202 protein-coding genes, 1 tRNA gene, 3 rRNA genes, 2 pseudogenes, 1 riboswitch and 1 other annotated feature (2 of these 210 cut by a window edge) are annotated in these 230,686 nt (G+C 43.5%); of the genes and pseudogenes, 20 read left to right on the forward strand and 188 right to left on the reverse strand.

Going from position 1 to position 230,686, the window contains the following annotated elements; genetic code table 11:
* The 76 genes from NYE72_RS27535 to NYE72_RS27910 all read right to left on the reverse strand — a co-directional run.
* On the reverse strand, positions 1–560 hold the 5' portion of the coding sequence (locus NYE72_RS27535) for an Mrp/NBP35 family ATP-binding protein (RefSeq protein WP_036680625.1). It extends 550 nt beyond the left edge of the window; the window shows 560 of its 1,110 coding nt (coding positions 1–560); the start codon lies at positions 558–560; the stop codon falls past the left edge of the window.
* A gap of 90 nt (positions 561–650) precedes the next feature.
* Complete coding sequence (gene cwlD, locus NYE72_RS27540; RefSeq protein ID WP_038573445.1) at positions 651–1,391, reverse strand: N-acetylmuramoyl-L-alanine amidase CwlD; 741 nt, start codon at positions 1,389–1,391, stop codon at positions 651–653.
* Positions 1,392–1,469: 78 nt separating this feature from the next.
* Positions 1,470–2,639 carry a sulfate adenylyltransferase gene (gene sat, locus NYE72_RS27545; protein ID WP_339210885.1) on the reverse strand — a complete coding sequence of 390 codons (1,170 nt, stop codon included), beginning with the start codon at positions 2,637–2,639 and terminating at the stop codon, positions 1,470–1,472.
* A 37-nt stretch (positions 2,640–2,676) separates the two neighbouring features.
* Complete coding sequence (locus tag NYE72_RS27550) at positions 2,677–3,369, reverse strand: phosphoadenylyl-sulfate reductase (RefSeq protein WP_036680616.1); 693 nt, start codon at positions 3,367–3,369, stop codon at positions 2,677–2,679.
* Between the two features lie 228 nt (positions 3,370–3,597).
* On the reverse strand, positions 3,598–3,990 hold the full coding sequence (rpsI, locus tag NYE72_RS27555) for a 30S ribosomal protein S9 (protein ID WP_025706574.1): 393 nt from the start codon (positions 3,988–3,990) through the stop codon (positions 3,598–3,600).
* 20 nt (positions 3,991–4,010) lie between these two features.
* Positions 4,011–4,448, reverse strand: coding sequence for a 50S ribosomal protein L13 (gene rplM / locus NYE72_RS27560; RefSeq protein ID WP_036680589.1), 438 nt, complete (start codon positions 4,446–4,448; stop codon positions 4,011–4,013).
* Between the two features lie 229 nt (positions 4,449–4,677).
* The gene (gene truA, locus NYE72_RS27565; RefSeq protein ID WP_339210887.1) at positions 4,678–5,460 is read right to left on the reverse strand and encodes a tRNA pseudouridine(38-40) synthase TruA; all 783 of its coding nucleotides are present in this window, start codon (positions 5,458–5,460) and stop codon (positions 4,678–4,680) included.
* Between the two features lie 317 nt (positions 5,461–5,777).
* Positions 5,778–6,143: a 50S ribosomal protein L17 gene (rplQ, locus tag NYE72_RS27570; RefSeq protein ID WP_019908254.1), complete on the reverse strand. Its 366-nt coding sequence runs from the start codon at positions 6,141–6,143 to the stop codon at positions 5,778–5,780.
* A gap of 34 nt (positions 6,144–6,177) precedes the next feature.
* Positions 6,178–7,122 (reverse strand): DNA-directed RNA polymerase subunit alpha, encoded by a 945-nt coding sequence (locus NYE72_RS27575; protein WP_036680585.1) that lies wholly within the window; start codon positions 7,120–7,122, stop codon positions 6,178–6,180.
* Between the two features lie 130 nt (positions 7,123–7,252).
* Entirely contained in the window at positions 7,253–7,648 is a 396-nt protein-coding gene (rpsK, locus tag NYE72_RS27580; protein ID WP_019908251.1) for a 30S ribosomal protein S11, read from the reverse strand.
* Between the two features lie 19 nt (positions 7,649–7,667).
* Positions 7,668–8,036, reverse strand: a complete 369-nt coding sequence (gene rpsM / locus NYE72_RS27585) for a 30S ribosomal protein S13 (RefSeq protein ID WP_036680583.1) — start codon at positions 8,034–8,036, stop codon at positions 7,668–7,670.
* 19 nt (positions 8,037–8,055) lie between these two features.
* The gene (gene rpmJ / locus NYE72_RS27590; protein WP_003322638.1) at positions 8,056–8,169 is read right to left on the reverse strand and encodes a 50S ribosomal protein L36; all 114 of its coding nucleotides are present in this window, start codon (positions 8,167–8,169) and stop codon (positions 8,056–8,058) included.
* 53 nt (positions 8,170–8,222) lie between these two features.
* On the reverse strand, positions 8,223–8,438 hold the full coding sequence (gene infA, locus NYE72_RS27595) for a translation initiation factor IF-1 (protein WP_036652996.1): 216 nt from the start codon (positions 8,436–8,438) through the stop codon (positions 8,223–8,225).
* A 2-nt stretch (positions 8,439–8,440) separates the two neighbouring features.
* On the reverse strand, positions 8,441–8,749 hold the full coding sequence (locus NYE72_RS27600; RefSeq protein WP_036680581.1) for a KOW domain-containing RNA-binding protein: 309 nt from the start codon (positions 8,747–8,749) through the stop codon (positions 8,441–8,443).
* Between the two features lie 11 nt (positions 8,750–8,760).
* Positions 8,761–9,513 (reverse strand): type I methionyl aminopeptidase, encoded by a 753-nt coding sequence (gene map, locus NYE72_RS27605; protein WP_076099613.1) that lies wholly within the window; start codon positions 9,511–9,513, stop codon positions 8,761–8,763.
* Between the two features lie 4 nt (positions 9,514–9,517).
* The gene (locus NYE72_RS27610; protein ID WP_038573451.1) at positions 9,518–10,162 is read right to left on the reverse strand and encodes an adenylate kinase; all 645 of its coding nucleotides are present in this window, start codon (positions 10,160–10,162) and stop codon (positions 9,518–9,520) included.
* A gap of 96 nt (positions 10,163–10,258) precedes the next feature.
* Complete coding sequence (gene secY, locus NYE72_RS27615) at positions 10,259–11,557, reverse strand: preprotein translocase subunit SecY (RefSeq protein WP_076099614.1); 1,299 nt, start codon at positions 11,555–11,557, stop codon at positions 10,259–10,261.
* A complete protein-coding gene (rplO, locus tag NYE72_RS27620) occupies positions 11,557–11,997 on the reverse strand; it encodes a 50S ribosomal protein L15 (protein WP_036680569.1) in 441 nt (146 codons plus the stop codon). Before rplO ends, secY begins: the two co-directional genes overlap by 1 nt.
* A 40-nt stretch (positions 11,998–12,037) precedes the next feature.
* Positions 12,038–12,223: a 50S ribosomal protein L30 gene (gene rpmD / locus NYE72_RS27625; protein ID WP_036680567.1), complete on the reverse strand. Its 186-nt coding sequence runs from the start codon at positions 12,221–12,223 to the stop codon at positions 12,038–12,040.
* A 14-nt stretch (positions 12,224–12,237) separates the two neighbouring features.
* Positions 12,238–12,735, reverse strand: a complete 498-nt coding sequence (gene rpsE, locus NYE72_RS27630) for a 30S ribosomal protein S5 (RefSeq protein WP_036652980.1) — start codon at positions 12,733–12,735, stop codon at positions 12,238–12,240.
* Between the two features lie 27 nt (positions 12,736–12,762).
* A complete protein-coding gene (gene rplR, locus NYE72_RS27635) occupies positions 12,763–13,131 on the reverse strand; it encodes a 50S ribosomal protein L18 (protein ID WP_036680564.1) in 369 nt (122 codons plus the stop codon).
* Positions 13,132–13,215: 84 nt separating this feature from the next.
* Positions 13,216–13,758, reverse strand: a complete 543-nt coding sequence (gene rplF, locus NYE72_RS27640) for a 50S ribosomal protein L6 (protein ID WP_036680562.1) — start codon at positions 13,756–13,758, stop codon at positions 13,216–13,218.
* Between the two features lie 30 nt (positions 13,759–13,788).
* Positions 13,789–14,187: a 30S ribosomal protein S8 gene (gene rpsH / locus NYE72_RS27645; protein ID WP_036680560.1), complete on the reverse strand. Its 399-nt coding sequence runs from the start codon at positions 14,185–14,187 to the stop codon at positions 13,789–13,791.
* A gap of 32 nt (positions 14,188–14,219) precedes the next feature.
* Complete coding sequence (locus NYE72_RS27650) at positions 14,220–14,405, reverse strand: type Z 30S ribosomal protein S14 (protein WP_013312154.1); 186 nt, start codon at positions 14,403–14,405, stop codon at positions 14,220–14,222.
* A gap of 49 nt (positions 14,406–14,454) precedes the next feature.
* Positions 14,455–14,997, reverse strand: coding sequence for a 50S ribosomal protein L5 (gene rplE / locus NYE72_RS27655; RefSeq protein ID WP_036680558.1), 543 nt, complete (start codon positions 14,995–14,997; stop codon positions 14,455–14,457).
* A gap of 31 nt (positions 14,998–15,028) precedes the next feature.
* Positions 15,029–15,382: a 50S ribosomal protein L24 gene (rplX, locus tag NYE72_RS27660; protein WP_076099615.1), complete on the reverse strand. Its 354-nt coding sequence runs from the start codon at positions 15,380–15,382 to the stop codon at positions 15,029–15,031.
* 48 nt (positions 15,383–15,430) lie between these two features.
* The gene (rplN, locus tag NYE72_RS27665; protein WP_036680556.1) at positions 15,431–15,799 is read right to left on the reverse strand and encodes a 50S ribosomal protein L14; all 369 of its coding nucleotides are present in this window, start codon (positions 15,797–15,799) and stop codon (positions 15,431–15,433) included.
* A gap of 38 nt (positions 15,800–15,837) precedes the next feature.
* Positions 15,838–16,104, reverse strand: coding sequence for a 30S ribosomal protein S17 (gene rpsQ / locus NYE72_RS27670; RefSeq protein WP_036680554.1), 267 nt, complete (start codon positions 16,102–16,104; stop codon positions 15,838–15,840).
* Positions 16,105–16,147: 43 nt separating this feature from the next.
* Positions 16,148–16,345, reverse strand: coding sequence for a 50S ribosomal protein L29 (gene rpmC / locus NYE72_RS27675; protein WP_019908232.1), 198 nt, complete (start codon positions 16,343–16,345; stop codon positions 16,148–16,150).
* On the reverse strand, positions 16,335–16,769 hold the full coding sequence (gene rplP, locus NYE72_RS27680) for a 50S ribosomal protein L16 (RefSeq protein WP_036680552.1): 435 nt from the start codon (positions 16,767–16,769) through the stop codon (positions 16,335–16,337). Before rplP ends, rpmC begins: the two co-directional genes overlap by 11 nt.
* A gap of 2 nt (positions 16,770–16,771) precedes the next feature.
* Positions 16,772–17,437, reverse strand: coding sequence for a 30S ribosomal protein S3 (gene rpsC / locus NYE72_RS27685; protein WP_038573452.1), 666 nt, complete (start codon positions 17,435–17,437; stop codon positions 16,772–16,774).
* Positions 17,438–17,450: 13 nt separating this feature from the next.
* Complete coding sequence (gene rplV, locus NYE72_RS27690) at positions 17,451–17,783, reverse strand: 50S ribosomal protein L22 (RefSeq protein WP_036680546.1); 333 nt, start codon at positions 17,781–17,783, stop codon at positions 17,451–17,453.
* A 33-nt stretch (positions 17,784–17,816) separates the two neighbouring features.
* Positions 17,817–18,095, reverse strand: a complete 279-nt coding sequence (rpsS, locus tag NYE72_RS27695; protein ID WP_036652940.1) for a 30S ribosomal protein S19 — start codon at positions 18,093–18,095, stop codon at positions 17,817–17,819.
* A gap of 76 nt (positions 18,096–18,171) precedes the next feature.
* On the reverse strand, positions 18,172–19,002 hold the full coding sequence (rplB, locus tag NYE72_RS27700; RefSeq protein ID WP_036680541.1) for a 50S ribosomal protein L2: 831 nt from the start codon (positions 19,000–19,002) through the stop codon (positions 18,172–18,174).
* Positions 19,003–19,031: 29 nt separating this feature from the next.
* A complete protein-coding gene (gene rplW / locus NYE72_RS27705) occupies positions 19,032–19,325 on the reverse strand; it encodes a 50S ribosomal protein L23 (RefSeq protein ID WP_036680537.1) in 294 nt (97 codons plus the stop codon).
* Complete coding sequence (gene rplD / locus NYE72_RS27710) at positions 19,325–19,948, reverse strand: 50S ribosomal protein L4 (RefSeq protein ID WP_036680536.1); 624 nt, start codon at positions 19,946–19,948, stop codon at positions 19,325–19,327. The genes rplW and rplD overlap by 1 nt, the downstream gene beginning before the upstream one ends.
* A gap of 25 nt (positions 19,949–19,973) precedes the next feature.
* Positions 19,974–20,597 carry a 50S ribosomal protein L3 gene (gene rplC, locus NYE72_RS27715; RefSeq protein ID WP_036680532.1) on the reverse strand — a complete coding sequence of 208 codons (624 nt, stop codon included), beginning with the start codon at positions 20,595–20,597 and terminating at the stop codon, positions 19,974–19,976.
* A 42-nt stretch (positions 20,598–20,639) separates the two neighbouring features.
* A complete protein-coding gene (gene rpsJ, locus NYE72_RS27720) occupies positions 20,640–20,948 on the reverse strand; it encodes a 30S ribosomal protein S10 (protein WP_017692074.1) in 309 nt (102 codons plus the stop codon).
* A 225-nt stretch (positions 20,949–21,173) separates the two neighbouring features.
* Positions 21,174–22,523, reverse strand: coding sequence for a globin-coupled sensor protein (locus tag NYE72_RS27725; protein ID WP_339210889.1), 1,350 nt, complete (start codon positions 22,521–22,523; stop codon positions 21,174–21,176).
* Between the two features lie 263 nt (positions 22,524–22,786).
* On the reverse strand, positions 22,787–23,977 hold the full coding sequence (gene tuf / locus NYE72_RS27730) for an elongation factor Tu (protein WP_036680523.1): 1,191 nt from the start codon (positions 23,975–23,977) through the stop codon (positions 22,787–22,789).
* Between the two features lie 109 nt (positions 23,978–24,086).
* On the reverse strand, positions 24,087–26,165 hold the full coding sequence (gene fusA / locus NYE72_RS27735) for an elongation factor G (protein WP_036680521.1): 2,079 nt from the start codon (positions 26,163–26,165) through the stop codon (positions 24,087–24,089).
* 47 nt (positions 26,166–26,212) lie between these two features.
* Complete coding sequence (gene rpsG, locus NYE72_RS27740) at positions 26,213–26,683, reverse strand: 30S ribosomal protein S7 (protein ID WP_036680520.1); 471 nt, start codon at positions 26,681–26,683, stop codon at positions 26,213–26,215.
* Between the two features lie 45 nt (positions 26,684–26,728).
* A complete protein-coding gene (gene rpsL / locus NYE72_RS27745) occupies positions 26,729–27,148 on the reverse strand; it encodes a 30S ribosomal protein S12 (protein WP_036680518.1) in 420 nt (139 codons plus the stop codon).
* Between the two features lie 133 nt (positions 27,149–27,281).
* Complete coding sequence (locus tag NYE72_RS27750) at positions 27,282–27,533, reverse strand: ribosomal L7Ae/L30e/S12e/Gadd45 family protein (RefSeq protein WP_038573459.1); 252 nt, start codon at positions 27,531–27,533, stop codon at positions 27,282–27,284.
* A 180-nt stretch (positions 27,534–27,713) separates the two neighbouring features.
* Positions 27,714–31,325 (reverse strand): DNA-directed RNA polymerase subunit beta', encoded by a 3,612-nt coding sequence (gene rpoC / locus NYE72_RS27755; protein WP_036680514.1) that lies wholly within the window; start codon positions 31,323–31,325, stop codon positions 27,714–27,716.
* A gap of 116 nt (positions 31,326–31,441) precedes the next feature.
* On the reverse strand, positions 31,442–34,987 hold the full coding sequence (gene rpoB, locus NYE72_RS27760) for a DNA-directed RNA polymerase subunit beta (protein WP_339210891.1): 3,546 nt from the start codon (positions 34,985–34,987) through the stop codon (positions 31,442–31,444).
* Between the two features lie 422 nt (positions 34,988–35,409).
* Complete coding sequence (locus NYE72_RS27765; RefSeq protein ID WP_038573463.1) at positions 35,410–36,009, reverse strand: class I SAM-dependent methyltransferase; 600 nt, start codon at positions 36,007–36,009, stop codon at positions 35,410–35,412.
* Between the two features lie 111 nt (positions 36,010–36,120).
* Entirely contained in the window at positions 36,121–36,480 is a 360-nt protein-coding gene (rplL, locus tag NYE72_RS27770; RefSeq protein WP_036680508.1) for a 50S ribosomal protein L7/L12, read from the reverse strand.
* Positions 36,481–36,545: 65 nt separating this feature from the next.
* Positions 36,546–37,049 (reverse strand): 50S ribosomal protein L10, encoded by a 504-nt coding sequence (gene rplJ / locus NYE72_RS27775; RefSeq protein WP_076099619.1) that lies wholly within the window; start codon positions 37,047–37,049, stop codon positions 36,546–36,548.
* 64 nt (positions 37,050–37,113) lie between these two features.
* Positions 37,114–37,266, reverse strand: a sequence feature (ribosomal protein L10 leader region).
* A 67-nt stretch (positions 37,267–37,333) separates the two neighbouring features.
* The gene (gene rplA / locus NYE72_RS27780; protein ID WP_036680504.1) at positions 37,334–38,026 is read right to left on the reverse strand and encodes a 50S ribosomal protein L1; all 693 of its coding nucleotides are present in this window, start codon (positions 38,024–38,026) and stop codon (positions 37,334–37,336) included.
* Between the two features lie 82 nt (positions 38,027–38,108).
* Entirely contained in the window at positions 38,109–38,534 is a 426-nt protein-coding gene (rplK, locus tag NYE72_RS27785) for a 50S ribosomal protein L11 (protein ID WP_036680502.1), read from the reverse strand.
* 74 nt (positions 38,535–38,608) lie between these two features.
* Positions 38,609–39,142 (reverse strand): transcription termination/antitermination protein NusG, encoded by a 534-nt coding sequence (gene nusG / locus NYE72_RS27790; protein WP_036680499.1) that lies wholly within the window; start codon positions 39,140–39,142, stop codon positions 38,609–38,611.
* Positions 39,143–39,163: 21 nt separating this feature from the next.
* Positions 39,164–39,355, reverse strand: coding sequence for a preprotein translocase subunit SecE (gene secE, locus NYE72_RS27795; RefSeq protein ID WP_036680497.1), 192 nt, complete (start codon positions 39,353–39,355; stop codon positions 39,164–39,166).
* A 20-nt stretch (positions 39,356–39,375) separates the two neighbouring features.
* Positions 39,376–39,525, reverse strand: coding sequence for a 50S ribosomal protein L33 (gene rpmG / locus NYE72_RS27800; RefSeq protein ID WP_076099620.1), 150 nt, complete (start codon positions 39,523–39,525; stop codon positions 39,376–39,378).
* Positions 39,526–39,916: 391 nt separating this feature from the next.
* On the reverse strand, positions 39,917–40,561 hold the full coding sequence (sigH, locus tag NYE72_RS27805) for an RNA polymerase sporulation sigma factor SigH (protein ID WP_036680496.1): 645 nt from the start codon (positions 40,559–40,561) through the stop codon (positions 39,917–39,919).
* 158 nt (positions 40,562–40,719) lie between these two features.
* Positions 40,720–41,241 carry an NYN domain-containing protein gene (locus NYE72_RS27810; protein ID WP_036680494.1) on the reverse strand — a complete coding sequence of 174 codons (522 nt, stop codon included), beginning with the start codon at positions 41,239–41,241 and terminating at the stop codon, positions 40,720–40,722.
* Positions 41,242–41,243: 2 nt separating this feature from the next.
* Complete coding sequence (gene rlmB / locus NYE72_RS27815) at positions 41,244–42,008, reverse strand: 23S rRNA (guanosine(2251)-2'-O)-methyltransferase RlmB (protein WP_076179553.1); 765 nt, start codon at positions 42,006–42,008, stop codon at positions 41,244–41,246.
* 36 nt (positions 42,009–42,044) lie between these two features.
* Positions 42,045–42,479 carry a Mini-ribonuclease 3 gene (locus NYE72_RS27820; protein ID WP_038573467.1) on the reverse strand — a complete coding sequence of 145 codons (435 nt, stop codon included), beginning with the start codon at positions 42,477–42,479 and terminating at the stop codon, positions 42,045–42,047.
* Positions 42,476–43,882 carry a cysteine--tRNA ligase gene (gene cysS / locus NYE72_RS27825; protein ID WP_076179557.1) on the reverse strand — a complete coding sequence of 469 codons (1,407 nt, stop codon included), beginning with the start codon at positions 43,880–43,882 and terminating at the stop codon, positions 42,476–42,478. Before cysS ends, NYE72_RS27820 begins: the two co-directional genes overlap by 4 nt.
* A gap of 49 nt (positions 43,883–43,931) precedes the next feature.
* Positions 43,932–44,624, reverse strand: a complete 693-nt coding sequence (cysE, locus tag NYE72_RS27830; RefSeq protein ID WP_036680489.1) for a serine O-acetyltransferase — start codon at positions 44,622–44,624, stop codon at positions 43,932–43,934.
* A gap of 553 nt (positions 44,625–45,177) precedes the next feature.
* Entirely contained in the window at positions 45,178–46,641 is a 1,464-nt protein-coding gene (gene gltX, locus NYE72_RS27835) for a glutamate--tRNA ligase (protein ID WP_076105939.1), read from the reverse strand.
* A 51-nt stretch (positions 46,642–46,692) separates the two neighbouring features.
* Positions 46,693–47,181, reverse strand: a complete 489-nt coding sequence (gene ispF / locus NYE72_RS27840) for a 2-C-methyl-D-erythritol 2,4-cyclodiphosphate synthase (protein ID WP_036680486.1) — start codon at positions 47,179–47,181, stop codon at positions 46,693–46,695.
* Complete coding sequence (gene ispD, locus NYE72_RS27845) at positions 47,178–47,876, reverse strand: 2-C-methyl-D-erythritol 4-phosphate cytidylyltransferase (protein ID WP_076215384.1); 699 nt, start codon at positions 47,874–47,876, stop codon at positions 47,178–47,180. The genes ispF and ispD overlap by 4 nt, the downstream gene beginning before the upstream one ends.
* A 95-nt stretch (positions 47,877–47,971) precedes the next feature.
* Positions 47,972–49,060 (reverse strand): PIN/TRAM domain-containing protein, encoded by a 1,089-nt coding sequence (locus tag NYE72_RS27850; protein ID WP_036680481.1) that lies wholly within the window; start codon positions 49,058–49,060, stop codon positions 47,972–47,974.
* Between the two features lie 177 nt (positions 49,061–49,237).
* The gene (gene pssA / locus NYE72_RS27855; RefSeq protein ID WP_036680477.1) at positions 49,238–49,975 is read right to left on the reverse strand and encodes a CDP-diacylglycerol--serine O-phosphatidyltransferase; all 738 of its coding nucleotides are present in this window, start codon (positions 49,973–49,975) and stop codon (positions 49,238–49,240) included.
* 64 nt (positions 49,976–50,039) lie between these two features.
* Positions 50,040–51,116, reverse strand: coding sequence for a DNA integrity scanning diadenylate cyclase DisA (gene disA / locus NYE72_RS27860; protein ID WP_036680475.1), 1,077 nt, complete (start codon positions 51,114–51,116; stop codon positions 50,040–50,042).
* A gap of 13 nt (positions 51,117–51,129) precedes the next feature.
* Entirely contained in the window at positions 51,130–52,497 is a 1,368-nt protein-coding gene (gene radA / locus NYE72_RS27865) for a DNA repair protein RadA (RefSeq protein WP_036680472.1), read from the reverse strand.
* A 186-nt stretch (positions 52,498–52,683) separates the two neighbouring features.
* Positions 52,684–55,152 (reverse strand): ATP-dependent protease ATP-binding subunit ClpC, encoded by a 2,469-nt coding sequence (clpC, locus tag NYE72_RS27870; RefSeq protein WP_036680471.1) that lies wholly within the window; start codon positions 55,150–55,152, stop codon positions 52,684–52,686.
* 35 nt (positions 55,153–55,187) lie between these two features.
* A complete protein-coding gene (locus tag NYE72_RS27875) occupies positions 55,188–56,252 on the reverse strand; it encodes a protein arginine kinase (RefSeq protein ID WP_036680469.1) in 1,065 nt (354 codons plus the stop codon).
* A gap of 28 nt (positions 56,253–56,280) precedes the next feature.
* Positions 56,281–56,805, reverse strand: a complete 525-nt coding sequence (locus tag NYE72_RS27880; protein WP_036680467.1) for a UvrB/UvrC motif-containing protein — start codon at positions 56,803–56,805, stop codon at positions 56,281–56,283.
* A 30-nt stretch (positions 56,806–56,835) separates the two neighbouring features.
* The gene (locus NYE72_RS27885; protein WP_036680465.1) at positions 56,836–57,297 is read right to left on the reverse strand and encodes a CtsR family transcriptional regulator; all 462 of its coding nucleotides are present in this window, start codon (positions 57,295–57,297) and stop codon (positions 56,836–56,838) included.
* Positions 57,298–57,590: 293 nt separating this feature from the next.
* Positions 57,591–58,763, reverse strand: coding sequence for a GNAT family N-acetyltransferase (locus NYE72_RS27890; protein WP_076099624.1), 1,173 nt, complete (start codon positions 58,761–58,763; stop codon positions 57,591–57,593).
* 421 nt (positions 58,764–59,184) lie between these two features.
* Positions 59,185–59,301, reverse strand: a 5S ribosomal RNA gene (gene rrf / locus NYE72_RS27895).
* Between the two features lie 128 nt (positions 59,302–59,429).
* Positions 59,430–62,356: ribosomal RNA gene (locus NYE72_RS27900) — 23S ribosomal RNA — on the reverse strand.
* Between the two features lie 172 nt (positions 62,357–62,528).
* Positions 62,529–62,604 (reverse strand) — tRNA-Ala (locus NYE72_RS27905).
* A gap of 101 nt (positions 62,605–62,705) precedes the next feature.
* Positions 62,706–64,263: ribosomal RNA gene (locus NYE72_RS27910) — 16S ribosomal RNA — on the reverse strand.
* The 16S, 23S and 5S rRNA genes sit together here with 1 tRNA gene alongside, the layout of an rRNA operon.
* A 404-nt stretch (positions 64,264–64,667) precedes the next feature.
* Here NYE72_RS27910 and NYE72_RS27915 point away from each other — a divergent pair.
* Positions 64,668–65,924, forward strand: a complete 1,257-nt coding sequence (locus tag NYE72_RS27915) for an MFS transporter (RefSeq protein ID WP_036678676.1) — start codon at positions 64,668–64,670, stop codon at positions 65,922–65,924.
* A 4-nt stretch (positions 65,925–65,928) separates the two neighbouring features.
* Here the strand turns inward: NYE72_RS27915 and NYE72_RS27920 are convergent, their stop codons facing one another.
* From NYE72_RS27920 to NYE72_RS28040, 25 genes and pseudogenes are all read right to left on the reverse strand, one after another.
* A complete protein-coding gene (locus NYE72_RS27920; protein WP_339210896.1) occupies positions 65,929–67,731 on the reverse strand; it encodes a PBP1A family penicillin-binding protein in 1,803 nt (600 codons plus the stop codon).
* Positions 67,732–67,784: 53 nt separating this feature from the next.
* The gene (locus tag NYE72_RS27925; RefSeq protein WP_076317162.1) at positions 67,785–68,369 is read right to left on the reverse strand and encodes a HAMP domain-containing protein; all 585 of its coding nucleotides are present in this window, start codon (positions 68,367–68,369) and stop codon (positions 67,785–67,787) included.
* Between the two features lie 62 nt (positions 68,370–68,431).
* Complete coding sequence (locus tag NYE72_RS27930; protein ID WP_076317161.1) at positions 68,432–69,544, reverse strand: HAMP domain-containing sensor histidine kinase; 1,113 nt, start codon at positions 69,542–69,544, stop codon at positions 68,432–68,434.
* Positions 69,545–69,563: 19 nt separating this feature from the next.
* Positions 69,564–70,271 carry a response regulator transcription factor gene (locus tag NYE72_RS27935; RefSeq protein WP_076317160.1) on the reverse strand — a complete coding sequence of 236 codons (708 nt, stop codon included), beginning with the start codon at positions 70,269–70,271 and terminating at the stop codon, positions 69,564–69,566.
* A 180-nt stretch (positions 70,272–70,451) separates the two neighbouring features.
* The gene (gene ligA / locus NYE72_RS27940) at positions 70,452–72,464 is read right to left on the reverse strand and encodes an NAD-dependent DNA ligase LigA (protein WP_036678665.1); all 2,013 of its coding nucleotides are present in this window, start codon (positions 72,462–72,464) and stop codon (positions 70,452–70,454) included.
* Positions 72,465–72,541: 77 nt separating this feature from the next.
* Entirely contained in the window at positions 72,542–74,881 is a 2,340-nt protein-coding gene (pcrA, locus tag NYE72_RS27945) for a DNA helicase PcrA (RefSeq protein WP_076317159.1), read from the reverse strand.
* Positions 74,882–74,942: 61 nt separating this feature from the next.
* Complete coding sequence (locus NYE72_RS27950) at positions 74,943–75,662, reverse strand: heptaprenylglyceryl phosphate synthase (RefSeq protein WP_094902717.1); 720 nt, start codon at positions 75,660–75,662, stop codon at positions 74,943–74,945.
* A gap of 226 nt (positions 75,663–75,888) precedes the next feature.
* The gene (locus tag NYE72_RS27955; RefSeq protein WP_094902719.1) at positions 75,889–76,755 is read right to left on the reverse strand and encodes a phosphatidylinositol-specific phospholipase C/glycerophosphodiester phosphodiesterase family protein; all 867 of its coding nucleotides are present in this window, start codon (positions 76,753–76,755) and stop codon (positions 75,889–75,891) included.
* 108 nt (positions 76,756–76,863) lie between these two features.
* The gene (locus NYE72_RS27960; protein WP_076107105.1) at positions 76,864–78,270 is read right to left on the reverse strand and encodes an undecaprenyl-phosphate glucose phosphotransferase; all 1,407 of its coding nucleotides are present in this window, start codon (positions 78,268–78,270) and stop codon (positions 76,864–76,866) included.
* A complete protein-coding gene (locus tag NYE72_RS27965; RefSeq protein ID WP_076297070.1) occupies positions 78,267–79,220 on the reverse strand; it encodes a glycosyltransferase family 2 protein in 954 nt (317 codons plus the stop codon). Before NYE72_RS27965 ends, NYE72_RS27960 begins: the two co-directional genes overlap by 4 nt.
* A gap of 108 nt (positions 79,221–79,328) precedes the next feature.
* Positions 79,329–80,357 (reverse strand): glycosyltransferase family 2 protein, encoded by a 1,029-nt coding sequence (locus NYE72_RS27970; RefSeq protein ID WP_339210899.1) that lies wholly within the window; start codon positions 80,355–80,357, stop codon positions 79,329–79,331.
* A 61-nt stretch (positions 80,358–80,418) separates the two neighbouring features.
* Positions 80,419–81,846 carry a DUF6056 family protein gene (locus tag NYE72_RS27975; RefSeq protein WP_339210901.1) on the reverse strand — a complete coding sequence of 476 codons (1,428 nt, stop codon included), beginning with the start codon at positions 81,844–81,846 and terminating at the stop codon, positions 80,419–80,421.
* Positions 81,847–81,864: 18 nt separating this feature from the next.
* On the reverse strand, positions 81,865–82,314 hold the full coding sequence (locus tag NYE72_RS27980) for a GtrA family protein (RefSeq protein WP_081383742.1): 450 nt from the start codon (positions 82,312–82,314) through the stop codon (positions 81,865–81,867).
* A gap of 1 nt (position 82,315) precedes the next feature.
* On the reverse strand, positions 82,316–83,242 hold the full coding sequence (locus NYE72_RS27985; RefSeq protein WP_036678648.1) for a glycosyltransferase family 2 protein: 927 nt from the start codon (positions 83,240–83,242) through the stop codon (positions 82,316–82,318).
* Between the two features lie 140 nt (positions 83,243–83,382).
* The gene (gene rfbD, locus NYE72_RS27990; protein ID WP_036678647.1) at positions 83,383–84,246 is read right to left on the reverse strand and encodes a dTDP-4-dehydrorhamnose reductase; all 864 of its coding nucleotides are present in this window, start codon (positions 84,244–84,246) and stop codon (positions 83,383–83,385) included.
* A 24-nt stretch (positions 84,247–84,270) separates the two neighbouring features.
* Positions 84,271–85,293, reverse strand: coding sequence for a dTDP-glucose 4,6-dehydratase (rfbB, locus tag NYE72_RS27995; RefSeq protein WP_036678645.1), 1,023 nt, complete (start codon positions 85,291–85,293; stop codon positions 84,271–84,273).
* Positions 85,294–85,323: 30 nt separating this feature from the next.
* A complete protein-coding gene (gene rfbC / locus NYE72_RS28000; protein ID WP_036678644.1) occupies positions 85,324–85,875 on the reverse strand; it encodes a dTDP-4-dehydrorhamnose 3,5-epimerase in 552 nt (183 codons plus the stop codon).
* A gap of 19 nt (positions 85,876–85,894) precedes the next feature.
* Positions 85,895–86,524, reverse strand: a pseudogene (locus NYE72_RS28005) (sugar phosphate nucleotidyltransferase).
* A complete protein-coding gene (locus NYE72_RS28010) occupies positions 86,521–87,660 on the reverse strand; it encodes a DegT/DnrJ/EryC1/StrS family aminotransferase (RefSeq protein ID WP_036678642.1) in 1,140 nt (379 codons plus the stop codon). Before NYE72_RS28010 ends, NYE72_RS28005 begins: the two are co-directional and overlap by 4 nt.
* A 24-nt stretch (positions 87,661–87,684) precedes the next feature.
* Positions 87,685–88,371 (reverse strand): hypothetical protein, encoded by a 687-nt coding sequence (locus NYE72_RS28015; RefSeq protein ID WP_036678641.1) that lies wholly within the window; start codon positions 88,369–88,371, stop codon positions 87,685–87,687.
* 12 nt (positions 88,372–88,383) lie between these two features.
* Complete coding sequence (locus tag NYE72_RS28020; protein WP_339210904.1) at positions 88,384–89,490, reverse strand: glycosyltransferase; 1,107 nt, start codon at positions 89,488–89,490, stop codon at positions 88,384–88,386.
* Positions 89,491–89,504: 14 nt separating this feature from the next.
* Positions 89,505–90,416: a glycosyltransferase gene (locus tag NYE72_RS28025; protein WP_036678639.1), complete on the reverse strand. Its 912-nt coding sequence runs from the start codon at positions 90,414–90,416 to the stop codon at positions 89,505–89,507.
* The gene (locus NYE72_RS28030) at positions 90,409–92,031 is read right to left on the reverse strand and encodes a class I SAM-dependent methyltransferase (protein WP_036678637.1); all 1,623 of its coding nucleotides are present in this window, start codon (positions 92,029–92,031) and stop codon (positions 90,409–90,411) included. Before NYE72_RS28030 ends, NYE72_RS28025 begins: the two co-directional genes overlap by 8 nt.
* A 17-nt stretch (positions 92,032–92,048) precedes the next feature.
* Positions 92,049–93,359: an ABC transporter ATP-binding protein gene (locus NYE72_RS28035; RefSeq protein ID WP_036678636.1), complete on the reverse strand. Its 1,311-nt coding sequence runs from the start codon at positions 93,357–93,359 to the stop codon at positions 92,049–92,051.
* A 15-nt stretch (positions 93,360–93,374) separates the two neighbouring features.
* The gene (locus tag NYE72_RS28040; protein ID WP_051491033.1) at positions 93,375–94,178 is read right to left on the reverse strand and encodes an ABC transporter permease; all 804 of its coding nucleotides are present in this window, start codon (positions 94,176–94,178) and stop codon (positions 93,375–93,377) included.
* Between the two features lie 156 nt (positions 94,179–94,334).
* Here NYE72_RS28040 and NYE72_RS28045 point away from each other — a divergent pair, with 156 nt between their 5' ends.
* Positions 94,335–97,088 (forward strand): O-antigen ligase family protein, encoded by a 2,754-nt coding sequence (locus tag NYE72_RS28045; protein WP_339210907.1) that lies wholly within the window; start codon positions 94,335–94,337, stop codon positions 97,086–97,088.
* A 71-nt stretch (positions 97,089–97,159) separates the two neighbouring features.
* Here the strand turns inward: NYE72_RS28045 and galU are convergent, their stop codons facing one another.
* The 7 genes from galU to uvrB all read right to left on the reverse strand — a co-directional run bounded on the left by galU (position 97,160) and on the right by uvrB (position 111,184).
* Complete coding sequence (galU, locus tag NYE72_RS28050; RefSeq protein WP_036678633.1) at positions 97,160–98,047, reverse strand: UTP--glucose-1-phosphate uridylyltransferase GalU; 888 nt, start codon at positions 98,045–98,047, stop codon at positions 97,160–97,162.
* A gap of 318 nt (positions 98,048–98,365) precedes the next feature.
* Entirely contained in the window at positions 98,366–100,888 is a 2,523-nt protein-coding gene (locus tag NYE72_RS28055) for a DUF3656 domain-containing protein (protein WP_339210909.1), read from the reverse strand.
* Positions 100,889–101,483: 595 nt separating this feature from the next.
* A complete protein-coding gene (locus NYE72_RS28060) occupies positions 101,484–103,397 on the reverse strand; it encodes a stalk domain-containing protein (protein WP_339210910.1) in 1,914 nt (637 codons plus the stop codon).
* Between the two features lie 27 nt (positions 103,398–103,424).
* Positions 103,425–104,474, reverse strand: coding sequence for a trypsin-like peptidase domain-containing protein (locus tag NYE72_RS28065; RefSeq protein WP_339212121.1), 1,050 nt, complete (start codon positions 104,472–104,474; stop codon positions 103,425–103,427).
* A 176-nt stretch (positions 104,475–104,650) separates the two neighbouring features.
* A complete protein-coding gene (locus tag NYE72_RS28070; protein ID WP_036678627.1) occupies positions 104,651–104,860 on the reverse strand; it encodes a DUF2759 family protein in 210 nt (69 codons plus the stop codon).
* A gap of 963 nt (positions 104,861–105,823) precedes the next feature.
* Positions 105,824–108,697 carry an excinuclease ABC subunit UvrA gene (uvrA, locus tag NYE72_RS28075; RefSeq protein ID WP_036678625.1) on the reverse strand — a complete coding sequence of 958 codons (2,874 nt, stop codon included), beginning with the start codon at positions 108,695–108,697 and terminating at the stop codon, positions 105,824–105,826.
* Between the two features lie 495 nt (positions 108,698–109,192).
* Positions 109,193–111,184 (reverse strand): excinuclease ABC subunit UvrB, encoded by a 1,992-nt coding sequence (gene uvrB, locus NYE72_RS28080; RefSeq protein ID WP_036678623.1) that lies wholly within the window; start codon positions 111,182–111,184, stop codon positions 109,193–109,195.
* A gap of 179 nt (positions 111,185–111,363) precedes the next feature.
* Here uvrB and NYE72_RS28085 point away from each other — a divergent pair, with 179 nt between their 5' ends.
* Positions 111,364–112,146 carry a flagellar motor protein gene (locus tag NYE72_RS28085; RefSeq protein WP_038573511.1) on the forward strand — a complete coding sequence of 261 codons (783 nt, stop codon included), beginning with the start codon at positions 111,364–111,366 and terminating at the stop codon, positions 112,144–112,146.
* Complete coding sequence (locus NYE72_RS28090; RefSeq protein WP_036678617.1) at positions 112,143–112,973, forward strand: flagellar motor protein MotB; 831 nt, start codon at positions 112,143–112,145, stop codon at positions 112,971–112,973. The genes NYE72_RS28085 and NYE72_RS28090 overlap by 4 nt, the downstream gene beginning before the upstream one ends.
* Before the next feature lie 428 nt (positions 112,974–113,401).
* Here the strand turns inward: NYE72_RS28090 and gcvH are convergent, their stop codons facing one another.
* The gene (gene gcvH / locus NYE72_RS28095; protein WP_036678614.1) at positions 113,402–113,794 is read right to left on the reverse strand and encodes a glycine cleavage system protein GcvH; all 393 of its coding nucleotides are present in this window, start codon (positions 113,792–113,794) and stop codon (positions 113,402–113,404) included.
* Positions 113,795–114,020: 226 nt separating this feature from the next.
* Positions 114,021–114,119: riboswitch (glycine riboswitch) on the forward strand.
* Between the two features lie 186 nt (positions 114,120–114,305).
* On the opposite strand from gcvH, the gene gcvT reads away from it, so the two are divergent.
* The 3 genes from gcvT (at position 114,306) to gcvPB (ending at position 118,335) form a co-directional block, all read left to right on the forward strand.
* On the forward strand, positions 114,306–115,418 hold the full coding sequence (gene gcvT, locus NYE72_RS28100) for a glycine cleavage system aminomethyltransferase GcvT (protein ID WP_076179820.1): 1,113 nt from the start codon (positions 114,306–114,308) through the stop codon (positions 115,416–115,418).
* Between the two features lie 107 nt (positions 115,419–115,525).
* On the forward strand, positions 115,526–116,878 hold the full coding sequence (gene gcvPA / locus NYE72_RS28105; RefSeq protein WP_339210913.1) for an aminomethyl-transferring glycine dehydrogenase subunit GcvPA: 1,353 nt from the start codon (positions 115,526–115,528) through the stop codon (positions 116,876–116,878).
* A complete protein-coding gene (gcvPB, locus tag NYE72_RS28110) occupies positions 116,875–118,335 on the forward strand; it encodes an aminomethyl-transferring glycine dehydrogenase subunit GcvPB (RefSeq protein WP_076182165.1) in 1,461 nt (486 codons plus the stop codon). The genes gcvPA and gcvPB overlap by 4 nt, the downstream gene beginning before the upstream one ends.
* A 48-nt stretch (positions 118,336–118,383) precedes the next feature.
* Here gcvPB and NYE72_RS28115 read toward each other — a convergent pair.
* The 3 genes and pseudogenes from NYE72_RS28115 to NYE72_RS28125 form a co-directional block, all read right to left on the reverse strand.
* Positions 118,384–119,360, reverse strand: a pseudogene (locus tag NYE72_RS28115) (reverse transcriptase domain-containing protein); the annotation flags it as partial.
* A 68-nt stretch (positions 119,361–119,428) separates the two neighbouring features.
* A complete protein-coding gene (locus tag NYE72_RS28120) occupies positions 119,429–119,899 on the reverse strand; it encodes a helix-turn-helix transcriptional regulator (protein WP_339210915.1) in 471 nt (156 codons plus the stop codon).
* A gap of 56 nt (positions 119,900–119,955) precedes the next feature.
* Positions 119,956–120,273, reverse strand: coding sequence for a hypothetical protein (locus NYE72_RS28125; RefSeq protein WP_339210917.1), 318 nt, complete (start codon positions 120,271–120,273; stop codon positions 119,956–119,958).
* Positions 120,274–120,548: 275 nt separating this feature from the next.
* On the opposite strand from NYE72_RS28125, the gene NYE72_RS28130 reads away from it, so the two are divergent.
* The 7 genes from NYE72_RS28130 (at position 120,549) to NYE72_RS28160 (ending at position 128,450) form a co-directional block, all read left to right on the forward strand.
* Positions 120,549–121,019: a hypothetical protein gene (locus NYE72_RS28130; RefSeq protein ID WP_076123797.1), complete on the forward strand. Its 471-nt coding sequence runs from the start codon at positions 120,549–120,551 to the stop codon at positions 121,017–121,019.
* A gap of 39 nt (positions 121,020–121,058) precedes the next feature.
* On the forward strand, positions 121,059–121,280 hold the full coding sequence (locus NYE72_RS28135; RefSeq protein ID WP_076123799.1) for a hypothetical protein: 222 nt from the start codon (positions 121,059–121,061) through the stop codon (positions 121,278–121,280).
* A gap of 28 nt (positions 121,281–121,308) precedes the next feature.
* Positions 121,309–121,521 (forward strand): hypothetical protein, encoded by a 213-nt coding sequence (locus tag NYE72_RS28140; RefSeq protein WP_076123801.1) that lies wholly within the window; start codon positions 121,309–121,311, stop codon positions 121,519–121,521.
* A gap of 519 nt (positions 121,522–122,040) precedes the next feature.
* Positions 122,041–124,266 (forward strand): peptidase domain-containing ABC transporter, encoded by a 2,226-nt coding sequence (locus NYE72_RS28145; RefSeq protein ID WP_076123804.1) that lies wholly within the window; start codon positions 122,041–122,043, stop codon positions 124,264–124,266.
* Positions 124,263–125,921: an HlyD family efflux transporter periplasmic adaptor subunit gene (locus NYE72_RS28150; protein ID WP_076220104.1), complete on the forward strand. Its 1,659-nt coding sequence runs from the start codon at positions 124,263–124,265 to the stop codon at positions 125,919–125,921. Before NYE72_RS28145 ends, NYE72_RS28150 begins: the two co-directional genes overlap by 4 nt.
* Positions 125,922–125,937: 16 nt before the next feature.
* Complete coding sequence (locus NYE72_RS28155; protein WP_076179816.1) at positions 125,938–127,218, forward strand: hypothetical protein; 1,281 nt, start codon at positions 125,938–125,940, stop codon at positions 127,216–127,218.
* A 44-nt stretch (positions 127,219–127,262) separates the two neighbouring features.
* A complete protein-coding gene (locus tag NYE72_RS28160) occupies positions 127,263–128,450 on the forward strand; it encodes a copper amine oxidase N-terminal domain-containing protein (protein ID WP_076179815.1) in 1,188 nt (395 codons plus the stop codon).
* Between the two features lie 139 nt (positions 128,451–128,589).
* Here NYE72_RS28160 and NYE72_RS28165 read toward each other — a convergent pair whose 3' ends face one another.
* From NYE72_RS28165 to NYE72_RS28195, 7 genes are all read right to left on the reverse strand, one after another.
* Complete coding sequence (locus tag NYE72_RS28165; protein WP_076179814.1) at positions 128,590–129,396, reverse strand: helix-turn-helix transcriptional regulator; 807 nt, start codon at positions 129,394–129,396, stop codon at positions 128,590–128,592.
* A 733-nt stretch (positions 129,397–130,129) separates the two neighbouring features.
* Complete coding sequence (locus NYE72_RS28170) at positions 130,130–133,138, reverse strand: efflux RND transporter permease subunit (RefSeq protein ID WP_076179813.1); 3,009 nt, start codon at positions 133,136–133,138, stop codon at positions 130,130–130,132.
* A gap of 277 nt (positions 133,139–133,415) precedes the next feature.
* Entirely contained in the window at positions 133,416–134,570 is a 1,155-nt protein-coding gene (locus NYE72_RS28175; RefSeq protein ID WP_076123814.1) for a cation:proton antiporter, read from the reverse strand.
* Between the two features lie 222 nt (positions 134,571–134,792).
* A complete protein-coding gene (locus tag NYE72_RS28180) occupies positions 134,793–135,116 on the reverse strand; it encodes an L-rhamnose mutarotase (RefSeq protein WP_038573529.1) in 324 nt (107 codons plus the stop codon).
* Positions 135,117–135,238: 122 nt separating this feature from the next.
* On the reverse strand, positions 135,239–136,399 hold the full coding sequence (locus tag NYE72_RS28185; RefSeq protein WP_076179812.1) for an ABC transporter permease: 1,161 nt from the start codon (positions 136,397–136,399) through the stop codon (positions 135,239–135,241).
* The gene (locus NYE72_RS28190; protein ID WP_051491030.1) at positions 136,392–137,564 is read right to left on the reverse strand and encodes an ABC transporter permease; all 1,173 of its coding nucleotides are present in this window, start codon (positions 137,562–137,564) and stop codon (positions 136,392–136,394) included. Before NYE72_RS28190 ends, NYE72_RS28185 begins: the two co-directional genes overlap by 8 nt.
* Positions 137,565–137,581: 17 nt before the next feature.
* Complete coding sequence (locus NYE72_RS28195) at positions 137,582–138,517, reverse strand: ABC transporter ATP-binding protein (RefSeq protein ID WP_076179811.1); 936 nt, start codon at positions 138,515–138,517, stop codon at positions 137,582–137,584.
* A 164-nt stretch (positions 138,518–138,681) separates the two neighbouring features.
* Between NYE72_RS28195 and NYE72_RS28200 the strand changes: the two genes are divergently transcribed.
* Both NYE72_RS28200 and NYE72_RS28205 read left to right on the forward strand, forming a co-directional pair.
* Positions 138,682–139,839, forward strand: a complete 1,158-nt coding sequence (locus tag NYE72_RS28200; RefSeq protein WP_076179810.1) for a sensor histidine kinase — start codon at positions 138,682–138,684, stop codon at positions 139,837–139,839.
* 17 nt (positions 139,840–139,856) lie between these two features.
* On the forward strand, positions 139,857–140,510 hold the full coding sequence (locus tag NYE72_RS28205; RefSeq protein ID WP_036678566.1) for a response regulator transcription factor: 654 nt from the start codon (positions 139,857–139,859) through the stop codon (positions 140,508–140,510).
* A gap of 417 nt (positions 140,511–140,927) precedes the next feature.
* Here the strand turns inward: NYE72_RS28205 and NYE72_RS28210 are convergent, their stop codons facing one another.
* The 5 genes from NYE72_RS28210 to ftsE all read right to left on the reverse strand — a co-directional run bounded on the left by NYE72_RS28210 (position 140,928) and on the right by ftsE (position 146,861).
* Complete coding sequence (locus NYE72_RS28210) at positions 140,928–141,812, reverse strand: PDZ domain-containing protein (RefSeq protein ID WP_244886400.1); 885 nt, start codon at positions 141,810–141,812, stop codon at positions 140,928–140,930.
* A 540-nt stretch (positions 141,813–142,352) separates the two neighbouring features.
* Positions 142,353–143,819 (reverse strand): S41 family peptidase, encoded by a 1,467-nt coding sequence (locus NYE72_RS28215; protein ID WP_076123824.1) that lies wholly within the window; start codon positions 143,817–143,819, stop codon positions 142,353–142,355.
* 124 nt (positions 143,820–143,943) lie between these two features.
* Positions 143,944–145,242 carry a peptidoglycan DD-metalloendopeptidase family protein gene (locus NYE72_RS28220; protein ID WP_076123826.1) on the reverse strand — a complete coding sequence of 433 codons (1,299 nt, stop codon included), beginning with the start codon at positions 145,240–145,242 and terminating at the stop codon, positions 143,944–143,946.
* A 28-nt stretch (positions 145,243–145,270) separates the two neighbouring features.
* Positions 145,271–146,185, reverse strand: a complete 915-nt coding sequence (gene ftsX / locus NYE72_RS28225; RefSeq protein WP_076123828.1) for a permease-like cell division protein FtsX — start codon at positions 146,183–146,185, stop codon at positions 145,271–145,273.
* Positions 146,175–146,861 carry a cell division ATP-binding protein FtsE gene (gene ftsE, locus NYE72_RS28230; RefSeq protein ID WP_036678556.1) on the reverse strand — a complete coding sequence of 229 codons (687 nt, stop codon included), beginning with the start codon at positions 146,859–146,861 and terminating at the stop codon, positions 146,175–146,177. Before ftsE ends, ftsX begins: the two co-directional genes overlap by 11 nt.
* Positions 146,862–147,203: 342 nt before the next feature.
* Here ftsE and NYE72_RS28235 point away from each other — a divergent pair, with 342 nt between their 5' ends.
* Together NYE72_RS28235 and NYE72_RS28240 are read left to right on the forward strand one after the other, a co-directional pair.
* On the forward strand, positions 147,204–148,631 hold the full coding sequence (locus NYE72_RS28235) for a VanW family protein (protein WP_339210922.1): 1,428 nt from the start codon (positions 147,204–147,206) through the stop codon (positions 148,629–148,631).
* Positions 148,632–148,784: 153 nt separating this feature from the next.
* Positions 148,785–149,192, forward strand: a complete 408-nt coding sequence (locus tag NYE72_RS28240; RefSeq protein ID WP_076182146.1) for a CBS domain-containing protein — start codon at positions 148,785–148,787, stop codon at positions 149,190–149,192.
* Between the two features lie 37 nt (positions 149,193–149,229).
* Here NYE72_RS28240 and NYE72_RS28245 read toward each other — a convergent pair whose 3' ends face one another.
* The 8 genes from NYE72_RS28245 to NYE72_RS28280 form a co-directional block, all read right to left on the reverse strand.
* On the reverse strand, positions 149,230–149,832 hold the full coding sequence (locus NYE72_RS28245) for a DL-endopeptidase inhibitor IseA family protein (RefSeq protein WP_051491029.1): 603 nt from the start codon (positions 149,830–149,832) through the stop codon (positions 149,230–149,232).
* Between the two features lie 196 nt (positions 149,833–150,028).
* On the reverse strand, positions 150,029–150,634 hold the full coding sequence (gene pilO / locus NYE72_RS28250; RefSeq protein ID WP_339210923.1) for a type 4a pilus biogenesis protein PilO: 606 nt from the start codon (positions 150,632–150,634) through the stop codon (positions 150,029–150,031).
* Positions 150,618–152,219, reverse strand: coding sequence for a pilus assembly protein PilM (gene pilM / locus NYE72_RS28255; RefSeq protein ID WP_339210925.1), 1,602 nt, complete (start codon positions 152,217–152,219; stop codon positions 150,618–150,620). The genes pilO and pilM overlap by 17 nt, the downstream gene beginning before the upstream one ends.
* Positions 152,220–152,234: 15 nt before the next feature.
* Positions 152,235–152,984 (reverse strand): prepilin peptidase, encoded by a 750-nt coding sequence (locus NYE72_RS28260; protein WP_339210926.1) that lies wholly within the window; start codon positions 152,982–152,984, stop codon positions 152,235–152,237.
* A 117-nt stretch (positions 152,985–153,101) separates the two neighbouring features.
* The gene (locus tag NYE72_RS28265) at positions 153,102–153,566 is read right to left on the reverse strand and encodes a type II secretion system protein (protein ID WP_052097353.1); all 465 of its coding nucleotides are present in this window, start codon (positions 153,564–153,566) and stop codon (positions 153,102–153,104) included.
* A gap of 190 nt (positions 153,567–153,756) precedes the next feature.
* Complete coding sequence (locus NYE72_RS28270; RefSeq protein ID WP_094901240.1) at positions 153,757–154,962, reverse strand: type II secretion system F family protein; 1,206 nt, start codon at positions 154,960–154,962, stop codon at positions 153,757–153,759.
* The gene (locus NYE72_RS28275; protein ID WP_076273709.1) at positions 154,962–156,011 is read right to left on the reverse strand and encodes a type IV pilus twitching motility protein PilT; all 1,050 of its coding nucleotides are present in this window, start codon (positions 156,009–156,011) and stop codon (positions 154,962–154,964) included. Before NYE72_RS28275 ends, NYE72_RS28270 begins: the two co-directional genes overlap by 1 nt.
* A gap of 42 nt (positions 156,012–156,053) precedes the next feature.
* Entirely contained in the window at positions 156,054–157,718 is a 1,665-nt protein-coding gene (locus tag NYE72_RS28280; protein WP_076099665.1) for an ATPase, T2SS/T4P/T4SS family, read from the reverse strand.
* Positions 157,719–158,082: 364 nt separating this feature from the next.
* Between NYE72_RS28280 and NYE72_RS28285 the strand changes: the two genes are divergently transcribed.
* Positions 158,083–162,687, forward strand: a complete 4,605-nt coding sequence (locus NYE72_RS28285) for a DUF5057 domain-containing protein (RefSeq protein WP_339210929.1) — start codon at positions 158,083–158,085, stop codon at positions 162,685–162,687.
* A gap of 85 nt (positions 162,688–162,772) precedes the next feature.
* Here NYE72_RS28285 and NYE72_RS28290 read toward each other — a convergent pair whose 3' ends face one another.
* The 3 genes from NYE72_RS28290 to NYE72_RS28300 are packed head-to-tail and all read right to left on the reverse strand — an operon-like array spanning position 162,773 to position 165,664.
* A complete protein-coding gene (locus tag NYE72_RS28290; protein WP_339210930.1) occupies positions 162,773–164,572 on the reverse strand; it encodes a hypothetical protein in 1,800 nt (599 codons plus the stop codon).
* Between the two features lie 14 nt (positions 164,573–164,586).
* The gene (locus NYE72_RS28295; RefSeq protein WP_339210932.1) at positions 164,587–165,129 is read right to left on the reverse strand and encodes a prepilin-type N-terminal cleavage/methylation domain-containing protein; all 543 of its coding nucleotides are present in this window, start codon (positions 165,127–165,129) and stop codon (positions 164,587–164,589) included.
* Positions 165,113–165,664, reverse strand: coding sequence for a type II secretion system protein (locus tag NYE72_RS28300; RefSeq protein ID WP_339210934.1), 552 nt, complete (start codon positions 165,662–165,664; stop codon positions 165,113–165,115). Before NYE72_RS28300 ends, NYE72_RS28295 begins: the two co-directional genes overlap by 17 nt.
* Positions 165,665–165,852: 188 nt before the next feature.
* On the opposite strand from NYE72_RS28300, the gene NYE72_RS28305 reads away from it, so the two are divergent.
* Positions 165,853–166,641 (forward strand): alpha/beta hydrolase family protein, encoded by a 789-nt coding sequence (locus NYE72_RS28305; RefSeq protein ID WP_036678530.1) that lies wholly within the window; start codon positions 165,853–165,855, stop codon positions 166,639–166,641.
* 130 nt (positions 166,642–166,771) lie between these two features.
* On the opposite strand, the gene NYE72_RS28310 is transcribed toward NYE72_RS28305, so the two are convergent.
* From NYE72_RS28310 to NYE72_RS28570, 53 genes are all read right to left on the reverse strand, one after another.
* The gene (locus NYE72_RS28310; RefSeq protein WP_042192344.1) at positions 166,772–167,608 is read right to left on the reverse strand and encodes a phosphoenolpyruvate hydrolase family protein; all 837 of its coding nucleotides are present in this window, start codon (positions 167,606–167,608) and stop codon (positions 166,772–166,774) included.
* Positions 167,609–167,651: 43 nt separating this feature from the next.
* Entirely contained in the window at positions 167,652–168,860 is a 1,209-nt protein-coding gene (locus NYE72_RS28315; protein ID WP_076220518.1) for a Tm-1-like ATP-binding domain-containing protein, read from the reverse strand.
* 100 nt (positions 168,861–168,960) lie between these two features.
* Positions 168,961–170,160: a phosphoenolpyruvate hydrolase family protein gene (locus NYE72_RS28320; RefSeq protein ID WP_076182123.1), complete on the reverse strand. Its 1,200-nt coding sequence runs from the start codon at positions 170,158–170,160 to the stop codon at positions 168,961–168,963.
* A 138-nt stretch (positions 170,161–170,298) separates the two neighbouring features.
* Positions 170,299–171,714, reverse strand: a complete 1,416-nt coding sequence (argH, locus tag NYE72_RS28325; protein ID WP_036678523.1) for an argininosuccinate lyase — start codon at positions 171,712–171,714, stop codon at positions 170,299–170,301.
* 94 nt (positions 171,715–171,808) lie between these two features.
* On the reverse strand, positions 171,809–173,044 hold the full coding sequence (locus tag NYE72_RS28330) for an argininosuccinate synthase (protein WP_076123861.1): 1,236 nt from the start codon (positions 173,042–173,044) through the stop codon (positions 171,809–171,811).
* Positions 173,045–173,336: 292 nt separating this feature from the next.
* The gene (gene argF / locus NYE72_RS28335; protein WP_339210937.1) at positions 173,337–174,305 is read right to left on the reverse strand and encodes an ornithine carbamoyltransferase; all 969 of its coding nucleotides are present in this window, start codon (positions 174,303–174,305) and stop codon (positions 173,337–173,339) included.
* Positions 174,302–175,588 carry an aspartate aminotransferase family protein gene (locus NYE72_RS28340; RefSeq protein ID WP_038573577.1) on the reverse strand — a complete coding sequence of 429 codons (1,287 nt, stop codon included), beginning with the start codon at positions 175,586–175,588 and terminating at the stop codon, positions 174,302–174,304. Before NYE72_RS28340 ends, argF begins: the two co-directional genes overlap by 4 nt.
* 69 nt (positions 175,589–175,657) lie before the next feature.
* Positions 175,658–176,488, reverse strand: a complete 831-nt coding sequence (argB, locus tag NYE72_RS28345) for an acetylglutamate kinase (protein WP_052097356.1) — start codon at positions 176,486–176,488, stop codon at positions 175,658–175,660.
* A gap of 41 nt (positions 176,489–176,529) precedes the next feature.
* Complete coding sequence (gene argJ, locus NYE72_RS28350; protein ID WP_038573580.1) at positions 176,530–177,762, reverse strand: bifunctional ornithine acetyltransferase/N-acetylglutamate synthase; 1,233 nt, start codon at positions 177,760–177,762, stop codon at positions 176,530–176,532.
* A 20-nt stretch (positions 177,763–177,782) separates the two neighbouring features.
* Complete coding sequence (gene argC / locus NYE72_RS28355) at positions 177,783–178,832, reverse strand: N-acetyl-gamma-glutamyl-phosphate reductase (RefSeq protein ID WP_217696539.1); 1,050 nt, start codon at positions 178,830–178,832, stop codon at positions 177,783–177,785.
* Positions 178,833–179,015: 183 nt separating this feature from the next.
* A complete protein-coding gene (locus NYE72_RS28360) occupies positions 179,016–179,900 on the reverse strand; it encodes a YitT family protein (protein WP_036678511.1) in 885 nt (294 codons plus the stop codon).
* A gap of 102 nt (positions 179,901–180,002) precedes the next feature.
* Positions 180,003–181,116 (reverse strand): peptide chain release factor 2 gene (prfB, locus tag NYE72_RS28365; RefSeq protein ID WP_139330096.1). Its coding sequence is split into 2 segments (ribosomal slippage): positions 180,003–181,043 and positions 181,045–181,116, totalling 1,113 coding nucleotides; the frame shifts between segments, so codons are not numbered across the junction.
* A 365-nt stretch (positions 181,117–181,481) separates the two neighbouring features.
* Positions 181,482–183,989, reverse strand: coding sequence for a preprotein translocase subunit SecA (secA, locus tag NYE72_RS28370; protein ID WP_036678509.1), 2,508 nt, complete (start codon positions 183,987–183,989; stop codon positions 181,482–181,484).
* 269 nt (positions 183,990–184,258) lie between these two features.
* On the reverse strand, positions 184,259–184,807 hold the full coding sequence (gene raiA, locus NYE72_RS28375; protein ID WP_036678506.1) for a ribosome-associated translation inhibitor RaiA: 549 nt from the start codon (positions 184,805–184,807) through the stop codon (positions 184,259–184,261).
* Positions 184,808–185,036: 229 nt separating this feature from the next.
* On the reverse strand, positions 185,037–186,473 hold the full coding sequence (locus NYE72_RS28380) for an S-layer homology domain-containing protein (RefSeq protein ID WP_076301431.1): 1,437 nt from the start codon (positions 186,471–186,473) through the stop codon (positions 185,037–185,039).
* Between the two features lie 317 nt (positions 186,474–186,790).
* A complete protein-coding gene (locus tag NYE72_RS28385) occupies positions 186,791–186,988 on the reverse strand; it encodes a cold shock domain-containing protein (RefSeq protein ID WP_019915069.1) in 198 nt (65 codons plus the stop codon).
* Between the two features lie 235 nt (positions 186,989–187,223).
* The gene (locus tag NYE72_RS28390) at positions 187,224–187,559 is read right to left on the reverse strand and encodes a hypothetical protein (RefSeq protein ID WP_076192408.1); all 336 of its coding nucleotides are present in this window, start codon (positions 187,557–187,559) and stop codon (positions 187,224–187,226) included.
* Complete coding sequence (gene fliS, locus NYE72_RS28395) at positions 187,552–187,941, reverse strand: flagellar export chaperone FliS (protein WP_326047553.1); 390 nt, start codon at positions 187,939–187,941, stop codon at positions 187,552–187,554. Before fliS ends, NYE72_RS28390 begins: the two co-directional genes overlap by 8 nt.
* 233 nt (positions 187,942–188,174) lie before the next feature.
* Positions 188,175–188,519: a hypothetical protein gene (locus NYE72_RS28400; RefSeq protein WP_076107026.1), complete on the reverse strand. Its 345-nt coding sequence runs from the start codon at positions 188,517–188,519 to the stop codon at positions 188,175–188,177.
* 326 nt (positions 188,520–188,845) lie between these two features.
* Positions 188,846–189,673, reverse strand: coding sequence for an NAD(P)-dependent oxidoreductase (locus NYE72_RS28405; RefSeq protein ID WP_326047551.1), 828 nt, complete (start codon positions 189,671–189,673; stop codon positions 188,846–188,848).
* Positions 189,670–190,158, reverse strand: a complete 489-nt coding sequence (locus tag NYE72_RS28410) for an acyltransferase (RefSeq protein ID WP_326047550.1) — start codon at positions 190,156–190,158, stop codon at positions 189,670–189,672. The genes NYE72_RS28405 and NYE72_RS28410 overlap by 4 nt, the downstream gene beginning before the upstream one ends.
* Before the next feature lie 11 nt (positions 190,159–190,169).
* A complete protein-coding gene (gene rfbC / locus NYE72_RS28415) occupies positions 190,170–190,700 on the reverse strand; it encodes a dTDP-4-dehydrorhamnose 3,5-epimerase (RefSeq protein WP_326047549.1) in 531 nt (176 codons plus the stop codon).
* Positions 190,697–191,926, reverse strand: coding sequence for a class I SAM-dependent methyltransferase (locus tag NYE72_RS28420; RefSeq protein ID WP_326047548.1), 1,230 nt, complete (start codon positions 191,924–191,926; stop codon positions 190,697–190,699). The genes rfbC (NYE72_RS28415) and NYE72_RS28420 overlap by 4 nt, the downstream gene beginning before the upstream one ends.
* A gap of 23 nt (positions 191,927–191,949) precedes the next feature.
* A complete protein-coding gene (gene rfbG / locus NYE72_RS28425; RefSeq protein ID WP_326047547.1) occupies positions 191,950–193,020 on the reverse strand; it encodes a CDP-glucose 4,6-dehydratase in 1,071 nt (356 codons plus the stop codon).
* A gap of 3 nt (positions 193,021–193,023) precedes the next feature.
* A complete protein-coding gene (gene rfbF / locus NYE72_RS28430; RefSeq protein WP_326047546.1) occupies positions 193,024–193,791 on the reverse strand; it encodes a glucose-1-phosphate cytidylyltransferase in 768 nt (255 codons plus the stop codon).
* A gap of 2 nt (positions 193,792–193,793) precedes the next feature.
* Positions 193,794–195,410: a glycosyltransferase gene (locus NYE72_RS28435; RefSeq protein WP_326047545.1), complete on the reverse strand. Its 1,617-nt coding sequence runs from the start codon at positions 195,408–195,410 to the stop codon at positions 193,794–193,796.
* 171 nt (positions 195,411–195,581) lie between these two features.
* A complete protein-coding gene (gene fliD / locus NYE72_RS28440; RefSeq protein WP_326047544.1) occupies positions 195,582–197,087 on the reverse strand; it encodes a flagellar filament capping protein FliD in 1,506 nt (501 codons plus the stop codon).
* Between the two features lie 12 nt (positions 197,088–197,099).
* The gene (locus tag NYE72_RS28445) at positions 197,100–197,492 is read right to left on the reverse strand and encodes a flagellar protein FlaG (protein WP_076107013.1); all 393 of its coding nucleotides are present in this window, start codon (positions 197,490–197,492) and stop codon (positions 197,100–197,102) included.
* 79 nt (positions 197,493–197,571) lie between these two features.
* Positions 197,572–199,449 (reverse strand): glycosyltransferase, encoded by a 1,878-nt coding sequence (locus NYE72_RS28450; protein WP_326047543.1) that lies wholly within the window; start codon positions 199,447–199,449, stop codon positions 197,572–197,574.
* Between the two features lie 126 nt (positions 199,450–199,575).
* Positions 199,576–200,472, reverse strand: a complete 897-nt coding sequence (gene hag, locus NYE72_RS28455) for a flagellin Hag (RefSeq protein WP_326047542.1) — start codon at positions 200,470–200,472, stop codon at positions 199,576–199,578.
* A gap of 232 nt (positions 200,473–200,704) precedes the next feature.
* Positions 200,705–201,601, reverse strand: a complete 897-nt coding sequence (hag, locus tag NYE72_RS28460) for a flagellin Hag (RefSeq protein WP_076107008.1) — start codon at positions 201,599–201,601, stop codon at positions 200,705–200,707.
* A gap of 211 nt (positions 201,602–201,812) precedes the next feature.
* The gene (gene csrA / locus NYE72_RS28465) at positions 201,813–202,052 is read right to left on the reverse strand and encodes a carbon storage regulator CsrA (RefSeq protein ID WP_076107006.1); all 240 of its coding nucleotides are present in this window, start codon (positions 202,050–202,052) and stop codon (positions 201,813–201,815) included.
* A 1-nt stretch (position 202,053) separates the two neighbouring features.
* Complete coding sequence (fliW, locus tag NYE72_RS28470) at positions 202,054–202,500, reverse strand: flagellar assembly protein FliW (RefSeq protein ID WP_339210945.1); 447 nt, start codon at positions 202,498–202,500, stop codon at positions 202,054–202,056.
* Between the two features lie 201 nt (positions 202,501–202,701).
* Positions 202,702–203,268, reverse strand: coding sequence for a DUF6470 family protein (locus tag NYE72_RS28475; protein WP_076107002.1), 567 nt, complete (start codon positions 203,266–203,268; stop codon positions 202,702–202,704).
* Between the two features lie 15 nt (positions 203,269–203,283).
* Positions 203,284–204,201: a flagellar hook-associated protein FlgL gene (gene flgL, locus NYE72_RS28480; protein ID WP_339210947.1), complete on the reverse strand. Its 918-nt coding sequence runs from the start codon at positions 204,199–204,201 to the stop codon at positions 203,284–203,286.
* Between the two features lie 15 nt (positions 204,202–204,216).
* Positions 204,217–205,800 carry a flagellar hook-associated protein FlgK gene (gene flgK, locus NYE72_RS28485; RefSeq protein ID WP_339210950.1) on the reverse strand — a complete coding sequence of 528 codons (1,584 nt, stop codon included), beginning with the start codon at positions 205,798–205,800 and terminating at the stop codon, positions 204,217–204,219.
* Between the two features lie 54 nt (positions 205,801–205,854).
* Positions 205,855–206,355, reverse strand: a complete 501-nt coding sequence (locus NYE72_RS28490) for a flagellar protein FlgN (RefSeq protein ID WP_339210952.1) — start codon at positions 206,353–206,355, stop codon at positions 205,855–205,857.
* A gap of 12 nt (positions 206,356–206,367) precedes the next feature.
* Positions 206,368–206,655, reverse strand: a complete 288-nt coding sequence (gene flgM, locus NYE72_RS28495; protein WP_036678454.1) for a flagellar biosynthesis anti-sigma factor FlgM — start codon at positions 206,653–206,655, stop codon at positions 206,368–206,370.
* A 103-nt stretch (positions 206,656–206,758) separates the two neighbouring features.
* Positions 206,759–207,169: a TIGR03826 family flagellar region protein gene (locus NYE72_RS28500; RefSeq protein ID WP_076182297.1), complete on the reverse strand. Its 411-nt coding sequence runs from the start codon at positions 207,167–207,169 to the stop codon at positions 206,759–206,761.
* A gap of 166 nt (positions 207,170–207,335) precedes the next feature.
* The gene (locus tag NYE72_RS28505; protein ID WP_339210954.1) at positions 207,336–208,190 is read right to left on the reverse strand and encodes a ComF family protein; all 855 of its coding nucleotides are present in this window, start codon (positions 208,188–208,190) and stop codon (positions 207,336–207,338) included.
* Entirely contained in the window at positions 208,187–210,199 is a 2,013-nt protein-coding gene (locus NYE72_RS28510) for a helicase-related protein (RefSeq protein WP_339212123.1), read from the reverse strand. Before NYE72_RS28510 ends, NYE72_RS28505 begins: the two co-directional genes overlap by 4 nt.
* A gap of 138 nt (positions 210,200–210,337) precedes the next feature.
* Positions 210,338–210,781 (reverse strand): glycosyltransferase family A protein, encoded by a 444-nt coding sequence (locus NYE72_RS28515; RefSeq protein ID WP_076123908.1) that lies wholly within the window; start codon positions 210,779–210,781, stop codon positions 210,338–210,340.
* A gap of 135 nt (positions 210,782–210,916) precedes the next feature.
* Positions 210,917–211,639 (reverse strand): response regulator transcription factor, encoded by a 723-nt coding sequence (locus NYE72_RS28520; protein ID WP_036681509.1) that lies wholly within the window; start codon positions 211,637–211,639, stop codon positions 210,917–210,919.
* Between the two features lie 4 nt (positions 211,640–211,643).
* A complete protein-coding gene (locus tag NYE72_RS28525) occupies positions 211,644–212,804 on the reverse strand; it encodes a sensor histidine kinase (protein ID WP_036681511.1) in 1,161 nt (386 codons plus the stop codon).
* A gap of 57 nt (positions 212,805–212,861) precedes the next feature.
* Entirely contained in the window at positions 212,862–215,594 is a 2,733-nt protein-coding gene (locus tag NYE72_RS28530) for a stalk domain-containing protein (protein ID WP_080742649.1), read from the reverse strand.
* A gap of 214 nt (positions 215,595–215,808) precedes the next feature.
* Positions 215,809–219,843 (reverse strand): Ig-like domain-containing protein, encoded by a 4,035-nt coding sequence (locus NYE72_RS28535; RefSeq protein ID WP_052097366.1) that lies wholly within the window; start codon positions 219,841–219,843, stop codon positions 215,809–215,811.
* Between the two features lie 200 nt (positions 219,844–220,043).
* A complete protein-coding gene (gene metK, locus NYE72_RS28540) occupies positions 220,044–221,246 on the reverse strand; it encodes a methionine adenosyltransferase (RefSeq protein ID WP_036681514.1) in 1,203 nt (400 codons plus the stop codon).
* Positions 221,247–221,585: 339 nt separating this feature from the next.
* Positions 221,586–221,855 carry an alpha/beta-type small acid-soluble spore protein gene (locus NYE72_RS28545; RefSeq protein ID WP_036681516.1) on the reverse strand — a complete coding sequence of 90 codons (270 nt, stop codon included), beginning with the start codon at positions 221,853–221,855 and terminating at the stop codon, positions 221,586–221,588.
* A gap of 153 nt (positions 221,856–222,008) precedes the next feature.
* Positions 222,009–222,548, reverse strand: a complete 540-nt coding sequence (locus NYE72_RS28550; protein WP_038573625.1) for a hypothetical protein — start codon at positions 222,546–222,548, stop codon at positions 222,009–222,011.
* Positions 222,549–222,635: 87 nt separating this feature from the next.
* Entirely contained in the window at positions 222,636–225,488 is a 2,853-nt protein-coding gene (locus NYE72_RS28555) for an Ig-like domain-containing protein (protein WP_052097368.1), read from the reverse strand.
* Positions 225,489–225,988: 500 nt separating this feature from the next.
* The gene (locus tag NYE72_RS28560; protein WP_036681520.1) at positions 225,989–226,330 is read right to left on the reverse strand and encodes a hypothetical protein; all 342 of its coding nucleotides are present in this window, start codon (positions 226,328–226,330) and stop codon (positions 225,989–225,991) included.
* A 155-nt stretch (positions 226,331–226,485) separates the two neighbouring features.
* A complete protein-coding gene (locus NYE72_RS28565) occupies positions 226,486–230,412 on the reverse strand; it encodes an S-layer homology domain-containing protein (RefSeq protein ID WP_038573627.1) in 3,927 nt (1,308 codons plus the stop codon).
* A gap of 160 nt (positions 230,413–230,572) precedes the next feature.
* Positions 230,573–230,686: the 3' portion of an MraY family glycosyltransferase gene (locus tag NYE72_RS28570; RefSeq protein ID WP_036681523.1), read on the reverse strand. The gene runs 1,014 nt beyond the window's last position; the window shows 114 of its 1,128 coding nt (coding positions 1,015–1,128); its start codon lies off the right edge, out of view; its stop codon occupies positions 230,573–230,575.

Raw genomic sequence — 230,686 nt, forward strand, 5'->3', positions numbered from 1 at the left:
ACAGGAATAATGATTCCCTCTTCTACAACGGGGCCCTCTTCGATTCCCATCATATCAGGGATGCTAAACCCATAAATGTCCGCATCAATCAATCCAACCTTTTTACCTTTTCTAGCCAGAGCTACTGCCAAATTCACAGTAACCGTAGACTTTCCAACCCCGCCTTTACCACTGGCAATGGCGATAAAGTTAACACCAGAGTTCTCATTGATTAATTCATGATCGTCAAGGCCTGCTGCATGTCCCTTAAGTTTCCCCGGTTCATCAGCCAATGGCTCTTCCCCAGCACTCTCTCCGCGAAGCAGAGCACGTTCATAATCGGTTGCATCACGCAGCCGGATATGTACATTAGTGACTCCACCCGCTTCAAGCAACTCACGAACCTGTTGTTCTAGGTCCATGCGACTTTGCTCTTCAGGATCCAGACATACGATTGACAAAGAAATACGATCTTCTTTAATCATAATGTCACGGATCAGCTGTAGTTCCACAAGGCTTTTTCCGGTTTCCGGGTCTGTTAATGACTGCAGTATTTCCTGGATATGTTCCCTAGTCAGCATGGAAAGCACCTCTGTTTCCTTTCCGGAGGAGAATTCTTCCGGAGTTTTTGTCTATTATAGCATTACCCATCTCCTGATGAGTAGTCCCGGCTACTCGGAAGCATAACGAAGAATGCCACGATATATGCTAGTCGCTACCTTGCGTTGATAAACATCATCTCCGAGCAGAACTGATTCCTGAGGGTGCGACAAGAAACCGACCTCTACAAGGATCGCAGGTATTTTTAATGCTTTTAATAGATAAACAGTATTTACAGTCTTAGCTACACGATCAGTATTTTCCAGGGTAGTCTTCAGCTCACTCTGTACAAACTCTGCTATAGCTTTATTATCCTTGTGATTGGGATAGTAAAAGGTCTGCGCCCCGCTCCACCGGTTCGAAGGCACACTGTTCATATGAACGCTTATAAAAAGATCTGCGCCCTTCTCTTCAATGCTTCTTACTCTTTGCTTAAGATCTTCAGTCTTGCGCTTAGAATAGCCCTTAGTGCCCTCCTGAGCCAAATCATAATCCCCTTCACGGGTCATCACAACAATAGCCCCTGCCTGTTGCAGGTAATCACGTAAATAAAGAGAGACCGCAAGATTAATGTCTTTCTCAATTAGCCCTTCCCGGCTAACTGCCCCTCCATCTGCTCCCCCATGTCCAGCGTCGATAGCGATCACTTTACCAGACAAAGGAAGACTCCAATAATTTAACGTTTTGGCAGTAGGCATGTCATACGCTATAATGCCGATCATTATAGCCAGCAGTGTCGCGCCCAGCATACATTTTTTGATACTGCTCCATGAGATCCAAACCGAGACTTTACTGTGTTTTCGGCCAGACATAACAAAGACCCCCTCGTCCCGATAGATAATACTCATCTATATGGGACAAGAAGGCCAAATAGTACTAGCTAACGATGATTAAGCTGTTACTTCTTGAGTCATGCCTTCAATTAGAATCTGCGCAACCTCAGGTCGCGTAAATTCAGGAGGTGGACATTGACCCTCCCGAAGCAAAGCCCGTACCTTTGTACCCGACAAAGTCATATGATCATCGCCAGGATGCGGGCAGGTTTTACTGGAAGCCATATTTCCGCATTTTTTACAGAAGAAGCTGTGTTCAAAAAATAATGGAGTAATATCAAGTTCCTCAGCGGTAAAATTCGCGAAAATTTCTTGTGCTTCATAAGTTCCGTAGTAATCACCTACACCCGCATGGTCACGTCCGACAATAAAATGGGTGCAGCCGTAATTTTTGCGAACCATAGCATGAAAAATCGCTTCTCTCGGACCAGCATAACGCATGGCCGCCGGGAAAACACCTAGAAAGGTACGATCCTCAGGATAATAATTCTCCAAAAGCGCCAGGTAGCTCTTCATTCGTACATTTGCCGGTACATCATCAGACTTCGTCTCACCCACAAGCGGGTTTAAGAACAGAGCGTCTACAACCTCCATAGCGCACTTCTGAATATATTCATGTGCACGATGAACTGGGTTACGCGTCTGGAAGCCTACAACTGTTCTCCAGCCTTTGTCTGCAAATATCTTACGCGTAGCTGAAGGGTCAAAATAAAATTCTCCGAACTTTTCTGGCTGAGGTCTATTCAGCACTGTAATTGGTCCTCCTACATAGGTAGCCGGGCGGGCCAACAGCTTACTTACTCCTGGATGTTCAGGGTCTGTTGTTTTGAATACATTTTGCGCTTCAAGATTTTGATCAACCGTATAAATACTCTCAATATCCAATAAACCGTAGATCTCGCCATCCTCTTCACCGATTAGAGATACTTTGTCTCCAATAGCTAAACCAGAGACCACATCCTCTTCTACAGCAAGTGTTATTGGAATGCTCCACACTGTGCCATCTGCTAAACGCATGTTTTTGACTACGGAGTGATAATCTTGTTCATTCAAAAATCCAGTTAGTGGAGAAAATGCACCTACCGCTATTAGATCCAAATCAGATAAAGTCCAGGTGTTCACGGCAATCGCCTTATATTCACGTGCAAGCTGCAGCAATTCTTCTCTTTCTGTACCCTCTACTACACGGTTAACTAATGTTCCGCCATGCGGACGTATTGAAGTCATTATCGTCTCTCCTTCTGGGTTCTCACGGGGATAGGTCTTACTTGTGTAATCCGCACTCAGTCTTCTCTGATCCAGCCCAACGTCCAGCACGCGGATCTTCACCAGGCATAACCTGACGTGTACATTGCTCACAGCCGATACTTGGATAGTTACGGTCATGTAGAGGGTTATAAATTACATCATTTTCACGAATATAGTTCCATACATCCTCAGTTGTCCAATCCGCAATTGGATTAAACTTAACCAAACCAAATTTATAATCATACTCAACCTTTTTGGCATTAGCACGGGTAGGCGCTTGGTCACGACGAATGCCTGTAATCCAAGCTTCATATTGAGATAGGATACGAGTCAGCGGCTCTACTTTACGAATCCCACAACATTGGTTAGGATCTACTGTCCATAACGCATCACCGTGTTGAAGTGCTTGCTCCTGCGGAGTGATTTGTGGAGACACTCGTACGAACTCCAGCCCGTATTTATCCGCCATCAAATCTCTGGTCTCATAGGTTTCCTTAAAATGATAATCTGTATCGAGATAAAAGACGTCTGTAGACGGACTAACTTTGTGAAGCATATCAACTAGCACTACATCTTCGGCACCAAAGCTGCAGGCAAAAGTAATGTTAGGAAATGTTTCTACAGCCCAGCGGATAATTTCCTCGGGTGAAGCAGTTTCTAATTCTTCGGCCTTAACTTTGATTAAATCCTCTTTCTCGAGCAGGTTCATTAAGGTATTCCTCCATCCAAAATATTAATCGTATGAATAAATGAGGTAAAAGAAGTAATAAAACCAACTAATTCTATATGAAATAGTATATAACTTTTACTGAGGAAGTCAATGCGTTTCAACCGTTAGAATTAGTAAATAGATGCAAAAAAAGCCCATTTCTTGTGGAAAGGGGCAATAAAAAATAAAACCCTCGGCCATAAGGCCAAGGGTTGAATTCTGTAGATATTAACGTTTCGAGAACTGAGGCGCACGACGTGCAGCCTTCAAGCCGTATTTCTTACGTTCCTTCATACGTGGGTCACGAGTCAGGAAGCCGGCTTTCTTCAATGCACCGCGATATTCAGGGTCAACTTTAAGCAATGCACGGGAAATACCGTGACGAATTGCTCCAGCTTGACCGGAAATGCCGCCACCATGTGCAAGAACGATTACATCGTAGTTGCCCAGTGTTTCAGTCAGGTTCAAAGGTTGTTTTACGATCATTTTCAGTGTTTCCACACCGAAATATTCGTCCATCTCACGTTTGTTAATGACAATGCGTCCTTCACCCGGTACAAGGCGAACACGTGCTACCGAATGTTTACGACGACCTGTCCCATAGTATTGTACTTGTGCCATGAAACTGTCCTCCTCTATTCTTATCCGCGAAGTTCGTAAACTTCAGGTTTTTGTGCTGCATGTGGATGCTCGGCGCCTGCATATACTTTCAATCTCAGCTTCATGTGGTCCCCTTGACGAGTCTTAGGAATCATACCATGAACCGCGAATTCAATTACGCGTTCTGGTTTAGTGTTCAGCAGAGTTTCAGCATTAGTAACTTTCAAACCACCTGGGTGCATCGAGTGACGGTAGTATTTTTTGTTTTGCAATTTCTTACCGGTCAAGTGAATTTTCTCAGCGTTGATTACGATAACGAAATCTCCTGTATCAACGTGTGGAGTGAATTGCGGTTTGTGTTTGCCACGGATCAAAGCAGCGGCTTCGCTGGCCAAACGACCGAGTGTTTTGCCTTCGGCATCAATAATGTGCCAATTGCGTTCAACTTCGTTCGGCTTCGCCATATAGGTGGTACGCATGAATGTTTCCTCCTTGTTCTCGTACGAAAATCTTCTGTTTCGTATATCTTGTTTCTCATTGAATTACGATTATGTGAGTTAAGCAAAGCATTTTTTTGGCATTTTCCTGATCGGGGCTGTGGGATAGCCATCAAGAAAACACAACTTTTATATTACAGTATAAACATAACAAGTGCAAGTGATTTTTAAACATTTAGCCTATTAATTAGGAAGAAATTTATAGAAAAAACTATTCACTTTCAATCTCGTCATATTCAACACTCCACAAAGCTAACCCCATGGCCACAGCTGTTGGACCAGCATGTGATCGATCACATGCTGTCAATATTTCAGCAACCTTATCAGCAGGTATTTTACCTTCCCCCACATGGATCAAAGTCCCCATAATAATGCGAACCATGTGCTGAAGAAATCCACTACCCGTTATATAAGTATGGATAACTCCTTGATCTGATGAAGAGGGTCGGCACATACTGCGATCTACTTCCATATGAGCTTCAAAGATCGTTCGTACATGAGAAGTCTTCGTAGACCGTCGTGATGCAAACGAAGTGAAGTCATGTGTCCCTATAATTTGCGTTAAGCCTTGCTGCATCGCAGGAATATCCAACTTCACTGGATGGTGAAGCTGCCAGCGCCGTTGAAACGGATCTGGAAACCTGTTGCCATTAATCGTGTATCGGTAAGTTTTACGCTTAGCCCCTCTACGAGAGTGAAACGTTAGCGGAACTTCCCTAGCCTCTGTAACCACGATGTCTTGTGGCAGCCGGGCATTAAGCGCTAGACACCAACGTTCAGTTGGGATTCGAGAGGAGGTTGTAAAGTTAAAAGGCTGGCCATAGGCATGTACTCCGGCATCTGTACGGCCTGAAGCAGTAATCTTAAGCTTCTCACCTGTCAGATGGAGTATGGCTTGCTCCAGCCGATCCTGAATCGTATTGCCCTGAGGCTGGGTCTGAAAGCCATCATAATTCGTTCCGTCATAATTGACCTTCATCAATAGATTACGCATTCCGTTCTCCTTTTTAAACCGGTCAGCAGAACGTCGATCGAAGCACTGTCTGATCTTCTATTTGAAGAAATGGCTTCGCCGTCCCTGGAAGGACGGCATCCATTTTTCATATATAGAACTACAAGTCCTATAGGATCCTTAATTTCAAAAAAAAGAGCCCCTGCGGGAGCTCCTTCAATTGAACCAAGGTGATTCCCACGGTTATTAGTACAGCAGAGTCTTGCGCCTCTGCAGCACAATAACGCTGATATTTCCCCCATCTTTACTCCAAAGAGGGCTGGATGAAAGGGAAGCATCGGAAATCAATACTTGTGATACTACGCGCGGTCTACCAATTCAAGATAAACCATAGGCGCAGCGTCGCCACGACGAGGTCCTAGTTTAAGGATACGAGTGTATCCACCTGGACGCTCAGTGTAACGAGGAGCAATGTCAGAGAACAATTTTTGAATTGCATCTTGTTCACCATCAACAGTCTCGCGGCGAACAAATGCAGCTACTTGACGACGAGCATGAAGATCACCTTTTTTAGCTTTAGTGATCAGCTTTTCAGCGATAGAACGAACTTCTTTCGCTTTAGCTTCCGTTGTTTGGATGCGCTCGTATAAAAACAGATCCGTTACCATGTCGCGAAATAACGCTTTACGCGCACTGGAATCACGGCCCAATTTTTGGTATGCCATTGTGTTTTCCCTCCTTTACTAAAGCAATCTGCAGCTATTCTTCTGTGCGGAGACCCAAACCAAGTTCCTCAAGCTTTTCCTGAACTTCTTCCAAAGATTTGCGACCAAGGTTACGCACCTTCATCATATCTTCTTCAGTCTTCGTGGTAAGCTCTTGTACGGTATTAATACCAGCACGTTTGAGGCAGTTGTAGGAACGAACAGAAAGATCAAGCTCTTCGATTGTCATCTCAAGTACTTTTTCTTTTTTGTCTTCTTCTTTTTCAACCATAATTTCGGCGTCTTTCGCTTCGTCCGTAAGACCTACGAACAGAACGAGGTGCTCGTTCAAAATTTTGGCTCCGAGGCTTACAGCCTCTTCCGGTCTGATACTTCCATCCGTCCAAATTTCAAGCGTCAATTTGTCGTAGTTGGTCACTTGACCAACACGTGTATTGTCTATGCCGTAGTTAACGCGTGAAATTGGAGTGTAGATGGAGTCAACTGGAATAACACCAATTGGCTGATCGTCACGTTTGTTCCGGTCCGCTTGGACATAGCCGCGACCACGGCCTGCAAAAATACGCATATGAAGTCTCGCACCAGGTCCCAGCGTTGCAATGTGAAGATCCGGATTGAGGATCTCAACATCGCTGTCCGCACGGATATCACCTGCGGTAACGATGCCTTCCCCTTCAGCATCAATCTCGAACACTTTTTCCTCGTCTGAATGAATCTTCAGAGACAAGGCTTTAAGGTTCAGAATGATTTCCGTCACATCTTCCATTACGCCTGGAACGGTCGAGAACTCATGCAGAACGCCGTCAATTTGGACCGAAGTCACTGCGGCTCCTGGAAGCGAAGAAAGCAATATCCGGCGAAGCGAGTTCCCCAGAGTCGTGCCATACCCACGTTCCAGCGGTTCAACTACGAATTTCCCATAGGTACCTTCATCATTAGCTTCTACGGTCTCAATCTTCGGCTTTTCGATTTCTATCACGAGTTTACCCCTCCTTCAACGTCGCTCCTATATGAAACTGTCACCCCATCAGGTGCATCATGTAGTATGCCTAAACACCTATTATTAGCAGATGCGTCAGAATTATACCACATTCACAATACTGATTTCACTATACGCGACGACGCTTAGGCGGACGGCATCCATTGTGAGGAACCGGAGTTACGTCTTTAATAAGGTTAACTTCAAGCCCTGCAGCTTGAAGGGAACGGATGGCTGCTTCGCGGCCCGCGCCCGGTCCTTTAACCATAACCTCAACCGACTTCATGCCGTGCTCCATAGCTGCTTTAGCTGCTGATTCAGCTGCCATTTGCGCTGCGAATGGAGTGGACTTACGGGAACCTTTAAATCCTTGGCCGCCGGAGCTTGCCCAGGAAATTGCATTTCCGTGAGGATCCGTGATGGTAACGATGGTGTTGTTGAACGTGGAACGAATATGTGCCACGCCGGATTCGATATTTTTACGGTCGCGACGTTTGGTACGTACGACTTTTTTCGGTTTAGCCATTGTCTCTTATCCCCCCTTATTATTTCTTTTTGTTTGCTACCGTACGACGCGGGCCTTTCCGGGTACGGGCATTCGTTTTAGTACGTTGACCGCGAACAGGCAATCCACGACGGTGGCGAACACCGCGGTAACAGCCGATCTCAGTAAGACGTTTAATATTTAAGGAAATTTCACGACGCAGGTCACCTTCAACCTTAACCGTTTTGTCGATCGTTTCACGCAGTTTGCTGACTTCATCTTCCGTCAAATCACGGACACGTGTATTAGCGCTAATGCCTGTTTCATTAAGAATTTTCTGAGAAGTCGTTTTACCGATTCCGAAAATATAAGTCAAGGCGATCTCAACGCGTTTGTCACGTGGCAAATCCACTCCAGCTATACGAGCCATTTTACGCTACACCCCCTTCTTAACCTTGTTTTTGTTTGTGTTTCGGATTTTCGCAAATCACCATAACAGTCCCTTTGCGGCGGATTACTTTACATTTCTCGCAAATGGGCTTTACAGAAGGTCTTACCTTCATGTTAATTACCTCCTCAAAGTTTTGCGAAGCAAAACTTTTTTCGTAGTTCCCATCTATTTACGGTAAGTTATACGACCTTTTGATAAATCATAAGGCGATAACTGCACGACCACTTTGTCTCCGGTCAAAATACGGATAAAGTGCATCCGCAATTTACCGGATACATGGGCAAGTATTTGATGACCGTTCTCAAGCTCAACCTTAAACGTTGCGTTTGGCAACGGTTCAAGGACAGTACCTTCTACTTCAATGACATCTTCCTTAGCCACAGTTAGTCTCCTTTCTCATCAGCACTTATTCCGGTGGGTCCAGCATACTTCATGACTGCGAATCGCAGCTTTCCGTTTGTTACCCGTCCAGTTTCCTTCAAACTGTCCACAACCTCACTGCTGATGAAGGGTATGAGCTCAAGATGAAGAATATTCTTCTTCTTTGGCCCATCAAACTTACGTTTGTCTCCATCTGCAATGTATACAAATCTGCTATCAACAACTGCGATAACAACGGCTGCCTCTCCGGCATCTTTGCCTTTGAGAATTCTCACTAATTGACCAACCTGCGGGCTGCTCACAGTATTCAAGTGGAGATCACCTACGCATTCAGTTTTGTGAAAATTTCCATGCCGTCCGGAGTAACTGCTACTGTATGCTCGAAGTGAGCACATAGTGAGCCATCAACCGTAACGACAGTCCAGTTATCTTCCAGTGTTCTGACATGTCTCTTTCCTGCGTTTACCATCGGCTCAATCGCGAGCACCATACCCGGTTTCAGACGTGGTCCGCGGTCCGCTATGCCATAATTCGGAATTTGCGGTTCTTCATGCAGTTTTGCCCCAATACCATGACCAACATACTCACGTACGACTGAGAAACCAGCCTCTTCGATGTATTGCTGAATAGCATGGGAGATTGTAAACAAGCGCACATCCGGCTTAACTAACGCCAGTCCCGCGTACAAGGAGCCTTCCGTAACGTCCAGCAAACGCTGAGCCTCTTCGGAAATGCTGCCCACACCGTAGGTCCAGGCGGAATCACCGTGATAACCGCGGTACTCTGCACCGATATCCAGCGTAACAATATCGCCTTCGATCAGTTTACGTTTACCTGGAAATCCATGCACTAATTGTTCGTTGACTGAAGCGCAAATGCTGGCAGGAAAACCGTTGTAGCCTTTGAAAGACGGCACAGCATCTTGACTGCGAATGTATTGATCGGCGATTCTGTCGAGCTCGCCCGTTGTAATGCCAGGCTCAATGGCCAGAGCAATAAGACGGTGACTCTCGGCAACAATTCGACCAGCTTCCCTCATAAAGGCAAGTTCCTGTTCGGATTTACAAATGATCATTACATTAACCCCGCATTAAAGACACGATTTCAGAAGTAACGACATTAATTTCGTTTTCCCCGTTTACCTGACGCAAAAGACCTTTATTATCATAAAACGCAAGCAGCGGCGCTGTTTTATTATCATACTCATCCAGGCGCTTGCCTACACTTTCTTCGTTGTCATCCGGACGTTGATATAATTCACCGCCATCAATGTCGCAAATGCCATCTTGCTTCGGCGGGTTGAAGATTAAATGGTAGGATGCTCCGCAAACGCTGCAGATACGACGTCCAGTTAGACGCGCCATTAGCAATCCACGGTCAACATTCAAGTTGATGACATGATCCAAAGAAGTGTTCAAACGGCTAAGAATATCATCCAGCGCTTCCGCTTGCGAAAGAGTTCTTGGAAAACCATCCAATAGAAATCCTTTTTCGCAATCGGACTGCTGCAACCGTTCTTCGACTATCCCAATGGTCACATCATCTGGTACAAGCAAACCTTGATCTATAAATGATTTGGCCTTCAATCCTACCGGAGTTTCCTGTTTGATTGCCAAACGGAAAGCATCTCCTGTCGAAATATGAGGAATACCAAATTCTTTAACGATTTCTGCCGCTTGTGTTCCCTTGCCTGCCCCAGGAGGGCCCATGAATAAAATGTTCACGATTTCTCTCTCCCCCCAAAAGTTCGCCACCAAGCAAGAAACAGCATAATAGGTGCCGGGAAGAATACAAACTTAAGCTTCACCGGAACCTATCACCTATTTATTGATGAAGCCTTTGTAATGGCGTTTGATCAATTGGCTCTCGATCTGCTTCATAGTATCCAATGCCACACCGATTACGATCAGCAGTGATGTACCGCCAATTCGAACTTCTTTAGGCAATCCAGATAAAGCACCGAAGAACATCGGCAGAACAGAGATCAAAGCTAAGAACAAAGCGCCGGACATAGTCAGACGAGACATTACTCTAGTCAAATATTTCTCTGTAGCTTTACCAGGACGGATACCTGGAATGTACCCACCATTCTTCTTCATGTTATCAGCCATCTGCTGAGGATTCATCTGCACGAACGTATAGAAGAACGTGAATCCAATGATCATCACTACATACAGAAGCATACCAAGTGGAGCATCGGTTGCTAAATACTTAGCAATCCATTGAGCCCAGGCATGTGTTGACCAGAAACTGGAGAGAACAACTGGGAACTGAAGCAATGATACGGCGAAGATTACCGGAATTACACCTGCCGCATTAATTTTCAATGGGATATGTGTATTCTGTCCACCGTACATTTTATTGCCGACTACGCGTTTAGCGTATTGAACAGGAATCTTCCGAATACCTTGCTGTACGAAGATAACTGCTGTAATAATCGCTACAATCACAATCAGCACGATAACGACTTTAAGAATATTCAGGAACACCTGATCCGGCTGAATAAAACTTGAGTTAGCCGTACTTGTGATATATCCCGGAATGGCGGCGACGATTCCCGCAAAAATCAGGATCGAAATCCCGTTCCCGATTCCCTTTTCGGTAATCTGTTCACCAAGCCACATCAAGAAAGAAGTACCCGCCGTCAAGATAATGGCAACCAGCAAGTAATCAGCAAATGTCGCATTCGGCATCATTTGAGTTCCATAAATCCGGTTAAACCCTATCGACGTAGCAAAACCTTGGATCAGGGCTAATATCACTGTTCCGTAACGAGTGATTTGCGCCAATTGTTTTTTCCCATGCTCCCCTTGTTTAGCCCATTCAGCAAACTTAGGAACAACATCCATCGACAGCAATTGCACGATGATGGATGCTGTAATGTACGGGTAAATACTGATCGCAAATATCGAGAAGTTTTTGAGCGCTCCGCCCGAAAAGGTGTTCAAGAGTCCCATCAAAGCGTCACCACTCTGATTTGCTGTTTGCAGTACATCTTTGTTCACACCAGGAACCGGAACAAACGAACCGATACGGTAGATAATCAGAATGAACAAGGTAAACAGGATCTTTTTGCGCAAATCTTCAACATGCCAGATATTCTTAAGCGTCTTGAACATTAGATCACCTCGGTTTTACCGCCGGCAGCCTCGATTTTCTCTACCGCAGATTGAGAGAACTTATTTGCTTGTACAGTCAATTTTACGGTCAACTCACCGTTGCCGAGAATCTTGATGCCGCTTTTGGAATTCTTGACAACACCAGTTTCAAGCAACAACTGCGGAGTCACTTCAGTTCCTTCTGCAAAGCTATTCAGATCTTCCAGGTTCACAATCGCATACTCTTTACGGGTAGGATTGACGAAACCACGTTTAGGCAGACGACGATAGAGCGGATTTTGTCCACCCTCGAAGCCCGGACGAACACCACCGCCAGAACGTGAGTTTTGACCTTTGTGACCGCGACCGGAAGTTTTACCATTTCCGCTACTAGGACCACGACCAACGCGATTGCGTTCTTTGCGGGAACCAGGAGCTGGAGCAAGTTCATGTAACTTCATCGTTTGCACCTCCTTATGTTTGTTAATTTATGCGAGGCGTTTAGCCTTCAATTTCAGTTACAGATAGCAAGTGACTCACTTTATTGATCATTCCGCGAATTGCAGGACTGTCATTGTGAACCACTGTCGTGTTGAGTTTACGCAGGCCGAGCGTCTTAACAGTAACACGTTGTGTTTCTGGACGTCCGATTACACTACGTACGAGGGTAATTTGCAATTTTGCCATTGACGTTCCCCTCCTTAACCGCGCAATTCTTCGACAGATTTGCCGCGAAGTTTCGCGACCTCTTCAATGCGTTTCAGACGGGAAAGTCCCTCCAAAGTTGCATTGACCATGTTCATGGAATTCGAAGAACCCAGTGATTTTGTCAAAATGTCGCCAACGCCTGCCAATTCCAATACCGCACGAACTGGACCGCCAGCGATAACGCCAGTACCCTCTGATGCTGGTTTCAGCAACACGCGTCCTGCGCCGAAGTGTCCAGTAACGAGATGGGGAATCGAAGTTCCTACGATTGGGATGTGAATCAGGTTTTTCTTGGCGTCTTCAATGCCTTTACGGATGGCATCCGGAACTTCGCCGGCTTTACCGATACCAGCACCGACGTAGCCGTTGCCGTCGCCCACAACAACAAGTGCACTAAAGCTGAACCGGCGTCCGCCTTTTACAACTTTTGCAACACGGTTAATGTGTACAACTCTTTCTGTCAGTTCTAAACTGTTCGGATCTACACGCAAGTCGTTAACCTCCTTTTAAGAATTATTCTAGAATTCAAGACCAGCTTCACGAGCTGCATCAGCCAATGCTTGAATCCGTCCATGGTACAAGTAACCTCCGCGGTCGAATACGACCACTGCATATCCTTTTTCTTTGGCACGCTCAGCGACCAATTGGCCAACTTTCGCTGCAGCTTCAACGCTGCCGCCATTACCGATGTTAGCGCTCAGATCTTTATCAAGTGTAGAAGCGGATACGATAGTAACCCCTTTAACATCATCGATCAGTTGAGCGTAGATGTGTTTCGAAGAACGGAATACGTTCAAACGTGGACGCTCAGTAGTTCCCTGGATCTTCTTACGAACACGCAGGTGTCTTTTGAGACGAGCCTTGTTTTTATCTTCTTTTGTAATCATGACTTCCCTTTCACTCCCTTCAGTTTGCCGTAAACAGCTTCACTTTAAGATGCACGGGGTATCTTACAATTAAGTTTAAACTGGTTATTTCTTCTTACCAGCTTTACCTTCTTTGCGGATGATACGCTCGCCTTCATATTTGATACCTTTACCTTTATACGGTTCTGGTTCACGAACGGAACGGATTTTAGCAGCGTATGCGCCAACGCGTTCTTTATCGATACCTTTAACGATGATCTTCGTGTTCGCAGGAACTTCGAACTCGATTCCAGCTTCCGGTGTAATTTCAACCGGGTGGGAATAACCAACGTTCAGAACGATTTTATCTCCGGATTTGCTTGCACGATATCCGACCCCAACCAGTTCCAGAGATTTCGAGAAACCTTCAGTCACACCTGCTACCATGTTGTTGACAACGGAGCGGGTTGTGCCGTGAAGTGAACGATGCAATTTGTTATCCGACGGGCGAACAACGGTAATTTCGTTATTTTCAACTGTAACCTTCATGTCTTTATGAAGCTCACGAGTCAAAGAACCTTTTGGACCTTTTACTGTAATAACGGCGTTGTCCAAAGTGACATCTACACCGCTAGGTACTGCGATTGGTTTGCGACCAATACGAGACATGTGTTGCACCTCCTTATCTTGTGACGTTTATTACCAAATGTAGCAGACAACTTCTCCGCCAGATTTTGATTGACGAGCTTCTTTGTCGGTCATAACTCCCTTAGATGTGGAGATAATCGCGATTCCTAGACCACCGAGTACACGAGGCACTTCATTGCTCTTCGTGTATACGCGAAGGCCTGGTTTACTGATTCTTTTCAAACCAGAAATAACACGCTCTTGGTTAGGGCCGTATTTCAAGAAGATACGGATAATCCCTTGTTTGCTATCTTCAACGAATTCCGCATCGCGGATGAAACCTTCACGCTTCAAAATGTCAGCGATTTGTTTCTTCATAGTAGAAGCAGGCATTTCTACCGTCTCGTGACGCACAATGTTAGCGTTACGAATACGAGTAAGCATATCTGCAATAGGATCAGACATAGTCATGTGTGTAAACCTCCTTCCCGTTTATAAACTTCTTACCAACTTGCTTTTTTCACGCCAGGGATCTGGCCTTTATAAGCTAATTCACGGAAACAAATTCTGCAAATTTTGAACTTTTGCAGTACCGAATGTGGACGACCACAACGTTCGCAACGTGTATATGCACGTACTTTAAACTTAGGCGTACGTTGTTGTTTAACTTTCATCGAAGTTTTTGCCACTTAGCCTGACACCTCCTAAACATTTTCGGAGAAAATGGATTAACCGACTTTATTTTGCGAAAGGCATTCCCAGCTGACCCAGCAGCTCGCGGGATTCCTCGTCCGTCTTAGCAGTCGTTACAATAACGATGTCCATACCGCGGACTTTATCCACTTTGTCATATTCGATCTCGGGGAAGATCAATTGTTCTTTAAGACCAAGTGTGTAGTTACCACGGCCATCAAAGGCTTTAGTGGAAACACCACGGAAGTCACGTACACGTGGAAGTGTTACGTTGAACAATTTGTCCAAGAAGTAATACATACGCTCTCCGCGCAGTGTTACTTTAACCCCAATCGGCATATTTTCGCGTAGTTTGAAACCAGCGATGGATTTTTTAGCTTTAGTGATTACTGGTTTTTGACCAGCGATCAACTGCATGTCATTAACTGCAGCATCAAGTACTTTGGAGTTTTGAACAGCGTCACCCACACCCATGTTGATGACAACCTTCTCGATCTTAGGCACTTGCATAACAGTTGTATAGTTAAACTTCTGCATCAAAGCAGGTGTAATTTCGTTAAGAAAACGTTCTTTCATTCTTGCTGCCATGAAGATTTAACCTCCTTTCTTAAGGGCTAGATTAGTCGATAATCTCTCCGGATCTTTTAGCAATCCGAACTTTTTTACCATTGTCCAAAACTTTGTAACCGATACGGGTTACTTTGCCGGTCTTCGGATCGATGTGCATTACGTTGGACACATGAATCGAAGCTTCCTGCTCAATAATTCCACCCTGTGGATTCAGCTGGTTCGGCTTTTGGTGTTTTTTCACCATATTGACGCCTTCTACCAGAACGCGGTTTTCACGAGGATAAGCAGCGATGACACGGCCTTTTTTGCCTTTGTCTTTACCACTAATCACAAGCACCACGTCATCTTTCTTCACGTGCAGTTTATTGTTATGGGATTCCAGAACTTTTTTCACTCTAGGCATTTATTACACCTCCTATAACTAACCTTCAACTTATTGGTGCCGTGTTTATTAGATAACTTCCGGTGCCAAGGAAACGATCTTCATGTAGTCTTTATCGCGAAGTTCGCGAGCAACTGGTCCAAAGATACGTGTTCCACGAGGGCTTCTGTCGTCTTTAACAACAACAGCTGCATTTTCGTCGAATGCGATGTAAGATCCATCTTTACGACGAACGGAACGTTTCGTACGAACAACTACCGCTCTAACAACATCACCTTTTTTGACAACGCCGCCTGGTGTTGCTTGTTTAACGGAACAAACGATCAAATCACCGATTGCTGCTGTACGGCGTCCAGTACCACCCAGTACGCGGATACACATCAGTTCCTTCGCACCAGAGTTGTCAGCCACATGCAAACGTGTAAATGGTTGAATCATTATAATTTCCTCCTTCCGGAAAAACTCTCTTGATTATCTTAGATGATAACCGCTGCTTCTACCACTTCAACTAGTCTCCAACGTTTGTCCTTAGACAACGGACGAGTTTCCATGAGTTTTACGGTATCGCCAATCTTTGCAACATTTCCCTCATCATGTGCTTTGAATTTCTTCGTAGACTTGATGCGTTTGTGGTACAAATTGTGTTTTTTATAGGTTTCAACAGCAACTACGATGGTTTTATCCATTTTATCACTGACCACTTTACCGATTAGCACTTTACGTGCATTACGTTCTTCACTCATTAGTTAGCCTCCTTCCTGAATACGGATCTGCGATCCGTCTCACTTAACTAATCCCAAGCACTCTTTGATGGATCACGGTTTTAGCACGAGCTATTTCCTTACGCACGTCACGAATCCGAGTTGGGTTGTCCAATTGGCCAGTTGCCAATTGAAAACGGAGATTAAAAAGTTCCTCTTTGAATCCAGCGATCTTTTGTTCAATCTCAGCAGTGGTTAAGTTGCGAAGTTCATTAGCTTTCATTTGCTTCACCACCCAATTCTTCACGTTTCACAAACTTAGTCTTTACAGGCAGCTTGTGAGCGGCAAGACGCATCGCTTCACGAGCGATTTCTTCCGACACGCCTCCGAGTTCGAACATAATCTTGCCCGGTTTAACTACGGCTACCCATTTCTCAACGTTACCTTTACCACTACCCATACGAACCTCGAGAGGCTTTTGAGTAATAGGTTTATCTGGGAAAATCTTGATCCAAACTTGACCGCCACGTTTGATATAACGTGTCATCGCGATACGAGCAGCTTCGATCTGACGGTTAGTGATCCAAGACGGTTCAAGTGCAACCAGGCCGAATTCGCCGAAGTTCAATTCAGTACCGCCTTTTGCCATACCCTTCATGTGTCCGCGTTGTTGCTTGCGGTGTTTTACGCGTTTTGGTACCAACATGATTAGTTGCCTCCTTCCTGAGCAGCTTGTTTCTTAGCTGGGGGAAGAACTTCTCCACGGTAGATCCATACTTTTACGCCAATAAGACCGTAAGTTGTATGTGCTTCAGCCGTTCCGTAATCGATATCGGCACGAAGCGTATGAAGTGGAACTGTTCCTTCGCTATAACCTTCTGAACGAGCAATCTCAGCTCCGCCAAGACGTCCGCCCACTTGAGTTTTAATCCCTTTTGCGCCAGAACGCATAGTTCTTTGAATCGCTTGTTTGAGGGCACGACGGAACGATACACGACGTTCCAATTGTTGAGCAATGCTCTCAGCTACAAGAATTGCATCCAATTCAGGGTGCTTGATTTCATTGATGTTGATGTGTACTTTTTTGCCACCAGCGATTGCTGTAACTGCGCTGCGAAGTACTTCTACTTCTGCTCCGCCTTTACCAATAACCATACCTGGTTTAGCTGTATGAATTGTAACGTTCACGCGGCTAGCCGCTCTTTCGATCTCGATATGGGAAACAGCGGAATCCTTCAATTTGCCTTTAAGGTATTCCCGGATTTTGACGTCTTCCATCAGAAGAGTACCGAAATCTTTTCCTGCATACCATTTAGATTCCCAATCGCGAATAATACCGATTCGGAGTCCGATTGGATTTACCTTTTGACCCACGTGTTATCCCTCCTTATTTCTCAGATACCACCAGTGTAATGTGGCTCGTGCGTTTATTGATCCGACTTGCGCGGCCCATGGCGCGCGGACGGAAACGTTTCATAGTAGGTCCTTGGTTAACGAAAACCTCGCTAACGAACAAACTGTTCACGTCCAAAGAATAGTTATGCTCAGCATTCGCAATTGCCGAATTAAGCAACTTTTCAACGACCGGAGAAGCGGATTTCGGAGTGTGGCGAAGAATAGCAATTGCTTCCCCCACTTGCTTACCACGAATCAAGTCAACAACCAGTTTCGCTTTACGAGCGGAAATTCGCACCGATCTTGCATGTGCTTTTGCTTCCATTGTTTAACCTCCTTTCAAACAGAGACCTTATTATTATCTTCTTGTTTTCTTATCGTCACCCGCGTGGCCTTTGTAAGTACGTGTTGGCGCGAACTCGCCCAACTTGTGACCTACCATATCTTCTGTTACGTATACAGGCACGTGTTTACGGCCGTCATATACACCAAACGTATGTCCGATAAACTGAGGGAAAATGGTTGAGCGACGGGACCAAGTTTTAACTACAACCTTTTTCTCAGCCTCGTTCAGTTCCTCAACTTTTTTAAGCAGGTAGCCATCGATAAACGGCCCCTTCTTTAAACTGCGACCCATGTGTGAATCCTCCCTTCATCCGGTTCTTCAAACCGCGAATCGACGCTTCGCGCTTTATTAACTTGCCAGAAGCGTCTTATTTAGTGCGGCGGCGAACGATATATTTATCAGATGCCTTGTTTTTCTTACGCGTTTTGTAACCAAGGGTTGGTTTGCCCCATGGAGACATTGGCGATTTACGTCCGATTGGAGCGCGACCTTCACCACCACCGTGTGGGTGATCGTTAGGGTTCATTACTACCCCGCGAACTTCAGGACGACGGCCGAGCCAGCGACTACGTCCAGCTTTACCGATTTTGATCAATTCGTGATCTTCGTTACCTACGGAACCGATAGTTGCACGGCATACGCTAAGGATCTTACGAACCTCACCGGATGACAAACGAACGGAACAGTATTTTTCTTCTTTACCAAGCAATTGAGCTTCTGTACCAGCTGCACGAACCAATTGTCCGCCTTTACCTGGTTTCAACTCAATGTTGTGGATAACTGTACCTACTGGAATGTTCTCCAGTGGAAGACTGTTACCAATTTTGATGTCGGCCGCAGGACCGGACTCTACTTTATCCCCAACTCTTAGACCTTTAGGAGCGATGATATAACGTTTCTCTCCATCAGCATAGTGGATCAAAGCAATATTAGATGTGCGGTTCGGGTCATACTCGATTGTAGCAACGCTACCTGGTATGCCGTCTTTAGTCCGCTTGAAGTCGATAATACGGTATTTACGTTTATGTCCGCCGCCATGGTGACGAACCGTAATTTTACCTTGGTTGTTGCGTCCCGCATGTTTGAACAGCGGAGAAAGCAACGATTTCTCTGGCTGGTTTGTTGTAATTTCTTCAAACGTAGACACGGACATAGCGCGTCTTGCCGGAGAGGTCGGTTTGTACTTTTTGATTGGCACTGTAGTTCCCTCCTTACTTCAACAGAGTATTATTCTACCGCTTCAAAAAATTCAAGCGGTTTGCTGTCCGGGCTAAGCTTAACGATGGCTTTTTTCCACTCTGGAGTGTAACCAGAATATTTACCATAACGTTTCAGTTTGCCAGGTACGCGCATTGTGTTCACATTTGTTACTTTTACTTTGAAAATAGCCTCGACAGCTTTTTTGATTTCGGTTTTGTTAGCACGAATATCCACTTCAAAAGCGTATTTCATTTCGCTCATGTAGTCGGAAGTACGTTCCGTAATCACCGGACGTTTGATAATATCACGAGGATCTTTCATTACGCGAACACCTCCTCTACCTTCAGAACTGCTTCTTTAGTGATGATCAGTTTGTCGTACGTCAGTACGTCAAGAACATTAATGCCGTCAGCCGCTACGAATTTCACCCCAGGGATGTTACGAGCGGAAAGTGCTACGTTATCATCATAGCTAGTAGCTACGATCAACGCTTTACGATCTACTTTCAGATTGTTCAAGATTGCTGCGAATTCTTTCGTTTTCGGAGCATTCATTGTCAAGCTATCCAATACGATAATGTCATTCTCGAGTACTTTCGAGGACAAAGCGGATTTGATCGCCAAACGACGAACCTTCTTAGGCAGTTTCCAGGAATAGCTACGTGGTGTTGGTCCGAAGACAACGCCGCCGCCTTTCCATTGTGGAGAACGAATGGAGCCTTGACGAGCGCGACCTGTACCTTTTTGTTTCCAAGGTTTACGTCCACCGCCACGAACTTCAGAACGTCCTTTTACTTTGTGTGTACCACGACGTAGGGAAGCTCTTTGCATAAGCGCAGCTTCATGTAGAACGTGCTCATTCGGTTCAATACCGAATACTGTATCGCTCAATTCCACTTCACCAACTTCGTTGCCACTAATATTAAAAAGTGTTACTTTTGGCATTTCATGTTCCTCCTTTCTTCAATAATTATTTCTTAACGGTTTGTTTAACTTTCACGAAGCTGTTTTTAGGACCTGGGATAGCGCCTTTAACCAGCAATACGTTACGTTCAACATCAACCTTGATAATTTCAAGCTTTTGAACCGTAATAGTCGTGTGACCCATATGTCCTGGAAGGCGTTTGCCCTTAGGAACACGGTTAGCTTGGATAGAACCCATGGAACCCGGTCTTCTGTGGTAACGCGATCCGTGTGCCATTGGTCCGCGGCTTTGTCCCCAACGTTTGATGTTACCTTGGAAACCTTTACCTTTAGATGTACCAGTTACGTCAACAAATTCGCCCTCAGCAAAGATATCAGCCTTCAGCTCTTGTCCAACCTCGAGAGACCCGAGATCAACACCGCGAATTTCACGAACGTAGCGCTTAGGTGTTGCATTTGCCTTTTTGGCGTGACCCTGTTCAGGCTTATTGGAGCGTTTTTCTTTTTTATCAGAAAAGCCCAATTGCACTGCTTCATATCCGTCGATATTCAGGTCTTTCTTTTGCAGTACTACACAAGGTCCTGCTTCGATAACAGTAACAGGAATTACGTTACCTTCTGGAGTAAACACTTGAGTCATACCGAGTTTTTTTCCTAAGATACCTTTCAATGTTGACACCTCTTTTCTTTTCCTAAGTTACTTAAAATAGAATTACAATTTGATTTCGATATCTACACCGGACGGTAGATCCAAGCGCATCAAGGCATCCACAGTTTGTGGTGTTGGGTTCACAATATCGATCAAACGTTTGTGAGTCCGTTGTTCAAACTGTTCACGGGAATCCTTGTACTTGTGTACCGCACGGAGAATAGTAATGATTTGCTTCTCAGTTGGTAACGGAATCGGCCCGGACACACCTGCACCCGAACGTTTTGCTGTTTCAACAATCTTCTCAGCGGATTGATCAAGAATTCTGTGGTCGTATGCTTTCAAGCGAATACGAATTTTTTGCTTTGCCATTTTAGTCCCTCCTTCTATCGCCCAATTTGGTATCGGACATACTCCGTGAAAATTTTCTGACCTCGTCCCCATGGCAAAGGGGCCGGGTGTGTCAGTAACCTCTCACATCATCGCAACGTCTCAGAACAACATTTATTATTATATATAATAGGCAGCAGTATTGCAAGCAAAAATAGAAAAACAACGCATATTTTTTTCATGCGCTGTTCTTCTACTATATATATGTTAAAGATTCTCTGTCGCAGACTTAAAAATCTCTGCGGAGGAAGCAGTCTGAGCCGTTGCAGTTCCGATCCCCTCAATGGTTTGGATTAAGGTTCTTATTTCTTCTTCCACTATTACAATCTCCTGTGTACTGCTACGCATAGCGTCTACAATATCAGAGAACAAAAGACTAGTCTCGACCGATTGGTATTTCCCATTCTTAGTCAAGTCCTGCACCTTACGAATCTCTTCTACAACCTGCTGAGTGAGGAGTCCTGATTTATTTGTTAGCTCTACGATCTGAATCACAGTATTCTTAGTATCCTCCGCAAGCCGGCTAACTTCTTGAGCAACCACACTAAACCCTCTACCATGCTCACCAGCTCTTGCGGCTTCAATCGTTGCATTAAGTGAGAGGATTTTAGTCTGATCAGCAATTTCCCTTACTGAGTTCACGATTTTTTGAATTTGTTTAGAGGAATCGCTTAACTCAATGATCGAGTCTTCCATCTCACTGGTGGTCTGATATATGAGATTAATTTGCTCAGTCAAATCGTCCAAGTGTTCATGCCCATCTGCAGCTAATCCCTGTGACTCCAGAGCGGATGAAGCCGTACGTTGGAATGTTCTACTTACTTCATTGCTGCTTGCCACTAGCTGCTTCACAGCAGCATTAGTATCGATGCTATAATCTATCAGTTCAACGCTAAACTCTGAAATTTTTTGTTTCAATTCATTTTTTACTAATAAATATTGCTCCTCCTTCTCTCTTATATTCTCCTTCTCATATTCTTCTAGCACCAATTGCTGCTCAAGATTAAGCAGTTTAGTCACCGTCTGAACCACTCGAAGGCGTATATTGTCATCGTTTGTTTCATTATATATAACGCGTATAAATACGTTCTGAAGATTCTGAAAAGCAGATAAGTACCATTTAGGCTCAAGCCCTACTCTTTTATGAATATTAGCGATCATTAGACGCTTTGCTATGTACTCATCGTCAACCTTTCCATTAAAAATCTCTAGGATATGACCACGTAGAGTAGTTTTTAACCTATCTATACTGCTATGTTCCAAAATAATAGCTTCGAGTTTATTTACACCTAATACAGAATTGTAAAATTGATCAATGATATAGTCTATATTCTGCTCAACAACAGGTTTCACCCTGCGTAGTAAGTTCAGATCTGCTTCAGTTAGATCAATCATCCTCATCTGCTCGTTAAGTTCGCCATGTCCTTCCAGTTTATGAAAAGACTCCGCAACAGAATGATTCTGATCCTTGAAGTCTAAGGAACGAGAGGCAGGAGAATCCACATTATTATTACGTGCAGTTAACGCATGCATGAAGGAAAAAGGACATTTCCCCATATTAACACCCTCCCACAACTCCTATTATTTTACATTATTATACCTCCTTCATTTTACTCTAAGATTAGTATAATTGTAAACAATCGATTGTTGTAATTTGACGAATTATGTAGAAAAAGATCATATTGTTATGCTTTATTATCAATTGGTGTCGAATAATAAATCTTTCTCAAAAAAAAAAAAAAAAAAAGCCCCTGATTCTCCGCAAGAAGAATCAGGGGTGTTTGTAATTCGGAATCTACCCGCAGATAGAAGTCGAATTATTATTTTTGGATAGAAGCTACGCTACCAGCACCAACTGTACGGCCACCTTCGCGAATGGAGAATTTAGTACCTTCTTCAATAGCGATTGGGGAGATCAGTTGTACGGTTACGGAGATGTTATCACCAGGCATAACCATTTCAGTACCTTCTGGCAAGTTGATGATACCAGTTACGTCAGTTGTACGGAAGTAGAACTGTGGACGGTATCCAGTGAAGAAAGGCTTGTGACGGCCACCTTCTTCTTTTGTCAGAACGTAAATTTGAGCAGTGAACTCAGTGTGTGGTTTAACGGAGTTCGGCTTAGCCAATACTTGGCCACGCTCGATCATGTTACGGTCAACACCACGAAGCAATGCTCCGATGTTGTCCCCAGCTTGAGCGGAATCCAGCAATTTACGGAACATTTCTACGCCCGTAACTACGGATTTCTTAGTATCTTCGTGAATACCAACGATTTCGATTTCTTCTCCGACTTTAACTGTTCCGCGTTCTACGCGACCAGTTGCCACAGTACCGCGGCCAGTGATGGAGAATACGTCTTCGACAGGCATCAAGAAAGGCTTGTCAGTTTGACGCTCAGGAAGTGGAATGTACTCATCGATTGTTTCAAACATTTCGATGATTTTTTTAGCGTAATCGCCATCTGGGTTTTGCAGAGCTTCACGAGCAGAACCACGGATGATTGGAGTATCGTCGCCTGGGAAGTCATACTCGCTAAGCAAGTCGCGAACTTCCATTTCAACCAATTCCAACAACTCTTCGTCTTCAACCATGTCGCATTTGTTCAAGAAGACAACGATGTAAGGAACGCCTACTTGACGGGACAACAGGATGTGCTCGCGAGTTTGTGGCATTGGGCCATCAGCTGCGGATACAACCAGGATAGCTCCGTCCATTTGCGCTGCGCCAGTGATCATGTTTTTAACATAGTCGGCGTGACCAGGGCAGTCTACGTGAGCGTAGTGACGGTTAGGAGTTTCATATTCAACGTGGGAAGTGGAGATTGTGATACCACGTTCGCGCTCTTCAGGAGCTTTGTCGATTTGATCGAATGCGATAGCTGCGCCACCGTAAGTTTTGGACAATACAGTAGTGATTGCAGCAGTCAGAGTCGTTTTACCATGGTCGACGTGACCAATAGTACCGATGTTAACGTGCGGTTTGTTACGTTCAAACTTTGCCTTTGCCATTTGAACAGTTCCTCCTTAATGTGGGGTTCCTTATATTTGAGCCGCCCGCATACGTGTAATCTTAGATGACTGAGTGTTTATACCCGGGACGGCAAGTTAAAACTGGTAATTATTCAGCGCCTTTGTTCTTTGCAGCGATCTCTTCCGCAATGGATTTAGGAACTTCTTCATAGTGAGAAAGCTCCATTGAGAATACGCCACGTCCTTGTGTACCAGAACGAAGTGTTGTAGAGTATCCGAACATTTCGGAAAGAGGCACCTTAGCACGGATAATTTGCGCTCCACCACGGGAATCCATACCTTCGATACGGCCACGGCGGGAGTTCAGCATACCCATTACATCACCCATATATTCCTCAGGAACAGTTACTTCTACTTTCATGATTGGCTCAAGCAGGACAGGCTTACACTTGTCTTTAGCTGCTTTGAGTGCCATCGAACCGGCAATTTTAAATGCCATTTCGTTGGAATCGACATCATGATAAGAACCATCTACGATGGTAGCTTTAACGTCTACTAGCGGGAAGCCAGCAAGTACGCCGTTTTTCATTTGTTCTTCAATACCCGCAAGTGCAGGAGCGATGTACTCTCTAGGAACCGAGCCACCCACAACTTTACTTTCGAATTTGCTACCAGTACCTGGTTCGAGGGGTTCAAATTCAACCCATACGTGACCGTATTGACCACGACCACCAGATTGGCGTACAAATTTACCTTCGACGCGAGCAGGTGCCTTGAACGTTTCGCGGTAAGCAACCTGTGGTTTACCCACATTGGTTTCTACTTTGAACTCACGACGCATACGGTCGATGATGATGTCCAAGTGAAGTTCACCCATACCAGCCAGGATTGTTTGGCCTGTTTCTTCATCAGTGTGAGCACGAAGAGTTGGATCCTCTTCAGTCAACTTTCCGAGAGCAACACCCATTTTATCTTGGTCAGCTTTAGTTTTTGGTTCAACAGCGATCTCGATAACTGGATCAGGGAAGTTCATTGATTCCAGAATTACTGGATTCTTCTCATCACACAGTGTATCACCTGTACTGGTATCTTTCAAACCAACAGCAGCTGCGATGTCGCCAGAATACACGATGGAAATTTCTTGACGGCTGTTCGCATGCATTTGAAGGATACGACCAATACGTTCACGCTTGTTCTTAGTTGCATTAACTACGTATGATCCGGACTCAAGTACGCCTGAGTAAACACGGAAGAACGTAAGTTTACCAACATAAGGGTCTGTCATGATTTTAAATGCCAAAGCTGCAAACGGCTCTTCATCCGAAGAGTGACGAACAGCTTCTGTACCGTCATCAAGATGTCCAGTAATAGCTGGAACGTCAAGAGGAGATGGCAAGTAATCAACAACAGCATCCAGCATAAGCTGAATCCCTTTGTTTCGGTAGGAAGATCCAGCAATTACAGGGAACAATTTAACTTCAACTACGCCTTTGCGAATTGCAGCTTTAATTTCCGGAATTGTAATTTCTTCGCCTTCCAAATACTTCATAGTCAGATCCTCATCAAGTTCAGCAACTTTCTCGATCAACTCGAGACGCAGCTCCTCAACTTTGGCCAAATATTCTTCCGGAATATCCGTTACTTCGATGTTTTGGCCCAGATCATCTCTGAACATGTGTGCTTTTTGCTCAACTAGGTCGATAATACCAGTGAAATCACTTTCTGCACCAATTGGCAATTGAATAGCAACTGCATTGGCTTGAAGGCGATCACGCATAGTTTCGATTACGTTAAGGAAATCCGCACCGATAATGTCCATTTTGTTTACATATGCAATCCGGGGAACGTTATAACGGTCAGCCTGTCTCCATACGGTTTCAGACTGAGGCTCAACGCCCTCTTTTGCACTAAATACACCAACTGCCCCATCCAATACACGCAGGGAACGTTCAACTTCAACAGTGAAGTCAACGTGTCCTGGGGTATCAATGATATTGATGCGGTGACCTTTCCACGCAGCAGTCGTAGCAGCGGACGTAATCGTGATTCCGCGCTCTTGTTCTTGCTCCATCCAGTCCATTGTAGCAGCACCCTCGTGAACTTCACCGATTTTGTGCGTACGGCCTGTATAGAAAAGAATCCGCTCTGTGGTAGTTGTTTTACCAGCATCAATATGCGCCATGATCCCGATGTTACGTGTATTTTTTAAGGAGAACTCTCTAGCCATGAAATGGATCTCCCTTCAAAATATAAGTTATTTGAATGACCTTTATCCTACCAACGGTAGTGAGCGAACGCTTTGTTTGCTTCAGCCATTTTGTGTGTATCTTCACGTTTCTTAACAGAAGCGCCTGTGTTGTTGGAAGCGTCGATGATCTCAGCCGCCAAACGCTCTTCCATAGTCTTCTCACCGCGGTTGCGAGAGTAGTTTACGAGCCAACGTAGTCCCAGAGCAGTACGTCTCTCTGGTTTAACCTCGATAGGTACTTGATAGTTAGCACCACCGACACGACGAGCTTTGACTTCCAAAACCGGCATGATATTCTTGATGGCAGCTTCGAAAACTTCCATCGGATCTTTACCCGTACGTTCTTCAATCAATTTGAATGAATTGTACAGAATGCTTTGAGCGACACCTCTTTTACCACCCAGCATAATGCGGTTAATCAAACGAGTAACCAACTTGCTATTATACAACGGATCTGGCAATACGTCTCTCTTTGTAACTGGACCTTTGCGTGGCATGGATATCCCCCTTTCTTAAATGTTTATTATTCAGATATTGTTATCTTACTTCTTAGCTTTAGGACGTTTTGCACCGTATTTAGAACGAGCTTGCATCCGGTTAGCTACACCTGCTGTATCCAAAGCACCACGAACGATATGGTAACGAACCCCTGCAAGGTCCTTTACTTTACCTCCGCGAAGTAATACAACACTGTGCTCTTGTAAGTTATGACCGATACCCGGGATATAAGCTGTTACCTCGAGACGGTTCGTCAAACGAACACGGGCATATTTACGAAGCGCTGAGTTTGGTTTACGTGGAGTCATTGTGCCTACACGAGTGCACACACCGCGTTTTTGCGGAGCGCTCAAATTTGTAGCCTCACGCTTGAGGGCGTTATACCCTTTTTGAAGAGCGGGAGATTTAGATTTTTCGATTTTGGCTTGACGGCCTTTACGAACCAATTGGTTAATTGTTGGCATGTTGTTGCCACCCCCTTCCTGAAATGATAGTCGATTTAAGAACTCTAAGCCCACAGACCCAGGCGGTTCATAAAAAGACAAATGAAAAGTTCTTGCCGCTGGTGTTCACCCCAGTACAAAAACATTTCTGTAGCTATTGTTTTAAGACGGCTGCCATCGCAGCGCCAACTTCTATTCCGCAGGCCTTGCCCAAATTCAGCATCGTATCCACATATGTGATCTTAACACCTTGTTTGTTACAAAGCAAAACTATCCTGGAAGTAAGCCTTTGATCTCCGTCCTCTGCCACATAGACTTCTGCGGCTAGGCCCAACTCTACCGCCTTGACGGTTTGTTTGGTACCGATCTTGACCTGAGCATCCTGTAGTCCTCTATCATCAGTCATTCTCTTTACCTCCAATGAACAAGGATAACATGGCTACTCACGCACCTTAGACATTTTAGCATTATCAATAGATGGTGTCAAGAAATTCAGCAACAATTTTTATAGAAATTATACACAGCAGAACACTCATGCCACACCTATGAGTAGGTATGACATGAGCACACTACCATGATTGCTAATTTATTCAGCAGGAACCGTCTCTAATGATTCAAGTTCGCTTTCTGCATTTGGATCACTTAGCTTAACGTTACGGTAACGGTTCATCCCAGTACCTGCAGGAATCAACTTACCGATAATAACATTTTCTTTAAGTCCAAGCAACTTATCTACTTTACCTTTGATAGCAGCGTCTGTTAGGACACGAGTAGTTTCTTGGAATGATGCAGCTGACAAGAAGGAATCAGTTTCAAGAGACGCCTTGGTAATACCGAGCAAGACTGGTTTAGCAACAGCAGGCTCTTTACCAGACAAGATAGCTTCCTTGTTAGCACCTTCGTACTCATGAATATCCGCAAATGCACCTGGCAACAGACTTGTGTCACCTGCGTCAATAATACGGATCTTCCGAAGCATTTGCTTGATCATAACTTCAATGTGCTTATCATTGATCTCAACGCCTTGGTTACGGTATACACGCTGTACTTCTTGCAGAATGTAGTTTTGTACCCCACGGATCCCTTTGATACGCAGCATTTCTTTAGGGTCAATCGAACCGTCTGTCAGCTCATCGCCGGCTTCGATTTCTTGGCCTTCGCTAACACGTAGACGTGAACCATAAGTTATGGAATAAGTCTTGGATTCTGCTTCACCTTGAACCTCGATTTCGCGACGGTCTTTGGTTTCACGGATTTCCTTGATTACGCCATCGATCTCACTGATTGTAGCTTGACCTTTAGGGTTACGAGCTTCAAACAACTCCTGAATACGCGGCAAACCTTGAGTGATGTCATCACCGGCAACACCGCCGGTATGGAACGTACGCATTGTAAGCTGGGTTCCTGGTTCACCGATAGATTGTGCGGCAATAATACCAACTGCTTCACCAATCTCAACGTGTTTACCAGTTGCCAAGTTACGTCCGTAACATTTCTTACAAACACCATGACGGGCACGGCAGCTCAGTACAGAACGAATTTGCAGCTTAGTTACACCTGCGTTTACAATTGCCTCCGCTTTATCGGAGTCAATCAAATCATTGCGGTGAACAATGATTTCGCCTGTTTCTGGGTGACGAACAGTTTCGAAGCAGTAACGACCTTCAATACGGTCATACAGATCCTCGATAACCTCTTTACCATCCTGAATACGACTAACTGTGAAGCCTTTATCGGTTCCACAATCTTCTTCACGGACAATAACGTCCTGGGCAACGTCAACAAGACGACGTGTCAGATACCCTGAGTCAGCGGTACGAAGTGCGGTATCGGCAAGACCTTTACGTGCTCCGTGAGTGGAGATAAAGTACTCCAAGACGGTAAGACCTTCACGGAAGTTCGCCTTGATTGGCAATTCGAAAATCCGACCTGAAGGTGTTGCCATCAGACCACGCATACCACCCAGCTGAGTGATCTGCGATTTGTTACCACGTGCTTTAGAGTCAACCATGAGCATGATAGAGTTGAAACGGTCCATCGACTTAAGCAGGATGTTCGTAAGATCATCCTTAGTCTTCGACCAGATCTCAATAACACGGTCATACCGTTCGTCATTGGTGATCAAACCACGGCGATATTGGTTAGCAACCACATCAACCTTAGCTTCAGACTCTTTCAGGATGGTAACCTTTTCCTCAGGAACAATAACGTCCGACACGGCAACTGTAACACCAGAACGTGTGGAGTAAGTGAATCCGAGTTGTTTAATTTTATCCAAAATCATAGAAGTTTTGGTTGTGTGATAAGTTTCAAAACAACGAGCAATTATCAGACCCAGATATTCTTTACCTACAGCACTGGCTTCTGGAGCGGATTCAATCAGCTCGCGAATGTTCGCGCCTTTTTCGTAGATAAAGTATTTCTCTGGTGTGCCGTGCAGCAAGTTGGTTTTGGTTGCTTCGTTGATATAAGGGAAACTACTTGGGTAGATTTCATTAAAGATGATCTTACCGATCGTAGTAATCAACATTGCATTTTGTTGTTCTTCCGTAAAGCATGTTTTGCCAAGTGCTTTAGCCGGAATAGCAACACGAGCATGAAGTCCTGCAGTTCCGCGTTGGTAAGCTGATACAGCTTCGTTAACGGTACGCAGAATCATACCACTACCCTTTTCTTCCTTGTTATCCATGGTCAAGTAGAAAGTACCAAGGACCATATCCTGGGAAGGTGTTACAACTGGCTTACCGTCTTTAGGGTTCAAGATATTACCAGATGCAAGCATGAGAATGCGTGCTTCCGCTTGAGCTTCTGCAGACAGAGGAACGTGCACCGCCATTTGGTCACCGTCAAAGTCGGCATTGTACGCCGTACATACGAGTGGGTGAAGACGAATAGCATGACCTTCCACCAAAATCGGTTCAAATGCTTGAATACCGAGACGGTGAAGTGTTGGTGCGCGGTTTAGAAGCACTGGGTGTTCTCTAATTACTTCTTCGAGTACATCCCAAACTTCAGGACTTACGCGTTCAACTTTACGTTTCGCGCTCTTTATGTTGTGGGCAAGGCCCTTATTAACCAATTCTTTCATAACAAAAGGCTTGAACAATTCTAGCGCCATTTTCTTAGGAAGTCCGCACTGATACATCTTGAGGTACGGTCCTACAACGATAACGGAACGTCCAGAGTAGTCAACCCGTTTACCGAGCAAGTTCTGGCGGAAACGTCCTTGTTTACCTTTCAGCATATGGCTGAGCGATTTAAGTGGACGGTTACCAGGACCGGTTACCGGACGTCCCCGACGGCCGTTATCGATGAGAGCATCGACAGCTTCCTGGAGCATCCGTTTTTCGTTCTGCACGATAATGTCAGGAGCACCGAGATCAAGCAGTCTTTTCAGACGGTTGTTCCGGTTAATAACACGGCGATAGAGATCATTCAAATCGGACGTAGCAAAACGGCCACCATCCAACTGAACCATCGGACGAAGCTCCGGAGGAATAACCGGAAGAACATCCATGATCATCCAATCAGGCTTGTTGCCGGAGTTACGGAATGCTTCAATGACTTCCAGACGTTTGATCGCCCGGTTACGGCGTTGGCCTTGGGCCGTACGCAGTTCTTCTTTGAGGAATTCCAGCTCTTTATCGATGTCGATATCTTGAAGAAGCTTTTTAACAGCTTCGGCACCCATGCCGGCTTGGAACCCGTAACCGTATTTTTCACGGTAGCTACGATATTCTTTCTCGGACAGAAGTTGTTTCTTTTCCAGTGGAGTTTCACCTGGATCCGTTACAACATAAGATGCGAAATAGATAATTTCTTCAAGTGATCTTGGAGACATATCTAGTGCAAGCCCCATGCGGCTTGGGATACCTTTGAAATACCAGATATGAGATACCGGAGCAGCCAATTCAATGTGACCCATACGTTCACGACGAACTTTAGCACGGGTAACCTCAACGCCACAACGGTCGCAGACTACGCCCTTATAACGGACACGTTTGTATTTACCGCAATGACATTCCCAGTCTTTTTGTGGTCCAAAGATACGCTCACAGAAAAGACCCTCTTTTTCCGGTTTCAATGTACGATAGTTAATGGTTTCCGGTTTCTTAACTTCTCCGCGGGACCATGAACGAATCTTCTCCGGAGAAGCGAGTCCGATTTTCATAAATTCAAAATTGTTAACGTCCAACAAGGAGCAACCCTCCTTAACCTAATCCTGATTTAGTACCGCTTTGCCCTCTTCTGACTGTTACATCAAAAGAGGGCGTGCGGTCCTTTATAAAATGGAACTTTTAAGCTCCAGCTTGATTATTCTACTCCGACTTCTGAACCTTCTAAATTGAGGCTTAGTTTGTCGCCTGACGTCTCGTCCTCATCGTCCAATTCTCTCATTTCAATTTCCTGCTCGTCACCGCTAAGAATCTTAACATCCATACCCAGGGACTGCAGTTCTTTGATCAATACCTTGAACGACTCAGGAACACCTGGTTCCGGTACATTTTCACCTTTGACAATGGATTCGTACGTCTTCACGCGACCAACCACGTCATCGGATTTCACGGTCAAAATTTCTTGCAATGTATATGCAGCACCGTAAGCTTCAAGCGCCCACACTTCCATCTCCCCGAAACGCTGTCCACCAAATTGAGCTTTACCACCCAATGGTTGTTGCGTAACTAGTGAGTAAGGTCCTGTTGAACGGGCGTGAATCTTATCATCAACCATGTGCGCCAGTTTGATCATGTGCATGACACCAACAGTAACTTCACGTTCGAAGCGTTCACCTGTACGGCCATCATACAGTACAGTCTTACCATTACGCTGCATACCTGCTTCTTCCATCGTATCAAACACGTCGTACTCACGCGCTCCGTCGAATACTGGCGTTGCAATGTGAATTCCCAGACGCAATGCGGCCATACCAATATGGACCTCAAGCACCTGTCCGATGTTCATACGAGAAGGAACGCCCAGCGGGTTAAGAACAACCTGTACTGGCGTACCGTCCGGAAGGAACGGCATATCTTCTTCTGGCAGGATACGGGCAACGACACCCTTGTTACCGTGACGTCCGGCCATCTTGTCACCCTCAGAAATCTTACGTTTCTGAGCGATGTAGACACGAACCAATTGATTTACACCAGGAGGCAGCTCATCGCCGTTCTCACGTGTAAAGACTTTAACGTCCACGATAATACCATCACTACCATGAGGAACGCGTAAAGAGGTATCCCGTACTTCACGAGCTTTCTCACCAAAGATAGCGTGCAGGAGACGTTCTTCTGCTGTCAGTTCAGTCACACCCTTAGGAGTAACCTTACCAACCAGAATGTCACCAGCGCTGATTTCCGCACCGATACGGATGATTCCGCGCTCATCAAGATTGCGCAGAGCTTCTTCGCCGACGTTCGGAATATCGCGCGTAATTTCTTCAGGTCCCAGTTTAGTGTCGCGAGCTTCAGATTCGTATTCTTCGATATGAATCGAAGTATATACATCTTCCTTAACCAGCTTTTCACTTAACAGGATCGCATCCTCGTAGTTGTAACCTTCCCAAGTCATGAACGCAACGACTACGTTACGGCCAAGAGCAAGTTCGCCCATTTCTGTGGAAGGACCGTCTGCCAGGATATCACCCTTCTTAACAATGTCCCCTCTTTTAGCTAGAGGACGTTGGTTAATACAGGTACCTTGGTTAGAACGCATAAATTTGTGTAATTTATATTTAACGATATCGCCTTTAACTTCCTTGCCTTCGACAGTCTCAACGCGACGCAGCCAAATTTCATTAGCTGAAGAACGTTCGATAATACCGTCATACTTGGAAACGATACATACGCCAGAATCCTTAGCGGATTTATGTTCCATCCCTGTTCCGACCAGCGGAGCTTTTGGAATTAGAAGCGGAACGGCTTGACGTTGCATGTTAGATCCCATCAGTGCGCGGTTGGAGTCATCGTTCTCAAGGAACGGAATGAGCGCCGTAGCGACAGATACAACCTGTTTAGGCGAAACATCCATGTAATCGACACGATTACTTGGCATCGTTGTAATGTTGTCTGAGTCTTTGTTGTAACGAACGATTACCATGTCTTCTTTAAAGGTGCCATCTTCTTCGATCAACACGTTAGCCTGAGCAACTACATAATTATCTTCCTCATCAGCAGTCAGATAGTCAATTTGCTCAGTCACCTTACCAGTCTTCGGATCCACCCAACGATACGGAGCTTCAATAAAGCCGTATTCATTGATGCGGGCAAAGGTGGACAAGGAGTTGATCAACCCGATGTTTGGACCTTCCGGCGTTTCAATTGGACACATCCGACCGTAGTGACTGTGATGGACGTCACGAACTTCAAAGCCCGCGCGTTCACGTGTCAAACCACCAGGTCCGAGTGCGGACAGACGACGTTTATGCGTAAGTTCCGCAAGCGGGTTCGTCTGATCCATAAATTGAGACAGCTGGGAACTACCGAAGAACTCTTTAATTGAAGCGATGACCGGACGAATGTTGATCAGAGCCTGTGGCGTAATCGCATTAGCATCCTGAATTGACATTCTTTCGCGAACAACACGCTCCATACGGGACAAACCGATACGGAACTGATTCTGCAAGAGTTCACCCACAGAACGCAGGCGACGGTTACCCAAGTGGTCAATATCATCGGTATTGCCAATTCCGTGAAGCAAATTAATAAAGTAGCTGATTGAGGATATAATATCAGCTTGAGTAATATGCTTAACAGATTTGTCGATGTTGCCGTTAGCAATCAGCTTAATAACCCGGCCTTCTTCAATTGGCGAGAACACGTCAATTGTTTGAAGAGGAATATCTTCGCTGTCCATAACTCCGCCAGTAACACGGTAGTTTTTAAAGGCAACATTCTTTTCGAAATATGGAATCAATTCATCAAGCAGTCTACGATCGACCATTTGGCCGGATTCTGCCAGGATTTCTCCAGTAAAGTCGTCAACCAAAGGCTGAGCAAGACGTTGATTGAAAAGACGGTTCTTAATGTGTAGCTTTTTATTGATTTTGTAACGGCCTACATTAGCTAGGTCGTAGCGTTTTGGATCAAAGAAACGCGCAACCAGCAAACTTTTGGCATTGTCTAGTGTCGGCGGTTCGCCCGGACGCAAACGCTCATAAATTTCAATAAGCGCCTTCTCCGTGGAGTCCGTGTTGTCTTTATCCAGCGTATTGCGAATATATTCATCATTGCCAAGCAATTCCAGAATTTCGGCATCACTACCGAAACCGAGAGCACGCAAAAGTACGGTAACAGGAATTTTACGAGTCCGATCGATACGAACATACATAATGTCCTTAGCATCGGTTTCAAGTTCCAACCAGGCTCCGCGGTTCGGGATTACTGTGGCGGTGTAGGTTTTTTTGCCGTTCTTATCCACTTTTGTGCTGAAATAGACGCTTGGAGAGCGAACCAACTGGCTGACAATAACCCGTTCCGCACCATTAATAATAAAAGTGCCGGTCTCCGTCATCAGCGGGAAATCTCCCATGAACACTTCCTGCTCTTTAACCTCACCGGTCTCTTTATTAATGAGCCGCACCTTTACACGCAGAGGAGCCGCATACGTTACGTCCCGCTCTTTAGCGTCGTCAACCGTATATTTCGGTTCACCCAGGCTGTAATCAATGAACTCTAGTACCAAATTACCTGTGAAATCCTGGATCGGCGAGATGTCCTGAAACATTTCCCGCAATCCTTCCTCCAAAAACCAATCATAAGATTTTTGTTGGATCTCGATCAGGTTCGGGACCTCGAGTACCTCGTTAATTCTCGCATAGCTCCGCCGAGTGCGTCGACCATACTGAACAAGATGTCCTGCCAACTTTACTCACCCCTCATGTCTACTCACTTAAAAATTGATTGCGAACCCTTGTTTGGAACCGTATAATGGAACCATACTACAAGGATTCAGTCATAAATAAAAGAAAAGCCCTTATCGAAATCTTCGAAAAAAGAGCGCATTTATCCATGACCAAAATACTCCTTATCAAGTAGATTTGCCCAAAACGTACATATTATACGTCACCAAGCAATAGTTTATGCGCTATTATCTATTACCACGTAGCATTCGCTGCGTTAGAGCATAGACAACCAACTCGCAAAAACTTGCCGTGCGGCATGCGCTAGCCGGGCGACAATATATTGCTTGACATTTCAGCAAACTAAAGACATGGAGCCTATCTTAATACTGACATTTTATAATAATACCATTATCACTATCACATGTCAATAACCTATTGTATTTTATTTTTGCGCTTTAATAATACGATAGCCTTTGTCTTTCCCCACTTCTTCCACCATTGAGAACAAGCTTTCTAGTTTTGCCACTGCTGATGGAGCGCCCTGCTTCTTCTGAATTACAATCCACAGATAGCCACCCTCATTTAAGTGTTCATACGCATCTTCAAATATCTTATGCACTACAGCTTTTCCTGCACGAATCGGAGGATTAGTTAGAATCACATCGAACTTCTGCTGCTCATTCAATGCGCCGAGCACATCGCTTTCCATTATCGTAACATTCCGGATTCCATTGTGCTGAGCATTCTCACGCGCCAGTTCTACCGCACGACTGTTAATATCAATCATGGTCACATGTCCTTTGGGAGCTAGGTATGCTGCACTTATGCCAATCGGCCCATAACCACAACCTACATCAAGCACCGCTGAACCGTCCGGAATTATCATAGCTTCAATAAGAACTCGGCTACCGTAATCGATGTCTCCTTTAGAGAATACACCGGCATCGCTCGTAAAACGAAAGCTTTTGCCTCTTAGTACGGTATCAATGCTACGTCTGTCATGACGTACTTCCGGCTGCTGCGAATAATAATGTTGCGACATCTCTTTCCTCCCTTTCCTATTATGTTAGCAGTTGGTATATACGCCCTACTAACTCTATTTATAAAACAAACCCCTTGAACAAGTTCAAGGGGTTTTCAGTAATAGAAGGAATTACTTCACTTCTACAGCTGCGCCTGCTTCTTCCAATTTTGCTTTAGTAGCTTCGGCTTCGTCTTTGCTTACTTTTTCTTTGATTGCTTTTGGTGCGTTGTCTACAAGATCTTTAGCTTCTTTCAAGCCAAGACCAGTGATTTCGCGAACGATTTTGATAACGTTGATTTTGGAAGCGCCAGCGCCTGTCAAAATTACGTCAAATTCGGATTGCTCTTCAGCTACTGCTGCTACCGCACCGCCAGCTGCTACTGGAGCTGCTGCAGTTACGCCGAATTCTTCTTCAATTGCTTTAACCAGGTCGTTCAGTTCCAATACGCTCATGCCTTTAATTGCTTCCAAGATTGCTTCTTTACTCATGATTGAACCTCCATTTTATATTTAAATTTATTTGTGGTATTGATTATGCTGCAAGAGTCAAAGGCTTACGCGCTTTGTTCTTCTTTTTCAGCAACAGCTTTAACTGCAAGCGCGAAGTTGCGCATTGGAGCTTGAAGTACGCTAAGCAGCATGGACAGCAAACCATCGCGGGATGGAAGCTCAGCCAGTGCTTTCAGTTGTTCCGCGTCAATGACACGACCTTCAACTACGCCGCCTTTCAATTTCAAAGCGTCGTTTTTCTTGGCGAAATCGTTCAAAATTTTAGCTGGTGCTACTGCATCAGTTGTGCTGAATGCGATAGCTGTTGGACCAGTCAAAACTTCATCCAATTCACTCAACTCAGCCGCAGCAGTTGCGCGACGTAGCAATGTGTTCTTCAGGACTTGAAACTCAACGCCAGCTTCACGAAGTTGCTTACGCAGTTCAGTCACTTGGGAAACGTTCAATCCACGGTAGTCAGCTACAACAGTCGAAAGACTGTTTTGCAGTTTTGCAGTAACGACGTCAACCGCGTCTTGTTTTGCTTGAATTACTTTTGCATTTGCCAATGTATACACCTCCTGAAAATTTATGTGTCGGCGTTCTTTCCAAGGAAAGCTTCACCGCTCCTACGCAGGCAGTAGAAAAGCCTCCGCAGAATCACGAAGGCTTGATAAAACGAAAGTTATACGAGCGAGCTCGTTACTTCTTGTTTCTATCACAACACCTCGGTAGGAAATTAAGCACTAAGGCACCTACTGTCTACGGTAAGCATATTCAAGGTTAAGATTGATACCTTAAGTTTCACAACTGTTATAGATTATCAAAATTGACTCAAAGAGTCAACCCTTAATTATCTGAAGACGGTTGTGTTCACACGAGCGCTAGGACCCATTGTGGAAGAAATCGAGATGCCTTTAAGGTATACACCTTTAGCAGCAGCTGGTTTCGCACGGTTCAAAGCGTCGATAAGAGCTTTAAGGTTATCGTTCAATTGTGCAGCATCAAAGGACACTTTACCGATTGGCGCGTGAATTTGACCTGCTTTGTCGAGACGGTATTCGATTTTACCGGCTTTGATTTCTTGCACAGCCTTGGAAACATCGAATGTAACTGTGCCAGCTTTAGGGTTAGGCATAAGACCTTTACCACCAAGCAGACGACCCAGTTTACCGACTTCACTCATCATATCAGGTGTAGCTACGCAGACATCAAATTCAAACCAGCCTTGTTGAATTTTGTTGATCATGTCTTGATCACCAACAAAATCAGCGCCAGCAGCTTCTGCCTCTTTCGCTTTTTCACCTTTTGCAAATACAAGCACGCGTTGTGTTTTACCAGTGCCGTGAGGCAGGACAACAACACCACGAACTGCTTGGTCTTGTTTACGCGGGTCTACACCCAGACGAACTGCTGCTTCAACGGTTTCGTCGAACTTAGCAGTCGCTGCCTTTTTCACAAGCTCTACAGCTTCTGAAGGCTCGTAAGTTGCTTCGCTGTTGATCAGCTTAGCAGCTTCTTGGTATTTCTTACCATGTTTAGCCATGAAAATGTTCCTCCTTTGTGGTGTTAGCGGAAATTCCTCCCACATACTTGCGGGTCACGAATGACCGATTCTTCGAAAACTACTAGTCTTCGATTGTGATACCCATACTGCGGGCAGTACCTTCAACCATACGCATTGCAGCTTCAACAGTTGCAGCGTTAAGGTCAGGCATTTTTGTTTCAGCAATTTCACGTACCGCAGCGCGGCCGATTTTTGCTACTTTTTTCTTGTTTGGTTCGCCGGATCCTTTTTCTACTTTAGCAGCGATGCGAAGCAGAACAGCAGCCGGAGGAGTTTTAGTGATGAAAGTAAAGGAACGGTCTTCAAATACTGTAATTTCAACCGGAATGATCAAGCCAGCCTGGTCGGCAGTACGAGCATTAAATTCCTTACAGAATGCCATGATGTTGACACCTGCTTGACCTAACGCCGGACCTACTGGAGGCGCTGGATTCGCTTTCCCTGCAGGAATCTGCAGTTTCACCATTTTAATAACTTTTTTAGCCATGAGTGACACCTCCTTGCAAAAATAGTGGTCTTCGAACGCCAATAGCGCTCTCCCACAAGAAACCCTAGCTTATGTTATATTTTCTCCACTTGAGTGAAATCCAACTCTAGCGGGGTTTCCCGTCCAAACATGTTAACATGCACTTTGATCTTGCTCTTGTCAGCCAAAATTTCTTCCACGGAGCCCACAAAATTCGCAAACGGACCAACCATAATACGTACGGATTCCTTGATTTCGAAATCAATCTTCGCTTTAGGTTCAACCATGCCCATATGCTTCAGAATTTGTTCTACCTCTTCCGGAAGCAAAGCTGTTGGTTTAGACCCTGAGCCTGTCGAACCAACAAATCCAGTAACGCCCGGAGTATTGCGGACAACATACCAGGAATCATCAGTCTGAACCATTTCCACCAAAACATATCCGGGGTAAACTTTACGCATAACGGTTTTTTTCTTACCGTCTTTGTTTACGATTTCTTCTTCCATAGGAACAAGAACGCGGAATATTTTGTCTTCCATGCCCATGGACTCAACGCGCTTTTCCAAATTGGCTTTGACCTTATTCTCATACCCAGAATAGGTATGAACGACATACCATCTTTTTTCCATATCAAGCCACCTGGGACCTCTCTAAATAATCGCTTCAATCACAGCGGAAATACCGATGTCCAGAACCCAGAAGTAAATAGCGACAACTACAATCGTACCGAGAACGATCAATGTATAGTTGGTCAATTCTTTACGACTTGGCCAGCGAACCTTTTTGAGTTCACTCCAGCTCTCAGTGAAAAAGGAAAACATAGACTTGAAACTACGTTTCATGCCGACTACACCTCCACAGACTATCTGGTTTCGCGATGAGGAGTTTGCGAGTTACAATACTTGCAAAATTTCTTCATCTCCATGCGGTCGGGGTGATTTCGCTTGTTTTTGGTAGTCGCATAGTTTCTTTGTTTGCAACTTGTACAAGCCAAAGTGATAATTACCCGCATGATGTGCACCTCCCGAGACGTCCTTCTAATTCACATTAGAAGACGCAAATATTGATCCTAAAAAAAAGCCGCGAATTTAGGCCTACCTAAAACACTTTAGCATAATGTCAAGGTCTGTGTCAACGAAAGAATTCCGTTCTGCACTGGGTAATTCCGGGTTTAGTAGTCATATGGCCGTACCCTGTCTTTGGGTCTATCTCTTCCTCACACTTCGCTGTCTTCCTTACCATTATGGGGTATTCCGTCTGTGTATAAACCTACCTTCAACGGCAACGACTAAAATCGGCTCAAATAGAAATTTATAGTGCAAGCACCTAATTCTATCCGGGTGATTTCAAAAAGACTAAAAAAAAGAACTCGATGTCCGAGCCCTCTCTTGTTCATTATATCATCAATTGTCACGTACTTCTAGATATCTTTCTAATTTCCTTTTTACTCGTTGTAGAGCGTTATCAATAGACTTCACATGCCGCTTAAGATCTTCAGCAATCTCCTGATAGGATCTTCCGTCTAAATACAACATCAGAACCTTGCGCTCCAAGTCACTTAGAATCTCCGCCATCTTATCTTCAAGACCAATGAATTCTTCTTGATTAATAATTAGCTCTTCTGGATCTAGAACCTGTGTTCCACAAATGACATCCATAAGTGTTCTATCAGAATCTTCGTCATAAATGGGCTTGTCCAAGGAAACATAAGAGTTCAGCGGAATATGTTTCTGACGAGTGGCCGTCTTAATAGCCGTTATAATCTGTCGTGTAATGCAGAGCTCAGCAAAAGCCTTAAATGAAGAGAGCTTGTCACCTTTAAAGTCACGAATAGCCTTGTATAGACCAATCATTCCTTCTTGTACAATATCTTCACGGTCTGCCCCGATCAAGAAATAAGAGCGGGCTTTAGCACGTACAAAGTTACGGTATTTATTAATCAAGTGTTCTAATGCGCCACTGTCGCCACCACGGAAAGCCTCGACAATATCTTCATCACTTATGAAATCATACTCAGACAGCATTATTTCCTTGAGGTCGACACTCACCAAGAATCCCCCCGGCTGCAACGCAAGACACATCGTTACTTCGCGAAATATAGGATCAGTATATATTATGTTACCTTCCACCGTCAACCGGAGTTTGTCCAAAATCAATCTAGAATAGCATAAATTGGAATAAAATATTTCCTGATTCTTCCTCGATCTCACTGTCTGCGCCATTTTTCCAGCTTACTGCGCACATCGGGAGGCAGTTTGTCTTCCAAAGAATGACGAGTAGAACTGACACCGCCAGGTTCGATAGCTTTTTTTACTTGTTTTTGATTCTCTTCAATTTCCAGATGCAATTCCCTTGCCGAAATTCGCAATGCACCTTGTGCAAAAATAATATGCTGCTCTATAAAATCACTCGTAGCCACATAGATCTGCCGGCGCCGATTGCTATATTCCCCAACCAGTCGCTCAATGCATTCATCTGCGGTTTCTTTTTCCTTGGTGAAGTACACCTGGACCTTACCCTGGACAAAAGACCTTCCCAACCCCGGAACACGGTATGCATCAAAAACAGCAATAACTCTTCGTCCAGAGAAAGCCTGGTAATCTGCCAGCAAATCCATCAAGCGGTCGCGTGCTTCCTGCATACCAATCTGGGACAGTGCCACAAGTTCCGGCCAGCCACCGATCATGTTATATCCATCCACAAGCAGCACATCGCGCCAGTCGGCCATAGCTATCCCTGCTGTTGCCGGCGGCGTATCACTTCATACATAATGACTCCTGCGGCGACAGAGGCATTTAATGAATTGATCTTTCCGGCCATCGGCAGCTTAAGAAGCACATCACATTTTTCACGAATCAGGCGTCCCATTCCTTTACTCTCATTGCCGATTACAACAGCTACCGGACCCGTGAAAATATCGGATTGGTATAGATTCTGATCGGTATCCACGTCTGTTCCTACTACCCAGACTCCCTGCTCTTTTAGACGGTCAATGGTCTGACCCAGGTTTGTAACCCGGGCAACCGGAACATACTCCACAGCACCCGCGGATGTTTTGGACACGGTCGCAGTTATCTGAGCCGAACGGCGTTTAGGTACGATTACCCCATGTACTCCAGTACAATCCGCCGTCCGCAGAATCGAACCCAGGTTATGAGGATCTTCAATTTCATCAAGCAAAATAAGGAATGCCGGTTCTCCTTTGGCTTCTGCTATAGCTAACAAATCATCCACTTCAACATAGGCAAATGGTGCTGCTTGTGCAACCACCCCTTGATGCTGCACACCTGGTGCCAGTTGATCCAACTTACGCTTGTCCACATGCTGAATGACAATTCCCGCTTTCCGGGCTTCGGCAACGATGGGTGCTGTCAGATGCTTCTGGGCTGTCTCTGCGATCCATATTTTATTTAATGTACGACCAGCACGAAGCGCTTCAAGCACAGAATGCTTCCCTGCCAATATTTCCTCTTCAGTCTTCAATTCTTCTTCCATGTTCACTTCTCCTATTTTCTATTTCGCCAAAGCCTATCACGGCTGTTTCAACATAAACTGTATACCCTTGTGCACAATTTCTTCTATTCTCTCCTGTTGTCCTGTGTAGTACAAGTAACCAATCAAGCACTCAAAAGCTGTAGCATGACGGTATTCAAGCACATCCGCATTCTTAGGAACACTTCCCGATTTCGCATTTCTCCCCTGACGGGCGACATCCTTCTCCTCTTCCGTGAGACTAGGCTCCAAAAAGTTCAGAATTGCACACTGTGCTTTAGCAGATACCAGCCCTGTAGCAGAACGATGCAAATGGTTCGGACGCAAATTCGGAAGAGATACTAAATACTGGCGAACAGCCACCTCATAGATAGCATCTCCTACATAAGCTAGAACAATAGGCGAAAGTAGTCGCGCAGGTTTGGAAGGCTCATAAGGAAACCATCCGTTATCAAACTTGCGTTCCTCACTCATTTACGACGCCACCGCATTCCTTGTGGAGTATCCTCAAGCAATATGCCCAAGCGGCCTAATTCATCACGGATCTCGTCAGACCGGCTCCAATTCTTATTCTTACGAGCTTCAACCCGCTCGGCGATCAACCGTTCAACTTCTTCACTTGCAATTTCCTCTTCCAGTTCAGGCGTCAAACGCAGTACAGCATTCATTTCGCCAAAAGCTTGCAGTAATGCAGCAAAATCAGCAGGAGCAGCCTCGTTATTCGCAAGCGTATGGTTTGCCAGACTCACCCAATCGAACATAGCCGTGATCGCATCAGGCGTATTAAAGTCATCCTGCATTCTAGCATGGAAATTGGCCACTATAGCCGACAGCTTATCATTAATCTCTGAGTTGACTTCACCTTGAGCACCATCAGCAGCGAGTTCAAGCCGATGTTTAACGTTACTCTCTGCAAGCGTGATCCGTTCAACGCTCTTTTCGGCGGAAGTCATAGATTCCTCTGAGAAATTCAACGGGTTGCGGTAATGGGTCGATAGCATGAAATAGCGGATAGCTCCTGCTTTAAAACGCTCACGGATGTCTTTTACAAGCCAGCCATTACCGAGCGATTTCGACATTTTCTCATCACCGATGTTGATGAATCCATTATGCATCCAGTAATTAGAGAGTGGTTTACCAGTCAGAGCTTCAGTCTGAGCGCATTCGCATTCATGATGTGGGAACTGCAAATCTTGTCCACCACCATGGATATCGATCGTATCCCCCAAGAACTCCCGCGCCATAGCCGAGCATTCAATATGCCAGCCGGGACGTCCGTCTCCCCAAGGGCTACTCCAGTGCACTTCACCAGGTTTGGCTGCTTTCCAAAGCACAAAATCCTCAGGTTTCTCCTTACGTGAGTCCACCTCAACGCGGATACCAAACTGCAGCTCATCCAGATTCTGGCGAGATAATTTACCGTAGTCTTCAAATTTTGAAGTGCGGTAATATACATCGCCGCCGCTTTCGTATGCGTATCCTTTTTCCTCAAGCTCTTTAATAAATCCAATGATCAGCGCCATGCTTTCCGTTACACGGGGATTCAAGGTTGCCGGTTTAACACCAAGCCCTTCCAGATCCTCACGGTAAGCAGCAATGAAAGTTTCCGCTACCTCTGCTACAGTAGTGTTCATTTCTTCGGCTTTGCGAATCAGTTTATCATCAACATCCGTGAAATTCGTAACATAACGCACCTCATTACCTAACTGCTCCAAGTAATTCCGGACCATATCAAAAACAATTATAGGTCTAGCATTTCCGATATGCATATATCCATAAACGGTTGGACCACACACATACATCTTAACTTTGCCCGGCTCCTGGGGCACAAACTGCTCCTTGCTGCGTGTCATTGTGTTATATATTTGTAAAGCCATCCTTATTCCAGCCCTTTCTGTTCTTCCGGATTCCTTAATACCGGGATGCTTAAATTTCATAGTCACCAATATACTGCTGAGCTTCTGCTATCCGCTGTGCGGTTTTTTGTTTATCTTCTGCGCCAAGCTTTTCCCTAATTTCTTCGATTTCTTTCTGCAAAAACCGCAGTGAATCGACAAGCGGGTCAGGCATCTTCGTATGATCGAGCCGATCGGATACCCGTTCTCCATTACGTTTTACCACACGACCTGGATTCCCTACTACTGTACTGTTGTTAGGCACTTCACGCAACACAACAGCATTCGAACCTATATTTGAATTGTCACCAATACGAAAAGATCCTAAAACCTTCGCACCGGAACCAATAACTACATTGTTGCCAACCGTGGGATGTCGCTTACCTTTTTCTTTTCCGGTTCCTCCAAGCGTAACCCCTTGATAGATTATAACATCATCACCGATTTCGCAGGTTTCTCCAATAACAATCCCCATACCATGGTCGATAAACAGCCTGTTTCCGATGACAGCTCCGGGATGGATCTCAACACCAGTCATAAATCTGCTAAACTGCGAAACCATACGAGCCATTGTATACCAGCGGCGTTTGAAAAAAGAGTGGGCGATCCGGTGACCCCAAATGGCGTGCAAGCCGGCATATGTGAAGACAACCTCGAACCAGCTGCGGGCAGCAGGATCGTTATCAAATACCGCCCGAATGTCCGACTTAATATGCTTAAACATCACGGTTCCTCTCTTCTTAACTTCCTTATCTCCTGTTTACAGGTACACAAGAAAGGTATTGTCTCCAGGCCCATCATCCTTATCATACATATGCTGTGAGTGTTCGCTTGGTTTGTTATCTCGTAGAAATATAAGACAAAGAGTATTGTATGAAAATTATTTTTGCTTATATTTAGACAAAAAACGCCCCTGCAGCATAATGCTGCAGAGACGTTTAACCGCGGTTCCACTCTGCTTGAACGAATCAAATGAGCCGCTATTGTAACAAACGGCAGAATTTCTTCATTCCACTTGGCATCATTAACGGCGACGTTCCCGGCGCGATCTAATGAGCCTTAAAAAGGTCATTCAACCGTGCAGCTCACAGGCGCATGTTCTGCCCCGGACAAATGAATAACTCCCAGCCCGAAAGGGTGTCCCTTTCTCGGTTATTCTCTCTGGCAATTGTCTTCAATGGACGTACTTCTCCTGATCACAGCTATTATCATATAATTCTATCTTAGCGCAAAAGACAAGATACTGACAAGGGGGTTTAGTCGTATGAAATACGACCTTAAGCGCCCTTAATTTGTGATTTCAAACGTTCGATAACGCGATTTTTGCCGAGCAAAGCAATGGTTATATTAAGATCACGTCCGTGCGTTTGTCCGGTCAGAGCCACACGAATTGGCATAAAAAGTGCTTTGCCCTTATGACCTGTTTCTTTCTGTACTTCCTTAATCAGAACAGCCATGTTGCTTGCACTGAAATCCTGACAGGCTTCAACTTTAGCCAGGAAAGCAGACAATACCTCAGGGACTTGGCTTTCAGCCAGAACCTGCGCTGCTTCCGTCTCTAACTCTAGGTGACTGCGGAAGAACAGTTCCGATAGCGCCACGATGTCAGAAGCTGCAGTCATCTGCTCTTGATACAATGCGACAAGGCTTTCCGCCCATGTTTGTTGCTCTTCGTTCAGCTCAGCAGGTATTTTACCCGCTTTTTGCAGATGTGGAATAGCCAGTGCAGAGATCCGTTTAGGATCAGCATGCTTAATATAATGATTATTCAGATGCGCCAGCTTGTTTTTATCAAATACAGCCGGGCTTTTGGACAAACGGTCCGCATCAAAAATAGAAATAAGTTCTTCTTTACTGAAGATCTCTTCTTCTCCCTCTGGAGACCAGCCAAGCAGAGAAATGAAGTTAACCAGAGCCTCAGGCAAGTAACCCAATTCATCATATTGCTCGATAAACTGAATAACGGATTCATCCCGTTTGCTGAGCTTCTTGTGGTTGTCGCCAACAATAAGCGTCATGTGACCAAATAAAGGTGGCTCCCAGCCTAGCGCTTCATAGATCATAAGCTGGCGGGGTGTGTTGGAAATATGGTCTTCTCCACGCAATACGTGGGTAATAGCCATCAGATGATCGTCAACAGCTACCGCGAAGTTGTAGGTCGGAATTCCGTCCTTCTTCACAATAACAAAGTCACCCATTTCTTTTGTGTCAAAAGAAATACTGCCTTTTACGAGATCATCAAACGCATACGTACGATCTTCTGGCACACGGAAGCGAATGCTGGCAACTCGTCCCTCAGCTTCAAAAGCTAGACGTTGCTCTTCAGTCAGATCACGATGTTTGCCAGAATAACGAGGCGTTTCTCCGCGGGCAGTCTGTTCTTCACGTTCCGCCTCCAGCTCTTCCTCTGTGCAATAGCAGCGGTAAGCCAAACCTCTGTCCAGCAAATCCTGCCAATGCACACGATATAAGTCAAGACGTTCTGTCTGACGGTAAGGTCCGTACTCTCCGCCAACATCAACACTCTCATCCCAATCCATACCCAGCCATTTCAAATACTTAAGCTGGCTCTCTTCACCACCAGCGACATTGCGCTTTACGTCTGTATCTTCAATTCTGATAATGAATTTACCGCCTTTATTACGGGCGAACAGATAGTTAAACAGCGCCGTTCTGGCGTTACCTATATGTAAATGTCCCGTAGGGCTCGGTGCGTAACGCACCCGGACTTCATCCGTCATTGTATTCCCTCCGCTTCATATGGTTGAACTTAATTTACTACTTAGACCATCTCAAGATGATATCACATCTTGGAGTAGACAGACAATAGATTGTGCGGCAATTCCTTCGCCGCGTCCGGCAAAACCAAGCTGCTCAGTTGTAGTAGCTTTAACATTTACCTTGGACGGGTCGGCATTAAGCGCACGTGCGATAATCTCGGTCATTTGTGGAATGTACGGAGCCATCTTAGGCTTTTGGGCGATAATCGTTGAATCAATATTTCCCAGCTTATATCCTCGCTCACGAGCAAGTGCCCATACCTCTTCTAGTAACTTCAAGCTATCTGCGTCCTTAAAGGCTGGATCTGTATCCGGAAAATGTCTGCCAATATCACCAAGTCCAAGTGCGCCTAGAATCGCGTCACTAACTGCATGCAGCAGTACATCTGCATCGGAATGCCCAAGCAATCCTTTTTCGTAAGGAATCGTAACTCCCCCAATAATACAAGGCCTGCCCTCTACCAGCTGATGCACATCAAATCCTTGTCCTACAGCGATCATGATTGTCCCTCTCCCCTGTTTCTTTCTGTGAATTCTGCATAATCCAAATCATCAGGTGTCGTAATCTTAATATTTCTGTAGCTTCCCTCTACCACAGAAACCGGAATCCCCGCACGCTCCGCCAAGCTGGAGTCATCGGTGCCCAGAAAGCCATCCCGTTCCGCCGCTGCATAAGCCTCCAGCAAATCAGAAAGACGAAAAGTCTGCGGGGTTTGAATCGCCCACAGACTTCGCCGATCCGGCGTAGACAGTACTTGTCCTTCATTATCCACCTGTTTGATCGTATCCTTGACGGGTACAGCAAGAACCGAAGCACCAATCTGCTTCGCTCGTTCGTAGCAAGCCTCAATTTCATTCGGCTGTACAAACGGACGAACACCATCATGTACCATTACCCACTGTGTCGTAAGTTTCAACAACCCTTTATGTACGGAATGCTGACGCTCAGATCCACCAGTTACTATAGCCTTAACCTTGTCCAGCTTATAGAGCTGTATCCATTCCCGGCAGCGTTCAACATCCTCTTCACCGGTTACGAGCACGATTTCAGAGATCAATTCGTGCTGCTGGAATACCTCCAGCGTATGAACGATAATCGGCTTCCCCTGCAGTAACAAATATTGCTTGCTCTCCGCAGTTCCCATTCGCGTTCCTCTGCCTGCCGCCACAATGACGACGCCCACACTGTTTGACATTAATCTGGCTCCTGTCTTTCACGTATAATCCCATCATAACGTGTTTGGCGGGCATTTCCAACCCATAGGACAGTCCCCATACACTTTATCTTCACTTATTGCGCTTTTTCCAAAAGTTTTGGCTTAGCAAATATCATTCGGCCAGCCGAAGTTTGCAGCACGCTAGTGACCAGAACCTCCATCGTAGTCCCGATATATTCCCGTCCGCCCTCTACAACAATCATCGTTCCATCGTCTAAGTAGGCTACACCTTGCCCATGCTCTTTGCCATCCTTAATGACCTGAACTACGATTTCCTCACCAGGCAGCACTACTGGCTTCACAGCATTCGCCAGATCGTTAATATTCAGTACGGAAACGCCCTGCAATTCGCAAACCTTATTTAAGTTGAAATCATTAGTGACTACTTTACCTTGCAGTACCTTCGCCAACTTCACTAACTTACTGTCAACCTCAGAGATTTCTTCAAAATCTCCCTCATAGATCAATACCTTCACATCAAGCTCTTTTTGAATTTTGTTTAGAATATCAAGCCCACGCCGTCCCCGGTTCCGCTTCAATAAATCCGAAGAATCAGCAATATGCTGGAGCTCTTCTAGTACGAATTCAGGTATGACAATGGTTCCCTCAATAAATCCCGTCTTACAAATGTCAGCGATTCTTCCATCGATAATAACACTTGTGTCGAGGATTTTATGTTCCTCAAGCCCGCGGCCTTCCGGCTCAGCCGCTTGACCCCAGCGTCCAGATGTCCACAGTGCAGCTAGCTCCTCTTTTTTCTCCAAACCGATCCGCAGCCCCAGATATCCAAAAGCTAACGTAGCCGGCACTTGCAGCAGCTGCCCAGCTTTCCCAAGCCAGATCATTGCAGGGTATAACAGGAGAGATAACAGAAGCCCCCCTGTAAGCCCAGCTGCACTTGCAGCTAATTCATTCATTGGAATACGCGAACAGTAGTGAACCGCCTCCCGCAGTTTTGAACCTCCCCATTCCGCGCATAAAGACCCCGCAAACAAAAAAATAATGGCACCCAGCACCGTAAATAAAATGCTTCCTTCTACAGGTAAGCTTTCACCCAGCTTTTCCATCCCCTTGGGGAATCCTCTTTCGAGCGCATGGTATAGCGAAAAACCTGACCAAGCACCACATATTAAGGCAAAAGACAAAATCACTTTTTTCCACATAACCTAACGCACCTCCTTTTTATTCATCCTAAATGGATCTATTCCTCACCAGTATGTTCCAATTTTCAAGACGATAAACTTGGGGTAGTGCTGGAAATGCAAAAAGGCTTTGCCATCCCCTAGGGAAGACAAAACCTTTGGTCATAATTTATTCAGTTACCTTACCTTATGGACCGATTAACCGTTCTTGGAGTGATACACTTTATCCTCTGAACGGCTACGACGACGATGACGGCGTCTGGCAGTCAACCGATCAATATTTTGCTTAAAGCCGTATAATGCGTAAATTCCAAGTAAGACAAAGATCAGCTTAGCGATTTGCTCTGGGAACACTACAGCTACAGCCACTGCAACAACAATAACCACTGGCGCTCCAACCACCGCTTTTTTCGGCAATCCAATCTTTTTGAAATTAGGATATTTAACAGTGCTGACCATCAAATAAGATAAGAGCAGTGTAGCAACGATCATAAACGGAGCCGAAACATCTTTATTAAAAAGAGCTAATGTGGCCAGTACACCACCTGCAGCAGGAATTGGCAAACCGATAAAATAACCCGGAACCCCCGGACGAACATTAAAACGGGCTAAGCGCAAAGCACCAAACACCGGAAAAATCGCAGTTACTGTCCAGCCTAATGCAGAGTTCAAATCCTGCAGGCTTGAGACGTACAAAATAACGGCCGGTGCGACTCCGAAAGAAACGACATCAGATAAGGAGTCCAACTCCTTGCCAAATTCGCTTTCGCATTTTAGAGCGCGAGCTACTCGACCATCTAAGCCGTCTAACAGCATAGCAATAATAACCATGATAGCGGCCATGCTAATCTTACCGTCAAACGCCATCATGATACCAAACATTCCGAGCATCAAATTACCTATCGTAAAAAGACTCGGAATTGATTTTTGTATCATTTCTTCACCTCAATTTTCTAACTTTGGCCTTTAACGTCCCCAATATTACGTGATTGTATGTTATTTACATTTGCCTGTCAATAAGAACTTGCTTCTGTAAACGTTTGAGCCCATCCTGAATATTACGGGCCCGCACCTCCCCAATTCCGTCCACTTCATCCAATTCAGCTATGCTTGCGGACATCAAATTAGGCAGCATTTCAAACCGCTCCACCAGATTGTGAATGATCACATTCGGAAGCCGCGGAATTTTGTTAAGCAGGCGATAACCACGTGGAGTCACCACTTCTTCAGAGGTAATTGCCGTAGAAGAATAACCCAGTATACGGGCAATATGGTTGTCATCCATCAGATCATCATCGCTTATCCGTTTGAGACCGGCGATAATTTCACGGATTTTATCTTCCTGCTCTTCCTTAGCATAGTCTCTGTATAGAAGCCATGCTTCTTCCTCTGTATTTCCAACCAGTTCTTCCATCTGCATGCTGATCAGGCGTCCTTCGTTGCCCAATTCGTTGATATAGCGTTTGATCTCCATTTTTATGCGCAAAACCATCTCTACACGCTGGATAACACCCACTACTTCAGCAACGGTAACAATGCCCTCATATTCTGAAGCTGACAAATTCGTCAGTCCTTGCGTGAGCACTGCTTTATACTTCTCGAGTGTCTGAATCGCTTGGTTAGCCTTTGCCAAAATAGCCCCGATCTCTTTGAGTGCATAACGTATCGAGCCTTGATAAAGCGTGATGATATTGCGGCGTTGTGAAATGGAAACCACCAGCTTACCCGTTTGCTTCGCTACCCGCTCCGCGGTCCGGTGACGGATCCCCGTCTCGATGGATGAGATAGAAGAATCCGGTATAAGTTGTGTATTAGCATACAATATACGCTTTAAATCCTCACTTAGAATAATAGCTCCGTCCATTTTAGCTAGCTCATATAAATAATTGGGCGAAAAATCGCAGTTAATGGAGAATCCGCCATCCACTACGTCCATCACCTCAGGACTGTACCCTACGACAATAAGTGCCCCTGTCTTAGCGCGCAGCACATTCTCCAAACCTTCCCGAAAAGGTGTACCCGGTGCCGCCAGTCTGAGCAGATCATTCATATTCTCTAATTGGTTATATTCTTTCATATCCCTGTGCCCCCTAATCTAACGCGACCGATAGTGCATCTGCTACGGTACTGACGCCAATAATCTGGATATCTTGCGGGTGCTTCCATCCCTTCATGCTCTTTTCAGGCATAATCACCCGCCGGAAGCCAAGCTTTGCGGCCTCCTTAACGCGCATTTCCGCGCGCGAAACGCCTCTTACCTCACCGGTAAGTCCTACTTCTCCGAAGAAAACGTCGTAAGGTTTTGTTGAAATATCACGAAAACTGGAGGCGATACTAATTGCTACAGCTAGATCAATCGCCGGTTCATCCAGCTTTACTCCCCCGGCAACATTAAGGTATGCATCCTGATTCTGCAGGAACATGCCCATCCGTTTCTCGAGTACAGCGATAATAAGTGCCATCCGCTGGTGATCCATGCCTGTGCACATTCGCCGTGGGGAAGGGAAGTGGGTGGCAGCAACAAGTGCCTGAAGTTCTACAAGCACAGGTCTAGTTCCCTCCATACTAGCCACCACAGTAGAACCAGCCACGCCAAGCGGACGTTCCGATAAAAAGAGCTCCGATGGATTCTCTACTTCGGTAAGCCCCGCTTCACCCATTTCGAAAATGCCGATTTCATTCGTAGAGCCAAAGCGGTTCTTTACAGCCCGCAAAAGTCTATACGTATGATGCCGCTCACCCTCAAAATACAGCACGCAGTCCACCATATGTTCAAGCATCCGTGGTCCAGCAATAGCCCCTTCCTTGGTAACATGACCAACGAGAACTGTTGCAATTCCACGAATCTTAGCGATACGCATAAATCTTGTCGTACACTCCCGAACCTGGGTCACGCTGCCTGGCGCACTCGTTACTTCTGGCATAAATACGGTCTGAATAGAATCGATGACAAGAAATTGTGGCTGGATTTGTTCGATCGCTTCTTCTATGCTTTCCATATTTGTCTCACATAGTACATAAAGCTCCGTTGACAACGCATCGAGGCGATCCGCGCGCAGCTTAGTTTGCCTTACCGATTCTTCGCCCGAGATATACAATACTCGCAATCCCTGTGTTGTAAGGGCGTGCGAGGTCTGTAATAAGAGCGTAGATTTACCGATTCCTGGGTCTCCCCCTACTAGTACCAGCGATCCTGGTACGATCCCCCCACCGAGAACACGGTTAAGCTCACCTATACCTGTCAGTATGCGCGGTTCCTTGTCACTTTCTATACTTATGATCGACTGTGCCTTTTCTTTACTATGAAAAATAGGGGCATTCATTCCCTGTGTTTTGACTACGCTTTCCGTTTCCTCCACCATGGAGTTCCAAGCCTGGCACCCTGGGCATTTCCCGAACCATTTTGGCGATTCGTATCCACAGTCGGTGCAAAAAAATTTTGTTTTTGCTTTAGCCATTTGTTCTCCTTACGGTCCGAACTGTTTACAATTCGGATCATTTTCTTCTAATGAAAGTTTACCATTTCTACCCCTTTAACGAAAGGTCATTCGGTATTTGCATTAAATGTATATTTTAAATTGATCTATTTCCAATAAAAAAAGCTTCCGCTCCTCTATAAATAAGGAGCGAAAGCCTTGTTTATTTTATTCGGATTCTACTTCTTTTTCAAGCGCTGGCGCTACTGGAGCGTCCACTTTAGTCACCACAAGTTCTCCGCCGACCTCATCAATATTGAGGGAATCACCCTTTTGGATATTTCCTCTCAACAATTCCTCAGAAAGACGGTCTTCAATATGCTTCTGAATTGCCCGGCGCAATGGACGTGCACCAAAGGCTGGGTCATAACCTTCTTTAGCCAAGAATGCCTTCGCTGCATCCGTGAGTACAAAATCAACATCATATTCACGCAGGCGCTTGCGCAGCTCATCAGACATCAACGTAACGATCTCAGCGATATGTTTCTCATCGAGTGAGTGGAAGACGATGATTTCGTCGATCCGGTTCAAGAACTCTGGACGGAAGCTCTTCTTGAGCTCTTCCATAACCTTGCCCTTCATATTGCCGTATTCTGCTCCTGCATCCTGCACAGCCGTGAATCCAAGCGTTGAGTTCTTCTTGATTGCCTGTGCGCCTACGTTAGAGGTCAGAATGATAAGTGTATTGCGGAAGTCAACTACCCGGCCTTTAGAGTCGGTGAGGCGACCATCTTCAAGCACTTGCAGCAAAATGTTGAATACTTCCGGATGTGCTTTTTCAATTTCATCAAGCAGTACTACCGAGTATGGTTTACGACGTACCTTCTCTGTTAATTGGCCGCCTTCTTCATAGCCGACATATCCAGGAGGGGCACCAACTAAACGGGATGTGGAGTGCTTCTCCATGTATTCCGACATATCAATACGGATGACCGCATTCTCATCGCCGAACATGGCTTCAGCAAGCGCACGAGCCAACTCAGTTTTACCTACACCCGTAGGACCGAGGAAGATAAAGGAGCCCATTGGACGTTTCGGATCTTTAAGACCCGCACGCGCCCGGCGCAATGCCCGGCTGACAGCCTTAACAGCTTCGTCCTGACCAATCACTCGTTCATGCAGCAGAGCTTCCATGTTAAGCAGACGGTCGGTCTCTTCTTCTTTCAGCTTGCTTACAGGGATTCCCGTCCAGCTTGCAACAACCTGTGCGATATCTTCAGGTGTAACTTCAGAATCGGTGCGTCCTTGTTTTTCTTTCCACTGGTTCTTAGTCGTATCAAGCTCTTCACGGATTTTTTGCTCCGTATCACGCAGGGCAGCCGCTTTCTCAAACTCTTGGCTCTGAACAGCAGAATCCTTCTCCTTGCGGATATCATCCAAGCGCATTTCTAGTTCCTTCAGATTTGGCGGGATAGTGTAAGAGTGAAGCCTTACTTTAGACCCTGCTTCATCGATAAGGTCAATGGCTTTATCCGGCAGGAAACGATCCGGAATGTAACGATCAGACAGCTTTACAGCTTCCACGATAGCTTCATCCGTAATTTTCACACGGTGATGTGCTTCATAACGATCGCGAAGTCCAAATAAAATTTGTACCGCTTCTTCTGGAGATGGCTGATCCACCGTAATCGGTTGGAAACGACGCTCCAAAGCTGCATCTTTTTCAATGTATTTACGATATTCATCCAGCGTAGTCGCACCGATGCACTGAAGTTCTCCGCGGGCTAAAGCCGGCTTAAGAATGTTGGAAGCATCAATAGCACCTTCTGCGCCACCAGCACCGATCAGCGTATGAAGCTCATCGATAAAGAGTACGATATTCCCCGCTTGGCGAATCTCATCCATGATTTTCTTGAGGCGGTCTTCAAACTCGCCGCGATATTTAGTACCAGCCACTACCGAGCCCATATCGAGCGTCATTACGCGTTTGTCGCGCAGTGTTTCTGGGATTTCATTATTAATGATCTTTTGGGCCAAGCCTTCAGCAATAGCTGTTTTGCCAACCCCAGGTTCACCTATCAACACCGGGTTGTTCTTCGTCCGGCGGCTCAGTACCTGAATAACACGTTCAATTTCCTTGCTACGACCGATAACTGGATCCAGGTTACCATCCTTGGCATAAGCCGTCAAATCGCGTGCTAGGCCGTCTAGAGTAGGTGTGCTGACATTAGCAGGTGTTCCGCTATGACTGGATGCAGCCTCGCTGCTTCCCAGAAGCTGAAGCACTTGCTGACGAGCTTTGTTCAAGCTGATGCCTAGGTTATTAAGCACACGAGCCGCGACACCTTCTCCTTCACGAATAAGTCCTAGCAGAATATGCTCAGTGCCGACATACGTATGTCCCAGCTTGCGGGCTTCGTCCATCGACAACTCGATTACTTTTTTGGCGCGAGGAGTATAAGCAATGTTCGTAGGTTGTTCTTGGCCTCTGCCAATCAGTGTCTCCACTTCGTCCTGGATTTTTTCAAGACCCAGACCCAAAGCGATTAATGCTTTAGCAGCAATGCCGTCTCCTTCACGAATAAGTCCTAGCAAAATATGTTCTGTGCCAATATTGTTGTGTCCTAAACGAACAGCTTCTTCCTGCGCTAGCGCTAGCACTTTTTGTGCGCGTTCCGTAAATCTTCCAAACATCATATCTCCTGCACCTCCATGAATAATAAATATCTATATTAATGTTGTGTTCCCAGTGTTTCTCGGAGCAGTTTCGCCCGATACATATCCCGTTCAGTGGCGTTCATCTCGTCACCGAACATTTTTTGCAGAAATCCTGGCTGTGTCTTAACGTTCAGCTCATTAAGCACGGAAATCGAAGGGCCTTCCAGTATGCCAAGGTCAACCCCAAGTCTCACATCAGACAGCCGTTGTGCGGATTCTTTAAGCTCCATTAGAGCAGCGTAACACAAAATCCCATAAGATCTTTTCACTCGGTCTGTAATTCTTAAAGCGGAATCTACAAGCAGCCTTTCACGGGCATTTCGTTCATGCTCTATAATCTGGGTGACTACACTGTGAAGGTTCTCGATGATTTCACTTTCTGTTTGACCGAGAGTAATCTGATTGGAAATTTGAAAGATGTTCCCTACTGCTTCGCTGCCCTCACCATAAATTCCTCTTACAGTCAATCCCACTTGGTTCACTGCTGACAATATGCGATTGATCTGTTGGGTCATTACTAGTGCTGGCAAATGCAGCATTACTGAGGCACGCAGCCCTGTACCCACATTGGTGGGACAACTGGTCAAGTATCCTCTTTTATCATCAAAAGCGTAATTCACAGCCGATTCGAAGATATCGTCGATGGCTGTCGCACGTTCCCATGCTTCTCTTACCTGAAGACCCGGGAACAGACATTGGATCCGCAGATGGTCTTCTTCGTTAATCATGATGCTGACCGACTCATCTTCATTTAATATCACAGCTGCGCCACGTGAATCATTAGCCAGATTAGGACTGATGAGATGTTTCTCGACCAATACCTTTTTATCCAGTTCATTCACTTCAGCAAGCTTTATCAGTTGAAAAGATCCGAATTCGGCAGCAGTTTCCCCATGAAACACAGGGGCCAGCAGCTCTAATACTTCTTCCGATTGCTCTAAGGAAGCAAGCATAGGGAATGGAAGATGCTCTAAATTACGTGCAATACGCATACGGCTGCTAATTACAATCTCGGAGTGACTGCCTCCCGAGCGCATCCAATCACTAAGCGCTTGTTCAGTAAATCGGAGACTTGACATGTCATATCCCCCCTATATATCAAAGACTTTACTCTTGTGCCATTTCTTTTTCAAGTTGGCGAATTTGATCCCGAAGCTCTGCCGCAGTTTCGAATTCCTCTTGTGCGATACTTTGCTGTAATTCCAGCTTCAATTCATCAATTTGCCGCTTGAACACAATTTGTGCTCCAGCACGTTTAGGAATCTTGCCTACATGCGAAGTGCTGCCATGCACCCGTTTAAAGAGCGGGTCCAGTGCACTGTTAAAATATTTATAACAGGAGCTGCAGCCAAAACGACCCAATTTGCTAAACTGCGAGTACGTCATTCCACAATTCTCACATTGCAGACTTTGCGTAGTTTTCGTAGCAGCCGTCTTTTCCTTACCGGCCCCTTCAAGATCAAGCAGACCAGACAGCAAGCTGTGAATGGAGAATCCTCCAGCAGTTCCCGGGATCAGTTCACCCTTCTCCCGCGCACAGCTCTCGCAGATATGAAATTCTGTCTTCTCTCCATTCACGATCTTGGTGAAATGGAGTGTTGCTGGCTTGACGCCACATTCCTGACATTGCATAAGCGAAAGCCCCTCCCTTATGATTGACAATTATTTGCCTAACAAAGAGATTAACATCGCCTTCATAATCTTGGCCCGAATCTCATCCCGATATGGAATCTTAACCGTTAGGCAATCCCGAGAAACAGCAGCGCGCATAAGACACGCCTCACGCTTGCTTAGAAAACCAGCTTCCTCCAGTTGATAAATCAACCCTTCGGCAGCGTTCTGATCTATCCCGCCACCTATAGTATGGTTTAAATGGGCATGCAGTGCCACGTTTGGCGGCAATTCAAAACGTTGAATACGAATATATCCCCCGCCACCACGCTTACTTTCCACCACATAGCCTTTTTCCAGTGTAAAGCGTGTACTAATAACATAATTGATCTGTGACGGTACGCATGAGAACTGGTCCGCCAGGTCATTTCGCTGGATTTCCACCGTACCTTCGGGACTTTCATGCAAAATATTCTTCAGATATTGTTCAATAATATCAGAGATATTGCGCATCACTCATCCTCCAGTGCTCTTTAAAGCTTCATAATATCGCTTGCGCCCGCATCCTTAATGACATTCATTAGTGAACTTCATTCATATAAGTCTGAAGAAAACTTCACAAATTCAGAGGATCGCACTGTATGTCATCAGGTGCGTTGACTTTGACTTTCTTTGACTTTTTAATATTATAACATATTCTGTGCTAATTCCAAGAGGATTCTCTTATTTTTCACTTTTTTCAGCGAATGTATTCGGAAATAAAGAACTCTCCCAGCTTCTTTCGAAGGGGAGAGCCTAATTATTTTCTAAAAATGATCAAAAAGTGCCGTTTCAGCTTGCGGTATGATTTCTTCGAGCCATTCCAGAGCCGTCGGATTACCAGTCACACGTCCATAACGAGCCAGCTCTGCTGGGCGTTTATATCCAAACATTAGAATCGTCAGCGTACCAATATCACAGCTTAAGTCAGCTGCATCCCGTTCACCCTCTATACGCAAGAAAGCTGCTGCTCCCTTTTCGGAGACAGTCCATTCCCACAACCCGTCATTCCATGGGGCATATTTATCTTCAATATAGATAACCTGTTTCTTCTGACTGTTGTAACGCTTAAAAGAATAACTCTCCACGAATGCTTTAGCATTAACAATACGCGCCATAAAATAAGGATAATTCTCCTGCTCTATACGCGGATCAGGCAGCAAAAAAGGTAACATATCATCGGATGGCACCAGTTTTAGCGATGCACCGGTCACCATCGAATCGTGATTCGCAAGAAATGTCCACAGCCCCTGCCGGGCCTGTTCGTTCAAAAACACAAATTCATCAATGACCAGTTCTCTATTTTCTATCTTATATAGTACGTATCCTTCAGGTTCCCCAAGCTGTGAATAAAATACCGCAGTCTGACCTTCATCATCCAGAACAGAGCTCTCCCACCAGTCCAAATCACGCTTAAGTGTTCCGTTATATCTAACTGCAAAACGATTGTATAAGTTGTCCAATACTTCGATATCTATAACACCACGTCTTACCTTGCCCTCAACTTCAACCTTCTTGGGAAACTTGGCAACAGGAATGGAGTATTTCTTATATTCACAATAAACTTCCCAACCAAATTTGCGATAAAAGGGGATCAAGAACGGATGCAGAAAAGATAATGTCTGCCCCGCCTCATTCATCGTTTGCAGCGTATGCGCCAGGAGCTTTGCCACATGCCCCTGTCTGCGATTCTCTGGCCATGTCGCTACCCCTGCGATCCCTCCCATAGGTACTAATCTACCTTGTATGTACACTTCGAACGGAAGAAGAGTAAGTTTAGCTTCCAAAGTACCTTCTTCAAAAGCACCCCATACGCGTTCTGCTTTAAATCTTTCCTTAGCATTCGCCCTTTTCTCACTAGGCAGCTTGTATTGAAAAGCATATTCAGATAAATCCATGCTTAGATCAAACTCTTCTGAGTGCAACTGTCTGATATCCACAAAACTCACCTCATCATTTATGAATTTACTTTTATGGTTAGTATAACAAGAGAGTGTATTGTGTGCGAATTATAAGGATATTTTTCGAACTTTTTTTAGTTATCCACAGCCTTAGGCAGTTTTAAAAATAGTCTTGTAATCTTGTTCTATTCAAGTTAAAATAATTATCCACTTATCAATCCCTCTATCCACATAAATATGACTATATCCACAGCAACCCGTGTATTACTTAGGTTTTCTGTTGACAGATCTACATAAATTTGTACTTAATCCACACCATCCGGTGATTTTTTGCCTTTTAATCATCTATCCACATGTGCGTAAGTTTTCTGCAAATTCCAATGAATTATCCACAAGTTTTCCACAATCTATAATAGACGCAAAAAAGCCACTGTCGAGTTATCAACAGTGGTCTATTTGTGCTTGGCAACGTCCTACTCTCCCAGGACCCTTCGGTCCAAGTACCATCGGCGCTGGAGGGCTTAACGGTCGTGTTCGGGATGGGTACGCGTGGAACCCCTCCGCTATCGCCACCAAACATGCGTCTGTGAAACAGACGCTGCCGCGTGAAATTCGGTTCATCACCTGAAGTGACAATGAATTTCTAAGCGTGTTACAGGCTTGATGCCTGAAAACTGAATCCGAAACGAATCTGCATTCTACGTATAGGATAAGCCCTCGACCGATTAGTATTGGTCAGCTCCATGCATTGCTGCACTTCCACCTCCAACCTATCTACCTCGTCGTCTTCAAGGGGTCTTACTAATTGGGAAATCTCATCTTGAGGGGGGCTTCACGCTTAGATGCTTTCAGCGCTTATCCCGTCCGTACGTAGCTACCCAGCCATGCTCCTGGCGGAACAACTGGTGCACCAGCGGTACGTCCATCCCGGTCCTCTCGTACTAAGGACAGCTCCTCTCAAATTTCCTGCGCCCACGACAGATAGGGACCGAACTGTCTCACGACGTTCTGAACCCAGCTCGCGTACCGCTTTAATGGGCGAACAGCCCAACCCTTGGGACCTACTTCAGCCCCAGGATGCGATGAGCCGACATCGAGGTGCCAAACCTCCCCGTCGATGTGGACTCTTGGGGGAGATAAGCCTGTTATCCCCAGGGTAGCTTTTATCCGTTGAGCGATGGCCCTTCCATGCGGTACCACCGGATCACTAAGTCCGACTTTCGTCCCTGCTCGACTTGTAGGTCTCGCAGTCAAGCTCCCTTATGCCTTTGCACTCTGCGAATGATTTCCAACCATTCTGAGGGAACCTTGGAACGCCTCCGTTACTCTTTAGGAGGCGACCGCCCCAGTCAAACTGCCCGCCTGACACGGTCCCCGTACCCGGTAAGGGTACTAGGTTAGAACCTAGATACGATCAGGGTGGTATCCCAACGGCGCCTCCACCGAAGCTTGCGCTCCGATTTCTACGGCTCCCACCTATCCTGTACAGATCGTACCCAAATTCAATATCAAGCTGCAGTAAAGCTCCATGGGGTCTTTCCGTCTTGTCGCGGGTAACCTGCATCTTCACAGGTATTAAAATTTCACCGGATCTCTCGTTGAGACAGCGCCCAAGTCGTTACGCCATTCGTGCGGGTCAGAATTTACCTGACAAGGAATTTCGCTACCTTAGGACCGTTATAGTTACGGCCGCCGTTTACTGGGGCTTCGGTTCATAGCTTCGGGTTACCCCTAACCACTCCCCTTAACCTTCCAGCACCGGGCAGGCGTCAGCCCGTATACTTCGCCTTGCGGCTTCGCACAGACCTGTGTTTTTGCTAAACAGTCGCTTGGGCCTTTTCACTGCGGCCCCCTCGTGCTATTCACACTACCGGGGCACCCCTTCTCCCGAAGTTACGGGGTCATTTTGCCGAGTTCCTTAACGAGAGTTCTTCCGCGCGCCTTAGAATTCTCTTCTCGCCTACCTGTGTCGGTTTGCGGTACGGGCACCTTCTCCTGGCTAGAGGCTTTTCTTGGCAGTGTGAGATCATGACCTTCGCTACTATAATTTTCGCTCCCCATCACAGCCCAGCCTTATCGATGTGCGGATTTGCCTACACATCAGCCTCACTGCTTAGACGGACATCCATCAGTCCGCGTCACTACCCTCCTGCGTCACCCCATCGCTCATAGCGGATTACGGTGGTACAGTAATTTCAAACTGTTGTCCTTCGACTACGCCTTTCGGCCTCGCCTTAGGTCCCGACTTACCCTGAGCGGACGAGCCTTCCTCAGGAAACCTTGGGCTTTCGGCGGATCAGATTCTCACTGATCTTTTCGTTACTCATACCGGCATTCTCACTTGTGTAGTGTCCAGCGCTCTTTTCAGTACACCTTCAACCCCTACACAACGCTCCCCTACCCCAGATACATACGTATCTAGCCATAGCTTCGGTGGTGTGTTTAGCCCCGTTACATTTTCGGCGCAGAGTCACTCGACCAGTGAGCTATTACGCACTCTTTCAATGGTGGCTGCTTCTAAGCCAACATCCTGGTTGTCTGTGCAACTCCACATCCTTTCCCACTTAACACACACTTGGGGACCTTAGCTGATGGTCTGGGCTGTTTCCCTTTTGACAATGGATCTTAGCACTCACTGTCTGACTCCCGGCAATAAGTATATGGCATTCGGAGTTTGACTGAGCTTGGTAATCCTTGCGGACCCCGCACCCAATCAGTGCTCTACCTCCACTACTCTTATACCGAGGCTAGCCCTAAAGCTATTTCGGGGAGAACCAGCTATCTCCGAGTTCGATTGGAATTTCTCCGCTACCCCCACCTCATCCCCGCACTTTTCAACGTACGTGGGTTCGGGCCTCCAGTGCGTGTTACCGCACCTTCACCCTGGACAGGGGTAGATCACACGGTTTCGGGTCTACGTCCACATACTAATTCGCCCTATTCAGACTCGCTTTCGCTGCGGCTCCACCTTCTCGGCTTAACCTTGCATGTTAAACGTAACTCGCCGGTTCATTCTACAAAAGGCACGCCATCACCCATAGATCGGGCTCTGACTTTTTGTAAGCACACGGTTTCAGGTTCTATTTCACTCCCCTTCCGGGGTGCTTTTCACCTTTCCCTCACGGTACTGTTTCACTATCGGTCGCCAGGTAGTATTTAGCCTTAGCAGATGGTCCTGCTGGATTCATACGGGGTTTCACGTGCCCCGCACTACTCGGGATCCGTCTCGGAGAGAACACAGTTTAGGTTACAGGGCTTTTACCTCTATCGCGGGCCTTTCCAGACCTCTTCACCTACCATATTCCTTTGTAACTCCATGTGAGACGTCCCACAACCCCTAAGAGCAAGCTCTTAGGTTTAGGCTGTTCCGCGTTCGCTCGCCGCTACTGACGGAATCACTATTGTTTTCTCTTCCTCAGGGTACTTAGATGTTTCAGTTCCCCTGGTCTGCCTCTACACTTCCTATGTATTCAGAAATGAGTAACTGCGAATTACCACAGCTGGGTTTCCCCATTCGGACACCCCCGGATCAAAGCTTGCTTACAGCTCCCCGAGGCAGTTTCGTTGTTCGCCACGTCCTTCGTCGGCTCCTGGCGCCTAGGCATCCTCCGTGTGCTCTTATTAGCTTAACCTTGATTTTTCCGTAGGAAAATATCATACGATGACATTCTCTTTGGAAAAATCTCACTAATAACATTTACTTGTTTGCACAAGTTGCTAAAAGATGTTCTAAAACGCAAATTCGTTTCGGTATCCAGTTTTCAAGGATCAAGTGTATAGACATAACAAATAGATGAAGTTTGTTGGTGGAGCCAAGCGGGATCGAACCGCTGACCTCCTGCTTGCAAGGCAGGCGCTCTCCCAGCTGAGCTATGGCCCCGCAAATTCCATCAAAACCGAACAAATGGATACACGTTAATTGGTTGTGGAAGTTAAACTTCCGATTTGAATGTTCTCATTGCAGAGAACGATTCTCCATAGAAAGGAGGTGATCCAGCCGCACCTTCCGATACGGCTACCTTGTTACGACTTCACCCCAATCATCTACCCCACCTTCGGCGGCTGGCTCCCTTGCGGGTTACCCCACCGACTTCGGGTGTTGTAAACTCTCGTGGTGTGACGGGCGGTGTGTACAAGACCCGGGAACGTATTCACCGCGGCATGCTGATCCGCGATTACTAGCAATTCCGACTTCATGCAGGCGAGTTGCAGCCTGCAATCCGAACTGAGACCGGCTTTGATGGGATTGGCTCCACCTCGCGGCTTCGCTTCCCGTTGTACCGGCCATTGTAGTACGTGTGTAGCCCAGGTCATAAGGGGCATGATGATTTGACGTCATCCCCACCTTCCTCCGGTTTGTCACCGGCAGTCACTCTAGAGTGCCCAGCATTACCTGCTGGCAACTAAAGTTAAGGGTTGCGCTCGTTGCGGGACTTAACCCAACATCTCACGACACGAGCTGACGACAACCATGCACCACCTGTCTCCTCTGTCCCGAAGGCCGCTGCTATCTCTAGCAGATTCAGAGGGATGTCAAGACCTGGTAAGGTTCTTCGCGTTGCTTCGAATTAAACCACATACTCCACTGCTTGTGCGGGTCCCCGTCAATTCCTTTGAGTTTCAGTCTTGCGACCGTACTCCCCAGGCGGAGTGCTTACTGTGTTAACTTCGGCACCAAGGGTATCGAAACCCCTAACACCTAGCACTCATCGTTTACGGCGTGGACTACCAGGGTATCTAATCCTGTTTGCTCCCCACGCTTTCGCGCCTCAGCGTCAGTTACAGCCCAGAAAGTCGCCTTCGCCACTGGTGTTCCTCCACATATCTACGCATTTCACCGCTACACGTGGAATTCCACTTTCCTCTTCTGTACTCAAGCCACCCAGTTTCCAGTGCGACCTCAGGTTGAGCCCAAGGTTTAAACACCAGACTTAAATAGCCGCCTGCGCGCGCTTTACGCCCAATAATTCCGGACAACGCTTGCCCCCTACGTATTACCGCGGCTGCTGGCACGTAGTTAGCCGGGGCTTTCTTCTCAGGTACCGTCACTCCGGTAGCAGTTACTCTACCGGACGTTCTTCCCTGGCAACAGAGCTTTACGATCCGAAAACCTTCATCACTCACGCGGCGTTGCTCCGTCAGGCTTTCGCCCATTGCGGAAGATTCCCTACTGCTGCCTCCCGTAGGAGTCTGGGCCGTGTCTCAGTCCCAGTGTGGCCGTTCACCCTCTCAGGTCGGCTACGCATCGTCGCCTTGGTGGGCCGTTACCCCACCAACTAGCTAATGCGCCGCAGGCCCATCCCTCAGTGACAGATTGCTCCGTCTTTCATTCTTCTCTCAGGAGAAAAAAGAAATTATCCGGTATTAGCTACCGTTTCCGGTAGTTATCCCAGTCTGAAGGGCAGGTTGCCTACGTGTTACTCACCCGTCCGCCGCTAAATTATTTTGAAAGCAAGCTTTCAAAATAATTCCGCTCGACTTGCATGTATTAGGCACGCCGCCAGCGTTCGTCCTGAGCCAGGATCAAACTCTCCAATTAGTATTGAAAAGAGCGATATGCTCATTTTGAAACTGACGATTCATTAATTGAATCTTTTTAAAAATTAACGTGTTCCATTTGTTCAGTTTTCAAAGAACTTGCTCCTAGCATTTCGACATTCAATGTCTCTTGCACAGGAATTAGAGTATATCATGTTTGTTTCTATCTTGTCAACTTATTTCTTCATCGCTTGTGTTTCGTATGTGCGATGCGTCGTAAGCACAAGAGATAATATACCATGCTGTCATTGAGTTTGCAAGCTTTTTTTGAAATAAAAAAATCATTCGTATAAATAACTTCAATACAACACAAATTGATACCATTCATCCATTATTTGTGGCTAAATAGAATTTATCGTATTCGCCAATCTTACCTTCTAACTATCAGTACAGAGAGGAGTCAAAATGAAGACCAAACCTACAGACGCTGCGTCCACGGTAGACAGCAAGGACAAGGAGCAGCGTAATCTGCAGCAGGCAACGATTTATAAAATTTTGTTAGCTGTCAGTTTTGTTCATTTATTTAATGATTCTATACAAGCAGTCATTCCAGCAATCTTCCCTATTCTCAAAGATAATCTACTGCTCTCTTTCGCCCAGATTGGATGGATCTCATTCGCTTTAAATATGACGTCATCAGTAATCCAACCCGTCATTGGATATGCTGCAGACCGTAAACCCCGTCCTATATTATTACCACTGGGTATGTGCAGCACATTTTTAGGTGTACTTCTATTGGCTTATGCCAATAGCTATTTTCTGGTCTTATTCTCGGTTATCCTGATCGGATTCGGTTCAGCCACCTTCCACCCAGAAGGTATGCGTGTTGCTCATATGGCCGCAGGTCAGCGAAAGGGATTGTCGCAATCTATTTTTCAAGTGGGCGGCAATGCTGGCCAGTCCCTGGGTCCAATGCTTACGAAATGGGTATTCATCCCCTTTGGCCAGATTGGTGCCCTAGGCTTCACGATCGTCGCGGCTGCCGGAATCGCTGTTCAGACCTATGTAGCTCGCTGGTATAGAGAAATGCTAGATGCCGGTTATACCTTTCATAAAAAATCAACAGCACGAGCAATCGACCCCGCCCGCCGAAAAAGCATACGAACAGCAACGATTATTCTTGTATTCCTAGTCTTTGTTAGGTCTTGGTATGGCGCTTCTATCGGTAGCTACTACGCCTTCTATCTAATGGACAAATATCAAATGACACTGGATAAAGCCCAAATCTATATTTTTATGTATTTGGCTGCTGGCGCAGTGGGTACATTTTTTGGGGGTCCGCTGGCTGACCGTTTTGGACGGCGTAATCTCATCTTACTGTCAATGGTCGGAACCGTCCCCTTTGCGCTTGCTCTACCCTTTGTAGGTCCATTATGGGCGGCTGTATTGCTGCTGATTGGCGGTTTCATACTTCTGTCCAGCTTCTCGGTTACCGTCATTTATGCTCAAATGCTATATCCGGGCAACATTGGCACAGTTTCAGGTCTGATCACGGGACTTGCTTTTGGACTCGGCGGGATCGGCTCATTAGTCCTCGGCAACCTCATTGATAGTATCGGGATTGCTAAAGTGTTCATCGCTTGCGGCTTCCTCCCGCTGCTTGGGTTTCTTGCCTTGCTGCTTCCTAGAGATGAGAAATTAGAAGAATGGGCGGCGCAATAACTTCTCAATGATCACTTAAGGCTTTACTCATTACTGTAGAAAATAGAGCGGCAGCCTTCCCGCTGCCTTCAGTCATATAATTATCCTGATTCGTACGATCAAAACCCATCCATACCGCAGCTGTCCACTCCGAAGTATAGCCTACAAACCAAAGATCCCGATTGGCTTTCTTGCTCACGCCAGCCAAGTCCAATTGGGTCGTACCGGTCTTTCCCGCTACTGGTCTGTTCATCTGCGCTTTTTTCCCTGTTCCTTCATTAACAACATTGCGTAACATAGCCGTCATCGCTTCTGCGGTACGCGGCGAGATTACCTGACGTGATTCAGAGGGATGAGTATACAAGACCTTCCCTTTTGAATCCGTTATGGAGCGCACCATATGAGCCGCATTAAATTTGCCTCCACTAGCAAAGACACTGTAGGCCTGGGCCATTTTTAGTGGAGAAACCCCATTATGAAGCCCCCCCAAAGCTATAGATAAATGATTGTCCTCCTCCGTCAGTACAATTCCTAATTTGGCGGCAAATTGCCGCGCAGAAGAGATTCCAACCTGCTTCAATAGCCATACAGCTGGTGCATTGATGGACTTTTGCAAAGCTGTGTTCATTGTAACCTGACCTTGGTATATACCGTTCAAGTTCTCAGGCTTATAGCTGCCATAAGCAACTTTACGGTCGGACAGCACACTATTCGAGTTGAATTTCCCGCTCTCGAGTGCAGGTCCATAATCAATGATCGGCTTAAAGCTGGAACCAGGCTGACGTGCATCAATAATAGCTCTGTTCAAATTGCCCTCGTTTTGATCTCGCCCACCAATCAACGCCACTACTTCTCCTGTACGATGATCCATTATGGTCATAGCTGCTTCTACCTGCTGATCTTTTCCGTCAGGTGGAAATGAAGCCTCTTTGAGAACGGCCTGCTCAAGTGCCTGCTGTGCTTTGATGTTCAAACCTGTAACTATAGTGTAGCCGCCTGTACGAAGCTCCTCTACGGATTTCCCTGTGATCTGAGCCGCTTCCTTAAGGGCGGCATCCACATAATACACTCCGGCAACCCCATTTTCGACCGCAGCTGGAGGCTGATATTGTTTATTCAGAGCTTCCTGCATTTGCTCATACGTGATTAGTCGCTGATTGAACATCATCTTTAGCACTAGATTTCTTCTCGTTTTGGATAATGCACTATTGTCTACTGGGTTATAAATAGAGGGTCCTTTAGGGATTCCCGCCAGAGTGGCTATTTGCCAGATCTCCAATTTTTTCAGATCAGACACGCCGAAGTAACGCTTCGCTGCTGCTTTTACTCCATATTGTCCCCGCCCCATATAAATCTGATTGAGGTACAGCTGCAAAATCTCACGTTTCGTCAGTCGCTGCTCCAAGGCAAAAGCAATAGAGGTTTCATTTAACTTGCGCAGCATGTTCTTATCTCTGTTCAAATAAAGATTGCGAGCAAGCTGTTGAGTAATACTACTGCCACCTTCTGATAAACTCATGTCCAAGATATTTTTTAAGAAAGCGCGTGATATCCCTTTATAATCGACCCCTTGATGGCTATAAAAACGGCGGTCTTCTACTGTTAAAAAGGTATTTATCAATAAAGCCGGCATCTCCTCAAGCTCTGCTGTAAGCCTATAACCCGAGCTCGGTAGCGGAGTCATTCGTATAACTGTTCCATCTGAAGCTGTGATGAGGCTTGATTCTGGCAATTGCAGCCTATCCTCATGCCGGTTAAGTACGATCCCCCCATACTGGTATACATAAAAAAAAATCAAAAGCGCCAATACCGTACTAATAACACTCACATCAAATAATAGGTACCCTACTCGCAATATCCGGGTGCGTGCATTCCATCTGCTCATGATTCGATAATCAGGTTCTCCAGGAACCGCTCCATACTGCGCACTTCATCATTCGCCGCTGCAAGAAGTGTATGTACTTCCGCCTCATCCTCTTCAACCTCACGGAGGGTGCGAAGTATCGCCCTAGTCCTTATTAATAAAGCTACTGCTGGTGTGTCCTCTATCCGCTTTGAGCTTGCATCCCTATCTGGAACTTCTATTCTTTGCATTCGATTGAGGTTAGCAGCAATTTCACCTATTTCTCCTCCAGAAAGAACCTTGATGTTCTGAGCGACTCCTTTGTCTGCCAGCTCCGAGGTTCCCACCACTAGCGAGCGCAAATCATCAGCTATTTTCTGTGAACGAAGAACATACAGCCCACCGAAGACTAGAATAAATAGAAGGATGGCACTAGGGGTTTGACCCATATGATTAATAACCCAATGAATAATCCGGACAAAAAAGGCTTCTGATTGGCCCGAATAATGAGAATACAGCAAAGCGACAGCCCGCTGGACAACAAAAAGAAAGGCAGCACTCAAAAGAGCGCAACCCATAAAAATATATAAATAGCTGATACGAACCGTCCGAAGTTTTGGCATGGTAGTTCCCTCCTTGTGCCACAAGGATAACTTCCAAATCTTAAGAACCCGCCAGAGTTTTCTTAAGATTCTATGAAGAATGGGAAACGGGTAATAAAATCCGTGCGAAGAGATGTACTTTCTACATAAATAACGCCATTGTGGCGTTCGATGATACTTTTGGCAATCGCAAGTCCAAGCCCTGAGCCGCCTGTATGCTGTGAACGCGACTTTTCTGCCCGATAGAATCGTTCAAAAATAAAAGGGATATCACTTTCCGCAATCCTCTCTCCGAAGTTGCTAATACGGACCACAGCATCATTTTCCTTTTTACTGAAACCTATCTCCAATTTCCCGCCGCTTCTGCCGTAACGGATCGCGTTAGTAATCAAATTTTCATAAGCACGTACTAATTCTTTAGGCGAAGCCTCTATCGATAACTCATCAGCAACGTCCTCGATTTCATAGATCATATCCGCCTTTGTTAGTTCAGGAACTGACTCCTCCGCCAGCTGCCATATGAAGGCCTTCAAATCCAATCTCTGCATAACCAAAGGGTACTCTCCACTATTTACACGTGTGTATTCAAAAAGATCATCGATCAGTTTACGCAGCACCAGGGATTTGTTGTAGGCTATATCCACGTAATACCGGATTTCCGCTTCTTCCTGACATCGATCTTGTTCGATGTATTCCAGAAAACCCAAGACAGAGGTAAGCGGGGTGCGCAAATCATGGGAAACACCTGTGATCAAGTCATTTTTTGCATTTACAGCTTTACGTTCCTCCTCTATGGAGTGCTGCAAACGCTCAGCCATTTCATTAATATTCTCAGCCAGCACACCCAGCTCATCCGTGGTTCTGACTTCAATTCTATGGGACATCCCGGAGCTTGTAATTTCTCGAATCCCTTTTGTGATCTCTTCCAGATACAGCACAACTTTACGAGTGTAGATAAAAAAGAATAATAAAAAGCTGATAATACCAGCTGCTGTCATTAGTGGCATAGAGCCAATATGATTAATAATCCAGCGCAGTATGCGTGAATAGGGAGCCGACTCTGAAGCCGGATTTAGATAGATCATAAAGTTGACGAGTTGGTACCCTGCCATAAGCAGCAAAGCGCCTGAAAGCACACTCAGCAAAAAAGCGAACATAAACTTCCAACGAATCGTCGTTATATATTTAGAATTCAAGAAGCCTCACCAAATCCTTTCAGGAAGGTCCGTCTAATTTATAGCCAACTCCCCAGACGGTTTGTATATAACGTGGGCGTTTCGAATCGATTTCGATTTTGTCTCGGAGATTACGAATATGTACCATCACTGTGTTACCGCCATCTAGAAAAGGTTCATTCCATACCTTATTGTAAATTTGCTCCAAGCTAAGCACTTGACCTTGGTGTCTCGCCAAAAGCTCTAGAATAGAGAATTCCCGCGGAGTCAGTTTAATCTTCTGCTGGTCTACATACACCTCATGCTTAGACGTATCTATAGTCAGATCCTCAAAGCTTAGTTTGTTGTCGTTTCCCAACGTATTACTATCCTTATTAAATCCGTGATAACGGCGCAGCTGTGATTTTACTCGTGCCACAATCTCCAAGGGATTAAACGGCTTGCCCACGTAGTCATCTGCCCCGAGGCTCAGGCCGGAGATTTTGTCCATATCTGTATTTTTGGCTGATAGTATGATAATTGGCATTTTCCGCTCTTCACGGATTTTCATACATGCAGCTAGCCCGTCCATTTTAGGCATCATGACATCAAGAATAATTAGATCAACTTCCTCTTTCTGCAGACATTCCAGCGCTTCCATTCCATCATAAGCCTTTAGCAGTCTATAGCCTTCATTACAGAGATAAATCGTTAACAGTTCTACAATTTCCTTCTCATCATCTACTAACAATATCGTTTCTCTCTTCACAGGAAGGGTTTCCTTTCAAATATAGTAATAAATATCTATAGCCTATATATTAGCAGATCATCCGAATTTTTTTCTAAAAAAGAATCGTTTAGTTGTATCCACGCAAAAAAGGCCCCTGCTCCTCTCGCACTTAAACGAAATGGAACCCGGAACCTTTTGGAATCGAATATAGTTTGTTACTTACATATCCAACAAGCGAATTAGCTCATCTTCATCCTCAATGACCTGAATGCCTAACTGCTGCGCTTTAGCCAGCTTACTGCCAGCTTTTTCACCAGCGATAACTAAATCTGTCTTCTTGGACACACTTCCGGACACCTTTGCTCCGAGTGCTTCCAGACGTTCAGCTGCTTCATCTCGGGTAAGCTTTTGCAAGGAACCGGTCAATACGACCGTTTTGCCACTAAAGAAGGAATCGGTACTAACAGGACGTGGCGCCTCAGGAGCCTTCGCTTCCACACCCAACGCCCGCAAGCGGGAAACATTAGCTACTACAACTGGATCTGCGAAGAAGCTGACAATGCTCTCGGCGACAATCCCACCAATGTCTGGTAACTCAGCGAGCTCCTCGGCTTTGGCCTGCATCACGGCATCCAGATCGCGGAAATGATCAGCCAACATCTTCGTCGTTGCTTTACCTGTGTTAGGGATCCCTAACGCAAAGAGAAATGAAGCAAGATCTCTACCTTTGCTATCTTCTAAAGCTTGCAGCAAATTCTGTGCTTTTTTCTCACCAAAACGGTTCAGCTGTACGAGCTGCTCAAAGTTCAGTTCATACAGATCCGCAGAGTCATGTACATTAAGCTCATCATAGAGCTGACCCGCCGTCTTCTCACTGAATGTCTCAATATCCATCGCATCACGCGAAGCAAAGTGGGTGATCCGACTGATAATCTGCGGCCTACAATTCAGTTTATTGTTACAGAAAAGATGTGCTCCGCGCATTTCTAACGGATATCCACAAGCTGGACAATCCTCAGGGAAAATAATCTCTCCACCGTCATTCTCCTCTGTTACCTTGCCGAGAATTTCTGGGATAACATCATTGGAACGGCGAATAAAGACCCGCGAACCTAAGGCGAATTTCAAGTTTTTGCGCTCAATATCACCCACATTATTCAGGGTGCAGTTCTGAACGGTAACTCCAGCAAGCTCTACAGCCTCAACCCGAGCCAGCGGAGTCACTTTACCTGTACGACCTACATTCCAGCTAACAGACTCCAGCACGGTCGTCGTTTCTTCGGCTTCAAATTTATAAGCTACTGCCCAACGTGGGAACTTGTCAGTGTATCCAAGCACCTCACGGATTCTGAAATCCGTGACCTTAATTACAGCCCCATCAATGAGGTAATCGAGACTCGAACGACTCTCCTCGATTCCAGCAAGCTGCTCAGTTACATCATCAAAATCATTGCAGTAGGTCAGGTATGGGTTCACTTTAAATTTGTTATTCCGCAGAAAATCCATCATTTCCTGATGATCAGCGAACTCCGCACCTTCTGCAAAGCCTACATTATAGAAAAAAGCGTTCAAACGGCGGTCCGCAGTAGTCTTCGGATTAAGATTACGCAGTGCACCTGCTGCTGCATTACGCGCATTCTTCAGCGGCTCTGCAGCCCTTGTATTATAATCAGCCAGCACAGACAGATTCATAATCCCTTCACCCTGAACCTCAATGACCCCATCCTTGAAGGGAATCGTCAATGGAACGGATTTGATGGTCTTCACCTGTGCAAGTATTCCTTCGCCAACTACACCATTGCCACGCGTCGATGCCTGTTCGAGAACACCATTACGATAGGTTAAATTCAGCGTTAAGCCATCGAACTTCAGTTCTACTGCATAACAAGGATCAGGAAGAGGGTTGTCTGGATTCTTGAGATTGTATTCATTCACTAACCGGAGCACCCGGGTATTCCAGCTGCGCAGCTGTTCAATATTCTGTGCTTTATCCAGACTCCAAAGCGGTGCCAGATGCCGATGCGGCGTGAAACCCTTAAGCAGCTCTCCACCTACACGTTGTGTGGGCGAATCCGGTAGTACGAAGCCACTCTCAGCCTCCAGTGCTACAAGCTTGTCGTATAAAACATCGTATTCCTTATCGCTGACTAGCGGTGCATCCAGCGTGTAGTAGTGGTAATTATAGTTATTTAATTCCGCAACAAGCTCTTCCATCACATGCATAGCATCCATGCAGGTACATCCCTCCGTCAATAAGTTTCCTAAAGTTAGCGTGGTCTAAATATCCGTTCGTTAATCGTTGTCTGTTATTATTCCACTTTGGTAATCGGTGCAAACCCCGCAAGCAGACGTTTCACACCCACGGGTGCCGGAAAAGCAATCTGTAGCTCCGTGTCATTCCCGCTGCCTTTAACAGATACAACGGTGCCCGTGCCCCATTTGCCGTGGGAGACCTTGTCACCCGCTTTGTAATCGCCAGCTGCAGCAGCCCCTGCTCCGGTAGCACGCTGTGCGCCTCCGGAGGTCACGGTCACGCTGCTCTTGCTTGCCGCCGCTGACGCCGTGCTTCCGCCGCCTGCCGGTGTAGCTCCGGCGGCGCCACCTCGGCCGCCAAAGTTCCCACGGCCACCGCTGCCGAAGCCACGTCCGCCGTAAGCACCGCCTACCTCCGCGCCTCCGCGCTGGAAGCGGTCTTGAGTCTTAACGGTATCTTCCTTCAGTTCCTCCGGAATCTCCTCCAAGAAGCGGGACGGTTGGTTCGCCGTCGTCCGCCCAAAGAGCGTGCGCATCCGCGCACAAGAGAGAAACAGTTGTTTCTCCGCGCGGGTGATCCCTACATACGCAAGCCGGCGTTCCTCTTCCAGCTCGTCGTTGTCCTGAAAGGCACGGCTGTGTGGGAACACGCCTTCTTCCATTCCGACGATAAATACCGTCGGGAACTCCAGACCTTTGGCGCTGTGCATCGTCATTAACACAACCGCATCACTACGATCCTCTTCATCATTGTTCACACTATCGATATCTGCGATAAGTGCAAGATCCGTGAGGAAGGAGACCAGCGACTTGTCTTCATTGTTTTTTTCAAACTCCATCGTCACCGATAAGAACTCATCGATATTCTCTAGCCGCGAACGTGATTCGAGTGTATTTTCATTTTGCAGCTCCAAACGGTACTGCGACATCTCCAGTATTTTTTCCGTCAATTCGGTTACAGACAAGAACTCCACCATACGATGCAGAGCTTCAATCATATCGTAGAACTCTACTAGCATATTCCGCGTCCGTCCAGCAAAGCCCAAATCATCGACCGTTTGCAGAACGCGGAAAATAGAAACACCACGTTCACCAGCCGCAGCTGCCAGCTTACCAACCGTTGTATCTCCTAATCCACGCTTAGGAACATTAATAATACGCGTCAGGCTGATATCATCATCAGGGTTAGACAGTAAACGTAGATACGCCAGCAGATCCTTGATTTCTTTACGATCATAGAACTTGATCCCGCCAACGATTTGATATGGAATATCTGATTTGATCAGAATTTCCTCTATTACCCGTGACTGAGCATTCGTCCGATACAAAATCGCGTGATTCTGGTAGGCTTGACCTTGTTTCACATTTTTGCTGATTTCTCCGGTTACAAAATACCCCTCGTCATGCTCGGAATCGGCCCGGTACACCTTAATCTTGGCGCCTTCCTCGGAATCGGTCCACAGCTTTTTCGGTTTACGGCCACTATTAAGCGCGATTACCCCATTGGCTGCATTCAGGATATTAGCGGTTGAACGGTAATTCTGTTCTAGCAGAATCGTCTTCGCTTCCGGATAATCCTCTTCAAAATTAAGAATGTTCGTAATATCCGCTCCACGCCAGCGATAGATCGACTGGTCACTATCCCCTACCACACAAATGCGGTGGTGGCTGTCTGCCAGCATGCGGCACAACATGTATTGTGCTCTGTTCGTATCCTGATACTCATCCACATGGATGTATTTGAATTTCTTTTGGTAAAAATCCAGAACCTCGGGAACTTCCTTAAATAATTCGATAGTCTTCATAATCAAATCATCAAAGTCAAGCGAGTTATTGCTTCTCAAACGTCTTTGGTACATTTTATAAACCTTAGCAACTAAACCTTCGAAATAATCACCGACTTTTTGCTCATACTGCGCCGGAGTAATCAGTTCATTCTTAGATGCGCTAATTATGGCTTGTACAGCTTTCGGTTCGAATTTTTTCGTATCAATATTCAGTTCCTTCATGCAATTACGAATGACTGATAACTGGTCCGTAGAGTCCAGAATCGAGAAGTTGGAGGTAAATCCAATCCGCTCAATATCCTTCCGCAAGATCCGAACACACATGGAGTGAAAGGTGGATACCCAAATATCTCTTCCCTCAGGTCCCACGAGCTTAGATACACGTTCCTGCATTTCCCTCGCAGCTTTATTCGTAAATGTAATCGCCAAAATCGCCCAAGGCGGCGCCTTTCGATTGGCAATCAGCCAGGCAATTCTGTGAGTCAGCACTCTCGTCTTCCCACTGCCCGCACCAGCCATAATCAAAAGGGGTCCTTCAGTAGTTTCGACAGCCTGCCTTTGTGGAGGATTCAATCGGCTGACCGCGTCTTGTATGTTAATAAGTTGCATGTGTAACATGCTCCTTTCCAAAAATGAAATTACAAATCATAAGTAGTCCATAAGCTAGCCGCTACTCGAACTGCTCTTGCACCGTCTTTTTAACAGCTAATACCGTACGAATTGCCTGCTCTACATCCCGATAAATAATATTGCCGACAACTACTGTATCACATAGAGCTGCTGCCTGCTCGGCCTCCGCCTCACAAGTAATGCCGCCTCCATAAAATAGTTGGGCTTGCTCCACCATCTCACGCACTATACGTACTGTCTCCATCTCCCCAAATCTACCGCTATATTCAAGATAGACTATTGGCAGTGACATCAGCTTGTCCGCAACCTGGGCATACGCAGCCGCCTCTTCAGCATTAATGGTTGTCTCGGCCCCTGTAATCCGCGCAACTGAAGAATCACTGTTCAAAACGACGTAACCTTCCGTTAGCAGCTGATCCCATGGGATCATAAATCCATAACGCTCTATAGCTCGACGATGATGACCTACAATCCAAGCTGGATCGGGTGTATTTAGCACCATAGGAATCATATAAAGATCAAATCCGGGTACAGCAGCTTCAAGTTCGGATACCTCGAGTGCACAGGGCAGCTCAAAACGTCTTACTCTTGATAAGAGATCTACTGTATTCTCATAGGTTACTCCTGTAGAGCCCCCTATCAATATGGCATCCGTGCCGGACAAGCAAACGGCCTCCAAATCCTCATCAGAAATCATACGATCCGGGTCCAACTTAAACACATGCCGCCAAGGTTTGATCATTTGCTGTACTGATTTCATGAGAATCATCCTTAATTGTCATTTGGGCAAGACAAAACACTCCTGCCGCCGCAAAAGATATAGATCTAGTCTATGCCAGCACAGGAGGTGTGTCAATTTAAAGCGAACAAAAATACGAACATTTTTTCGTATATAAATTTGGGGTCCCCGCAAAGTATCAGAATACGCATCTGAGAAAAGCACCACTTTGTGGGGATATATTAGTGGTAATGAGTGGAGAAAGATTTCAGCGTATACCTTTGAGGTCATTCAAATCATTTTCAGGCACAAAATCACTATAAAATCCGTCTACACCCATACGAGATAACTCTCTAATCTCATCCTCTTCATCCACTGTATGAACGTATACACGAGCTCCGATATTTTTTAACTGTTTGACAAAACTCTTGGTGGCCCGGCTAACTGGCATCGTAATATCCACACCTGTTTTTTTAACAAACTCAATAACTTGTTCATCCGTATCCTTAGATTGGTACAGGGTGTAAAGCACTTCTGGAAAAGAATACACCTTATTGATCTCATCAAGCATCGGCTGATTGTAGATCTGTGGAACTATCCGCTCCAACAACGCTGGATCCCGACGCTGCGCCGCTTGGGTCAGCAATGTAAATTGCTTCTCTATAAGATCCGGTTGGATTTCTTTGGTATCCGTAACGATATAAGCATCTGGATAATTCTGCATTAGATCAAGCACCTTCTCAATATCAAGGGGAGAGTATATATTCAGGATGGGGCTGTCCATAAATTCCTCGTAATCTAGTGCCACACCCTGTTTATTAGCAGGGAGAACCTCCAACTGACCTAAAAGCTTGCTCATATTGCCTGTCCATTCATGCCGAGCAACCAACTGATCATCCTTCGATAGCAAAAAATCAACTTCAAATACGCGAGTGCCCCGTTCATAGTTAGCGACAAATGCCTCCCAAGCATTGGTATACGCATAGCCGTTGATTCCCCCCATGGCATGTGCAACGATTTTGTGCGCTTCAAAGCCGCTCACGGGTTGCTCTTCCTCTTTGTTCAACGTTATTACAAGAATCATTATTAGTGCGACAATCATTACTACGGTTGCAATAATCTTTTTCTTATTCATAGTTGTGAGTTTCCTTTACAAAGTTTAGATTAGAAATTTAATACCCCGCTCTGCCAGTGGCAAAACGGGGTATTATTAAAATTTCACAAATCTAAATAAGTGCAGGTCTCAATATGCGTTTTTGTTAACGAAGCCGTTGCGAATCGTTTTGAAAATAATTCGGATGTCGAACAGTAAGGACCAGTTCTCGATATAGAAAATATCGTGCTTAATCCGTTCCTCAATTGAAGTGTCCCCGCGCAGCCCATTGCTCTGTGCCCAGCCCGTAATTCCTGGACGCACATGGTGCTTCACCATATACTTCGGAATTTCATCACGGAATTGTTCTACATAAAATGGTCGTTCTGGCCGTGGGCCAACTACACTCATATGACCCAGTAACACATTAAAAAATTGCGGAAGCTCATCCAGACTTGTCTTACGGATAAAGGTTCCAAATCGAGTTCTACGAGGATCTTCCCGCGTACTCCAACCTGTATCCTCTTCCCCGTCCTGCTGCATCTTCATTGAACGAAACTTATACATCATAAAATTACGCCGATTAAGTCCCACCCGTTCCTGCCGGAATATAATCGGTCCCGGTGAGGTAAGACGTACGCCGAGAGCTACGATCAGCATCACGGGAGATATCATAATAATCGCGAATAGAGAGAACACGATATCAAACAAACGTTTTGCCATCTTATTCCCCGTCATATCCAGTGGAATATCACGAACATTAATCATTGGCATACCTGCGAAGTTATCAAAGTAAGGACGCGCCGGTAAATAATCAAAGAAATCCGGAATAATCAATGTGCGTACCCCTGCTTTTTCACAGGCCGCAATAATCGAAGGGTATTTAGAATGCGCATCGAGCGGCAAGGCTAGAATAACCTCATCCACAGGCAGCATCTCCAGCATTCCGGATAACTGATCGACCGTTCCCAAGATCGGTTTATACCGTTGCTCCTCAATCCCGTCCCAAGTATGGTAATCGTCTAAAAAGCCAATGGCTTCATAACCGAGCTCTGGATATTGCTCCAAATTGTTATAGAATCTTTTGCCGAGTGTACCTGCACCGATGATAAGTACGAACTGACGATTCAATCCTTTTTCCCGCAAAGATTTAAGCATCTTCTTCAGCACATAACGGTAAAGCATAATGGAAAGAACATTAAACCCCATATAAATAGCCAGATATGTACGGGAGATGTCAATTTCTTTCACGAAGAACATTAGACCGAGCAGGATGAAAATACTCATGATATGCACTTGGAAAATCTTAATAAATTCATCGACAAAACGTTTCTTACGCTTAGGCAAATAAAGCGATAAAAGGATACCGATTAAGACAGCTACTGCACCATAAATCATACTCCAATAAGCGTAAGACTCTACAGGCAGCGTGTTATAGGATTCCATCCATCCGCTCTTGAACTTGATCCACCAAGCCGCTAAAAAGGACAGTTGGATGACAAGAAAGTCAGCAACCATATAGAGCTGTGTCAAAAATTTCTGATTCCGCCGAATCATAATCTCACCTCAGTATTCTTATCGTTACGAGCGCCTGTTTCCGTAGCAGAGTTAAGACTCTGTGCAGGTGATGGAACTGCTTTAGGAAAGATTAGGGCATTCCGCAAAAGGGACAGAGCAAATTTCACACCAACACCAGCATATACTGTTCCATTTATAATACTGTTGTACTTCCTACTATAATGCTTACGATGAAATAAAATCATTGCCCTATGAAATTCATAGACGATCTTGAACGGTCTACGTCTGGCACTGCCGCCCTTAAGATGTACGATGGAGGTCTTCGGATAATAATAAATCTCCCACCCAGCCTCTTTAATACGATAGCACCAATCTAAATCCTCACCGTACATAAAAAACTCTTCATCTAATCCGCCCACCTGATCAATCGTCTCCCGCCGCAGCAGCATAAACGCACCCACCAGACAATCTATCGGGTAATCAAGATCAGGGTCCAGATAACCTAACTGGTAACCGTTAAACTTCGGTCGATCCGGAAACAACTTACTGAAACCAAAAGCATAATAGAAGGAAGCTGACGGTGTAGGAAATCCACGCTTACACGCTTTATCCAGCGACCCGTCTGGCAAAATAATCTTACATCCTGACGCCCCAACATCGGACCGACCATCCATAAAGGAGATCATCGTCTCCAGCGTGTCCCTACGTACCACCGTATCTGAATTGAGCAATAGTACATACCGTCCGGATGAAGCTTCCATCCCCTGATTATTTGCACGGGCAAAACCGACATTGTCGTTATTTGCGATCAACATGACACTTGGAAACTCTCTACCAATCATCTCTACCGAATCATCATGGGAATTGTTGTCTATCAAAATAATCTCATAGGAATAGTTCGTTTCTGAGTCATATACCGACCTGATACAGTCCATCGTCAGGCGACACGTGTTGTAATTGACAATAAGTATGCTTACATCTACATTCACTGCGTAACGCTCCTGACAAATATAGTAATCTACCGACAATTATTATAACATAAAACCTCCCTGAGAGGAGGTGACCTTTCAGGGAGGTTTTTCCAGATACTGTTTGATTTACGTGTTCTTTCGCTCTTTTACGATGGTCTGTATATATTTTCGTTTCTTTTTTAACGCTGGGAGCTGAGTGAAAAAGGATTTCCACGCTACGATTAACTTCGGCTCTCTCAGAAGCATATAACCATGAGCGGCAATTTCATAGGGAAGGGAAATCAAGATTGTCTTCAGCATAGTTCGAGCCGATTCATTCTTGTAGATCATTTTGTAGCGATTAATGTAAGATATTCGCCGGATGAACATTGGTTTGGTACTACGGCCAGACGTTTTCCACCCACGTTCATGATACCCAATTGCCTCAGCATCATAATACCCCTGCCAGCCAAATAGCTGGGCTCTCCAAGCCACATCCACATCTTCCTTATATGCAAAAAAATCTGCATCAAAAAACTCCCCATCAACACTAACGTCTTCAATCATCCGCCGAGAATACATCGCCGCTGCCCCAGATACACCAAATACTGTCCCCGACTGTGTCCATTGTTCTGCTGACTCACCCGCACCACGGTCAAACGCACGACGTGCTTTGTTCATCCGAAGACCAGTGCTATCCACTAATCCGTGATCAGCCTTTAGCAAAAGCTTACCTGTGGCGCTGCCAATTAAAGGATTTTGCTCCAGCCGTGTAACTAATCTAGATACGTAATCCTTCGCTAGTATCAGATCTGGATTTAGGACAAGTACGTAGTCAGTATCTGTGACACCGATAGCTTTATTGTGAGCATGCGCGAAACCAGTGTTACATAAGTTCTGATATACAAACAATTGTAGGTCAGTGATTTCAGATGATTTTTTATCAATATTTAAAATTTTCTCATCCGGGAAGATAGCCATAAGGGGTTTACCCATAGGATCGACAAAGCTTGATGCTTCTCTTAATTTCTCTATAGTATCATCTTTAGAGTCATTATCCACAATCACAATACATTTTAGTGGATAATCCTGTGCAAGGACTGCCTTTAAACAATCTACAATATCATCAGTACTATTATATGTAACTAGTTGTACACTAACGGTTTTGGTAAGCATGATAATCCTCAGATCCTTATGATGTTGACATTATTCAAGAATTTTTTCGAATTTGTTCTTATCAATAAAGAATGATATAAAAGGTGAGATGCCTCAGTGCCAGAAAAACTAAAATAGCTTCATAATAAATCCAAATTCTAAATAGAGCTTTTGACTCTGTTATAGTATTTAATAAAACAGAAAGTAAAGTCGCTAGTAGTATTAATAAGAGAATGTCAGTCGCATAAAAAACTCTATGCCCTGAGGCATATATAGTTGGTGAAAAACTAATAACAATACTTGAGGCTAAAGCAGCCATATAAAAGAGAACACTCACAATTGTTATCCTAGAATTTCCAAATAACTTCACAATAGACAAGGCAATACAAAGAAAAACTAGTAAGCCCAATAATATCGAAACATTCATACTTACTGATTTTGAATTATAATCACTGAATATTTTGGGGAGATCATATAAATTATCAAACATAGAAATTTTATTGCTTTTAATGAACATTTCAAGAGTTTGATCAAATGCCGTAGTAACATTCCCTGGTCTGCTTTTTGCAGAAATTATGCGTATACCGAAATATGCCACCGGTACTAAGGACATTATTCTATACATTATTCTTTTATTTTTTGTGAACATCAATATTGTAATGAGTAATGAGATTATAAACATTATAGAACTAGCCTCATTAACAAGATGCCAAAGACTATAAAACAACCCATAAAATAATTTCTTAAACACGGAAAACGTTTCATATTCCGGGAATAATGAAGCTTCCGAGGCAAATCTTTTGACATTCCCAGGTGCTGTATAACCTATAATAGCATTAATTATGACAACTGCTAAAACAAGCATAGAAGGTATATGTATTTTCTTTTTCTTAAGAGCAGAAAGTAAAATTAGAATTGTGCTAAAAGTAATCACAATCGCAGCTATTTGCTCTGAGTATGCAGCATATATCCCAGCCAATAAATTAAAAATTATTAACTTATTATTATACTCCTTCTCGAAATAATTATAAATTATAGGGATTAAACTAAATAAACCAAGAGCAGTAGGCCAAAGATAATTAAAAGATCCAGTAACCCAAATGCTACCACTCCAAAAAACTGCATCAGGTAATAAAAAAATGGACAGGCAAATAGATATTATCAAGTATGTCTTTTTCTCTCTTCTATCTCCAGTTATGGCTAATACAATCTTATACATAGTTAAAAATAGCAAGATAAAAATCATGGTATTTAGTATTTTCCAAACAATTGGATCTAGAACTATTATACTTGTAAGGAAATAATTAATCATAATTCTGCCATTCCAATTTAAATAGTAATTTTTGACAAATTCAAAAGAACTCACATCAGTTAGAGCCTTTTTAAATTCAATATCATCTGAAATATTACTATCCACATGTAGATTCACTATAAACATAATAATTGAAAAAAATATAAACAGTAATGTAACATTATATTTATTGGAAAACTTTTTTATATGATCTATCATATGTCAAATCCTTTACGATTATTTTCTAAATACTAATAAACGCTGTCCTAAATAGTTCAAAATTGTATATAACCCCATACCGAATAACATTGCTAGTTGTTCATTAGTTTCTATTGAAAACTTTAAAGAAAGTAAATTTATAATTTCTAGTATAAGGCGCTTAGATATAAGAAAACCAACTAAATAAGATACTGAGCTTACTAAAAAGAATTGAAAAAATGATTTGTAGTCGAAGTTACCATATTTAAAAGTAAAGGTCTTGTTTAAGAAATAACTAATAACCCCACCAAATAAATAGCTCAATGCACTTGAACTCCAGTATCCAAATCCAAAATAATTATACAACAGGAACATAGTAATTGCGCCCAAAATTGTATTAAATACACCAACGAGTAGGAACCTTATGAGCTTATTATTAGTTAGTTTCATACATACCTCTTGTGTCTTTTCCACAACTATATTTTTCATGCTATCCTTCTTGTTTTACTATATATATTGGACGCCCTTTTGTTTCCAGATAAATATTCGCCAAATAATTCCCTATAATTCCAGTGCAAAAAAGTTGAATCCCTCCAACAAAAAAAACTATAGATGCTAGTGAAGGCCAGCCAGTTACAGGATCACCCCACAATAAAGTTTTAGAGATAATAACCAAAATAAGAACAAAAGAAGCAAAACAAAAAAACAAGCCTATTAATGAAGAAAGAGCAAGCGGAACAGTAGAAAATGCGACAATTCCTTCAATCGAGTAAATAAAGAGCTTCCAGAAAGACCACTTAGTCTCACCAGCTACCCTTTCAATATTTTCGAATTCAAACCATTTGGTTTTAAAACCTACCCAACCAAAAATACCTTTTGAAAAGCGATTGTATTCTCCCATTGATAATACCGCATTAACCATTTGACGAGTCATTAGTCGGAAATCGCGCGCTCCATCAATAATTTCAGCCTTTGATATTTTTTTTACGATTCTATAAAACATTCTTGCGAAGAAAGAACGTATTACGGGTTCACCATTTCTTGAATTTCTTCTTGTAGCAGCACAATCGTATCCTTCCTCTTTAATAGACTTAAGCATGTTAGGAAGGAGTGCTGGTGGATCCTGCATATCCGCATCCATTACTGCAACATAATCGCCTTTGGAATATTTAATACCTGCATATAAAGCTGCTTCTTTTCCAAAATTCCGTGAGAAAGATATAAATCTAACGCGATTATCTGAATTAGCAAGATCTTTAATAATATCTAAAGTGTTATCAGATGACCCATCATCCACAAAAACAAATTCAAATTCAACCTCGTTCATTAATTTAGCAATCCGTATTATTTCATTATAAAAAATAGGAAGACTTTTCTCTTCATTATAACAAGGGATACAAATGCTTATAATCTCCATAATTCATAACTCATCCTTTATATTTAATACTAATATGGCAGTTAAAATTAATTAATTAACCCTTATTTAGTACCTAATACTAAATAAGGGCTATTCAAAGACCTAGTTCTCTTCCCGTTACGGGGATAATGTTACCACTATTACTTTTTAAGTTCTAGCAGAAAGCTTCTCAAACCTTCACGCCAGTGACGTATATCCTGAAAACCGTTTGTACGTATTGACAAATGCTCCATCACAGAATTACGAGGGCGTGGTGCAGGACGTATAAATTGTTCCGTAGAACACGGGTTAAGTTTGGCCGTAAAACTCAAATCCAAAATAGCCTCAGCCTCTACAAAAATCGCTTGTGTAAATTCAAACCAAGTACAAGAATCACTATTTGACGCATGGTATACACCATACTTCTCAGTTTGGATAAGCTCAAGCAAGAATTGAGCTAAATCGACTGTATATGTTGGCGAACCTTTTTGGTCATCCACTACCTGTAGTAATGGCTTTTCCTGACCAAGCTTTAGCATCGTTTTGACAAAGTTATTCCCATGCTTACCATACACCCAAGAAGTCCGCACGATAAAATATTTAGATGACAAGCTTTGAACTAATATTTCACCAGCTCGCTTAGACTTACCATAGATGCTTTTAGGATCTGTATTATCGTACTCATGGTAAGGCTGTGATCCTAAACCATCAAATACATAATCCGTGCTGATATACACCAGTTTAGCTCCAATTTTCTCAGTAGCAAGAGCTACATTCCGGCTTCCAGTTGCATTTATTAAATATGCAACATCGATGTCACTTTCTGCCGCATCTACCGCGGTATGAGCAGCGCAATGAATAACCACATCTGGTCCAAACCCACCAATAACTTGGATACATTGATCCAGATCAGTAATATCCATCTCCTGACGATCGCAAGCCAACACTTCGTGACCTTGATGCTGGAGCAGTAAAACTACGTCCTGACCCAGTTGTCCGGCCGCACCTGTAACAAGTACCTTCATAGCTAGTTTACCCCCGTATCAAAATTACAATGAGTCACCTAAACGATCACCATATTGCTGTTCAGCGTATTTTTGGTATTCCCCAGATTGAATACGGGTCCACCACTCGCGGTTATTGAGATACCATTGGATAGTTTCTTTAATACCTGTTTCAAACGTATGTTTCGGCTTCCATCCCAGTTCATTCATAATCTTAGTTGGATCAATCCCATAACGGCGATCATGACCTGGACGGTCTTGAACATAAGTGATCAAAGAATCAGGTTTGCCTAGTTCCTGCAATACCGTGTTTACAATATGCACATTCGTACGTTCATTATTACCGCCAATGTTGTAGACTTCGCCGTTCACACCCTTGTGAATAACCAGATCAATCGCGCTGCAATGATCCTCAACATACAACCAGTCACGGATATTCATTCCATCGCCATAAACAGGCAACGCTTGATCAGCAAGAGCGCGGGAGATCATGAGCGGAATAAGCTTTTCCGGGAATTGGTACGGGCCATAATTGTTTGAGCAGCGGGTAATATTCACTGGCAGTCCAAACGTTTCGTGATATGCACGTACTAGCAAGTCTCCGCCTGCTTTGCTTGCTGAATATGGACTATTAGGAGCCAAAGGAGTTTTTTCGGTGAATAATCCAGTCGCACCCAGTGATCCATATACCTCATCCGTAGATACTTGAACAAACTTAGTGATACTGTATTTTTTCGCCGCATCCAAAAGTACTTGTGTTCCAAGTACATTCGTCTTCACAAACACTTCCGGCTCTAAAATACTCCGATCCACATGCGATTCAGCCGCAAAATTAACAACGACATCCACACCCTGGCTAATCAGTTCATCCATCGCAGTAACATCTGTAATATCAGCCTTCACGAACGTATAGTTCGGATGATTCTCGATCGATTTTAGGTTCTCCAGATTACCTGCGTAAGTCAATGCATCCACGTTGACGATTTCGTAATCAGGATGTTGTTGCATCATGTACAGCACAAAGTTGCTGCCGATAAACCCAGCTCCGCCAGTAACTAACAGTTTCATTTATAACCCACCTTTTGTTCAATGAGATGTTTACATTTCGAAGTTTAACTCCGCATCCTTCAGTAAAGGATGACGTTGATCTTTATCCGATAATATCGCACTAGAAGTTGGCCAACCAATACCCAGCGCTGGATCATTCCATAATATGCCACGATCATTCTCAGGGGAATAATATTCGTCCACCTTATATAACACTTGGGTATTAGGTACTAATGTACAGAAGCCATGAGCGAATCCTTTCGGAACAAGCAACTGTCGCTTATTATATTCGCTAAGTATTACACCTACCCATTGCCCAAAGGTAGGCGAATTAAGACGAATATCAACAATCACATCGTAAATAGCACCCGATAAGACACGAATTAACTTAGTCTGAGATTTGGGATTAAGCTGGTAATGGAGACCACGCAAAACACCCACCTCAGCAGATAGGGAGTGGTTGTCTTGAATAAAATTATGAGTTATACCTAACTTGTTCATTATTTCTTCATTATAACTTTCCATAAAAAAACCACGATTATCACCATGAACCACAGGCTCTATTAAATTTGCACCAAACAGTTGAAGAGGAATTACCTTCATAACCTCTCCTCCTTCACCATTATAATTTCAGCTTACCGAACTCATTTCCAAACACAACAGATTGTGCTAGTTCATTCGCCTTAGCTAAGGACACATGCGTACCAACATCTGTCCACCAACCTTGCAGAATATCATAGGTTAACTCATCTCTTACAATATATGCATTATTTACATCTGTGATCTCTAATTCACCACGTGCGGATGGCTTTAAGCTTTTAACTATTTCATACACATGACTATCAAACATATAGATACCGGTTACTGCGTAATTCGATTTTGGTTCAGCCGGTTTCTCTTCAGTTGAAAGAATTCGCCCATTACGAAGCTCTGGAACACCATTTTTTTGGGGATCAGATACTTCTTGAATCAATATTTTAGCCCCTTGTTTTTGATCAACAAAGTTTTGTACATATTGCGTAATATCATCTTCAAAGACGTTATCTCCAAGTATTACAACCATTTGATCATTACCAACAAATTGTTCAGCTAAATCTAAAGCTTGTGCAATCCCACCTGCTTCATCTTGTACTTTATATGTAAAGCATAAATGTCATAGGATATTTACCTACAGGAAGCAAGTGTTATTAGTAACTTTAGTCAAAGGAAATAGACGAGAACCAGTACCTCCAGCAAGAATTATGCCTTTCATAATGACCTTCTATGGATTATATCTATATTTTTACATATTAAATCAACTATGTCATAACTTAAATCAGGATATATAGGTAGAGTTAGGATGTTATCACTTATTTTCTTAGCATTAGGCAATTCAATATTTGAATACTCCTCTTTAAAACAACTATAATCAGTTGCCAATGGATAAAAGTATTTTCTAGTGAAAATATTATTGTCCCGAAGGATTTCATATAGAGTATTTCTGGATACTCCGTACTTTTCTTTATCAATTACAATAGGAAAGTAAGAGTAGTTATAAACTATATTTGACTTTTTGTAATCCAGAAGACTTATTCCTGGAATCTCCCCAAGTAAGTCTACATATCTTTCTGTTACCAATTTTCTTTTTTCAATATTTTCCTGAACATGATTTAAGTTCACGAGTCCCATTGCTGCTTGGAACTCATTCATTTTTGCATTATAACCAACAATTTCAACAGTTTCAGGACCGCTAATACCAAAGTTTTTATAAAGATCAATTATTCTTTTATATTCGTCATTTTTATAAACTAATACTCCACCTTCAATTGAATGAAAGAGTTTCGTAGCATGAAGACTAAACATCGAAATATCTCCGAACTGACTTATAGGTTTACCATTAATCTCAACCCCAAATGCATGTGCAGCATCATATAATACTTTTAAATTGTATTTCTGAGCAATCCTCTCAATAGCGTCTACATTACATGGAGTTCCAAATACATGTACGGGCATTATGGCACTCGTATTTTCATTAATAAGTGCTTCTATTTTGGTACAATCAATATTATAGTCACTTAAATCAATATCACAGAAAACTGGTTTTAAATTATTATTGACAATAGCATGAGTAGTTGAAGCAAATGTAAACGGAGTAGTTATAACCTCACCAGTGATCCCTAAAGTCTTAATGGCTGTTTCTAAAGCCATGTGTCCATTTACGAGAAGACTAACATTATTAATGGATAAAAAATCAATTAGCTTTTTCTCGAATTCTTGGTGCAACTCTCCATTATTCGTAATCCAAGAATTATTCCAGAGACGTTCAATTTCTGCAGTAAACTCCGAAAAAGGAGGCATATAAGTCTTTGTTACATTGACAGGTGTTTCTAATTTAATTAATTCATTCATTATGAGTTGCCCTCCACTTATAAATCATGTAGACATTTTTGTTGCAGCCTTAGAAATAACTATTGTAGAATCCTCAACATTCTTAATTATTATTGCCCCTAACCCAACAATACTTTTAACACCTATATTAGTTTTTTCTCTAACACAAGCTCCTGCACCAATTAATGTTAACTCACCTATAGACACATTCCCTGAGATGACTGCTGCAGGATTAATAGTGCAGAAATCACCAACTGTAGAATCGTGACCAATATTACAGGATCGATTTAATAATATAAAATTCCCTAGTTTCACATTAACAGTAAGATTTACTCCTGAACAGATTACATTTCCATACCCCATATTATTATTAGAACTTTTAGACAATTTAGAGAGAGGGTGTATTAAATTAGGAAAAACAATATTCGATTTATTTAAATCCATAATTTCTTGATATATCTTTTCTTTAATCTTTGGATCCGCTAAACCAATTATCACACCGATTACCGGGAATTTGTCGCTATACCCGGAAAATTCCACATTAGAAGTAATAATCTCTACATCTTCAATAGATTTACCAATTTCATTTGGATCATTAGTCACAAAACCAACCAAATGATATATATTAGTATACGAATAATCATTTATTTCATCTATTAAAGCTTTGATTTCTTTAGCACACCCTCCAGTACCATAAATAACAATCGGTAATCCATTCCACTCATTTAACATGCTTACCGGCTCCTATTTTTTAAAAAATTTCCTGATTGTTGAATATAGGTTTGTATCTTTTTGTATTTTCCGTTTAGCACTTTCCACTACCACCTGATGAAATGACGTTTCAAACACATCAATAATATCAAGTTTACCAGTATATGCGAAGAAATCATTGGCACTAAAATTATACTTTTCTTTTAAAACTCTTCTTGTGTTTTCATTTTTCAAAAGAATGCTAAGTTTTCGTAAACCAATAAGAACGTAAATAGGTTTTATATCAGGGGATATTTCTTTTAAATAAGCGAATGCTTTTTCACATTCAATTTCTTCTTTCGTATATAAGGCGTTCGATTCATCTAGAAAACCTTCAACAAAATCTTCGTCTTTTATTTCATCAAAAAAGTTACTCATAATAATAAAAAGCTCATTTTTATTCCTAATTCTATTTTCATAAGTAACAGAACTAGTATTCATTTCATTAGATAATATTCTAAAGTTAACTAATTTTTCTTCCATTACATGAATATTGAATTTTTTAATAACATTTATCCACATTGAAAAATCCGGTAATTGCCTCAAACTCGGATCATACAATCCAACTTCGTTATACACTTCCTTTTTAATAAGCATCGATGGATGACAAAAGCAATTTAATTTATAAAATAATTGTTTTAACCATTGCCCAGAAGACTTATTATTTTGAGTGAATGCATCTGCCCAAAAATAATCTGTTTTTGATAATACTCTTCCTGCTTCATCAATAAAATTGGCGTCTGAAAAAACACAATCCACACTATCACTTTCTTCTAAAAAGTGCACTTGTTTCTCTAATTTATCTATTTCCCAATAATCATCTGAGTTTAACAAAGCAATATACTCTGATGATGAGTTTATTATTCCATGATTAAGTGTATCAACTGCTCCCTGATTTGTTTCAAATCCATAAAATTTAATCCTGGGATCTTCATATTTCTTTATCACATCTACAGAGTTGTCAGGTGATGCATCATCAATAATTAGTAATTCAAAATTTTCATACGTTTGGTATAAAACACTCTCTATAGCTTTTCCAATGAATTTTGAATGGTTATAGGATGGAATAATTATAGAAACTTTCGGATTAGTACTTTTCAATTTCTGCACCTGCTCTATTTATAAAATTTTGGGGGTATTATACCTTTTAAGAGTGATGTTGCAAATGGAGGAAGGTATTTCTTTACTTTTTGTTTAATACTCTCTTTACTAGTAATAATCAAAGGACCATCTATATTATCTATTCTATCCTGAAGTCTTCTTTTATGAGCATTGAACTCTTCATGATACAGACCATCTAGATATTTATCATACTGCTCTATCAAGGAAACAGTATCTTTCAACTTTTCCAATTCCTTCTTCTGACTCCAAGTTCCGTTCGGATGCAAGCGATACACAGACATCACTTCGGGGAGATAGGCAATCAGTCCATTCTGGGCTACCATTATATTCGTCATCCAGTCATAAACTGTCAACTCATATAAAGAGCTATCTAATTGCTTCAAATACTTAGCCTTATATACGCAAGTAGAAAAATTACCTATAAAATTGTCCAGTACAAGTTCAGAGACTGTGATCAACTGGAAACTATGATCCCAATTCCAAGGTTGAACATTATATCTCTTTTTCTTCATGTCATGTACCACAAATTGATTAAAGGTCATAACACAAGCTTTATTAGACTCTAGAAAATCCACATGTTTTTGGATTTTCAAAGGATCAGTCCAAAAATCATCACCTTCTAGAATAGCTATGTATTCTCCCTTACATGCAGCAAAGCCTCTCTTATAGTTTAGCGTTATCCCCAAATTACTCTCATTAGCTAAAATCCTGAATTTCCCAGGATGATTCTCAGCATATTGCTGAATTATACTCATAGTACTATCTTTTGAGCAGTCATCTGCTACTACAATTTCATAATCAAACGTCGTTTTTTGTTCTAGAATACTGTCTATTGCTTGATTGATATAACTCTCGTGATTATATGTCACCAATAGAATACTACATTTTGTAATTGAATCAGTCATTTTTTCTTCTCCTTAATTTATCAATGATTGGTTCTAATCTTGTTATTAACTTATAGGCCTTTCTATTCTTAATAGCTTCGATTTCTTTTTCTAATTCACTTTTCTCTTTTGAAATCCCCAAATTATTCAACTCAATCATTTTAAGTACTTCATCTTTCTTCTTAAACTCATCATCAAACCAATTTTCTCGTGACTCATTCATTTCTTGCATTTCTTGATTTCTCTGTATCAGATCTTCATTTGTTAACTTTAAATTCTTAATCCTTGTTTTGAGAGTTTGATTCTTCATCCGTAATTTTTTTACAAAATTCATATATTTATATTTAGTATGTTCCCAATCACTATTCGCTTGTAATTTTGAAATCAAATTCTCTGATATATCTAGTACAGGAGTACTATATTTAAGCAGACACGAAACTGATCTAATATAAGTGCCTTGCATAACCTCAATAACAATTTGAGGATCATTATTAAGAAACATATATTGATTATTCTCTGTAGAGAAAGCATTTGAACTCAGTGTATATTCTTTGTTTTTTAAATTATCTTGATTTGTTAATTCTAAATCTAAAATTTCAATAATGCACTTAGTAGCAGAAGGATCTATTCTAATCTTATTGGCTAAAGCAGGAAGATCGAAATTAACTTGAAATACTTTTTGGGATTTTTCTACTTTAAAAGATTCACTTTTTGATTCACTGTACCCCTGACCATCATCCCAGTATATTTGAAGGTATAAATTATCTTTATCAAGATCACCTCCATTTTTTTTGTTGTTATCTGCATTCATTTTATGAGTTGACATAAAGTCAATCATATTTTCATGATGCGATATCATTGCATAATCTTCCGAGGTCATTTCTGCACTTATTTTTTTGAAAAGCGAAGGCAAGTTATCAATTCTTTTTTCGAATCCATTTTTGCCATATATAATAAACGTACGTACTGATTCTTCATTATTAAAATCTTTATAAAATAATTTTTCATTGTAAAAACTATTTACCGTATTCCAGTACTCATATATATCAGGATGTAATCCTGTCTTAAACTCCATTTGCATAAATTTCTCGAACAGAAAAATTGAAGCATGGTTAAATTGATTCCACTCTCCATTAAATTCATCCATCTTATCTTTAATTAATTGAAGATCAGGCAAACCATTTTCCTGATGTTCTTTACTCCATAGTATTTCACCGTTATATAAATAATGAAAAAAAGCACCTAATCTCTCTTCCACTTCCTCTATCCCGTTATTTGAAAACGGCGCTGAAATTATAAATCCATATTTAGATACTCTTTCAATTTCAGATAGAAAATCATTTCTCTTATGCAGAGGAATATGTTCAAGGACATCCAGCCCAATAACAAAATCAAAGTAATTATTATCAAAGCTAAGGTTAGTAGCATCACCCTGTATGAATGATGGATCATTTAATAACTCTTCAGGAAGGAGTAAATCCAAATATTTTATATTCTTATTTTCAACAAAGTTCTCTAAATTTTTATGTTCATTCGCCCCTACTTCCAGAATAGAAAGTTCAAGTTCTTTAATCCCCAATAATTCAAAAATAATCTCTACCATCTTATAACGTTGAAATTGATGAAATGGAATCACAACTCAAAATTCACCTCCTAATTAACTCTACTTATCTGTATTTCATTTGGAATATATAACTTGTTCCAGATCTTATAAGGATCCCTTTCGCGCATTTCAAATATATATGAGTTCTCTGTATAGTCTACGAATAACGATGTTCTATTTTTTATAGTTGAGGTAGAAAGAACAGTAGAAAAATTATACATTCCTTCTACTAAGGGTAAGCGCGTTTTGAATTCAACAATTATCTTCTGACCTGCTTCGCCAGATATTTCGCCGATTTCCTCAATCAAAGTATTACTGCCTAAATATTCGATGTTTTGTTTATCTCTAATATGATACCCAACAGAAATTTGACATTTTTTATCAAATTTTATATGCATTCTAATTTTAATTTTGTCATTAAAATCAGCTGTTATAACTGGATTATTGTTGCTATCTAACACTTCTAGCTCTGTTAAAATCGCATCACGGGTCCCCTGCCTGAAATATTCCACTTTCTCCATAAACTCAGAATTCTCTTTGAAGACAAGATTGTCATCCAAGGAAACCTCATCGAGATGGTACAGTTTATCTTCCGAGTTCACTCTCCCCTTAGTATTATTGTTCATTTGATCTCTAACATATTTAGCATACATATCTACTACCTTTTCAGCATCTCCGTAAGCTTCAAGATTTCCGTTTTTCAAATATATAGCCTTTTTGCACAAGGACTTAACAGAATTCAAATCGTGACTTACGTATAAAACTGTAACTCCCTGGAGAAATAATTCTTTCATTTTCGTTATACATTTCGCTTGGAAATACATATCTCCAACACTTAGAGCCTCATCGACTATTAAAATATCAGGTTGTACATTGATAGCAACAGAAAAGGCTAACCTTGCAAACATACCACTACTATATGTTTTAACTGGTTGATAAATATACTCCCCTAGTTCTGCGAACGAGAGGATTTGCTCAAGTCTTTCTTTTATTTCTTCTCTTTTAAAACCCATCATCAAACCGTTTAAATAGATATTTTCAATACCTGTATACTCAAAGTTAAATCCGGCACCAAGCTCCAAAAGTGCAGCTACTTTTCCATTCACTTCTGAGATACCACTTGATGGCGTTAATACTCCGGTTATAATTTTTAACAAAGTTGATTTACCAGATCCATTCTCTCCAATAATACCTACAATATCTCCCTTATCTATAGTGAAATTGAGATTCTGAAGAGCATGGTGCTCAGAATACAACGTCTTCTTTCGATAAAATAAAGACTCCTTGAGCCTATCCATAGGAGTTTTATATAGTTTATAAGTTTTGCTGACATTTTGAGCGCTGATCGCTATAGTTTCCATTTCCAAACCACCTTATCAAAGCACATCAGAAAGATGTGGTTTAAGTTTTCTAAATACTTTTATTGATATAGCAAAATTAACTATGACTACAAATGCAAAGTAAAGTGTCAATTTGTATTTCTCATAAAACCAAATTTTATTAATCATAGAATCTCGAAAACCTTCTACGATATAATAGAATGGATTTAATTTAAACAAAAAAATCATATGCGGAGACAAAACATCTACAGACCAAAGAATTGGCGTTAACCACATACCAAACTGCAAAATAATAGACAATACGTACGAGAAGTCTTTAAAAAATGGAGTAATTGCTGCGGTTAACCAAGATATACTAGAAATAAGAATTATATTACATAGGGTATAATATATAATTTGAACCGCAAAAAAACTAATAGGATAACCATAACTAATAAAAAAGGAGAATAAGATTATAATGAAAAACAGATGCACTAAGAATGCCGAGAATATCTTTACTAATGGTAATAATTCAATTCTAAAAACAACCTTCTTAACTAAATAATTATACTCTAAGAAACTATGTGTCGCTGTTGTTAATGCTTCAGAAAAATAGAACCAAGGTATAATCCCAGATACAAACCATAAAACGAAAGGTGCGTTTAAATCAGCCGGGGCGCTGACTTTCAAACCCTTTTCAAAAACAAACCAATAAACCAGTATAGTAACTAATGGCATTAGTAACGCCCATAACAATCCAAAATATGAACCAGCATATTTTGATTTGAAATCATTAATAGCTAAACTTTTAGTTAAGGAACATATATTTTTGATCCTCTTCATGTACGGTTCTTTCCTCATTTGTGCGTCTCCTTAGTAAAATCATATATATATTATTATTGCATTTATTACCTATACGTTTATTATTAATGTATTTATTATTAATGATAAAAAGTAGTTAGGTCGCCTTACATATGTTAAAATATCCACGTACCTACAGGAAAAGGAGATTATAACGTGTCGAAACCAGTATACGGTAAAAACGCCGCTCAGTCGAGAAATGTTGAAAAGATAGCAAGTCCGATATGGGCATTAGTTGTTGGTTTTATTCTATTTTTGTGTTGGACCCCATTTCAAGTGGGATTGTTTAATGGATCGCTAGTAGATTACGAGAAGCCAATATATGTATCCGCACTATTAAGCGCACTGATGCTGCTAGTCTGTGTTGGCTTGAACTACAAAAAATTCAAGCTTGAAGAGCAGAGTGATTTAGTAGCTTGGGCAGCGTTATTGCTCCCTGTGACCTATGCTCTGTCACTGTTTGTCGCAGTTTCGCATTATACGGCGATGAATATGCTGTTCATTCAGTGTACATATGCCGCAGTTTTCATTATAGCCTTTTATCTCATGAAGCAAAAGCAAGTAAATGTTGTCATTCAAAATGCTATATTAGCGATTGCGTATTTTATAGTGGGTTTTGGACTTTTAAATTGGCTAGGCAGTAGTAAATTAGCAGGAAATCTTATAGGTTGGTTCTCAAACACTGTCCGAAATGATGTCTATTTAGATGCTGTTATGACTGACTCTAACGGACTTCGTCTGACTTCGATCTTTCAGTACGCAAACACGTACGCTGCCTTCTTGATGGCCTTTCTATTTGTAGCAATATTCGCGCTTATTCGCTCTAAAAATTGGTATGGAACGTTAACACACAGCTTTATGTTGGTACCTATCATTGTTTCTATCCTACTGACGTTATCTCGTGGCGGCTTAGTCCTGCTACCTGTAGTATTCATACTCCTACTTCTATTCCTAAAACCTGCACAGCAAATCCTTTGGATTCTGCATCTAGGAGTTGCTGGTATTGCTTCGCTACTAATTACAACTCCAGTGACCAATCTGGGCTTAGAGTTAAATACAAATTTCACTTCATCCGCTGCCTTAAAGGGTTGGGGATACCTGCTGGGTGCTTCAATAGTTGTTGCCATTATCGGCTGGGTGATCCAACGTTTCGTATCTCCATGGTTACATATGAAATTGGAGAAAGTGTCGTCCCGTAAACTGACGGGTCTATGGATCCCACTCGGATCAGTTGTGCTGGTAGCCATTGTAGCATTCTTGCTCATTGGTACAAGTGCAAAAAGCATCTTACCCGACAATATGGAGACTCGCCTAGAGAACATCAACTTCCAACAACATAGCGTACTCGAGCGGATTACTTTTTATAAGGATGCCTTGAAGGTGGTTAAGGATTATCCGATCCTCGGTGCTGGTGGAGGAGGCTGGGCATCACTCTATGAGCATTATCAGAATAACCCTTATACAAGCCGGCAGGTGCATAACTTCTTCTTACAATTTCTCATTGAAGTAGGTATTGTTGGATTTATCATCTTTATGAGCTTCATTCTGTATATCTTCTATAAATATATTCGTGGATATGTAAAACGGGATAAGAATGAATTCGAGAATGGTTTCTTCTATTTAATTATTGCTCTATCTATTCTTGTGCACAGTCTACTTGATTTCAATATGAGTTATGCCTTTATGGGCATACTAGTTTTTATTGGTCTTGCTGGAATGGCAGCTGTTATGGATAGCAAGCCACTGCGGAAAAATTGGAATAAAGCGGGCATCCGTTTTGGATACCTCGCTGTGCTTTCTTTAGGAACCTTGTTCCTAGTGTTCTTATCAATTAGCTATATTGGCTCCAGTAACTCCGCTTTGAAAGCTAAACAATTACGGGGTTATAGCAATTCTTACGAAGAGCTTAGAGCTCCCTTGATAGAGACTTTGAACAAACGCCCAAGCCATCCAGAATCGACAATTTATCTTTCAGCCTTGGATCAGCAGGTATTTAGCCAGACCCAAGAGGAACAGTTCCTTGACGAATCTTACAGTGTATTAACTCGCGCACTCAAAGATGAGCCATACAACAAAAATCTTCTGCTCCAATTAGTGAGCTACTACGATCTGAAAGGTCAAAGTAACGTCGCCTTGGGTATTTACCGTGACAACGCAGATAAGTTCGACTGGGATATCGATTGGTATGATGCAATAATCAGCCGTTCTTTTGCATTAGGTCAGCAAGCACTTAATCAAAAGGATGAGACAAAGAAACAAGAGTATTTCAATGAAGCGCAAGAAGCATATAATCATGTTCTTGCTGGGATTGAACATCTGAAGACTCTTCCACCAGAACAACTGCAAGGGCGTCCTTTCTCAGTAACGCCAACTATCGCTTTAAACGTTGGCAAAATGCAACTTTTATCCGGACAAGAGGATGCGGCGAAGACCACTCTCAAGCTTAATTCAGATGCTAATTACACGGATATCATGAACAGTGAAACTCCATGGGATATAAATTGGTACAGTTCACTCATCAGCCGTTCATTTGATTTGGGGCAGGCAGCTTATGCACAACAAGATAATCCAGATAGAATAGACAACATGAAAGCTGGCTTTGTTATTGGGCTTTTGGCCTACGATCATGTACTTGCGGATAATGATCCTTCGAAGACATTTAATCCGGATGTGACACTGAAGGTAGGAAAGATGCAGTATATGTCTGGAAAGATACAAATTGCAGCCTCTATCTTAAAAACAGCCTTAAGCCAAGATTTCGCTGATGCAACCAATCGTGAGATTGCCCGTTGGTACCTAGCTGCACTGGCGAAAACTGGTGGCGAGGATCAGGCACTATACGATTCGCTGATCGCAGCTGATCCTGCGGAAGCAGCACAAGTTGAGGCCATTACAAATTCACAATTTTAAAAAAGAATGAAACCCTAAAAGCGCGCCACTGTAATTACAGTGGCGCGCCTTTTTTATTTTATGAGATTTACTTATAGCCCAACCTTAGCTGCTTCGCTCTCGACAAGCTCTTTCATATAACGAAGCAAGTCATCTTTAAGCTCCTCGTGTTGAAGTGCATAATGAATGGTAGTCTGGATAAAGCCCATTTTCTCACCCACATCATGACGTTTACCTTCAAAGTCATAGGCAATAATTCGTTCAACCTCGCTTAGACGTGCTATCGCATCAGTAAGTTGGATCTCTCCACCTACACCTACCTGCTGCTCACCTAGCATATCGAAGATACGTGGAGTTAAGATGTATCGTCCTAAAATTGCTAGATTAGAAGGAGCCTCTTCTCTCTTTGGCTTTTCTACTAGACGATTAGCTTTATATACCCGTTCTGCCAAAGGCGAAGCATCTACAACACCATACCGTGATACTTCTTCCCATGGAACAGGCTGAACACCCACGATAGAAGATTTATACTCGTCATAAACATCTATCATCTGTTTGAGACAAGGTTTATTCGCTTCAACAATATCATCGCCTAGCAGGACAGCAAACGGTTCGTTTCCTATGAATTTACGTGCACACCAAATTGCATGTCCGAGACCTCTTGGTTCTTTTTGACGAATGTAGTGGATATCTGCCATTTCGGAAGATTTACGAACGGATTCAAGCAGCTCCCACTTCTGCTTCTCTGCTAAGTTAAATTCCAGTTCAAAAGAGTTATCAAAGTGGTCTTCAATCGCACGTTTACCTTTCCCTGTTACAATAATAATATCCTCGATCCCGGAAGCAACAGCTTCTTCAACAATATATTGGATCGTCGGTTTATCTACAATCGGTAGCATTTCTTTAGGCATTGCTTTGGTCGCAGGCAAAAAACGGGTACCAAGACCTGCGGCTGGTATAATGGCTTTACGGATTTTCATCACATTAACTCCTTCTGTCGGATACTCTTCCATTCTAAATACTCAGTATGTAAAATGGCATATTTCCTTCAATTATAGCAGTTATAGCAGATTTATGTCAGAGTGTTTGTTATATTTGTATATCTATTCCAATGAAATAAGAGGGCAGGAATTATAATCAAATTGCTATTTTAAATACTTTGCTGACCCCATAATATACTATTATTTAGTATATGCAAATTAGGGTGAGGACGAGATCAAATCTAATAAAAAGGGCTAAGCAATACCAGCATCTACCTGGTAGTTACTTAGCCCTTTTTCTTTAACTCTTAACTCTTATTACTTCGCGTTCACCAATTGCCCACGCGTTACGCCAAGTTGGTTAGTAGCCTTTAGGCTCTTCCATACCTGCGTACCAGAGATTTCACCACGCAGAGCGCGGCTGTAGAGGCTGATTACCTCAGCCACTTGCTCTGGCGTCTCTTCCAAGAACTCCACACGGTATGAAGATACTCCTAGGTCACGGAAATTATTCAGATACTCCGCACCAGACTGCTCAACAGCGTTATAGACGGTATTACGGCAGCCTTCATCCACACGAACTGGATGTGACATTCCAATACGGTCTTGCAAGGAAGCACGGTGCTCTTCACAAGGACGACCACAGTTCGTATAGTCAGTGCCTTCACTCATAAAGGTACAGTACACACAGTGTTCAGTATGGAACATCGGCAAATGCTGATGGATAACGACCTCCATCCGGGACGTATCACTGTGCTCAAGCAGATCGACCATCTGTTGAATGTTCAAGTCATAGGATGGCGTTACTATGTCACAGCCAGCCTCAAGGAACAAATCCACTGCTTTATGATTGGCGATATTCAGTGAGAAATCACCGATCAGGCGTGGATGCACAGCATCCGGTTGCTCCTGGCGGCGGCGCAGATAATAATATAACGCGCCTGTATTACGCACGAGCACAGCATCCGGCTGCAAGCGAAGAATATTCGCGTGGTAGCCGTTCTCGCCTGGCATATGAATGCGCGGCGTGGCCAGCGCTATGCTAGCCCCTGCAGCCCGTACCGCATCTACCGCTGCCGGGAACTGCTTGATAAACTCGAAGTCGGCGTAGATGTTTCTCACGCCGGCCTCGAGCGCAGCCTGCACCTGCGGCAGGCTGCGGCACAGCGCGGTGAGCTCCGCTTCACCAGCGCGCTGCGGAGCGACACCCCTGCGGGTGGCGTCGCCGTAAACCTCGATCGCCCGTTTCACGTAGACGGGCGGTTTCGGGCGCTCGCCCGCAAGCAGCTCCACCGCTTGGCGGCGGATGCTGTTCAGCTCGCGCATAGGGACGATGACTTCGCCTTGCAGATGCGACTCCAACGCGTCAAGCTGGAACACGGTCCCGCCCAGGCGGCCGAATTGTTCTTCCAGCAGCGCGGTATCCATCGGACGCTTTTGCGCGGCTTCCAGCGCGAGCTCCGAGTCCACACGGACGGTAACGTTCTTCTGAACGTCCGTCCACCAAGTCGTCAGCTTCTCGCCGACGCAGCCTTGCACTCTAACATGTACCGGAAATACCCGGTACGGCTTTTCAGTTTCATAAGTCTGGCGCAGCGCCTTATCTAACGCAGGGTCATTTGTCTTCCAAATGCGGTCACCGACATTTAGACGACGAAGATCCACATCATTACGACCGGCTACGATGTCGATGATCCAGCCTTCTCCGGCTTCGCCTTCCAGCTTCACACCTTTACGACGAAGGTCGTAGACACGACCGCCTTCTTCTTTTTTCGTCGGATCCCCAGCGTCAAAAACAATTCCGTCCCCACGCTTAAGCGGTGCATGAATACGGCAGACCACTCCGTCACGCAGAATTTGCTCAACAGTCCCCAAATATACACCACGGCTTTTTGGGAAAGTCCCGTCTACCAGTTTCTTATTGTTCGTTCCATCCAGGAAACCATGTGTAAACCCGCGGGAGAAGCTTTGTTGCAGCTCACGCACCTCCTCCTTCGAAGGTTTAGACAGATCGCCTTCAAAATACCGATCAATCGCTTTACGATACTTACTAACTACATTCGCTACATATTCCGGGCTTTTGAGGCGACCTTCGATTTTAAAAGAAGTCACACCCGCCTCGATCAGCTCAGGCATTAGATCAATTGCTGCCAGGTCCTTAGGAGAGAGCAAATAAGTTACGTCTCCCATAGGTTTTACCTCACCATCCACCATCAGATCATAAGGCAGGCGGCAAGCCTGCGCACATTCACCGCGGTTGGCAGAACGTCCGCCCCACATTTCAGAGGTCAGACATTGACCGGAGTAGGAAACACACAAAGCACCGTGTACGAATACTTCCATCGGCAGGCGGGCTTGCTCCCCGATCGTACGAATTTGTTTCAGATTGTTCTCACGACCTAATACCACACGTTCCAAACTAAAAGGTTTAGTAAACTCGACCGCTTCCGGCGAAGTAATGGTCATCTGTGTCGATCCGTGAATCGGGAAATCCGGTGAGATTTCGCGGATCATTTTGACCAAACCTAAATCTTGTACAATTACTGCGTCCACGCCAGCATCCACGCATGCATCAATCAGTTCTTTTGCATCAGACAATTCATTTTCAAAAACCAGTATATTAAAGGTCAAAAAGCCCTTCACACCATAGCTATGCAAAAACGCCATAATTTCCGACAGCTCGTCCATGCGAAAGTTGTTCGCTCTGGCCCGTGCATTAAACTTCTCTACGCCAAAAAAGATAGCATCCGCTCCGTTTGCTACCGCTGCACGCATGCAGTCCCAATCACCTGCGGGTGCCAATAGCTCCACGTCTTCTCTGCGTATTTGTTGCTCTTTCATTTATATCCTCCCAAACCGCCATTTGACGGGTCATTTCTAGTTGATTAACTTGATAATTGTATCAAATATCACACTTGAGCGCTATGCGTTTACCAACATTTATATAGAATAAAAGTCATAATGCTGTCAGGAAGCTGACTTCTTGCCTATTGCACTTTACTCCATGAATGTTGTAGAACATGCAACTTTATTGCCTAATCCAGCGCTTCGACAACTAAATGTTGTACATAAAGCATCATTCTCACACTCTAGTATCGACAACCGGCACAAAAAGTTGCAACATTTACAACAATTCACTAGGAATTCCGTGACATACGAGACATACGATAGAATGTTGTATCAAATACATCAATCCATCCTTTAGCTATTCACATTATGCCCAACTTGGATAACATTGGCTCCAAATCTCCTAAAACAACCCTTCTATCGGTTCAAAGTAACAAATATATGTATTTTTAATAATAGGCCGAATCCCTTTTCCCTCTTTATACAAAAAAAGAACGCCCCAAGCCAAATCGGCAACTGGGACGTTCTTCGTCTGATTGAATTATACGCTTCTATTCGTGTGTCAGCTACGACATTGGTACTCTTTTAACTACTTGCTGCCTGTAAACCGAAACGATTGTAACGTCTTGTCTAATAGAGCCTGCTGTTCTGCAGTGGCATTGGCATCATTCAGCGTAACGGTAATCATGTAGACCACATCATTTTTACCAAACACAACCTGCTTGCTGCGAAGAGGGATACCATTTTTGATTTGATGTGCAGTTATGATCGTAGCAGGGACATCCGCAAAGGTAGACTCCACTACACTTTCTATACGAGGGCCTTTGGGATCATTATTTTTATTTTGATAAGCATCTTTGAGAACATTAACTGTATAATCCACTGAACCCTCGGATTTTGAGTTGATCTGTAGACGTCCTCCGCTGAAGCGATATTCAATCGACTGCGTCTCAAAAATATCCTGATAAGGTGTCCATAAACTTGGAATATCAATGGCATAACCGTAGGTTTTGGATACTTTGGTTAATGTCTTATTTTTGAGCGTCTTATAATCATCACTAGCGAGTCGCCCGAAGTTCTCCTTCAGCAGATCAAAATCAATATCAATAGAGGATATGATGGCTTTGAATTTTGCCTTATCGTCATCTTGCCCAGCAGCTGTTACATATTCAAAATAATAGCGATACCCATTTTTGAGTATGAGAGCTTGATATTCTGTAGTAACACCGTTGCCGTAATTTAGCTGTAGCTCATTGATTTGTGCAGATACACCGGAGATCTCCGACTTGTTGCTGTCTTTCAGAACATAAGCATCCGCTACAAAGTTTTCTTTAGTTTTCGTTTTCAGATCTTCAGCCCAGCTCTCTAGTGTAGAACCAGCAGGTCCCGAGGTAACTGCCACACTCAGATGACTTCCCTGCTTACTCTCGTAATAGAGATGCTGGTCATCCTTACTCCAATCTGCGGGAACCTGTAGCGAAATCCCATAGTCTTCATTGTACGCGTCACGCAATCCATTTTTGACCGTAGAAAGATCACGGATTTTTTTGTTTTTAGTATCAAAAGAAGGCTGGAAAGAGTTAAGTAATCCTGTGTATTTAGCAAAATCTTTATAATTAACTGCTTTGTTATCCGTCAAATAAATCTCGTAGAGTCGACCTTCAGCATATAACAGTCTACTTTCCCAGAGCGCTCCACTGGAATCTTTACTGATCAATCTAGCATAAGGTATCGCGGCTTTGGGGAACGACTCCCGATCCAATATCAACTCCCCACCTGCCTCGACCTCCCGAACCAGCTGTTCCAGCAGCCCTTCCGCATCTACCGCAACCGCCTGGTCACTTACATGAATCTCCACATAATATAGATTGTCCGCACTTGAAAAGGTAGCCACACTTTCATCCCCACCGCTATTTCCAGCGATCAGCCCAGAGGGATAATTCAGTGTCCATTGAAAATAGCTGTTTCCAATTTGAGTCTTACCAACATCGCTGTCAATCCCAGTATCCTCTGGCGTATCTTCTTCGTTGTCTACAGGAACTAGGGTAACCATAAGCTCACCCCCACTCCCTTGAGTAAGGGTCGCACCTAACACATCAGCCATAAAACGTAGCGGTACCATCAGCACATCTGAAACCATCCGGGGCGCTGAGCCCAGTTTAACTTTGATTCCATCCTTCCAAGCGATATCACTCCCAATCGTCATCACCCCTGAATGAGTACCGTAGGTTACTTTTACAACATCGTTCTGCTCTAAGGAAACATTGCTGCCAAACGTCTTTTTAAAAACCCCAAGCGGGACCATAACCGTTCCGTTCTCCCTATAAGGCCGCTCAATAGCCACCTTCTTACCATTCACCGTAGCTGAAGTACTGCCAACTTTTAGACTCAGCTGTTGCTTGTCTCCTTCTGAAGCTAATGCTGTTTGTATGGGTAATATAGAAAATAGCAGTAATACGGCCAACATCGCACAAAATCCTTGCTTTAAAATTTTTAAGCCCATTTACCGTCCCCCTCTCCAGTTTGCTGATCACTCTTCCGCGTGCTCGTCCCCATCCGTTTCATAATCATCTCCGCTTAACAACGGATCACCTTGAGTGAGCACGAGTTTACGGACGACGATATCCCCATCGCTTTGCATAACCAGCCGCACAGTTGCTCCCGGCAGGTAGCTTTTGAACAATTCATTAATATCAACTAGTGAGACCACACGATGCCCGTCGATGCTATATAAGACGTCCTCTTCAGCAATCCCTGACTTGAGTGCTTCTGAAGACACCACCTTCGTGACGGACAGCGGGTCCAGCGTTGGCAATCCCACAACCGTAGACCAGCTTGCCTCCAGCTCTAGCCCCAGACTCGGATGCTGGACCTCACCATATTTTAAAAGCTGGTTCATAATATACTGCACAGTATTCGCTGGAATCGAAAACCCCATATTTTCCACACCCACCGCTGAGTATTTCAGGCTGTTGATTCCCAGCACCTCACCTTTCATATTTACTAGCGGCCCTCCGCTATTTCCGGGATTAATCGCTGTGTCACTCTGGATAAGACGATAAGCCGCATCTACCTCACGGTTAAGACCACTTATAACGCCTACAGTCGCTGAATTTCGTAGAGAAAAGCTAATCGGTGTTCCGATAGCAATAACCTTCTCCCCAACCACTGTTTTGCTATTCGCTGGAATAAACTTGGCGGGCTTTAAATGGGTGGCATTGATTTTGATCAGCGCCAGATCGCTAACTTCATCCAGATATGTTTCTTTAACGCTGTAAGTTTTGGAGTCCGAAGTGACTACTATGGCATTTTGCAGATCCTTGATTACATGAGCATTGGTTATAATCCATCCGTTCGATTTCACAATGATGCCGGAGCCATGCGTCAGATTGTACCGATCATCCAGGCCACTATTCCCGCCACTCTCATCTTTGCCGATAATGCCCACAACAGAAGGAGTGATACTTTTAATAATTCCAGGTATCGGATCTTCTGCCGCTGCTTTACTAACCACCTTACTAGTACTATCAAAAGCAAATACCGACTGACTCCATACTCCCGACAGCACTACGCCGCACAGTAATAGACCTAATCCTTTCTTCACCAGCTTCTCCCCAATACTCCTCATTCCTCACCAGACCCTCTCTTTGCTAATGGATAAATTTAACATTATATAATTTGAAAAAAGACGCCTTCAATGCGCCCATGGCGTTAAAGGAGTCTTTTGGTGCAAAGCTGTTCAATTTAGTTCTTTCATTAACTTAACCAATGCATCACCATGGCATAGTCAGAGATCACAAAAACCAGCAAGCTAACGGCTCCAAAACCAATGGCAAATTTGTTCTTCTGGGGAGCTTTCAATAGTCGAACAACCCCGACCAAAATCAAGATGGTAAATAAAATCATAAACACATCAAAGGTATGAAATTTAGACGGTCCTTGCGCGGCAACTTCTGCAAGCAGCATAACCTTACCTCCTCAAAAATGTTGTCAAGCAAGATCCAGTAATCCCCATATCACCTTCTATGTTATCGCTACCATTTGGGCGATGCAATAGGTTTTGTAGAAAAATTATGTATTTGTCGCAAAAAATATATTTTATCCCTGCAAAATCCGTAATAACGATGAGATTGATCACTGACAATTGGGGTGGCTTAGTGAAAGTGCTGTGAGTCCAATCAACTCTATCGTCATGAAGGTTACAATAGAAAGTCCGTTAACCGCTATAGAGATAAGATAAATTGAGCAGTGAATTGAAATTAAAATTGAAATACAGAACTTAGAACTTAACATTCTGAGCTCAAAATTTAGGTTTTTAAAGAATTAGGGAAATTCTCCCTAAAATTGTCCGATTAACAGTTCATTTTGTGGTTATCAGGGAATTCCTCCCTAAAAATCATTAGAAAACCGGGTATATGAGTAAATTCACCCGATAATTGGGGAGATTTTCCCGGATTTTACCTTATATGATCTAAAAACTCGGATTTTCAGGGAGGTTTTCCCTAATCTAACAAACAGTTATTTGATAGAGTGATATGATGATTAATTATTCGGTTTTCAAGGAACTTTTGGCCCTAACGTTAATCAATTACTTGTTAACCCTATCAACAGAATACTCCTCATTGAATCTTACTACGAACATGTCCTACATATGCCTACCTTGCCTATTATTAAATCCATTTTTTCTATAGAATTCGTATAACTTTTGCTAGAAATATCACATCATATATCTATGAGCCATCTTTCGCACAATTACCAGATAATCCTACAACGCCTTAAGTGGCTTTGACTCCATTCTAGAGGACGAGGTTAGCTATTAGCTGTTAGTTGTCAGATGTTTCCCTTCAAGAAATTATTGCTTACAACCTACAATAAAAGCCCCGGCAAGATACCGAGGCCTTATTATACATAGGTTATATTACTCACTGTTTATTTGGTTTCCGCCGTCTCAAGCATAAGCGCTTCGGTCCGCTCTGTATCACGAATCAGAACCGGCTTCAGATATTTACCTGTGTAAGACTCTGTGACAGTAATGATCTTCTCCGGTGTTCCTGTTGCCAGGACGGTACCACCGCCGCTACCACCTTCCGGTCCCATATCGATGATATAATCCGCTGTCTTGATTACATCCAGATTATGTTCAATAACAAGAACCGATTCTCCGGAATCCACCAAACGATGCAATACCTCAAGCAGACGACCAATGTCATCTACATGCAGACCTGTCGTAGGCTCATCCAAAATATAAAGTGTTTTACCCGTGCTGCGACGGTAGAGCTCAGAAGCCAATTTTACCCGCTGTGCTTCACCACCGGATAAAGTGGTTCCCGGTTGACCAATCTTAATATAACCAAGTCCTACATCCATCAGTGTTTGCATTTTACGATGGATACGCGGAATATTCACAAAAAACTCTGTTGCGTCCTCTACCGTCATCTCTAACACATCTGAAATGTTTTTGCCTTTATATTTCACTTCTAGTGTCTCGCGGTTATACCGTTTGCCTTTACATACTTCGCAAGGGACATATACGTCCGGCAAGAAGTGCATCTCAATCTTAATGATCCCGTCTCCACGGCAAGCTTCACAACGTCCGCCTTTTACGTTAAAGCTGAAGCGTCCCTTTTGGAAACCACGTACCTTAGCCTCATTTGTCTTGGAGAATAGGTCACGGATGTCATCGAATACACCTGTATAAGTTGCTGGGTTGGAGCGCGGTGTCCGCCCGATTGGCGACTGATCGATTTCAATAACCTTATCGAGATTTTCTAGTCCACGAATTTCTTTATGCTGACCAGGACGCACCTTCACAGCCTTATTCAGCTGCCGTGCTAAACTCTTGTAAAGAATCTCGTTGATAAGCGAGGATTTACCGGAACCCGATACACCTGTCACCGCTGTAAATACACCTAATGGAATCTTCACATTCACATTTTTCAGGTTATTCTCTTTAGCACCACGTATTTCTACCCATCGATCATCGGTAGGACGGCGTTTAGCGGTAACCGGAATAAATTTACGTCCACTTAAATATTCACCCGTTAATGAATTTGGATCTTTCATAATCTCTTCTGGCGTCCCTTGAGCCATAACTTGTCCACCATGAATACCTGCGCCCGGACCAATATCAATAATATAATCCGCTGCCATCATCGTATCTTCGTCATGCTCTACAACAATCAGCGTGTTGCCTAAATCACGCATATGCGCAAGCGTAGAGATCAGGCGATCATTGTCCCGTTGATGCAAGCCAATACTTGGCTCATCCAGAATGTACAATACACCCATGAGACTTGAACCGATCTGAGTAGCCAACCGAATACGCTGCGCCTCACCACCGGAAAGCGAACCCGCTGCACGGCTAAGCGTCAAATAATCCAAGCCTACATTCACAAGGAATCCAAGCCGATTGCAGATCTCTTTTAGAATGAGGTTGGCGATGGCTGTTTCTTTTTCACTCAATTTTATCTCTTCAAACCAATGCTGGCAGTCTCCTATTGAAAGGTCCGTAACATCAGAAATATTATGATCATTGATAGTCACAGCTAATATTTCTTTTTTCAGACGTTTACCTTTACATACATGACATGGCTTAGCACTCATAAACCCTTCGATAAATTCACGAATACCATCCGAAGCAGTTTCACGGTAACGCCGCTCTAGGTTAGGTATAATCCCTTCAAAGGCAACCATCGCATCTTTCTTTTGACCGAAATCATTTTCATAACGGAAGCGGACCTTCTCACTGCCTGTTCCGTTCAGTAATTTATTCATATGATCAGGTGTCAGACTGCTTACCGGAACGTTCTGTGGAATTTTAAAGTGTTCACAAACCGACTTCAGGAATTGCGGATAGTAATTAGAAGTACTTCCAGTCCAAGCTAAAAAAGCACCTTCTTCGATGGATTTCTCAGCATCAGGAATAAGCAGGTCTGGATCGACCACCATCTTCATGCCAAGTCCATCACACTCTGTACAAGCTCCAAACGGACTGTTGAAAGAGAACATCCGTGGTGCCAGCTCTTCAATACTAAAACCACAAATTGGACAAGCAAAGTTAGAGCTGAAAAGCAGCTCTTCCTGGCCGATGATATCCACAAGGATTTTACCGCCCGAAAGCTTAAGCGCCGTCTCCAGTGAATCCGTCAGCCGGGTCTCCACATCGTCTTTAACAACGATCCGGTCTACCACAACTTCTATTGTATGTTTTTTATTCTTTTCTAGTTCAATATCCTCAGACAGATCTCTTAGTTCCCCGTCCACACGCACACGTACGAAGCCTTGCTTAGAGATATCTGTGAAGAGCCCTTTATGCTCACCTTTACGTCCTGAAATGATTGGCGCCAGGATCTGCAACCGAGTTTTCTCGGGATACTGCATAATCCGGTCTACCATCTGTTCAACGGTCTGGGAGGTAATCTCAATACCATGCTCTGGGCAATGGGGATGACCAATACGTGCAAAGAGCAACCGCAAATAGTCATAAATCTCCGTCACTGTACCTACCGTGGAGCGTGGGTTCCGGCTTGTTGTCTTCTGATCTATAGATATCGCCGGGGACAAACCATCAATTGAATCCACATCTGGTTTCTCCATTTGTCCCAAAAACTGACGTGCATAAGCCGACAAAGATTCAACATAACGCCGTTGTCCTTCAGCATAAATCGTATCAAATGCAAGCGATGATTTACCTGAGCCGCTAAGTCCCGTCAGCACGACGAAACGGTCACGTGGAATCGTCACATCGATGTTTTTGAGATTGTGCGCCCTCGCGCCTTTAATTACAATATTTTCGTTCGCCAACGGAACCTCTCCTTTTAAAAAAAACTATTTCAACCTTATTTCAAAATATTCTCAAAGCCTTTTCAAAGCCTTTCGATCCCTCCCAAACCCTCCCTTCCAAGGGAGGGCCCCACGGGTTGCACCCTCTGGACACCCGCATTTTCTGGAGAAGGAGTATGGTGGGACGTAACTTAGTGACTATAATGCTCAGAGCGCTTATCCCTGCGGGACCGCTTGGACATTCTCGTACTACCTAAAAGCAGGTACAAGCAACTGTCATAGACGTTGCATGGTGCTGTCCCTGCGGGATACGCATAAGTGCCAATTCCATTGCATGGTGCTGTCCCTACGGGATACGCGTAAGTGCCAAGTACATTGCGGGCGCTGTCCCTGCGGGATACGTTTAAGTGCCATAAACATTACTGGATACGCGACCCTCTATTGATTCAAAAAGAACGGTCTAGGACAGCACCGTTCAATACCTATTTTAAATATCGGTGATGCATTAATGGTTTGTTACTCAGCCCGAAGCTCCAGCAATGCGTCACGCAGCTCTGCCGCACGTTCGAATTGCAGGTTCTTGGCAGCGTCCTTCATTTCAGCTTCCAGACGCTGGATCAGACTTTGTTTTTCTTTCTTATTCATCTTGCCACCAACACCTGTGAGATAATCGGCTTTAGACTCAGCAACCTTCGTCGCCTCGATGATGTCACGCACTTTTTTATTAATGGTGGTTGGGGTAATGCCATGTTTCTCATTATGAGCAATCTGAATGGCGCGACGGCGCGATGTTTCGCTCATCGCTTTCTCCATCGAATCAGTGATCCGATCACCATACATGATTACACGACCCTCAGAGTTACGAGCCGCACGGCCAATCGTCTGAATTAGTGAACGTTCGGAACGAAGGAACCCTTCTTTATCGGCATCGAGAATTGCAACTAAAGATACCTCCGGTAAGTCGAGACCTTCTCTCAGGAGGTTAATCCCTACCAGGACATGGAACGTACCGAGACGAAGATCCCGCAAGATCGCCATCCGTTCCAGTGTTTTGATGTCAGAGTGCATATAACGAACCTTAATACCGATTTCCTTAAAGTAGTCTGTCAGATCCTCCGACATCTTCTTCGTCAAAGTGGTAACGAGTACACGTTCATCACGTTCGACCCGGTCACGGATTTCGCTAATCAGATCATCGATCTGGCCTTCTGTAGGACGAACCTCAATGATTGGATCCAATAGCCCAGTCGGACGGATAATCTGCTGCACCATAGTTTCGCAGTGTTCCATTTCATAAGGTCCAGGTGTCGCAGAAACGTAAATGATCTGGTTCACTTTATCTTCGAACTCTTCGAACTGAAGCGGACGGTTATCCAGCGCAGAAGGCAGACGGAAACCATGCTCTACCAACACTGTCTTACGCGCCCGGTCACCGTTATACATCGCCCGAATTTGCGGAAGGGTAACATGGGATTCATCTACGACAATTAACATATCATCAGGAAAATAATCCATTAACGTATATGGAGTTGCTCCTGGCTCCCTGAAGGTTAGTGGCCCGGAATAGTTCTCAATCCCCGAACAGAAACCCACTTCCTTCATCATCTCAATGTCGTAACGTGTCCGTTGTTCCAGACGTTGCGCTTCCAGAAGCTTGCCTGCGTCACGAAGCACGGTCAGCCGCTCTTCCAGCTCCCGTTCAATATTGACTATTGCTACACGCATCGTTTCTTCCTTGGTAACAAAGTGAGAAGCCGGAAAAATGGCGACATGGTCGCGTTCACCGATCAATTCACCCGTTAAAACATCAATTTCAGTGATCCGCTCAATCTCATCGCCAAACAATTCAACGCGAATCGCATGTTCACCCTGAGATGCCGGGAAGATTTCAACCACATCACCACGTACACGGAATGTTCCGCGTACAAAATTGATATCATTGCGCTGGTATTGAATATCCACCAGTCTGCTCAGAATCTCATTGCGCGGCTTCTCCATCCCAACCCGCAAGGACAACAGCAAGCTTCCGTATTCCATTGGTGAACCGAGACCGTAAATACAAGACACACTCGCTACAATAATAACGTCACGCCGTTCGAACAAGGAGCTTGTCGCGGAGTGGCGAAGTTTATCAATCTCTTCGTTAATGCTGGAATCTTTCTCAATATAAGTATCGGAGGAGGGAATGTACGCCTCTGGTTGGTAATAGTCGTAGTAGCTGACGAAATAGTCTACCGAATTATTCGGGAAAAACTCCTTAAACTCACTTGCCAGCTGGGCAGCCAGTGTCTTGTTATGCGCAATAACCAGCGTGGGGCGATTTAATTTGGAAATAACTTGCGCGACAGTAAAGGTCTTCCCTGTACCTGTCGCTCCCAGCAGCGTCTGGTGCTTCTTACCCTGCCGGATGCCTTGTAGTAATTCATCTATGGCATGAGGCTGATCGCCCTGGGGTGTATACTCGGACTCCAATTCAAAAGTCTTCGTACTGACGACAATATCACTCATTTGCCCGTCTCCCCTCTATCGTCTAAACTAGATTAATATATTATAATTGTTGTCTGAATCTTCTCTCTCCATACGATAGTAAAAAATATGGAAGATAAGAATATGTGTTCCCGTTCATTATACAGTGTTGCTTAGATCGATGCAAACCATAATACACAGAAATGTTAGGAGCTTGAAGCATGGATATTACCGCAATAATCGGCCTAGTGGCCGGACTGGCTGCGCTAATCGGCGGCTACCTCTGGGAAGGCGGAAGCCTTTCCGGACTGCTGCAGCTTAATGCAGCTTTGATTGTATTTGGAGGTACGATTGCCGCCGTAATGATCAGCTTCCCGGCAGCTAAGCTACGCTCCATTCCCACCGCTCTGCGCATGGCTTTTGGCCGCAATCCTGAACGTGATGAAGAGAAGGCAGAAGAGCTCATCGCAATGGCCACAGTGGCCCGCCGTGGCGGCGTTTTAATGCTCGAAAAACAAGCGGAGGTACATCCTGATCCTTTTACCCGTGAAGGACTGCTGCTTATCGTCGATGGCACTGACCCTGAGCAGGTAAGACAGATTTTGGAATTGGAAATGGATGCGAAAGAATTGAAGCATGAAAGCTACGCCAAGATTTTTGAAGCCGCTGGCGGATATGCTCCAACGATGGGGATCATCGGTACAGTTATGGGACTCATTAGGGTACTGGGCAACCTTACAGACCCATCAAATCTAGGTACCTCTATCGCAGTAGCGTTCACTGCAACACTGTACGGAGTAGCCATCGCTAATCTAATATTTTTACCCATTGCTTCCAAAATCAAATCCCGCAGCCAAAGTGAGCTGCATAGCATGGAGATGCTGCTAGTAGGCATTCTTTCTCTACAAAACGGGGATCATCCGTTGCTGGTGCGTAAAAAACTGAACTCCTTCATTTCAGACACCACCACAGATGACCGTGCAGAAGCAAGAGGTTTTATATGAGACAAAGAGACCGGCGCAAACGGCGGGTAGAGAATCGAGAAAGCCGTGATCGTTGGATGATTACTTACGCAGATCTAATTACGCTTTTACTTATATTTTTCGTTATATTGTATGCGATGAGCAGCCTGGACACTGACAAATACAATATCGTAACCGGCTCTTTATCCCAGACTTTCAAGTCGAGCAGCACTGTTCTTGAAGGCGGAGATGGTATTTTAGATGCTGGAAAGACCCCCGACAACAAACCAGAGAGTACAGATGGGAATGGGAACGCAACTGCAAAACCAAATGACGGTTCTGATAAACAAACGGAGAATGAAACACCTTCAGCACGGGAGTTGGCTTTTCGAGAACAAGAGGCGAAGCTTGCTGAGTTAATGGGTGTGATCACCCACTATGTGGAGGAGAATAATCTCGGTGAACAAATATTTGTAGCCGACAAACCGCAGGGCATAGAAATCACGCTCAGCGACCGTTTTCTTTTTGATGTGGGTAAAGCAGATGTGAAGTCACCAGCCCTTCCTGCTCTTCAGCAGTTGTCAGGCTTATTCAAAGATATCGGGGCAACGATCAGCATTGAAGGACATACGGATAATACACCAGTGTCATCAGCTTCCCGTTATAACGACAATTGGGAGCTATCGGGTGCTCGTGCGCTTTCTGTGCTGCGCTTTTTCTTAGATAATGAAGGACTGAACCCGGACACTTTTCAATATGCAGGTTATGCCGATACCCGACCAACAGCAGATAATACTACGGTAGCAGGCAAACAAAAAAATCGACGCGTAGAGATCATTGTACTTCGACAGCTTCAAGAGGTGGAATAAAATATAGTTGCTTGCGCTCAGAGCTAAGTTCGGCGGCAGGAGCCTTTGCAATTACCACATTGAGCTAACAAGGGGCTTCATCCAATTTAATTAGGGAAAACCTCCCTGATTATTCACCTATTATCGTATCCAATCGCGGAATGAGGGAATTACTCCCTGATTATTACTCTTTTTAGTCTGAAATAGTGGTTTTACCGAGATGATTAGGGAGGAATTCCCTAAAACCCTAACTCTCAAGCTATAATCGTCTAAAATGAGGGAGGTTTTCCCTAATTCCATACTCCACTAGACCCTCAAACCACTCGATTGGGTTTACGGATACTCGCACAATCTACATAAGAAACACAAACAGCAAGTCCCCAAATCGCAGAAACTTGCTGCTAAAAACATCACACTTGATCAGACTATTTCCCGTCCCCAATTTCCAATTATTCAGCAACTAACGCGCTATAACCGGCTGCATCTAACAGACCTTTTACAGCATCAGCATATTCTCCATCAACTTCAATCTCAAAAATCCAACCCCCGCCATATGGCTGATCATTGATAAGCTCCGGACTAGCTTCTAATCCATCATTCACCTTGGTAACCGTCCCAGAGACGGGCGAATACAATTCCGATACCGTCTTAACGGATTCGATACTGCCTACGCTGTCACCGGCCGAAATGGTTGATCCTACCTCAGGAAACTCAACAAATACGATGTCGCCTAATAAATGCTGAGCATGGTCCGTAATCCCAACACGTACTACTCGCCCTTCTACTTGCTGTGCCCATTCATGCTCTTCGCTGTAAAGAAGGTTGTCTAATACTTCACTCATTTCAAGCCGCCTCATTTCCAATTTGGAGTTCTAAATTTAGTTATAGCCTAAGTTATCCCGGCTCACAATGTCAATATTACTAACAGGAAATTTAAATTTGTCATTTTTTCGACGTTTTCTTGTTGACAGCGCCCGACTATACCCGTTTAATGGAGACATACAAGAAGAAATGACGTTGTCGTCTTTTTATAGACAATAACCGTTTCTCGAAGAAATATAATTGCGGATGATGGCATAGGGAGAGACTGTCTCACTTGAAGACGGCGCCGAAGGAGTAAGCCCTAACAGGGGTGAATCTCTCAGGCAAAAGGACCTTTGTCGGACGTATCTCTGGAGAGCATCAGACGCAAGGCTAGATGCGTCAGATCACCAACGGGGAAACCTGCAAGCTAGTTACGGCAGGGTAACTCTCAGGTACAAAGGACAGAGCAGAAAGCGATTTGTGCATTTATGCATGATTGCTTCTGCCTGTCCTTTTTTCGTATGTAATCAGATCAAGGGGAGTGACGACATGGATGCTTTGAGAAGAACACCTTTTTATGATCTCTATTCCGCTTATGCGGAGTCCAGGTGCATTGACTTCGGTGGCTGGGAGCTGCCAGTACAGTTTACAGGTATCGTGAAAGAGCACGAAGCCGTTCGCCAGCAGGCTGGGCTGTTCGATGTATCGCATATGGGTGAATTCATGGTGATTGGAAACGGTGCAGAAGCCTTTTTGCAAAAAATGACAACCAATGATGTCAGCCGCCTCACGGATGGTGCGGCACAATATACACTGCTCTGTTATCCAAATGGCGGAGTTGTCGACGACCTACTCGTGTATCGCCTAAGCGAAGGGCGTTATATGCTCGTCGTTAATGCCTCCAACATCGACAAGGACTTGCAGTGGCTGCAAGAGCATTTGACCTCTGAATTCGATGAAGTCACGCTCACTAATGTCTCTGACGAGACGCTTTTGCTCGCCTTGCAGGGTCCTCTGGCAGAAACCATTCTCGCGGAAGTTACTGATGCTCCTATTTCAACACTCAAGCCTTTCCATTTCATCGAACGCGCCACCGTTTGCGGTGTAGAGGTACTTATCTCCCGTACGGGTTATACCGGTGAAGATGGCTTCGAGATTTACGCTCCGCTGGAAGGTGCAGAAACGTTATGGAACGGACTGCTTGCAGCAGGCGCGCCCCACGGATTAACACCTGCTGGACTGGGTGCACGGGATACCCTGCGTTTTGAGGCAAAATTACCACTGTACGGTCAGGAACTATCCGCTGACATCACCCCGCTTGAAGCAGGAGTACAGTTCTTCGTGAAGCTGGACAAAATAGACTTTATCGGACGCGATGCACTAATACAGCAAAAAGAAGCTGGGATTCCCCGTCGCCTTGTCGGCCTAGAAATGATTGATCGAGGCATTCCACGCTCCCATTATCCTGTTTGGGCAGATGGGGTTAAGATTGGTGAGGTCACAACCGGAACACAGTCCCCTACGCTGAAACGGAACCTGGGGTTGGCTTTGATTGATGCTGCTTACAGTGAAATAGGCACAGAGGTTTACGTAGAGATACGCGGCAAGCAGCTTAAGGCTGTAGTGATCAAGGCCCCTTTTTACAAGTATAAACGCCTTTAGCGTCCATATAAGGACGGTGAGCTTTTAAGCGAGAAATAGAAGGATAAAGTATAGCGTGAAAATTGTACTTTCTTATATTTTAAAAAAAGCCAAGGAGTGAAACCTTAATGAAGCACCGTTATCTGCCCATGACAGAACAGGACCGCGTAGAGATGATGGAGGCCGTCGGGATTCAGTCTATAGATGAGCTGTTCTCCGATATTCCTGAAGCGGTACGTTACCAAGGCACTATGCCGATGTCTGAACCACTCGATGAATACGCCCTGCTGCGCCACATGAAAGGTTTGGCTGACCAAAATGCCGACTTTGATTCTCACGCCAGCTTCCTCGGCGCCGGATTATACGATCATCACATCCCTGTGGTCATCAACCATGTCATTTCCCGTTCTGAATTCTACACTGCCTACACTCCTTATCAACCGGAGATCAGCCAAGGTGAGCTGCAAGCGATCTTCGAATTCCAATCCTACATTTGCGAACTAACCGGTATGAAAGTTGCCAATGCCAGTATGTATGATGGCGCTACAGCTTTATCCGAAGCAGCGGTTCTCGCGGCTGGTGCTACCAAACGCAAAAAATTAATCGTCTCCCGTACCGTTCATCCTGAGGCTCGCCAAGTGCTATGTACTTCGGCTAATGCTTGGGGTCTGGAGGTGGTGGAGATTGACTATAAAGACGGTGTTACCGATCAAGCTAAACTCGCTGAAGCTATCGATGGAGATACTGCCGCAGTGCTTATTCAATCGCCTAACTTCTTCGGCAGCATCGAGGATCTTCGCTCGGTTGAGCCGCTGATTCACGCGGTTAAAGGTCTTCTTGTAGTCAGCGCGAACCCAATAGCTCTAGGTGTACTTGAAACTCCGGGCAAACTTGGAGCCGACATCGTAGTGGGTGATGCTCAGCCACTTGGTATTCCAGCTTCTCTCGGGGGTCCAACTTGCGGATTCTTTGCCGTAGCTGATCACCTGATGCGCCGCATGCCAGGCCGGATCGTTGGCCAAACGGTAGACCGTAACGGTAAACGTGGCTTCGTTCTTACACTTCAAGCGCGTGAGCAGCATATTCGTCGTGAAAAAGCGACATCGAATATCTGCTCCAATCAGGCGCTGCTGGCTCTCTGCGCATCCGTCTACTTGTCCGTTATGGGCAAAGAAGGCATGCGTGAAGTAGGCGAGCTAAATATTCGCAAAAGCCATTACGCTGCTAATAAACTTAGCGGACTAACAGGTGCTGAACTTGCCTTCTCCTCCCCATTCTTTAACGAATTTGTTGTGAAGCTTCCTGAAGGCAGCAGCGTGACCGCTATTAATTCTAAGCTGCTGAAGGACGATTATCTCGGCGGTTATGATCTGGGTCGTGATTATCCTGAACTTGCTGGACATATGCTGGTTGCCGTAACGGAAAAAAGAAGCAAAACCGAAATCGACCAATTCGCTAGCGCACTGGAGGGCTGTTTATGAAACCGGAGCAAAGTCTAATTTTTGAATTAAGCCGTCCCGGCCGTTCGGCCTATTCTTTGCCACTATGCGATGTACCACAGGAAGAAACCTTGGAGTCCCTGATTCCATCAGGTTTACTCCGTAGCGAACCCGTCGTACTTCCAGAAGTATCGGAAGTGGATGTCATTCGCCACTACACTTCTCTTTCACGTCGTAACTTTGGTGTAGACAATGGCTTCTATCCACTCGGTTCATGCACGATGAAATACAATCCGAAGATTAACGAAGATGTTGCCCGCTTCTCCGGCTTCGCCAAAATTCATCCCTACCAACCGGAAGAAAGTATTCAAGGCGCACTGGAATTAATGTATACCCTGCAAAATGATCTGTCCGCGCTGACGGGCATGGATGCAGTATCCTTACAGCCTGCCGCAGGTGCTCATGGTGAATGGACCGGCCTCATGATGATCCGCGCCTACCATGAAAGTCGCGGCGAGACGCGTACTAAGGTTATCGTGCCGGATTCCTCGCACGGAACCAATCCTGCTAGTGCCTCAGCAGCAGGACTTGAAACGATCACGATCCCTTCCACAGATAAAGGAATGGTCGATCTTGAAGCACTGAAAGCAGCCGTCGGTAGCGACACAGCCGCACTAATGCTAACTAACCCAAGCACACTCGGCTTGTTCGAAACCCAAATCGTCGAGATTGCTGAGATCGTGCATGAAGCAGGGGGCTTACTCTATTACGATGGAGCCAACTCCAATGCCATTATGGGCATTACCCGACCTGGCGACATGGGCTTTGACGTTGTGCATCTGAACTTGCATAAGACAATGAGCACCCCACATGGCGGTGGCGGCCCTGGGGCCGGACCAGTCGGCGTAAAATCCATCTTGATTCCATTCCTACCACAACCTACTGTGGTGAAGAGTGAAGATAGCAGCTTCTCACTCGACTTCGGCGGACCCGAATCCATTGGACGCGTGAAAGCTTTTTACGGAAACTTTGGTATTCTGGTTCGTGCCTATGCCTACATTCGCACCTATGGTCCAGACGGACTACGTGAGGTATCCGAAAATGCCGTGCTGAATGCGAACTATATGATGCACCGTCTGGCGCCGTATTTTGAAATCCCATATCCGGGTGTATGTAAGCATGAATTCGTTATGTCCGGCAAAAACCTCAAGCAATATGGCGTGCGCACCTTAGACGTCGCTAAACGATTGCTCGACTTCGGCTACCACCCGCCAACCGTGTACTTCCCTCTGACCGTTGAGGAATGCATGATGATCGAGCCGACGGAAACCGAAAGTAAAGAAACGCTAGACGGCTTTATCGATACGATGATTCAGATCGTTAAAGAAGCGCAGGAGACACCGGAAATCGTAATCAACGCACCGCATACCACAGAGATTAGCCGTTTGGATGAGACACAGGCTGCGCGTAAGCCGGTTTTGAATTGTTCTTGCGGTTAATATTTCAATAATAAATCGAGTAGGAGGGGGCGGCGAGCCCCCGGCCTCTCACACCACCGTACGTACCGTTCGGTATACGGCGGTTTTCCGTAAGGAGTTGTATCTGTCCAATACACTCTTTAATCCATTGGATTCCCAATATTGGTTATTCAATGCACGTTGCAGAATTGGACTCCCTGCAATTCGCCAATACCCTTTCCGAGTATTTCCCCACTCAAAAGGCTTATATCCTTAGGCACGCCTAAGGATATAAGCCTTTTGACTTTGGTTCTCGGGTTCTTCCATTGCTTCCAGAGACACATTCGCAATCTCCTTCGAATCCACATATCCATCGCTTTAAAGGCACTTGGCGTATCCGCCAGCGAGAAATATCCGTGCCATCCCATCAAGTATCGATTGAGCTCCTGGATTCGCTCTTCCGTTCGCATCGCTTTCTTCCGGGACGTTATCTCCCGAATTCGAGCCTTCGCTTTCTGCAAGGACTGTTTTGCTATCCTCACCTTGGGCTCTTTATCGCTACTAAAGCAAAACCCAAGAAATTTCCGTCTCCATGGGCGGTCCACCGCACTCTTCGCTTGGTTCACCTTTAGTTTTAGTCTTGTCTCAATGAATCTGGTGACGGATGCCTTCACTCGCTCTCCTGCTCTTAGTGTTTTCACATAGATGTTACAGTCGTCCGCATAACGGACGAAGCGGTGTCCACTTTTCTCGAGTTCCTTGTCGAGCTCGTCCAAAACGATGTTAGATAACAACGGACTGAGTGGACCACCTTGCGGTGTCCCTTCTGTTGTCGTATTTACTAGCCCGTTCTCCATCACACCTGACTGAGGATATTTACGAATCAGCAGGAGAACTTTCTTGTCCTTCACTTTAGCCGAAATCTTCATCATCAGTCGGTCATGGTTGATGCGATCAAAGAATTTCTCCAAGTCTAGATCGACTACGAATCGATATCCCTCTTTCATGAATACTCTGGCTTTCCTTACCGCATCATGCCCTTGTCTTTTCGGACGAAATCCATAACTATCGGCTGGGCGCACTAAATAAAGGAGACCACTTAACACGTGGTCTCCTTTTCTCATATTAAAAAATGCTATTTTACATACAGAAGTTCTGGATTATGTACGGGATTAAATGAAAGTTTCTTAGTGAACTGCCAACGGTCAGTTACATTCATTTTGTTATATATGCTCTTCACTACATTTCTAACTGTACCTTCACTAATTCCCAACTCGTTAGAAATACGCAATGCACTTTTTTCACATAACCACATTTGAGCCACCTCTTTTTCTCGGGCAGTCAAGTTGAATTGTTCAAAACTAAACTCTAGTCTAAGTAACTGCATCTCAGGGTTACTCCACATCCATTTCTCGGTAACGTTTTCAGCTATCTGTTGCATAAATGGAATAGCAAATTCGATTTGCAGTCCTTTGTAGAAAGAAATATCTACATAGCCTCTTATAACACCATCTGAGTAGAGAGGAGAACATACACAGTTCCAATTAGAAAATATAGAATTCGTATGTTCGCTCCCTTTAACTACTCCAATAGAATTCATTTCCATAGAAAGTGAAACACCATTTAGCCCGAAATCCTGTTTGGCAAAACTCTTCCCAACTCTTATTCCTGCTCAAATTCTTCTTTTATATGTACTGAAGAGAAATACAGATCGAGAATTCCCCCCATATCATCTGTTAGAAAAGCCGCAAAATCTACCGATATATACTTACTAATTTTAATCATCTCGTTATGTAGGGAAAGAATCATTGCCTCGTGATAAATAGATTCCTGGCCAATCTCCTCAAAAGAGTGCGCACTCGTTCTTTGTGGGGCCTTTGAACTTTTGACTTTACCCAATGAAGAGATAGAATCCATTTGTTCCTTTTTTAGATCTTCAGCTGAACACCAAAGTTTTGTCTGATCGTATGTTACTGTCAATTCCAACTCCTCCTGATTTCCATCATTTATAATGTAAAATGATACCATTATATATTTAAACATTGAAGATTCAACCAACTATTAACATATTTATTCATATTAGTAAATATCCAATGGGGGATATTTTCAAACTTTGTTATAAAGACCATAATTACATTTGTAGAACTTAAATAACCGCTAGATGCCCCATTTATTATTAATAATTATCCTTACACTCTCTTCTATTCAATGTGCCTTAAGTCATAGAAAAAAGAAACCTCTAAGGAGATAACACAGTGGAATTGTATAAAATTAATGAAAAACAAACATTCCAGTATTTTAATTTAGTCTCATATCGCAACACTATTCCTTCCAGTTGTTTACATCATAAACTAAACGAATTTATCCTTTCACTAAACAACTATAACCTCCAAAAGAATGGTCCTTTAATCACTTCTACTCATTCTGTATCCCGAAATAATGGCATAGAGATGGTGGATTTTGAGATTATGGTACCAGTAAAAGGAGAAATTAAAAAAAATCCCCCTTTTATATATAAGCAAGAATTCAAGTTAATAAATGCAATTTGCTTGATGTATGAAGGTAAAATGAATGGCATCAATTCTGCTTATGAATTTTTAGTCAAATATATCTCTCAAAACAATCTACATCAAATAACATCCGCATATAATATAAACTTATCTGAAGGTACTAGTGAAAATATAAAAATAGATATTTGTATTGGCATCAATCCTAGTCTTCTTTAACTAGTCAAAACTCGTCTATCTCGAAAGGAGGTGAATAGAATGGAACTGAGTCTTAATAGTCAATTTTCAACATTGTCCAACATTGAAACGATGGAGATTTCCGGAGGTATAAATTGGGATAATGTTGCTTATGGAGTCTTGGGAATGGTAACCGTGGTAGCCGCTGTTACCACAGCACCAGTAACGATTCCTACTGCGATTATGGCAGTGGGTGGATCAATAGTATCTGGATATCTTACTGGTAGCGGACTAAAACATTAAATATCTGTTATAAGGAGTGAGGAATTAAATGCTTTCATATGCCCCTAGTTTTTCAGAACTTACACTTGAAGATAGTATCAATATTGATGGTGGCGTTGATTGGGCCAAGGTAGGTGCAGGAGTGTTAGGTATGGTTACAATCATGTCTGCTGTTGCTGCCGCACCAGTAACAGCCACAGCCGCAGTTGTCTACATAAGTGGTACAGTGGCTGCCGGATATTTAGTGGGTACTTCATTCTAAATTTTGATGGAGACATTCATCTTCAGATGGATATGTCTCCATCTTTTCTTCTATAAAAGAAGAGAATAATCATAAATAGATTGCGAGTGATTTTTTTGAAAATAGATAAATTAATATCGTATCTAATTAGAATAGACATTACTTTAGGGCTAGTAATATCATTCTTATTAATTGTAAGACCTAATATAATCCTCCCATCCCAATGGTTTATAATGAATTTCTTAATTTTTCTAACAGGTATATATATATATAAGAAAAATAAAAACAAGACATTTATAGCAGTTTTTATTTATGCTTTCATCTATTTTTCTTTAGTCATATTAGATATGTTAACTTCAAAAGGTATTATTCGAAGTGACAATAGATCTGGAGATATTTTATTAAGCGTAGGATTAGTGGCGTTAGGCCTGATCGGATTTTTCATTGCATTTTACATGAGCAACAAAGATAAATGATTCATTGTATAGCACAGGTCACAATATAAAATCATCATTTAATAATTGCTTTTCGGAGGATTATATGGCATTCACTAAATACCAATGTGTCAAACAACAAGATATTAAAGACTGCGGGGCTGCCTGTCTCGCCACTATAAGTAAAAACTATGGTCTCAACTATCCTATAACTAAAATTCGCGAGATGTCGGGAACCGATAAAATGGGTACCAGCGCCTATGGCCTTGTTAAAGCTGCTGAAAAATTAGGATTCACTGCCAAGGCTGTAAAAGGGACTCACGAGGCATTCTTCGAAGATTTCCCCCTTCCGGCTATTGCTCATGTGGTCATAGACCAAACTTTATTGCATTACGTTGTTATTCATAAAATCACAAAAAAAACAGTTGTCGTTTCGGATCCTGCGAAGGGCATTGTTAAATATACACCAGAAGACTTCTTTAAAATCTGGACCGGTGTTCTCATATTAATGGTTCCTACCCCTCAGTTCAAAAAGGGCGGTGAGTCCAAGGGTTTATTCACTCGTTTTTTTGGTTTACTTATTCCTCAGAGAAGAATGCTACTAGGAATTTTTTTGACATCCATGCTCTATACAATATTAGGTATATTATCAGCCTTTTATTTTCAATTTCTGCTAGATGAGATTCTTCCTTTTGGCTTAAAGAAGACTCTGAATATAGTATCCATTGGAGTAATCATTCTATATCTATTCAAAGTTTTATTGAACGCTTTTCGTAGTCACATTCTACTAACATTGAGCCAAAAGCTTGATATTTCGCTAATTCTCGGCTATTACCATCATGTGTTGAAGCTACCCATGAACTTTTTTGGTACTCGCAAGACGGGGGAAATCATCTCAAGACTTATGGATGCCTCTAAGGTACGGGATGCCATCTCCAGCGCAACCCTAACCATCATGATCGATATTATCATGGTTATTGCGGGGGGAATCATTCTTTATTCGCAGAGTGCCCTTTTATTTGGTGTAACTGTGCTGCTGGTTCCTTTGTATCTAGCGTTAGTGTGGGGATTCCACAAGCCATTCGACCGGTTAAACCGTGAACAAATGGAGAAAAACGCCCAACTTACCTCCTACATCGTTGAATCCATAGACGGTATCGAGACGGTCAAAGCCTACCATGCGGAGTCTAAAGTTGGCTTTGAGACGGAACAGAAATTCATCACGTTTCTGAAATCCGTGTTCAGCTTTGGTATTTTCAATAATATACAAGGCTCGCTAAAAGGTGTGGTTCAGTTGCTTGGAGGTGTAGCAATCCTCTGGGTAGGTGGTAATCAAGTAATAAAAGGAAATATGACCATGGGTCAACTTATCACTTATAACTCATTACTTGCTTACTTCCTTGAACCTATTCAAAATCTCATCAATCTCCAGCCTACCCTGCAAACAGCTGTTGTAGCGGCGGACCGATTGGGGGAAATACTCGACTTAGAAGCGGAGAAGCTTGAGGATGAGGACAAGAAGATTCAACCTGCTTCATTAAAAGGTGATATTAGATTTGATCGTGTCAGCTTCAGATATGGTACACGTTCCCTTGTACTTCATGATATTGATTTGAGACTTAGACAGGGCGAGAAAGTCGCCTTTGTCGGTGAGAGCGGCTCGGGTAAAACCACCCTGATCAAATTGATCATGCAATTTTACCAACATGAAAAAGGCGATATCTTAATTAACAACTACAATATTAAAGATATTCATTTAGATAGCTTGAGACAGCGAATCGCATATATATCACAGGATACTTTCTTTTTTAGCGGAACAATCCGGGAAAATTTATGTCTGGGTGTCAATCAGGATACGGATCTGGAACAAATTGTTTCGGCCTGCCAGACCGCACAGGCACACGAATTCATTAATCAGCTTCCACTCCGCTACAACACTTTGTTAGAAGAAAATGCTACTAACCTTTCCGGGGGACAGAAGCAGCGACTAGCTATCGCCAGGGCAGTTCTTAAACAGCCCGATATTCTTATAATGGATGAAGCCACTAGTAATCTGGATTCTACAACGGAGAAGGCTGTATCGGAGACGATTAATGCTTTTGAAGACATGACTACGATTATTATCGCTCACCGGTTGAGTACAATCATGCGTTGTGATCGGATTTATGTCATGGATCAAGGACGGATTATTGAGCATGGAACTCATCAGGAGCTTCTGGATTACCGTGAAAAGTACTATGAATTGTGGAAAGATCAACTCCCTGGAGTTGAACAAAAACAAGAACATAACCATCAATATGCCGCAGGAGTAGGCGAGGTGTCTCTTGTATGAGCGCACAAATACATAACTTATCAGAAATGACAGATAGCAGAGAAATCATGGAATCCAAGACCAGTCCTGTGATTTCCATTTTCATACTTATCTTATTCATTCTATTGGGGGCTGCGTTAGTCTGGTCCTATTTTGGCCAGATCGATGAAGTTGCCAAAGCCTCTGCTGTAGTTAGACCCAATGAAAAAGTCAGTACCATTCAGACTTCATCTATGGGAAAAGTGGAACAGGTATATGTCCATGAAGGGATGCAAATTAAGCAGGGCGAGCAGTTAATTTCCTTTGAGCATAAAGAACTTGATATAGAATTATCAAATCGTAATTCAGAAATCAATAAGCTCACTAAGAAACTGCACTATCTCGGGCTGTATAAACAAAGCATTAGCAATTTAGATAATCAGTTTTCTTCTGAACGTGCAGATGAGGGTTACTATTATGACATGGTAGAACAATTTCTCCTTGAATACAGCCAGCAGCAGCAGACCTTTCAAGGAACCCAGGATCAGCTTACAGCTGCCATTCACGAGAATATAGGCTTGCAAGATTCTGCTACCTTTAGTGCCGAATCTAGTTCGGATAAATCTCTTCAGAATAAAATTGAATTGGAACGAAAAAAGAAACTGCTAAATGTTGAAATTGCAAACGAGAAATTGCTTGTGCAATCCATCAAAGAGAATCAAAATCTTCTTCCAATTGAAGATACCAAACGGACGGAACAATATAATACATACCAAATTAAATATGTCCAACTGTCTAAACAATCTGCTGAGAAAAAAGAAATCTATAATCGTTCGCTCAGCTTGGGGGACCGCCTTGTGCCTCAATCCCAGATTACAGATGAACAGCATCAATATGAAAGTTCATATTTGCAAATCAACCAATTCCAAACCGAAGCCGTGCTCAGCTCAGAAAGCAATATCACCAATTACAATCAGCAATTGGTTGAGATAGAGGTCAGCCTCGATTTGCTAAAAAATGGGCACGATCCATCAGTTTCAGAACGAAAAACTTTAGAAATGCAAAAGAAACAGCTGGCTGAGCAGCAAAATGATCTACTGAATCAAGAGAAACTTAACCGTTCATCTGAAGCAACCTCATTGAAAAAACTGAAACTTGACCGTATTGTACAGATTCATTCAGCAATAGAAGAAAATAAAAGAACCTTAATTACGCTGCAAGAGGCTGTTAAGGGACTTGAGCTTGAACGAGACAAAAGACTGCTCATAGCACCAATTTCCGGGACCATTAATATTTTAAAAGAAACCAGCATCGGGGACATGGTACAATCCGGCGAAGCCTTGATCTCCATTATACCTAGCAACGAGTCAAAATATAAAATGAGCATCGCTGTACCTAATGCTGAAGCAGGAAAAATAGCGATTGGCAATAAAGTTGATTTCAGCTTTTCAGCCTTTCCTAAACAAAATTTTGGTTCCCAAAAAGGTACGATTACATCTATCAGCACAGATTCAATTATTCAGCAAGACGGTCTAAGCTACTATCTGGTGGAGGCAACGATATCCAATGACCCACTTGTTAATCGCAGAGGTGAACGTGGAGAGCTTCGTGTAGGGATGATAGCGCAAGCCTCTGTTATTACCGACTCCAAGAAGATCATTGATTTTGTTCTTGAAAAAATCAACTTAAAGGAATAGTGAGGTTGCTAGCTAAATGTTAAAGAAATCAGCTCTCTTGATACTCTCCTTCTTATTACTCCTATTGCCGCATTCCATTACAGTTTATGCTGATACGCAGGTATCCAGCGCAATAAAATCGCTTTCCATGGAAGAAGCAATCCAGCTAGCATTAACTAACTATGTAGATATCAAGCTCTCACAATGGAATATTGCAGAAACGGATTCCAAATTTTCATATGTATCATCTGAAGAGAAAAAGTTGGAGCAAAAAAATGTAGTCACAACCAGCGGGCTGCTGCCAGTAAATCCTGATATTTTTATCAATAGTATTCCTGGTTACGCTGATTTAAGTGAAGAAGAACAGGCAGGGGTCAATCAATCCATTCTCATTCAAATTATGATTAACACATCTCTGAATCAATGGGTTAGCGCTCAGAATGAAAGCCAAAACAGTTACAATCAAGAGACTAAAACAGCGCAGCTTAAGGAATTTCGTGACCAGTTACGCACATTAGAAACAGATAAAGTAATTAATCAGTTACGACTTCAAAAAACAGAAGCCCTCATCCGCTACTATGCTGTGCAGAAATATTATCAACTCTCTTCTCTAAAAAAAACGATTGAATATGACAAACAAGAAAGCCAATATTGGTTTCAACAGTCTGAGGATACCTTGCGGTCCTATGAGCATGGTCTTCTGTCTAAGAGAAGTTTGGACGATTTTAATCGTAAAAACATAGTACAAAAATCTATTTTTGAACGTAACCTTCGAAGTTATGAAGCTCAGTTAGAACAATTTAAGCTTGAGTTAGGATTATCATCCTATTCAGAAGTCCTTCTAGATGATGTCATTTCCAGTACACCAGAGCCTGTGAATTGTAATACAGTAATTAGCCTCTCTAGTAATTATGATTTACGCGAAGAAGATGCACGTATCACACTCGCCAAAGATAATCTTGACGCAGCTAAAGCTTCCGATGCTGAACTCATCACTTATTATTCAGTCCTATGGTCTAGCCAGATTGCACACAAAAATATAGTACAACAACAACTCGAAGAAAAACTGGCTAGTTATAAGCCGGAAGCAAATGAAATTGATTTTGAATATTCAGAACTAAAAGAGCAGCAATTGGAACTCGTACGCGTCTCCCAGGATAATGATACTCTCCTAAATAGCGGGTTAATCTCAGCGGCTCAGGCAGATCAGGACAAGCTGGATTTACTAAACTTAAATCGGCAATTCGATAAGCAAAAAGTAAAGTACGGTTTATTCCAAGCAAAAGTTACTTTGGCTCTTAGTGGAGTTATCCTCTAATAACCATTAATTTATCATTCATAACCCAAAGGAGATATCACAAGATGAAAACCATATCTAGCCTAATCGCAGCAACTCTTCTTTCTACCGCTATCGCCTGGCCTGTCCATGCCGCAGAGAAGCCAATCTCCATTCAGATCAATCAGCAACAGCTCGCACTGAAGGGACAGGCTCCCTTCAATGATAATGGTACAATTGTCGTTCCTTTTCGCCCGGTTTTTGAAAAACTAGGACTTTCAATCGATTGGAATCAAACCACAGGTACCATAACGGGTACTAAGGAAGGGCTTACGATTACACTGCAACTAGGCAGCAAGCAGGCCAGCGTCAATGGTGTAATAACCCAACTTTCTGTTGCCCCTAAGCTCATCAATAATTCCACTTACATTCCGCTGCGCTTCGTTGGGGAGGCTACAGGTAATGAAGTCTCCTGGAATGCACACTCGAAGACAGTAACCATTACAGGCAAGACTAACCAGATAAACCCGCAGGAAATCAATGCTTTTTTTGAAAAATACGTAACCTATACCAACAATGAGAATTATGAAGGGTTCATGAGCCTAATCGATAGCAAGTCTCCTCTTGTGGTCATCGGGCCACAGATTAAGAGCCAAATGGAACAATACGATCTGACCACTTCACTTGATCAATTAGAGGTTATCAGCCTTCAACCCACAGAGGCTACGGTTCACACCGTTGAAACGACTACACACCTCAGCGGTCCATTCACCTTAGACAATACCTCTGAATATATTTATAGCTTAACGCGTACTGCCAGCACTGAAGACTGGAAAATCAACAACCTGCAGATTAAAGGCGTACAATATATACTCCCAGATAAACTGCTGAACGCTAAGCCAGCTGTGACGAAGTCGGATGAAACGGATATATTAGCTGTGCTTAAGAGCAACTTGGACTATACCAATGCAGAGAATATTCAAGGTGTGCTATCTACTATTGATCCTGAGTCCCCTGCTCTCGAACAAACCAAACAGCTCTTCAGCCAAATTTTCACAGTCTATGATCTAAAGTTCACTCTGGAATCTGCCAAAATCATTCATTATACCCAGGATACCGCAGCCGTATATATGGTTCAGACGAGCATCAAGCTTAAGGGTCCTGAGTTTCAGGATAACCGCTCCACCTCTGTCACAACGCTGAAGAAATCCAAAGCAGGCAAATGGATGCTGGATCAGACCTATCCGATTAGTGTAGACAAGTTAACTCCATAATTATAAGGATTTGTAACAAAACAAAAAAACGGCAAGCCCCATTAACCCGGAGGCTTGCCGTTTGCTTATCTAAAGCGCCGGAGCTCAATCTTACCCGCTTCCCCTACGTTCTCTGGCTGATACGGATATAGAACAGTTCCTAAATAGTTGGGACCACAATGGCCAATCTTTCAATCAATTCCCATCTCTCGCTGATATTCATCTTACTGTAAATACTCTTAACGATATTCCGCACAGTTCCCTCTTTCACATTAAGGTCGTTGGAAATTTGCAGCGCCCCTTTTCTTAGTGCCCAGTGATACGCTACCTCTCTCTCTCTAGGGGATAATCGATACAAATCACACTTCTCCTGAAATATGTACTCAATTAACTTCGGGCTTCGTTCCTTCAACTTCAACACAATCTTTTCGGATAATTGTTTAATAAAGAGAATCGAAAAACCAAGTTGCCTCTCGGCTTCAAATGAGATGTCTATATATCCACATATACAATCATTTATCATTATAGGAGCGCATACACAATTCCACTCTTTAAACATTGGCATACTATGCTCTTCTCCACGCACTACTGCAATTGACTCAACCTCCATCGCTAAAGAAACTGCATTCACTCCAGAGATTTGCTTCGAAAGATTAGTTCCACTCCTAATTCCATAATGATCTACTTTCTCCTGAAACGTTTCGAATGGACTGACAATATTAATAATATTGCCGGCTTGATCTGTTAAGAAAAAGACAAAGGGCAATAAGAGAAATTCCATTACTTTCGCCAATTCTGAATGTAATACTTCAATTAAAATCTCGTAGGGAACCAGCTCTTCTATAGAAAAGGATTTTTCTGTTTTGAGGTTACTCCAGGGTTGGTAAAATTCACACAAGGAATTATTAGATTTTTTATCTACATCATCTACTGTAAACCAAGCTCGTTCGCATTCAAGAATATTCAAACAGTCGATTCTCCTAACTAATGGTATTTATTAAACAGAGCATAGCACTCCATCCAAAGGAAAACAATGACATAATTAGTTAGGGTTATGGGAGATTAGTAAGAATTGAAATAACATTGTTTGGGTTATTTTTCTATGGCCGATTATTTGATAAGAACTTTTCACCTGTCCTGTATTCTTGGAATTTCGTAAAAAAAGAATAGAGCATAACAATTACCACTTGTCTATATCCTACCTAGAATATATACGAAATCCATTTTTTCTATGAAAATAAGGATATTCGTTGATTAGAAAAAAATTTCACAATGGAATCTTAGACTAGCGAGAAATCATGCTCAACATATTTATATCTGCTACCCTGAAAGGAATGAATTCCATCAAGAGTTTAGTAGGGATTTTCAGTAGAAAGTATACAAAGTCTATTCCATTTTTACTTTTGTTTTCATTATTTATATTGGCATTTTCTGCGGTAAATAGAATATTTCCAATAATATCTTTCTTAATAATTATGTTAAATGCTCTGTACATTGTTGTGAAAATAGCAATATTTAAAATTAAAAAATAAATATTTATTTCAGGGGGGGATATTGCAATCTGGCAAAGCGCCTTTCAGCCTTTCCTAAACAAAGTTTTGGCTATTAGTTTAGACAAGCTGATTCCATAATTATAAGGATTTGTAACAAAACATAAAAACGGCAAGCCCCATTAACCCGGAGGCTTGCCGTTTGCCTATTTAAAGCGCTGGAGCATTAGTTTTTTCTGCTCCTTTACGCTCTTTTGCCGATTTACGGAAGTAGAACAACTCGTAAATCGCCGGCACTACAATCAGCGTAAGCAGTGTTGCTGCGGTTAAGCCGCCAATGACCACAATCGCCAAGCTTTGCGAGACGATGCTGCCCATCTCGGCATGGCCGAACAGCAGCGGTGTCATGGCGCAAATGGTGGCAATCGCCGTCATGAGAATCGGACGCATCCGTGTTCCGGCAGCTTCTAGAATAGCCTCGTGAATACTCATATTGGCTTCATTTTGCTTAATCCGGTCAATGAGCACAATGGCATTCGTAACAACAATACCTATTAACATCAACGCCCCGAACAGAGCAGTGAAGTCAGGCGTTACACCGGACACGATAAGTCCAACAATTGCACCAATCGCCGCTAGTGGCAAGGAGAACATAATCGCCAGTGGAGCCCGAAGGGTTTTAAAGGTGAGTACCATGATCAGATACACCAACCCGATGGAGATTAATGCCGTCATACCCAGGTCGTTGAAATCCTCTGACTGATCAACTGACGCTCCGCCTGCAAATAAGGTCACGCCTTTCGGAAGTGTAAGACTATCGGTTTCTTTTTTAATATTCGCACCGATCTCAGATACCTTCTTCGGATCAACCTCTGCTGTAATTCGTACATACGGCTTCCCATCTTTATGGAACAACATTGCAGGCTCATTCCGAACCTCATAAGTTGCGAGCTGAGACAGTGGCTTCGGCCCCTCAGCCGTCATGAGCGTCAGTGCTTTTAAATCCTGCTCCGTTTGCGGCTGAACCATAGGATCTAACACTACACCTGCTGCATCACCATCGAGCTCAATTTGCCCCATTGGAATTGGATTAAGCATCGCTGACAGCTGCATCGAAATCTCCTGCGCATTGCTTTGCGCCGGATCTACCTTAAAGGAAAATACAGGTTTCGTATCCTCCATATTGCTGCTGACTTTTTGAATCCCCTCTACGGTCTTCAGCTTAGCGGTAACTTCTGTTGCTACAGTAGTAATATCCGTAAGATTATCTCCAACAATATCAATATATTCGCTGGTAGAGCTGGATCCCATCATACTCATTTGGTTGGCAACAAGCGTTGCTCCAGTGTATGAATCTTTTACCTCACGAACATGATCAATAAAAGCCTGAGCATCTGCACCTTTTTTCATAACAACGGTATAGTCCACTAAGGTTTCAGAGGTAACATTCCCCCACTTAGCGGCGTCCGCACTATTGCCTGATTGCATGATTACCGTTTCTGCTTGTGGCTGCTTCATCAAATCTTGTTCTAACTGCTTTCCCTTTTCCAAAATATCTTTGACAGGAACATCCTTCGGATAATTCATCTGAACAGAAACATAGCTGGCATCTGATGCATCGAGTGCCCCTTTTGGCATAGTCACATAAGCAGCAATGGAGCCAATCAGAAGCAGGAGACCCAACGATAAGCTAACCCATTTACGGCGAAGATTCCAGTCCAGAAAGCGGATAAACCATTTAGAAGGTTCATGTACTTTCATTGATGTCCTTCTCAGCAGCCATGAGCTTAAAAGAGGAACAACCGTCAAAGCTACTACGAGTGAAGTAAGCAATGAATAGGTCACTGTTAAAGCAAACGGCAGTAAGAAAGCTTGCAAACTACCACGCAAGAGACCCATCGGCAGAAATACTGCTACGGTAGCAATGGTTGATGAGGTAATCGCTCTAGCCACTTCCCCAGTTGCACTAATAATCATTTCACGGGAAAAGGGTTCTTTTTGCAGCCTACGGTAAATGTTCTCAATCACCACGATACTATCATCGACCAAACGGCCTACCGCAACCGCGACTCCCCCGAGTGTAATGATATTCAAGCTTATGCCGGAAATATTCAGCAGATATAAGGTGACTGCTAACGAAAGTGGGATGGATACTGCCGTAATCAGAGTAGCCCGCAGGTTACGCAGGAACAACAGAATCACAATCGTCGCAAATAATGCACCTAGCAATACCTCACGCATCATACTGTTCACCGAGCTAACTACCATATCCGATGTACTGAATACCACTGCTGCTTCTGCATTAGGAATGGTTGTATTAATATGATTTACGGCAGCCTGAATGTTATCTCCGACACTGACTGCATTCGCATTAGCCTCTTTGGTCACTATGGCGAATAGAACGTCTTTCCCGTTCGAACGGCTGACACTTTCCTGATCCTGCTTCAATTCGACAGCAGCGATATCCTGTAGCTTAACGCCCGCAGATACAGGAAGCTTTTTCAAAGTATCCATACTATCTATCGTAGAAACTACGTTAACATTGCCGGTCTGCCCACCAATCGTTTGCTCCCCAAGGGATGCCGATACATTACGTCCTTGAAGTAAACCTAATACTTGTGGAGTCGTGACTCCCTTCTCAGCCATTAATTTCGGGTCCAGCTTAACGCTGACCTGCGGAGTTACCTTACCATATAAAGCAACGTTCGCCACCCCTTCAGCTTTTTGCATCTCTGGAATGATAGTTTCTTCCGCAAGCTTAAGATTCTCTTTAGTCAGGCCGTCGTCAAAAGCAAGAGTAACCTGTGATACAGGAATCATGGAGGTATTCAACTGAAGTACAAAAGGAGCCATTACCCCTTCCGGGAACTTCAATGAATCGACGACCTTCTGAACCTCCTGCGCAGCATCCTTCATATTCGTTTTCGAATCATAAAAAATATTTACCTGCGCATATCCGTCTCCGGAAGTGGACAGTATTTCCTTCTTCCCTTTCACAAAAGCTGCTCCAGCTTCTATCGGCTTCGTTACATTAGTCTCCATAGCATGTGTATCCTGGCCAGGACCCAGCACAGTTACAGTCACTTGAGGATTATCCGCCTCTGGCATAAATTCCATCGGTAGCGAAGTGTAGCTCATCCCTCCCACCACAAGAGCCATGACTACTAAAAGCCCCACCGCAGCCTTGTTACCGAACGACCATTTTGTTAACCATTTCATTTTCTTTTTCCCCTTCCACTCCACATGATTTCTGGCACTCCCCTTATGTCTGTTTGATTATGTATTAATTTCCATCCCGAGATTTAGTTTAGTCATTTTTGGCTGAACTCAAAACAGCCCTACGGCTGGTTTCGTACTCAGTCTTAAGACGGGGAACTTTCCCCTTCTGTAGACAGATCCCCGTCCTTTTTCTTGATGATGGCAACTGGAACGTGAGCATAAAAAAAGAGCCCCGTTAGCCATATAAATGACCAACAGGACTCCCTTTTGTTATGGTTTATTTCCCTTCCGCACGTACTGGATCACGGAACATAAATTTCAATAGTGGCGGCGTTACAAGTGTAGTTACAATGACAACAATAATGACCGAAGTAAAATACTGTTGCTGTAACAAGCCGCTTTGCAGCCCTGTGGCGGCAATGATCAACGCAACTTCCCCCCGTGAAATCATCCCAGACCCAATAATGGCAGACGAGTGGTTATCAAAGCCTGTAAGACGCGCACCCAGACCGCCACCAAACAGCTTGGTCAGAATGGCAACAACCGTAAGCAAGATCACGAAGCCTATTTGACTGCCTACTCCTTCAAAGGAAACACTAAGTCCGATACTTACAAAAAAGACCGGCACAAAAATCGAATAAGCAATCGGCTCGAGCTTGGATTCTACCGTGTGCTTAAAGGAAGTTTGCGAGATAGCAATCCCAGCCGCAAAGGCACCAATGATTCCTGCCATCCCCATGATTTCAGCAAAATAGGCGAATGCGAAACAAATCATTAACGCTGCTGAAATAATCGCCTCTGTCACCTTCAACGGAGCCATCCATTTCATGACCCGAGGAACAATGAACCAGCCGGCAATAATCGCTACGGCAAAGAACAACACCTTTTTCCCAATTAAAAGACCAATAGAAACGTCTGTACCTGTACCAAAAAAGCTCATCAGAACAGCGAGCAAAATAACAACTAGAATATCATCTACTACGGCAGCCCCCAGAATTGTAGAGCCTTCACGTGTGTTCAGCTTATTCATATCTTTTAACACCTGCACCGATATGCTGACCGATGTTGCACTAAGAATAACGCCCATAAACAAAGCATTATGATAAGCAAAACCAAACATTTCTCCTAAGGCGAACCCACCCAAAAAGGGTAATATAATTCCACCGACGGCTACTGCAAAAGCTGATTTCCAGTTCTTGCGCAATTGATCCAGATCCGTCTCAAGCCCCGCTATGAACATTAACAGTAGAACACCGATCTCAGAGATATAATGAATAAACTCTCCATCCTGAACCCAGCCCAGTACCGCAGGCCCCAGTATGATTCCCACAATAAGCTTACCTAGCACAGCTGGTTGCCCAAGCCGCACAGATAGATCACCAGCTACTTTGGTGAACAATATGATCAGCATAAGATATAAAACAAACTCCATCTTTCAATCCACTCCCTTGTTGTATATAAGAACTGCCAACCAGGAGCTTCTCCAAGCCAAAAAAAGACAAAGAGGAGCCCTTGTTGACAGGCTCCTCCAAAAAACAAATAATTATTCAATTTAACTTTATAAATTATATTATACCTATATTTAAAATAACTGTAAACCAGATGCGCCGATAATATAATTATGCACATTTGATTTGTTCTAGAATGCAATTGCTTATTTCAGATAGAACACTTCACGTAAGGGCTGCATAGGCACCTCATCATTGAAATCAAATGACCCTTCAACCATCTTAGAGGTAATCGCATTCCAGCGGTTGCAGGCATCACTTTTGGCAATGTAATCAAAAGCCGCCTTACTATCCTCACACTCATAACAGTAAAAAAATTGATTGCCATTCTGAAAGATGGAATAGTTAGAAATACCAGCCTTACTGTGCTCCTCCAAAATTTCTGGCCAAGGATTTAAATGCATAGCTACATACTCCTCTAAACATTCTTCCTTCACCCGCCATGTCCAAGCCAATTTATTGCTGCTCATCTGCTCATCCTCCTAGAAATCCCCTCTTTTGCACATATTAAGAACTAGGGACATTTGATACCTATTATTGTACCTGAATAGAGTAGTCCAAGCTATGCATATCTATATTCTCTGGAAATTTCTTAAGCGTTAATTCCGGCTTCACTCGGGCGAAGAATAGCAGAACCAATCGCCAGCAGCACGGCGGCCATAAGGCCCAAGATGGCAAAGGGCAGCCATAATTCATTCCAGCCCCCACCTGTAGCAGCGATATGGATCGCTTGGATCGCCCATTTTTGCGGTACAAAATTAGCTGCCTTCTGCATATAGTCCGGCATAATGGATAACGGCCAGAAGCAGCCTCCAAGCATACAGGTCGGGGTCAGGATCAGCGAATTAAGCATGCCAGTATTATTAGGATTGCGAATCAGACCTGCTACCGTACTGGCTAAACCCATGGAAACTAGCATAAATGCTGCAAGAACCAAGAAATACAAGTAGAGCGGTAATCCAAAGTCAAACTGCAGTACATAACGGCCCAAGGCAAGTACTACAACGATTTGAATTAACCCAACGATGAAGCTTCCCAGAAAATTACCGAGGGCAATCTCATACGAACGAACCGGGGCACTGAACATACGTTTCATCGTTCGTTCTCTTCGATCATCCATAATAAGTGACACTGAACTTGTAACCAGCCCCATTAAGAACATCAAAGTAAATCCTGTGACGATGCTTAAGCCCTCTTTTGGATATAAATCATAATCTGTTCTTATACTGCCTACACTATGTTGCTCTGCTCTCTGCATTACGGCAGCAAACTGTGAGTCCGAGCCAGTAGCCTCAGCCCGAGCTGCTCCAATTAGTCCAGCAGTGTTTCGCATTTCATCAGCAATTACACTGATTTTCATTTTTACCATAATTGATGTTTCGGTAGCCTTAAGCTCATACACACTAATTTGCGGCTCTTCTCCAGCAAGCAGTGCGGAGGTGAAGTTTTGCGGTATCAAAACACCGGCTTCTCCGTTCTGATCGATAATACTCTCCCTCAAATTAGCCTCATCTGTCTTCTCAACAAGCTTATAATCACCGGTATTCTCCAGCTCGGTAAGCAAATGTTTACCTGCTGCACCATCATCCATATTCGAATATAAAATAGTAGCCGGTCTTTCACCCATACTTCCACTAATTGCTACTATCACCGACACGACAATACAGGGCAGAAGAATATACGTAAGCAGCCCATTCCGAGAACCGATCGTTCTTTTCACCATATTCCAAGCAATCGTTAAGATCTTATCCATGGTAACCTACCTTCCGGTACGAGATAACCGCTCCACTGAATAGAACTAGACAGATGATCGACATGACCAGCAGATTCGGCAAAATCTCTGAGACCTCTGCATGCAGCATCATTTTTAGAACAGCTTGTAGCACCCAGTGATTCAGGGTAAATGCCCCGACGGAGTTCACCCATGATTCCGGAAGTGGAGCCATCCCTCCACTAATAAAGGTCATGACCACAGTGATAACATTAATAATACTTCCTGCACTTGCTTTAGTTTTGCTAAACATTGAAATGACAATCGATAACGTCATGGAAGCAATGATCATTAAGAGACAGAAGAGCAGCAGCAAGCCCGGACGATTGCCCCAATTTACGCCAAACAACAAGTGAGTCAGGATAATAATCGCTGCACACTGCACTACACTTACAACCCCTACACCTAACATTTTACCAATAAACAGCTCAGAACCTTTTACCGGCATTGAAGTTATTCGGAAGAGGGTATGATTTTCTTTTTCATTAAAAAGAGAGGTACTGACGGTCAAACCGCTATATAGCAGAAACATCAGCATCATGGATACCGCATAGAATTGGGAGGCTGTATAGGATCGGCCACCTTCACTGAGCGCCCCAACCTTAACAGAAGGCTGCTCCCCCGAACTTGGTGCAGTAACGGTCAAAGCTTCTGGACCCAGCGTCATAGCTACGGACTGCTTATAGTTAATATTGTTCAAAAAGTTATCGAATACCGTCCCCGCAACCATATTATCTGTCCGATCTTTACCCAGAATAAACTCTAGCTGTGCAGTATCACCGCTTTGTACTTTTTTATCGAAGCCTGGAGGAACAATAACCGCATAACCATATTTTCCGGTACGCAAGCCGCTTTCCGCTGTCTCTCGGCTCCCTACTTTGACCGGAATGATGATATCCTTAAGCTCCGGCGTCTTCAAAAAGCTATCTATCATCGCCGAGCTTTCATATCCTTCTCCAGAAAGATTAACTATACCAACACGTACTGGATCAATCTCAGACGCTGCCTTATCACCGATTACACTGGAAAGGGAGGCACCCAGCAGAAAGATCAAAAGCAGCGGTAGCAGAAACATATTAATGATGATTGAGCGTGAAATAAACAGCCTGCGAAGCTCATAAATCATAATTGTCCAAATATTTCTCAAAGCGTTCTCTCCCTCCTTTAATCGCGCAATGTCCGTCCTGTCAAACTAAGGAATAATGTCTCCAGATCCGGCTCCTCTATATTCAAAGAACCAATAACCCCTTCATGTTTAGCAAAAATAAATAAGATATCCTGCAGCTCATCCTGTGAGGAGGGAAGATACATTTCTACCGTTCCCTCTTTACTTTCCACTCTCGTGATCCGCGGGTGTAGACTAAGCTCATTGATTAGCTCCGGGGTGATGTTCGTTGCTTTGACCACTATTTTTTCTTCCTTAGAAACCCGTTCCCGCAGCTCCTTTTCCGTACCACAAGCAATGATATGTCCCTTATCCATAATCGCTACCCGATCACAAATGGCTGCAACCTCTTCCATATAATGACTAGTGTAGATGACGGTTGAGCCAAGCCGATTGAGCTCTTTGACCGACTCAAGGATATGATTACGAGACTGCGGATCAATCCCTACGGTCGGCTCATCCATAATAATCAGCTTTGGATGATGCATGATGGCACAGGCGATATTCAAACGTCTCTTCATCCCTCCGGAGAAGGTGGCTGGTTTTTCTTTGGCCCGGTCACTAAGTCCTGTGAAAGCAAGAGCTTCCGCCACCCGCTCTTTCAGCAATTTTCCCCGCAAACCATACAATCTTCCGAAAAAAGTTACATTTTCAGCTGCTGTCATTGTATTGTACAAAGCCAAATCCTGCGGAACTAAGCCGATCTTTTTCTTAACCTCCAGTGCATACGAAGAGACTGATAACCCATCAATAACAATGTCTCCACTATCAATCTTTAGCAGGCCGCAAATCATACTTATAGTTGTACTTTTGCCCGCCCCATTCGGCCCCAGCAGACCAAAGATCTCTCCTGCTTGGATCGTAACATTCACATGATCTACCGTTAATTTGTTCTCATACCGTTTCACCACATCGGTCAACACCGCGATTGCCATCTCTTATCTCCCCTGTCGTGTGTGCTTCTATATTTTCAATTTTATTCTAGGTTGAATTTTTACGGATGTACGAAAGGTCATTTTTTGAAGGTGACTAAAGTCATCTCCTGAAGTAGTGGGATAATATGCTAAGATTATTAAAAAACATAAAGGATGACTAAGGCGTGCCCAGAGAGCTAAATTTATTGCGTTACGGACTCATCTTAATCCCTGCGTTTATTACTATTTATGTCTATCAATATAACGATTATGGAATCTTCACGCTGCATATCCTGATGCTTCTATTCCTTGTGGTCATGGTGCCAAAGCTCCCTAGATCCATTCATGCTTTGATTAGTATCATTGAAATCTTGTTCACGGCCTGGTTATGTTATCAATATGGCAGCATGATGATTTTCCCCGCTATATCAGCACTGCTTTATTATTCTAGACTCCAGCCTAAAGCAGTGCCTTACGTGTTCACAGGTGTACATCTGATAGCTTTGAACGTTGCACTCCAGAATTCTCCATCGCTCGTAGTGACTTACATTAACTTTTCATTTCTGCTCACTGCCTACCTAAATAAGCTATTATTAAAAGCTGGCAAGCGGCGCGAAGACACTCTTCTTCTATATGATGAGTTGCGCAAAAAGCATTTCGAGCTCGATGAAGCTCGCAACCGCCTGCTGGAGTTCAGCACGCAAGTAGAAGAGTCTGCCCAGTCCAAAGAGCGCGTCCGAATCTCACGCCAGCTCCATGACGATATCGGCCACCGGCTAATCCGGATTAAAATGATGATGGAGGCCGCCCTCCAGACCTTGCCCACCTCTCCCGAGAGCGGAATGCAAATGATGGAATTGATTCGTGACCAGCTGTCGGCCAGCATGGACGATATGCGGTCCGCAGTTAAACGTATCAACTACACTCCGAAGCTTGAGGGAGCTTATGCGTTAGACCGGCTGCTCGAAGAAATTGGACGTGAGACGGGGATCGAGACCTCATACCAAGTACAGGGCATACCTTATCCACTCTATCCTAGTATTCAAGTAATCCTGTACAAAAACGCCCGTGAAGCTATAACCAACGCCTTGCGGCATGGAAAAGCAACGTCCATCCGGATCAAAATTGACTACGCGCAAGCAGGAATCACTATGGATGTTAGCAACAATGGAGCGCTTCCCGAAGGAGAGAAACTCAGCAAATTATTGGGGCGTGGTGGGGACGGAATGAAAGGAATGTACGAGCGAACGCATTTAATCGGTGGAACACTCGAACTGAGGCAGGAACCACATTTTACAGTCATTACGCGGCTGCCCATTTATAAGCAGGATGAGATTGTATAACGAAAGGAGCCATGCTAATGATTAAAGTGTTGATTGTTGATGACGACCCCTTTATTCGCCAAAGTCTGCAAGTATTGCTAGGTATGGACCCAGGTATTGAAGTTGTCGGAGCAGCTTGTGAAGGTAACGAGGCCTTGGAATTACTTCAAAAAGGATTAAAGACCGATGTAGCTCTGATGGATATCCGCATGCCCGGCTGCGGTGGCGTTGAAGGAACGGAGAAGATTAAGCAGGCTTTTCCGCAAATTGCGATATTGATGCTGACCACTTTCGATGACGATGAATATATCATTGAAGCACTGCGTAACGGAGCTAGTGGATATTTGCTCAAAAACATACCGCCAGACCGGATCATCCAGGGCATTAAAACGGTTTTTGATGGGAACATGCTTATCCACCCTGATATCGCCCGTAAGCTGGCAACCTTTCTGCAGCCTACGGCACGGCAAGAATTGCCACAGGTACAGCCACTGGAATCGTTCGGATTGACCAAAACAGAGCTGGCTGTAGTGGCTTCTATCGCTGAGGGGCATAGCAACAAAGAAATCGCCGGACAGCTTTTTTTAAGCGAAGGTACCGTCAAAAATTACATAACGGATATATTAAGCAAATTAGAGCTCCGCGATCGTACGCAAATTGCTATTTTTTATTTGAAGAACATGCGGGGTTGAACTAGTAGCATACAGCATATGAATAGGCCATTGCCAAAGTTAGTTTCTTATGTATGACCCCTGATAGTCAGCCGAGGGGGCTTACGGACTTCAGTGACACTACTCCTTGGGCGCGGGTTCGGAGTTCAGCGACGCTACTCCTTGGGCGGGCTCGGACTCCAGCGACGCTATTTACAATTTTATCGGCGTTTGAGCAGAGTTTCGGACCCCAGCGACGTTATTCCTCAGAAAGAGGCTCATTTGGGGTGTTTTTAATGCCAATAGTGGCTTTGGGGTCCGTTACCATTCTAAAAAAGCGAAAATGCTGCGATTAGGGGCAAATGGGTCCGATAGCAACTTCTCGCACGCGAAACTACCATCTAATCAAAAACAAAGATGCCCCATTCACCATTTCATGGCCTATGGGGCATCTTCTAGTTATCCTTCCGCTGATTCCTGCTTGGCTTCAGTGGTTTTTTTTCGTTTAAGTTGGCCGTCCGGAAGGTTCCGGCTGCGTATGCCTGTCTTCATCCCGATGATGCTGTAGATGCTGGAAGGCTTCGCCTCAGCGGTAATCATCCCATCCGTCTCCGGCACCAAAATAATGCCGAGCTGATGGTGATCCCCATCATAGATTGGACTTTGAAGGTATTTGCTCTCCCCTTCACGGTTCAGCACCTCCAGCTTGCAGAACGCTGGATTCATGCGCAGCGCCTCATGTAGCTGCGCCGCATCGGTCAACAGGACCCCGTTGACCTTCAGTAAGATCTCGCCGGGCAGGATGCCCAGCTCCTGACCGGGACTGCCCGGCAGCACGGCCAGCACTTTGCGGCCGCGCGGTGGATGCACGAAGATGGGGCTGATGCTGCGCTCTTCCAGAGCGCTGTACCAGCTTAACCCTTCGTGCAGCACAATGGCTGCGAGCGCCGCGACCAGAGTCAGCGGGCTCCACCAAGCGGCAAGCAGGCTTAAGCCGAGCAGGACGATGCTGTAGATCAGCAGCCGTCCTGCAGTGCGGGCCGCCTTGCGCCCGGGCAGCATGCCCTGCGTCATCTCGCTGAAGCCGATGATGACGGGCAAAGAGACGATGCCAAGGCTGCCGCCGAGCAGCGAGTGCCATGGCAAATCCGTTCCTGCTCCCGATGGGAGCAGCAGGAACAGCGGCAGCGGCCAGAAGGCCTGCAGCTGATAGCCGCCGACGACCATGCCGCGCTTTCCCTTCAGGAAGAGCGGCGTTGCAAGCTTGGCCCCTTGTCTGCGGGCCAGCAGTGCCTCCGCCATGTGCAGCAGCGCAGCTAACACTAGCAAAGCAGGAATATCCATCTCCCGTATGGCGGTGGTAATATTCCCTACCGTTCCACTATCTAAAGTATCTGGAAAGAAAGAAATTACAAATTGTATGATACCTAACAACCCTATAGAATACGCGAAGCACAAATACCGTACACGCAGTAGCGACAACACGAGACTAACTACCCAAATGCAGGCTACAGCGGTACCTGATAATGATATTCCTAGCAGAACGGCTGCTATAGAGACGACCAAACCCATGACTAGACCACTCCATACCGTCCGCCACGTTTCCTGACCCCAGCTATGTAATTTCACATGTATCAGCTTTCGTTCTAATGCCACCTGCCTACGGTAATATAACGCAATAAATATAATAGCAATGTAGTAATACGGCTGGATCAATAAGTGTAAGAACGCAGTGCCCAAGCTTCCTAACAGTTCCTGAATCACATTCAAACTGTTCGTCACACTCCTTTTCGTCCGATGACTGATTTGTATATATTCTAATTCCTCTACGTCGGTTGGCATTTTCTTATCTAAAAGAAAAAAAGAAGGCTGAATTCAGCCTTCTTACTTTTTCGACGCTGCCGCCTTAATTTCCTTCTGAATCTCAGCAATCCCTTTATTCCGTTGGTTGTCGTGAACAGGGTCTTGAATGACCTTGATCAGCGCCGCTTCCAGCGCCTCGGCTGTCTTGGCGTCAATTATGCCTGTGACTTGGAGCTTTGCTGTACTTTGGAACTTCTTCACTGCGTCCTTAGTGCCAGCATCGAAATAGCCATCTTTACGTCCAGGCTTATAACCCAAACCGTCCAGCATCGTCTGTGCACTCTTCACATCAGCGTTGTTCATATTATATTGCAGCGCCACGCTCTTGTTAATCGGAGCCACCGAGAAGTAATCCGGCTGCGCTACCGCGATATCCGGTTTAATGCCCTTACCGTGGATCCATGTGCCGTCTGGCGTAAGCCATTTGGCAATGGTAACTTTCAGCAAGCTGCCGTCTCCAAGCTGTTTATCAAAGCTCGTCTGCACGGTACCTTTACCGAAAGAATTGTCACCGATTAGCTTAGCTCCTGCCGACTGCTGCAAAGCACCCGCCAATATTTCCGAAGCACTTGCGCTACCTTTATTCATCAGCACGACCACTGGATAAGCTTTACTCGATCCTTTTGAGGTACTAACTTCGCGTTTTTTGTCTTTATATTCTATTTGCACTATAGATTTGCCAGCTGGAACGAATTGCTCTGCCATTTCAATAACAATCGGAAGAACACCACCTGGATCATTACGGACGTCAATAACAAGTCCCTTCATGCCTTGCTTCTCCAGCTTCTCCAGCTCTTCCTTGAATCGTTCTGCGGTATTCAGGGAGAACTGCGTAACCTCGATTACACCCACATTGTCCTTTTCCATGGTAGCGTAGACTGTTTCAAGCTTCACATCATCCCGGGTAAGAACAAATTCGAGTGGCTCTACAGAGCCGGAACGTTGTATTTTCAAAGTGGCCTCACTGCCCTTAGGACCGCGAATCTTGGCAACAGCTGCATTCAGCTCCATGCCTTCCAGCGATTCACCGTTAACGGACAGAATAACATCTTTGGCCTGAATCCCAGCTTTCTCAGCAGGTGAGCCCTTGATCGGAGAGACCACGACTACCTTGCCATTATCCGAAGAGACCTCCGCACCGATACCTGAAAAGGAACCCTCAATGCTTTCTTCGAATTTCTCAGCTGTTTCTTTGCCCATATAGTTGGAATAAGGATCGCCCAGCGCTTCCATCATACCGTTGACAGCACCGTCTATCAGCTTCTCCCGATCTACTGTCTCGTAGTAATTGCTCTCAATCAGACTGAGAGCAGTTCCAAGCTTCTGGGATTCCTTCTGCTGAAGGCCAGTAACCTGCAATGCTGAGGCCAGTCCTTCTCCTGCAGCTTGTCCAATAACATGACTATAACCCGTCACGCCCAAGGTCACCAGACTACCGCATAGTAGGGCGGCGATAATCATAAACGCCGCTGTGCTTTTTTTTAACATGATGTTCCCACCGTCCCTTCTTGTCCATCTCGCAAACAACTCCATAAGTCCGTCCTGAAAGGTACGGTATCTCTTCCAGTATATGCCGTACGCTCAAATAATATGAGTTATAAGTTCTTAAAAATTAGAGATAAGGCATCGGATTTACTGTCTTGCCGTCGATCCGAACTTCAAAATGGAGATGGGGGCCCGTCGAATTACCTGTAGAACCGGATTCAGCAATCACATCCCCACGATTGACTCTATCCCCAGGACTAACCTTGATACCACCTTTACGGATATGTCCGTAGAGGGTCCAAACTCCGCCGCCATGATCAATAATTACACAATATCCATAACCGCTATACCATTCAGCTACGATTACCGTTCCCGAATCAGCCGCATGAATATTGGTTCCTTGTGGAACTGCAAAGTCTACCCCGGTGTGTACTTTCCCCTTCTCCCCCGTAATAGGGTGTGTCCGTGGTCCGTAGGAGGAGGAGATTCTTGCCGAGCCTACAGGGAGCAGGAAGGGTCCATCTCCACCAGCATACGCGGTTGAGGAGCTGGAGCTTGAACTGCTGCTTGCCTTGCTGGCTGCGGCTTTCTTGGCAGCTGCTGCTGCCCGGCGTGCCGCTTCTGCTTTGGCGGCTGCTGCTTTGCGCGCTGCTTCCTCAGCTTTAATCTTATCCTTCTGGGTTTCCAAAGCAGAACGTTCGCTTGCCAGCTTAACCAGCTTCTCGTTCTGCTCTTCACTTAGATCATCGCTTTCTTGAATCTGCTTATCATAAAATGCGATAAGCTCCTGCTTCTCCGCTTCCTTCTCTTTCAGCAGGCTTCTCTGATTTTCCAAGGAGGTGTATAACTGCTTGGCTTGAGCATATTGCCCCTCAAGCTCCTGCTTTTTCTCTACAACTGTCTGCTTGTCCAGCTTGTGTTGGACTAACAGCTCCTGATCCTGATCCACAATCATCTTAAGCGAATCGGTGCGGCCCAGAAAATCAGAGAAGCTTGTCGATGAGAGCAAAACATCTAGGTAAGATACCGCTCCATCCGTGTACATCAACCGGACACGGGATCCTAAGAGTTCTTCTCTTGAGGCCACTCGTGCCTCTGCTTCATCCAATTCGGTTGCTGTAACATTAAGAGATTCTTCTGTATCGGAAATTTTGTTAGAGATTTCGGTCATTTTGCCTTTAACTTGATCCACTTGCTGCAATACATATTGTAAATTGATATTTGTCTTATTCTTATAGTGCTGCGCTTCCTGCGTTTGGGACTCCGCTTTCTCTTGCTGCGCCTTAGCTTCCTGCACCTCTTGTTGCAACTGCTTTAATTGCTTATCGATTTCGGCAACACTTGTTTTTTTGGCATATCCATCAGAGGGTTGGAATATAGTGACAGCTAGTAACATTACGGCTAGTCCGGCGGCAATCTTCTTCAACTCGCACTCCCCATCCTTCACTCTTAAATTAAACTTTCAAAAACTTACGAATAGAAACCGTACTTCCCCAGACGCCGATCAACACACCTAGTCCAACTAACAGACCTACGAGCAGCAGCCAAATATCACTGAAAGGGATCAGCTGCAATCCGAGCATTGGATCTCCCTGTATCGAAGATTCCAAACCCTTGTAGCCGGCATATAAAACACCCGAAGTAATCAATGATCCAATGAGTCCAATTAATGCCCCTTCTATAAAGAAAGGCCAACGAATAAAATAATTTGTCGCGCCTACCAGCTTCATAATCCCAATCTCTTTACGCCGGGCAAGAATCGTTACCCGAATAGTATTGGAGATGAGGAACATAGACATAAGTGCCAGCCCCGCTACAAAAATAAAGCCAATGTTGCGTACGGCACGCGTGATTTTAAACAATGTTTCTATCGAGCCTTTGCCATATTTCACTTTGTAGATAGGCTGTTCGGTATGTGTCTTGTTAAGGGCTTGAATCTTCTCAGCCACAAAAGCAACGGTAGTAGGTTCAATAACTTCTACCTGAAGGGTATCTGGAAGCGGGTTATTGTCTTCATCGAACCCTTCCAGAAGCTCTGCTGCCTCCTCGCCCATATCTGCGCGGAGATCTTTAAGTCCCTGTTCCTTGGAGATGAACGTAATCTTGCTGATCTCCGGCATATTGCCAATTTCAGTCTGCAGGGTCTCGCGCATCTTCTGATCTGTATTCAAAGCTAGATGCACTTTGATCTGTACCTGACTGTCTGCCTCATCAGCTACAGAATTTACGTTAAGAACAAGAAGAATAAATACACCTAGAACAAAAAGAGAAACAACAATCGAAGTGATTGAGGCGATCGACATCCAGCCATTACGGAATACGCTTTTGAAGCCTTCCCGCACATGTCGCAAGAAGGTTTTAAAACTCATAACCATATTCCCCTCTCGCTTGGTCTCTGACAATGTTTCCATTCTCAATCGCAAGCACCCGTTTGCGCATTTTGTTCACAATATCTCTGTTATGGGTAGCCATTACAATCGTTGTTCCACGAAAATTAATCTCGTCAAGCAGCTGCATAATGCCCCATGAAGTCTCGGGGTCTAAGTTACCTGTAGGCTCGTCCGCAATAATAACAGAAGGATTGTTGACGATAGCCCGTGCAATAGCGATCCGTTGCTGCTCACCACCAGAAAGCTGTGAGGGCTCACGATTCGCTTTACTTCTCAGCCCAACCAAATCAAGAACCTCATTCACACGTTTCTTGATGACTTTTTTCGGTGCTTCAATAACTTCCATAGCAAAAGCTACATTCTCGTATGCCGTCATTCTGGGCAAAAGCCGAAAATCTTGAAATACAACGCCGATATTACGGCGGACATAAGGGATTTTGCGTGGTTTTAGCTTTCCTATATTGAAACCTCCCACCGAAATCTGTCCTTTGGTAGGCACTTCTTCTCTATAAATCAATTTCATAAAAGTAGATTTACCCGCGCCGGAAGGGCCGACAACGTACACGAATTCATTGCGGTCGATTTTCACTGAAACTCCTTGCAGTGCGTGAGTTCCGTTAGGGTACGTTTTCCATACATCTTGCATTTCAATCATTTTCTCACTTCCCAATTATGACATTTTCCACTTGTGCGAATCGACATTGTCCACCTCAAGTTTCCATAAACTTCAATATTTCCGCAATGTATCTATTGTAACAAATCTGTAACTGATTGAGTACCCCGTAACTGCACGACTATTCGAAAGTTTTGTAGTGACTGGACATATACATATAAAAAAGCACCTAGCGGTGCCTGTTATCAGATGTCGTAACTCCCTTTATTAGAGACTACTTATTTCTTACTAATTTATTATCGGTATCCCACGAAGTGTTCTTTAAGTTCTGTTACAGGGCCGCGCCTGCTTAGCGCAATCCAAATCCCCAAAAGGAGATTTATCATGAAAAAAATCCATGCTGCCCTCATAGTGGTCATCGCACTCGTCCTTATCGGCTCCTGTATTTACGGAGGGCTTCATCTATATGGCAGCAAAACCACGCTTCCAAAGGGTACAACCCTTGCCGGCTGGCAGGTCGGAGGCATGACCCTCACCGAGGTCCGCTCCCAGCTGGATAAACGGCTACATGCCCTCGAATCCGTCCCTCTAGTACTAAAAGTGGAAGGCAATGCAGATTTACCCCTAACTCTTAGTAAGACTGGATTGAGCTATGAAGCCTCTGCTTTTCAGCAGGGCTTAAAAGAGCTTGCCGAAGGAACGCTTTGGGAGCGGGTAAAGGCACGCTATAACTTTCCTCAGCTGTGGAGGCTTGAAACCCATCTTGAAATCGCACAATTTCAAAAGATTCTAAGTCCCACTTGGGAGAAGGAGTCCTTTGGTGAACCAGTGGACGCTACACGACGAATTACAGGCGATGACCGAATCGTATATACTTCTGAGAAAACTTCCCTGGAGGTTGATTGGACAGCTCTGGAGACTTCCTTAGGAGCAGCTGCCCCCACCAGCTTTAATCATCTGAATGCCCTGCTGGAGAAGGGAATCACGATGGAGGTCCCTTTGTTAATTCTGCAGCCTGACATAACTTTAAAGAAATTAAAGGAACAAGGTATCGAGCGAAAAGTAATGCAGTTCAGCACCTCTCTAGGTGCAAGTGGACCTGGACGAAGCTACAACGTGGAAGCTGCTGCCAAAGCTGTGGATGGAACCATTCTCCCGCCTGGAGCCGTCTTTGATTATGGAAAAGCTATAGAAAAAGCAAAGGTAAATTACGGCTTCCGTGAAGCGCCGGTGATTGTGAACGGCAAGCTGCAAGCAGGTGTTGGTGGAGGGATCTGCCAAGTGTCGAGCACTCTTTACAATGCCGCACTGCGTATAGGGCTAGAAATTGTGGAACGCCGTAATCATTCCTTGCCCGTCAACTACTTGCCCAAAGGTCAGGACGCAACATTCGCTGAAGGTTATATCAACTTTCGTTTTCGCAATACGACTGGCAAATATCTCATAATTAAAGCAGCTGTGCAGGGTAAATCACTGACCATAAAGCTGTTCGGCACGTTTCCGCAAAATGTCACTTACAAAGTTCATTCAAAAACAGTAGAGGTGCTCCCTCCAGTCGATAAATACGTAAACGATTCTTCACTGCCTCGTGGCAGCTCACGCGTTATTCAAAATGGGAAAACCGGATATATTGTTGAAACCTACATTACAAAGTATGTTGACGGTAAATCCACTGAGGTGAATAAACTGTCCCGCGACGTATATTACGCACAAAAACGATTAATCGCCATTAATCGTGGAGGCGTGAGCAAATCCATAATCCCGGATGTCCCCCGAAAGCAGCTGGTGGAGGACGGCGTCCGCAGTGAATAGCTAACAACAAATAACCGGTCAGAGCCCCTAAGGTCTGATCGGTTATTTTTTCCAGCCATCTATTTTACCTGTAGCTTACGTTACCCGGCTTTGAAATTTACGATTCAGGGGTACATTAGAAGTAGACCCATAATCAGAAAGGATGAACATCCTATGACAACAGCTCTTGTAAATGATCTTACTGGTATTGTCCGCAGTGCTCCTGCTATTTTTGCCTCACGCACTTGCAGAGAAGCCCTTCGCGTCATGTTTCAGCATCCAGAATCCAAATGTATCGTCGTCTGCAATGCTATGAATGAACCCCTAGGAATGTTGATGAGCGAACGTTTCTTTTTGAAAGCTACAGGAAGATCCGGAGTAGATCTATTCTACAGAGAACCTGCCATGAAGCTTATGAACAAAACCCCGCTCATTCTTGATATTTCCACTCCACTCGATATGGTATTGAGCCTCGCTATGAACCGCCCAGATCCTATGAAAAATGATTGTGTCATTATCACTCGCAAAGGTAAATTCGCTGGTGTTGCATATACCTCTGACCTTATCCGCGCCCAAGCGTAGAACCTCTTTACCTTTCCTCTTCTACCCTAAACCTTCCTCAAAAAAGAATATCCGGTGACGTATCAATTCTCCAGTATCCATTCACCTTTTTCAGCTTCACATACACTGACTCACTGCCTTCCTGCCCGCTCGAATAAGGAACTGTTAAGTCAAATTCAGCGGTTGTTGCAGTTTTGGAGAGCATTCGGGCGGTGGCTTTTTCAAACATTAATGAGTTTCCAAGATCCGCATTCACCTGTGACATTCTACCTTCATGCTCCAAAAATTGGGTCTGCACATAATAAGCTGCTGCATTATGCGTGTAGGCTTTTTTTATGTAATTCATCAGCTTCGCCTTTGTCCCAATATCATTGGAAAGGTAACGGTACTCTTGCGCTTTATACATGAAGGTTTCCATCGGGAAAAAGTTGCCCCCGCGGCTAGTATAGAAATAGATTGCTCTGGCATGTACAACAAGCGGAACCACACTTTTTACCGTCAAATTGTTTATGGTAGCTGGGCCTTCTTTTCCTGTGCCAATCACAGCCACATTTTTTATTGCCGAGCTTCCCACTGATGATGAAGCTGCCATAACTCCGCTACCTGCTGATAAAAGGCCTAGGGAAAGGGCCAACGAACCAAGCATCCATTTTTTGTTCATCTGAAGTTCCTCCTCTTTCATCTAAAAAATACAGGCGATCGCCACTGTTTCAGCTTATGCACCCCGCAAGCTAAAATACCCAATAAACAGAGGAATGAAAACGTATTACAACTCTTTTGAGAATATAAAAAAACTCCACCCTCCTGATTCACAGGAAAAGCGGAGTAATATAGTTAAATAAAGTAGCACAAGAACCCTAATTGGATGCTGCTGCGGTGGCCTCAAAATACGCTATAAAAGCTACGTTAGCAGTCAAAATACTCTCCGTATTGTTCTTAGTACGATCCTCGTAGGATTGCTGAAAATTGAAAGAGTCTACATTCACAATACGAGGTAAGGCTTGTAGTTCATCCATCCATTGCCGTATCCCCGAATATGTCCCCTCCACCACTGCAGTCATTTTGATCTGTTTGACCGTCGGGAATGACACCTCAGCTGAACCTGTCATTTGCTGAATCGGATTAGCCTCATCCAAAACAAAACTAAGATCCTTTAGCCGCGCTTGTGAGGACGTGCTAACCTCCCGTAAATCAACAATCAGACCTTCGCTGTCATCGCCCTTTGGGAGTTCCCCCAGTAATTCCTTCTGTTCTAGATCTCCCTCATTGCCGCTGCCCTTCAGCTCATTGATTTTGTTTTGGAGGACTTCTGCTTCCTTTTCCAACTGACTGATCTCGCTGCTCTGTGCGGAAATTTCCTTATTAGTCGGCTGAACACCCAGCATATAGAATGCAAACAATATCAGGAATAGAATTAACACCCCTAGTACGATGGGAGAGCGATATTTATTGATCTGTTCCATCGCTGCTCACCTCCCCTTGGCTGGCATCCGTATCACTGTTTTGCTGCTTAGCCGCTGCTAAGTTCACTTTATAAATAGCCGTATACGTATTGTATGAAATGGCATCTGCGGCTCCTTCAGTAAGCTTTTGAATAGAGGCATCGGTCGTAAAAGACATTTGGCGAAGTTGTCTTAAATAGTTGGAAGCATCCTCCATAGTGGATACATTTACAGTCAGATCTATAGATGTCCGGTAGGTATAGTTAATATCACGGATTAGTGCCTCCTTAGGCAATCCTCCCACTAATTCGTCCAAGATAGGGACTGCAATCACCTTATTGTCCTGAAGCACTGTGATGGCTGCTTTCCGATCTAGCTGTCCAGGTCCGCTGTTCTTAAGCTTCGCGAGCTCTACTTGGAGCATTAAACTGCGATCCTGCAGGCCTTGCAGCTGTTCTTTACCGTTAGAGATTTGACCCTTATTGGCCGAAAAATAAATCCCCGTTCCGATCATCCCCAGCAGCCAGATCGCTACAAGCCCCATCGTGACATAAGGAAATAGCAACGTCTCCCGATCTTCTCTCGGCAATAGATCAATCGTATCCGTGTTGATGCTATTTTTTAGAGCGGTCCCGGCAGCTACACGGTAATCATTTAGATCAGGGTCAGAAACAGCAGCACTAGCCATCTGTTCCAGACTTATTGGTGTTATTTCAAGTTCAGCTAGGGACTGCTGGAGCTCCAGGTCCAGTTGTTTACGAATCGAGGGAGTGCCCGTAATCACTAAATTGTTGATACGAGTGGAACCGTCATGCAAGCTGTATTGATAAAAGCTGAGCATACGGGAGATTTCCGCAGTGATTTCAACCATTTGCTCGGGTGATAAATGTTCTTCTACAGCGACAGCTGTTTCTGCCAAGGTTTCACTGTCTGTCAAAAGATCCATTCCCGCTAAATTTCTTCCTTTATGTAGATCAAGTAAGTTTATCGTACGAATGAAGACCGGATTCCCGTTTCTGAACATATAAATGTCCATTACCGATGGCTCCATATTAATCAGCATCGTCTCCGCAAAGCTCTCCCCGTGCCCAGTGGTTATAGCACGCGCTAAGGCGGTTGCCGAAATTTCGACACTGCTTATCCGAAGACCCGCCCGCTCCAGAATTTCTACGTAATCCTGAATCGATTTTCGCGGAGCAGCAAATACGAGCAGGTGACTTTGCTCCTCATCCACTTCGAGCGTTACATAGTCGTAGACAGGATTTTCAAAAGGTAAATGCAATCCCGTCTCCACTTCCAGCTTCACGAGTTGTTCTACCTGTTTGTCATTGGTACTAGGAATACTCATTTTACGGATAATGATCTGCGAAGGTGGAATGGACAAAGAAACCTTACTTCCCCTTAACCCTTCCTTCTTCACCCACTGCCTTACCCGATCATAAAGCGCCTCGCTATCCGCCACCTGATTCTCAATGATCATGCCTGGAAGGAGCGGGAGAAACCGTTTTTTACGGACTTCCCATGACTGTTTATTCTTAAAACTAATATAACGGATTCCGGCAGCTTCAATTGAAAGTCCGGCCACTTTGGGGCCTAATCCAAGCATGTGATCGATGTCCTCCTATCCGATGAGCGAGAGATACGCGCCGATGATGTGTGAACCATATCCAAAACTAATTAAAGCTCCTATAGCTAACCATGGGCCGAAGGGTACCGGCTGTTTACGTTTGATTACACCGAGCAGCATCAGCAGTCCGCCCACCACGCTCCCAAGCAGACAAGCCACAAAAAAGGCCAAAATCACATTCGGAAAGCCAATCACCAAGCCCAGCAGCGCAAATAACTTCACATCTCCAGCCCCCATGCCACCTAATAGAACAAAAGGGATAAGGCCCCCTCCCCCAAGCACAGCTCCTAGCAGATGATGCCATATCGGTCCTTCTGGAAATAGCAGTACAAAAATCAGCAGCAGCGGTAAAAAAAACAACAATACCTTATTGGGAATCAGCATGTACTTCAAATCCGCAACCGTCACGATAACCGCTAAACTCACAAGAATGAACCCGATGATTCCCTTACCCGTCAGGCCAAATTGCAAATACACCCATAAAAAAAGCAAACCCGTTGCCGCTTCTCCAAGCGGATATAATGGCGAAACCCTCGTTCCGCAGTATCGGCACTTGCCTCCTGACAGCAGGTAGCTTACCACCGGAAACAAATCCCGCACTTTCAGCCGCGTATTGCAGTTCGGACAATGTGACGGCGGATTAAGCAAGGATTCCTTGGCCGGCACCCGCAGCGCCACTACGTTATAGAAGGAGCCTAGAATCAGGCCCAGTAATGTGATGTAACTTGCGATAAATATCGTCATGGCTGTCCTCTGTTAGCTTCTGGATTTTAAAAAAGGAATCGGGAAGTCCGATTCCTTAGGAAAGATTGTAAGTTTGAATTTATAGAAATTAATTAGATATTCCTGTTAGCCACCAGATCATGGTTTTGGCGTTGCTACTGGCTCTGCACTAAGCACCTTATCAGCTGAATACTCACCACTATCACTTCCCTCAGGATCAGGATCTATAGTTACTTTTTCAAGTGCTCCATCAGCGCCGTAATTAATTATTGTAGAAGCTTCAACAATCGTTTTCTTGGTACTAGGTAAAACTAGTGTCTTATCAATGTAATTTTTTAACTTAAGTTCTTGAAGTGTCACTGATGCATTTTTAAATTCTCCATTTTTTTCACCCATAATGTACATCCTGGAAGCATCATAAAGCTGTCGAGCAGTTGCTAAATCTGCATCCGTTTTTGATTTATTAATAATTCCACCAATCATAGGTATAGCAATTACCGCAATAATCCCCAAAATAACGATAACTGCCAGCAACTCAATCAGCGTAAACCCCTTTTGATTTTCCTCTTTGCTTAATCTTCTCTTAATGGCTTGTGCTAACATTTGATTTCCCCCTCTAAGTGGTGTGTGATTGATAAAACCTATATTCTTCATTTCAGTGAATCCAGCATCATCTTTCTTGTGCTTACGGAAACAGCTCGTCCATCGTCGTCTAATCGCCAGCGTAAGTTCGTGGATCTTGCCCCGCCTCCCCGGCGTCACCCCTCTCAATATATACAAGGAACCAAGAGGTTCACATATTACCGTACAGACTGAACATCGGCAGCATAATGGCAGCTACAATGACACCTACAACAGCAGCTAAAAAAGCAATCAGCAGCGGTTCAAGCAGCGATTTCAGACGGTCGACGGTATTCTCCACGTCCATCTCATAAAAATCAGCTACCTTGGACAACATCGTGTCGAGCGCCCCTGTCTCTTCGCCAATCGCTATCATCTGTGTAACTAGTGGCGGGAAGACCCAGGCTTTTTTTAGCGGCTCAGATAGTGGATTACCTTGTCTCAGCGAATCCCCTGCACTACGGATGAATTTCCCGATGACCTTATTTCCTGCTACCTCCTCAACAATCACCAAGGACTGTAGGATCGGTACAGAGCTGGCATAAAGAGAAGAAAAAGTACGCGTAAACTGAGCAATCGAGCCTTTTTGATTCAGCTTACCGAACACAGGAATTTTTAACTTGGCATAATCAAGGGCGTAAGCACCCTTTTCCGTACGTTTTGTAATCTGAAAAGCTATCACTAGGAGAAGTACTCCGAGTATCCAGAAATACCATTGACCTTGAATGCTTTTGCTGAGTGCCAAGACCATCTGTGTAATTGCCGGAAGCTCGGCATCCATCGATTCAAACATCGTTACAAACTGCGGCACAATCGCCCAAAGTAGATAGATAACCGCGGCAATCGCCATAACCCCTACGGTAATGGGGTACGTAAGCGCTGATTTTATCTTCTCTGTCGTGGTGTGCTGTTTCTCAAAAAACATAGCCAACCTGTCCAACGTCCCCTCAATATCACCGGATTCCTCACCGGCACGGATCATGCTGACAAATAGCTGTGGGAAGATTTTTTTATGATCCTGAACGGCTTGTGAGAACGATATCCCGCGCATCAGGCTGGAATTAACATCTACTAATGCTTTGCGCAGTGGCTTACTCTCGGTCTGCTCTGCCAAAATACGCGTTGCATCCACAATCGATACCCCCGCCCGCATAAGCGTGGCAAACTGCCTGCAATATATGATGAAATGAAGCGGCTTAACGGGATTACCAATATAAATGTCCATCGATAAAATTGTGGTTTTGCGTTCGATCAGTGAAAATACCGTAAGTCCCCGCTTGCGTAGCTCCTCCATCGCTGTAGGTTTATCGGTTGCTGTTAGTTTCCCTTTGATAGACTTACCTGCGGCTGTCTTGACCTGATATTCAAAAAGAGGCATCAGCTGCTCACCTCCGCCATAAACGCCTTAGCTGCTGTTGGATCAATAAGCCCCTGCGATAAATAGTCACGGATGCTCATGTCCAAGGTGTGCATGCCTTGTGAGCGTCCCGTTTGCATCACATTTTTGATCTGATGTGTTTTTTCGGTACGAATAAGATTGGCTACGGCTGGTGTATTGATCAAAATTTCCGTAGCGCATAAACGCCCCCGACCTCCAGCCCTTGGGAACAACCGCTGACTGACTACTGCCAGCAGCACTGATGCTAATTGTGAACGAATCTGTCCCTGCTGATGTCCCGGAAAAGCGTCGATAATTCGATCAATCGTCTGTGGTGCATCTGTTGTATGTAAGGTAGCCATCACAAGGTGACCTGTTTCTGCGGCCGTAACCGCTGCTGAAATGGTCTCCAAATCCCGCATCTCACCAACAAGAATGACATCCGGATCCTGACGTAAGGCAGCACGTAATCCATTAGCAAAACTTGCGGTATCGCAGCCCACTTCACGTTGATCCACTAGACAGGTTCCATGGTTATGTAGAAATTCTATCGGATCTTCCAGAGTCACTATATGTTTGCTCTCCGTCTGGTTGATATAATTCAGCATAGCTGCAAGCGTAGAAGATTTGCCGCTGCCTGTGGGTCCTGTAACCAAAATTAGACCTTGTGGCTTAAGCGACAAAGTAGTTAAAATCGAAGGCATCGACAGCTGTTCCAGACTCGGAATCTCTGCAGGAATCGCCCGGGCGGCGATACTAACCTCGCCCCGCTGACGATAAACGTTCACCCGGAATCTTACCCCACCATCAAGCGGATATGAAAAATCTAACTCGCCCGCACTCCGAAATGCTCCAATTCGTTCACTACCAAGTAGCATTTTGGCCATATCTGCCGCTTCTTCAGCAACCACGGATTCACCCTCAAGCGAGTGCAGCTTTCCATCCATCCGAATAACCGGCGGTGATCCTACGGAAATATGTAAGTCAGAAGCTTTGGAGGAGTAAGCCGTTTGTAATAGTTGTCTAATATCCCGCGTATACGTTGGCATTAGCCGCTCCCCCTAAGTTAGAATGCTAAATCCCTGTTAACTCTAATGTGAGACCGTCTCGCGCATGACTTCTTGAAGCGTTGTAATTCCTTGACTGACCTTGAGCAGTCCGTCATCCATCAGTTGAACAAGCCCTCGAGCTTTACCTGCTGCACGCAGTTCTTCTACTGAGGCAGTGTTTGTAATGAGTTGCCGTAAGTGATCATCAATACTGAGTACTTCATGAATCGCTATTCGTCCACGATAGCCAGAATTGTTACAGCTACCACAGCCGCGTCCACGCTGTAATTCTTCCGCAGGTAGTCCTAAGCTACGTAGCATAATTGCTTCCTGTTCAGATGGTTTGTAGGTTTCTTTGCAGTCAGTGCAAATTTTGCGCACCAGCCGCTGTGCTACCACACCAATCAGCGAAGAAGCGATCAAATAAGGTTCTACCCCCATATCCCGCAATCGGGAGACGGAGCTAATCGCATCGTTTGTATGTAAAGTAGACAACACTAGATGACCCGTTAATGAGGCGCGAACAGCAATTTCAGCAGTTTCAGCATCCCGTATCTCACCGACCATTACGATATTCGGATCTTGTCGAAGAATCGAACGTAGCCCAGCTGCAAAGGTTAGTCCAATAGCCGAGTTTACGTGCACCTGATTTACTCCTTCAAGCTGGTATTCCACTGGATCTTCGACTGTGATAATATTTGCGCTTTCTACATTAAGTTGATTTAACGCTGAATATAAAGTTGTTGTTTTTCCGCTACCTGTAGGGCCCGTGATCAGCAAAATCCCATAAGGACGAGCTATCATCTCCTTAAAAGCTTCTGCATTCCCCTCACTGAATCCCAAAGCATCTACGGATTTGACCCCTGTGCTTAAATCTAGCAGCCGCAGCACAATCTTCTCTCCGTGCATCGTTGGTAATGAAGACACACGAATATCTACCATTTTGTAATCGAACTGCATTTTGATCCGCCCGTCCTGCGGCAAACGCCGTTCTGCGATATTCAGGCGGGCCATTATTTTCAGACGGGCGGTGATAAAGCCCTGCATCTGCTTAGGAATAATCCGCTCTGTCCGTAAGGTTCCGTCAATGCGGTAGCGGATGGTTAAATTATTTTCACCTGGATCCATATGTATATCAGACGCCCGCAGGGCAACTGCCTGCTGAATCATCTGGTTGACCAAACGTACGATTGGAGAGTCCTCATCTGTAATCTCGGTCTCCTCTATTTCTTCCTGTGTCGGAAGTTCTACCAGCATCTGATTCATAGAATCGCGCATGCCATAGTGACGCGCAATCGCCCGCTGCAGCTCATCTCTCGTAGAAATAGCGGGTTCGATCCGAAAACCAGTACTCATTCGTAAATCTTCTATCGCAAAATAATCCAGCGGGTCCGCCATCGCAACCATCAGCTTGCCGCCCTCTTTTAAGAATGGAAGCACCTGATATCGCTTAGCCATACTTTCAGGGATAATCTGCGTGATTGCGGGATCTATCTGGTATTTAAATAAACTGACATGCGGGATGCCGAGTTGAAATTCAAGCACTTCAATCAGCTGCTGCTCCGTGATATAACCTTGAGAGATTAGCAGATCGCCGAGCTTACGTTTGCTCTTACGCTGTTCCGCGAGAGCCTCAAGCAACTGGTCCTGCGAAATAATATTATTTTCTACCAGCAAGTCGCCCAGTCTCTTTTTCGCGATAGCCAAGTCTATTCATCTCCGTATGCCGTTATTTATGCCGGCTGAAATAATGGATATTTTTTATAGAAATAGAAATCAAACTCCCAGCAAAATTCGCTCAAAAACGAAAGATATAATTACCATAAATACACCTTCCATAAATTTGTCAATTTTGAGTATTTTTCAATCTAACTAGGACTTTAGTTATAATTTAATAGGTATATTTCAATAGATTTATGTTGTCTATCAATGCTGAATGTCCTAGAATGTATATAACATAGATTGGATAATTTTACAACGACACGGAATGAAAAAGGCTGTCGGAATCTAGCATATACGAGACGGAATACGACCATATCTGCCAATAGTTAACAATCAGGGAGAGATGACAATGAAACTTGCCAGTAACAAAAAAGTTTTTATTTTTACAGTAACTACCCTGCTTCTCCTTCTGCTTGTTCTGCCAATCAAAAATCACTTTATGAATGTCGATGCCAGTTCTAATGAATACCAAATTCGTATGCTGGAGGTTACAGAGAGTGGGGTTAGTGAGCTTGCGTCTCTAAAAACGGGAATATCTAACCTTACCATCGACACGATGAGTATGAAGCGCTTTGTGGCGCTGCGGGATGATCTGGACGGGAGATATGATGCGGTATATATCGGGATGGGGACTTACAATCCTGCACAGGTAAGTAATCAACAACCCGCCTCGGAGGAAAATAGAGCTAAGGCCCTTAATACCAAAAGTATGAAGAATGACATTACTCATCTGAAGGCTGATCAAATTACGAAGGAATTTATCAACAAGGGATTATATGTTTTTTTTCATAGCCAGCCCTTTAAAGACAAAGATGCAAAACCTCAAACTGAGCAAGGTATACTGTACAGCTCTTTTAACAGTTATCGTCTTTCCACCTCCAACCCAAATGTTAAGTTTGTAGATGACAGTGAACTGGCGGATATTTTTGCCGATTTAAAAAAACAAGACTCCAAATACATAAGCGACTTGAAGAAACGCCCTCGTCTACAAATTACGAATAGAATTCCCAACTATGACCCTAATGCAACTAACAGCAAAATCTATGTTCCTGGGGAGAAGCTTTCTTTTAATTTCAATGTCACCACACCCTCTACACAAAATAGTGCTCCACTCTCAGTCAAACTGTACGTTGGTCTTGATAAATCCATCAAAATGGGAGAAGAACAGGTCGTTGCTGAAACTGAGATTAGTACGTCCAGCGGAACTATTGAATACACTCTGCCAAAAACATACTCTGGGTTGCTCTACTGGAAGCTAGAAGTTAATGATTATCACAGTAGACAATTAAAAGACTTCGACAGCGGTGTAATTCGTTACCGTGGCGAGAAAACCATAGTAAATATTCTTCAGATTATGCCTGACACTCTAACGGAAAGCAGCCTCCTAGACACTAGTAATATGAATCCAAATTTTCTCGATACATCTGACTATAAGCTCGATATAAAAATCAAAACGATGACTGAATTTAAAAAATATGTTGATGACAGCTATGCTGCAACACATAGTTACGGATTAAATGGCACCTATGACATGCTCATCTTTGGATTTGTAGACGAATACTACAAAAAATCTAATTTAAACACTAATGCGATTAACGCTATTACACAATTTACTGGTACTTTCAAGCAAAGCGCCTTGTTCACTCACGATACCATCATTAATTTAGATGCAAATAAAAAGAACTGGATCAATAATTTCATGGGGATTACTGGTCAGGTGAATCCTGAGACCAACTTAGGCCATAATGCCATCAATCTTTCCACCAAGGTTAAGCCGGTGAATGACGGGCTTTTGATGCAATATCCTTTTTATCTAAGCAAGAGGGACGACAGCAACCAGCAAATCGATATTTCCACACCACAAATTGCACCAACACATAACCAGTACTTCACACTTAATCTGGAAGATCCTGAAGTAGTATCTTGGTATAACATTCAAAGTGAAGCATCAGGTACGAGGATAAAACCAAATGGAGAATATAATCAATACCAACGTGATACCGAGGATAGCTGGAATCAATATTACACATATTCCAAAGGAAATATTACCTATTCAGGTACAGGTCACTTTTTTGGAGTAAGTGATATTCCAGCCAATCTAAAGAAATTCCCTGTCTGGGAACAACAATTGTTCGTTAATACTATGTATCGTGCTTTTATTGGTGCCAATCATGCTCCAGAGATTACCGTGCATACGCCGGCTAATGATTCATCGATTCCGTCTTATCAAAAAACACTCCTTGTCGACTATACAGTAACTGATCTGGACTTTAACGATCGTGATCTAACAACTGAAGTCCGTTTCAAATCAGGGAACACATACTTTCCTATGAATGAAATAAGCAAGATGGACATCAAGTCCGGTCAAAATATATATAGAACAGTTGACAATCCGCTTCCTAACGGAGGTCTACTCGACATCGAAATTAAAGCTTGGGATCAAAATGGGGCGCTCTCAATTAAAACGCTCAGAGTAAATGTCCTGCCGTCGAACACCAATTTGAGTGTAACACGATCTCTCTCTCAGAATGTTGTGAATGGCAAAATAGAAAAGGGAGAACCGGTCACTCTTAGTTATTCCATCACCCCAAAATCTGTACCGTTTGATAAAGTCGGCACGGTCAACCAGACCTCTAACACACAATTAATATCGGATATTGTATTTACCGAGAATCTCCCACCTAACCTGGAGATTTCAGGAGAATTACCAGCCGGTACGATAGTCACTGGAAATGCAACCAGTGGGTTTAGATTGACACGCAATCTAAATAACATAACCTATTCACTGAAAACGGTGAACGGCGCCCAAATCTATAAACCAGACTCTGAACAGCCTATAACGTTCCAAATCACAGTTAAACCGACCGAGACCCAAACCTATATTTTAAATGATTCCAAACTTAGTTATGTCGATATTCATGCCACATTGCCACCTCTAGGAATCTTAGGTAAATACAACGCATTTATCCTTCATACCACTTCACTTCGTGGAGGCACTATCAAGGGACCACTGGCTTCCGGGGGAACAGTCAACTTCAACAACGCGGGTATTACAGTAAATGAACAATTTAAAGACCAAGTGCCATATGGTATTGTCACGGGCGGAGATGTTTCCCTTCCTGAAGGAACAGTTTACGGAAACCTAATGGTTAAAGGCACCGTTAAAGACCAACGTCCTGGTTCTATCCAAAATGGTACCATCAATTACGGAGAACTTCTCGATTTCAACAAGCAAGAGAGTTATCTCCTTGGACTCTCTGATGCTATTGCCAAGTTGCCTTCCAATGCCACGGCGACTCATGAATACGGAAAACTTACGGTCACAGGTAACTCAGATATCAATATTGTTAATATTTCTAGTTCAGCGTTAAATACGCTTAACAGTTCCGAGCTTAAGGTTCCGCAAGGATCAACGGTAATTGTTAATGTGCAACAAGACAGTAACAGTGAACCATTTTTACATTTCCCACTGGGGAGCGACGGTAGCCGTGTGCTATACAACTTCCCTAACGCCAAGCCTTTGCTAATTTCCCAAGCCAACGTATACGGAACCATTCTGGCACCACGATCTACTATAAACTTTGATGGAGGACAGGTGTATGGAACAATCATTGGAGCTTCAATGAATATGAGTAATGCCACTTTATACCATTTCCCTTTTACCGGTAGCCTACCAGCGGAAATCTATCCGCTACCTGTTCCAATCCCAACAGATCCTTCATCGACTAATTTAGCGCGGACTACGGTTTCGTTTGAGACTTTAACTTTTACAGCCGAATATAAAATTAAAACCCTGCAATTGGATGACAAAGCTATTTATGTAGGAGATAAGATTCGACTAATTCCAATAGTTACGCCTTCTGATTTAAGTAATTCTGCATTCCTCTGGACAACTAGTAATGCTTCAGTTGTACAAATAGACTCCAGCAGTGGCGATATTATCGGGTTGGCCAAAGGAACAGCACAAGTCACTGTTAAGGCTCTTGATGGTAGCGAAGTTACTGGTACTGCATTCATAACTGTAGAAGAACGTAATTCTCGTTCTCTATCAATTAAAGGATATGAAACAGCGAGAATCTATGAATCCATTACGTTAAGTGCCTCGTACGTCCAAGACAGTAAAGAACCTGAGACCAACATAACCTATATCTGGTCCGTTAAAAACATTACCTCTGGGGCAAGCACTGCTGTAATTAATACCAATCCAGAGTATCCCGGTGATGATACCGAAAAGATTTTCAGTGCGACGCAGTCAGGAACTTACCTAGTAAGTCTTACTGTAAATTCAAGTAACCCGGTTCCAATTACCCAAGAGAAAACCATAACAGTTACTAACCCACTAACCTCATTGTCGATTACAGGTCCAACAACGGTATTGATAGGAGGACAAATCGACCTAAGCGCAAGTAGAAATCCTACGGATGCTGATCCAGCAACGCTAAGATGGAGATTCGTGAAATCAACGGATAAAAATATTACGGATGACACTATTACGAATGATCATATTGCTACTCTTACGCCTTCTAGTGATGGCTCAACCGCTAAATTGACGGCTGGTGATACCGCTAAAGAAGGACTGCTGATTGAGGTTTCATTCAAAGATATGACTTCAACACACGAGGTTAACATCGTTGATGCTTTGAAAGGGTTAAGATTTAAAGAACAGTCCATTACTATTGAAGTGGGCCATACTTTCCCGTTAACCAATATTTTATGGGCATTCCCTACCTCCATCTCGATCGAGCAAATCAAAGGTAACTTGAGTTGGGTAAGCGACAATTCTGGAATCGCCAGTGTCGATAATGGAACCAATATTGATAGCAGAGGAATTGTTACAGGTGTCAAAAAGGGATCAACCACCATTACAGTTACTTATACCGGAAGCACAGGCACAACAGCAGAAGCAGATATTACAGTTAAGGTTGTAGCACCCCAGAATGACGATCGTTACTAATCTTTACATTTAAAAATAAGAAACTTCCAACGAAAAAAAGGGTATCCCTAAGCACTCGCTTAAGGATACCCTTTTTCAATTGGTCTCAATGACTCACAAGCTCCAGAGGGCCTACAGTTACATTCACCTGCTGCACACGCGGGAGGCTAGACTGCTGATGAGTAAAAACATCCTGATTATATTGAATCTGAAAACGGTGACCCAAATTATATCGATCCGCATCCTGATTTTCAAAATTAAAGCCGAGAGCCGGATCTAAGGGCTCAGTTACTCCTCCTAGTACTGCGTTTACTGTAAGATTCCCTTTGGCAAAGAAGCCACCATTTAACCAAAAGATTGACCCCACTCCGTACAAATCAGCGTCACTATCCGTGTAAAAAAAAGCTTTCATATAAAATGAATCCTGCTCAACTTTTTTCTTAGGTGGATTAGTAAAAGTATCAATTCGGTTAATGAGCACATCTCCTTGAGATATGAGGACTAACTCCTTACTACTTAAACCTTGGATCACGGCATCCTCTACTTTCGTTTCTCCTAAAACAAACATAGTAGAGTTGAATTTCACCTGACCTTTAATAGTAACATTACCTGTAACTAGAATATTAGCTTGTATCTCCAAAATTTTAGTTATATCTGGGCTATAGTTATTTACCTCCAGATCACCATTAACAATAAGCCATTTGGGCTTATTAGAAGGATTACCTGTTTTGGCTTCATCACTAAACTTTAACTGTTTGTAATCAATTCCATCGATAAGCAGATTACCGTTATAAATCGTAGAATTATTCAAATCTTTATCCAACAAGGAGTTCTGATATATTCTCAATTGTTCTTCGTATTGGCTGCACTCTAGTTCATACTTATCCTTTTCTTCTTTTGTCGGATTATCTTCAAGTACTGGCTCAGTGTAGGGTGGATTCTCATCGGGTAGTCTATCTAATGTTGTTGTGCTTAAATAATTACCCAGTTGATTATCCTTAATAGCTTGCTTAAGTTCAGACCTTTTCCCGGTCAACCCTGTCGCTTCCTCCACTTTATCAAGAAACGATTCCAGCACATTAATCTGCACGAACTTTTTTTGCGGTTTGATAAACACCTGCTCTTTATTAACTCCCAGTATGTTAGGAAGAATAATTGAGGCGTTGTTTTTATTTACTGCTGCATTAATAATTCCATTTCCGGAATATTTAATACTTTCAAGTGATTGCACATGCACCTCAGGAAGAGGTTCCGTAGATGCTGGACTGGCAGAGTCTTTTAGTAATTCTACTTTAGGATATTGAGTCTTTTCTTTAAGATCTTTCACTTTCTTATACGTATAAACAGCCGTATCACTGATGTTTAGTTCTTCACCCGCATATATATTGCCATGGAGACCAGGTGCTCCGTTTAATGTTAATACTTTTTCCGATCCAAAAGCATATTTAAGAAAATCAGGATAGGTATCAATGACAATCTTTTGTCTCAGCTGTCTGATGACGCCATTAACTGTGGCTTGTGCTTCAATATCTACATAATATTTTTGCTTATCCTGCTTCTCATAAGTGATACTTTTGATCGTACCGCCAGCTCCAGATAATCCCGTACTTACGCCATTGTTAACGCCGACAACTTTGGTGGTCACCTCACTAACAATACTTTTAATCTCATCTTCCATATGATCAGGGTCAATATCCGTACGCCCGTCCAACTTCGTCTGTATGTATGCCGCTGCTTCATCGAGCCCCTTTTGAGCCAGATGCAGGCTCTGCACGTCGTTTTCCCTTGTCTCCGTTCGTTGTGCGCCACCCATTGTTGCCCCGAGTACAGCTACTCCGAGTATAGTAAGTAGAAGAGCAACAAACATAACTAATACTAGAGCTGAGCCTCTTTCATTATTCTTCATCCCTCCTGCTCCTCCTAGAATCCGAATTTACTTTTCAACTCCAATGGGTAATTCCTTCCGTCGTAGCTCTGAATTAGCGATAAATCTATAGATATCAAGCCGCTATCACAAGGGATGCTATTCTGACACTCTAAAGTTATAGCAGAACCCTGTTCTAATTTAGATATCGTCTCAGTTCTTGCATCTACTGGTGGATCGACTACATCAGGATTTGCTATTGTAAGAGCACCATTAACAATACGAATCTGAGACTTAGTTCCATCCTGACGTTCTAACATAATGTAGCTATCAATAATAGTCCCTGCATCATTTTTGAGAATAGTTGGAGTGACCCTCTCAGGAGCAAATGTATACAACTCCGTTATAATCGCGGACATTAACAAATCACCCTCGTCTCGTAATGAGTTTTCAATCGATATTTTATGATAGCTTCTTAAGCCCAGCATTGTTATCCCCGAAATAATTCCCGCTGCAACTGTAAACAACGATAGTGCCACAATTAGCTCCACTAAGGTAAAGCCGCCTTCTCTGCGAAGAAAATTAACGAATTTTTCCATCGGTAATATATCCCTCCACAACAGGTTCACTTTGGGGTCCGCCAGAAGAATCCGCTCTGCTGACTTTGACCAACACTGGCAACAAATATACTGCCATCTTCTGTTTCTCCGGATCACTAGATTTCAAGCTTTGGTTATGTAGATCACGCTGATATTTAATATCTATCTGATAGTTCACACCATTTATTACAGGATTCAAAACCTGGTTTAAGATTTCTGTATCCTGAACAAGCCCCTTGTAATCCTCACATTTCAGAGAATCGTCCGTATCCTTTTGGCATTTCGCCGCCTCTATCGAATCATGATTCTGCTTTATAAAAAATTCCTGCATCGCCTCAAAATCCTGCTTCTCCACATAAAACAGCGCGTTCCGCGCCAGATTGACCATAATCGTTTTGTTCTGGTTCGATTTAGAGTAACTCATGGCGTTAGTAAAGTAAGACGTAAGCACCAGAGAAACTATCGATAAAATTACAATAGCGGCCAGAACTTCGATTAACGTAAATCCTTTTTCCTGCTTTAGGCCCGGTTTCATCCTACTTTCCGCCTCTCGCCTATGAAAATACTTTTCGTATTTGCACGTTTTTCCTAAATTTTCTACTTCCATTATATTCTCTCATATCCAGCTACAGCAATCCTCAAAACCCTTATAATTCAGATATTTCTACAATATCTCTCACTTTAGGTCTATGCTATGATTTGGAAAGAGAGGAGATGAATGAAATGGCTTTAATAGAGTGCAAATTTTATTCTGAAGTACTAGGTTTGAATACCTCAATGACTGTAATTTTGCCGCAAAAAACAACTACACAAATCGGGATGAGTAATGTAACAAGAGGTGATCTTCACCCTACTTTGTATTTACTGCATGGCTTGTCTGACGATGATTCGATCTGGCTGCGCCGGACTTCCATAGAACGGTATGTAGCGGAGATGGGGATAGCTGTGGTAATGCCAAATGTGCACCGCAGTTTCTACACAGATATGGCCATGGGGGGCCGTTATTGGACCTTCATTAGTGAGGAGTTGCCGATGCTGGCGCGCTCATTTTTCCCGCTTTCCGATAAACGCGAGGAGAACTTTGTAGCCGGGTTGTCGATGGGTGGTTATGGAGCGATTAAGCTGGGACTGCGTAAACCGGAATCTTTTGCAGCAGCAGCGAGTTTGTCTGGAGCACTTGATATGGCGCATAATTTCTTGAACGGGGAAGGTGCTACCACTAAAAGCAAAGAATACGAAATGATCTTCGGAAAAGAAGATACCGCCGGAACGCCGGAAGACCTTCTTTGGCTGCTTGAGGAAGTGAACCGCTCCACGGGACCAAAACCAGCGTTGTATCAATGCTGTGGCACAGAAGATTTCCTATACACCGATAACTTGAGATTCCGCGATGCCTGCCAGGCAACCTCACTTTCTTTAACCTACGAAGAAGGTCCGGGGACACATGAATGGGGATACTGGGATGCCAAAATCCGCGATGTGCTGGCATGGCTACCTTTAAGAAGTAACTAGCTGTACTTATTAGACAACAAAAAGATGCAGCCATAAGCTGCACCTTAATATCTGTTCTACTCAGATTGCCCTCTTCGGAGGGTTCTTCTCGCTTAATTGCTTACCGTCCTTATAAGGACGCCGAAGGCAATTATGCTTGTTTGGTGATTTTTTTAAATAATCCAGTCTGTTCTGTGATTCCTTTTTCAGCAGCAAATCTTTCAATACTCGATGCACCAAAGAATCCGTCTATGCCTTCTGTCCGTTCAATTACGTACGCCGCATCTTCTGGCTCTGCAATCGGTCCGCCGTGACAAATCACCATAATATCTGGATTTACTGCTTTCCCTGCTTTAATAATCGCTTCGATTCTTTCTACACAATCATCCAATGTAAGAGCAGTCTTAGCTCCAATTGTACCTTTGGTAGTCAAGCCCATATGTGCCACCAAAATATCTGCGCCGGCTTCTGCCATGGCTTTTGCTTGCTCAGGATCAAATACATAAGGAGTGGTGAGCATATCCAATTCATGCGCAGCTCTAATCATATCTACTTCTAAACCATATCCCATGCCGGTCTCTTCTAGATTCTGTCTGAATACGCCATCGATCAAACCTACGGTTGGGAAGTTTTGTACGCCGCTAAAACCTTGTTCCTTAAGTTGTTTTAAATAAACCTCCATTACTCTAAATGGATCTGTTCCGCATACGCCTGCTAATACAGGGGTGTTTTTTACAACAGGCAATACCTCCGAGCCCATTTCGACTACAATTTGGTTGGCATCCCCATAAGATAATAACCCTGCCAGTGATCCACGGCCTGCCATTCTGTATCTTCCTGAATTATAAACAATCAGCATATCTGCTCCGCCAGCTTCGCTGCTTTTTGCAGTAATTCCAGTGCCGGCTCCCACGCCTAAAAGAATCTTTCCATTTGCCACTTCTTCTCTAAACTTCGCCATGATTTCAGTTCTTGTATTTTTGTTCATGTGTAACGCCTCCATTTAAATATTTATTTATCTTATAAAAGCCTTATTTGCTCATGAGATCTATTAGCTTCTGCGCTGCTGCTTCTGCAAACTCCATATCATTAATGGCACAATCCATTTCGATAACCTCGACAACATTTCTGTTTACACCATTTCTTAAGGTATCAAATAACATTTGATCTTCCTCTACCCCATAAAAAGCTTCCCCTGCAACATCAATGCCGGATATCCCTTTAAGCGGCAGCATTAACACCGTTTTCTCTTTGGCCATATTTAATTTCTCGACAAGCTTTTTGCCGATGGCTTCATTTTCTTCTACTGTTGTTCTCATCAGAGTAACTGTTGGATTGTGTTTATAAAACTTATGTCCAGCAAATTTCGCTGGTACCGTATCATAAGGGCCAAAGTTGCACATATCAAGCGCGCCTACCGAGACAACCTGTGGAATATGATGTTTACCAGCAGCTTCTAACCGATGAGGTCCTGCATTTAGCACACCACCAATAATTTCGTCCGCCCATTCTGTTGTAGTCAGATCCAATACACCTTCAATAAAACCAGCCTCGATTAACGCTTCCATGGACTGGCCGCCTACACCTGTTGCATGGAATACAAGCACTTCATATCCTCTAGCCTCAAGATAGTTACGGGCTGCCGTCACACAGGGGGTTGTTACCCCAAACATTGTTGTAGCTATTAATGGTTTTTTCTCTATCACTTGTTTATTCTCAAATTTAAGCATACCGGCGATGGCGAAAGCTGCATTGGTAAAAATCTTTGTTGAAATAGAGTTTAGTCCGGCAACATCCACTACGGATGGCATCATGACAATATCACTAGTGCCTACATATGGAGCAGTATTCCCTGAAGCTACGGTCGAAACCATCACTTTTGGTACACCAATAGGCAATGCCCGCATACCCGGGGTTACAAGTGAAGTGCCTCCAGTGCCCCCAAAGGAGATAATTCCATCAAATTTGCCTTGCTTATATAATTCAGGTACTAATTTTTCCATACCTTTGGCTAATAATTCTGTTGCTAGTGCTCTATCTTTTTTGGCAACGAGCTCATCTATACTTACACCCGCGGCTGCTGCTACTTCTCTATTAGAGATATCCGGTGTAAAAGTGGGCTCAAACACACCCGTATGAATCGTAAACGTACCCAGCTCCAAGCTTTCCAGTAAATTTTTAATGTAGAGATATTCTTCACCCTTGGTGTCAAAAGTTCCGGCAATAGCAATCGTCTTCATTTCTTCAACCTCCTCTTCAAATATCTACAACAAAAAAAGCATGATCAACTTATGAGTTAATCATACTTCTTTGATTTATGGATGAAAACGCTTTTATGTCTTATGTTTTTGTGTTTATGTTAGATTTATATTGTTTTGGAGAGAACCCTTTATACTTCTTGAACATTTTGCTAAACTGCGCATAATCCTGGTATCCAACTAATGGCGCTAGCTCAGATAACTGGATAGGGTCTCTATGTAATATTTCCGCCGCCTTATCCATCCGAAATTGCACGAGATACGTTTGGAAGCTGCAGCCTACTTTTTTGGTGAACAAACTACTCAAGTAACTTCGGGATACATGTGCCACCTTAGCTAAATCTGCAAACAAGATCTCATTCCTATAATTTTGAGCTACGTATTCTTTTACAAATTCAACATAATCATAGTGCTTTGTGATGCCGTCTAACATTTTGACCATAAAATCATCTTCATCCAGCGTCCCCGACACTTTAAAAGCTTTGGTTATATTCGTAATGGACTTCTCCGAGGGAATTCTTTCAAAAGCAGAGCCTCCGATATATCCCATCAAGTTTTGATTATTGCTGTACATATATTGCACATCAATTGGCGTTTTCACCGGACCACCGTAAACCAGCTTAATTAAATCTGGCTTTAGCTCATTGCATGTATTAAATATCTTGTCCGCTTTAACCTTGGCAGCTTCCAGAGAGAATACTTTTTTAGCGCCTAATAACCCGCCTTCTGTTAGACCTAGATGTGCACAAATAATATCCGCTCCAGCCTCAATCATCTGTGCTGCCTGGATTTCGTCAAATACAAAAGCAATGGTAAACAAATCCTTCTCATGGGCTATTCTTATGGCTTCTACTTCAAGTAGATAACCATTCCCCTCTTCTTCGAGCGCTTCTCCAAATTGACCATCTATTAAACCCACCGTGGGGTAATTATTAATGCCGGCAAAGCCTCTATTCTTTATTTCACTTATATAGGATTCCATATCTTTGGTCGGATCAGTTGCATTGAGGCCAAAAATAATAGGGATATCTCTGACCAACGGTATGATCTCTCTAGATGCAAAGTCCATCACCATATCATTGCTATTACAAAATGGTAAAATACCAGCGAGAGAGCTCCTCCCCATCTGGCGAAATTTACCCGAGTTTAACATCAGAATGAAATCAGCTCCACCCTGCTTCGCATACTTTGCCGTTATACCAGCACCGGTGGCTACTCCAATAATATGATTGCCTACTTTTAATTCCGATCTAAGCTCGTCTAGGATTTGCTCTCTGTTCATACCTACGAACCCTCCTATCCCTAACCTAAGGATAACCGTAAAGAACACTGCTAATCCAGTCATAGTTCATTTAGATAATAAAAAAAATCCCGCCTGACACCTATAAAGGTCTGAGGCGAGATTTGATATTGATACGGTTTACAATATAGCGTCTCCGTGTTGTACAACCCATTCATTAGCTTCGTGCAATGCCAGCTCTGCCCGTTCAATTGCAGCCTTCACCTGAACGGTGGCTGTGCCGCCATAAACGTTACGAGCGTTAACTACAGCTTCCGGTTGAAGAACAGCATAGATATTCTCGTCGAACAGCGGTGAGAATTGCTTGAACTCTTCCAGCGTCAAATCCAACAAGAATTTGCCTTCGTTGATGCAATAGAGCACTGTTTTTCCGATTACTTCATGCGCTTGGCGGAAAGGAAGACCCTTGCCTACCAAGAAGTCGGCGATATCCGTTGCATTCGAGAAATCCGTGTTCACAGCTTCACGCATACGACCTTTGTTCACCTTCATAGTGGAGATCATCGGCGCGAACAATTGCAGTGCACCAGTCAGCGTAGTAACCGTATCGAACATGCCTTCTTTGTCTTCCTGCATATCCTTGTTGTAAGCCAGTGGCAATGATTTCAGCACCGTCAGCAAGCCAATCAGGTTGCCGTAAACGCGGCCTGTTTTGCCACGTACCAGTTCTGGTACGTCAGGATTCTTCTTCTGCGGCATAATGCTGCTGCCTGTGCAGAAAGCATCATCCAGTTCTACAAAGCTGAACTCCGTGCTGCTCCACAGGACCAGTTCCTCACTGAGTCTGGATAGATGTGTCATGATAAGGGAAGCATTCGCCAAGAACTCCACGATGAAATCGCGGTCGCTGACAGCATCCAGACTGTTCTCATACACACTGTCAAAACCCAGTTGTTCCGCTACAAAGTGACGGTCAATCGGGAAGGTCGTTCCCGCAAGGGCTCCTGCTCCGAGTGGCAGCACGTTGATCCGTTTGTAGCTGTCCGTCAGACGTTCTGCATCGCGGCGGAACATCGATACGTAAGCCAGCAAGTGATGAGCAAACAGGATCGGCTGTGCCCGTTGCAAATGCGTATAACCAGGGATGATGGTCTCCACATTGTCTTTTGCTTGTTCGATCAAAGCTTCCTGCAGCTCATGCAGCAAACTAACCAGCTCAACTACACGGCCACGTAAGTAAAGGTGCATGTCCGTCGCCACTTGATCGTTACGACTACGTCCTGTGTGCAGCTTACCACCAACTGGACCGATTTCCTCGATCAGATGTTTTTCAATATTCATATGGATGTCTTCATCCGATACTGAGAAAACAACCTCTCCAGCATTGACCTTGTCCAATACTTTGTTCAGACCTTGCTTAATCGTCTCTACATCTTCTTGTGGAAGGATTCCGCATTTGCCCAGCATTGTGACATGCGCCAGACTGCCTTGCACATCCTCTTTGGCCAAAGCCTTATCAAAGCCAATGGAAGCCGTATATTCCTCTACCAGCTTGTTTGTTCCTTTAGTAAACCGTCCGCCCCAAAGCTTGCTCACCTGTAGTTTCCTCCTCTTGGACGCCAGAGGGCCGCTCCTATCCTGACGGGAGGAACGGCCTTCGGGGTTGCCCGTTTAAGTTTATGTTATCGTACTATTTAGAAGCTCCATTTACACCTGTAGAAACTTTAAGGCGCAATGCGTTCAAGTGGATAAAACCAGTGGCATCCCCTTGATCATAAGCTTGTGTAGGATCAGCTTCCATCGTTGCAATCTCAGGATTGTACAGGCTGACTGGGCTCTTCACTCCAGCGCCGATGATGTTGCCTTTGTACAGTTTAAGACGAACAGTACCCGTTACATTTTGTTGGCTCTGTGTTACAAGAGCTTGCAGTGCGATACGCTCTGGAGCGAACCAGAAACCATTATACACCAAAGTGCTGTAACGAGTGATCAGGCTGTCACGCAGGTTCATCACTTCACGGTCCATCGTGATGGATTCCATTTTGCGATGAGCGACAAAGAGGATCGTTCCACCTGGAGTCTCATACACGCCGCGGCTCTTCATGCCGACAAAGCGGTTCTCAACCATATCCACACGCCCGATACCGTGTTTACCACCTAGCTCATTCAGTGTCTCCATAACTTGAAGTGGGGATAAGGATTCACCATTCAGGGCTACACAGTCTCCCTTAACGAATTCGAGCTCCAAATATTCCGCTTCATCCGGAGCATCCTCAGGAGCGTTGCTCAGCAGGAACATTCCTTTGTTCTCTGGTGCACTTGGATCGAACCAAGGATCTTCCAATACGCCGCTCTCATAGCTGATGTGCAGCAGGTTACGGTCCATCGAATACGGCTTCGCCGCAGAGGCTTGTACCGGAATATCATTAGCTTCCGCATAAGCGATCATTTCCGCACGACCTGGGAATTGATTGCGGAACTCTTCTAGACGCCAAGGTGCGATCACCTTAATGTTCGGAGCCAATGCAGCTACGCCAAGCTCGAAACGGACTTGGTCGTTCCCTTTTCCTGTCGCGCCGTGCGCGATAGCCGTTGCGCCTTCAGCGATGGCGATATCTACCATGCGCTTAGCAATCAATGGACGAGCAATACTAGTTCCGAGCAAGTATTGGCCTTCATAAAGTGCGCCAGATTGGAACATCGGGTAGATGAAATCGCTAGCGAACTCATCGCGCAGGTCGTCAATGTATACTTTCGATGCGCCAGTAGCGAGTGCTTTTTCCTCCAAACCGTCGAGCTCTTCCTTTTGGCCGATATCAGCAGTGAAGGCAATGATCTCCGCGTCATAAGTTTCTTTAAGCCATTTTAAAATAACAGATGTATCCAATCCGCCGGAATAGGCGAGTACAATTTTTTCTTTAGCCATGGTGTGGCAACTTCCTTTCGTGTGGGCTATATAAATTAAAATAAACGTGCCTTTGCCAGCACTCTGACGATAAATCGCAATTACACTGAATATTTGGACTTCCGGTCGCTGTTATCATCAGATTTCTTTTATTTCAAACCGCATTGTGCGGATAAAATCTGATGATAAAGGCGAACGCTACGCTCCTACAGTTCCAAAAATTCCGCTCCATTACTCCATCGTCCAAAGTCTAACTTCGCCCAACATTAATTCAATTTATATAGTGATTTATATTTTATATTTTTTAAATTCCTTAACTCATCAACGCAGCCATTAAAGCTTTTTGCGCATGCAGGCGGTTCTCAGCCTGATCAAAGATCACCGAGTTAGGGCCGTCAATCACGCCTGTGCTGACCTCTTCCTCACGGTGGGCTGGCAGGCAGTGCAGGAAGAGATAGTCGCTCTTAGCGCCTTTTACAAGCTCCTCATTGACCTGATAGTCCTTGAATGCCGCTTCACGTGCCTTTTGCTCCTCCTCGAAGCCCATACTCGCCCATACATCTGTATAGATGACGTCAGCGTCTTGTACAGCTTCTTGCGGGCTGCGAGTGACCACAATCTTCGCTCCGGTTTCTTTAGCGATCTCACGAGCTTCTGCGACAACCGCTGCATCTGGCTCATAACCTTCCGGTCCGGCGATAGATACGTCCACGCCCAGCTTAGCTCCGCCAATCATTAAGGAATGCGCCATATTGTTGCCATCGCCGATGTAAGCCAGCTTCAGGCCCTTGAGCTTTCCTTTGTGCTCATAAATCGTTTGATAATCGGCCAGCACTTGGCAAGGATGTGCCAGGTCACTAAGACCGTTGATTACGGGAATAGAAGCATAACGAGCGAGATCTTCAACCTTGTCATGACCGAAGGTACGGATCATAATTCCATCGAGATAACGCGACATTACTTGCGCTGTATCTCCAACAGTTTCTCCGCGTCCAAGCTGGATATCATTTTTGCTCAAGAAAAGGGCATGCCCTCCCAGCTGATACATTCCAACTTCAAACGACACACGTGTACGTGTAGAGGATTTTTCAAAAATAAGTCCAATCGTCTTTCCCTTCAGCGGCTGAAATTCTTCGCCATTTTTCTGCTTCTTCTTCAGCTCAATCGCCGAATCAATCAGATACGTAATTTCCTCCGGGCTGTAGTCGTTCAGCTCCAGTAAATCACGGCCTTTCAGTTGCTGCGCAATGCTGTGCTTGTTACTCTGTACGCCCTGACTCATGAGCTTACCTCCCCGTTTGCTTGTTTAGCATAAGTATGAATGAGTTCGCATAGGATGTCCACCGCTTGGTCGATCTCCTCTTTGCTTACATATAGATTAGGCAGCAGACGAAGGACATTAGGACCGGCTGTCACGAACAACAGGCCTTTCTTTTGTCCAGCCAGTACAATATCGCCCACTGGGGATTGACATTCAATCCCGATCAACAGCCCTTTACCACGGATATCCTTCACAAAAGAACAGTCCGCCAGCTTCTCTTTCAAAAGACCTGTCAGGTACTTACCCATATCTTCGGCGCGCTGTGGAAGCTCATCTTCCAGCATCGTCTCAATCGTCGCTGCCATAACAGCTGTTGCTAGCGGTGTTCCCCCGAAGGTGGACGCATGGCTGCCCGCTGAGAAGGCTTCACGCAAATATCCTTTGCCAAGCATTAAACCTGCCGGGAACCCACTAGCAATCCCCTTAGCCAAGGTGAAAATATCCGGTTCAATTCCATAATGCTGATGAGCGAACAGCTTGCCTGTACGTCCCATACCTGTCTGTACCTCATCTACAATCAGAAGCAATCCGTGTTTCTTACACAAGGCCACTACAGCGTTCAAGAACTCAGGTTCTACCTCAAGCACGCCACCCTCTGCAAGCACCATCTCCAGCATGATAGCAGCTGTATGATCTCCGATAGCAGCTTCTAACGCTGGGAGATCATGCAAGGGTACGGTCTTGAAACCTGCTGGAAGTGGCAGGAACCCTTCTTTCACCTTTTGCTGGCCTGTAGCTGTTAGTGTGGCCAGTGTACGTCCATGGAAGGATTGTTCGAATGTGATAACCTCATAACGGTCGACACCCTTAATCTTCTGATGGTAACGGCGGGCCAGCTTAATAGCAGCCTCATTCGCTTCTGCCCCGCTATTGCAGAAAAACACTTGATCAGCGCAGCTATTCTCTGTCAGAAGGTTGGCAACTTTATCTTGTCCCGGAATATGGAACAGATTCGAGACATGCCAGAGCGTATCAATCTGATCCTTCAGCTTAGCGCCGACTTTTTCAGGAGCATGACCTAGACTGGTCACAGCCAATCCACTGGTGAAATCCAGATACTTATTGCCTTTATCATCCCATACCCAGGTGCCCTTGCCTTTAACTAAGCTGAGATCATATCTGGCGTAAGAAGGGAACACTGCACTCAGCTTGCTTGTTGCAACATCCGGTGTACCTGATCCTACTGTATCGGTCTGCTGTGCCCCTGCTTGCGAATCCAACTCCGCTTGTGTAAGCTTGCTCATTCTAAGTCACTCTCCCATCGGCTGCTCCTGTGAACAGGCTGCGCCTCTAATTTGTATTCATCTATGATTCTACGAACGAATAATACGTGTACCTATCGCTTCACCTTGCAGTACTCGACTAAGCACCCGCGGTTCTTTTCCATCCACAATGATAACCTCTGATACGCTGCCCTGAATGCAATCGATAGCTGCCCGCACTTTGGGGATCATGCCACCGTAGATTTCCCCACTTTCGATCAAGGCTTCGATTTCCTGTACAGTAACGGAGGGAAGCACAATCTTTTCACCTTCCACTGTACTCATGATGCCTGGCACATCTGTGACGACGATCATTTTGGGAGACTCCACATAGGAAGCAACTGCCCCTGCTGCCGTATCTGCGTTAATATTGTAGCGCTGACCTGCTGTATCTACTCCGATAGGTGCAATGACAGGAATATAACCCATCCCAACAATACCAGTTACGATCTCAGCCTTAACTTCTGTTACTTCTCCTACCAAACCTACTTCGTCGCTGTTCGCCACTGGTTTAGCAATAATCATATTGCCATCGATGCCCGAAAGCCCCAGAGCTAGACCGCCGCTCCCTTGAATTCGCCGGACAATCGCCTTGTTTATACTTCCTGCCAGCGTCATCTCTACAACATCTAGTACTTCCTCGGTGGTTACTCGCAGGCCATTCACAAAGCTGCTTTCAATGCCCAGTTTCGCTAGATTCTCGGAAATGGCTGGTCCTCCACCATGAACAATTACTGGCTGAATGCCCTCCTCCTGCAAATCTCGCAAATCCTCAAAAAAAGATTCAGGTAGAGCCGCAAGCGTACTGCCGCCGCATTTCATTACAAACAATCCACTACCATCTAAAGCATCTATAAGTTCAAGCTCGCTATTTAGCGTCATATGATCGGTATCCTTCCCTTATGGGCTTAACACGCCATAAATTAAGTGCGATATGCGGCGTTAATACGCACATAATCGTAAGTTAGGTCACAGCCCCAAGCCGTTGCTTTCCCGCTTCCATCATGCAGATCTACAGTGATCAGCACAGTTTCACTTTTTTGCAAATAGGCCAAAGCCTTTTCCTCGTCAAAAGCAACTGGCTTCGAGTGCAAAAGCACCTCAATATCCCCTAACGAAATGTTCACACGCTCCGGAGATACCGGAACACCCGCGCGTCCAACCGCAGCAATAATCCGTCCCCAGTTCGCATCCGCTCCAAAAATAGCAGATTTCACTAGACTAGAACCAACCACTGTTTTGGCAATCGCTGCCGCCGCCTCATCATGAACAGCACCATTCACTTGAACCTCAATCAGGTGAGTTGCACCTTCGCCATCACGAGCAATCGCTTTGGCAAGCGTCTGGCAGACATACGTGAATCCAGCAGCAAAAGCGTCCCAATCCGGATGCAGTCGTGTCAGCTTCTCATTACCGGCAAGCCCACTCGCCATCGACACTAACATATCATTGGTACTAGTATCTCCATCGACTGTAATCATATTAAAAGTAACATTCGTAGCTGAACGCAGAAGACTAAGTAAATCCTCCGCTGCAATATCAGCATCCGTGGTCATAAAGCCAAGCATGGTAGCCATGTTAGGATGGATCATCCCTGAGCCCTTTGCAGCTCCGGCAATTGTAACTTCTACACCGCCAACGAGCACCTTCACGGCGATCTCTTTTTTAACTAAATCAGTGGTAAGTATAGCTTGGCAGAATTCCTCCGCGCCAATAGCTCCTCCATCCAGCTTCTCTGGTATTGCAGTGATCCCGCTACGTACGCAGTCCATCTTCAACAGTTCACCGATAACTCCAGTCGAAGCAACAGCCACATCATTAACGGCCACACCTAAATGCTGAGCCGCAGCAGCGCGCATCTCATAAGCATCTGCTTCACCTTGTTCGCCTGTGCAGGCATTGGCATTCCCGCTGTTCACGATAACCGCCTGCAATACTCCGTTCGAAAGGCTTTCCCGAGTTACTTTCAGCGGAGCCGCCTGAAAAACATTCGTCGTATACACGGCCGCAGCCGTTGCCGGAACTTCACACAGAATCACTCCGAGATCGTTGCGATCTGTTTTTTTCAATCCACAATGCAATCCTCCGGACCTAAAACCCTTAGGTGAAGTGATGCTTCCACCCTCCAAGGTGGTAAATAACTCAATCTCGCTCATATTATTTGTACCGCTGATCCTTATGGATACACAGGTGTGTAGCCGAGGCCAAGGGTTTCCTCCCATCCCATCATCAAATTAAGGTTCTGTATTGCCTGCCCTGCCGCACCTTTTACAACATTATCAATGACGGAGACTATGGTCACCCGCCCTGTACGAGCATCTGTTGCAAATCCGATATCACAATAATTAGAGCCGCTAACTTCTTTTGTCGCCGGAATCACACCTACATCACGCACCCGCACATATGGCCGGCCCGCATAATATTCACGGTATAAATTCACAAAATCCTGCTCCGTATAATTGTCCGTCATCCCTGCATACATCGTACTCATAATTCCCCGGCTCATCGGCACGAGATGTGTGGTGAACGTTACCGTTACCTTTTCTCCAGCAATCTCTGTGAGCGTCTGCTCAATTTCTGGTATATGTTGATGCTTATTGATTTTATAAGCTTTAAAGTTCTCATTAATCTCTGCATAATGTACCATCAGGCTTGTTCCGCGTCCTGCTCCAGTAACTCCTGATTTCGCATCAATAATAATACTGTCGTGCTTAATCCAACCTGCCTGAATTGCAGGAATTAGTCCAAGAAGTGTAGCTGTAGGATAACAGCCTGGATTAGATATAAAATCAACCCCTGCCGCACGCTCTCCAAACACCTCGCAAAGTCCGTATACAGCCTGCTCTAGATATTCATCAGCCGGAGCGGGATGTTTATACCAGTGCTCATACTCTGCACCATCCTTCAATCGGAAATCACCGGACAGATCCACGACCTTAAGTCCAGCTTCCAGCAGCTGCGGCACCAGCTTTGCGCTCACACCCGACGGCGTTGCCGTAAATACCACATCCGCCCGCTCAGCCATTTGAGCCGGGTCAACGCCATCCAGCCTTCGATCAATGATGCCCGTCAAATGCGGAAAACCTTCCTCTATAGCATCCCCTGCGCTTGATGAGGAAATTACCGAAGTAATCTCTACCTTAGGATGACTTTGTAGCAGCCGAATCAGCTCTACGCCCCCATAACCCGTTGATCCAACAATCGCCGCTCTCAGCTTGCCCTCCACTGTCATCCCCACTTCCTGCTTATCATGAATTATAATAAATAATATAATGCATACCGTCTTAGAAATATGTATTATTATACGACTCAATTAATATAAATACAACACATAGTGTTAACTTTCTTTATTCCTAAATATAATTCTATTTACAAAAAAAGAGAAGCGTAGCTTCTCCTTTCGGAGAAATTACACTTCTCTTTTAAAGCCTTCACCCAGCACCTCATGCGCCTCAGTTATAATCACAAAAGCACTAGTATCTACCGATTGAACAATCGCTTTTAATCTGGAAACCTCATTCTGACCTACTACAACCATTAGCACCGTACGCTCATCACCAGTATAACCGCCATGTGCATCCAGCTTCGTCAGACCCCGATCCAGATCATTCAAAATCGCCTCAGATATTTCTTCCGTCTTGTCCGAGATTATGTAAGCCACCTTTGTATAACGGAAGCCTACCTCTATCGCATTAATGGCCTTACCTGTAACAAACAGACCGATCAGTGCATACAGTGCTTGTTCCATACCGAGTATAAAAGCAGCCAGCACAATGACCGTCCCGTCCAGCAGCACTACAGAAATCGAGAAGCTGAGACCGGATATCTTTTGAATAATCTGCGCCAAAATAGTAAGTCCACCTGTCGAGCCCCGTCCGCGGAACACAAGACCTAACCCCACCCCCACACAGATACCGCCATAAATGGAGGCTAAGAGTGGATTGGTGGTAGGTGCAGGCAAATCTTTTGTCAACAAGATAAAGAGCGGCAACACAAAGCTCCCAAGGAGCGAGCGAACTCCGTATTGTTTACCCAAGAAGATTACCCCGAGTACAAACAACGGAATATTAAGCGCCCATTGCGTAAATGCCGGCTCAGCCCCAAACCAAGCTTCAGCCAATACCGACAGACCGGATACACCACCAGAAGCAATATGATTAGGCAGAAAAAAAAGATTAAACCCCAGCGCTGTAACTAGCGATCCGAGCAAAATTAACATCGTATCCACCACATGTCGGAGTGGCCCATTCAAAGGAATCAGTGGGGGTTTATTACGTGAATTGACTTTTTGCATTTCAAAGGCTCTCCTTAAAGTGTCATCTTGCTCTACGAAAGAAGAAACGGCCATCCCATCCTAATCCATGAATGGTATCCGTTTCCCCCGAAACTTTCTCTTTTATTCTGCCTCAATCTTGATCTGGCTACGCAGGTAACCATCAATGAATACATCAATATCTCCGTCCATAACAGAACCCACATTCCCCGTTTCCACGGAAGTACGGTGATCCTTAACCATGTTATACGGATGGAATACATAGGAACGGATCTGACTGCCCCAAGCAATATCGGATTGCTCACCGCGAATCTCATCCAAATGCTGTTGCTGCTCTTGCAGTTTGCGCTCATATAGCTTGGAACGCAGCATTTTCATCGCTTGTTCGCGGTTTTTGATCTGTGAACGTTCGTTCTGACAGGTTACCACCACACCCGTAGGTAAGTGAGTAATCCGCACCGCAGAGTCTGTGGTATTGATATGCTGTCCACCGGCGCCGCTCGCCCGATACGTATCGATCTTCAAATCCTCAGTACGAATTTCAACTTCTACATCATCGGCAATTTCCGGAACGACATCACAGGATACAAAAGAGGTATGCCGTCTGCCCGAAGAGTCAAACGGAGAAATCCGTACTAGCCGATGTACACCTTTTTCAGCTTTCAGATATCCGTAGGCGTTGAAGCCTTTAATAAGTAATGTGACGCTCTTGATTCCCGCTTCATCACCCGGTAAGTAGTCCAGCACCTCAACCTTGAATCCACGTTTTTCAGCCCAACGGGTATACATCCGCAGCAGCATCTGGCCCCAGTCTTGGGATTCCGTACCGCCCGCACCCGGATGGAGCTCAAGAATAGCATTCAGCTTGTCATACGGCTGGTTAAGTAGCAATTGCAGCTCGAATTCATCCACTTTGCTACCTAAACTGCTGATCGTCTCCCCAATCTCTGCTGCAAGACCTTCATCGCCCTCTTCATCCGCAAGCTCCGCCATCATCGCAGCATCGTCGTATTCTTGTTGCAGCTTCTCGTATTGATCCACGGACGATTTCACGGCATTCATCTCGCCGATTACGCTCTGTGCCTGCTCTGGATTATCCCAGAAGCCTGGAGCAGCCATTTTTTCTTCAAAGTTCGAGATCATCTCTTGCTTAAGATCTAAGTCAAAGAGACCCCCTAAGGTCAGTTAGTTTCTTGCCTATTTCACGCAGATCCTGCTTTACATTAGCTTCAATCATATGGTCACTTCACCTTTCAAAATAGGTTGTTACGGTCTTCGCTATTGGAAAGTTAGTAATGAGTGAATGTTCAGCCATTCCGAGAAGGATTGGACTTCCGATCGCTGTTGTTTCCAGATTCCTTGAATTGATAACCGCATAGTGGTTGGAATCCCGAAACAAAGGCGAACACTCCGTTTCTCCAGTTCCAAACCTTCTCTCCATTCCACATTCACTCAAGTGCTAAATATCCAAAAAAGCGACTGGGCCGTAAACGGGGGATACCCCCGGGCCCAGCCGCTCTTTATGGTTAGTATACCCATAGAGATCAGGGCTAAAGACTTACATCTTCAACACCTGAATATGAGCGCTACTAAACGTTTGTTTTATGCGTTTTGACCGTGGCAGTTCTTGTACTTCTTGCCGCTTCCGCAAGGGCAAAGATCATTACGACCAGCTGCCGCCTCAACATGTACCGGACGTTTCTCAGCAGGTTCGCTGTTAGTGGAAATTTTATTTTCCTCTACAACGGATTGACGCTCCTGATTTGTCTCGATGTGAGCCTTCATAATATAAGTAGCTACTTCTTCTTGAATCGTAGCCGTCATAGTATTAAACATTTCGAATCCTTCGAATTGATACTCGCGAAGTGGATCTGTACCACCGTAAGCACGCAGGTGAATCCCTTGACGCAATTGATCCATCGCATCGATATGATCCATCCACTTGCTGTCCACGGAGCGCAGCACGATTACCTTCTCGAATTCACGTACCAATTCTGAACCCAGGCGTTCTTCACGAGCAGCATATTTCTCAAGTACACGTTCAAAGATGTACTCAATGATCTCTTCTGCTTCCTTGCCCCACAGAATATCGCGAGTCAAAGCACCTTCTTCAAGCAGCTTGCTGTTTACGTAATCAGCAACTTCTTGCAGCTCCCAGTTCTCAGGAATATCGTCACTGCAGTGTGCGTGAACAATACGTTCAATAACTGGCTTGATCATTTCAAGTACGATATCTTTAATATTTTCAGACTCCAGAATCTCACGGCGTTGTTTATAAATAATTTCACGCTGTTGATTCATCACGTCATCATATTGCAATACGACTTTACGAATATCAAAGTTATTACCTTCAACACGTTTCTGAGCAGATTCCACAGCACGCGTAATCATGCGGCTCTCAATGGGCTGATCTTCCTCAAACCCAAGGCGATCCATCATACTCAAAACGTTGTCAGCGCCGAAACGCTTCATCAATTCATCACCAAGGGACAAGTAGAATTGTGTAGAACCCGGGTCTCCTTGACGACCCGCACGACCACGCAGCTGGTTATCAATCCGGCGCGATTCATGACGCTCTGTACCAATGATATGCAGACCACCAAGATCTGTCACACCTTCGCCCAGAACGATGTCCGTACCACGACCTGCCATGTTGGTAGCAATCGTAACTGTACCAGGCTGACCTGCATGTGTAATGATTTCAGCTTCCGCAGCGTGATGCTTCGCGTTAAGCACTTGGTGTCTAACGCCTTTGCGCTTCAGCATTTCAGATACGAGCTCTGAATTCTCAATCGACACTGTACCCACAAGTACAGGTTGGTTCTTTTTGTGACGTTCTACAATTTCTGCCACTACAGCGTTGAACTTACCGTTCTCACTCTTGTAGACGACATCCGGCATATCTATGCGCTGATTTGGTTTATTCGTAGGGACTTGAAGAACTTCAAGACCATAAATCTTCTTGAACTCTTCTTCCTCAGTTTTAGCTGTACCTGTCATACCGCCCAATTTGCGATACATACGGAAATAGTTCTGGAAAGTAATCGTAGCAAGCGTCATGCTCTCATTCTGTACTTCGATTTCTTCCTTCGCTTCAATCGCTTGGTGCAAACCGTCACTATAACGACGGCCTGACATTAAACGTCCCGTAAATTCATCAACAATAACGACCTCACCCTCGTTAACAACGTAATCTACGTCACGACGCATAATTACGTTTGCTTTCAGGGCTTGGACGATATGGTGATTCAAGGTTACATGACTGTGATCATACAAGTTCTCAATACCAAAAGCACGTTCAGCAGTAGCTACACCTTTTTCAGTCAAGGCTACAGACTTCACTTTGATATCAACTGTGTAGTCTTCTTCAGCTTTAAGCTTTTTCACAAAGCGGTCTGCTGCAAAGTACAATTCAGTAGACTTCTCAGCTTGTCCGGAAATGATAAGAGGTGTACGTGCTTCATCAATAAGAATGGAGTCCACTTCATCAATAATACAGAAATAAAGAGGGCGCTGAACCATTTGTTCTTTATAAAGCACCATGTTGTCACGCAAATAATCGAAACCAAATTCGTTGTTCGTGCCATACGTAATATCGCAGGCGTAAGCATCTTGTTTATCAGCATGGTCCATACCGCTTAGGTTAACCCCAACCGTCATGCCCAGGAAGTTATAGATTTGTGCCATTTGTGCGCTGTCGCGCTGAGCCAAATAGTCATTGACCGTTACTACGTGTACGCCTTTACCAAGCAAAGCATTTAAGTACACTGGCAATGTTCCTACTAGAGTCTTACCTTCACCAGTCTTCATCTCGGAGATTCGGCCTTCATGCAGGGCCATACCACCAATTAACTGTACATCAAAATGCCGCATGCCAAGCGTCCGTTTGGAAGCTTCACGTACGGTTGCAAACGCCTCAGGAAGAATTTCTTCCAAGGTTTCGCCTTTCTCAATACGGGCGCGGAACTCTTCCGTCTTAGCTTTTAAAGCTTCATCGGATAGTGCTACAAATTCCGGCTCCAATCCATTAATTACATCGACTGTCTTCATGAGACGTTTAACGTCACGATCGTTTGTGTCTCCGAATATTTTCTTTACAAGTCCTAGCATGGTTAACCCCTTTCATGCAACACAGATGGTGGAACCGAGCCCATCCTCACAAAATTGAAAGGGCCATTTATAAATTCGATTCCGCTGCTTCATAAATTGTAACAGTTTGTAAGAGATGCCGCAATACAAGGTGTAACAGCCACATTTTTCATATATACGCACAAGAGCCCTATTCGCTATAAGCGAATAGGGGCTCGGTTTAAATTTCCTAGGTTCTGACTAACTCTCGAGGCCCTTTATACTTAGAGCATAACTGGCATCATTGTATCTTAGCCCTGTTCAATCAGTCCATATTTACCATCATCACGTTTGTAAACTACGCTAACTTCCGAGGTGTCGATATTGGAAAACACAAAGAAATTATGTCCTACCATGTTCATTTGCAGAATCGCTTCTTCCACATCCATCGGCTTCATCGTAAAGCGTTTGTTCCTAACCACTTCTAAATCATCATAATCTTGTTCTTCTACAGCAACAGCGGCACTAGCTCCATCCACAAACAGCGTCTTGAGTCCCTCTTGACGGAACTTACGGTTCAGCTTCGTTTTGTGTTTGCGAATTTGGCGTTCCAGCTTGTCCACAACGGCGTCTATGGAAGCATACATGTCATCGCTGCGATCTTCCGCACGAAGCGTCACGCCAGCAAGCGGAATGGTTACTTCCACCGTATGAAGGCCGCGAACTACGCCAAGCGTCACAGACCCTTCAGAGGTAGGGGGTGCTTCGAAATACTTCTCAAGTTTGCTGAGCTTCTTATCAACATACTCTCTCAAAGCGTCGGTCACGTCAATTTGTTGACCTCGAATGGTGAATTGCATGGCCACTCCTCCTTTAGTTACACCTTCATTATACCAAATTGTAAGCGCTAAGTAAAAAGCAATTCCTTACAGCCCTTACATTTAGATAACAAATGTTGTCATAGCGTTCACAAATAAAACAAGTCCGGTAAGAGCAACCAATCGCCCTACCGGACCAAAAGTAAACCTGTCGTTATTATAGTACGGATTCCACTCTTATATTCTCCGAATGAAATCACATAAGGTCAGGCTATTTGGTATGAATTTGAATGATTTCTACAGGAGACCATTGAGAACCCGATCCTGCAATAACATATACCTTATAGGCAGTATTTGCTGCTAAACCAGTTAGGGTCTGTGTACGTTTTACACCAGGAGCAAACGTAAGTGTGTCAGTCCATGGAGCAGCCAGTGCAGTACCGCTACCATTTTGACCTAAAGCAATCTGCGCTGCAGTAGGTGCCTTATCATTTGCTGGCAATACTACATATCTAACTGGGGTTGGAGTGCCACCTGTCACACCATATTTAATATATACATCTGCTGTAACTGTACTAACTTGTCCCGGCTCAAAAAGCGAAATCGAGCTAGCAGTAGCTTGAGCAGTAGTCAACCGAACTGTCGTTACAGTAGACAAGTTACCAGCTGCATCCGCCAGCGTGATATATGTTGCATATTCTGTACCAGGATTCAATCCGTAAACAGAGAATGTAACCGTTGTTTTAGCTACAGTCGCAACACTACCATGGATACCACTTGCAGTCCCGTTACTAATTTGTCCTTTTTCCACCTGCAATGCAGTTGGAGCAGTTACATCAGCATTATAAGGAGCTACAACATAGTATACTGCACCAGTTACGGAAGGTGTCAGGTATACATCCGCTGTGACCGAACCAACATTACCGTAGGTTGCCCCACTTACTGTTGGCGCTGTGCTACTTTCGCCGCCACCGTTACCACCACCAGAACCTCCGCCAGTACTGCCACCTGGAGCAGCAGTTGGGGTTGGTGTAGCTGTTGGTGTCGGAGTAGCCGTTGGAGTTGGTGTAGGTGTTACACCACCACCTGTGCCACTACCAGGATAATAGATAGCTGAAGTATTGATAATACCTACAGCCTCGGCACGTGTTAACGATCTCTTAGGACCAAAGGTTCCATCTGGATAACCGTTAACAATCTTCTTTTCCACTGCGGCTGCTACAGCACCTTTTGCCCATGCTGCAATTTGTGCATTGTCTTTAAATTTGTTCGAAGTTGTATTGGTGCTCAATTTAAGTAATTTTGCAGTAATTACAGCGGCCTCTTCTCTTGTAAGCGGATTATTAGGACGGAACGTATTATCCTCGTATCCTCCGATATATCCAGCTTCCACGGCTTTAGCCACTTCACTGTAATTCCAGTTTGTGCTCTTCATGTCTTTGAAAGTTACTGTTGCTTTAGTTGTAAACCCTAACAGGCGATTTACCATAGTCACATACTCACCACGCGTAATTGCTTTGTTTGGTTTCACCGTTCCATCTGGGTAGCCTCCAAGGTAACCTCTATCTAGCCATTCCTGCAGCTGACCTTGCGCCCAGTGGCCTTGAATATCCTTAGGTACAGTTGCAGCAGATACGCTGCCGAGAGACCCCAATAACATACTAGTACCTAATATTCCGGTCATAAGACCGCGCCACATCTTCTTCATCCTGCTAATCACCCTCCTAATTGTTTTGATAGCTTAGGCTATATTGAATTTCTTCGTGAATGTAGTAACCTAGGCTAACATAGTGTGTGTCGAGGTAAGATAAACAGCTCAACGTATATCTATTACCCACCTTTTGCAGAGTTCTAACATTTTCCATAAAATGAATTTACAAAATAGGCTATTTTCTTTACTAGGATTGGCTATACTAGACACATATGAACGCACAAAAAAAGGATCTTGGAAGATTCCAAGATCCCTGCTAGCGCTGTCTAAATTGCTAACCATCTACTTATATGTAGTTCGGCTTCGCCGGATGATTATAATTTGATTACGTTAGCTGCTTGTGGTCCACGTGCACCTTCAACGATATCGAATTCTACGGATTGACCTTCATCCAATGTCTTGAAACCATCAGTTTGAATCGCGGAAAAGTGTACGAATACGTCGCCACCGTCTGCAGTCTCGATAAAACCATAACCTTTTTCTGCGTTAAACCATTTTACTTTACCTTCCATTGATTAAACATTCCCTTCGTCATCAGATGAACGTGAGTCTTGCTCACAATTCGACTATACCACCGTAACTTCTTTATTGTCAATTGGAAAAGAAAATGTTTACATTCAATAATTTACCACGTAAAATAAACTATTAAATTTTCCATAAACAAGAAATAGATTCGGTACAATGATCAAAAAAAGGAGCAGACGGTATTTAATACCCGTCTACTCCTATAGTGAAACACTGATAAAACTATTTTTTGCGATCCATAAGAAAACTGTCTGGGGTGTAGGCGGCCTCGTAGGCGTTGCGTTGTGTTTTGGCCTGTTCTCTCTGTTGAAGCCACTTAGCTGCCTCACTTTTAAGTTGTTGCATTCTTGCAATTATCATAGGATCGGCTTCCAACAACTCTCGTAACTGATGCTGCTGGTTTACACCGATCGACTGTTTTTTCACATGCTGTTCGAGTTGATCTATCAAATTTTGACGTTGTTCGACGAAATCATTTAATTCTTCATATGAACAATTATCTAGTCTATTAATAATATCTTGAGTAATCTTATTTAACTCTAAGATACAATTATCCATGGGCCTTCTCGTGTGCTGGTGCCAGCTTTGACGCCTCCAACCAAGTTAAGCGGAACTCAGTCAAATACTGTAACGCCTCTTCTGCAGGAACCTTGTCTTTCTTCACATTCGCCTGAATCAACAAATGATTTATATATTCGTATAGATCATACAAACTTTTAGATATGTCATAGGTAGGATCCAGTGTTGACATCAATTCACTAACAATTGTCTGCGCTTTACCCAGGTTAATGTTTGTCTTTTGATAGTCAACTGAATCGATTCCTTCCATACCCGCCCTTACAAATCTAATCGCTCCATCAAATAACATAATCAGTAACTGTGAGGGGGTCGATGTTTTTACCGATGACTGACGGTATTTTTCATAAGGAGAATTTATCATTTGTGTCACCCTTTACTTAAAAGTCCATTTTTAATCCTTTTCATTCTATTACATTAAGTTTATAGGCATTAATAACTACTACCCCGTATTCAATAGTTACGAGGGAACTAGTATTTAGTTTATATATCGGCATTTGATCAATGTTATTGCAGTCTTTTTCCGAATTATCTCAAGAATTTGTTAATACTGGTTAAACCTCGAGTAATGTTTGTACCTTCTCTGTTATATACCTATTATATATCTATTAAAAAATGCTGCTGTGCCCAACAACTTTGTTTAAATTTACATCTAATAGATCCGTCCATTTCTCTATAAACAACCATTCCACTTTCAATGTTCTTTTCATAGACTGATGCACCAATCCCTACTGAAACTCTATCGCCAATTATACAATTACCAACGATTGAGGAATAAGGCAGTAACGATACACCTTTCCCCAGCTTCGGATAGATTCCATTTTGAGCCCCAACCGTACTACCTTGCCCAACGACTAAGAAATCGGAATATTCAGCCTTGCCTAGCACCGTTCCCACAGTGTGAAAGAGCAAAAAAATATTTGGTAAATTCGTATCGTACATACAACTAAATCCATGAAGTGCTTTATTAATATAAAAAATTTTATTAGCTAATGCCGTATTTCCACTTTCTTTCCATACGGTATTCGACAAGAACCAAAGAAAAATAGTGTATTGATCAGAATGCAGATGATTGAGGAATGTAGTACCATTTTTCCTGTAAGACTCCAAAGCTATCTTGGAAAAACAATACTCTGTACGATCTAAGGCAAGATCAAATAGAGAGTTCCCAACTTCTTGAAAATGGACTATTTGTTTGTCTGGAAAAAAATGATTAAGTTGAGATGATGTATACTCTTTAAAGTTATATAAAGGGAGGGATAGTTCTATTAGAATCGCTCCTTTCCATTAACATATTGTTGAATCAAATTCTCCAGTATATCTAAACAATTTTGTGGTACGAAATTAAATTCAGCTTGCACACGACAAATATTCACCGCTGGAAATATTACTGTTTTTGCATTTGATATCAATTCAACTTCACAACCAGTATGATGTGAAATTCCTTCAACCCATTGTTTATTAGTAGTATTAGTACCACTTGCTACATTATACATGCGCTCTTTACCACTGTGTGAGATTTGAATAAGCAACTCTGCTACATCACTTACAGTAATGTAGTCCTTTTCCGAATCTAACGTGGTTTGAAGGACAATCTTCCCATTATTTACAGCATCTTTAATAATAGCGTAGATGAAATTATTGGAAGAAAAATCATTTCCACAGACATTTGATACACGAGCCACTCTCACGTTTGGTCTGCTATCCATGAGACAAAGTGATTCTCCGGTAATTTTTGATAAGTTAAATAAGTCTTCCGCCTGAAACGGATTTACGAGGAGTTGACCCTCTTCTTCACCCATCTCATCGGTGTTTTGATTTACATAGACACGAGTTGAAGATAAATATAGAAATGATTCAAATGTAGCCCTCTCTAATAATTCTGCTAGAAAACTGATATGTGCTCTTATCGTGTCAAACGGGCGTTGGCGAAAATCCGAGGTAACCCCGGCGCAATATATAACATGCCCCAGATGGTCATTGAATAAGCTTAAATCTTCACGACTAGGTGCGTATGCTTCAATCCCGAGTTGTCCTAGTCTGTGCATAACATGGCGTCCGATAAATCCTTTTGCTCCTATAACAGTAGTTTTCATCCTCTCATCCCTACCATTTTCGCCGGATTGCCAACGTTAATCGTATATGGCTTTAACTCACCATTCACCAATGAATTTGCCCCAACCACACATCCCTGTCGCAAGATTGCACCATCCAAGATAACACTATTTGCCCCGATCCATACATCATCTTCTATTACAATACCACCTCGACCTTCCATAAAACGTTGTTCTCTTATCTTCTGGTGACGAGATCGAAACTCATGATTTACGGGTGCTAAAGTACAATTTGCTGCTATGAGGACATCTTGTCCAATTTTAATTCCATTACCTGAATATAAAACACACCCTGAATTTATATAAGTATCTTCACCAATTATGACATCACCAGTACCACCGGTAGGTTTTATCTTAACAAAGGAATCAATCATTACACCCTTTTTAATTACAATTCGAGTGCCTCGTAGAGAAGGTTCAATATCTGCAAATTTTGAAATTGTAGCATGTTCAGATATAAAAAGCATTTCGATCACTCCTACAAATTCCAATTCGGATAGTTTCTATCTTTATCATTCATAATATAGTTTGTTAATGGCCAACGAATTCCAAAAGTAGGATCGTCCCAGCGTACACCAGTTGCACAATCAGGATGATAGAATTCCGACATTTGGTAGAAGACCTCTGTATTATCCTCTAATGTTTGAAATCCATGCGCGAAACCCTCTGGTACATACAGCATTCGACCATTATTTTCATTCAATTCAATAGCGTACCATCTAAGATATGTATCTGATGTTTGGCACAAGTCTATGATAACATCATAAATAGCACCTCTTGTACATCGTATCAATTTAGTCTCTTCGAAAGGCTTGACCTGATAATGCATACCTCTTACAGTGCCTCGTCTATGATTAAAAGAAACATTACATTGAAGAAAATCATCTTTCAAATCATGTTTTATAAATTCCTCTTTACAAAATGTTCTCGCAAAGAAGCCCCGTTCATCTTGATGAGGCTCAATTTCAATTAAATAAGCACCTTTTAATGGCGTTTCTAAAAACTTCATGAAATCACCACCACTTCAGGGACGGGAATAATCCATTTACCTCCCCATTCACGGATAAAGGAAGTCTGCTCTATAATCTCTTCTTTTAAATTCCATGGCAGAATAAATACATAATCTGGTTTTGTCTGTTTCAACAGATCGGTAGAATATATAGGAATTCTTGAACCAGGTAGAAAGGTCCCTTGCTTATATGGACTACGATCAACTGTATAGTCTAAATAATCACGATCGATACCACAATAATTAATTAACGTATTTCCTTTAGCCGGCGCTCCGTATCCCACAATCGTATTCCCTTGTTCCTTAAGGTCTAATAGAAAGCTCAAAATCGTTCTTTTTAATTCGACTGCCTTTGTATGAAACCCCTTGTACATCTCAATATTTGTCATACCAAACAATAATTCTTTTTCTAACAATTCATTAATAGCTGAACTTGCTGAAATATCTTTGTTTTCTAAATGGCATGCATATATCCGTATAGAACCGCCATGAGTCTCCAACTGTTCAACATCATAAATCGAAAGATTATGCTCAGCAAACAGTCGGCAAACTGTTGTAAAAGAAAAATAAGAATAATGTTCGTGATAAATTGTATCAAACTGATTATGTTCTATTAGTTGTAGTAAATGGGGGAATTCCATAGTTATAGTCCCGTAAGGCTTCAAAAGAATTTTCATACCTTCCACAAAATCATTGAGGTCAGGAACATGGGCAAGTACATTATTACCTAGTAAGAGATCTGCCATCTTCCCCTCACTCTTTAAGGATCTAGCTAATACAGTTCCAAAAAAGTTCACCGAAGTGTCTATCCCTTTTTCAATTGCAGATTTTGCAACATTCGCTGCGGGTTCAATTCCCAACACAGAAATACCCTTTTCTTTGAAATACTGCAGCAAATAACCATCGTTACTGGCGATTTCAACTACATTTGTGTTACTTGTATAATGAAATCGATCTACCATATGTTCAACATATTTGCGACAATGCTCTAACCAACTATCCGAATAACTGCTGAAATATGCATATTCACTAAATATATGTTCTGGAGACTCAAAATCCTCTACCTGAACCAAATAACAATTTTCACAGACATAGGTTCTTAATGGATACATATACTCCATTTGGCTTACAGACTTTACATAGGAATTCGCCAAAGGGGAAATCCCCAAATCAAGAAATACGGTATTAAGTTTTGTACCACAAAAACGACATATTCCGTTCGACATTCATTCATATCCCCTTGTTGTGATTAAAGTCTAGAAGCATTAATGTTTTCATATTGGCATATTTGTCTTAACGTTAAATCGCTAAGCCTGTTACTCATATAGTCGGAATACCATTCCATTGTCCATTCAATTGATTGGTGAATGGGCAACATAATATTCCAATCTAGCAACTTTGCAGCCTTATCACTATTTAGTACTAGTGTTGTAGCTTCATAAGGCTGCGTGTTGGATTCATACACCACATTCAATCGATTCTCTAAATGCTTGTTGCATTCTTCAATTAACTGAGCAACCGATAAAATTGAAGATTCACCTGGTCCAAAATTCCAAGCTCCTATATACTTTGCACCTGACTCCCACATACTTTGAGCCAACAGTAAATATCCATTCAAACAATCTAATACATGCTGCCAAGGTCGAATTGCTTGAGGATATCTAATATTTAAAGGTTGTTTATTGATAATAGATCGAATGATATCCGGAATTATCCGATCATTTGCCCAATCCCCTCCCCCTATTACATTCCCTGCTCTTGCAGAAGATAGAAATTTACCACTATTCGAGTAAAACGATCTTTCATAGGCAGAAGTAACAATCTCTGAACAAGCCTTACTGGCACTATAGGCATCAGAACCTCCAACAGGATCATTTTCCATAAAGCCCTGTATTGAGTTATTAGTGTTCTCATAGCATTTATCTGTAGTTACGTTGATGACAACTTTTACAGATTCAGTATGCCTAGCTATTTCTAACAAGTTTACCGTCCCCATAACATTAATAGAGAAAGTTGCAACTGGATCAATATATGACTCTCTGACTAAAGGCTGAGCCGCAAGATGAAAGATGATCTCGGGTCGAACCTTTTGAATGTAAGACTGCAGGCGTTGGAAATCCAGGATGTCAGCATAAGTAGAGTCCATGTTTTTTGAAACTTGAGCAATTCCATATAAATGTGGTTCACTCACTGGTAATGGGCTACTATATCCATATACATCAGCTCCCAAATGCTGAAGCCATAATGATAACCAACTGCCCTTGAAGCCTGTATGTCCTGTAATAAGCACTTTTTTAGAGACCCAAAAATCAGTATTCATAGATCACCATACCTTCCAAGGAGCGGTTCCAGTGTTCCACATTTCTTCTAACTTGTTCTTATCCCTAAGAGTATCCATCGGTTGCCAGAATCCCTCATGCATAAAGGCAGACAGTTCTCCTGATTTGGCCAATTTCTCCATTGGTTCTTCTTCCCACGTTGTATTATCACCACTAATTAAGTCAAAAACCCCCGGTTCAAGAACAAAAAATCCACCGTTAATCCAGTTTCCATCCCCCATCGGCTTTTCCTGAAATCCAATGATTTCATTTTTATAAAACTCAAACGCTCCAAACCTTCCAGGAGGCCGAACCGCTGTTACGGTTGCAAGATGATTTTTGTGCTTATGATAGTCTACAAGTTCTAATATATTTACGTCAGACAATCCGTCTCCATATGTAAAACAGAAAGCTTCATCACCAACGTATTGTTGAACTTTTTTCAACCTTCCTCCAGTTAAGGTGTGTTCACCTGTATCAACTAATGTTACTTTCCAAGATTCCGAGTTATTTTTATGGATTTGCATTTCATTAGTTCTGAAATCGAATGTAACATCTGATGTATGCATATAATAATTTGCGAAAAATTCTTTTATTAGATACCCTTTATAACCCAGACATATGATAAATTCATTAATTCCGTAGCTTGAATATACTTTCATAATATGCCAAAGCATTGGAGATCCACCAATCTCCACCATTGGTTTGGGCTTCAATACTGTCTCTTCACTCAATCGTGTGCCTAACCCACCAGCCAAAATAACTGCCTTCACTGTCAAACATCCTTTCTAAGGATAATCTCCAACTCCACCTCAGAGGAATTGTTTTTAGCTGTGACTTCATAGTAAGAGATCGTGAGACCAGAATTTTGAAGTATAACAACATCCTTGTTCATAACAACCTCATCAAATTCTGGGTAACTCAGACTCAAAGCTAATTGTCCACTTTGATTAAGCAGCGAACTTAATTCTCCAATGATCTGTGGCGACCTATTAAGATGTTCTGATTCGTATTCAAACACAATATAATCAAATTTCATTCCTATTAATTTTTTATGAAGATAATCAATCTCTCCTTCAAAAAAATTATCTGAGACTGTTCTGATGTCTTTTGTATATTTCTTATCAATACAGTAATTAGTGATATGAGTACTTCGTATTCCCTTGTCCTTCAACATGTTTTTTAGTTGTAATGGATTACTACCACACTTTGTATTTATACCTAGAATTGAAGCATGAGTACTAGATAATTTAACTGATATTTCATTAAGAAGACGGGTATTAAACGCAGTATCTATCCATGAGTCCAAGTTATACTTGGCTCTAAAAATATCCCTGCTTATACCTAATGAATTATTATTAGTTTGATCTTCCCGCACCGTAACTGAGCCAAAGTGATAAGTGAACGTATCTCTACAATAGATTAGTTTATACCCTGCTCTTCGAATACGGAAACTAATATCATCATCAGCAAACTCTCCATAATAAAATCGAGGATCAAAATAATCAATTTGTTTAAGTAGCTCTGTTCTCACCATTAAAACACATGGAAGTAACCTTACTCGTTCTTCCCATTTACGTGGATCAGAATGATTGTAGCGCTCTGCAAATTCGATCATTTCCTCGAGGTTATTATAGTCACCATTAATTTGCTGCATATTACTTATCATGCTAGCACCAGGAGATACATACCCAATCTTCTCATCCGACTCTATACATAATAATAAATTTTCTAACCAACGAGGAGTAAAAATAAAATCATTACAAACACAAGCTGTATATTTACCAACTGCTACTCTCATTCCTTCGTTAAATCCATTGGTAGGTCCAACGTTGTTTATAAGATGAAGAGGTTTTGCAAAGTGTAATGAATCAAAATATTCTTTGGTCCCATCTATAGAACCGTTGTTTACAAGAATTAACTCATAATTTATATTTTCAGTATATTTCAATATACTTTCCACACATAATTTTGTATAACTTAACTTGTTATACGCTAGAACAACAATACTCACAAGGGGATGCTCAGTCAGTAATCCTTGTTGTCTATTTTCATTCATAAATTGATCGATTATATTAATAATATCAACATCTTTTGCTACACTTAGTGCTTTTTCGAAATAATAATTTGATTGTATTAAATTGTTACGTAACTTATATATATATCCGAGATTAAAGAGCAAATCTATATATTCTGAATCAATCAGTAATCCCTCTTGCAAATATGCTTCAGCCTCTTGCAAGTTATTTTCCGCTACAGCAATAGCAGCCTTAATAGTAAGAACCTCAACACATTCAACCCCGTCAATTGTTTCTTCAAACTCTGCTACTAATCTTTTAGCACCATCGAGGTTGCCCGTCTCAATAAATCCCTGTACTTGCTGTTTCCACATACCTTATTTTTCTCCATTCGTTAACTTGATATTTTAAGGTGTTTAAGGTGTGAAATAACCCAAAAATATACAAGGCAGCCCAGAGGTTAGGCTTAAACGATATCCGGATAACATCGTCCTGCTAACATCAGGTCTGCCCAGTTTAATTAATAATAGATTGCATCGGTTATATTACCCTGATATAAAATTAGTCAAGCTTGTTGATTGTGCATTATACTTACTCATTGCTTGTTCCATGGCAGCATACTGTTTATAGTATCTTGTCTCTAGATCGTTCATACGTTGAGTCATATCATCAATCCGTTTATTATAATTCTTCAACATATCTCCCATAATACTATTTGTTTTAAACACATCTGTAACACTCGTTGAAAATTTAGATGTACCAACTTTGTCAACTAGCTTTTGAAGCTGTCCATCAATTTTAGTGGAAATTTGTGAGAATATACCTTTTTGCTCACCCGAACCTTGAAATAACTGAGTAACAAAGGTAGGATTGTTCTCCAATATTTTATTCAGGTCATCTTCACTTTTAAGAACTAATTTACCGCCTTCGAAATACTGACCAGTATCGATTCCCATTTTACTAAGGTCACCCAAATTTGCAGAAATAATCTCACGCATACTTGCGACCGTTGCCGCCAGAATTGTATCGTTTTTAAGAAGACCACTTTTAGCCTTTGCATCCCAGTTTTTGATATCATCCTCTGACATTTCTTTTCTTTGTTCATCCGTTAGAGGAGGGAAGTCTCTATAAGTTTTCTCACTAGTTTTTTTATTCATCAATTCAATTAACTCATTGTAGTCATTTATAAATGATTTAATTGATTCAATTGCTTTGGTAGGTTCCACCTGAACTGATATTTTAGATGAAGTCGCTTCAGTTGAAGTACTTAGAAGCGAGATGCTTATTCCGTTAATACTAGTTTTATTACCATTGAATTCCACTTTTTGAAAGGAAGCTTCACCTTCAGATTTAACATGTATAATTCCTTTTTTTCCATCAGTTATACTTAATGTATCCGTAGGTGCTGCATTGAACAAACTCAATAAATTCCCACCTACAGCACCAATCTGTTTGTCACCATATTCTTTTGCAGAGAGAATCAATTTACCTGTCAGTTCATCAAAACTTGCAACTACATTCGCTTTTTTTTCACCTGCATCAGCATTAATTCTCGATAAAACCTGAGATATTGAATAATCCTTGTTAAGGATAAATTCAGCATCACCAATTGTTAATGTATAATTGCCTTGTGCATCGGCATTACTTGTTCCTCCTGGCAAGGCACTTAACAGAGTACTTGATTTATACCCGTTGGCATAACTACCTGTTATACCTGTAGTAGTGATCGTAGTACGCGTGGAAAGCTGTTCTACATACAGTTCCATAGGAACAGGTGTTGCATCTGCATTCGCCTTCGCACTGATAGCAGTACTATTTCCAGTTAATACTGCTTTTTGAGGATTCATCTCTTCGCCCTTATTATATTTAGCTAATTTATTTATTTTGAAATCCACCAGTTTGCTATTGATCTCACGATAACTTTCTCTCTGCCATTCAAAGGTTTGCTTCTGCTGTTTAAGCTTATCCAGTGGAGCCCTTTTGGCCGTCATAATCTCCTTAACAATTGAATCAATATCCATACCGGATCCAAATCCAAAAACCCGCATCATTAAACCTCCTCTTTATACTTTTTCATCTACTAATATCCCAGCGATCTCCATCATCTTAGCCACTAAATCCAGCGTTTTTTCTGGAGGTATCTCACGTATAAGTTGACCTGTTTCCTTGTTAATTACCTTCACCATAATAGCATGTGTTTTTTCATGAACACTGATTTCTAAGGATGTGGAGGGTCCCTCCAGTGCTTTAACAGCCCTATCTATATTACGTATCAGTTGCTCTTGTCCTACCGGAATCTGAACCCCCTGCTTCTCCAGAACAGATAGTTTCTCTCCACTCTTCACTGCGTTTACTAATCTAGTGTCCTGGTTTTGAATATTACGTTCACTAACCTGGCGCTGATCAATAACAGAATTATCATATTTGTTACTGGTCAAGGAAAATTGCAGATTCATAGAACAACCTCCGATGCATATTTATATTATTTTTATCGGTTAAATATTCAAAATATTAAGAGTACATCAATACGAGAATTTAAATCACCCACAAAGATCTAGGAAATTTAATCTTAATGCTATCTATCGTTCTAGACATGCCAACACGATCGTTCATTTTTTCATATAATCTATAACATCTTTCATAAGAACTGTAATCTGGCGCTAACTCTAAAAGCTTGGAATAAAAAAGCTGGGCATCCTCCATATAGTTGCAGGAAAGACACAAATCTCCTAATAGTCGTATAATCTCTACATTATTAGGATTTTTTTTAAATAGCTTAACAAAAAGATCAATAGCAACCTCATTGAAGCCATAAGATATCAAGAGACTGTAGCTATTAATTTTACTCTTCAAAGAAGTCTCCGCAATATATTCTAATAGGGTCTGCAAACACTCATATTCCTGAAGTTTAAGTAAATGAGAGGCAATATCCCCGAGAATTTTTTCTGTATAAGAAGTCATTTTATTAGATGAAATCATTTCTTTTCTTATTATTTTTCTAAAGAGTTTTTCTTCCTTTTCACTGAAGTTTAGATGAGGCTTAGCCAGATTAAATAATTCCTCATTATCTAATACAAACGACAGTAAAAGAATGTCTACTGCATTTTCTTGCTGTATATCATCCATACCCAACCACATATCTTTAGCTTTAATATATTTCTTGTCATATTGCATTGCCGAAGCTGCAACATACGGTTGAGCAGTAATGCTATACATTGATATGAATCTATTCAATAAAGGATGTCGCAACCCATACAGAACATCTAGTAAAAGCTGTAAATCATTAATATTCGATATGTTGTACAGCTGTGTAATGTTCTGGTACACATCGTCTAGTGGTATATTAGATTTAGTCACAATCTCAAAGTACTTACTCAATCCAGGCGCAAAAGTCTTTTTCTCCTGAAGAACCTCTACTATATATTTATAACTTTCATCTAATTGATTTTGATCTTCATATAGTTCTGCTAATACGAATCGACTCATGTAGCCCCCGGTTCCTTCTGTAACATTCGCACCAAGGTCTACGCCAAACTCTAAACATGATTTAAGAGTTATTTCAGCATCTTTAATGTAACCTGCATTCATGAATATTTTACCGTGCATATAGTGCATATCTGTCTCAAGTGGATAAACTTTCACTGCATCATTTAAAATTCTCAAGCTATCATCATATTGATTGAGTTCACCTAAGCAATAACACAGTTTAGTAATAAGCTCAGGTAAAAACAAACGTCCAGAACTTAGTGGATAAGCTCTCTGAAAATATTCAATTGCTTTTGCATTTTCATTAATAGATAAATAAGTTTTTCCCATATTATACAAGTTGTACGCCCCAGGGTTTTCCTCAACTTCTTGTAACATAAGGGGTAAATTCCGTTTTGTTTTTTCCTTTTCTTGCATAATTTCATCAGTGTAACCAGTATGATGAATAATCACTTCTCCATATTGGCTTTTATAATTCGTTTCAGCATCCAATACGTTTAAATGTTCATGTAGACGGTTATTGTAGTGTAATCCTCTGTTGTTTGCAAAGAGTCGTACCGCAGTATGAGTAAAAGCTCTGCCATAGGAAACATCATTATATATTTTCAATAAAAAATAGTCATAATCAGGCTTTATATCTTTCTGCAAATCTGCATCTGACTCCAGGTACTCGTCTGCATCTAGTACCAAAATATATTCTGAAGTAGCATATTTTAATGATTCATTTCGAGCAGCTGCAAAATCATCAACCCATTTAAAATGGTGAATCTTCGTAGTATATTCTTCTGCTATTAATAGAGTTCCATCCGTTGACCCGGTATCAACAATTACGATCTCTGAAACTTTATCTTTTACACTCTCAAGACATCTTTTCAAATATTTTTCTTCATTCTTTACAATCATGCATAAAGTAATTGTCTTATCCATATCATTATCCTCTCAAACTCGTAAATTCTGTTATCTTATATATCGGCCTTGTCATAATTAAACATTAGAATAATAGAAAAAAGGGACCCCATATGGAGTCCCTTTTTTCTATTATTCTGACTACTATTAACGAAGCAATTGAAGAACTGCTTGAGGTTGTTGATTAGCTTGAGCCAACATCGCTTGAGCGGCTTGGGCAAGAATATTGTTCTTAGTTTGATTCATCATTTCTTTAGCCATGTCTACGTCACGAATACGAGATTCAGCTGCGGATAAATTCTCAGAAGTTGTTCCTAAGTTATTAATTGTGTGATCCAAACGGTTTTGATATGCGCCCAATTTAGAACGTTCGCCAGAAACAGTCTCAATTGCGGTGTTGATAACAGTGATTGCAGCATCTGCAGCTGTTTGTGTAGAAATATCAATACCATCTACTGTAGTTGCTCCATTACCTGCGACTGCTGAACTATTGGCTGCTGCTGCTCCACTCACCTTAAGTGTCGTAGCATCCATTGCCTTAATGGACAAACTAATATTTTGACCTTTATTGGCACCAATGTGGAATGTAAGATCGGCTGCACTTGTTACACCTGAACCTGTAGCTGCAGAACCGTCTAGCAATTTTTTGGTGTTAAATTCAGTTGTATTAGAAATACGGGTAATTTCTTTAGCTAGTTCATTTACTTCTTTTTGAAGTTCTCCACGGTCTGAAGCGGTATTAGTATCATTTGCAGACTGAACAGCCAATTCACGCATACGTTGTAGAATGCTGTGTGTTTCATTCAGTGCGCCTTCAGCCGTTTGAATCAAAGAGATTCCATCTTGTGCGTTTTTAGTAGCCATATCCAAACCACGAATTTGACCACGCATTTTTTCGGAAATTGCCAAGCCTGCAGCATCGTCCCCTGCACGGTTGATACGCAAACCGGAAGATAGTTTCTCAACGGATTTGTTTGTGTTGGCAGTATTTACACCTAGTTGACGGTGAGTGTTCATTGCTGCAATATTGTGATTGATAATCATAATCTTATTTCCTCCCTGAAATTAAATGATTCCACATCCTTGTGGTTATGTTATTCCTTCAAGGTCGGCCGCCCTTCAGGAATAACACTACTACTATTATCGACACATGATGTTACATAGTTTATAGTGACTCAAATATTTCCCTATAATTCAATGAAATCTAATATTTTGAAAAATCACATTTCAAAAAAAGGGAAGAGCTTATATAAAGCCCTTCCCTTCAGTTCAAATATTAACGAAGCAATTGAAGCACGGCTTGCGGTTGTTGATTAGCTTGAGCCAACATCGCTTGAGCTGCTTGCGCTAGGATGTTGTTCTTAGTTTGGTTCATCATCTCTTTAGCCATGTCCACATCACGAATACGTGATTCAGCTGCGGAAAGGTTCTCGGAAGTTGTTCCCAAGTTATTAATCGTGTGATCCAAACGGTTTTGGTATGCCCCTAATTTGGAACGTTCACCTGATACTGTTTCAATTGCAGTGTTGATAACAGTAATTGCATCATTAGCAGCTGTTTGTGTAGAAATATCAATACCATCGCTAGCTAATGCGCCTGCTGTCGAGTTAGTCGCAGCGTTACTTGCTCCACCACCAGCTACTTTTAATGTGAAAGCATCCATAGCATTAATGCTCAAGGAGATATTTTGACCCTTGTTTGCTCCAATATGGAATGTAAGATTCAACCCATCAGTATTTGTACCACCAGTACTAGCAGAACCATCCAACAATTTTTTAGTGTTAAATTCTGTTGTATTAGCGATACGTGTGATTTCTTTCGCTAATTCATTTACTTCTTTTTGAAGTTCGCCACGGTCTGAAGCTGTGTTAGTATCATTCGCAGATTGAACTGACAATTCACGCATACGTTGCAGAATGCTATGAGTCTCATTCAAGGCGCCTTCTGCTGTTTGAATTAATGAGATTCCATCTTGTGCATTCTTAGTAGCCATATCCAAACCGCGAATTTGACCGCGCATTTTTTCGGAAATCGCCAAGCCTGCAGCGTCATCGCCTGCACGGTTAATACGCAAACCGGAAGATAGTTTCTCAACGGATTTGTTTGTGTTGGCAGTATTTACACCTAGTTGACGGTGAGTGTTCATTGCTGCAATATTGTGGTTGATAATCATAATAAATTTCCTCCCTGAAAATAAGTTAATCCACATCCTTGTGGTAATGTTGAACCCTTAAGGTCGGCCGCCCTACCCGTTCAGCATCTACAACTTATATCGACTTGAAGTCACCTATAGTTTAGAGTATTTTAATTTTTTTCGAACTTATTTCTCACAAATCAAAAAACCTGAGTCTGCAATTTGCAGCTCAGGTATACTCGATCACATATTAGTGACTATTCGCTTTACGTAACCGATCCATCAATGCGTTCAAATCAGATTGGACAGGAGCAGCAGATTCCCGGTTAGCTTCCTGAATGGACAGATATATCTCTTTCCGAAAAATATCCACATGCTTAGGTGCGGAGATACCTACCCTTACTGTATCTCCTTCTACACTTAAGATAGTCAGCTCAATTTGATCTTGAATGATGATAGACTCTCCTTTTTTACGAGAAAGTACAAGCATATTAGTCTCCACCCTTTCCATCTTCAACAGATTTCTCTGATAATAAGGTATGCTTGGTGAGATAGGATGATTTGTGAAGAACAACCTGCTTGCCCTTTCGATTACCAGGATTAAGCACAATTGGGGCCAATAAATTAATAGTAGACTTATCAACTTGATCCTTCAATGTAATAATACAACGAACAATAATATCAGATTGGATTTCCAGTTCCTCAGTCTCATCATCAGGTAGTTCAAATTCGTAAGATGGATAAAAGGCAAAGGGATCTCCAAGCAAAAATGATAACTCCTTTTCTTTCATAGATTGCAAATACCAGAAAGGAGTATCATCCATAGCAATCAATGCAAAATCAGTTTCTTCATCAAAACCGGGGATTCCTTTATTGAAATGATATACCTGTTCTTCAGTTACTTCAAGTTTACCCCAAGACAGTGTTTCTATAATCAAAATTACCCACTCCTTTAACAAAAATCAACTTCCCCCGAAGACGAACAGTTTAATCTCAATTGCTCTGTTAACATTTCTTGTAGCAATATTCTTTCACCTACCTAGCATGAAAAAACTAACTTTTTCAAAAAATTCTATTATAGTAAAGACAACAGACCGTCTTCCAAAGACGGTCTGTCCAAGTTGCTACGGCATCTCATATTACATCTGAGCATCCACTTCTGGAGGAATAAATCTCAAAGATGCATATTGCTGCATATAGATATCCAGTTTACCACGAGTATATTCTATTTCCGGACGATGAATGTTTACCTGAATATTTACCTTGCTAGGCGAAAATTCAATTTGAGGTGCTCTAGTTTTCACACGCACATCGACATTGTCAAAGGATGCCGGACCACGCATTTCAGGAAACGAGTTGGGTTCAGTATCAGTACCATACACTTCAGCAATTGAGTTACCAGGTTTAAAAAATTCTGCCATTTGATTACCCTGTTCTACTTTCCTTGCGATTCCTTGAAGATATAGTTGCTGGATACCAGAATAAATTCGTTTATTCATTTCGAGCATATTACCACCATTATATGCCGCCCAAGCTCGAGATTGATCAATAGAAAGCTCAGGTTTAAACGTTTGGATATCCCATTTCCCCGCTGTTGTAGATATATTAACTTCCGCTTTAGGCTGAGTAATAGAAAAAGCACCCAAGTCTGCATCAATACCAATAACTGCGGGAGTCTGACGAATTTGCAATATCGGCTGCAGCAACGAGAAGCACCTCCGTTATCTTATAAAATCCACCAAAGTTGTAGATATAATCTTTGCACCTACTGACAAAGAGGCATTGTATATATTCTCTTGGATTTTCGACTGCATAATCAATCCCTCGTAATCTGCATCCTCTGTCTTAGCTTGCAGTTCCGTCAGATTGACATTCAAGTCACTTAAGCGCTCCTGCATGAGTTCCACTCGATTGGTTTTGGCACCAATTTCAGAACGGGCCGTCAAGATGGTTTCCATACGCGTGTCGATGTTATCTAATTGACCCGATATGGCTCCAAGATCACCAGCCTTTAATCCCGCAGAAATACTATTAATGATTGTATACAGATTATCTGAATCTCCCGTATTACCGAATACATCATTACCGGTCATACTAATCGGCATACGTACACCTTCACCGACAATAAATTGAATCTGCCCAGGATCCGTAGTAACCGGCTTAGACACATCATAGGTACCATCTGCACCTTTGGCAAAATCATAAGGTTTGGTGGAGTATTGCTCACCATTAAATATATATTTACCGTTCAGTGTACTGTTAGCGATATCCACAAGCTGCTCTTTTAGCTGCATCACTTCTTCATTAATACTATCAAGCGCGGACTGCGGATTAGTCCCTGTCGCAGCCTGTACGGACAGTTCGCGAATCTTTTGAACAACATCTCCGGCCTGTCCTAGAACTGTATCATTGTAATCAAGCCATGAAAGTGCGCTATCTACATTCTTAGTATATTGTTCATTAGAGGAAAGCTCCGCACGGTAGCGCAGGGAATACGTGATCCCTACCGGATCATCGGAGGGCTTGTTGATCTTGCGTCCGCTGGAAAGCTGTAGCTGTGTATCGTTCATCGTACGTGCATTACGGTTTAAGTTAAGCAGAAGCTGTGAATTCATCATGTTAGAGGTTACTCTCAACATACGCTATATCTCCTTTTATCTGCCGACTGTGCCGGTGGAATTGATCAATTTGTCGAGCAGTTCATCAAAAGTAGTCATAAAACGCGCTGCGGCACTATAAGCATGCTGGAATACTAGCATATTCGACATTTCTTCATCTAGTGATACTCCGCTGACTGATTGACGACGGGAGTTAACTTGCTCTACCAGATAATCAGAGTTATCGGTCTGACGTGCAGCTTCCTGTGATTGAATACCGAGTTGACCAACCATAGAGCCAAAAAGTCCACCCACAGTGTTGCTCACACTGCCGTCCGGCTTAGTAAATTTACTATCCTTCAGGTTAGTCAATAAGAGTGCCAAGGTGTTATTTCCTTTAACAACCTGTGTTTTACCATCAGCATCAATAGTTGTACGTAACGAAGTTGCAAATAGGTTTACGTCAGCTGCAATTTCCGGATTTAGTTTGATCGTTCCAGCCTCACCTGATGTTACAAAGAAATCGCGTCCGACGCTTCCATCCATCGCGTAACCTAACTTGTGAAGTCCGTTAAACCCTTTGACAATGGTCTTGGCGTCCTCATACATTGTTGCCCCCTTAGGCATGGCCTGACCAGCGGTCAAAGTAACTACGGTACCGTCAGCTTGTGTAATCTTGGCATCACTTGTCAACACTGTGCCCTCAGGAAGATTGGAGCCAGCTGGCACTGTAATTTCAACGTCACCTGTAGCAATAGTGCTCGCCAAATCATTGAGCTGTTTCTTGTAATCGGCAACATAGGTATTATTGGAAAAAATCATTCCGTAAGCCTCGCCGCCCTTCAAGGTTCCGGAGGCATAAGCATTATTAAGAAACGCGCCATCTACGGTTGCAGTTACTTCCCCACCCTCTACGAGAGGTTGTCCCCCTAAAGAAATGTTATAACCTGCTTCCGTCTCTACAACAGTAATATTAGCAATTTTGGAGAGCTTGTCCGCCATCAAGTCGCGTTGATCACGTAGATCGTTCGCATGATCCCCCATACCCTCAATCTTATAGATCGATTTATTTAGATCTGCGATCGCGGTCAGGTAACCCTGAGCTTCTTTTGCTTTAACATCTATATTAGTGGTTAGATCCCGCTCCAGATTATTCAGTTGCGTGCTCATATAGTTCATAGCATCCGTCAAAGATTGTGCAGTTTGAACTACAATCTTACGGGCTGTTGGATCTTCAGGGTTCTTACTTAGATCCGACCAAGATTTCCAGAAGTTATCCAGAACTGTACGAATGCCTGTATCCGATGGCTCATTAACGATAGCTTCCAGCTTAGAGAGCGTATCTGCTTGAAGACTCCAGTTGCCGAAAGCAGCGTTCTCACCACGGTACTGATCATCCAGAAACATTTCTCGAATCCGATCGATAGATGAGAATTCCACCCCTGTACCCATTTGACCTGGAACGGTAGATTTTAACAATCCGTACGCTTCAATAGGTAAAGAGGCTTGCATATTAACACGTTGACGAGTATAACCTTCGGTATTCGCATTAGCGATATTGTGTCCAGTTGTATTAAGAGCTGCGGTCTGAGTAAAAAGGCTGCGTCTCGCCGTCTCTATCGAGTGAAATGTGGATGTCATGCTTCTTACTCCTCCTTATGTTCTGCTCCGGCAGAACACTTCATCAGTACAATTCTAACCTCGTGCATCAAAAATCCCCGACCGATTTACGTTGTTACCTTTGTCGGACGGACGATGATAAGTGATATCCTGATTTGGTCTTCCGACCAACAGATCCAAAGAATAATCTATAAATGTAAGCGACTGCTCTATCAGCTTCTGATTTAGGTCATTGGCTTCTTTCAGGCGATGTAAAGTGTCCGAAAGCTTCTGCTGAATATGCAGCAGTCGTGCCTTGTCTTCAGGGTCAAATATAAGCCTGGACAGCTCCGTTAGGTTCAGGTTCAGGTTGGAACGAATACCCACGCCTTGCAAAACGGTATATGCGGCTAATATTCGCTCTTCCTCGAGCTGCCCAATTACCTTCATTAGCTTGGACTCACGGTTAAGGATGTCTATTAACGCATCCACCTTGTTATCCATAATCGTCTGTTTCTTCTCAGCGGCCAGATCCAGCATTTGATTATGCACTCCATCTAGCCGCTCCAATAGTTCTATTAATGTCGTCAATGCCATGGATGTTTTCACCTAATTCTCGGAGGATTGCTTAAAGTAAGGGGCGAGTTTCTCTGCTAGCTTAGATGCATCAACTTGATAGGTACCTGCGGAGACCTGCTGCTTTAGATTGTCGATCTTAAGTGCGCGTTCTGGATCATTCTTGCCAGTGTTTTGTGCTTGCAAGAGTTGAATCGCTTCATCAGAGATCGAAACCTCATCCTTGCGTGTGCTTTTCTTCATTTGTTCCTGCCTTTGCGCTTCCGCGCTGCGTTGATACGGATTAATCGCGTTAATTCGTCCGGTCTCGTTAATTTTCATAACTTCCACCTTCCTTCTAATATAAAAAAGCCGATAATCTTTACTAAGTTTATCGGCGTAGACTGAAACATTCTTTATAGCTGCAAACGTTTTTTTGCAGATTTTATAGGTCACGCAGCTTATCTATGGCACGATATGCACCATCAGATGTCTTTTTAGTAGTATCCTCAGCAGAATTTTCCTTGACAGCATTCGTGAGATCTTTCCTGAGCCGACTACGACAGCTGTCACACATATGGCCATCCCGAATCAGTGTACCACACACTTCGCAAGGGTACATCATATTGGGTGCATTAGCTATAGAAATCCGGCCTTCTCGAATAAAGCGGGTAATCTCTTTAATAGAAATCCCCGTAGCATCGGAGAGCTCCTGAATGTTGGTTCCTTTGTTTTCCCGTAAATAATTCACGCAGATCTCATATTCATGCTCCAGCTCTTTGATACAGACCTGGCACAACCCCATAAGATTCTTGACAAACAACCGGCCGCACCTTGGACAATTGTCTAGATTCATAACAAGCAGCCGCTCCTCTCCGTACATTCTGTGCAATGCATAATATTCTTATGCTCCTAGATTACATGATTGCAAGGAATTCGTCTATGGGACAGAAGAAACGCTACCAACCGCAACTAATCCTTAATGGAATGGATATAGCTGTTCACAATCATGCATTTTCGCTTTAGGAACGCGCCCAGGTTAGGCTATAGATTTCTGCAGCATAATCATAGTTAGAAACCATTTGTTTTAGAATTTCGGCACAAGCACGAATCGTGCTTCCGGTTGTATAGATATCATCAACAATAATAATTCGAATAGGACGGCTTACAGGTGAGTTATCTTTCAGCCAATCCTTAAATGGTGTGGAGACTGCCGGATTCGCTCCAAAAGCATTCTTCATATCGGCCAGTCTCTCCGCACGTCCTTTAAAGCTCTGCTTACCCGTATGATGCGTACGAATTAGTAGCGGTAGCTGAGGAATCTTCCTATGACGAGATAGAACATCGGCCAATCTTTCCGCTTGATTGAACCCCCGTTCTAGAAGCCTTGAATCACTGACAGGTACCGGAACTAATAAATCAGCTGACCAAAGGCTGTTTTTTTTGTACCTTTTATGTTGAATAAGATGAAAAAACGATGCCTTCTGGGATGAAAGAGCCCCCTGTTGCTTTTCCTCCTTTAGGGTTAAATATGCCCTATCCAGCATGAGTCCAAGTAGAGGGGCATATCGTTCATTCCCGCGATATTTATATTGACCGAGCCATTCTCTCATCTCATTAGTGTAGGCTACCGCACTCCGGTTACATACAATGGGTGAGGGCTCAGCGCTGCGAGTGCAGTCTGGACAGCCTACATGCCGCCCACAAACCAAGCAACGTGGAGCGCGTATCCAAGGAATGGATTCCGCACAATCCTTACAGATACCAGGCAGCTGTGAGGACTGTGGGCTGTGCTTCCCGCAGGTTAGACATTGAGACAACGAGGGGGTGAGGAGGAGAGACAAAGATTTTCGTACCCCTATAAGCATGGTATTCATTTAGCCCCACCTTTACGGAAATATCCATGGCGGCGAGCGATGATATTCATAGTACGAATCTGAGCAATCGCTCCACGCTGGGATCGGCTCCACTGAGGGGAGGCAAATACAACATGGCCATCAGGATCATCTTTAGAACGACCAGCACGGCCTGCCATCTGTACCAAAGAGGTTTCGTCAAAAAGACCACTGTCTGCATCCAAAATAAATACGTCACTGCGTGGCACGGTAACTCCCCGTTCCAGGATCGTAGTAGTTACTAACAAAGAGATGATACGGTTGCGAAAAGCAGTCACCTTTTCTGCCCGAAATGAATCCTTGGACGAGGTGCCTTCAATAACCACGCCGGGAAAGCTACGACGAAGTAGGATCAGCAATCCTTCGATATGAGCTATTCGAGACACAAATAGAAAAATTTGTGCTTTTCGCTCCAGTGACTTTTGAAGATTTTGTATAAGCGATCTTGGCAAACTCCCACGCTTCAGACAGGTTAGAACCGAGGGTATACTCAAATGCTGCGGGATAGGCAAGGGATGACCATGGAAGCGGACAGGCACTCTGGCATGTGGAAGCTTGCCTAACCGGACCAAACGCTGCATTTCTTGTGGTGGAGTAGCTGATAAATAGATGAAAGAGCCGTCCACTTTACAGGCTTGTTCAGCGGCATAGGCCAACATAGGATCATTGTGGTAAGGATACGCATCCAGCTCGTCGATGATTACGAGATCATAACCTTGATGGAAGCGCAGGAGCTGATGGGTGGTTGCGAGCGTTAAGCGACCACTCACCCAGCGATCTGCGCTGCCGCCATAAAGTACGGCGATGACCTCCGCCGGAAAAGCCCGGGCGAGCCGCGGCGCGAGCTCAAGTACGACGTCGCGGCGCGGCGTCGCTACCAGCGCCCGCCCTCCGGCGGCGAGCACGGCCTCTAGGAGCGGGAAGATCATCTCCGTTTTCCCCGCTCCCGTTACCGCCCAGAGCAGAAACCGCTCTGGGCACGTACTGGCGGAGCGCTTGCGCGCCTCCGCCAGAAAGCCCAGCGCAGCGCCAGCGGCTCCCGCCTGCGCTGGGCTCAGCCCCCACCGGCCTGCGGCCGCGGCGGGGTCAAGGGCGGCCGTGCACCGCACGGCCGGAAGTGCTGCGCTGCGCAGCAGCAGCGCACAAGCCCGGCTGCGCCCAAGCGCAAGGCAGGCCTCGCAATAGGCGCAGCCCATAAGCCCGCACGCGGCGCATGCCGTGCGGCCGGTGGGCACGCTGCCGCAACGCAGGCAGCGCGAAACCGCGCGGCGAGCGACAGCGCCGCGCCACAATAAGTGCGGCAGCCTAGCCGCCGCACGCATCATAACGCCAGCACCCGCAGGGAGCTGGCGGGCCCGCGCCCCGTGCGCAGCCGGGGGCGCATTGCCTACGGCGGCTGTAAGCAACAGCCGCCCCTGCAGATGCGCCAGTTGTGCCGCCTGGCGCCAGCACCCCCCTAGCTCTGGCAATTCTTCTGCCAGCAGCGCTTCTACTTCCGGCTCCAATAAAGAGCGTCCGGCCACAGCCCGCAATAATTGCTCTGAATCCAATTCTAGCAATCCAGAATCAAAACCCTTTTTTTCACTCCCGCAATACCTTTCATTCTTCTTATTGTCCTGTTCTATTCCGAAACTCGATTTATTAGGCTTCCATATGAATATTCCATCATTTAACCACTGTGCCTCCCACAGTCCCCCTGCCTCTTTCTCCTCTCTCAACTCAGCCTCGAGCATACTATTAATATATTGCCCCCATTCCTTAATCGCCCAGGTGCCCATTACCCTTCTTTGTTTAAAGTTGTCCCGGAGCTTCACAGCCCAACCTAGCGGCAACGCAGAAGAAAGCAGAACCAAACTATTCGCCGCTAAGGAACTCCCAGCTTTCTTCTCCGGTCTAGCTACAGACCACCACCATCTATCCACGCTAAGATCTAATGAAATTCCAACCCTCCAGCTCCCCTTGCATTCCACAGCATATACAGCGACTTGTATAATAATCCCTCCTACCTTTCGCTTGTACTTAGCAACTCCATATTTGATCCCAAATTCACGACTCCGTCTCCCCAAACGCAAAAAGCACACTCCCCCAGTTCTTGGAGAGTGTGCTTCACCCGTTACTTACATATTTACTTAAGATCTGTTGCGCTTTGATTCGCATCCCCTACTTCCTGCCATCCCCATAAAAGGCAGCGATACAGACTGCCCTGACAGCCGCAAGTCTACTACAATTCCTTCATGCTGCAATTCTTCACTCATCTGAAGAGAGTACATAGATGTTGCAAGATCGATAGAGCAGCCGCTAGCGGCCATTTTGGAAACAATCCCAAGTGTTCCATCGCTCGAACCATCATCCATGAACGTTACTCGCAATCGTTTTCCGGTTAGAAGAGCTTGAAATGTCAGTGCCCGAATGTACCATTCCACAACAGATTCATGATTGCGGGTAATAAAAATATAATGAATCCATTTTCCGGACTGCGGTGTTTTACGCACCTTCTGCCGGTTATGCAACATATGAATCATCACTGCAGCGGATACATAAACAACCGCAATCCATATCAACTGGGCTACCATGGAGATGCACCTCCTCTGTATACCAACACTATATGCCGGCATTAAAAGGTCGGTGACTGCCTAGAACACCCATCAGGGAAGCAAGCTGTGTCTACTTAATTTCTTTCCTATATGTAACGTATTACTGTGAAGCTTCTACAAGGTTACCCAGCCATATTTAATCGAATTAATAACGGCTTGAGTCCGATCATCCACTTCCATTTTTTGCAAAATACTGCTAACATGGTTTTTAACTGTTTTTTCACTAATGAATAAATATTCACCAATCATTTTGTTGCTCTTACCTTCAGCCATTAGACGCAGCACTTCTGCTTCACGACGGGTTAGAGGATTGTTGTCACCAGCAATAAATTTAACACCAGCTTCCTTCACCACTGTATCTGTAGTTACGCCAGTCTCGTTAAGGTAAGTCATACGCCGCAATTGATTGATAAGCTTTCCAGTAACCTTTGGATGGATAAAAGCATGTCCTTCACAGACCGAACGAATGGCATTAATAAGGGATTCGGCCTCCATATCCTTCAATAAATAACCATTGGCGCCCTTACGAAGGGTCTCAAATACATAACTCTCATCATCATGAATGGATAAAATAATTACCTTAACCTCCGGGAACATTTCCCGAAGTTTTTGAGTGGCTTCTACGCCGTTCTCAACAGGCATATTGATGTCCATCAATACGATGTCCGGTTTAGTCCCGTTACAAAACTCTAATACCTGAATACCGTCGCCGCACTCCCCTATGACCTCGATATCCTCCTCCATATTCAAAATGCGTTTCAGCCCTTCACGAAAAAGCTGATGATCATCCGCCAAAAGAACCTTAATGGGCGTTTTACTAGAGTTTAAGTTCTCCATCACACTACTCCTTCCCCTTCTCCACATTCGTCGGAATATGGATCACGATTGTTGTCCCCTGATTCTCGGCTGATACAATTTCCATTCTTCCCTCAAGCAGTTCTACACGTTCCCGCATACCTACTAGCCCGAAGCTTTCCCGATTACCTTGCTGATTTTTTAACTTTTGTACATTAAAGCCTAATCCGTTATCTTTAATCACAATCTTAATTAACTGCGCTTGGTATGTAATCTCCACCAATACGAAGCTTGGGTAGGCATGTTTTGCTGCATTAGACAATGCTTCCTGAACCAGACGGTATACCGCCGCCTCCATCGCTGAAGATAGTCGGTGTTCCTGTCCTCGGGTTTCCAAAGTCGTCCGCAGTTTCGTTTTCTCTTCAAAATCATGCACATATTTCCGCAAAGTCGGAATTAAGCCCAAATCATCGAGAGCCATCGGTCGTAAATTAAAAATAACCTTACGCATTTCTTCCAGGCTGTTACGTACCTGCCCTTTTAAATCTACTACTTCGTCCTGCACCAGCCCAAATTCCTGCTTTACCAGCATTCTTTCTACAATTTCCGTCCTAAGGACTAGATTTGCCAGCATTTGAGCGGGACCATCATGAATTTCCCGGGCAATTCTCTTCCGTTCTTCTTCTTGAGCCAGGATAATTTTGAGTCCGATCATCTGTCTGTTCTTCGCAGATTCGACAATTCTCGTCACTTGGCCTAGTTCTCCCGACAAATATTCGAGCACTACGCTCATTTGCGAACCAATTGACTCTGCACGCTCTACAGAATTTTCGACACTGCGCACTCGCATTTGTAATTCATCACGTCTGCTTCGAAGATAGACCTCTCGCTCACGCGTCATCATGAGTTCGAGCTGAAGCTCCGTAGCCTTCTCATAAGCAATACGGATATCCTTCTCTGAGTAGCGGACAAAGTCCCGGCTGACCTCTGTCAGCCGGATTCTGGAGCGGTGATACTGTAGCTCCAGCTTGTCTACCTTTTTCAATGTTTCATCCGTTTCGTCCATGACCCGCTGCAGTTCCTTGTTGAGTGCAGCAAGTTCATCACGTGCAACCTGCAATATTTCAAAAATCTGATACTTGCTGCTCTCCATCACGTCGATGGTATTTTTAATAACGCGATCAATCGCATCGGCTTGAAATTCCACGGATGCTTGCCCCTTTTCTATCGGATCGTATTAAGGTTTTCCTTATATATTAACATATCACGATTCGATAGTTACGGTCTTCGTTTTCTGTTCCCATTTTACAGTTAATCCTAACTGTTCAGAAACCAGTCTAAGAGGTACTAAAGTCCTACCCTGTAAAATAATAGGTGCTACTTCAGCACTTTGTCGCTTACCATTTAACAGGTATTCCTTTTTATTTACCGTCAGATCCAGTGCCTTGGCTCCGCGCAACACCATGATCTTCTTATTCACCTGATCCCAGGTAGCATTCCCTCCAAAAGCATCCAGCACATAACGGATCGGCACATAAGTACTGCCGTCTTTCACAATTGGAGCTACATCAATAGCCTTCTTATTTCCGTTTACGGTCATTGCTTTGGAGCCGATGCTCATCGAAGCCGTACCCTTTGGTAACCCTGCATCACTGGAAAGTGAAGGCATTGTGAAGGTGATATTATCAAAAGCAACGGTACCTGTCTTCGCCCGTTCATCTTGGCCTTCCTCTACATTGACTACATAAAGTCTCTTCAGCGTAGCCGGGAATTTAATCCCTGATCCTGACAAGTCGATGTTTATGTTCTTCCAACCGTTCCAATCGATAATCTTCGCAAGATCTACATAGGCTGTAGCTCCACTATTGTCTACAAACTCAGCACGCAGCCAATTTAAGCTCATATCGCCCATCACATCAACTGACATCGAAGTTGCAAGCGCTGGAACGGCTTTTCCACTTGTGCCGTTAAGTTGAGCATAAGCGTACATTTTACCGCTGCCAGCCGTCATATCATAACTGAGTGACAGCACCTTGGAGCCTACTCTTTCAGCCGATCCGTCTACTATTGTTGCAGTCCCCTGTACCGCTGGCACATTGGTAGTAAAGTTGACTGGATAACTTACCTTCTCGAAATCTTCCCATGTTGTAGCTGCTGCTGTCGATAATACAACCGCTGTGCTAAATCCATCATAACGAGCAATAGCGTAACCTGTAGTAACCCCTGCATCCACAGAGTTTACAGTAAGCTTGCCATTTTGCACGACTCCCTTAAAGCCTACAAACTCCCACTTCAGCGCTGAATCTGGAACGCTTATGGTTGCTCCACTCTTCGTAGCGGCCTTTACAGGGACAGATACAGTTGTCCCAGCTGTCAGTGGCGCTGTAGCAGTGCCTACACTCATGCTGGATAGATCATCTCCACCCAAGACTGTAAGGGTTGTAGAAGCGCTTGCTACGCCGCTTTTAGCCGTTAAGGTAACGGTGCCTGGCTTCACTGCCGTTACTTCTCCTGCACTTACAGTTGCGCTTCCTCCACTTGATGTCCAAGTAGGATTGCCTGCTGCTACATCTATAGGGTTATAGTAAGTGTCATAACCTTTTAACGAATAAGTAGCCTTTTGTCCAACTAATAGCGAAGTGCTTCCGCTAATTTTAATTCCTTTTACTTCACCTTGTGGTGCGTTAGTATAAACACCAAGCGCGTTAACAATGCTGCGCTGCTCTGTGCCATACTCTGTATTAAAGGTTAGTGTGGCTGAGCTTTCACCAAGAGGCCGGTCTACCATCGTTGTAGAGCCGCCTCCGTCTAAGTTAAGCCCTTTCCAGACTCCAATATTGGTCATAAAAGATTGCAGCTCGGTCAATGACATTCCTGAGCTGTTGCCATTTTTTTCAGTAGCTATGATATATACATAACGTCCATCCTGAGAGTATCCTAAAGCCGTACGTGCACGATAACCGCCAATACTGCTAGTCGAGCGAGAGAACGTTGCAGCTTTTCCGTTATTCACAAGAATCGTATGTCCACCAATCATTGTTTGCAGATTAGCAGGATCTAGCGATTGCTGCGTAGTCTTGGATTTCAGGGAGTACACACTTGTTACCGGTTGTCCAACAGTCAGATGGGCAGTAACATACCGTGCGGCTAAGCCATGGGCCCGCAAAATATAAGCTCCCTTTGGAACCGCTGTAGGAAGCGCAGCATTTTCAGATATTTGAGTAACTACGCCGTTCTCAACGAGCACCTCTGTCGGTGTGGTTGAGCTGTTTTTGGGACGATCGAGTGCGGTCCATACATCCGTATAGATATACATTGCATTAGCATGGCTATAAGTCGAGCTCCCACCTTCAGGACTATAAGCACCTTTATTGATACCGGATATCTCAAACTGTGCGCCGTCAGGTGCGGTTATCATTCCTTCAAAGCTGAACTCATCAATAAGAGGCTTACGGTCCTTAGTCACTGCAAAGGCATACATTCCATCCAATTGCGAAGGGGTGGATACCAATACTCCACTGGATACTTGTCCACCAATCGGAGCACCTTCCCCGCCTGTATTAAAATAATCTCCGTTTACTGCAGCCACGGCTCCAGTTTCCTTAGCCATCCCACCAGTACTTTGACGTGTTGTCAGGTTTCCACCTTTACCTGTCATAACATCTAAAGAAACATATGGATTGTTGAGGTCAACGCGAATAACATCCGCCAAGCCAGAAGCGCTCGCTCCTGAACGTGTAGCCGTATATTTGTATTTCATCATAATGGCGCCCGAAGTAATTACTTCTTCTCCCAGCTTGCTTACTTTAAAATTAGATGTGGCTGCGGCAGCAATTGGTGTGGAACTATGACCAAACATAGCTAAGCCTTCACTGCCAATTACCGGCATAATCCACAACACACCTGCTAATGAAGCGGCAACCCATTTTTTAGTAGATGATAATTTCATTCCCCGAACAACTTCTCTACTCTTCTTCTCCATGAAAACTTCATTCATTTCGACGTAACTCTCCCATCTCTTTTTTACTCTTCAAGTCCGTTATCAAAAGTCTGGAAACTGGTTCCTATTTTTCTAGTACTCTTTTAATAGACTGAAAATAAGCGAAAAAGTTGCGAAATTGAGAGATTTCAAGCTTTATAGAGTCTCGTAACACAAACTGTTAACATAAAAAAAGCCCAGCAGAATGCCAGGCTTTACCAATCTATTTATTCTATAAATAATCTGTTTGCTTCAGCATCCGATGCAACATCACAGCAGCTTGTGCACGAGTGGCATTACCCTGAGGCTGGAACTCACTTGTGGTCATTCCCAAAATAATCCCCGATTGCACAGCTTTAGCTACGAATTCTGCACTTTGATTCTGAATTTTGGACTTATCCTTAAAGCGAGCCAGTGTTGAGGCAGAAGTGCCGCTTAATGTAATAGGATGTTTGGTGTATTCCATTGCCCGAATCATCATGATTGCCATCTGCTCACGAGTGATATTATCATTAGGCCGGAAGGAGCCATCCGTGTTGCCTGTAATAATACCTGCCTTAGCTGCTGCACCAATATAGTCTCCCGTTTGTGTGGAAGGCTGCACATCCCGGAAGCGCTGTGCGGTCTCGCGATCGCCTAGCAAACCAAGTCCCCGGCTAAGCATTACTGCAAACTCTGCACGGGTAATCTTTTTTTCTGGACCAAATGTAGTCCCGTAACTGCTATCGATGATAGTCTTTGCACTAAGCTCAGCTACGATTGAATTACTCCAATGTCTACTCATATCTGAAAAGGCCCGGGTTGATATAAAGGTTCCTAACACCTGATTACCCTCCGTACGAGCACGAATAATCGTATAGCTACCTACCGTACTTACTTTTGTTGGCAGATAGGCTGCATCGTAATAGGAAAGATCCAGTCTAGCAGCAGATGTCTGCGCATTGTTCAATGAAGAAGTTGTACGCACAGTGTATTCTCCAGGTACCGATAATGCCTTAGCATTAGAATAATTGCTGCTTACTATCGCAGTCACCCGGACATCCATAAGACTAGTAACGCTCTGCATCCCCATAGTTTTTAGCTTTTGCTCAAATGGGGAGAACGTACCTGCCGGAACCTTTTCTAAGCGGAACACCAGCGAGATATTTTTACTGTCTGCAATCAAGCTTGTCGCTAATCCGTTCATATCGATATCGTCTAATCCTACGCTATATAAGTGATCGCCATAACGTATCATAAATTTTGTGGTTTTACTGCGATTTACAGCATCAAGCAAAGGCTTTAAAGGAACAGTCACATAGGCCGATTGTTCTGTAGCAGGCACCTCAAAAGCTAATGTATCACTACTTGCCTTATACAGATATTCAAAACTGGCCGTCAGGCGATCTGTGTTTAAGGTATATCTTTTTACAGATTGATTGTATAACGAACGGTCATCCACGATTTGTGAAGAGTCACTCTTCAGCAGCGCGTATTCTTTTCCAAACTCACTTGTTGCAATCGTCCCTAGATAGGATGGACGATTTCCCGTTCCGGTGCTCACGCCGGTTAGGTTCTTAACAGAAAGTGAAGAGAAGGAGGACAGTATATTACCACTTAAATCCTTGATCGTACCTGAACCTGACATATAAGACAAATCAACAGTTTGCCCGGTTTTTACTGCTGAGGATGTTGTTATTTTTAAAATATCCCCTGACAAAGTGTAGTTTTGTACACCCATACTGCTTCCATCTGCTCTAACTCCGAACTGATTAGCATAGAGGGAACCAGATGCCTGCATGTTTTTACTGAATGTAACCGTAAGCTCGTCGCCATTGATGGTGGCAGAACTAATCTCAGGTATGCTAGTGCCGCTATTTTCCGAGATGGACACAGGCTGCAGGTTAATATAAGCTGCACGGTTTCCATTTAAATCGCTTATTCCGGTAGTCCCCGGAACATAGGATAACGTAACATTCTGATTCACCGTCAAAGCACTCTGGAGCGTTAGCGTGACCTGTGAGCCACTGACGGATACATTCGTAACATAGTTAGGAGTGCTGCCAACAAGCACAGAGAACTGGCTGTTCATCGGGAGGTTTGTCGTTGACAAGCCTTCATTGTAATTCAGAAGGATTTTATTGCCACCTCCGGTTGCACTTTGGAACACGGGTGGAATTGTATCGTTGCTGTTGCGAATGTAGAAATCTGTGAAATCCGCAATATTTTGTCCAAAAGAATTCTGCAAAGGATAAGAGCCTGCATAATAGGAGACACGAACGGTCTGGCCATTAGAAGCATCGCTATTTAACCCTAAATATACAGTGTTCCCGCTGGAGCTTATGGAGTTGACCCCTAGAGATCCCCCATCTGAAGTCACTAGAAACTGACTATGTGCGTAAGAGGAAACTGCCTTTAAAGAGTCATTGAAATTCAACGCTACAGTTCTACCTGTGATCCGTCCATCTTTTGGTGTAGGCATGGAGGACTCGATAGTGTTAGTAACCTGCTTTGAGCTAAAGGTGCTGGCTGCATTTCCGCTTGGATCTTGAATGGTCCGCAGACCACCTGTATAGCTAACCTTCACGTTCTGTCCAACCGCTACCCCTGTACTGAGTACCACATAGGCGCTGTCTCCCTGGATATAGACACTTTCAATTGTACGATTCTCATCATTCACCGTAGCACCAAAGCTGGAGATCAACAGTGCAATGGAAGAGTTGAGACTCTCATTGTATTTTAAACGAATGGTCCGATTGTTCTCGAGTGATGCAGATGTGAGCTGTGGAGCTGTTTTATCCTGAGACAAGGTCCGGAAGCTCCATGAATTTTTGCCGCTTAGTCCATCATAGATAACACTAGCATCAATAGCGTCTACAAAAGCTCCTTTAGCAATATCAATATAATAGGTTGAGTCGCTATCTAAAGCTGTTTTAGGCGTAATTACATATTCGTTTGCAGCAGTTGTACTCCGGTTAACAGTAACCGCAACCTGTGCTCCACCACTTTTATAAAGCGCTACACCATTTTCCACAGCACTGTTATAATTCACATTACGATTGAATGTGACAGAAAATGATCTGTTGTTAGCTATGGATTCACTCCGGTCAGCTGGATTTAGCGCACTTACGTTAAGTCCTGTCAAAGAAGCCGTTGTAAATGTCCAGGTATACGCACCCGAAGCTGGAAATACATTTCCGTCTTGATCGTAAAAAGCTCCCTGCGGTATCGTCACCGTATACTGCGTACTGTTTAGCAAGGGTGATGCTGCTGATGCTGGAAGCAATGTTATAGTTCTGCTGCTTCCTCCTGTAACGGCTGGGGAGTTTACATTAAGCCATCTCGTTCTAGCATCGTTAGCTGCACCTGGAGATACTGTTATGGTTCCAGCTGCAGGCATCATAGGACGATCAAATGTAAGCTGTAGGGCACCAGTGGTAGACACCCCACCTGATCCGTTTGCCGGTGCAGGAGTCACTGGAATCTCTGCCACACCTTTAGTAGAGAAGCTCCACACATCACCGCTTGAAATTCCGGAATACGTTCGATTATCAACATCCTTAAAAGCATAAGAATCTATAAGAACATAATAGTTACTTCCGGAGGCCAATGTTTTATCCAATGTTAGTTTAACTGTAGTAGAGTTAGCATCAGTCTGAACGTTGACTCTAGTATCATCATCCTTAATTTTGAACTCTTGTACGGTTGCATTATCTGCAGACGACAAAATCCGGATGGAACCTCCACCTTTTATCAGGTTTTTATTTAAGGTTAGACTTAGCTCCTTAAGGGCTCCTGCATCCACTCTTGTATTATTAGCAGGTGAAAAGTTACCTGCCGTAATCGCTGTATTACTCTCAGGCGCAGTGGTAAATGCCCATGAAGTAACATCTGACTCATTACCATCATTATCCTTGAACAACCCCTTAGGGATTGTCACTGTATAAGTCTTGTTTGAAGTAAACTGTTGATTTAGCTTAAGCTCGTAATCTTTTGAACTACCAATAAGACCATAACTACCAATAGGAATCGTTAAAAAAGGTGAGCTATCACCTTGACCCGTAATAGTAATTTCACCTGACTGCGGGTTTACTTGACGATCAAAGCTCAGTCTAAGGGATGATCCGATAGTTACATAACTTGCTCCAGGCGCTGGTGAGACTGTTATACCAAACTCTGATGCAGCGTACACTGCTGAATTCCCTATTCCAATAGCAGGATAACCCGAACCAAGTACTAACTCTCCCGCTAGAATAAGTGCCGTCCATATTGAAATTTTTCTTTTCATTCCGTGATAGACTCCTCTCAAGCCATACTATCGTCTTTATGTATATTCTTATATTTCGGCTAAAAGGCTGGCAAAGTTTAGTAGTCTACTTCTCTATGGTTAGATTCACTAGCCCTGCTCGTTTTCGCACGCAAAATAACCCGCAGAGCTGACACCAAGGCCAACTTGCGGGTTAACATATTATAAGACCGTATGATGAATTACAACCCTGCTTGATCTCTTAGCAATTCTGCTTTATCTACGCGTTCCCATGGAAGATCTACATCAGTACGTCCGAAATGACCGTAAGCTGCAGTTTGTCTGTAAATCGGTTTACGCAAATCAAGCATAGAAATGATGCCCGCAGGGCGAAGATCAAAGTTGTTGCTGATCAGTTGAACCATTTTCTCTTCACTGATTTTACCTGTTCCGTATGTATCCACATTTATCGAGACAGGAGTAGCTACACCGATGGCATAGGCAAGTTGGATCTCACATTTGTCGGCCAAACCAGCAGCTACAAGATTCTTAGCTACATAACGAGCCGCGTAAGCCGCAGAACGGTCCACTTTAGTTGGATCCTTACCTGAGAATGCTCCGCCGCCATGACGAGCATATCCGCCGTATGTATCTACGATAATCTTACGGCCAGTTAGACCAGCATCCCCTTGAGGACCCCCAATAACAAAACGTCCGGTTGGGTTAATAAAGTATTTGGTTTCTGCATCAAGCAGTTCCGCAGGAACAACAGGCAAAATAACATGTTCTTTAATATCCGCCTGAATTTGTTCAAGAGAAATTTCCTCTGCATGTTGTGTAGATACTACGATAGCGTCTACGCGTACAGGTTTTTCATCTTGATACTCAATTGTAACTTGTGTTTTGCCGTCTGGACGAAGATAGTCCAAGGTTCCGTTCTTACGAACTTCAGATAACCGACGTGCAATACGATGTGATAAAGCAATCGGCAGTGGCATCAGTTCAGGTGTCTCGTTCGTAGCAAAACCAAACATGAGTCCTTGATCGCCCGCACCAATATTAGCTGTTTCTTCAGCTACTTGAGCAGGATCCCGGTGTTCTAAAGCAGAGTTAACACCTTGGGCAATATCAGCGGACTGCTCGTTAAGAGAACTCAATACAGCACATGTATTATAGTCGAAACCATATTTTGCACGTGTGTATCCAATTTCTTTGATGGTATTGCGTACGATGGCAGGAATATCAACATACTCTGATTTGGTACTGATTTCCCCGATCACCAGTACAAGACCTGTTGCTACTGCTACTTCGCAGGCTACACGTGCATTAGGATCATTAACTAAAAATGCATCCAATACTGCGTCGGAAATCTGGTCACAGATTTTATCCGGATGCCCTTCCGTAACGGACTCAGAAGTAAACAAATGACGCCCTTTAATAGACAAGTATAACAACCTCCCATATGGTTAGTCTGACACTGTATAAGGGATTCCTTAATGATAACAGGCCAAATAATTAAACTAAATAATATAAATAATTCAGGTTTGCCTGATTTCTTTTTATGAAGGATTTTCGCAAAATTTAATGCCTGCATTCACTAAACTCTTCAAAAAATGAACCTTTTCCATATGGAAAAGGTCTAAGGCTTTCCTCAAAAGTCATATTATCTTATTTAGGGGGTGGTGTCAATTAAACACAGAGCCCCCCGTGAGAGTATGAATATTGATTTCACGCTATAAAAAAGCAATATCAGATAAGGAATAAGGGTATCCTAACCCCTGATATTATTGAAAAAGAGACTGTTCAGCTTGCTTAATGAGTCTCTTCGTAATTTCTCCTCCAACAGACCCATTATCCCTTGAACTCAGATGCCCAAGGTACTGACTACGGCCAGAACCACTACCTCCGACTGCTCCTAACTCAGAAGCAAACTCCGTGTCTGCCCCGCCTCCATAATGAGCCCCATATAAACCAAATTCAGCTGCAATTTCATATTGCATTTGTTTCAGCATTGTCCGACTTTCAGGTACGACTGTACGATTATTACGTGCCATGTTACAGCACCTCCTGTGAATTTGTAAGATTACAGGAATATTGTGCGTCCATCACTTAATCTTCAATCGCGCCAATGATTTGTAACTTTGGAAAACAGTTTGAAGGTATGATTAAGTCCGTTTACGGGCATTATGAATATATATCATTACACATTATTTCAAGGTATATCCACCACGAACCATCACAACAAGACCAAGGGTTTGACCCTCTTGAACAGCTATACCACGACCATCACGAGGGAAGGACAATAAGTGGTTAGATGGTGCAGCTAGTCCATTTGTAAGATCTTTACCATCTGTTAAATCGGCCACACCATTCGCATCTTGTGAAACGATTACTGCTTTACCCGCGCGAACGATAAATTCAGCGCCTGCAGAAGCAATTAAAGTTTGGCCAGGCTTCACATCAACAATCACAGATTCATTACTACTATTTTGACCAGGTGTAGCTACTGGCGCTGTGGTTGCACTAGGCGCAGGTGTAGCAGTCGCTACCGGAGTCGTCACTGCACCACCTGAAAGTGCTTTCTGAATTTGCTGATCGACGTAGCTTTTAGTAACTACAGGATCATCCGTTGTGCCAGGCTGAGAACCAACACCTGCACCTTCAGCAGTAATGTTTAGCAAAGACCCAGCCCATATACCACCAGCCAGCAATACAGCAGCGGTTGTTACTTTCCATACCGATTTCAAAGAAGTTCCTCCTCATTATTGGGGATAAAAACCTATAAAAAAAGAATAGCCTCCGAAGAGGCTATTCTGTGCTTCGGTAATCGGAGATTACTTAGCGGAGATTTCTGTTTCGCCTTTGATCTTGTTGCCATCAGCATCGAAGATTGCAGCGTCTTTCTTAACTTTAACAATGATTCTGTTAACACCGTTGGCGTTAAGATCAAGTTCTTCTTTAGCACCAGCAGCGGAATCAATGATTTTCTTGGAGAATTTAACAGACCATTTTCCTTTATCAGATCCGTATTTAATCGGAGTGATAGAAAGAATGTTATCTGATGAAATTTTGTTGCTAGAATTAACATCAGTGTTGATGTAGAATTCCAGGTTCGCTTTCAAGTCAGCTTCAGTTGTAGCTTCATTCAGGTCTTTGGAGAATCCGAGAATCAGTTCAGTTGAACCTCCGCTGGATACTACAGCTGAATCAAACGCAGGGCTAATTCTGCTAGTCAGCTTACCTTTTTGTTGTGCAACTGTACCATCGATTACGTTACCAGCAGTATCAGTAACACCATTCACAGCAAAGACATAGTCTTTAGTTTCTGTGATGCTGGAGCTAGGGATATATACATATGCACGAGCACGAGTTGGGTTAGTAGCAGATGATACTTCTTCGCCTTTTTCGTTCAATGTTTTAATTGTAACGTAAGAAGTGCTTGGAAGACCAGCATTGTTCAATGTGTAGCTGTTTTTATCAAGAATTGTGGATGATTTCAAACCGCTAGCATCAAACAGATCAACAGTGATCAAAGCATCACCATAAGTGTCATCACCAACAGATTTGCTATCATAGAACTTGATAGGAGCAGCGCCATTAACAACCAACAATTCTGGAGCTTTATCGTCAGTTGAAGTAGATCCGATTGTTACAGGCAATACTGCAGCAGTCAGTTCATTTGCACTGTAGGATTTATCTACGAACAATCCTGCAGGAATACGCAATGTGTAGCTACCAGCAGTTGGTACACTTACACCAGTGATAGTGAAAGTACTTCCGCTACCTTTAACAAGACTAGAATTGTGAAGTACAGTTGTAGCTTCACCAGTAGTATCATTAATCAGTTGCAGGGTGCCTTTACCTTTGTATACAACATTTTCAGAGAATTTCAGAACCAGACCTTTATTAACAGCTGTAGTTGTGTAAGTAACACCAGTTACAGTAGGAGCTACAGTGTCTTTAGTAAAGGTAATTGCTTGGCTAGCAGCTGTTCCCAAAATGTTACCCAGAGTATCTTTTACAGAAGCTCCGAATACTACAGAACCAGTGAAAGTTCCAGTTGAAGGGAAGCTAGTCAATGGGCTTTGAAGGGTGAACTTCTTGCCATTGTCAGTAGTCAACACTTGGAACGTACCTTGGCTTTCACCAACGGAGTTCAACAAGCGAACATTACCAACCAAAGAAGCACGATCAACTGTTTTGTCGAACTCAACTTCAACATACTTGTCACTTACTGGAGTTACGCTCTTGATTACTGGAGCAGCAACGTCAGAAACTACAGTTACAGTAGTTTTGATTGGGTTAGGATTAGCTACATTACCTGCAAAGTCAGTAACGTTAAGCAACGATACATCGTAAGTTTTGCCGCTATCCAATGTTCCTGCAGACAATTTATACTCAGTGTAAGTATCATTTGTTACAGTTACAGTAGCAACTTGACCATTTACGTAAGCAACAATACCAGTAGTTTTAACTGGTTCGCTGAATTTCACGTATACATCTTTAGTAGTTGCTTTTGCAGTAGAGCTAGCAGAAGCAAGTGTTGGAGCAACTGTATCAGCAACAGTGATCAGTTGTGTGTAAGCTGGGATAGCTTCAGCAGATGTTGTTGTTACAGCATCGTTAAGAACTACAGTGTAGTTACCTTTAAGGAATTTAACTCCTGGCAGGGTAATAACAGCTTCAGTGTTGTCAGCGTTGAAGGTAACATTAGCATTAGCTACTTCGTTAACATCACTACCCACTTTAGTTACTTTTACTACGCCGTCGATAACTTTGCTGGATTCAGCCAGTGTATCAACATCGATTGAACGGTTAAATTTGATTACTACTTGTTTAGCATTTGGAGCTTCTGCGGAAACAACCTTAGGAGCTGCCAAAGTTACTTTTGTAGTGTAATCATGATCATTGTGTTTGAAGTTGATTGTAGTTTCAACGCCTGCTACAAGAGCAGTTGTCAATTCAACAGTTGTAGTAGTTTTGTCAGAGAAAGTAACAACTACTTTAGTTGGGCTCAATGCTTCAGCAGAAACGATTGTAGCTGCTTGGCTCAATTGATCAACAGCATAAGCTGTTTCAACTACCAAAGAACGGCTAGCGTTAGCTTTGAAGTTAGTGTCTTTAGCAACCAAACCTGCATTGATTACTGCTTGAGCATAACCTTTAGCCCATGCGGATGCAGAGTTATCAGTTGTAGTTGGTTGTTCCAATTTCAAAGCGCGGAACAATACAGCCGCAACTTCTTCAACTGTTACTTTACCGTTGTAATCGAAGATACCTTTAACAGTATCTTTACCTTGCATGTAGTTTACTGCAGTAACAGCTTCGATGTAAGGCACAGCCCAGTTCGATGCGTTGTAACCTTTGTCTTTGTAAGACAATTTGTTACTTACTTCAGTAAGGTCGAACAATTTAGTAACGATCTTCGCGAACTCAGCACGAGTAAGATCTTTTTCAAGGTGAGCTTGACCATCTGGGTATCCGTTGAGAATACCTTTCGCTGCCAAAGCATCAAATTTTTGTTGCGGAGTTGTTGCTGCGTCACCAAACGCTACAGAGGCAAACATCGAGAATGCCATTGCTGTAGATAATGCTACGGATAAAATTTTCTTCATAACCTTTTTTTCTCCTCCTTGGACGTTCATAAACTGAGATTTTTCTTTAGTTGAGTAGCTCATGTCACTCATTAGCCGATGCACCCCCTTTCCCGAGTTGAGCAAATTAAGTATAAATAATGTCTGTGACGGGTATCACAGAAACTGGTAAACGATTTTAGGACATGACAATACTAGATTCCTAATTATACCTAAGTATTATACAATGTGCCTCAAGTCACGTAAAGCTAATTTTTCCATTTTGTTAAATTGGCTTTACCAGCGGTTAATTTGAGCCCCTGTGTAAATGACTCTACACCTTAAACGCAGAAGATTTGAAAAAGTTGCGGTTTCTCAAAAAAAATCTTCTTTTTTATATTTTCCGGTGTGATCCCATTAGAAGATACATATGTATGTTCTACTAACTATTGTTAATCATGGGTGCCTACGGAAAACAGTATATCATAGTCGCTTTCTAAACGTCATTATGCAATATTTACTAAGAATCATTAACACTTGTACTATTAATTTAAACATTCCTACAAAAAACAAAAAAAGCGCCGTTGCCGACGCTTGCTTCTATTACATTGTTTCTAACGAATCTTCATAGATAATTGGATCAATTCCTGACGCTTCTCAGGACTCGAGTTCACATTGTCATACATTGCATCAATAGCTGCGCGGTTCTCGCGGTAGCTCTTCTCATGCTTGATTGTAGTATGAGACCATTCGATCAGAGCATTCTCAGTAACAACAAGCTCGTTGTATGAATCGTGGAATCCTGTTGCTTGTACAAGTTCTTCCATGACCTCTTGAGTGATCTCCTGTAGTGCCCGTTTAGCTGCAATTTCCTTCTCCAACACTTTTGCTCTATTCTCAAACATATTCTTGGCTTTCATGTAATCCAACTGTGCTTTTGATAAAATCGGTTTCATCGATGGCTTTCACCTTTCAGAAAATAATATTTTCTACATTATTGTATCGTAAATCGGTGCAGATTACAAAATTTATGTCGCTGGTAATTGTTATCTTTACATCAAAACTCCGACCTACGAATACTTTTCGCAGGCCGGAGCACTTTTTTTATTCTTTAGTTAAAGTTCTTAGGGAAGATGCTTGTACTCTTCTGTAAGAGTGCCACAGTAATCTTACCGGCCTCTGCTCTAGTCAACTTACCCTTCGGGTTAAAGTTATAGACGGGCTTCTTTTGGCCTGTAACAGTCACAGCGCTTCCTTCCATAATCTTAGCTTTAGATATAGCTTCAATTGCAGGACGTGAGTAGAAATCCATATTGCTTGTATCAACAAATGATTTGCTTAAGCTTGCCAGCAGTTTACTGTCATTCAAAGACATCTTGAGTTTCAACGCCCTAGCTATCATTACAGCGGCTTGTTCACGTGTTAAGGCTTGATCAGGCCCAAAGAAGCCATCACTGAGGCCTGTAACAATACCTGCCCTAGCAGCTGTCTCAATGTGTTTGAAATCCCATGTGGCCGCGACGGCTTCTGGCACAATATCAAAGAAGGTTTGTTTATTAGCATCATAGTTCAAAGGAATACTTAATGATTTCACCAACAATGTAGCGAATTCACCACGAGTGGTCAAATCATCCGCCCCGAATGCATCTGCTCGAAGATTAGTCATAAACCCTTTGGAATACAATCCATTCATTATATTTCTGCCCCATGGATGATTCGTAATATCAACAAAACCACGGCGCAGCTTCATAACAGTGTAATAACCAAATTCATCGAATGGAACGGTGATGGTATGTTTTTTCGTATCTACGACCCCGCCCAAATTCTCCCACTTACCTGAATCTGTATATCGGAATACTGTAATAGTCGATCCCACTTCATCCACAATGCTGGAGTTGAAAGTAAGCGTCAATTCACCACGTTGGGAAGGTACGATTTTTCTTGTTTGACTATACTGTGTAAAGTATCCAGTCTTTCCACTGGCATCCACGAAATGTGGGGTAACCCCGTTGGTCTCAAGATTAACGCCATCATTTCCTAGACCACCACTAAGCCAATAGATATCCGATACTCTCGAAAAGTTATTAGTAGAGACGGTTGATGTAAAGCGCAGGGCAAGATCCTGTGGAATCACAAGCTGCCCGCCCCCGCCTTCGGTTCTGTCGTCACTACCCGTTACGTTGATAATGTTCCCGTAATCATTCTTACGTTCAACAACGCCATCAGCGGGATCCGCGATACCAAACAACAGTTTTGTATTAGGATAATATTTTGCAGCACCAGAGCTAGTATATCCCTTCATAATCGTACCTTTAGGGAAGTTCAATTCCAAGGTTTTATTAAAGACACTATACTTCGTAGCTACCTTCTCCGCCATATATTGTGTATCAATCTGCACAGCACTGGCATAATACACATTTATGGTATCGCTTATTGTGGAGTTAGCACGAACCACTTGTATCTTAATAGGATTCGATTTGTCTGCTTTTAAACCCACATAATCATAGGTGAAGCGATCTTGATTTGGCAAATCCGTACGTTTTATTGCTTCTTCTTTGCCAATTATTACTTTAGTGGCACCTTCAGCCTCAATATCAAAACGAACAAAGTTTTTGTTAACAACAATTTGCTCACCTACTGTCGCTACAGGTGACAAAAGACGATATGGAGCAACTTCCCGCACTACTTCAAGACGTTGTGTAGTTCTTGCCCCTGTTTTGTTAATAAGCTCTAGGGTATAAACTTGACTTCCTGGGGCATCAAACTTAATGTCACGTAATCTTAAAATAAAGTTTTTAGCACTGCCAATGTAGTCATAATACAAACCATTTGCAGCCACTTCATCAGGATAACGTTTAGGACCAATAGGTCCAGCGGTTTCCGTACCGTCAATTAGCAGCTTATCTTGCCCCGTCGAAGTAAACACCAGAGTAGAGCCCTGATAAAGATTCAGCGTTGTAGCACCACTACCTTGTAGTACCAAGTCGAATTTATCTTTGCTTGTTGTATATTTTTCATCCTTATATACAATTTCAGCTGGCAATGCCAGCATGGCATTACGCTCGACTTCATTAGAAAGGGTTGTAGTTGTAAATGGTAAACGATTATCCCCTAAAGTAGGATGGAATTGTTTTACCCCAGAAATATTGGTATCAATGATGTAGATTTTAAGTTCTTTTTTGATAATACGTTGGTTACCAGCATTATCTCTTGAGACTCCAGTAAATACGATTTTATTCTCACCGTATACCAGTGGTCCCGTCTGACTGATTGTCACAGTGAAATTAAAAGTTGTTTTATTTACTGTTGAGTTTTTTTCTACTTCAAGCTTAAAAGGATTGCTAGTTAATGAGTTACTGTCTGTGCCGTTAATTTGCACTTGTGCATTTTCTATATTTTCGAACCCGATATATTCCCCAGAAACATTAAGTTTTCTTTCTACACTGGAATCGAATTCGTAGGTCTGACCATCTTGCAGATTACTTACATATATATAGTTTTTCGATACATATGAAATATCAGCATTATAGAAGGATTCTGATCCTTTATAACGGAATTGTACCTTTTGTTGACCATTAGAGAACCCTGATATTTTATAAATATATTCATTTGTTCCTGTGCCTGCAGTTACATAATCTATGGATAGTGGTTTATTACTCAATGGCAAATAGTTTGCAGTTATATCTGCCGGGGTTGTTGATCTATTTGTCTTCGCCATTATATAGAAACTATCCGTCTCTAACTGTTGGCCATTCAATGGCAATTTAGAGATATTGGTAAGATCACCTGAGCCTGTATATCCAGGAAGGTAGTACATTTCTGTTATAACAGTCTCATTTTTCAAAAATTTATATGAATAAAGATGAGAACTGCTGTGGCTGCCATAATCGACAGACAATTTAAAGTCATTTACACCCGCCAAGATTTCTAAATCAGCTGCAGTCTTAAATTTAACCAATTTATACGTTGGCGTAACGCCATCAGGACCAGGAATTGTTAATTCTTCTGTCACAGCACTAATCGTTACAACTTTTTCGGAACTATTACCTTTATTAAGAGTTAGCACAGCATTTGTTGCAAACGGAGCCACGTTATATGGAACTAAGATCTGTCCAGTAAAACCTGCAACACTTGGAGTCAAATCAGCAGTCAACGTAGGCACATTATCATTTAAGATATTATAGTCCGCATTGTCGTGGTTGATGTTCAAAGAAGCGTACGGTTGATCCTTATCAAAGAAATATACGGATCTGTCTATTGTTATTGAATCCGAAGCATTTTGAATAACAATCTTAAGCGTACTTAATCCCGGACTCAAGTTCAGCGCGGGGGTGAAAAATGTTCCGTCTTCCAATAGGGAAGTTTGTAATGCAGTTCCTCCATTCACGGAGACACTGACTTTAGTGGCATTCGTTACTTTACCTTGAAGAGTAACTGTAGATACTGGTACGACAACTTGTGTTCCTTCATTTAAATTAAGCGCAGAAGGACCACCCAAAACTTTTAATTCTGTTACATAGGGAACTTTATCATAAAGAACATAAAATGATTCTGAACGTTGGAGATTCCCTTGCATACCAGAAAAGGTCACCTTATTAAAACCTGTATACAAAACAAGACCAGATGCTACAAAACGGTTATCCGGGCTATTGGTATCTGTTGTTACCGCTCCCGTAGTCAGGTGAGTAGCATCTGTTACCCATTTATTAGATTGACTATCTTTTGTAAGCTGCTCTACAGTAACCTTCATCGTGGAAGATGTTACCTGAGAGTAGGTTCCTGTAATTGAAAAGGTAGGGCTACTTACTTTGTAAACACTAGAACGGTCAATAAGTCCCTCAGGATTAGGATTAGCTGTTGTTGCTACAACATCCTGTTTCAACAGAACAGTATTACGTAATGTGAGATCATCCGGACTGAAGAAAGTCGTGGAGCTCGTGGTAGCCGCTGCCGCTATGGGCGTGTATTTACCTGGGAACATAGAAACGATCAAAGCCGCCAGCATCAGCCAAACGAACGGTCTCTTAAAGCGTTGCATGTGTTATATCTCTCCTTTGAGTATAAATTCTCGTAAACCTTCACTTTGTTCTTTATCGGTCATAGGAAGCGATATTTTTAGGGAAAACAACAAAAAACTCATCCGAAAAGGGATGAGTTTTGTTAGTTATAGAAAATATTAGAATAATACCATTAATAAATTAAGATTTGGAACCTCTTTCCGGATTAGCCTTCATACGAATTCTTAAAAAGAAATCAATCAGCGGACGTTTAGTCTTACCGATCAAACCTGTAACTTCCGCACCGATCTGCAA

Origin of the sequence: Paenibacillus sp. FSL L8-0333, from assembly GCF_037965665.1 — a bacterium.
Classification (GTDB): domain Bacteria; phylum Bacillota; class Bacilli; order Paenibacillales; family Paenibacillaceae; genus Paenibacillus_AQ; species Paenibacillus_AQ odorifer.

Bases quoted from the DNA above. Each gene is read 5' to 3' on its own strand.
- cwlD (WP_038573445.1), bottom strand. From the start codon at position 1,391: ATGTCTGGCCGAAAACACAGTAAAGTCTCGGTTTGGATCTCATGGAGC.
- sat (WP_339210885.1), bottom strand. From the start codon at position 2,639: ATGACTTCAATACGTCCGCATGGCGGAACATTAGTTAACCGTGTAGTA.
- NYE72_RS27550 (WP_036680616.1), bottom strand. From the start codon at position 3,369: ATGAACCTGCTCGAGAAAGAGGATTTAATCAAAGTTAAGGCCGAAGAA.
- rpsI (WP_025706574.1), bottom strand. From the start codon at position 3,990: ATGGCACAAGTACAATACTATGGGACAGGTCGTCGTAAACATTCGGTA.
- rplM (WP_036680589.1), bottom strand. From the start codon at position 4,448: ATGCGTACCACCTATATGGCGAAGCCGAACGAAGTTGAACGCAATTGG.
- truA (WP_339210887.1), bottom strand. From the start codon at position 5,460: ATGCGTAATCTATTGATGAAGGTCAATTATGACGGAACGAATTATGAT.
- rplQ (WP_019908254.1), bottom strand. From the start codon at position 6,143: ATGGCATACCAAAAATTGGGCCGTGATTCCAGTGCGCGTAAAGCGTTA.
- rpsK (WP_019908251.1), bottom strand. From the start codon at position 7,648: ATGGCTAAACCGAAAAAAGTCGTACGTACCAAACGTCGCGACCGTAAA.
- rpsM (WP_036680583.1), bottom strand. From the start codon at position 8,036: ATGGCTCGTATAGCTGGAGTGGATTTGCCACGTGACAAACGCGTTGAG.
- rpmJ (WP_003322638.1), bottom strand. From the start codon at position 8,169: ATGAAGGTAAGACCTTCTGTAAAGCCCATTTGCGAGAAATGTAAAGTA.
- map (WP_076099613.1), bottom strand. From the start codon at position 9,513: ATGATCATTTGTAAATCCGAACAGGAACTTGCCTTTATGAGGGAAGCT.
- secY (WP_076099614.1), bottom strand. From the start codon at position 11,557: ATGTTCAAGACGCTTAAGAATATCTGGCATGTTGAAGATTTGCGCAAA.
- rplO (WP_036680569.1), bottom strand. From the start codon at position 11,997: ATGAAGTTACATGAACTTGCTCCAGCTCCTGGTTCCCGCAAAGAACGC.
- rpmD (WP_036680567.1), bottom strand. From the start codon at position 12,223: ATGGCAAAATTGCAAATTACCCTCGTACGTAGTGTAATCGGACGTCCA.
- rplR (WP_036680564.1), bottom strand. From the start codon at position 13,131: ATGATTACAAAAGAAGATAAAAACAAGGCTCGTCTCAAAAGACACCTG.
- rplF (WP_036680562.1), bottom strand. From the start codon at position 13,758: ATGTCTCGTATTGGTCGCAAACCAATCGCAGTACCTAGCGGTGTAGAT.
- rpsH (WP_036680560.1), bottom strand. From the start codon at position 14,187: ATGACTATGTCTGATCCTATTGCAGATATGCTTACTCGTATTCGTAAC.
- rplE (WP_036680558.1), bottom strand. From the start codon at position 14,997: ATGGCAGCAAGAATGAAAGAACGTTTTCTTAACGAAATTACACCTGCT.
- rplX (WP_076099615.1), bottom strand. From the start codon at position 15,382: ATGCCTAGAGTGAAAAAAGTTCTGGAATCCCATAACAATAAACTGCAC.
- rplN (WP_036680556.1), bottom strand. From the start codon at position 15,799: ATGATTCAACCATTTACACGTTTGCATGTGGCTGACAACTCTGGTGCG.
- rpsQ (WP_036680554.1), bottom strand. From the start codon at position 16,104: ATGAGTGAAGAACGTAATGCACGTAAAGTGCTAATCGGTAAAGTGGTC.
- rpmC (WP_019908232.1), bottom strand. From the start codon at position 16,345: ATGAAAGCTAATGAACTTCGCAACTTAACCACTGCTGAGATTGAACAA.
- rplP (WP_036680552.1), bottom strand. From the start codon at position 16,769: ATGTTGGTACCAAAACGCGTAAAACACCGCAAGCAACAACGCGGACAC.
- rplV (WP_036680546.1), bottom strand. From the start codon at position 17,783: ATGGAAGCAAAAGCACATGCAAGATCGGTGCGAATTTCCGCTCGTAAA.
- rpsS (WP_036652940.1), bottom strand. From the start codon at position 18,095: ATGGGTCGCAGTTTAAAGAAGGGGCCGTTTATCGATGGCTACCTGCTT.
- rplW (WP_036680537.1), bottom strand. From the start codon at position 19,325: ATGAAAGATCCTCGTGATATTATCAAACGTCCGGTGATTACGGAACGT.
- rplD (WP_036680536.1), bottom strand. From the start codon at position 19,948: ATGCCAAAAGTAACACTTTTTAATATTAGTGGCAACGAAGTTGGTGAA.
- rpsJ (WP_017692074.1), bottom strand. From the start codon at position 20,948: ATGGCAAAGCAAAAAATTCGTATTCGCTTGAAAGCATACGACCACAGA.
- NYE72_RS27725 (WP_339210889.1), bottom strand. From the start codon at position 22,523: ATGGGGAAATGTCCTTTTTCCTTCATGCATGCGTTAACTGCACGTAAT.
- tuf (WP_036680523.1), bottom strand. From the start codon at position 23,977: ATGGCAAAGGCAAAGTTTGAACGTAACAAACCGCACGTTAACATCGGT.
- fusA (WP_036680521.1), bottom strand. From the start codon at position 26,165: ATGGCTAGAGAGTTCTCCTTAAAAAATACACGTAACATCGGGATCATG.
- rpsG (WP_036680520.1), bottom strand. From the start codon at position 26,683: ATGCCACGCAAAGGTCCAGTTACAAAGAGAGACGTATTGCCAGATCCG.
- rpsL (WP_036680518.1), bottom strand. From the start codon at position 27,148: ATGCCAACAATTAACCAATTGGTTCGTAAAGGCCGTCAAGCCAAAATC.
- NYE72_RS27750 (WP_038573459.1), bottom strand. From the start codon at position 27,533: ATGACTGATGATAGAGGACTACAGGATGCTCAGGTCAAGATCGGTACC.
- NYE72_RS27765 (WP_038573463.1), bottom strand. From the start codon at position 36,009: ATGTCGCAACATTATTATTCGCAGCAGCCGGAAGTACGTCATGACAGA.
- rplL (WP_036680508.1), bottom strand. From the start codon at position 36,480: ATGAGTAAAGAAGCAATCTTGGAAGCAATTAAAGGCATGAGCGTATTG.
- rplA (WP_036680504.1), bottom strand. From the start codon at position 38,026: ATGGCTAAACATGGTAAGAAATACCAAGAAGCTGCTAAGCTGATCAAC.
- rplK (WP_036680502.1), bottom strand. From the start codon at position 38,534: ATGGCTAAAAAAGTTATTAAAATGGTGAAACTGCAGATTCCTGCAGGG.
- nusG (WP_036680499.1), bottom strand. From the start codon at position 39,142: ATGGAAAAAAGATGGTATGTCGTTCATACCTATTCTGGGTATGAGAAT.
- secE (WP_036680497.1), bottom strand. From the start codon at position 39,355: ATGAAACGTAGTTTCAAGTCTATGTTTTCCTTTTTCACTGAGAGCTGG.
- rpmG (WP_076099620.1), bottom strand. From the start codon at position 39,525: ATGCGGGTAATTATCACTTTGGCTTGTACAAGTTGCAAACAAAGAAAC.
- NYE72_RS27810 (WP_036680494.1), bottom strand. From the start codon at position 41,241: ATGGCCGACTGGCGCGATGTGCTGCTTGTGGATGGATATAACATGATC.
- rlmB (WP_076179553.1), bottom strand. From the start codon at position 42,008: ATGGAAGAAGAATTGAAGACTGAAGAGGAAATATTGGCAGGGAAGCAT.
- NYE72_RS27820 (WP_038573467.1), bottom strand. From the start codon at position 42,479: ATGAGTGAGGAACGCAAGTTTGATAACGGATGGTTTCCTTATGAGCCT.
- cysS (WP_076179557.1), bottom strand. From the start codon at position 43,882: ATGGCTTTACAAATATATAACACAATGACACGCAGCAAGGAGCAGTTT.
- cysE (WP_036680489.1), bottom strand. From the start codon at position 44,624: ATGTTTAAGCATATTAAGTCGGACATTCGGGCGGTATTTGATAACGAT.
- gltX (WP_076105939.1), bottom strand. From the start codon at position 46,641: ATGACGGATGAAGTCCGGGTGCGTTACGCACCGAGCCCTACGGGACAT.
- ispF (WP_036680486.1), bottom strand. From the start codon at position 47,181: ATGATCGCTGTAGGACAAGGATTTGATGTGCATCAGCTGGTAGAGGGC.
- ispD (WP_076215384.1), bottom strand. From the start codon at position 47,876: ATGTCAAACAGTGTGGGCGTCGTCATTGTGGCGGCAGGCAGAGGAACG.
- NYE72_RS27850 (WP_036680481.1), bottom strand. From the start codon at position 49,060: ATGTGGAAAAAAGTGATTTTGTCTTTTGCCTTAATATGTGGTGCTTGG.
- pssA (WP_036680477.1), bottom strand. From the start codon at position 49,975: ATGATACAAAAATCAATTCCGAGTCTTTTTACGATAGGTAATTTGATG.
- disA (WP_036680475.1), bottom strand. From the start codon at position 51,116: ATGAAAGAATATAACCAATTAGAGAATATGAATGATCTGCTCAGACTG.
- radA (WP_036680472.1), bottom strand. From the start codon at position 52,497: ATGGCTAAAGCAAAAACAAAATTTTTTTGCACCGACTGTGGATACGAA.
- clpC (WP_036680471.1), bottom strand. From the start codon at position 55,152: ATGATGTTTGGAAGATTTACGGAACGCGCACAAAAAGTGCTAGCGCTA.
- NYE72_RS27875 (WP_036680469.1), bottom strand. From the start codon at position 56,252: ATGTCAAGTCTCCGATTTACTGAACAAGCGCTTAGTGATTGGATGCGC.
- NYE72_RS27880 (WP_036680467.1), bottom strand. From the start codon at position 56,805: ATGCAATGTCAGGAATGTGGCGTCAAGCCAGCAACACTCCATTTCACC.
- NYE72_RS27885 (WP_036680465.1), bottom strand. From the start codon at position 57,297: ATGCGCAATATCTCTGATATTATTGAACAATATCTGAAGAATATTTTG.
- NYE72_RS27915 (WP_036678676.1), top strand. From the start codon at position 64,668: ATGAAGACCAAACCTACAGACGCTGCGTCCACGGTAGACAGCAAGGAC.
- NYE72_RS27925 (WP_076317162.1), bottom strand. From the start codon at position 68,369: ATGCCAAAACTTCGGACGGTTCGTATCAGCTATTTATATATTTTTATG.
- ligA (WP_036678665.1), bottom strand. From the start codon at position 72,464: ATGGATGCTATGCATGTGATGGAAGAGCTTGTTGCGGAATTAAATAAC.
- pcrA (WP_076317159.1), bottom strand. From the start codon at position 74,881: ATGCAACTTATTAACATACAAGACGCGGTCAGCCGATTGAATCCTCCA.
- NYE72_RS27950 (WP_094902717.1), bottom strand. From the start codon at position 75,662: ATGAAATCAGTACAGCAAATGATCAAACCTTGGCGGCATGTGTTTAAG.
- NYE72_RS27955 (WP_094902719.1), bottom strand. From the start codon at position 76,755: ATGAATAAGAAAAAGATTATTGCAACCGTAGTAATGATTGTCGCACTA.
- NYE72_RS27960 (WP_076107105.1), bottom strand. From the start codon at position 78,270: ATGATTCGGCGGAATCAGAAATTTTTGACACAGCTCTATATGGTTGCT.
- NYE72_RS27970 (WP_339210899.1), bottom strand. From the start codon at position 80,357: ATGCTTACCAAAACCGTTAGTGTACAACTAGTTACATATAATAGTACT.
- NYE72_RS27975 (WP_339210901.1), bottom strand. From the start codon at position 81,846: ATGATAGATCATATAAAAAAGTTTTCCAATAAATATAATGTTACATTA.
- NYE72_RS27980 (WP_081383742.1), bottom strand. From the start codon at position 82,314: ATGAAAAATATAGTTGTGGAAAAGACACAAGAGGTATGTATGAAACTA.
- NYE72_RS27985 (WP_036678648.1), bottom strand. From the start codon at position 83,242: ATGGAGATTATAAGCATTTGTATCCCTTGTTATAATGAAGAGAAAAGT.
- rfbD (WP_036678647.1), bottom strand. From the start codon at position 84,246: ATGAAGGTACTTGTTACAGGTGCGGCCGGACAACTGGGTCAGGACGTA.
- rfbB (WP_036678645.1), bottom strand. From the start codon at position 85,293: ATGAAACTGTTAGTTACTGGCGGAGCTGGGTTTATCGGCAGCAACTTT.
- rfbC (WP_036678644.1), bottom strand. From the start codon at position 85,875: ATGAAGGTAATTCCTCTTCAACTGTTTGGTGCAAATTTAATAGAGCCT.
- NYE72_RS28010 (WP_036678642.1), bottom strand. From the start codon at position 87,660: ATGAATGAATTAATTAAATTAGAAACACCTGTCAATGTAACAAAGACT.
- NYE72_RS28015 (WP_036678641.1), bottom strand. From the start codon at position 88,371: ATGTTAAATGAGTGGAATGGATTACCGATTGTTATTTATGGTACTGGA.
- NYE72_RS28025 (WP_036678639.1), bottom strand. From the start codon at position 90,416: ATGACTGATTCAATTACAAAATGTAGTATTCTATTGGTGACATATAAT.
- NYE72_RS28035 (WP_036678636.1), bottom strand. From the start codon at position 93,359: ATGGAAACTATAGCGATCAGCGCTCAAAATGTCAGCAAAACTTATAAA.
- NYE72_RS28040 (WP_051491033.1), bottom strand. From the start codon at position 94,178: ATGAGGAAAGAACCGTACATGAAGAGGATCAAAAATATATGTTCCTTA.
- galU (WP_036678633.1), bottom strand. From the start codon at position 98,047: ATGAAAATCCGTAAAGCCATTATACCAGCCGCAGGTCTTGGTACCCGT.
- NYE72_RS28055 (WP_339210909.1), bottom strand. From the start codon at position 100,888: ATGAAAGAGCAACAAATACGCAGAGAAGACGTGGAGCTATTGGCACCC.
- NYE72_RS28060 (WP_339210910.1), bottom strand. From the start codon at position 103,397: ATGGGCTTAAAAATTTTAAAGCAAGGATTTTGTGCGATGTTGGCCGTA.
- NYE72_RS28070 (WP_036678627.1), bottom strand. From the start codon at position 104,860: ATGCTGCTTGCAGAAGTTGCCGCGCAAGGACCGTCTAAATTTCATACC.
- uvrB (WP_036678623.1), bottom strand. From the start codon at position 111,184: ATGAGTGATATTGTCGTCAGTACGAAGACTTTTGAATTGGAGTCCGAG.
- NYE72_RS28085 (WP_038573511.1), top strand. From the start codon at position 111,364: ATGGATATTACCGCAATAATCGGCCTAGTGGCCGGACTGGCTGCGCTA.
- NYE72_RS28090 (WP_036678617.1), top strand. From the start codon at position 112,143: ATGAGACAAAGAGACCGGCGCAAACGGCGGGTAGAGAATCGAGAAAGC.
- gcvH (WP_036678614.1), bottom strand. From the start codon at position 113,794: ATGAGTGAAGTATTAGACAACCTTCTTTACAGCGAAGAGCATGAATGG.
- gcvT (WP_076179820.1), top strand. From the start codon at position 114,306: ATGGATGCTTTGAGAAGAACACCTTTTTATGATCTCTATTCCGCTTAT.
- gcvPA (WP_339210913.1), top strand. From the start codon at position 115,526: ATGAAGCACCGTTATCTGCCCATGACAGAACAGGACCGCGTAGAGATG.
- gcvPB (WP_076182165.1), top strand. From the start codon at position 116,875: ATGAAACCGGAGCAAAGTCTAATTTTTGAATTAAGCCGTCCCGGCCGT.
- NYE72_RS28120 (WP_339210915.1), bottom strand. From the start codon at position 119,899: ATGGAAATGAATTCTATTGGAGTAGTTAAAGGGAGCGAACATACGAAT.
- NYE72_RS28135 (WP_076123799.1), top strand. From the start codon at position 121,059: ATGGAACTGAGTCTTAATAGTCAATTTTCAACATTGTCCAACATTGAA.
- NYE72_RS28140 (WP_076123801.1), top strand. From the start codon at position 121,309: ATGCTTTCATATGCCCCTAGTTTTTCAGAACTTACACTTGAAGATAGT.
- NYE72_RS28145 (WP_076123804.1), top strand. From the start codon at position 122,041: ATGGCATTCACTAAATACCAATGTGTCAAACAACAAGATATTAAAGAC.
- NYE72_RS28150 (WP_076220104.1), top strand. From the start codon at position 124,263: ATGAGCGCACAAATACATAACTTATCAGAAATGACAGATAGCAGAGAA.
- NYE72_RS28155 (WP_076179816.1), top strand. From the start codon at position 125,938: ATGTTAAAGAAATCAGCTCTCTTGATACTCTCCTTCTTATTACTCCTA.
- NYE72_RS28160 (WP_076179815.1), top strand. From the start codon at position 127,263: ATGAAAACCATATCTAGCCTAATCGCAGCAACTCTTCTTTCTACCGCT.
- NYE72_RS28170 (WP_076179813.1), bottom strand. From the start codon at position 133,138: ATGAAATGGTTAACAAAATGGTCGTTCGGTAACAAGGCTGCGGTGGGG.
- NYE72_RS28175 (WP_076123814.1), bottom strand. From the start codon at position 134,570: ATGGAGTTTGTTTTATATCTTATGCTGATCATATTGTTCACCAAAGTA.
- NYE72_RS28180 (WP_038573529.1), bottom strand. From the start codon at position 135,116: ATGAGCAGCAATAAATTGGCTTGGACATGGCGGGTGAAGGAAGAATGT.
- NYE72_RS28185 (WP_076179812.1), bottom strand. From the start codon at position 136,399: ATGGATAAGATCTTAACGATTGCTTGGAATATGGTGAAAAGAACGATC.
- NYE72_RS28195 (WP_076179811.1), bottom strand. From the start codon at position 138,517: ATGGCAATCGCGGTGTTGACCGATGTGGTGAAACGGTATGAGAACAAA.
- NYE72_RS28205 (WP_036678566.1), top strand. From the start codon at position 139,857: ATGATTAAAGTGTTGATTGTTGATGACGACCCCTTTATTCGCCAAAGT.
- NYE72_RS28210 (WP_244886400.1), bottom strand. From the start codon at position 141,812: ATGGATATTCCTGCTTTGCTAGTGTTAGCTGCGCTGCTGCACATGGCG.
- NYE72_RS28215 (WP_076123824.1), bottom strand. From the start codon at position 143,819: ATGTTAAAAAAAAGCACAGCGGCGTTTATGATTATCGCCGCCCTACTA.
- ftsX (WP_076123828.1), bottom strand. From the start codon at position 146,185: ATGAGTTTTAAAACCTTCTTGCGACATGTGCGGGAAGGCTTCAAAAGC.
- ftsE (WP_036678556.1), bottom strand. From the start codon at position 146,861: ATGATTGAAATGCAAGATGTATGGAAAACGTACCCTAACGGAACTCAC.
- NYE72_RS28235 (WP_339210922.1), top strand. From the start codon at position 147,204: ATGAAAAAAATCCATGCTGCCCTCATAGTGGTCATCGCACTCGTCCTT.
- NYE72_RS28240 (WP_076182146.1), top strand. From the start codon at position 148,785: ATGACAACAGCTCTTGTAAATGATCTTACTGGTATTGTCCGCAGTGCT.
- NYE72_RS28245 (WP_051491029.1), bottom strand. From the start codon at position 149,832: ATGAACAAAAAATGGATGCTTGGTTCGTTGGCCCTTTCCCTAGGCCTT.
- pilO (WP_339210923.1), bottom strand. From the start codon at position 150,634: ATGGAACAGATCAATAAATATCGCTCTCCCATCGTACTAGGGGTGTTA.
- pilM (WP_339210925.1), bottom strand. From the start codon at position 152,219: ATGCTTGGATTAGGCCCCAAAGTGGCCGGACTTTCAATTGAAGCTGCC.
- NYE72_RS28260 (WP_339210926.1), bottom strand. From the start codon at position 152,984: ATGACGATATTTATCGCAAGTTACATCACATTACTGGGCCTGATTCTA.
- NYE72_RS28265 (WP_052097353.1), bottom strand. From the start codon at position 153,566: ATGTTAGCACAAGCCATTAAGAGAAGATTAAGCAAAGAGGAAAATCAA.
- NYE72_RS28270 (WP_094901240.1), bottom strand. From the start codon at position 154,962: ATGCCTCTTTTTGAATATCAGGTCAAGACAGCCGCAGGTAAGTCTATC.
- NYE72_RS28275 (WP_076273709.1), bottom strand. From the start codon at position 156,011: ATGCCAACGTATACGCGGGATATTAGACAACTATTACAAACGGCTTAC.
- NYE72_RS28285 (WP_339210929.1), top strand. From the start codon at position 158,083: ATGAAACTTGCCAGTAACAAAAAAGTTTTTATTTTTACAGTAACTACC.
- NYE72_RS28290 (WP_339210930.1), bottom strand. From the start codon at position 164,572: ATGAAGAATAATGAAAGAGGCTCAGCTCTAGTATTAGTTATGTTTGTT.
- NYE72_RS28295 (WP_339210932.1), bottom strand. From the start codon at position 165,129: ATGGAAAAATTCGTTAATTTTCTTCGCAGAGAAGGCGGCTTTACCTTA.
- NYE72_RS28300 (WP_339210934.1), bottom strand. From the start codon at position 165,664: ATGAAACCGGGCCTAAAGCAGGAAAAAGGATTTACGTTAATCGAAGTT.
- NYE72_RS28305 (WP_036678530.1), top strand. From the start codon at position 165,853: ATGGCTTTAATAGAGTGCAAATTTTATTCTGAAGTACTAGGTTTGAAT.
- NYE72_RS28310 (WP_042192344.1), bottom strand. From the start codon at position 167,608: ATGAACAAAAATACAAGAACTGAAATCATGGCGAAGTTTAGAGAAGAA.
- NYE72_RS28315 (WP_076220518.1), bottom strand. From the start codon at position 168,860: ATGAAGACGATTGCTATTGCCGGAACTTTTGACACCAAGGGTGAAGAA.
- NYE72_RS28320 (WP_076182123.1), bottom strand. From the start codon at position 170,160: ATGAACAGAGAGCAAATCCTAGACGAGCTTAGATCGGAATTAAAAGTA.
- NYE72_RS28330 (WP_076123861.1), bottom strand. From the start codon at position 173,044: ATGGCTAAAGAAAAAATTGTACTCGCCTATTCCGGCGGATTGGATACA.
- argF (WP_339210937.1), bottom strand. From the start codon at position 174,305: ATGAGTCAGGGCGTACAGAGTAACAAGCACAGCATTGCGCAGCAACTG.
- NYE72_RS28340 (WP_038573577.1), bottom strand. From the start codon at position 175,588: ATGAGCAAGCTTACACAAGCGGAGTTGGATTCGCAAGCAGGGGCACAG.
- argB (WP_052097356.1), bottom strand. From the start codon at position 176,488: ATGACGCTAAATAGCGAGCTTGAACTTATAGATGCTTTAGATGGTAGT.
- argJ (WP_038573580.1), bottom strand. From the start codon at position 177,762: ATGAGCGAGATTGAGTTATTTACCACCTTGGAGGGTGGAAGCATCACT.
- NYE72_RS28360 (WP_036678511.1), bottom strand. From the start codon at position 179,900: ATGCAAAAAGTCAATTCACGTAATAAACCCCCACTGATTCCTTTGAAT.
- secA (WP_036678509.1), bottom strand. From the start codon at position 183,989: ATGCTAGGACTTGTAAAGAAAATATTCGGAGACACAAACGATCGTGAC.
- raiA (WP_036678506.1), bottom strand. From the start codon at position 184,807: ATGCAATTCACCATTCGAGGTCAACAAATTGACGTGACCGACGCTTTG.
- NYE72_RS28380 (WP_076301431.1), bottom strand. From the start codon at position 186,473: ATGAAGAAGATGTGGCGCGGTCTTATGACCGGAATATTAGGTACTAGT.
- NYE72_RS28385 (WP_019915069.1), bottom strand. From the start codon at position 186,988: ATGGAAGGTAAAGTAAAATGGTTTAACGCAGAAAAAGGTTATGGTTTT.
- NYE72_RS28390 (WP_076192408.1), bottom strand. From the start codon at position 187,559: ATGGATAATTGTATCTTAGAGTTAAATAAGATTACTCAAGATATTATT.
- fliS (WP_326047553.1), bottom strand. From the start codon at position 187,941: ATGATAAATTCTCCTTATGAAAAATACCGTCAGTCATCGGTAAAAACA.
- NYE72_RS28400 (WP_076107026.1), bottom strand. From the start codon at position 188,519: ATGTACGATACGAATTTACCAAATATTTTTTTGCTCTTTCACACTGTG.
- NYE72_RS28405 (WP_326047551.1), bottom strand. From the start codon at position 189,673: ATGAAAACTACTGTTATAGGAGCAAAAGGATTTATCGGACGCCATGTT.
- NYE72_RS28410 (WP_326047550.1), bottom strand. From the start codon at position 190,158: ATGCTTTTTATATCTGAACATGCTACAATTTCAAAATTTGCAGATATT.
- rfbC (WP_326047549.1), bottom strand. From the start codon at position 190,700: ATGAAGTTTTTAGAAACGCCATTAAAAGGTGCTTATTTAATTGAAATT.
- NYE72_RS28420 (WP_326047548.1), bottom strand. From the start codon at position 191,926: ATGTCGAACGGAATATGTCGTTTTTGTGGTACAAAACTTAATACCGTA.
- rfbG (WP_326047547.1), bottom strand. From the start codon at position 193,020: ATGAATACTGATTTTTGGGTCTCTAAAAAAGTGCTTATTACAGGACAT.
- NYE72_RS28435 (WP_326047545.1), bottom strand. From the start codon at position 195,410: ATGTGGAAACAGCAAGTACAGGGATTTATTGAGACGGGCAACCTCGAT.
- fliD (WP_326047544.1), bottom strand. From the start codon at position 197,087: ATGATGCGGGTTTTTGGATTTGGATCCGGTATGGATATTGATTCAATT.
- NYE72_RS28445 (WP_076107013.1), bottom strand. From the start codon at position 197,492: ATGAATCTGCAATTTTCCTTGACCAGTAACAAATATGATAATTCTGTT.
- NYE72_RS28450 (WP_326047543.1), bottom strand. From the start codon at position 199,449: ATGGATAAGACAATTACTTTATGCATGATTGTAAAGAATGAAGAAAAA.
- hag (WP_326047542.1), bottom strand. From the start codon at position 200,472: ATGATTATCAATCACAATATTGCAGCAATGAACACTCACCGTCAACTA.
- hag (WP_076107008.1), bottom strand. From the start codon at position 201,601: ATGATTATCAACCACAATATTGCAGCAATGAACACTCACCGTCAACTA.
- csrA (WP_076107006.1), bottom strand. From the start codon at position 202,052: ATGCTTGTACTTTCTCGTAAAAAAGGAGAGTCTATCATCATTCAAGAT.
- flgL (WP_339210947.1), bottom strand. From the start codon at position 204,201: ATGTTGAGAGTAACCTCTAACATGATGAATTCACAGCTTCTGCTTAAC.
- flgK (WP_339210950.1), bottom strand. From the start codon at position 205,800: ATGACATCCACATTTCACTCGATAGAGACGGCGAGACGCAGCCTTTTT.
- NYE72_RS28490 (WP_339210952.1), bottom strand. From the start codon at position 206,355: ATGGCATTGACGACATTAATAGAACTATTGGAGCGGCTAGATGGAGTG.
- flgM (WP_036678454.1), bottom strand. From the start codon at position 206,655: ATGAAAATTAACGAGACCGGACGAATTAACGCGATTAATCCGTATCAA.
- NYE72_RS28500 (WP_076182297.1), bottom strand. From the start codon at position 207,169: ATGAATCTAGACAATTGTCCAAGGTGCGGCCGGTTGTTTGTCAAGAAT.
- NYE72_RS28505 (WP_339210954.1), bottom strand. From the start codon at position 208,190: ATGAATACCATGCTTATAGGGGTACGAAAATCTTTGTCTCTCCTCCTC.
- NYE72_RS28515 (WP_076123908.1), bottom strand. From the start codon at position 210,781: ATGGTAGCCCAGTTGATATGGATTGCGGTTGTTTATGTATCCGCTGCA.
- NYE72_RS28520 (WP_036681509.1), bottom strand. From the start codon at position 211,639: ATGGAGAACTTAAACTCTAGTAAAACGCCCATTAAGGTTCTTTTGGCG.
- NYE72_RS28530 (WP_080742649.1), bottom strand. From the start codon at position 215,594: ATGAATGAAGTTTTCATGGAGAAGAAGAGTAGAGAAGTTGTTCGGGGA.
- NYE72_RS28535 (WP_052097366.1), bottom strand. From the start codon at position 219,843: ATGAAAAGAAAAATTTCAATATGGACGGCACTTATTCTAGCGGGAGAG.
- NYE72_RS28545 (WP_036681516.1), bottom strand. From the start codon at position 221,855: ATGGCACGTAATAATCGTACAGTCGTACCTGAAAGTCGGACAATGCTG.
- NYE72_RS28555 (WP_052097368.1), bottom strand. From the start codon at position 225,488: ATGAGTGACATGAGCTACTCAACTAAAGAAAAATCTCAGTTTATGAAC.
- NYE72_RS28560 (WP_036681520.1), bottom strand. From the start codon at position 226,330: ATGAAACCGATTTTATCAAAAGCACAGTTGGATTACATGAAAGCCAAG.
- NYE72_RS28565 (WP_038573627.1), bottom strand. From the start codon at position 230,412: ATGCAACGCTTTAAGAGACCGTTCGTTTGGCTGATGCTGGCGGCTTTG.